A 230,686-nucleotide genomic window follows, 5' to 3' on the forward strand; every position below is an offset into this window, starting at 1 on the left:
GGAAAGATCCGGCGTTATGCCATAGAGGGTCTGCGCGCCCCCGGAATGCCAGCGAAAACCGGTAATCATCTCATCCAGAATCAGCAGCGCACCTTGTTCCTGCACCAACACTTGCAACTGGCGCAAATATGCATCCGTTGGTTCTGGCCCGCGTGCCGGTTCCAAAATAATGGCGGCGATCTGCCCTGGATGTTGAGTGAACAGGTCGCGGACGCTTTCCAGATCATTGAAGCGGAAACCCAGCGTCAACGCCTGCACCGCCTGTGGAATGCCCGCATTCATATCGGTCGTGCCAATGAACCAGTCATCGGTGGAGAAAAAAGGATGATCGGCGCAGCGCGCGATCAGATCACGCCCGGTTGCTGCGCGGGCCAGACGAACCGCGGCCGATGTGGCATCCGACCCATCCTTGCAAAACTTCACCATATCCGCGCCCGGAACCAGTTCCAGAAACCGTGTTGCGCATTCCACCTCTATGCGCGCCGGTCGGGTAAAGTTGCAGCCGAGTTCCAGTTGCTGGCGCACGGCATTGAGCACCGGGGGATACGCATGTCCCAGTCCCACCGCGCGGTTGCCCATGCCATATTCAATGTAGGTGTTGCCGTCCACATCGGTGACGTGACAGCCGGAGCCGCTAGCGATAAAACCGGGAGACAACACAGGATATTGATCGTCCCCCTTGGCATAGGTGTGCGCTCCGCCGGGGATCATATCATGTGCGCGTCGGCGTAACCGGTCGGAACCCTCAAAGGTCTGTATGAACGCAGCCATGTTTTGCCCCTATCATGTCTTGTCTCCATCATGCCGAATGACGTTCTCGCCAGCCGCGCACCCAGTTCTTGACCGGCACCGGCAGGTAGGTGCGCAGGCCCGCCCGCAACCCTCTGGGAATGGACCACTCGCTGACCGGCAGGACCGGAGCGATGGCCGGCGGACTGGCTTTGATTGTGTGGATGAGCTCGGCGTAACGCTGCCCCATCCGTTCAATCGTAAAATCTTTGAGCACGGCAGCACGCGCCGCATTCGACATGCGCGTCCGCACTGTTTGCTCGGTCAGCGCAGCCATGATGAGCGCGGCACGGCGCATATCCCCCACGGGAAACAGAAAGCCCGTCTGGCCATGCGTGACAATCGTATCAGTAACACCGGACAGCATGGTGGCCACGGGCACACAGCCCGCTGCCATGGCTTCCACCAACGTCAACCCGAACCCCTCGAACCGGGAGGGCATGATCAACGCATCATGGTTGAGCAGCACCGTCGATATCCGTTCCGGCGCAACAAAACCCAGATAAGTGACGCGATCTGCAAAGCGCGCAAGTCTGGTTTTGAGGCGTGGCAAATCCGGCCCATCCCCTGCAATGGTCAAGGTAAAATCCCGGGGCAGTTCGTCCAGAAGCGCTGGAAGCAGCATCACGCCCTTCGAAGCATCCTCGACGCGGCCCAGAAACACCATGCGCAAACCCGGTCGATTGCTCGCCATGCGCTCGATGCCCCGCATACCCCGCGCGTCCACCGCATTCTCGATGGTCAGTGTGCGCTTTGGCAGGAAATGATAGAGATTGATCAGATCGGTGCGACAGCGTTTCGAGACCCCGACGGTAGCGTGCACATTGTCCCGTATCGCCTGCGCCGCAACATAGGTGCCGGGCGTGATGTTATGGACAATCATCACCCGCAGCAGATGCCTGGGCAGATAGCGGGCAATGTTCATCTGCATACGGGCGGTCAGCACGTTGATGAAGACGCCATCATATCCGCCAGCGTTCAGGATCTGGATCATCGTTTCGGCCTGCTCCTCCTCCGGGAGCGCCGCATCGATGCTTTCACCAAATTCTGAATCGGGCATATCGGCCAGCGACGTGCCAACGCCAAGCCATCGGACATCGATGCCATGGGGTGCCAGGCCCTGCCGCAGGTGACGGAAGACGGTATACGTGCCGCCGATATGGGGCGTGACGCAATAGGCAAATTTCATCATCGTCCTCCCTGAAGCCGTTCGTTTCTGCGAACGGCGTCACAATTGCGGAAACACTCCGCCGATAATCGATAGTGTTGTCGTCGCATTGCGAACCAGTTGCTTGCGCAGGAGATAGCTGACCGGCGGCAGCACCGCACCCGGCCGCAAGCGGATTGCCTGCGCCAGCAACCGGAAAGCCTGACGGTCTCCGTGAAGGCCGGCGAGCAGCGCGCTGCTGTAGCACCGGTCGCTGAGCGCGCGGCGGGCCTTGCGCAGGTTTGTTCGCGCATGTTTCAGATGACGCCCTTCGCTCAGGAAGAACGATGTGTAGGCAGCATCAAACTCCACGCTCCACTCGTACATGGACGCGACACTGGCCGACCGGCTTTCGCCATGAACGCGGGCCACTGCCTGTACGCGGTCGGTGGTCGCGACATCTCCAAGCGCCGCCAGCTTCAACCACATCTCCAAGTCGTCCGTGTGCGGCAGGGCCGGGTTATAGTGCCCCGCGCGTTTCTGTGCACTGGTGCGCACAATGGCTGTCGGGCCGCTGACGGGGTTGCCGCCAAAGGCTGAGGCGCGCTCTATAAATGCCTGTCCGCTTTCAACCGTCCACTGGCCGGATGCTGGCGTTAGATTTCGCGGCTTGCTGCCCGAATGCCAGTAAAGCGAACGACCGTTTGTCAGGGTGATATTCGGCTGCTCATCCAGAACCGACATCGCTTTTTTCAGTGCGCCCGGAGCCAAAAGATCATCACAGCACAGAATTAAAAAATAATCGGCTTCTGCCCAATCCACACCTTCGTTGAAAGAGGCATTCGCTCCAAGGTTTTCCGGGTGAACCACAACGGTGATACGGCAATCGGCTCGTGCCAGCGATTGCGCAATGTCCACGCTGTTATCGGTAGAGGCGTTGTCTATGATCAGGATCCGGAGATTGTCCACGCCCTGCGACGTGACACTCTCCACACATGCCTGAAGGTAATGTCCGTAGTTGAAGTTTGGAATGACGATATCGATGCTGGACATTGCCCTCTCCTTTCAGCTTTCCTGCGTTTGCTGTCGGCCGGACCAGGATAGCCAGGGCGGCAAGGTCCTACCGGTCAGACGGGAAAATTCGGCCAGCAGGGGGTGACGCGTCAGGATCAACGAGAAACCCCAGCCGATAGCCGATAGCACAGCGCACAGCCCTGCCTGTGTGAAGCTCAGCGCGCCGCTAAACCCATTCATGCCCACCACCACCAGCGGACCAGCGATGGCAAAAGCGGTGACAATACCGCTCTGCGTCAGCACGGCGAAAAAGGCTGGCCAACCGAAAGGGGCATGCCTGCGCACATAGGTCAACGACACGATCATCTGCAACGGCATGGCGATAAACTGGCTCGACGCCAGCACAATCAAACCGTAAAAACTGGCACCACAGATGATGAGTGTGGATAGACCTCGCCCGATCACATTGGAGGCAAAAGCTGCACGATTAGCACCCAGCGCCATCAGAATCGGATAGGTAAGGATGTTGGGGAAATAGAATACGGATGCGCACGCGAGTATCTGCACGATGGGAACCGCCATCAGCCAGTTGTTCCCGAGAACAAGTCTGACGATGGGGTCCGCCAGAATGGCCAGCATCAGGGTTGCAGGCCAGTACAGCGCGGTGATGTAAGAGATCATCCGCAAATACGGTTTGGCGACGTCGTTCTCGGCACGGACTTCGGCCGCAAACGCCGGGAAAGCGACCGAATAGACAGCCGACAGGAGGATTTTGTCCGGCAGGGAACAGGCAAGGTTGGCACGGTTATAGAGCCCAACCGATGACAGGGGCAGTATGCGTCCAAGTACCAATTGGGGAAGCGCATCATAAGCCTTGTCCAGCAGAGAGGACGCTCCTTTGTAGATGCCAAATGAGAAGACCGCACGGCTTCCGGTCAGCCGGGGTATATACATTCGCAGATTTGGAACCGCATGAAACAACAGCGCCATACGTGCAACGCAGGCGGCAAGAGCACCTAGCGCGAAACTCATGGCGCCCATGCCGAAAGCGGCCAGAAGCAGCACAGAACCGGCGTTGACAAGACTGGTCAGCACGCTCACCCGTGTCAGGGTTCCAAAGTCCATATCCCGTCGCAGGATCGCGCTGGTGGGACATGTGAACGCGTCGAATATTCCACTTAGCGCCATCACCCTCAAGAAATGGATCATCAAAGGTTCGCCGTAGAAATTTGCGAGAAGCGGTGCGAATGCAAACAACCCTATGCTGATCAAAACCGCGCAACCGACAACCAACGTGGAGGCCGTCTGAATATCGCGGATATCGATAACACCTGGAGGAATGAGAACGTCGCTGGTCACAAATTCACGTGCGGTAAACACAATGCCAGCCACCGCGAGTCCGATGACGGACAGGCCAATTTCCGCCGGGCTCAACAGTCTGGAAATAACGGAAATCATCGCCAGACTGACGACAATCTGCGAATGTTGCTCCAGGGAAGCCATAAAATAAGCCCGTCGAACGGTCCTCATCATAGCTCCTTGAACTGTCAAAGGGAAAGGGTAGCGGCGCACGCGCGCCTATACCTGCCTGTTTACCAAGATTAACAGGAGGTAGACAATTCAGCCATTGGACGTAGAAAAGGCGACAGGGGTAGATGGCGTGTCGAAGACAGCAGCACTTTGACCCGGCCTGCGCGGTCCAATCCGCGCATAGAGCAGCCCCGGTATGATGAAGGCAAACATGTGCACCCAGGCAATGGCCAGCTCGTTGGTGAAATGCGTCACCACCAGCATGGCCGGCATCGCCGAAAGCATGTAGAGGAGCTGCATCGTGGTATTTCCGTTGATCGCGCAGCAATAAATGGCGGACAGAACCCCGCCGATGATGGCAAATTTCAGAGCCCCAAAATACCAGAAAGAAGCAAACGAATCCATCATGCCGGTCTCGGTGCTGCCGGGTGCTGGTTCGTAGTTAATCGAATAGATCGGAGGCGTTTCGATGTAGAGGGCGTCCTTGAGGCTGTCTCCAAATAGTTGCGCCGGTACATAGGAATGCACGAGCGAGTTCCAGTGAAAGGCTCCGTAATCGAAGGCCTGATTATCGGCGATATGGGACAGGGAAAAGACAAGGTTGCGAAACTCGGGCCCGCCTTCCGAAACCAGTTTTCGCCAGTTTTCCACGGGGTCGATGTTGAGAACCGCGCTCCAGTCCGGTGCACCATTATAATAGGTGGCGGCGCGATATTCGCCTGCGGTCAAAAGTCCAAGCACGGCAAAAACCATGCTGAGTGAGACAACAACGCGGGGAACGGCTCGACCCTTCGTGAACCACAGTGCAAGGGCCACCATCAAAGCGAGTTCAGCGGTTTCTCCCCGGCGGCCAGCGATGACGATACGGTCGAAATAGAAGATGCCGTCAAACAGGATGATACACAGGGCCGCGGCAGAGGGACGTTTCGCAAAGCACAAAAGCGCGATCGCAAGGCCGTAGGTCAGCAGCTTGGCAAAGAAAAGATACGCGACGGCGGTTCCCGTCAAGAACCCGCGCAGTCGTTCTTCGTCATCCAGCTGACCGAATTTGTGGAAGAAATACGCGCCGACGAGCGAAAGACCGGCAGCGTAGATCAGCAGTCGTTTTTCGCTGAACACCATGTCCGGGCCCTGTTTCGTATGCTTGCCCAGTTGCCAGCCCACGACGCACATAACGAGGCATAGCCACGAGAAAAACACAGCCCGGTTCAAGGCACCCTCGGATGGCAGGAACGGATCGTCCACCAGGCCGGGAATCTGGGGCAGCACAAAGGTCAGAAACATGGCCGCAGCCAGGAACGGAAAACCGTAGAAACCGCCGCGTTTCCATAGGCCGTGCCCTAGGACAGCAATTGTTGTGCACAACAAAAGTGCAATGCCGATCCATACCATCGTCGATCTTTCGAAGTTGCCGCTCTACAGCTTGGAACGCAGAGTATGCACCAGATTTGTATTCATGGATGCGCATGAGCATTGGCAGCGTGATGACCGGATCTGAAAGATCTTCACACGCTTTTGGCAGGGCTCAACGAAGAACCCTCCATAACGTCAGTCAAACAGACTGTTGATCTTGAAGATCACTTCAGTTCTGTTGCGTGCGTTCAGTTTTTTCATGATATTGCGGACATGAACCTTCACAGTACTTTCGCGAAGGGCCAGTTCATACGCAATAATTTTGTTCGGCTTGCCGCGACGAAGAATCTTGATAACATCTTCTTCACGTGGCGTGAACATTTCGGCCCGCTTGCGCTCACGCTGATCGGCAAGCGATAGCAAACGCCTCAGTTCCGGCAGGCTCTCGGTCGAGATAAACACGCCACCAGACAGTGCTAGCGAAATGGCGCCGACGCAAACCGTCAGCCCGACATCGGAGGGAATGAACCCTTTAACACCGAGGTCGAGAGCCAGTAAAATCTGGCGAAGCTCATAGTTTTCGGCCAGGATGATCACGGGTTTGTCAGAAAACTCGCCAACCAATTCACGAACCGATTTGACGAGGTTTTCGTCCGTCAGACTTCTGCCGCCAATATTCAGCAGTACCCCGGATGTATTGCGGCTGTGTTGCGCCTTCCAGCTTTCGATCGTGCTGTGCATGACAATATCCATGTCCAGCCCGTGAGAGATGAGAGATTGCGCAAGACATTCACGGTCCAGAGCACGGTCGTCAATCAGATCGAGGATCATCTGTCCTTGGTAGGCAGCCCCCTCCCGCCTGACGCCGTCCGGCACGATGCTCAGTCGTGCGTTCTGAATTGCGGCTGTCTGCCTGTAGTCATTTTGATGTGCATGCTCGCTCATAACGTCTCCCAAAGTTCAGGTGCAGCACTTCACGAATACTTCTATATTTTACTTATATAAAATCTCTCATCAAAAATTATGCATGTGATAAAAGTTTATTTGAAAAACTATACTTGCTGACCATAAGTAACACCAAAATCGGCGACCTACAAGAAATCAATCCCTATTTGTAGTGGTTAATTATATTTTCTCCGAATTGTTCCCTTAATTATTAAGGATCGGCGAAAATCTCGATGACGGGAGGCATTTCACGTCAGAGCGACGGCCCATCGGCTGTATAGTTCTTCAAGGCCCTGCTGAAGGCTGATGCTGGGTGTCCAGCCAAGCGCCTTGAGATGGGAACTGTCGACCAGTTTGCGCGGAGCTCCATCCGGCTTGGAGGCATCGAAGACGAGATTGCCATTGTAGTTCGCAACCCTTGCAATCAGCAGCGCCAGTTCGCGGATCGACAGTTCCTGACCCGATCCGATATTAATCAGGTCAGGCCCCTGGTATCGCTTCATCAGAAACACGCAGGCATCCGCCAGATCGTTGACGTGCAAAAACTCGCGCAGGGGCGAACCCGAACCCCAGACCACCACGCTGTCACGCTCATTGATCTTGGCATCGTGAATTTTGCGGATCAGCGCAGGAATGACATGGGAATTTTCCAGATCGAAATTATCGTTCTGGCCGTACAGGTTGGTCGGCATGATGGAGATATAGCTGCGGTTGTACTGCTGCGCATACGCGGATGCGAGCTTGATGGCCGCAATCTTGGCCACGGCGTAAGCCTCGTTTGTTGGCTCCAGACTGCCGGTCAGCAGGTCGTTTTCAGCAATCGGTTGGCTGGCGTGTTTGGGATACACACAGCTTGACCCCATGCACATCAGTTTTTGAACGCCGAGATCAAAGGAAGCACGCACAATGTTCATGGCGATCATGGTATTAGTATAAAGAAAATCCACCGGGTAGCGGGCATTGGCAGCAATACCACCGACACGCGCCGCAGCAATAAAGACAACATCCGGCTTTGCGCGGCGCATCCAGTTTTCCGTATCGCTTTGGCGGGTCAGGTCCAGTTCACCATGTGTCACGGTCAGAACCTGGCATTGCTCCTGTGCAAGTCGTCGCACCAGAGCGGAGCCAACCAGACCCGTGTGGCCCGCCACCCAGACGCGTTTTCCTTGAAGCTGGAAAGACGACATTACGCTTCTCTCACTGATATTCATTGCGAGCTTTTCCTTCATGACGGTCGGGTATGCGGAGGGGTCATTGTCATCCGACACGCAGGCGGCAAAGCCTCTGGCAATCGCGATTCTGTCGATGGACAAATCAGTGCTTACTATCGAGAGCGCGGTAGATAACAGCAAGGCGACCGAAAGACGGGGGCTCCTACCCCTTGGCTACCCCCAGCATGCGTAAGCGGCCGCTTCCGGTAATAAAGAGGTAAGGACGGCGCAAAAGGCGTAGATCAGGGGTAGTCTGCGCATCATGCGCTAGTGCCTTTGTGGTGCTTGTGACATCGCACCCCCTTTGCACAATGGCAGAACCAGCGCGACCGCGCGCGTCGTTTCTGAAGGCCGCCCCCATGAAGTACGTTTTCGCCAATCGTTATTTTTACCCGGACCAATCGGCGACCAGCCGTATGGTGTCTGCGCTGGCATTCGGGCTGGCGCAACGCGGGTTTCCGATTACCATCGTCACCGGCCAGAGCCTGCATGATAATTCCCGAGACGACCTGCCCGCGCGCGAAACGATAAATGGTGTGACGGTCATACGCCTGCCGACATCGCGCTTCGGGCGGCAACGGCTGGTGGGTCGGGCGATTGATTACCTCACGTTCCACATCTCGGCCTTCTTCTATTTTCTCCGGTATTTTTCATCGGAGGACATTGCCGTCGTCTGCACCGATCCGCCGCTGCTTTCGGTCAGTGCCGGACTGGCGCTGAAACTGCGCCGCGCGCATCTGGTAAACTGGGTGATGGATCTCTTCCCAGAAACCGCACTGGAGCTGGGGGTTTTGAAGCAGCAGAACGCCCTGTCGAAGCTGCTGACACGGCTTCGCGACTGGTCGCTGCAAGCCGCCGACCTGACTGTGTGTCCGACCGCAACGATGATGGACTTTCTGGCGAAAAAGGGTGTGCCCCGCGCACGTCTAACAACACTGCACCACTGGTCGGATTCACGTGAGATTTATCCCGTTTCGCCTGATCAGAACGGGCTGCGAAGCGAATGGGGCCTCACGGATCGGTTCGTCATCGGCTACTCCGGCAACTTTGGCCGCGCGCATGAATTTGAAACACTTCTGGATGCAGCGGCAAACCTGCAGCATCTGCCCCACATTCAGTTTCTGATGATCGGCGGCGGCAAGCAGCATGAGCATGTGGTAGCGGGTGCAAAAGCCCGTGGGCTGACCAATATGCAGTTCAAGCCGCTGCAACCGGCGGCACATATCGCGGAAAGCTTGAGCGCGCCCGACATCCACATCGTATCGCTTTTGCCGCAACTCGAACACTGTATCATACCCAGCAAGCTATACGGCATTCTGGCAGCAGGTCGCCCGACGCTGTTTGTTGGAGACCGTCAAGGCGAAGTCAGTCGTGTTATTCGTGCGGCCGGTTGCGGAGAGGCTGTCGAAATCGGGGATGTCGTGCGATTGACGGACGTCATCGCAGCGCTCAGTGCCGATCCGGCACGGGTGTCTGCCATGGGTGCGAGTGCAAGGCGCTTGCTGGAAACGGACTATGTGTATGACCACGCTGTGGATAGCTGGGCATCCCTCCTCTCGGCCATTCATACAAAAACCGCCAGCCCGGCCCGCGCCAGCAAAGTGGAGCAGCCGACATGACTGCCCTGACAACCCCTGGAATTGGCCCTGGAATTGGCCTTGAAAGGCGCACCGGAACTGTCATTGTAAGCCAACTCGGCGCGCGCATGCATTATGCCGTGCCGCGCATTCTGGCCACCCACAGCCGACTGGCGCATTTTTACACGGATATCTGCGCGACGAAGGGCTGGCCGGCGCTCGTCAACCGTTTGCCAAAACGCCTGTTGCCGACGGCTGTCCGGCGTCTTGTGGGACGCGTCCCGGCAGGGGTGCCCGCCGGGTTGACGACTGTTTTTCCGTTCTTCGGCGTACGTTCCGCAGTGCGACGGCTGGCGGTAGAGGATGTCGCCGCTGAAACCTCGCACGCCATATGGGCAGGCAGGCGGTTTTCGCAACTCGTTGCGCGTGACGGATTTCACGGCGCAGCGGGACTATACGCCTTTGCCGGAGATGCGCTGGAGCAGATGCGCGCAGCTAAACAATTGGGCATGTGGACAGCCGTGGAGCAAATGATTGCGCCGCGCGATACAGTCGAAGCGCTGGTCAATCAAGAAATACACGACCATCCCGACTGGGCGGGTGCCGCGCCCGCAAACCCCTTTGTTGCCGGTTTTGCCGAGCGCGAGCGCGCCGAATGGCAGCTTGCCGATATGATTGTCTGCCCATCGCAGTTTGTCCGCGATCACGTAGCCGCTCAGGGCGGCCCCGTGGAGCGGTGTGTTGTGGTGCCCTATGGGGTAGATACAAGTTTTCGCATCGAGCGCGGCGAACGTGAACCCGGTCCGCTGCGTGTTTTGACTGTTGGTGAAGTCGGGTTGCGCAAGGGCTCGCCCTATGTGGTGGAGGCTGCACGGCAACTGGGTGCGGACGCTGTGGTGCGTATGGTTGGCGGCACGCGCATTCCCGTTTCGGTGCAGGCCAGTATTGGCGCAGCGGTGCAACTGGCTGGCATCGTGCCGCGTGCCGACATGGCGGAACAGCTGCAGTGGGCGGATGTTTTTTTGCTGCCGTCCATCTGTGAGGGCTCTGCGACGGCGGTGTATGAAGCTTTGTCAGCCGGGCTTCCGGTGATTACAACGGCCAATACCGGCAGCGTCGTGCGGCACGGACACGAAGGCTACATTGTACCCATTCGCGATCCCGGCGCTATCGTGCGCTGCATCCGTCATCTCATCGCAAATCCCGATATCCGGGAGGATATGGCGCAAAGCGCAAAAGTGCGTGCTGCCGATTTTACCGTCGCACGCTACGGCGAACGGCTGATGGCGGCATTGTCGACGCTGGATCAACACGAGGGCCGTCCATGAAAATCGTCCATGTCATCTCGTCGATCGATCCGAGTATGGGCGGACCACAAGCCGTGGTGATGAGGCTGGCGGCGGCGCAGGCGGCCCTCGGTCACTCCGTTCATATTGTCAGCTATGGCAGCGTCAGCGTGGAGCGGCAGGTTGCAGAGATCGGAGCGGCGATACCGGGTTTCGAGGACCTGTTGTGGCACATCCTTCCGCCGCCCAGTGTTTTGGAAACTGTGCTGGCAACGCAAGGGTATCGCTTGCTGAAAAAGGTTTTGGCTCTGGCGGACTTTGTGCATCTTCACGGTGTGTGGGAGCCTGTTCTGGCGCGGGCCGCACGCGTTGCTCGCGCCCGCTCGATCCTCTATTGCGTCTGTCCGGCGGGCATGCTCGATCATTGGAGCATGCAGCAAAAGAGCCTGAAAAAACGCGTTGCGCTCGCCGTTGGTCAGCGGGCCATGCTGAATGGTGCGCAGTTCATTCACGCGCTCAATCAGGACGAAGTGAACCTGATGCGGCCACTCAATCTGTCCGCACCTTGCACCATCATTCCCAATGGCGTCTTTGCCGACGAGTTCGAGCATCTGCCTGAACCCGTGGTCGGTGACACGCCCTATATCCTGTTCCTCTCGCGCCTGCATTACAAGAAAGGGCTGGATATTCTGGCCGATGCGTTCCGCATCGTTGCCGAAGCGTGGCCGAATGTGGATCTCGTGGTTGCTGGCCCGGACGGCGGCGCGGAGGACGCGTTTCGCAATTCCATTGCGACTTATGGACTGCAAAACCGAGTGCGCATGACCGGCCCCCTATACGGGGACACCAAGATGCAGGCGCTGTCGAGCGCCTTTTGCTTCTGCCTGCCCAGCCGGCAGGAAGGGTTCAGCATTGCGATTACGGAAGCGCTGGCCTGCGGCAAACCGGTTGTCATTACCGATGCCTGTCACTTCCCCGAGGTGCAGCAGGCCAACGCCGGGGTAGTGGTGCCGCTAGCGGCAGATGCGGTTGCCAGTGGGCTGTTACGCCTGCTGGAACGACCGCAGCTTGCGCACAGCATGGGACGCAATGGCCGCAACCTTGTGCTGTCTACCTATACCTGGCCGAAAATTGCTGCCATGACGCTGGCCGCTTACGAGGGGCAAGATGCCCTGAAGGCATCCGCCTAACAAACTAAAGCCCTTCCGGTGAACACGTGTTCACCGGAAGGGCTTTAGCTCCGTATTTTGTCGCATTGTCCGGACGCCAAAACGCTTCCGTTTTCACTGGAAATGCTTCAGCTCAATCCGGCGCTTGGTGTGCGTGTGCCAACCGGCTGCGCTGGATTGCCGGCATAAGTCGTCCACGGCTGCAACGTGCGAAACGCAACGCCACGTGCGCCGAGGACAGCACCCTCCCCAACCGTGACGCCCGGGCCAACAAAAGTTTCGGCAGCAACCCAAGAATTGGCGTGCAGCACAATGGGCTTGAACGTCAGCGCGAAACTCGGCTCCTGAATGTTATGGGAGGCCGTACACAAATGCGCGCCTTGCGATACGTTGCAGAAATCTCCGATGGTCACCGGGGCCACATTGTAGCAATTGGCACCGGGACCGAAGGATGAATGCTGCCCCATGGTCAGATTTCCCGGCCACCAGACTGTGGTGCGGCTGTTCACCCGCGCCGTATCGGCCAGCGTTGCCCCGAAGCGCCGCAGCAACCATAGCCGCCACGCATTGGCTTGTGGCGGGGTCCACCCCGCTAAGCACCGCCACGTGACCATCCACAGCAAACGCTGAAACCGGAACCGGTTGGTGAAGGTCGGGCCGCCCAGCCGGGGTGTCGCCTGTGCCTGCGCCAGATGCTGTTGAACGCTGTCGCTTGACGGTCCCATGCCCCTCATCCTTTTGGTATTTCTGATGTTGCATTCCGAGGCGTGATCCAGACACCGCGCAATGCCAGCAAGATGCTGTAGCCCACGGCCTTGGGGTACTCCTTGGCCAGTTGAATGCCGCGTGCGGAGGTTGCCAGTTGCCAAAGGGTTTCCTGCTGCTCTGTGGGTGCGGAAAACCACTGGATTTGCGGAGACGCCAGCGTGAAACAGGTAATGGCGCGGCGCGTATGAAACCAGCTCGTGACCAGCACCGCCGTTTGCACCCCGGCTTCCCGCAGCAAGGGCGCTGAAAGCTGCGCATTTTCCCAGGTGTTGCGGGAGGCGCATTCGAGCGTAATGGCGGCAAACGGAACGCCCGCTTCCATCATGGACCGGCGGATGGACGTGCAGTCCCCGTCACCGGTCACCAGAACACGAGGCGCTACGCGTGCGCGGTACAGGCTTGCCGCCTTTGCTGCGCGCGATGGCCCGTCCCCACCGAGCACAACGATGGTATCTACGCGTGCCGGAAGGGCATCGCGAACGGACAGCAGCCTGTTTCCGCCCGTCAATGCAAGAAGATATAGTGCGCCTGCAACCAGCACGGCCCCTACGAAATACAGCATCAGCTTGGCGACGCCGCCGAGACCGGCCCTATCCCTCTCCACCAGACGGATATCCGTCATACGGACAGCCCCTGATCACGCCGCCGCATTTCCTCGGCTTTTATGGTGATCATATATTCGTAGATCGCCAGTAACCGGCAGTATTGATAGCCTTGCCGCCCATCCAGAAAGCCACCGCGCAGCAGATACATGTAGAGAAATCGCGCCTGTGGGCGAAACGGCAGATGCATGGATAGCTCTTTCAGCCCCTTGCGCCGTGTTTCCGGTCGTTTGTCCAGCAGCATACGCCATGGCACGCCGCTCGTCTTCAGGCTCTTAATCGTCTCGCGTGCCTCGGCGGCTGAGTATCTGTTGTGCTTGTCGAACCACGCATTCATGCCATTGTTGAAGCTATAGTGCAGGTAATGCGCGTTGATACGGCCCACCGGACCGTCCCCGGTCCAGTTCAAATGCACCTCACGGGTGGCGTGGACACGCTCCGGGCGAAACAGCCGTGCCGTCCAAGTGGGATAGAGGCTGCTATGCTTGATCCAGCGGCCCATGAACATGTTTTTGAACCGGATACGGAAGAAGGATTCCGGTCGGGTCGGGTCCGTGGCGATGACTTTCATTTCCTGATAGAGATCATCAGGCGTGATTTCATCGGCATCGGGCATATAGACCCATGCGTGTTTGTAGGAGATTTCCTTCAGCCCATGGAGCCGTTGGCTCGCCTCCGACTGATGTTCGCGCTGATACACCCGCGCGCCACCCGCCTTGGCAATTTCCACGGTGCGATCGGTGCTGTAGGAATCCAGAACGACGATGTCGTCACACCATGCCAGCGATTTCAGACAGGCAGGCAGGTTCTTTTCTTCATTCAGCGTCAGGATCAAAACAGATATGCACACTGGCGCAACTCCTTACACTTCGGTCTGCATGCTTGACGATAATGTCGGCTGGAAACGCGGCTTGGCAGCGGCTGTCAGCGCCTGCACCAGCAAGGTATGGCCCAAGGCTGGCAACAGAAGGCCGAGCGCCATCGCGTCTGCCGGCAAATCGAAGATAAGCCCAAGATACCCGATCCCACCCAGAAGTGCTGAGGCCAGCACGATCAGCGCCGTCGTCATCGCAGGCGTAAAACCACTGTCGATCAACAGATGATGCAGGTGCCAGCGGTCGGCAGACATGGGATTGCGCCGGGCGATCAGGCGGCGTGCGATCAGGCTCAGCGTATCGAGGATGGGTACAATCACCATCCACAGCAATATCTGGAACGGCACACCGGCGCGGCCCGAAGACAGCACCACGACGATGAAGGCGATGAAGGCACCGAGTGCCGTGCTTCCGGCATCCCCCAGGAAGACACTTGCCCGCCTGCGCCAAGGGCTGCGAAGATTGAAGAACAGGAAGCCGGTGAGCGCAGCCAGCAGGGTAACGATAGCCCCCGTCAAGCCGCCGATGTCTTCCAGAACTGCCACGCATAACAGCCAGATGAGGGCCACGGTTGCAGTTCCACCGGCCAACCCATCCACACCGTCGACCATATTCCACGCATTGACAAGACCAACGATGAACAGCACGGAGACGACGAGCATACCGATGCTAACGAAGAGCGGCAAAGCAACAGTGTCCGGCAGGCCTAACGACACAGCGTGCCAACCGGCAGCACTCATCATCGCTACAGCCATGACAATCTGCACAACGAAGCGTGTGATGGCTGGAAGCTTCAGCCGATCGTCCACCACGCCGATGGCGACGATGCACAAAATGGCCATCCAGAATGCACCGTTCAGGCCAAACCAGTTATCACTCGCCACGCCGCCGAGCGTAAACGCGATGAACATGGCGATGCCACCGCACATGGGAATGTTACCATCGTGCTTTTTACGATGATCCGGCGCATCCAGCAGGCTAAGCGGAACTGCCGCCCACCGCAAAACCATCACCAGAACCACGGTTGCGAACACCGTCAGAACAGCGCTTAGTGCCAGAGAGTACATGATGTTTCCCGTAAATGATTTGGGCACCGCTTGGCCGTGATCGGCAAAGAGAATCGGGCCTTGCATCCGAATTTATCGGGTCGACGGGGGGTACATATATCTAGGAAACGGGTGCAGCCTATCAGCCGATTGGCGTAGGTGTCTGCGTGCGGTCATACTCTCTTTCGGCAATCCGGGCGTCAAAAACACAAAACCTCGCAGCGGTGAGCTACGAGGCGCAAAAATGCTGCCGAATCAATTGGAATTCATTGTGCGCCGGAGCAAGAACGCTGCGTGTCAAACGGTTAGATGTCGACGCGCTTCGGGCGTATCCAGCGTCTCGGCGGCGCCTTCATGGACAATTTCCCCCCGGTCCATGATGTAGACATGATCGGCCAGTTCCCGGCAGAAATCGAGATACTGCTCCACCAGCAGAATGGCCATGCCGGTCGAGTCGCGTAAGTACTGAATGGCGCGCCCAATATCCTTGATGATGGATGGCTGGATGCCCTCGGTCGGCTCATCCAGCACCAGAATCTTCGGGCGCGTGACCAGCGCCCGCCCAATGGCAAGCTGCTGCTGTTGCCCACCGGACAAATCGCCGCCCCGCCGCGACAACATGGATTGCAGCACCGGAAACAGGCTGAAAATATCGTCCGGGATTGTCCGGTCCCGCCGCTTCAGCGGCGCATAGCCGGTTTCAAGATTTTCTTTCACCGTCAGCAGCGGAAAAATCTCGCGTCCCTGCGGCACGAAGCCCACACCTTCGCGGGCGCGGTTATAAGGCGCCAGCCCGGCGAGCGCATGTCCGTTAAAAGTTATCGAACCACTGCTTAATGGATGCTGGCCTGTGATCGCCCTCAACAGACTGGTTTTGCCGACCCCGTTGCGCCCCAGCACGCAGGTGATTTTGCCCGCCTGCGCCTGCAGTGAAATGCCGCGCAGCGCCTGTGCCGCGCCATAGTGGAGATTTGCGTTTTCAACCGTCAGCATATCAGCGCCCCAGATAGTTTTCGATAACGCGCTGATCGGCGCTGACAAAATCGATAGACCCTTCGGCCAGCACCGAACCTTCTGCCAGACATGTAACCTTGACGCCGAGATCACGAATAAAGCCCATATCGTGCTCCACCACCACAACGGAGCGCGTCTTTGCGATTTCTTTGAGCAGGATCGCGGTTTCCACTGTTTCGCTGTCTGTCATACCGGCAACGGGCTCATCGACCAGCAACAACTTCGGCTCCTGTGCCAGCAACATGCCAATTTCCAGCCACTGCTTTTGCCCGTGCGACAGGTTTGCTGCCAGATCGCTGGCGCGGGAGGTCAGCCGAACAGTTGCCAGAATTTCCTCAATACGAGCCCTATCCTGCGAAGACAGCCTGTAAAACAAGGTCGCAAACACACCGCGCTTGCGGTTCAGCGCCAGTTCCAGATTGTCCCACACCGTATGGCTTTCAAACACGGTCGGTTTCTGGAATTTGCGGCCAATGCCCAGTTGGGCGATTTCTGCCTCGTCCTTTTTGGTCAGGTCAATCTGACCTTCAAAAAACACCTCGCCACTGTCGGGCCGGGTCTTGCCGGTGATGATGTCCATCATCGTGGTTTTGCCCGCACCATTGGGGCCGATGATTGCGCGAAGTTCGCCGGGTTCGACCACAAAAGAAAGCGAATTTAGCGCCTTAAAGCCATCGAAGGATACGGACACGCCATCGAGATAGAGCAGCGTCGCAGGTTTGGATATCGTCATGTCTTACTCCGCTGCCTGTGGGCTTGCCGCTGTCATGCGGGCTGTTTCACGCCGTCTCGCCCGCATCTGCCGCCAGGTGCCCACGATGCCCTTGGGTAGAAACAGGGTGACGGCAACAAACAGGCCGCCGAGCGCAAACAGCCAGAATTCCGGAAATGCGGCGGTAAACACGCTCTTGCCGAAGTTGACCAGCACCGCACCGATGATGGGGCCGATCAGCGTGCCGCGCCCGCCGACGGCGGTCCAGATGACCACCTCGATGGAGTTGGCCGGCGCAAACTCGCCGGGGTTGATAATGCCCACCTGTGGCACGTACAACGCACCGGCAACACCGGCCATCATGGCCGAAACGGTGAAGGTGAACAGCTTGATGTTCTCCACCCGATAACCCAGAAACCGTGTGCGGCTTTCGGCATCACGCACGCCCACCAGCACCTTGCCGAACTTGGAGCGAACAATGCCCGATGCGACCAAAAGGCTGAACGCCAGCGCCACGGCAGTGGCGGCAAACAGCGCGTTGCGCGTGCCACCCGCCTGAATGTTGAAGCCGAGAATATCTTTGAAATCCGTCAGGCCATTGTTGCCGCCAAAGCCCATTTCATTGCGAAAGAAGGCCAGTAGCAGTGCATAGGTCATCGCCTGCGTGATGATGGACAGGTACACGCCAGTCACCCGTGAGCGGAAGGCAAACCAGCCGAAGACGAAAGCCAGCAAACCCGGCACTGCCAGCACCATCAGCGCCGCAAACCAGAAATGATCGAAGCCTGTCCAGTACCACGGCAGCTCTTTCCAGTTTAAAAACACCATAAAATCCGGCAATAGCGCATTGCCATAGGTGCCGCGCGCACCGATCTGCCGGGCGAGATACATGCCCATAGCATAGCCACCCAGCGCAAAGAACGCCGCATGGCCGAGCGAGAGAATGCCACAAAAGCCCCAGACCAAATCCAGCGCCAGCGCCAGCATGGCATAGGTCAGATACTTGCCCATCAGCGAGACGATATAGGTGGGAATGTGAAACGGGCTTGTGGGCGGCACCAAGAGATTCAGCACCGGCACCAGCGCCGCCACAATCAGCAGCGCTGCAATGGCGATGAGAATGTTGCGATCCAGCGCGCGCAGAAGAAAAGCCGTTATCATGCGTCCACCGCCCGACCCTTGAGCGCGAACAGTCCCCTTGGGCGTTTTTGAATGAAAAGAATGATCAGCACCAGCACGAAAATCTTGCCCAGCACCGCGCCCGCGTAGGGCTCCAGAAATTTGTTGAGAATGCCGAGCGAGAACGCCCCGACGAGCGTACCCCAGAGATTGCCGACGCCGCCAAACACGACCACCATGAAACTATCGATTATGTAGCTCTGCCCAAGATTGGGTGACACATTGTCGATCTGCGACAGCGCAACGCCCGCCATGCCTGCAATGCCGGAGCCGAGCGCGAAGGTGGCCGCATCGACATAGGGCGTGCGAATGCCCATGGAGGAGGCCATTCGCCGGTTTTGCGTCACAGCGCGCATTTGCAGGCCGAAGCTGGAGCGTTTCAGAACCGCCAGCAGCGCCAGAAAGACCGATAGAGAAAACACGACGATCCAGAGCCGGTTCCAGGTAATCGTCAGGCCACCCAGTTCAAATGCACCCGACATCCACGTGGGATTGCCGACCTCCCGGTTCGTCGGGCCAAACAGGCTGCGAACCGCCTGTTGCAGAATAAGCGATAGTCCCCATGTCGCCAGCAACGTTTCCAAGGGACGGCCGTAGAGAAACCGGATAACCCCGCGTTCAATCACCAGCCCGATGAATGCCGTGAACAGAAAGGCCAGCGGCAGAGCGATGGCCAGCGACCACTCAAACATATCGGGATAACGGGTGCGGATGACATCCTGCACCACGAAGGTCGTGTAGGCGCCAAGCATGACCATTTCGCCATGAGCCATATTGATAATGCCCATGACGCCAAACGTAACTGCAAGGCCTATGGCTGCCAGCAGCAGAACCGAGCCAAGAGAAATGCCGTACCAGACATTCTGTCCCGCATTCCACAGCGCCTGGCGCTCCTCGATGCCCGCAATCGCCCGCTCCACGTCCGGTCGCAGAGTTTCATCCACGCTGCCAAGCGCGGACGACAGGATGCCCAGCGCATCGCGATCGCCGCGCTGTCGGATGGTTTCGATGGCCTGTTTTTTCTCGTCTGTTGAACGGTCGGATTTCAACAGCGACGCGGCGCGCGCTTCTTCCATGACGCGGCGCACATCGGCGTCTTTTTCGGTCGCCAGCGCGGTCTCCACCAAATCCAGTACCTCACCGCTCGGTGCCATCAGCACCGATTGGGCTGCGGCCAACCGCGTTTGGCGTTCCGGACTGAGCAGCGTCAGACCGCCCAGGGCCGTGCGCACCGCTCGACGAACGGTGTTGTTAACGCGGATTTTCTGCACGGATGCCTTCGGGGCCGTGGCGTCTTCGACACCGGTTATCGGGTCGATCAGGATCACATCATCACCCGCAGCGCGGGTCATAAACACGCGGGCATCGGATTTGCGTGTGTAGAGATCACCCGCCGCCAGCGCTTCCAGCACAGGCACAGCCTTTGGGTCGCCGGTCTTTGCCAGCACAGTAATGGCGGCTTCCACATCGGCAAACTTGCCCTGCCCCAACGCATCCACGCTGGAGCGCAGATCAGTCTGGGCCTGAGCAAATGCTGCTTGCAGCAGCAGACAAAGGGTCAAAATTGCAGTTCTGATGGTCATGGATGTTACCAGCTTGAAGGAGGCGGGGGTGCACTGAAAACCGCGCACCCCCGCTTGCACAGGCGATTTACTCGCCCTTGCCGCCGCACTTGCCGGTTGCAGTATTAAAGTTGCCGCATGACATCGGTGCGCGCCAATCGGCAATCAGATCCTTGGAATCGGGCAGGTAGTCCGACCACTCGTCACCAACGATCAGGCCGGGCGTCTGGCTGACGATATCGAACTGGCCATCATCCTGAATTTCACCGATCAGCACCGGCTTGGTGATGTGGTGGTTCGGCATCATCGTGGAATAGCCGCCAGACAGGTTGGGCACGGACACGCCGACCATAGCGTCGATGACCTTGTCCTGCTCGGTCGTTCCGGCCTTCTCAACGGCTTTCAGCCACATGTTGAAGCCAATGAAGCTGGCTTCCATCGGATCGTTCGTCACGCGCTTGTCGTTTTTGGTGTAGGCGCGCCATGTCTTGATAAATTCGGCGTTGGTGGGCACATCCACCGACTGGAAGTAGTTCCATGCGGCCAGATGGCCAACAAGCGGCTTGGTGTCGATGCCCGCCAGTTCCTCTTCCCCAACGGAGAACGCGACGACCGGAATGTCTTCCGCCTTGATGCCCTGGTTTGCCAGTTCCTTGTAGAACGGCACATTGGCATCGCCGTTGATGGTGGAGACGACGGCGGTCTTCTTGCCGGCGGAGCCGAATTTTTTGATGGACGAGACTTCCGTCTGCCAATCGGAGAAGCCGAACGGCGTGTAGTTGACGATAATATCTTCCGCCGCCACGCCCTTCGACTTGAGATACGCTTCCAGAATTTTGTTGGTGGTGCGGGGATAGACGTAGTCGGTGCCTTCCAGCACCCAGCGCTCCACACCCTCGTTTTCCATCAGATAATCGACAGCTGGAATGGCCTGCTGGTTGGGGGCGGCGCCGGTGTAGAACACGTTGCGCTCGGACTCCTCACCCTCGTACTGAACCGGGTAGAACAGGATGTTATCCAGTTCCTTGAACACCGGCAGAACCGACTTGCGCGACACGGATGTCCAGCAGCCGAACACGGCGGAAACCTTGTCTTTCTCGATCAGTTCACGCGCCTTTTCGGCAAACAGCGGCCAGTCGGATGCAGGGTCAACCACCACGGCTTCCAGCTTTTTGCCAAGCAGTCCGCCCTTCTTGTTCTGCTCTTCAATGAGCATCAGCATGGCGTCTTTTAACGTGGTTTCAGAAATCGCCATGGTGCCGGACAGCGAATGAAGAATGCCGACCTTGATCGTATCTTCCTGCGCAAAGGCACCGGTTAGTGCGGTGGAGGTCATGGCGGCGGCAAGCAGTGCACCGAAAGCGCGGGCTTTCATGTGTGGTGTGAATCGCATTGGTCAGTCCCCTCTGGTCAAACGAGGACTCATAGAACCGGTCCCCTGTTGGCAGGAACTATCGCGCTAGAGGCGGCAAAGCCGTATACGTTGTTTGACGTAGGTGCGGTGGGGAAAGCGGAAGCCTTTGCCCATGCAACCGCATTAAAACATGCTAGATAACCTCATGGCTCCACGGCAACGCATCATTCCCGTCCGCCGCGATTACAATCGGTGGGTGGCAAACCAGACGCTGGAAGATTATGCCTTGCGGTTTACCGCCAAGGCCGCGCGCCGCTTTTCCAGCACCCGCATTTCGCAGACGGCCATCGGGGCCATCTCCTTTTTGGCACTGGAAGCCATTGGCGGGGCGATTACGCTTTCCTACGGCACCACCAACGCCATAGCAGCCATCATCGTTGCCAGTCTTGTCAGCTTGCTTATCGGCCTGCCGATTGCGCGTTATGCCATTCGCCATGGTGTGGATATCGATCTTTTGACGCGCGGCGCGAGCTTCGGCTATATCGGCTCCACGCTAACCTCACTGATCTATGCCAGCTTCACCTTCATCCTGTTTGCCATTGAGGCATCCATCATGTCCGGGGCACTGGAGCTTGCGCTCGGCATCCCCCTTTGGATCGGCTATATCGTCAGCGCTGTTATGGTCATTCCGCTGGTAACGCACGGTGTGCGGCTGATCAGCCGGTTCCAGCTGATCACGCAGCCCTTCTGGATTGTGCTGAACATCCTGCCATTCATCTTCATTGCCATGACGGACTGGAAAACGTTCGATATCTGGCGCGCCTTTACCGGCCTGCAGCAAGCTGTGGGAGAACCCGGCACTACGGCCCCGTTTGTGCTGGCGCAGTTCGGTGCGGCCTCTGCCGTCATCTTCGCGCTGATGGCGCAGATTGGCGAACAGGTGGATTTCCTGAGGTTTCTGCCGCCGCAGGATCAGAAAAAGCTCAAACATCGCTTTGCCATTTTTCTGGCTGGCCCCGGCTGGGTGCTGGTCGGCGCACCAAAGCTGCTGGCCGGCTCGTTCCTCGTGGTGCTGACACTGAATGCCGGGGTACCGGTGGATCGCGCTGCCGATCCGGCGCAAATGTATCTGACAGCGTTTGGCTATATCCTGCCCTGGCCGAACGCGGCGCTGTTGCTGATGGTCGCCTTTGTCGTCGTATCGCAACTGAAGATCAACGTCATGAATGCCTATGCGGGCTCGCTGGCCTGGTCCAACTTCTTCTCGCGCTTGACCCACAGTCATCCGGGCCGCGTGGTATGGCTGGTCTTCAACGTTGCCATTGCGCTGCTGCTGATGGAACTGGGCATTTACACGCTGCTGGAAGCCACGCTTGGCATCTTCTCCATCATCGCCATGGCGTGGCTCTGCACCATTTCCGCCGATCTCTTCATCAACAAGCCGCTGGGACTGGCACCCCCCGGCATCGAGTTCAAGCGCGCCCACCTCTATGATATCAACCCTGTTGGTCTCGGCAGTATGGGCCTTGCCACCATTGCTGCACTCACGGCCCATTTCGGTGCATTCGGCCCCATGGCGGCGGCGCTGGCACCGTTCATCGCCTTGACGGTGTCGCTGGTTGCGTCGCCGCTCATCGCTTGGGCGACAGATGGCAAATATTATCTGGCGCGAAAGCCGCGCCAAAGCTGGAAGCGCCTGTCCAGCCTCACCTGCTCCATCTGCGAGCATGATTTCGAGCCAGAGGACATGGCGTGGTGTCCCGCCTATGCTGCGCCCATTTGTTCGCTCTGTTGTTCGCTGGACAGCCGCTGCCACGATCTGTGCAAACCAAAGGCCAAGTTGAGTGCGCAGGCCGCTGCCGTTGGCAACACCCTGCTTCCCGCCTCCACCATGGCATGGCTAGCCTCACGCTTGGGGCGCTATGCGATTGCCTCCGTGCTGGCCATCGCCTTCATCGGAATCGTGCTGGCGCTGATCGCGCACCAGATCAGCAGTGGATTTCCGGCTCAGGCAGACGTTGTCAACCGCACGGCAGCCGTCGTTTTCTTTGTGTTTGCCGTCGTGGCGGGCGTTGCCTGCTGGTTCTATGTGCTGGCGCATGACAGCCGCGTGGTGGCGGAAGAGGAGTCATCACGCCAAAACACGCTGCTGCTCAAGGAAATTGCAGCTCACAAAAAGACCGATGCCGCCCTGCAACAGGCCAAGGAAACGGCGGAATCTGCCAACCGCGCCAAAAGCCGCTATGTCGTGGGCCTTGCGCATGAGTTGCGCACGCCACTCAATGCCGTCATGGGCTATGCCCAAATTCTGGAGCGTGACGATACCATTCCCGCACCGAGACAATCGGCCATCAAGGTCATCCGGCGCAGCGCCGATCACCTCTCTGGCCTGATCGATGGTCTGCTGGACATTTCCCGCATCGAGGCGGGGCGGCTTCAGGTGTTCTCCAACCCGATCAATCTCGGGGACTTTTTGGATCAGATCGTGGATCTCTTCCGCCCGCAGGCGGAAGCCAAGGGCCTCACCTTCGAGCAGCACCGTGCCGCCAATCTGCCGTCCTATGTCCGCACTGATGAGAAGCGCCTGCGCCAGATACTTGTCAATCTGTTATCCAACGCCATCAAATTCACCGATCATGGCAGCGTTCGATTCGAGGTTGGATACCGCACGCAGGTTGCCACCTTTACCATCAGCGATACCGGGCGCGGCATCGCCGAGGGCGACCTGCCCCGCATCTTCGAGCCGTTCCAGCGCGGTGAGGCCGAAACCATCAGGCCCATGCCCGGTCTTGGCCTTGGACTCACCATCACCCGTCTTTTAACAGAGACACTCGGCGGTGAAATTGCTGTGGAAAGCACGCGCGATGCGGGCTCCATTTTCCGTGTGCGGTTGATGCTCTCGGCCATGCCGAAGCCAGCCACCAAACCGGCCATCCAGAAAATCCACGGCTATACCGGCCCGCGCCGCACCATTGCCGTTGTGGATGACAATGAAGACCACCGCGATCTGATGCGCGAAGTGCTGATGCCGCTGGACTTTGTGGTGCTGACCGCCGCCAGCGGTCCTGATTGTCTGACATTGATCGAGGGCGTGAAGCCAGACCTGTTCTTCATCGACATTTCTATGCCCGGCATGAATGGATGGGAGTTGGTGCGGCGTCTGCGCGAGACCGGACAAACGGCTCCCATTCTGATGCTCTCGGCAAATATCGGCGATACGCCGCAGATGGATGGAGACACCGGACATAACGATACGCTGGCCAAACCTTTCGATATCCGCCAGCTTCACGACCGGCTCGCCGCTCACCTCCATCTGGACTGGCTGACGGATGCGCCGCAGGCGAGCGAGCCCAGCGAAACGAAAATTATCAGCCCCGGCCCCGCCCATATCGAAGAACTGATCCGGCTGGGCGAGATTGGCTATGTCCGCGGTATTGAAGCAAAACTGGCGGATTTGGCGCTCGTTCCCGACAATAGACCTTTTGCGCATGCACTTTTGAAATATGTTCAAGCCTTCGATCTCGCAGGCTATGCCGCGTTTTTAAAACGCATCGGGCAGGAGAAACCGTGACATGACAACAGGCGCAAGCCCGCGCGACATCATCCTCATTGTTGATGACTCCCCGGAAACACTGGGCTTCTTGACCGATGCACTGGAGCAGTCGGGCTTTTCCGTGCTGATTGCGACGAGCGGCGCGGCGGCGCTCTCCATTGTAGACCGTATCACGCCGGATATGATCCTCATGGACGCGATCATGCCCAATATGGACGGGTTTGAGACTTGCCGCAGGCTGAAAAGCAACAGTGCCGTGGCCGCTGTTCCCGTGGTCTTCATGACGGGGTTGACCGAGACCGAGCATGTGGTTCACGCGCTGGAGTCCGGCGGTGTCGATTATCTGACAAAGCCCATCAATATCGATGAGCTGCGCGCTCGCATCCGTGTGCATCTGGCGAATGCCCGCTCCGCCCAGAGCGCCCGCGTGGCGCTGGATGCCGCCGGCCGGCATTTGCTGGCCGTCAGTCAGACCGGCAGCATCCGGTGGTCCACGCCGCAGGCAACGCGGCTGGTGGCAAGTGCGACCGGCAGTGACGCGGGGCTGGACCAGATTGCGGCGGAAATCGGCCTGTGGATGAACAACCGCAACCGTCCCGGCTTTGCCAGCGGCGCGCCGTTTGTGGTCGGGGCCGGTCAAAGCGAGGGTCGGGGCGAGGGTCTACAACTGGCCTATCTCGGTGCTGTTGGCGCGGATGAGTTTCTCTTTCGCCTGATGGCGGTCAGCGGTGCGACCGATACCGAGCGGCTGCGCCAGAGTTTCGGGCTGACGCAGCGCGAATCCGATGTGCTGCTTTGGATTGCCAAGGGCAAATCTAACCGCGACATCGGCGATATTCTTGGCCTGTCATCGCGCACGGTCAACAAGCATCTGGAACAGATTTATGTAAAACTCGGTGTGGAAAACCGCGCCTCCGCTGCGGTCAAGGCAGCCGGTGTTCTGCATGCAGGTTAAGCGCTGCTTTTAAGGTTCGCACACGCTCTTCATCCGTCATCCGGTCGGAAGGCAATGCAAAACCCATGCGCAAGATGTTTGGTTGGGGGGTAGCGGCAACCCCGCAGGACGCATGGACTTCATTCACCGGTACGCGAGCAAGTATATCCGGCAGTGTTTCTATGGTGACACCCGCTCCCGGCATGATGGAAATGCGGCCAGCCGCAACATCGTGGACACGGCGCAGGTCGTCCAGTCCGGCTGAAACGGTCGGCGCACGCCCGGATGTCAAAATGCGCTCGAAACCAAGCTCAATGGCCAATTCCACAGCCTCTGATACATCGGGCACAAGATCGAACGCGCGGTGCAGCGAGCAGCCAACACCGGCAGCAGCCTTGATCAGCACCCTGAGCATATCGCCGTTCAACCGTCCATCGGCGAGGCTTGCGCCCAGCACGACGCCAGCGAGGCCGGCGCTGCGCGCTTCTTGTATATCGGCAATCATCACGGCACAGTCGGCATCGTTGAAAACGAAATCCCCACTGCGGGGCCGGATCATGGCATATACAGGAATATCAACCGTGGCTGCCTCGGCCATCAACCCCGCAGAGGGCGTCAAGCCGCCGACCGCCAGCGCACTGCACAGTTCAATGCGGTCCGCGCCACCGTTGACGGCTGCATGCAACCCGCTTGCACTGTCCACACAGACTTCCAGCAAACGATCAACCAAGGCAAGCCGCTCCCAGCAAGGCCGCGCCGATCAGGCCCGGTTCCACAGTGCAGGCCGCTGGCACCACCAGGGGCCGTGGAAAGCGCCGCAACGTGCGGCTGCGCACCGCCTCATCCAGCACTGTCAGCAACGCTTTCGAATTTGCAAGACCACCGCCGACCGGCACAATCGTTGCCCCGGTGATGTTGATCGTCAACGCCAAAGGCGCGCTCACCAGATCGACAAACACATCCAGCGTGCGTGCAGCCGCGTTATCGCCTGCCTGCCACCGCTGAATGATTGTTTCGCTTGTCGCCCTAATGCCGTGGAGATGCTGGTGCAGCCGTTCCATGCCACGGGCCGCGCCGATGGTGTTGACACAGCCGCTTTGTCCGCACTCGCAGGCAAAATGCGGAATAAGCACCGGAGGCGTCCCGGCAAAGGACGCCGCCGCCGTGCCATGCCCCCACTCCCCGGCAAAGCCGCCATGCTCATTGATGAGCCGCCCATCTACCACCAGCCCGCCGCCAACGCCGGAGCCCAGAATGGCCCCAAACACGATGCGGTGCCCCTGCCCCGCACCAACGCCCGCTTCCGCCAGCGCAAAGCAATCGGCATCATTGGCGATGAAGACAGGCAGACCGAGTGCGGCTTCCAGATCGTGTTTCAGATCACGCTGGTGCATGCAGGGAATGTTGGCGCAAATCAGCGTGCCGCTGTCCTCATCCACCACACCGGTAATAGAGATCGCCAGACATTGCGGCTTATCTGGCAATTGCAATATCGCATCGCGAAACACCGCAACAAAGGCCGCAAAATCTCGACCAGGTGTCGTGACGCGTGGCATGGGCCTGATGTCCGTCGGCGACGCCGCAACCGCACCTTTCATGGCACTGCCGCCTATGTCGAAGCATAGGATCATACGCCCTTGATGGCCTTCTGGCTGGCGTCGAAACGGTGCATCTTGCTCTCCTCGGGCGTCGCGAAGACAATGTCGTCCACATCAAACCGGTGCTCGCCGAACAGTCGCACCGTCAGAAGCCCGGTCTTCTCCGTTTCCAGATACAGGATCGTATCTGCTCCCAGATGCTCCACATGGATGACTTTACCGACCCACTGCCCTTGGTCACGCGACAGCGTGATATGCTCCGGACGGATGCCGATAGTTTTGGCTCCAGCAATACCGAGCTTGTCGGCATCGATGAAATTCATCTGCGGCGAGCCGATGAAGGAGGCAACGAACTCATTGGCTGGAAAATTGTAGAGCTCCATCGGTGATCCGACTTGCTCGATCACACCGTTGTTCAGCACCACGATCTTGTCGGCCAGCGTCATCGCTTCCACCTGATCATGGGTGACGTAGACCATCGTGGCCTTCAACTCGCGGTGCAGACGCGCGATTTCCAGCCGCGTATTGACACGCAACGCCGCATCCAGATTGGACAGCGGCTCGTCGAACAGAAACAGTTTTGGCTCCCGCACGATGGCGCGCCCGATGGCCACGCGCTGACGCTGGCCGCCGGACAACTCCGCCGGGCGGCGCTTCAGATAGCTTTGCAGCGAAAGCATATTGGCAGCTTTTGCCACCCGCGCTTCAATATCGGCCTTCTCCGCACCGGCCTGTTTGAGCCCCAGCCCCATATTGTCGGCGACGGTCAAATGGGGATACAGCGCGTAGGACTGGAACACCATGGCGATGCCGCGCTTGGCGGGCGCAACATTGATCATTTCCGCCCCATCAATCTGAATGGAGCCGGAGGTGGCATCCTCAAGGCCCGCAACGATGCGCAGAAGTGTGGATTTTCCGCAGCCGGAGGGGCCAACAAAAATAACGAATTCGCCATCCTTGACCTCAAGGTCTATGCCTTTCAGCACGTCATGCGTGCCGAACGATTTGCGGATGGAAGTCAGGTGCAAGGAGCCCATATGCTTCTTCTTTTCTACAAGTTGACGGGCAAGCCGCTGCGCACACTTTCGTCCGCGGCCAGACAGATCGCCAGTGATTTGACCGCATCGTCCATATGCGCACCGAGGTCGATATCCTCCCGAATGGCTTTCAGCACGAAAGCCTGTTCCAGATCGCAGAGGTCCTGATGCCCGGGTTCACCCGCCATGGTCAGCATCTCGTCGGGCTTGGTAAATCGCCCGTCCGCGCCAAGGCTTGCCGAATGCAGCTTGATCATGTTGGTTTTGGTGTGGGCGTCCACATCATCCGAGCGCACATTGCTGTCCATCACGATGGAGACGCATCCGTTGGGAGAAATCACGTCTTTCACGAAGAAGGCCGTTTCCGACATCATCGGCCCCCACCCGGCCTCGTACCAGCCCACCGATCCATCATCGAACATGACCTGAAGATGCCCGTAATTGTACATGCCGTCGTCAATCTCCTGGCTCAGCCGCACGCCCATGCCGCGCACCTGCACCGGTTTGGCATCGGTGATCTGGCACATCACATCGAGATAATGCACGCCGCAATCGACAAGCGGTGATGTCGTCTTCATCAGCGCCTTGTGCGTGGCCCAGGTCTCGCCGCTGGATTGCTGGTTCAGGTTCATCCGAAACACATAGGGTCCACCGAGCTTGCGGGCCTCGGCAATCAGCCGCATCCAGCTTGGGTGGTGGCGTAGAATGTAACCAACGACCAGTTTGCGACCATTGGCCCGGGCGCAGGCCACGACACGTTCCGCGTCTGCCACCGTTGTTGCCAAGGGCTTTTCAACAAAAACATGCGCGCCCGCTTCCATTGCCATGATGGCGTAATCGGCATGGGTATCGGAATAGGTGCTGATCGAGCACAGGTCCGGTTTCAGTTCGGCCAGACTGTCCGCAAAGGTCGGGTGAATCCGATAGCCTTCCAGAGCTTGCGGCACAGCAACGTGCGAGCGGTTCACCAGCCCGACAATTTCAAACCCCGGATTGTGGTGATAGGCCAGCGCGTGGCTTCGCCCCATATTGCCCAAACCAGCAGACAGAACACGGATGGGTTTGTTCATTTGACGGCTCCCGAAGTTATGCCACGGATCAACTGCCGCGAGAAGATGACGTAAAGGACCAGCACCGGAAAGATCGCCAGAGACAGGGCTGACAGCACCGCATTCCAGTTTGTCACGAACTGGCCGATGAACATTTGAGAGCCGAGCGTGACCGTTTTTGTGGCCTCACCGGGTGCAAGGATCAATGGAAACCAAAGGTCGTTCCAGATCGGAATCATCGTAAACACCGCAACCGTCGCCATGGCAGGCCGTACCAGCGGCAGCACCAGCCGGAAAAAGATGGCGTATTCGGAAAGCCCGTCGATCCGCCCGGCATTCTTTAGATCATCGGATACGCTGCGCATGAACTCCGAAAGAATGAAGACCGCCAGCGGCAACCCTTGCGCGGTGTAGACCAGGATCAGCGCCGTTAGCGTATTGACGAGCCCCGCGGCGACCATGCCCTGCAAGATCGCCACCGTTCCCAAACGAATGGGGATCATGATGCCGATGGCCAGATAAAGGCCCATGAGCGAATTGCCCTTGAACCGATATTCCGAGAGCGCGAAGGCCGCCATCGCACCAAACAGCAGCACAAAAAAGATCGAGACAACGGTCACGATCACGCTGTTTTGAAAGTACCCGGCAAAGTCCCCCTGCGTCAGCACGGTTTGGTAACCGGTCAGGCTGAACGTTTCAAAGTTCGGCGGTGCCAGCGGCGCACGGAAAATGGCGTTCTTGGTCTTGAACGAGTTGATGATGGTCAACACGACTGGAAACAGCGCGATGACCGTGTAGGCGATCAGCGCCAGATGCACGAAGCCGGTGCGAACGGGAGAGCGGCGGGCGATGGACATGCAGAGGCTCTCCTAGAACTGGTAGCGGCGGATGCGCCGCTGGATGCCGAACAGGTACAGCGACACACCGGCCAGAATGATCAGGAACATGACCGTTGCGATGGTCGCGCCCATGGAGCGATCGCCAAGCTGCAACTGGAAGCCGAAGAACGTTCGGTAGAGCAGCGTGCCCAGCACATCGGTAGATTTATCCGGCCCCGCCAGCGCACCCTGCACAGTATAAATCAGATCGAAGGCATTGAAATTGCCCACAAATGTCAGAATGGAGATAATGCCGATGGCAGGCAGGATCAGCGGTAGTTTGATCTTCCAGAACTGCCCCCAGCCGGTGATGCCATCGCATTCTGCGGCTTCGATAACCTCTTCGGGAATGCTCAGGAGTGCTGCATAGATCAGCATCATGGGAATGCCTACATATTGCCAAACGGAGATGAGTGACACCGCGATCAGCGCCGAACCGGGTTTGCCAAGCCATGGCGAAAAGAACGATTTGAGACCCACCAGATCCATCAGCCAGGGGGACACGCCCCAGATTGGCGACAGGATCAGCTTCCAGATAAAGCCGACAATCACGAAAGACAGCAGCGTCGGCAAGAAGATTGCGGTGCGGTAAAATGCTGCAAACCGAAGCTTCGGAATCGACAGCATCGCCGCCAGCGCCACACCGATCGGGTTCTGCACCAACATGTGGATGACGAAGAAAATGAAGTTGTTGCGCAGCGCATTCCAGAAATCGGCAGCCCAACGCGCATCCCCAAACAGCACACGGAAATTGGCAAGCCCGACGAAAGCAGGCTGACCATCCACCACGTTGAACAGCGACAGGCGCAATGTCTCAATCAGCGGCAGGATCATCACCGCGCTGTACACAATCAGCGCAGGCAACAAAAACACCACAATGTGCCAGCGGCGCGGCCGCTTTGCGGCGACGGGAAGTGTCCGCGCATATGGGGCGGAAACAGCAGCTTCGCTCATAAGCTCCACCTCATCTTAAAAGTCTTGGGATTGCGACCAACGCTGATGATTCCGTCAGCGTTGGTCTATCGATCGTGCCTTACTTGGCTGGCTTGTACCAGCTATCCAGACCGTCCTGCAGCTTCTTGGCAGCCACTTCCGGGGTGTCCGTGCCGTTGATGACGTTGGCCGACTCCGTCCATGTCTCGTTCTCAAGGTTCGGTGTGCCGCGCGACAGAATCTGATAGGTCGAGCGGATCGTCGGCTTGCACTTCTCACGCCAGGACACAAATTCCTGTGCCAGCGGATCGGCCATTTTCACGGGAGTCGAGTTCAGGCTGAAAAAGCCGGGCAAAGCATTGGCGTAGATATCGGCAAATTCCGGTGAGGCAACCCATGTGAGGAAGGTCTTGGCGGCATCCGCATTCGGGCTTTTTGCGTTGATGCCCATGCCGATGTCGTTGTGGTCGGAAATGTAGCAGGTATCACCGGCGTTTTTAACCGGCGGCGCAAATGCACCAAGCTTGATATCCTTGCTCTGATTGAACAGCGAAATCTCCCATGAACCTGCGGGGAAGATCGCTGCACGGCCCAGCGTGAACAGATTCTGGCTGTCAGGATAGGTCTGCGCCTCAAAACCGTCGCCCAGATAATCCTTCCATTTTGCCAGAACGCGGTAGGGTTCAACCCATGGCTCGTCGGTCAGCTTCTGCTCGCCCTTGACGAGCGCAATACGGCCTTCCTCACCCTTCCAATAGGTTGGGCCGATGTTCTGGTAGCCCATGGTCGCAGCTTCCCAGAGGTCCTTGGTGCCCATGGCAAGCGGAATGTAGGTGCCGTCTGCCTTGATCTTGTCGAGCGCGGCAAAGAATTCCGCCTCCGTCGTCGGCACGCTGATGCCAAGCTTTTCAAACGCATCCTTGTTGTAGATGAACCCATGGATAACCGACGCCATGGGAACGCAGAACGAGGCTGAGCCATCATCCGTTGACCATGCGGACTTTGCAACCGGTGAGAAATTCTCCATGCCGGGCAGATCGGTGAGGTTGATGAGATGCTTCTTGTTGTAAAGTTCCAGTGACGCATCGAATGGGCGGCAGGTGATCAGATCACCAGCGGAGCCTGCATCCAGCTTGGCATTGAGTGCTGCGTTATATTCGGTCGGTGCCGTTGGTGAAAACACGACCTTGATACCGGGATGTTTTGCTTCGAAAGCCGGTATCAGCTTTTCCTGCCAGATTGACAGGTCGTCATTGCGCCAGCTTTCAATCGTGAGGGTTTTATCCTGTGCCTGCGCCAGTGCTGCGGAGCCCAGAATGGTGGATGCCAAGAGCAATCCGCTTAATACGCGTGAAGTCATGTCTTTTCTCCCGTTGACGCGCTTTCTGCGCGTTTCATGTTCCCGTCGTCTGTTTCATGCTCAGCGCGTCCAAGGCGGCGCGCAGATTGTTGTCGTAGCCATCAAGACGGAGTTGCGCGTCCGCACTATCCCGCGCGCCTGCAGCCAGAAGCAAGGCAATTTTGACAGCGCCATTGGCGCGGTGCAGAAGCCCTTCGGCGTCCTCAGGCCCGATGCCCGAAATATCGCTGACCATACGGACAGCGCGTCCACGCAGTTTTTCATTGTCCGCTTTCAGGTTGACCATATGGCCATCCATGACGTGACCGAGTTCCACACCCAGCAATGTGGAAAACATATTGAAGGCAATCTTCTGCGCTGTGCCGGCCCCCATGCGGGTGGAACCGGAAATGACCTCCGGCGGCGTCGCCAGAACAATGCGAACTGTTGCCGGTTCGTGCAATTTAGAACCGGCGACATTCGCCATGCTGATGACCGTCGCGCCCAGCGCGTTTGCGGCCTGCGCCGCATGAACCACATAGGGTGTGCCGCCGCTGGCCGATACGCAGATCACGCAGTCATCCGCCCTTATTGCGGTGCGCTGCACATCCGCATCTGCAAGCGCGGTATCATCCTCATACCCGCCCGCCAGGTCTACGAGACTATCGGCCCCGCCTGCCAGAAGGATAACAATTCGGTCACGCTGAATGCCGTAGGTTCCGGGAAGCTCCAGCGCATCGGCCATTGCCATCAGCCCGGAGCTGCCTGCGCCAATATAAATCAGGCGACCGCCACGTTTCAGCGCCCCATGGGCAAGGCGAGCCGCCTCACCAATGTCAGTCAATGCGCCAGCGACCGTTTTGGCCGCCTCGACCTGACCGTCGAGAAGCAAACGAAGCTGCGCTGCCGGGTTCAATTGATCGAACCCCTTTGCGCTGTCATGGCGTGCTTCCGTGCTCATCATTCCGGCATATCTCCTTGCAACAAATTAATGCCAAAAAAATACCACTTGTCCAGATAATATTTTAAATTTCCGATGATTTCCAGAAAATCAGAAATATGACATATATTTCAATAGGGTGACAATTGCCCTAAAATTCGTGAATTGATAAAGGCTTGGCGAATGGTATTTTTTTGGTATTGTGTGCTTGGAGGTGCTGATGGTGGACCTGATACTTGGAATTGATGGAGGCGGCACAAGCTGCCGCGCCGCCGTTGCGGGCGCTGATGGCATTATCGGGCGCGGCAAAAGCGGCGCGTCCAATATTCTGACCGATCCCGATACGGCTCTGATTCATATCGAAGCAGCCGCGCGTGCGGCGCTGGAAGATGCGGGCCTGGATGGTGATGCTATCCACCGCGCCAAGGTTCTGCTCGGCGTGGCCGGCAGCAATGCCGGTGCTGCAACCCGCTACGTGCTGGACCGTCTGCCTTTTGCGCAAAGCGCCATTGAGTCCGATGGACTGATTGCCCTGCAAGGCGCGCTGGGCGACGAGGATGGTGCGGTCGCGATTCTGGGAACCGGCTCAATCTTCATCGTGCGGCGCGGCGGTACTGTGCGCTATTTTGGTGGCTGGGGTTTTGTTATTGGCGATCTCGGCAGTGGTGCGTGGCTGGGCCGCGCTGTGTTGCAGGAGATGCTGCTGGCCTATGATGCCGTCCATACAGCCTCCGCACTGACAGACGCTATCCTCACCCGTTTCGATGGCGATCCGCGCGCAGCGGTGGAATTTGCCCGCACCGCGCGGCCCAATGATTTTGCCCGCTTTGCGCCGCTTGTGTTTGAATATGCTGAACAGGGTGATGCGGTGGGCGTCGCGCTATTGAAAGCGGCTGCTATCACCATAGACGAATCGCTGGATCGCACATTCACCGAGGGCGCCGATCGCCTGTGTTTGCTCGGCGGGCTGTCATCGCTCTACACGCCATGGCTCGCAGAGCAGCATCGCGCGCGTATCATTGAGCCCAAGGCCGATGCGCTGACGGGCGCCGTGGAACTGGCCCGCTTACGGTTTACAGGCGCGGCATGACGGAAACGCTGGCTGACATCCTGTCCCCGGAAACCATTCAGGCAGCTGGCCGCGGCCCGCTTTATCTGCGCCTGCGCCAATCGCTGGAGGGTGCCATCCAGTCCGGCCGCCTGAACCATGGTGATGCTTTGCCGCCCGAGCGTGATCTGGCCGACTTTGCCAATATCAGCCGCGTAACCGTGCGCAAAGCGGTGGATGATCTGGTGAAGGATGGTCTGCTGGTGCGCCGCCATGGCTCCGGCACGTTTGTGGTGAAGCCCGTGTCGAAGGTCGAGCAATCGCTCTCGCGCTTGACCTCGTTTACCGAGGATATGGATCGCCGCGGTCTCAAAGCGCGGTCACAATGGCTAGAGCGCGGCATTCACCGCGCCTCGCCGGATGAAATTATGATGCTGGGCTTGCCATCTGACGCGGACGTTGCCCGCCTAGGCCGCCTGCGCATTGCGGACGATATGCCACTGGCCATTGAGCGCGCCAGCCTTTCGGCAGAACTGCTGCCTGATCCCATGGCTGTCACCGCCTCGCTTTACGCAGCGCTGGATGCGGTTAACAACCGGCCCGTGCGCGCGGTGCAACGCCTGTCTGCCACCAATATTCGCGATGCCGATGCAGCGCTTCTTGGTGTTGCCGTTGGTGCGGCGGGCCTATCCATCGAACGAATTTCCTATCTGCCATCCGGTCGGGTGGTGGAATTCACCCGCTCGCTCTACCGGGGCGATGCCTATGACTTCGTGGTCGAACTGACCCTTCCCAGACCCGAGAACGAGTAAGACCTATGACACACGATGTGCAGACCCATATGCTGCGAGAAATTCAGGAAATTCCCCATGCGGTTGCCCGATTGCTCGATCAGTCCGGCCCGGCGCTGAAGCAGGCGGGCGACGCGCTTCGTGACCGCGACCCGGCTTTTCTGGTGACCGTTGCGCGCGGATCGTCTGATCACGCCGCCCTGTTTCTAAAATACGCTATAGAACTGACGACCGGACGTCCGGTGGCAAGCCTCGGGCCGTCACTGGCCTCTGTTTACGGCGCAAAGCTGCATCTGAACGGGGGCGCGGGCATCGCGATTTCCCAATCCGGCAAAAGCCCGGATATTGTTGCGATGGCGCAGGGTGCAACCGATGGTGGCGCGCTGATGATCGCGCTGACAAATACGCTGCCCTCCCCCCTTGCCAGCGCCTGTACCCATGCGCTGAACATTGAAGCGGGTCCTGAAATTGCCGTTGCGGCCACAAAATCCTTTGTCAGTTCTATCGCCGCCGGGCTTGCGGTGCTGGCGCACTGGACGGGCGACACGGCCCTGCTTGCTGCTGTATCTGAACTGCCCCGTCATCTGGAACAGGCTGTTCAGCTCGACTGGCAACCGCTGTCCGACCGCTTGAAAGACGCCGACTCGCTCTACGTTCTAGGCCGTGGTCCTGCTCTGGCGATTGCCAATGAAGTGGCGCTGAAATTCAAGGAAACATCCGATCTCCACGCCGAGGCGTATTCCGCTGCCGAAGTGCTTCACGGTCCGGTTGCCTTGGTGGGGCCGGATTTTCCGGTGCTGGCGCTTAGCTCCCGTGACGCCGCCGAACAACGTGTTGTGACCGTTGCCGATGATTTAAAAGGCAAAGGTGCGTCAGCATTTGTCACCAGCGACACGGCCAGGTCTGCCACCGTTCTGCCCTTCATAGCCACCGGCCATACGCTGACCGATGCGCTGGCACTGGTTGTTCCATTCTACCGCTTCGTGGAATCGTTTTCGCGCCTGCGGGGTCTCAATCCCGATCAGCCGATCGCACTCAAGAAAGTGACGGAAACACGATGAGTACCGTTCAAGCCCTGATCGGCGCACGCATTTTCGATGGTCACGGTTGGCACGACGACAAGGCGCTGATGATCGACGCGGGCAAGGTCAGCGCTATCGTTCCCCTCGCCGACGTTCCGGCCAGCGCTGCGCGAATTGATGCGGGCGGGCAGATCATCGCGCCTGGCTTTATCGATTGTCAGGTCAATGGCGGTGGTGGCGTGCTGCTCAACGACAAACCCTCGGCTGACCATATCGCGCAAATCTGTGCGGCCCATGCCCGCTTTGGCACAACGGCGCTTCTGCCCACGCTCATCACGGATACGCGGGACGTTACCCGCGCCGCTATTGCCGCCGGACACGCGGCAAAGGCGGCGCAGGTGCCGGGCTTTATCGGCCTCCATTTGGAGGGACCGCATCTGTCGGTTGCGCGAAAGGGTGCGCATGAGCCATCCTATATTCGTCCTATGGAGGATGAAGACCTCGCCATGATCGTTGACTGTGGCGAAACATTTCCGGCGATGATCACGACCATTGCACCCGAAAATGTCAGCGAGGCGCAGGTCTCAGCGCTCTCGAACGCTGGCATTACGGTCAGTCTCGGCCATACGGATTGTACATTCGAAACAGCCAAGACCTATGTCACCGCCGGGGCCAGCATGGTCACGCATCTGTTCAATGCCATGAGCCAGCTTGGCCATCGCCAGCCAGGGCTTGTTGGAGCGGCGCTGTCCTTCGGGGAGCTGTCCGTTGGCTTGATTGCCGATGGCTTTCACGTTGATCCTGCAGCCATGAGCATCGCGCTACGCGCCAAGCAAGGACCGGGCAAAATGTTTCTGGTCACCGACGCCATGTCCACCATTGGGTCGGATCAACAGAGCTTCTTCCTGAATGGCCGCGAAATCTTCCGTGAAGGCGGCTGCTTGCGGCTGGCGGATGGCACCTTTGCAGGCTCCGATATCGACATGCTCTCATCTATCCGTTTCGTGCATGATGTTCTGGGGCTGGATCTGGGAGATGCTGTCCAGCTTGCGACGGTCAACCCCGCCGCAGCCATCGGGCTGCAAACCAAGGGTGCGTTGACTGCGGGCATGGACGCAGACTTTGTCGTGCTCACGCCAGCGCTCGATCTGGTGTCCACCTGGATTGCGGGCGACACCGTTTTTCAAGCGTAGAGGGCGGGGCTGACCCCGCCCTTCCCCTTCAAGCATGTCTTGATCTCAAAATCGCTGCACACTTTTGAGAGACATGCTTTACGCTTTGTCGAAGCGCACATTCAGCAATCGCAGCGCATTGAGCGTCACCAGAACAGTTGCGCCCGTATCGGCCAAAATAGCAGGCCAGAGGCCGGTGACGCCGATGATGGTCGTGACCAGAAACACCGCCTTCAAACCCAGCGCGATGGTGATGTTTTGCGTGATATTGCTCATGACCTGACGCGACAGGCTGATCATATTGGCAATATCGACCACGCGACCATGCAGAACCGCAGCATCCGCAGTTTCCAGCGCCACATCGGTGCCGCCACCCATGGCGATGCCGATATCGGCAGCGGCGAGAGCTGGAGCATCGTTGATACCATCACCGACCTTGGCAACCACCCGGCCCTTGCCCTGAAGTTCGCGAACAATGCGCTGTTTGTCCTCCGGCAACAGCTCGGCCCGCACGTCAATGCCGAGCGTCTTGCCAATGGCCGCAGCGGTGCGGGCATTGTCGCCCGTGAGCATAACGGTCTGAATGCCGGCAGCCTTCAGGCGGCTCAAACCCGCTGCTGCATCCTCACGCGGCTCGTCGCGAATGGCCAGAAACCCCGCCACCTGATCGCCCACCAACAGCACCGAAACGGTCTTTCCTTCATCGTTGAAAGCCTGAATACGAGCGGTTACCTCTGTTGCAAGCGCTGCCTTTTCCGCCGCCGCCTGTGGGGACGCGAGATAGAGCGTTTCCCCGTTCAAGACGCCAATCACACCCTTGCCCGCAACGGCCTTCGCGTCCGTTGCCGCCGCCACAACGACGCCGTCGTCCTTGGCGCGGGCCAGAATGGCCAGTGCGAGCGGATGGCTGGAGCCGTTTTCCAGCGCTGCTGACAGTGCCAGCACGTCGGCTGGCGATTTGGAGAGGCCTACGACGTCCGTGACCTTGGGCTTGCCCTCTGTCAACGTGCCGGTCTTGTCCAAGGCAACGGTGTTGATCTTGCGTAAGCCCTCCAGCACCGCGCCGCCTTTCAGCAGCAGGCCACGGCGGGCGCCCGCCGACAGGCCAGCGGCAATGGCCGCAGGTGTGGAAATTACCAGCGCACAAGGGCAACCGATCAGCAGCACGGCAAGACCCTTGTAGACCCACTCACCCCATGCCTGACCGAAAAACAGCGGCGGCACAATGGCAACCAACGCACCCAGCACAAGCACGGCAGGCGTATAAATTTGGGAGAACCGGTCGATGAACCGCTCCGTCGGAGCCTTGCTTTCCTGCGCTTCTTCAACCAGCTTCACAACACGGGCAATGGTGTTATCGGCCGCTGCCGCAGTTACCTTGACCCGCAAAACACCATCACTGTTGATTGTGCCTGCAAACACCGCATCGCCAACCGTCTTGCGCTTTGGCGTGCTTTCACCGGTCACCGGGGCCTCGTCAATGGAACTGCTGCCGTCGATAATATCACCATCGGCGGGGATGCGGTCACCCGGGCGAACCATCAACACCGCACCGACAGAAACGCTATCGGCTGGCACTTCTTTCGTCTGCCCGTCGATATCCAGAAAAGCGGTTTTCGGAACGAGGTCCGTTAGCCCCTTGATGCTGGCGCGCGCCCGCGAGGCGGCAACACCTTCCAGCAGTTCCCCAACCAGAAAGAGGAAGATGACCATCGCCGCTTCTTCCGTCGCGCCGATAAACACGGCACCGACTGCGGCAATTGTCATCAGCGTTTCAATGGAAAACGGTGTTCCGGTGCGCGCCGCCATAAAGGCACGGCGCGCAATCGGCACCAGACCTACCGCCATAGCCGCCACGAAAACATAGGGGCCGAGGTCACGCATGAAGTGGCCGATGATGTAGGCAACCGCTAGTGCAAGCCCGCAGCCAATCGTCAGTTTGGCTTTCTGGGTTTTCCACCACGGACCATCGCCAAGATCGAAATGATCATGCGCGTGCCCGTCCGACGCGGGCTTCACCTTGACCGGGTTGCCGTGAGAATGCCCGGCGTGATCATGATGATCATGGTCGTGGTCGTGGTCACGATGGTCATGGCCGCTGCAAGCAGGCGAATGCACATGCTTTTCCGGCATGTCCACCGCCGCTTTTGCCACCTTGTAACCAAGCGACTGCACCTGCTTTTCCACGCTACCGGCCGCAAGGCCATCGTCGTGCGACACCGTCAGCGTACCGGCAGTCACAGAAACGTGGACATCCGACACCCCGGCAACACGAGACACGGCATTTTCAATTTTGGTGGCGCAGGACGCGCAGTCCATGCCCCCCACACGATACTTTGTTTTAACGGTCGAGGAATCGCTCATATCAGGCCCTTTCGCTCATATCGTCCGTTCTAGGACCTCTAGCTACTAGAGGGTCAAGCGCTTTTTTCATGACAAATGTCCGATGCGACCACTGCCGAAAAAATGCGCAGTTGCACATTTTCAAATTATTTATCAACTGATAAAACTTTTACTGACCGATAAATTTCTAATAAGCCATTGATTTTACTAGGATCGATTGAGTTGGCACGGAAGCTGCAACGGAAATCCCATAAACTTCACCGTAGTCAGGATTTCACCTCATGGAAATTGGCGTCTTCATACCAATTGGAAACAATGGCTGGCTCATCTCGGAAAATGCGCCGCAGTACAAACCGACATTTGCGCTGAACAAGGAGATAACGCTCAAGGCGGAAAAATACGGTCTGGATTTCGTACTCTCAATGATCAAGCTGCGCGGCTTTGGCGGCAGGACCGAGTTCTGGGACCATAACCTGGAGTCCTTCACACTCATGGCAGGGCTTGCCGCCGTGACCACCAGGATCAAGCTGTTTGCCACGGCGGCAACCTTAGTCATGCCCCCGGCCATCGTTGCCCGCATGGCTTCCACCATCGATTCCATTTCCGATGGCCGTTTCGGGCTCAACCTCGTGACGGGTTGGCAGCGTCCGGAATATTCGCAAATGGGACTGTGGCCAGGTGATGAGTACTTCTCCCGCCGCTATGATTATCTGGGTGAATACGCCACCGTGCTTCGCGATCTCTGGGAAACCGGCAGCAGCGATTTGAAAGGTGAATTCTTCCAGATGGATGATTGCCGCCTCAGCCCTCGCCCGCAGGCGGAGATGAAAATCATTTGCGCCGGGTCCAGCAATGCGGGCATGGATTTTTCGGCCACCTACGCTGATTACAATTTCTGCTTCGGCGTTGGTGTCAACACGCCCACAGCCTTTGCCCCTGCAGCCGAACGGCTGAAAGTAGCCACCGCCAAGACCGGTCGCGATGTTTCCTCCTTTGTGTTGTTTATGATCATAGCCGACGAGACAGACGACGCTGCCCGCGCAAAGTGGGAAAAGTACAAGGAAGGGGCCGATCAGCAAGCCATCTCTTGGCTTGGGTTGCAGAGTGCGGCCGATACCAAATCCGGCTCTGATACCAATGTGCGCCAAATGGCCGACCCGGTTTCCGCCGTCAACATCAACATGGGCACGCTGGTCGGGTCATTCGAGACGGTCGCAAAACTTCTGGATGAGGTGCCAACTGTACCGGGTACCGGCGGCGTGCTGCTCACCTTTGATGACTTCCTTAAAGGCGTCGAAGATTTCGGCACACGCATCCAGCCTTTGATGTCGTGCCGCCAACACATCAAAACCTTTGCGGAGGCCGCAGAATGAACATCGTGACGACCGCAGGCTACACACCCGCACCGCAAACCCGGCAGAGCGTAACCCTTCCCGCCCGGCCGGAACCGATCAGCCTGAAACCCAGCGAGACCGCCGTTGTGGTGGTGGATATGCAGAACGCCTACTCGACGGAGGGCGGCTATGTCGATCTGGCCGGGTTCGATATATCCGGGGCGAAAAGCACCATTGCAAACATCAAGACAACGCTGGACGCGGCCCGCGCCGCCGGTCTGCCCGTGCTCTATTTTCAGAATGGCTGGGATAAAGACTATATTGAAGCGGGTGGTCCCGGTTCGCCCAACTGGCACAAATCCAACGCGCTGAAAACGATGCGCGCCCGCCCGGATTTGAAAGGCACCCTGCTGGCAAAGGGGACATGGGACTACGCCATCGTCGATGAATTGCAGCCGCAACCCGGTGACATTCTCGTGCCAAAGACGCGCTATAGCGGGTTTTTCAATACGAATATGGATAGCCTTCTCCGCGCGCGCGGCATTCGCAACATCGTGTTTGTCGGCATCGCCACCAATGTGTGCGTGGAGTCATCGCTGCGCGATGCCTTTCATCTGGAATATTTCGGCGTGGTGCTGGAAGACGCGACCCACCATCTGGGCCCGGACTTTATCCAGCAGGCGTCCATGTACAATATCGAGAAATTTTTCGGCTGGGTGTCCACGGTCAATGATTTTTGCGGCGCCATCGGACAGGCCGCTCCAACGGATGTGAAGGGTGAATAACATGCCAAAATCGATTGTCGTCCCCGCCGGTACGTCCAAGCCCATCGCACCATTCTCCCCCGGCACGCTTGCCGATGGCGTCGTTTATGTGGCGGGAACGCTGCCCTTCGATAAGGACAACAATGTCGTCCATGTTGGCGATGCCGCGGCCCAGACCCGCCATGTGCTGGAAACCATCAAGTCCGTCATCGAAACCGCTGGAGGCACGATGGAGGATGTAACCTTCAACTCCATCTTCATCACGGATTGGGCTGACTATGCCGCGCTGAATACGGTTTATGCGGAGTATTTTCCAGGCGACAAGCCCGCCCGCTTCTGCATTCAGTGCGGGCTGGTCAAGCCGGATGCACTGGTGGAAATTGCGACTATCGCCCATATCGGCAAGGTATAAGGCAGCCCATGATCTACGATGTTCACGGACAGGATGGCAGCAGTGAAACCGTGCTGCTGTCCTCCGGCCTCGGCGGTTCTGCCGCCTACTGGGCACCGCAAATGGACATGCTGTGCGCGCGCTTTCGCGTCGTGACCTACGATCATCGCGGAACCGGGCGCACGGGTGGAACGGTTCCGCCAGCGGGTGGTATCACCGCAATGGTGCAGGATGTGCTCGACATTGCCGATGCACTGAACCTGACACGCTTCCACATGGTAGGCCATGCGCTGGGCGGGTTGATCGGGCTCCAACTGGCGCTGGATTATGCTGAGAGGATTGACAAGCTCGTTGTCGTCAACGGCTGGAGCAAGGTAGACCCGCATTCCGGTCGCTGCTTCGATGCCCGCATTGCGCTTCTTGAGAACTCGGGGGTGGAGGCGTTTATCAAAGCGCAACCTCTGTTTCTCTATCCCGCCGTGTGGATGTCTGACAATCAGGCGCGAATGAACGCCGACGATGTGCATGGCGTGCAGACCTTTCAAGGCAAACAGAACATTCTCGCCCGCATCGCCGCTCTGCGAACGTTTGATATCGACAAGCAACTGGCCGATATCAAAGCAAAAACTCTGATCATGGCAACCCGGGATGATCTGCTGGTCCCTTATACGCGTTCACACCGGCTGCATGATGGCATCCCGAATTCGCAACTCTGGATGCAGGATTTCGGTGGCCACGCAGTTAATGTTACCAGTCCCAATTCTTTCAATGACGCGCTTGCCGCATTCCTGTAAAAGCCTCTGGCATTCAATAGAGACTCCTAAAATGACGCATAAACTTGACGACCTGACACTGGCGGCCCTGTTTACCGAAGCCCGCTCCCACAATGGCTGGACTGATGCGCCGGTAAGCGATGAGCAGCTACACCAGTTGTACGAGCTTACGAAAATGGGGCCGACCTCGGCCAACTGCTCGCCTGCCCGTTTCGTATTTGTGCGCACGGCGGAGGGGCGCGAAAAGCTGAAACCGGCTCTGTCCTCCGGCAATCTGGACAAGACGCTGAGTGCGCCGGTCACGGTCATCGTCGCCATGGATCGGGAGTTCTATAACAAGCTTCCGGACCTGTTTCCCCATGCGGATGCCCGTTCGTGGTTTACGTCCAGCCCGGCAGTGGCGGAAGAAACCGCGTTCCGCAATGCGACCCTTCAAGCGGGCTATCTGATCATGGCAGCCCGTGCGCTTGGTCTTGATACCGGCCCCATGTCAGGATTCGACAAGGCGAAAGTGGACGACGCCTTCTTCGAGGGCACCCATTGGGCGTCCACCATGTTGATCAATCTTGGTCACGGCAATACGTCGAAGGTGTTTGCTCGCCTGCCCCGTCTGCCGTTTGATGAAGCCTGCGTGCTGGCCTGAACCGTCCAAGGAGACAGATATGAATATGCAGACGCCTCTGCCGGTTCGCGAAATTGATGACGAAGCCCGTAGACTGGAGTTTCGCAATGCCATGGCGCGTCTGGGTGCTGCGGTGAACATTGTGACCACCGATGGAGGGGCTGGTCGGGCAGGCTTTACGGCGTCAGCCGTGTGCAGCGTAACCGATAGTCCACCATCGCTGCTGGTATGCCTCAATCGCAGTGCCTCGGTGTACCCAACCGTCAGCGCCAATCAGGTTCTGTGCGTCAACGTGCTGGAAAGCGGCCATGAAGAGTTGTCACGTCTGTTCGGTGGAAAAACACCGCAGGCGGAACGGTTCGAAGCGGCGGACTGGTCGACGCTCGAAACTGGATCACCCGTACTGACCGACGCCCTCATTTCGTTCGACTGCCGCATCACGACCGTTACCCAGGCAGGAACGCATGATGTCATGATCTGCGAAGTGGATGGCATTCGCGTGCGGGATGAAGGCAAGGCTCTGGTCTATTTCGACCGCAGCTACCATCATATCTGATCGTTCTCAGGCGTTGACGTCGATCACGACCCGCCCCTGAATCCGTCCTGCCAGAATATCCTCTGCCAGTTCCGGCAAGCGGGACATAGGCTCCACGCGCGTCATCAAAGCAAGTTTGGCAGGGGCCAGATCCGCAGCAAGGCGCGACCATGCGGACAGGCGTTTCTCCATGGGGGCCAGAACCGAGTCGATCCCGAGCAAGGCCACCCCGCGCAGAATAAAGGGTATGACGGTTCCGTTCAGGTCAGCGCCACCGGCCAGACCGCAGGCGCTGACAGCCCCGCCCCGGGCCGTCTGCGCAAGCGCATTGACAAGCGTGGTCGAACCGACGGAATCCACCACACCTGCCCAGCGCTCCGTTTGCGCAGGCGCGCCAGCGGCATCCAGTTCGGCGCGATCGACAAAGGCCGTCGCACCGAGCGACCGGAGATACGCATGGGTTTGCGGCCTGCCGGTGGATGCTGTGACCTTCATGCCGAGCGCAGCCAGCAGACTGACGGCCACAGAACCCACGCCCCCGGCGGCTCCCGTTACCAGCACCTCCGATTGAGGTGCCAACGCACCCCATTTCACCAAAGCATCGACACACAGAGCCGCTGTATATCCGGCCGTGCCAATTGCTGCCGCATCCTGCAACGAGAAAACGTCGGGTATGCGCACCAGCCACTCCGCTTTCACGCGTTGCTTTTGCGTGTAACCGCCGTGAAACCGCTCGGACAGACCCCAGCCGTTGACGGTGACCCGATCTCCTGATTTCCACTCTGGGTTGCGAGACTCGATAACCGTTCCTGCCAGATCGATGCCACCGATCAGAGGTGAGCGGCGGGCGATACGATTGCGGCCCGTCAGCGCCATTCCATCCTTATAATTGATGGTCGAGAATGCGACCTCAACAAGGACGTCGAGGTCATCGAGCTGATCCAGTGTCATCGTCCGCAATTCGGCTTGCTGGCCTTTGTCTGTATCTGTGATGACCATGGCGTTGAAAGATTGTGTCATTTTTTCACCGGTTCGTTGACAGGATGAATCATGCCAGCAGCTTACTACGAAATTGACATTTGGCGACAAAAACCCCGCTGAATGGAACCCCGCTATGAACTTGACAATACTGGTCAGGCAAGGCTAACACAGGGTATAAAGATAAAATACTATTCAATTTTTGATTGTATTCAGCCTATTTCAATCGATGCCAATTGCGTCCAGAACCCGTTATGTAGGACTGATCTTATGGGTATTGCCGACCTCCTAACCGCGTTCATACGGGTCCTGGGACTGGCGGCATTGATGGTCTACGGCTATTCCTGGCTTCTTCGGTTGGTTCACGGCACCTGGTTCCGCAATCTTGCTGTGGGCGGGCTGTTCGGCCTCGGCGGAATGCTGACGATGAATGACCCGCTGGAGTTGTCGTCCGGTGTGTTTTACGATGGTCGAAATGTGCTTTTGGCGCTGGCTCCCATGTACAGCGGCATTTGGGGCGCTGTCGTCGCTGCCCTGATCATGGCGGCATTCCGTATTTACATGGGCGGCGTAGGCCTGATGCCCGGCCTCATCGGCATGGTGTCCGTCGTTTCGGTCGGCTATCTGGTATCACGTATTCCAAAGCGTTATCTTCCGGGCGAACTGCAGCGGTCGTTCGCTTTGGCCGCAAGTGTCGGGGCCTGTGTCATGATCGTCATCTTTGCCAACCACATACTCAATACTGCGGCGCTGCGCGGCTATATTTCACCGGTGATTATGGCCAACATGATCGGGGTGCTCGTGCTCGGCGATTTCTTTCGCCGCGAAATGGCGCGGCTGCGCGTCTTTCAGGTCCTGCAACAGGAAGCAACGGTTGATCCATTGACCAATCTTCGCAACCGACGCGGGTTTGAGACCGCGGCCAGCCAATGTCTTCACCATTTGCCCCGCACGAGCGCGTGCTCCGTCATCATGCTGGATATCGATCACTTCAAGCATGTGAACGACACCTTCGGTCATGATGCCGGCGACAAGGTTCTGGTTGCCGTTGCAGGCCTGATTTCCGGCGGTGTGCGGCAAAGCGATATCGTGGCACGATATGGCGGAGAGGAGGTCGCGATCCTGATGCCCGGGACCCGCAGCCACGATGCGGTCAACGTTGCCGAGAAAGTGCGAAGCTTGATTGAACAAGCGTCGTTCGAAACCGAATACGGAACCGTTCGTGTCACGGCCAGCCTTGGTGTCGCTGCAGTGGAGACCGGTGTGCTTGACATCGGCAGTGCCATCAAAGCGGCGGACGAAGCGCTCTATCGGGCCAAATCTCGCGGACGAAACCGCGTCGAACGGTTCGACGCGGTTTCCGTTTCAGAGCGTTTGTTCACACAACAAGCGCCAGCTGCTTAGAATGGTGAATCCGGGAAGTAGTATTCAGACGCGTTGTCCTTTGTCACCAAGGTTGCATCCAGCGTAAAGCTTCCACGAACCGGCAGTTGGTCGTAGAAATTCGCGGCTGTCAGTTCCATCGCGGTTGCAATCATCGACGGTGGATACAGCACGTCAACCGGGATCATCGCATCGCCATCGGCAACCTTCTTGATCATGTCCTTCATGCCAGCACCGCCGACCACGAATTTAATATCGGTGCGCTTGGCCTGCTGAATGGCTTCCAGAACACCAACGGCCATATCGTCATCCTGACACCAGACGGCATCGATCTTCTGGTGCTTGGACAAGTAGTCCTGCATGACCTTGAACGCATCATCACGAGACCAGTTGCCGAACTGACGATCCAGAACTTTGATCTCGCTGCCTTTGATACCCTCGTCAAAACCCTTTTGACGCTCTTCATCAATCACGATCGGAAGACCACGGATGACGACGACATCACCGGATTTCAATGTGTCCTTAATGTACTGCCCTGCTACGCGACCCAGCTCGAAATTGTTTCCGGCCACGTAGAGGTCCTGAATTTTCGGATCGGACAGCGCACGGTCCACCACCGTGACAAAGACGCCCTTGTCCTTTACCTGCCGGATCGGGTCGGTCAGTTCGTCGGAATTGTGCGGCAATGTTACCAGCGCGTTGATGCCCTGCGTTGTCAGGTCTTCCAGCGCATTCGCCTGAGAAGCACCGTCCGGCGATGTTTTCAGAATAATTTTCAGGCCCGGATACCGCGCCTCCAATTTGGTCTTTGCCTGTTCGGCGTGGTACACCACACCGCCAGTCCAGCCATGGTCAGCGGCAGGAATAGAAACGGCCATCGTTACCGATTTATCCTGCGCATGCGCCATACCAAAAGCAGAGGCCATTGCCGCCGCTGCCAGTCCTATTACAAGTTTCCGCATCTTCTCTCTCCCGTTTGGGGCCATTGGTTCAGTGCGACTGGCCCCATGGCCGCACCGATCCGCCGTCTTACCTGCGCGCAAGCGAGCGCTGGATAAGCATGGCAATGATGATGATGGCACCCTGTACCGCGCCGATCAGATATTCGCTGACAAGATCGGACAGCACCATGATGTTGCCGACCAGTTCCAGGATCAGCGCACCACAGACGGTGCCCCAGATGCGCCCGACACCACCGCGCAGCGCGGTGCCACCAATGACGACAGCCGTGATAGCCTGCAACTCCCAAAGCAGGCCGGTGGTGGGTGTAGCTGCACCCAACCGTGGCACGTAAACCAGCACGGCGATGGCGACACAGATGCCCTGAATGACATAGGTCATGGTCCGCACACGATTGACCGAAACGCCGGAATAGCGTGCGACATCCTCGTTCGAACCCACGGCCATAACGTGCCGGCCAAACCGCGTACGGTAGAGAATAAACGCACCAATGGCCGCGACCACCAGGATAACGATAACAGGAATTGGAACCCCTGCCACGCTGCCGAAATACACCGGTCGATAGGCCGCGCGTAGCGCCTGCGACTTCATCGGGATCGATCCGCCCTCGGCCAAATAAATCGTCAGCGCCCGAAAGATGCCCATGGTGCCAAGCGTTACGATAAAAGGCTCGATCCGCCCAAGCGTGGTCATCAGTCCGTTTGCCAGCCCGCACAGGCCACCGATACCAAGTGCTATCAGCATCGCGACACCCAGCAGCGCATAATCTCCCGTCACAGTGCCCGTGTTCATAAACAGGATCATTGTCCCCGCCACAAACGCCGCCATGGAGCCCACCGACAGGTCCAGCCCACCGGCGGAAATGACGAAGGTCGCGCCAATTGCGATGATGGCGATGAAGGCACTGCGCGTCAGCACGTTCAAAAGATTATCGATACCGAGGAAGTTGGTGTTGACCAGCGCTCCCAAAAGAAACAGCACGGCCAAGGCAAAAAACGGCGCAACGGCACGCAGGTCTATATTGGCGAAAGCCCGGCGCGGTGCCGCGGTCGTATTGGTACTCATGTTTTGCCCGCAATCATTGCGGCCTCCCAAATGTGATAGGCAGTGGCGTGCACCCACACCGTCCCTCGACCAAAACGGTTCAGAACACCTTGTTTGTCGCATTGTCCAGACGTGAAAACCTTTCAGTTTTCACTGGAAATGCTCTACGCGCTCAATTGTGTCAGCTGGTTTGCTCCCGTTGCCAGCATAACGATGTCGTCTTCATTCATTCGCTCGCCCGCAACCTCCCCGGCAATCTCACCGTTGCGCATGACGATGATGCGGTCGCATATGCCAATCAGTTCCGGCATCTCCGATGATATGACAATGACCGATTTTCCCGAGTGCGCAAGTTCTGCAATAAAACGATAAATCTGCTCCTTGGTGCCGATATCAATGCCACGCGTTGGCTCGTCGATGACGACAATATCGGGCTGTAAAAGCATCATCTTTGCCAGCAGCAATTTCTGCTGGTTTCCGCCGGATAACTGTCCGGCATTCATCTCACGATTGCCCGTGCGAATATCGAAATCGGTAAAAGCCTGGTCCAGCGCCTGCTTTTCGTGGGACTTATCGATGAGAAACCCACGCACAAAACGGTTAAGACCGGCAAGTGTCAGGTTGATGGTAAGGTTCTGGCCGAGAAGCAGGCCTTTGCCCTTCCGGTCCTCACTCAGATACACAATGCCCGCAGCCATGCTGTCCTTCACGCTGCGGAAATGAACGGGCCGGCCATGCAACGTTACGGACGCGCTCGCGCTACGCAGGCCCAGCACACCTTCCATCAGCTCCGTGCGCCCTGCGCCCACCAGTCCGCCAAACCCGAGGATCTCCGCGCGCCGTAAGGCAAAAGAAGCGTCGCGCACATAGCCGGGGACCGAGGCATTCTTGACGTCCAGAACGATATCCTGCTCTGCGGTCTGCGCACGGTCGGGATAAAGCTTGTTGACATCACGCCCCACCATCAGGCGGGCCATGTCCCCCGCATCCAGTTCGCTGGCGTCATAGGTGCCAACCCGTCGGCCGTCCCGCAACACCGTCACCCGGTCGGCAATGGTTTTGACCTCCGGAAGGCGGTGGGAAATGTAGAGAACAGCCGCACCCTTGTCGCGAATGCCTGCAATAACTTTGAGCAACGCATCCGTTTCCGTGGTCGTCAGCGATGCCGTCGGCTCGTCGAAGATCACCACGCTGTGTGGCACGGCCAGAGCCCGTGCTATCTGCACAAGCTGGCGCTGGGCAATCGACAGGCGGTTGACGACAGTGTTGGGATCAATATCCGCGCCAAGCCCAAGCACGGCCTCATGCGCCTTCGCCGACATGAACCGATCATCCAGCGTCAGGCCGTTCCGGACTTCACGGCCCAAAAAAATATTTTGCGCCACCGTCAAATCCGGTGCCAGCAGAATTTCCTGATGGACCAGCACGATGCCCCGGCTCTCCGCATCGACTGGGCCGCGGAAGGTAACCTCCGCGCCGCCCATGGCCAAAGAGCCGCTCGTCGGCGACAGGTGCCCGGACAGAATTTTCATGAAGGTGGATTTGCCCGCACCATTCTCGCCGATAATGGCGTGGACTTCACCTGATCGTAGCGACAGATCAATGCCCTTCAACACCTCCACCGGCCCGAAACTACGGCTGATCTGGCGTGCCTCCAGCAGGGGAACGAGCATGTCGCTCATGGCAGCTTTGTCCAGACATTGCCATTTTGCGAGGATGCAACAGCGGCCTCAATGAATTGCATGCCTTTCAAACCATCATAGACGGATGGGAAGGTAACATCCGCCGCTGCCTTGCCGCCCGTGCGTGCAGCGCGGATAGCAGCCGCAATCTCGCTGTAGATATTGGCAAATCCTTCCAGATACCCTTCAGGATGACCGCCGGGAATGCGGCTCATGCGGCTCGCCTCGTCCCACGCCCCCGCGCCGCCACGGGTCAAAAGCTGCTTGGGCTCGCCAAAGCGCGTGAACCACAGGTAATTCGGGTCCGCCTGCACCCATTCCAGCCCGGCCTTGGTGCCAAAAACGCGAAGCTTCAACTGGTTTTCATTGCCCACGGCCACCTGACTCGCCCAGAGATGGCCTTTGGCTCCGCCCTTGAACCGCAACAGGATCTGTACGTCGTCATCCAGCAGCCGCCCTTCAACAAACGTCGTGAGGTCCGCCAGAAGCTGGTCCAGTTCCAGCCCCGTGACAAAACTCGCCAGATTATAGGCATGGGTGCCGATATCTCCGATGCACCCGCCCGCGCCAGAGCGTTTGGGGTCTGTGCGCCACTCCGCCTGCTTGCTACCGGAGGCTTCCGCCCTGGTTGCCAGCCAGTCCTGCGGGTACTCCACCTGTACCACACGAATGTCGCCCAACTCGCCCTGATCGACCATGGCCTTGGCCTGCCGGATCATGGGATAGCCGGTATAGTTGTGTGTGAGGGCGAAAATCTTTCCGGATTGCTCTGCGAGAGACACCAGTTCGCGGGCTTCCTCCACCGTCGTCGTGATCGGCTTATCGCAGATGACATGAATGCCCGCGTTCAAAAACGCTTTTGCAGCAGGTGCGTGCATGTGGTTGGGCGTTACAATCGACACCGCCTCAATACCATCCGGTCGCGCGGCTTCGGCCTTTGCCATCTCCTCAAACGAGGCGTAGCTGCGATCCGCCGCGATACCAAGATCAGCGGCAGATGCCATGGCGCGTTCAGGGTCTGACGATAAAGCGCCCGCGACCAGATCGTACTGATCATCCAGACGCGCTGCTATACGGTGGACGGCGCCGATAAAGGCCCCTTGTCCGCCGCCAACCATGCCAAGGCGTATTTTGCCGGATGCTGTCGTCTGCTTGCTGCCTTCAATCGTCATGCTATCTTCCTGATCACAATAGAGTCATGGAGCTGGGGTTATGCAGCCGCAGATGCTCAGGATAGACCAAGCATCTTTCGGTTGGCCGCGTCATCGGTGCCAGCACCGGCGAAATCGTCAAACGCGTGTTCCGTCACACGAATGATATGCGCGTCGATGAAGGCCGCACCTTCTCGCGCACCGTCTTCCGGATGCTTCAATGCGCATTCCCATTCCAGCACAGCCCAACTATCGTAATCATAGGCCGTCAACTTCGAGAAGATTGCGCTGAAATCCACCTGCCCATCACCCAGCGAACGGAAGCGCCCCGCACGATCCACCCAGTTCTGGAACCCACCGTAAACGCCCTGCCGGCCCGTGGGATTGAACTCCGCATCCTTGACGTGAAACGCTTTAATCCGCTCATGGTAAATATCGATGTAATCAAGATAATCGAGCTGTTGCAGCACGAAATGGGACGGATCATACAGCAGGTTGGCCCGCTTGTGATTGCCGACACGCTGCAGAAACATCTCGTAGGAAATGCCGTCATGCAGATCTTCACCCGGGTGAATTTCATAGCAGATATCGACGCCGTTCTCTTCCGCTTCATTCAACAGCGGGTGCCAGCGCTTGGCAAGCTCATCGAAGGCGGCCTCGACGAGGCCGGCTGGGCGCTGCGGCCACGGGTAGACGTAGGGCCATGCCAGAGCGCCGGAAAATGTCGCATGGGCATGAAGCCCAAGATGGCGTGAGGCGCGCAGCGCGCGCTTGACCTGATCGACTGCCCATTCCTGTCGCGCAGCCGGGTTGCCTCTCACCTCCGGTGCCGCAAATCCATCAAATGCCGCGTCATAGGCCGGATGAACGGCAACGAGCTGCCCTTGCAAATGCGTGGAAAGCTCGGTGATCTCCAGCCCGTGGGCCTTTGCTGTTCCGGCAATTTCATCGCAATAATCGCGGCTTTCGGATGCTTTCGTCAGATCAAACAGGCGTAAATCCCATGTCGGAATCTGAACGCCTTTATAGCCGAGAGACGCTGCCCAGGCGCAGATGGAATCGAACGAATTGAATGGTTCGGCATCGCCCGCGAACTGTGCGAGAAAGATACCTGGTCCCTTGATGGTCTTCATGCTGTCCTCCGGTCCCATCCTGCCAGCGGACGCTGGCCGTCAATACCCTGTAACCAGCGCGGCAAGCATGCTGGCTTAGTCCTCCAGCGATCAAGCTAGCGGCGAACGCTGAGGTACGCAACTCATTTTGTAAACAAAACCGGTACTTAAAATTTTCATCGTAAAACATCGGTATCAAGGCGATGCCAGACGCGCGTGATTCAAGAGTCATATCTGCACTGTCACGGTATTAGACCGGGATAATTTTGCGGTGCGGCGAAAAACCTCATTCCACATTTGATAATTATCTATTAGTTGCAGGTGTCTCGCAACAAATCGAGTGCTCAAAGTGCGTATGCCATCAAAATTGACTGCCCTGATTCTGCTCCCCCTCCTGTCCGTTCTCGCGGGCTGTAACTGGGTTGTGATGCAGCCTTCCGGCGATATCGCTGTGCAGCAACGGGACCTGATCGTCGTGTCCACGCTGCTGATGCTCGTTATCGTGCTGCCAGTGTTTCTTCTCATCCTGTTTTTCGCCTGGCGGTATCGCGCTACCAATGAAAAAGCAAAGTATGATGCCGACTGGCACCATTCGACGCGTCTAGAAGTCGTGATCTGGTCTGCGCCGCTGGCGATTATTATTGTGCTTGGCAGCATCACCTGGATTGCAACGCACAAGCTTGATCCATACCGGCCGCTGGACCGTATCGATGCCGAGCGCCCGGTGAGCGATGACGTGAAACCATTGAATGTCGAGGTTGTTGCGCTCGATTGGAAGTGGATGTTCGTGTATCCCGATTATGGCATTGCGACGATCAACGAGATGGCTGCACCGGTTGATGTGCCAATCAACTTCAAAATAACGTCATCTTCCATCATGAACTCGTTCTACGTTCCAGCTCTCGCTGGCCAGATTTATGCGATGCCGGGAATGCAGACCAAGCTGCATGCCGTGATCAACAAAGAAGGCGTGTTCGACGGTTTCTCCGCAAACTACAGCGGCGATGGCTTCTCCCACATGCGCTTCAAGTTCCACGGCGTGAGCAACGAAGGTTTCGAGCAGTGGGTGGCAAAGGTCAAGGCGAGCGACGTGACGCTCGGACGTGATGAATATCGTGTTCTGGAAAGGCCCAGCGAGAAAGAGCCTGTGCGCTATTTCAGCAGCGTAGAGCCAAATCTGTTTGATGCCGTCGTCAACCTCTGTGTCGATCCTTCCAAGATGTGCATGAAGGACATGATGCACATCGACATGATGGGCGGCGGCGGCACGGAGAGCGCCGAAAACATCAAGAAGCTGGAATATGATAACCGCCATGCGCAGGGAGGCGAAGACGCGCCGGGCGCAACATACCCGGCGACCGAGCGCCCCGCCCGTGGCGAAGCCGATCAGGGCCAGGAGCCGAAGGCTTTGACGCCCGGTGCTGGCGAACCGCAAGACAAGATCGATGGCACATCGGAGCATCAGGGACATTCCATGGACAACATGGATATGAACGGCTCCGGCGGCCACGAGGGTCATGGCACCCAGGATAGCAAGACTGATCCCCAAACGGGGGATGGCGAAGTAACGCCTCAGGTGGACCAGAATGGTCCTGCTCCGGCGCAGCTCAATAACAATAAGAACTAGGCCTTCCAGCCAACACTGTAATAACCAGGACAGAGGCAGTTATGTTTTCAGATCCGGACCTTTTGAAGTTCATCTTCGGACGGCTCACCCTTGGGGCCATCCCGCTCCACGAACCCATTGTTGTCGTAACCGGTATCGTGGTTGCGCTCGGCGGCCTGACGCTTGTCGGTGCCCTCACCTATTTCAAGCTCTGGGGCTACCTGTGGCGTGAGTGGTTCACCAGTGTCGATCACAAGAAGGTCGGCATTATGTACATCATCCTCGCTTTGGTGATGTTGATGCGCGGCTTTGCCGATGCGATCATGATGCGCCTTCAACAGGCGATTTCGTCCGGGGGGAGCGAAGGGTTTCTGAACGCCCATCACTACGATCAGATTTTCACGGCGCACGGCGTGATCATGATCTTTTTCGTCGCCATGCCGCTTGTGACGGGTATGATGAACTTCGTCGTGCCGCTCCAGATCGGTGCGCGTGACGTATCTTTCCCGTTCCTGAACAATTTCAGCTTCTGGATGACCGCAGCTGGCGTGATCCTCATGAACATGTCGTTGTTCATCGGTGAATTTGCACGCACCGGCTGGCTGGCGTACCCACCATTGTCGGGCGGCGATTACAGCCCGGGCGTGGGTGTCGATTATTACATATGGTCACTGCAAGTGGCGGGCGTCGGAACGTTGCTATCGGGTATCAACCTGATTGTGACCATCGTCAAAATGCGCGCTCCCGGCATGACGATGATGAAGATGCCGATTTTCTGCTGGACCTCGCTCTGCACCAACATTCTGATCGTTGCGGCCTTCCCAATCCTGACGGCAACGCTGACGCTGCTGTCGCTCGACCGGTACGTTGGCACGCACTTCTTCACCAATGATCTTGGTGGCAACCCGATGATGTATATCAACCTCATATGGATCTGGGGTCACCCGGAGGTGTACATTCTGATCCTCCCGGCTTTCGGTATCTTCTCGGAAATCGTAGCAACATTCTGCCGCAAGCGCTTGTTTGGCTATAACTCCATGGTTTACGCCACGGTCGTTATCACCATCCTGTCCTATCTCGTGTGGTTGCACCACTTCTTCACCATGGGCTCTGGCGCCAGCGTCAACTCGTTCTTCGGTATCACCACGATGATTATTTCGATCCCGACAGGGGCCAAGATATTCAACTGGCTGTTTACGATGTACAAGGGCCGCATCAAGTTCGATGTGCCGATGTTGTGGACCATGGGCTTTATGGTCACCTTCATCTTTGGCGGCATGACCGGCGTTCTGCTGGCCGTTCCTCCGGCAGACTTCGTGCTGCACAACAGTCTGTTCCTCATCGCGCACTTCCACCATGTTATCATTGGCGGCGTCGTGTTCGGTATGTTTGCAGGCATGACCTACTGGTTCCCGAAGGCGTTCGGCTTCAAGCTTGATCCCTTCTGGGGCAAGATGTCCTTCTGGTTCTGGATCGTCGGTTTCCACTTCGCCTTTATCCCGCTTTACTTCTTGGGGTTGATGGGTGTTACCCGCCGTCTGAGCCAGTTTGAAGACACGTCGATGCAGATCTACTTCATCACGGCTGCCTTCGGTGCGTTCCTGATCTTCCTCGGCATCCTGTCGTTCATCATTCAGGTGGCCGTGTCGATCCTGCGTCGCGATCAGTTGCGCGATACAACGGGCGATCCTTGGGACGGGCGTACATTGGAGTGGTCGACGTCGTCGCCACCGCCTGCCTACAACTTCGCGTTCTCTCCCAACATCCATGAGCTGGATAGCTGGAACGACATGAAGAAGCGCGCCTATGAACGGCCGGTGAAGGGCTTCCGTCCCATCCACATGCCAAAGAATACCGGCACCGGCGTCATTCTTTCCGCCCTGAGTGTGGTGATGTGCTTCGGCCTGATCTGGTACATGTGGTGGATGGCCGCGCTTGGTGCCGCTGCAATTCTGATCGTATCGATTGCGCACACCTTCAACTACGACCAGGACTTTTACATTCCTGAGGAAGAGGTTGTGCGTACGGAAGACAAGCGCACCGCCCTTCTGGCAAAGCAGGTAGCATAAAATGTCAAACTCGACTGCACCAAGCGCCAATACGAGTGAAGCTGTCCGCTTCTACATAGAAGAGGACGAGCACGCTCACGCCAGTGATGGCCATGATGATGGCCATGATGGCGGTACGGCACTCGGCTTCTGGATTTACCTGATGAGCGATTGCCTCATCTTTGCGATCCTGTTTGCCACCTATGCTGTTATCGGGCGCAATTATGCGGCTGGCCCCTCGCCAGCCGACCTTTTCGATCTTCGGCTGATCCTCGTTTCGACCTTCATGCTGTTGTTCTCGTCCATCACCTATGGCTTTTCCATGCTGGCGATGGAAAAGAACAATCTCAAGGGAACCATGGTCTGGCTTGCGGCCACATTCCTGTTTGGCGCTGCATTCCTTTGTTTGGAATTCTACGAGTTCTATCACCTGTTCCACGAAGGTGCGACGCCGCAGCGCAGCGGCTTCCTGTCAGCCTTCTTCGCACTGGTGGGCACTCACGGATTGCACGTTGCATTCGGCCTGATCTGGATGGCCGTGTTGATGGCTCAGCTCAAGATGCGGGGCCTGATCGGTGCGAACAAGCGCCGCCTGATGTGTCTGAGCATGTTCTGGCACTTCCTCGACGTTATCTGGATCGGTGTATTTTCGGTCGTCTACCTTATGGGAGTTATCGGATGAGTTCCGAAGCACACAGCAACGTCCATGAAGGACCGTACGACCAGAAACATCAGCGGCATGACGATGGCCATGGTCATGCCGGTCACGGCACCATGAAAAGCTACGTGATCGGGTTTGTACTGTCGGTTATCCTCACAGTCATCCCGTTCTGGCTGGTGCTGGGAGACGTGCTCACCAGCAAGCAGGCAACTGTGTTTGCGATCATGATTCTGGGTGTGGTGCAGATCGTCGTGCACATGATCTACTTCCTGCACATGAACACAAAATCGGAAGGTGGATGGACCATGATGGCGCTGATCTTTACGGTCGTCATCATTGCCATTTCGCTGATTGGTTCGCTGTGGGTCATGTATCACCTGAATACGAACATGATGCCGATGTCTCCTGAGATGATGCGTAACGTTCCATGATGGCAAAGCCGTTGCACGGCAACGTGCATTGGTGTTCAAACCGACGCAAAGACATTGTTTTATGAACGAGCCAACGGGTTCTGATTTGGATGGTGACAAGCCAACGACGCGACGCGGGCTTGTCACCTTCACGTTTTGCATTGGGTTCGTGGTTGCAGTGGTAACCTGCCTTGGTATCTGGCAGGTCCAGCGCCTGTCCTGGAAGCTCGATTTGATCGAAAGGGTGGACGCGCGAGTCGCTGCCCCTGCTGTGGCCGCACCACCGCCCAACGAGTGGAACGCGATCAATGCCGCCGATTCCGAATATCGGCACGTACGCTTAACCGGCACATTCCTGCACGACAAGGAAGCACAGGTCTACGCATTGACTGAACGAGGCGCAGGTTTCTGGGTGATGACGCCGTTGCAACGTGATGATGGAACGGTTGTTTTTATAAATCGCGGTTTCGTGCCCACCGATAGTCGCGACCCGGCCATACGGCCGGAAGGCAACGTGACGGGTGAGCAAACCATCACCGGCCTTTTGCGCTTGCCGGAAACAGGCGGCCTGTTTCTGCGCAAGAACAATCCCGGTGACGACCGTTGGTATATGCGAAACCCCGTTGAGCTTGCCGAGGCACGCGGCATCGGTAACGTAGCACCGTATTTTGTCGACGCCGATGACGCGCCAAACCCCGGTGGCCTTCCGATTGGCGGCATGACGCGAATCGTCTTTACCAACAATCATCTGGTCTACGCTATAACGTGGTTTGCCTTGGCGATTATGGGCACCGCGTTTATCATCTATGTCTGGCGTTCCGAACGCAAACGGCGCGGACCATCATCATAACGCCGGCGGGCTATTGAACTAATCCCCCGCTCATGACTTAATAGTCATATAGCGGGCTTCTTCCCCACAATCGTGCCCGGAAGAGGCCGCGAGACTGGTTACAGGGGGAAGAGCATGGCCACAGTTCATACACAAACCGACTTTGCAAAAGGCGTTATGCCTGATGCCGGCAGTTCATACGATATGGGCGACGCGTCGCCCGGCAAGATTGCTGTTGCCATTGTCATTGCACGCACGGTCGAGTTCTTTGACTTTTTCGTGTATGCCATCGCCTCTGTCCTCGTTTTCCCCACGCTGTTTTTCAACGCACCAGACCCGGTCACTGGGATGCTCTACTCCTTCGCCGTTTTTTCCGTTGCGTTTCTGGCACGTCCGCTGGGCTCGCTGCTTTTCAACGAAATCGGACGCAGTTTCGGGCGCGGTGTCAAACTGACTGCCGCGCTGCTGATGCTGGGCGGGTCTACCATTGCTGTCAGTTTCCTGCCGACCTATGCCCAGATCGGTGTCCTGTCGACCGCATTGCTCGCCGTTTTCCGGTTTGGACAAGGCCTCGGTCTTGGCGGCGCGTGGGATGGTCTCGTATCTCTCCTTGCTTTGAACGCACCGGATAACCGCAGGGGCTGGTTTGCAGTGTTTCCACAGATCGGCTTTACCATAGGCTTCTGTCTTGCCAGCGGACTTTTCCTGTTTCTGCTGACGTCGCTCTCGCGTGAGGACTTTCTGGAATGGGGATGGCGCTTCCCCTTCTTTGTCGCCTTGGCCCTGAATGTCGTAGCGCTGTTCGCCCGCCTTCGGCTGACCATAACCCCGGACTTTACGCGACTGCTGGAGCGCCATGAACTGCAGCCACAGCCCTTATCACGGTTGTTCCGCGTCAATGCGCGTGAGGTGATCATCGGTGCATTCATTCCGCTTGCGAGTTTCGCACTGTTTCACATCGTTACTGTGTTCGCTCTGGGTTGGACGGCTCTCTATACCGGTTACGACACGACGCGGTTTCTGGCTCTGCAGTTGATTGGTGCGGCCATCGCTGGTGGAGCAATGTTCCTGTCGGGTTTGATTGCCGACAAAATTGGCCGTCGCACCTTGTTGGCAATTACGGCTGTGCTGATCGGTATTTTCAGCCTGTTCATCACTAGCCTGCTTGGCGGAAATGAAACCGGCCTCTTCCTGTTCGTGTTTATCGGCTTCGGGCTGCTGGGCTTGTCGTTTGGACAGGCTGGGGGCGCTATCGCGGCAAGGTTCAGCCGAGAGCTTCGCTACACAGGCGCCTCTTTCACCACGGACATAGCATGGCTGGTCGGCGCTGCGTTCGCTCCGCTCGTCGCCTTGGGATTGGCAAGTCGTTATGGTCTTGCGTTCTCGGGTTATTATTTGCTGTCGGGATCAGTCTGCACGTTAATTGCGTTGGCAGTGACCCGTAAGCTTGAAACGACCAACGAATAATCCTTTTGTAGTATGCCATGCTACTTTAGGGGAATAATTTGGAATTTCGTTGAAAATTGCCCAATTGGAAACCCCCCCCCATTGCGTGTTGATGCAAAACACGCTTTTGTGGCCGCAATGGCGGGGAAAAATACCCCGCGATCATAATACGGGAGTGGCAGAATGCACTTGATGAAGTCCTTGGCAGCAGCAACCGCGCTTATCGCCGTTATGGCCGGCGGTGCTCACGCCAAAACGCTGGTTTACTGCTCTGACGCGTCGCCGGCTCATTTCGATCCGGGTCCGACCACAGGCGGTAATGATTTCGATGCGTCTTCGCGCACCATTTACGACCGTCTGGTCGAGTTCGAGCACGGCAGCACCAAGGTCGTGCCGGGTCTGGCCGAGCGCTGGGATATTTCGGCCGATGCAAAAGAACTAACATTCTACCTCCGCAAGGGTGTCAAGTTCCAGACGACCGACTACTTCACGCCCACACGCGAACTCAATGCTGATGACGTGATTTTCTCCTTCGAACGTCAGTGGAAACAGGACAATCCCTATTTCAGCTACCTGCCGAACCTGACCTGGGACTACTTCCAGGGCATGGATATGCCGAAGTACCTGAAAGAAATCGTGAAGGTTGACGACCTCACGGTTAAGTTCGTGCTGAATGAGCCGAACGCGCCGATGCTCGCCAACCTGGCGATGGATTTTGCAACCATCATGTCCAAGGAATATGCCGATAAGCTGGCAGCCGATGGCAAGAAGGAAGAGCTGTCCACCAAGCCTATCGGGACCGGCCCCTTCCAGTTCGTTGATTACCAGCTGGATTCCACAATCCGCTATCAGGCCTTCCCTGACTATTGGAAGGGCAAGCGCAACATCGATGATCTGATTTTCGCGATTACGACGGATGCCAGCGTTCGCGCGCAGAAGCTGAAAGCCGGCGAGTGCGATATCATGTCCTACCCGGCCCCCGCCGATCTGGAATCCTTGAAGGCAGACTCAAATCTGGTTGTTGCGGAGCAGGAAGGCCTGAACATCGGTTACATGTCCTACAACGTAACCGAAAAGCCTTTTGACAATGTTGAGGTTCGCAGAGCCCTCAACATGGCCATCAACAAGGACGCGATCGTGAAGGCCGTGTACGAAGGTGCTGGCCAGACGGCAACGAACCTAATCCCGCCAACGATGTGGTCCTATAACAAGGATGTAAAGGCGGACGTATACGATCCGGAAGCTGCAAAGAAGCTGCTGACAGATGCTGGCGTTACGGAACTGAACACGGAACTTTGGGCAATGCCCGTCTCCCGTCCGTATAATCCCAATGCCCAGCGCATTGCGGAAATGATTCAGGCGGACTGGAAAGCCGTTGGTGTGAACGCGAAGATCGTATCCTACGAGTGGACCGAGTATCGTGAACGCGGCAAGCAGAAGGATCGTAAGGGTCCGTTCCAGATTGGCTGGACCGGTGACAATGGTGATCCAGACAACTTCTTTGCCACCTTGTTCTCCTGCTCGGCCATTGGCGTTTCCAACTATTCCAGCTGGTGCAACAAGGACTTCGAAGATCTGATCCAGAAGGCCAAGGTTACGCCGGATCAGGCTGAACGGACGAAACTCTATGAGCAGGCACAGGTCATTTTCCATGATGAAGCCCCTGCCCTGAACCTTGCGCATTCAAAGGTCTTTATGCCAATGAACAAGCGTGTTCAGAACTTCAAGGTCGACCCCGTCGGCATTCATCGTTTTGATGACGTGGATGTTACCGAGTAAGCAGACAAGGTTATAAAAGGCCGGGCGCAGCTCTTCGTTACGCCCGGCCTTTTCATTATGTCGCATGAGTTTGCAGGATCAGCCTAAGATCGGGATCGATTTTTCGTAAGCCTGTGCGAAGATTGAGAGATTAGAGCGACCTCAGCGCGTCCGAACGGACACACAGCGCTCTTATGACACAATCGACAGGCGTGTGTTGCTTGTGTATGAGTTATATAAAGCAGTCATGCTGTGCCAAGGCGCAGAAACTGCGCTCGATCGTACCCGATTACACCATCGGAACGCTTCATTGTTGTATTTCCGCAGTTTCCACGCGCGAACCAGGTGCTATTTCGCCAGATTCTGCCCTAACGGATGACCCAATGCTTCGTTACATTCTAAACAGACTGGCGCTGATTATTCCGACAGTCATTGGCATCAGCATTGCCGCTTTTGCTTTCGTGCGACTGCTGCCAGGTGACCCAATCCTCGCCATGGCGGGTGAGCATGGTGTGACCCCTGAACGCTACGAGATGCTGAAAGAACAATTTGGTTATAATGTGCCCATCTGGCAGCAGTACATCAATTATGTTCTGGATATCCTGCAGGGCGATTTTGGCACGTCGTTATCAACCAAGCGCCCAGTGCTTACTGACTTTCTGACGCTGTTTCCGGCAACCGTCGAACTGGCTTTGATTGCGATGTTGCTTGCCATCATCATCGGCATACCCGCTGGCATCTTTGCAGCCGTCAAACGTGGCTCCTGGTTTGACCAGTTGACCATGGGCGTTGCGCTCACCGGGTACTCCATGCCGATATTCTGGTGGGGCCTTCTCCTCATCATTTTCTTCTCCGGCACGTTGGGCTGGCTCCCTGTGTCGGGTCGTATTGCCCTCAACTTTTTCTTCCGCCCAATCACCGGCTTCATGACCATTGACAGCCTGTTATACGGCAACTGGAAGGCTTTTGTTTCTGCCATTCGTCACCTGATCCTACCAGCAATCGTTCTGGGCACGATCCCCCTAGCGGTCATCGCCCGCCAGACGCGCTCTGCCATGCTGGAAGTCTTGGGTGAGGACTATGTGCGCACCGCGCGCGCCAAGGGCCTGTCGCCGTCGCGCGTCGTCAACGTTCACGCGCTGCGCAATGCCTTGATCCCGGTCGTTACCACCATCGGCCTGCAGGTTGGTATGTTGATGGCCGGTGCAATTTTGACCGAGACCATTTTCTCATGGCCCGGAATTGGCAAATGGATGATCGATTCCATTGCCAAGCGCGACTACGTGGTTGTGCAATCTGGCCTCCTGCTCATCGCGCTTATCGTCATGGCGGTCAATCTGCTGGTCGATTTGCTTTACGCGGTGATCAATCCGCGCATCAGGGTGCAGTAATATGTCAGATCCTGTCATGACCTCCTCCGAGACCCCACCCATCCCCCAGAAGGTAACGGGTTTACGCCGCGCTGCACTGGCCGAGTTCTGGCATTACTTTGCCATGAACAAGGGTGCCGTCATCGGTCTCTTCGTCTTCGCAGCGCTGGTGTTGACGGCGATTTTCGCGCCGCTCATCGCGCCTCACCCGTTTGATATGCAGTATCGCGATGCATTGCTTGTACCGCCGGTTTGGCAGGACGGTGGCCGTGCCGCGTTCCTGTTGGGCACCGATGCAGTTGGCCGCGATATCCTGTCACGCCTCATTCACGGCGCGCGCTACTCGCTGTTTATCGGCTTTTTCGTTGTGATCATCGCGCTGGTCAGCGGTGTTATTCTTGGCGTACTCGCAGGTTACTTCCGCGGCTGGGTCGATGCGCTGATCATGCGTATCATGGATATCATTCTGGCATTCCCGTCGCTGCTGTTGGCGCTGGTGCTGGTTGCGATCCTCGGACCGGGCTTGTTCAACGCCATGCTGGCGATTGCCCTTGTCCTGCAGCCTCACTTTGCGCGGCTGGTTCGCGCCGCTGTCATGGCGGAAAAATCGCGTGAATATGTCACCTCTGCGAAGCTGGCAGGCGCAAGCCATATCCGGCTGATGCTGGTAACAATCCTGCCGAACTGCCTTGGACCACTGATTGTGCAGGCGACGCTGTCTTTCTCCAATGCCATTCTGGAGGCCGCAGCACTCGGCTTTCTTGGCATGGGTGCGCAGCCGCCGACACCTGAATGGGGCACGATGCTGGCAACGGCACGCGAGTTTATTACCCGCGCACCGTGGGTGGTGACGTTCCCTGGTCTTGCTATCCTCATCACCGTGCTTGCGATCAATCTGATTGGCGATGGAATGCGCGATGCGCTCGATCCAAAGCTGAAGCGGAGCTAAACCATGGCGCTTCTGACCATAAAAAACCTAACGGTTTCGTTCGACACGTCCACAGGTCCATTCATGGCTGTGAAGGGCATAGATCTGGCCATTGAAAAACGTGAGGTTCTGGCCATTGTTGGTGAGAGTGGCTCGGGCAAATCCGTCGCCATGCTGGCCGTAATGGGCCTTCTGCCCAACACTGCGACCGTAACTGCCGATGTGATGGAATTTGAGGGTATCAATCTGCTGACGCAGACACCCTCCCAACGGCGAGAAATCATCGGGCGTGATATTGCGATGATCTTTCAGGAACCGATTGCCAGCCTCAATCCCTGCTTTTCGGTGGGTTTCCAGTTGATGGAGACTCTGCGCCAGCACACCAGCCTTTCTGCGAGTGAGCGGGAAACCCGCGCGGTGGAATTGCTCACGCTGGTTGGCATTCCTGATCCCAAAGCGCGCCTGAATGCCTATCCGCATCAGATGTCCGGCGGACAGTGCCAGCGCGTCATGATTGCCATCGCCATCTCCTGCAATCCGAAACTGTTGATCGCCGATGAGCCGACGACGGCGCTGGACGTGACGATACAAAAGCAGATCCTCGATTTGCTGATGCGATTGCAAGCCGAGCACGGCATGGGCCTGATCATGATTACGCACGATATGGGCGTCGTGGCGGAAACCGCGGACCGCGTTATCGTGCAGTATAAGGGGCAGAAGATGGAGGAAGCCGACGTGCTGACTCTGTTTGAAAACCCCGCAAGCAACTACACCCGTGCTCTTCTGTCCGCTCTGCCGGAAAATGCGGTGGGCGATCGTCTGCCGACAGTGGCGGACTTTATGGCAAAACAGAATGCGGAGGCAATGCAATGAGCGAGATCGTGCTGGAAACCCGCAATGTCACCCGGGATTATCATGCAGGTGGCGGTTTGTTTTCCAAGGCCAAGACCATCCGCGCCCTCAAGGGCATCGACCTGACGCTGGAGAAGGGCAAAACACTCGCCATTGTTGGTGAAAGCGGTTGTGGTAAATCAACGCTCGCCCGCATTCTGACGCTGATCGACGCGCCAACGTCCGGAGAGCTTTTGATCGACGGACAAAAGGTGGATATTGCCAAGGACGGCTTGACCCGTGACATGCGCCAAAAGGTGCAGATCATCTTTCAGAACCCGTATGGGTCGCTGAACCCGCGCCAGAAAATTGGCGACGTGCTGGGTGAGCCTCTGCTACTGAACACCAAACTCTCGGCTAACGAGCGGCGCGACCGTGCGATGCAGATGCTGGTCAAGGTGGGCCTTGGACCAGAGCACTACAACCGCTATCCGCATATGCTCTCCGGTGGACAACGTCAGCGTATCGCTATCGCCCGTGCACTGATGCTCAATCCCTCGCTGCTGGTTCTCGATGAACCCGTGTCCGCGCTCGACTTGTCTGTGCAGGCGCAAATTCTCAACCTTTTGAAGGATTTGCAGGACGAGTTCAACCTGACTTATGTCTTCATCAGCCACGATCTTTCGGTCGTAAAATACTTTGCTGATGACGTGATGGTCATGTATTTCGGCGAGGTGGTGGAGTATGGCAGCCGTGAAACGGTGTTTGCCAATCCACAGCACAGCTATACCAAAACGTTGTTTGCCGCCACGCCCAACGCCAGTGTTGACGCGATCAAGGCCCGGTTGGCTAGGAAGCGTGCTGCTGCATAAGCATCGGTATCGTCAGGGACGAAGGCGCTTTCGCCAGCTTTCTTCCCTGACGAAGTCCGGTAATTCGGACCCCGACATGGGATGTGCAACCCCATATCCCTGCAGTGCGGTACAGCCAAGGTTTGCCAGAATATTGGCATGGGCCGGCGTTTCGACACCTTCCGCAATAACCTCAATCGAAAGGGCTTTCGCAATATCGATGATTGAGCGCACGATTTGTCGGCGCTCCTCCGAGTGATCAATGGGACAGATCAACTGACGATCGATCTTCAACCGCTTGGGTCGCAATCGAACAAGGCCGACAATGGAGGCGTGGCCGGAACCGAAATCATCGATTTCAATCTCGATGCCAAGGGCTTTCAAGCGCTCCAGATTTGAGCCCATAATGTCCTCGAACTCGTCCAGAAAGATCGTTTCGAGCAGTTCGAATGACACACGCCCCGGCGGAATGGACATTTCCTCCAACTGACGGAACAACGAAACATTGCGCAGGCGCGACGCTGAAACATTGACCGAAAGATGTGGGACATCCAGATCCTTCGACAACCATAGCCGCAAGTCATTGAGGGCGGTTTTGAGGATCAATTGGTCCAGCACAGCCACCAGTTCCAACTGGTGGGCTACGCGCATAAATTTGTCGGGGCCAAGCAGGCCAAGGCGTGGATGGTTCCACCGCGCCAAGGCCTCCACACCCGCAATATCCAGCGTCACCGCGTCAACCTGCAACTGGTAATGGGGAAAGAATTCACCGTTTTGCAGCCCGTCGCGAAACTCACTTTCGAACTGGTGGGCTTGATCGAGTTTCCGTTGAACGGACCGGGAAAAGAAGATTGCGCGATTTCGGCCCAGTTTCTTGGCGCGGTACAGCGCTGCATCAGCTTCGGCGAGCAGTTTTTGTCGGTCTTCGTTCGGGCCCCTGGCGAACGCGACGCCAATACTGGCCTCTATCCGGCAGGGACGACCCTCATAGTAAAAACGTTCCTGCAGGCGCGCATTGATCTTTCCAGCAAGACGTTTCAAATCACTTGTTAGCCCAAAATCCGTGATCAGCAAAACGAACTCATCACCTCCCATGCGTGCGATGAAAGCCTTGCCATCGACCGCGTCCTGAAGGATCAGCGCAACGCGCTGAAGAACCACGTCACCGGCACCGTGGCCAGCCGTATCGTTTATGTCTTTGAAATTATCGAGATCGAGCTGGAGGACCGCAACGCTGCGGATCGACATATCGCGACTGACCGCGTTGAACCGCTCCACAAAAAAACGACGATTGGGCAGGTCGGTCAAGTAATCGTGGTGGGCGGTGTACTCCACCTGTGCTCGGCTTTTTTCCAGCGCAACAGCACGTGCTTCCGCTTCACGTTTGCGCAGGTTCAGCTGTTGGTTCAGCAACACGTCGCTGGTCACGTCCCACTCTACTCCGATGAAGCCGCGGGCTCCGTTCGGGTCCTCGTAGTAGTGGCCTTTGGAGCGGATATAGCGAATGGAACCATCTGGCAAAAAAATCCGAAATTCCGATGCGTATCGGCTCTTGTTGGCGATGGCCGATTCAAATTCCCTGTGTGCGGCCTCGCGGTCTTCCGAATGAACAGTTTGACTCCAGATAACATCGTCACTGGGGACACCTTTGGCCTGACCGGTTTGGTAAATGCGATGCATTTGCTCATCCCAGATCACCCGGCCAGTGGTTAAATCGTGCTCCCATACCCCGATTTGAGAAGCATCAAGAGCGATTTCCAGCCTGCGCATGAGGCTGAGATACTCGGCCTCGGTCCGAGGCGCTGTGTGGACGTCCTGTTTCAATCCTGTCCCTGCATGACACTTATCGTTCGTGTCCAATTTTTTGTGATCCACTTGCACATTAACTGCGTCACCGGATAGCGAGTTCCCGTAATTTCCGCCCAAATCAACGTTGTTGCAGAATAGTGCGCAATTCCCATCAAAAATTAGTGTGTAGTGGAATTGAATTGCCCGTACCCTTCCCTTAGGGTTCACTATCATCGCCCGCCACCGCGCTGCCCCGAGTCTGACGCGGCATGTTGAAAGTGCTAGGAAATCAACAGAATGCAAGTTGTTTTTGATGGTCATAACGATGTTCTGCTACGGTTATGGTCCTCCAGGCGCAACGGGCGGGACCCGGTCACCGAATTTGCAACCGGAATCACAACGGGGCATATCGATGCACCTCGAGCACGGGCGGGTGGCCTCGGCGGCGGGCTGAGCGCAATCTACATTCCATCGGGCGATTTGACCCTGAAAGCGCCAGACGAAAAAGGTCACTACGCAACGCCGCTGGCGGACCCGCTGGAGCGTGCAGGCGCTCTTGATATCGCCTTGGAAATGGCCTCCATCGCAGTGCAACTGGATCGTGCAAACGCCTGGACATTGTGCACCTCAACGGCTCAGATCCGCGTCACCATGGAAAAGGGCATATTTGCATCAGTTCTTCATATGGAAGGATGCGAGGCCATTGATGCAGACCTTTCGACACTGGATGTCTTCTACGCAGCCGGTTTACGGTCGCTTGGGCCGGTCTGGAGCCGCCATACCATATTTGGACATGGTGTTCCCTTCGCATTTCCCCAGTCGCCCGATACCGGGCCGGGTTTGACCGAAGCCGGTTTCCGGCTGGTCAAAGCCTGTAACGCGAGGGGTATCCTCATCGACCTATCGCATATCACTGAACAGGGTTTTTGGGATGTCGCAAAAATCAGCGACCAGCCTCTGGTCGCCAGCCATTCCAATGCACATGCGCTGACCCCCGTAGCGCGAAACCTGACCGACAGGCAGATGGACGCCATACGCGACAGCCGCGGCTTGGCAGGCCTGAACTTCGCCACCACCATGTTGCGCGCCGATAGCCGTGAGACCGCCGATACGCCTTTGTCCGATATGGTCCGTCACGTAGATTACATGGTTGAGCGAATGGGGATCGATTGCGTCGCAATCGGATCGGACTATGACGGCGCGACAATACCCGTAGATATTAAGGATGCTGCTGGAACGCAGAACCTTGTTGCTGCACTGCGGGATGCTGGCTATGGTGACGAGGAACTGGCGAAAATCTGCCGTGACAACTGGTTGCGGGTGCTGGGCCAAGCCTGGCACGAGTGAGCAAAAACAGCATCCATATCAGCCGTTTCAACGGTTGGTGCGGATGTTCAAAAAATCAAGAACGAGGGAACAGCTATGACACTTCTTCAATTTGGCACATCACTGCGTGCGGCGACAGCGGGCGCAACGCTTGCCCTTATGGCGTTCAGCGCCGCGCCCGTTTTTGCGGCCACACCCAACGACGTGCTGGTACAGGCACTGGCTATCGATGACATCATCACGATGGACCCCGGCGAAGCTTTTGAGCTGAGCGCCGCTGAAATTACCGGCAATACCTATAATTTCCTCGTACGGCTGGATCTGGCGGACACCTCGAAGGTGAAGGGTGATCTGGCGGAAAGCTGGACGGTATCCGACGACCGCCTGACCTATACCTTCAAGCTGAAGCCCGGCATGACATTCGCTTCCGGTAACCCGATCACGGCCAAGGACGTTGCCTATACCTTCGAGCGCGCCATCAAGCTGGATAAAAGCCCGGCCTTCATCCTCGCGCAATTTGGACTCACCGGCGATACCGTCGCTGAGAAGGCGAAGTCAGTAGATGACACAACCTTTGTGCTGACTGTCGACAAAGCCTATGCCCCCAGCTTCGTGCTGAACTGTTTGACGGCGACCGTGGCAGCCGTGGTGGACCAGAAGCTGGTAACTGAGAACGCCAAGCCGATGACCGCAACTGATGACTACAAATACGATACGGATTTTGGCAATGAGTGGCTGAAAACGCATTCTGCCGGGTCCGGCGCTTTCACGCTGCGGGAATGGCGCGCAAACGAGCTTGTGGTGCTGGAGCGCAACCCCAATTTTCCTGGTGAGGTGGCAAAGCTTGGCCGCGTGATCTACCGGCATATGAAGGAAAGCGCGGGCCAGCGACTGGCGCTTGAAGCAGGCGACATTGACGTCGCACGCAATCTAGAGCCCGGCGATCTGGATGCGGTCTCGAAGAATGGCGATCTGGGCGTAACCAATGCGACCAAGGGCACACTCTATTATTTTAGTATGAACCAGAAAAATGAAAATCTGTCGAAGCCCGGCGTCAGTGAAGCGCTGAAGTATTTGGTTGATTATGACGCCATCGGCTCGACGCTTATCAAAGGTATTGGCGAGGTTCACCAGAGCTTCCTACCAAAGGGTGTTTTGGGTCAATTGGATGAAATGCCCTACAAGCTCGATCCCGCGAAGGCCAAGGAGCTGTTGGCAAAGGCTGGTCTTCCAGACGGGTTTTCAGTGACCATGGATGTGCGCAACACGCAGCCGGTCACCGGCATTGCAGAATCGCTACAGCAAACCTTTGCGCAGGCTAATGTGAAGCTGGAAATCATTCCCGGCGACGGTAAGCAGACACTGACGAAGTATCGTGCTCGTACACATGATATGTACATTGGAGAGTGGGGGATGGATTACTTTGACCCGAACTCGAATGCCGAAACATTTACCAGCAACACCGACAATGCCGATACCGGTACCAACAAAACACTTGCTTGGCGCAATGCTTGGAATGTTCCAGAGCTGACCGCGAAAACTCAGGCCGCGCTGCTCGAAAACGATGCAGACAAGCGCGCTGAAATGTACCGTGAATTGCAGAAAAGCGTTCTGGCAGAGGGGCCGTTCGGCGTCATTTTCCAGCAAATCGCTGTCGCTGGCGTCCGCAAGAATGTGAAAGACTACAAGCTTGGACCGAGCTTTGACACGAACTATGTGTTTGAAGTCGCCAAGGATTAAACGCACTGCATCCTGGGCCTGAGCGCGGGACACCCCCGCGCTTAGGCTGTTCGATACGCTTTGCTGCTGATCAAAGGTTTTGCTGTTGACCCCGACTTCACCCCTTATTGCCAAACGCCGTGGGCGCTCCGCGGTGTTTGGCTTGTCCCTTCTTCGTTTTCTGGCGATTGTGGCCACGACCTATTTCGGTCTGCTGGCCGTTACGTTTTTCATTGGCCGCGTGATCCCCATCGATCCCGTTCTGGCGGTGGTTGGCGACCGCGCTCCCGCACATGTGGTGGAACGCGCCCGTGAAACGCTGGGCTTCAATCTTCCGCTCTACCAGCAGTTCTTCCTGTACATGAAGGCAGCGTTGACCGGAGATTTCGGCATATCGGTGCTGACGAGCAATCCGGTTCTGACTGATATACGCAGGGTCTTTCCGGCCACGATGGAGCTGGCAACGGTCGGGACATTAATCGGCACCTTGCTTGGCGTCCCACTCGGCGTGCTGGCAGCGGTCAAACGCGGCAGTCTTGTGGATCAGGTGGTACGGGTCGTAGGATTGGTCGGCTATTCCGTGCCGATATTCTGGCTGGGCTTGCTGGCGCTTTTGTTGTTCTACGCGCGGCTGCAATGGGTTGCCTATCCCGGGCGCATCGATGTCGTCTATGAATACAGCTTCACACCGGTCACAGGATTTTACCTGCTGGATTCAGCTTGGCAGGGACAGTGGGACGTGTTCCGCGATGTGTTTCGCCACATCATTCTACCGGCAGGCTTGCTTGGCTATTTTTCTCTTGCTTATATCAGCCGCATGACGCGCAGCTTCATGCTGAATGAGTTGAGCCAGGAATATATCGTTGCGGCCCGCGCAAAGGGTCTCTCCGAAAGCCGCATTATCTGGCGGCATGCGCTGCGCAACGCCGCCGTGCCGCTCATCACGGTAATTGCCCTGTCTTATGCCGGGATGCTGGAAGGCTCGGTGCTGACGGAAACCGTCTTCTCGTGGCCGGGGCTTGGCCTCTACATCACCAATTCCCTGCAAAACGCCGATATGAACGCAGTGCTTGGCGGCACCATCGTTATCGGCTCGGTCTTCATTGGCATCAACATGGTGTCTGATCTGCTTTACCGGACCCTAGACCCCAGGACGCGCGCACGATGACACCAGCCTTTAGCCGACGTGAGTGGCTCCTTTCCGACCGTCCGCAATCGCGCATGCAGGCCCGTCTTGGCCGCGCCTATATGACGTGGCAGCGCTTTGCAGCCAACCGGCTGGCCGTGGTCGGCCTCGTCCTCATCCTGGCAATGATCCTCATCGCCTTGTTTGCCGATGTGCTGGCACCGCATTCGCCTGTGGTCGGTAATCTTGGTGGTGCGCGTCTGCTGCCTCCGGGTTCGCCCGAGTACCTGCTGGGCACGGACGATCAGGGCCGTGATATCCTGTCCCGCCTGATCTACGGGTCCCGTCTGACGCTGGCCGTGGTTGCGCTGGTGGCCATCATCGCTGCGCCCATCGGGCTGGCTGTGGGCGCAATCGCGGGTTATGCGGGCGGTTGGGTCGATGCTATCCTGATGCGCATTACCGATATTTTTCTCGCGTTTCCGAAGCTGGTGCTTGCTCTGGCATTCGTTGCGGCACTCGGTCCGGGAATAGAAAACGCTGTTCTTGCCATCGCGATTACCTCGTGGCCACCCTATGCGCGGATTGCCCGTGCGGAAACTATGGCGGTTCGCAACTCTGATTATATTGCAGCTGTCCGGTTGATGGGTGCATCGCCGTGGCGCATCGTGTTGCGACACATTATGCCGCTCTGTCTGTCATCCCTGATTGTGCGTGTTACGCTGGACATGGCGGGTATTATTCTCACAGCCGCCGGCCTTGGCTTCCTCGGTCTGGGGGCGCAGCCGCCCCTGCCCGAATGGGGCGCGATGATTGCCTCCGGCCGCCGGTTCATTCTGGACCAGTGGTGGGTGGCGACGATGCCGGGCATTGCAATTTTGATCGTTAGCCTTGGCTTCAACCTGTTGGGCGATGGCTTGCGGGATGCTCTGGATCCGAAGGAGAGCGGCCAATGACCAATCTGCTGACGGTTGAAGATTTGCGCGTTTCGTTTCCAACCCGCTCAGGCACCATAGAGGCTGTGCGCGGGGTATCCTTCACGTTGGGCAAGGAGCGGCTGGGCATTGTTGGCGAGTCGGGCTCCGGAAAATCCCAGACGGGACGCGCTATCATGGGGCTGACCCCGCCCCACGCCAAAATAACGGCTAAAACGCTGAATTTTGCAGGCGTAGACCTGCTGACAGCTTCTGCCCACAGCCGCCGCCAGATGCGTGGCAACCGGCTGGCCATGATCCTGCAAGACCCGAAATATTCGTTGAACCCGGTGATGACCATTGGCCGCCAGATCGTTGAAACGCTTCGCACGCACCAGCGGATAAGCAAAGCGGATGCGCGGGCGCGTGCTCTGGCCATGCTGGAAGCCGTGCAGATCCGCGAACCGGAACGCGTCTTTGCTCTCTATCCGTATGAGGTATCCGGCGGCATGGGTCAGCGCGCCATGATTGCGATGATGCTGATTGCCGACCCGGAACTGATGATTGCCGATGAACCGACCTCAGCGCTGGATGTCACCGTGCAACTGGACGTACTGCGCATCCTTGACCGGCTGGTGGCCGAGCGCGGCATGGGGCTCATTTTCATTTCCCACGATTTGCGACTGGTCTCGTCTTTCTGCGACCGCGTCATCGTCATGTATGCCGGAAAGATCGTGGAAGAACTGGCCGCAATAGATCTCCCCAACGCGAAGCACCCCTACACGCAGGGCCTGCTGAACTGCATGCCGACCCTTGGTACGGACCGGCACCCGTTGCCCGTCCTGCAACGCCAACCGGAGTGGGCACTATGACCATCGCCCTCAACATCCAAAATCTGAGTGTTGTTTATGACGCATTCGTTGCGCTGAATGACGTCAGCCTTTCGGTCGAGCGGGGCGAGTCCTTCGGTCTCGTCGGGGAATCCGGTTCCGGCAAGTCAACGCTTCTGCGCGCTGTTGCCGGGCTTGCACCCGTGCATTCCGGCACCATAATGGTCGAAGACATAAAATTTTCGGGCAGTCAGCGCGACAAGGCATTCTACCGTCAGGTGCAAATGGTGTTTCAGGATCCCTATGGCTCGCTGCACCCGCGCCAGACCGTAGACCGTCAATTGCTGGAGCCGCTCGCTATTCACGGCATCAGCGACAGTGAGCCACGCATCCTTCGTGCACTGGATGAAGTGGGCCTCGGCTCAAGCTTCCGGTTTCGCTATCCTCATCAACTGTCCGGCGGACAACGGCAACGCATTGCAATTGCCCGCGCCTTGATATTGGAACCGACGCTGCTGTTGCTGGACGAACCGACCTCCGCGCTTGACGCGTCCGTTCAGGCCGAAGTATTGAACCTTTTAGAGCAGGTGCGCCGGGAGCGCAACCTCACCTTCGTTATGGTGAGCCACGATCTCGGCGTGGTGACCCATATGTGCGAGCGCCTGGCCGTCATGCAGAATGGCCGCATCGTAGAGCGCATATCGTCGGCGGGTCTGGTGGCCGGTCAGGTTGCCGATGATTATACCCGCAATTTGATGGTGGCTTCCAAAGGCTTCGTGCGTGTCGGGTAAACGCCACTACAGCCGGGGCGCCTGCTCGCGCACCCGTTCCATGCTGTCGGCCGCTTGCCAACCGGTTTCCTGAAGCGCTTGCGAACTTGCGACCATTGCCCCGGTCAGCGTTGCCCAGCGCGACGCTTGTCCGACAGCCCCCATGACGTGCTGAACCATCCGCTCGGGAACGGAAAAAAGAGCAGGCGCGCGCCCCAAACCCTGCCGAACCGCCGTTACGATATCGCCAATCGTCAAAGGCGCTTTGTCCGCTACGATGAACGTCTGGTTATCCGTGCTTGTCTCGGTGAGGCAGTGGTGAACCGCGTGGCACAGGGCATCCAGATACAACAGAGAGCGTCTCCCCGAAAGAGACCGCAGTGGCAACGGAACCGGCAACCGGGCAACCTTGATCAGGGTTTTCCAATTGCCTTTGACCGCATCTCCATACACCACAACCGGGCGCAAAATCGTGTAGGGCCTGTTTTTCATGACGCTGGCAATTGCGCGTTCCGCATCCAGCTTGCTGCGCCCATAGGCATCCGTCGGGCGCGGCTCATCGGTTTCCCGCGCGACACTGTCATGCACCGGCCCACACTGCGCGCGGATCGACGACATAAAAATGAACTTACCTGTGATCATTCGATCTGCCGCTGCCGCAAGCTTCTCGGTCAGCACACAATTGACCTGATGATAGAGATCGTCCGAAATGGGCAAACGGCTGTGCGCAATCGCTGCAGCATGGACGACATGATCCACACCTGACAGCAATGATTCAAATTCCGCTGTGGGCGCATCCGGCTGCGGTATCGCAAGTGCCGTGAACCCAAGATGTTTGATCATCTCAGGATTGCGCGATGCAACGATCACCCTGTAGCCTGCGGACTTCAGAAACGGAACGACCGCCTGCCCCACAAAGCCGGACGCACCGGTTACCAGCACTGTTTCTGCGTTCATGTTCTGCCTGCTTCAATTCTTGCAGGCTCATATAGAACAGTGCGCTGTCTCACGCCACCTCGGGCATGTTGCCAATTTGAATGGCTGGCGTTTTTCGCCACCGCCTTTTGGAGGCGTAAACCAGCAACCTTTGCAGCACAATGAACACAAAAAGCAGGCCGCCGATGACAATTTTCGTCCACCAGCTTGAGAGTGTGCCATCAAACACGATGTAGGTTTGGATCAACCCCTGAATCATAACGCCCACGAATGTCCCGATGATAAATCCGGAGCCGCCTGAAAGCAGCGTTCCGCCGATTACCACCGCTGCGATGGTATCCAGTTCAACCCCCACTGCGGCCAGCGGATACCCCGCAGACGTATAGAGCGAAAAGACGATGCCGGATAATCCCGCCAGAAAACTGGACAGAGCGTAGATCAATATCGTCGTGCGGGCAGCCGGTACACCCAACAGATTGGCTGAGGTCGCATTGCCCCCGAGCGCAAAAACATAGGACCCAAACCGTGTGCGGTGCGCCAGTATGGTGCCCACAACAAAAACCGCTACCATGATCAGACCAATCACGCTTAACCGGCCTCCCCCGGGCAAGCGGTAGGATAGACTGGTTACCGTGCTGTAGAACTCGTGGTTGATGGGTATCGAGTCCCGTGTCAGCACCGAGGCTGCCCCGCGTGCCAGAAACATGCCTGCCAATGTGACGATAAATGACGGCACATTCATATAATGAATCATGGCTCCCATCAGCGCGCCAAAAGCAGCGGCCAGCGCCAGGGCCAGCGTGAAGGCGATCAACGGATGCACATTGTATCGGGTAATTAGAATTGCCAGCAAAACGCCTGTGAAAGCGATGACGGAGCCGACTGACAGATCAATGCCGCCCGACAGGATGACAAACGTCATACCAACGGCCACAATGCCTAGAAATGCGTTGTCTGTCAGAAAGTTTCCCAGCACCCGCGTGGACCACATATTGGGAAACTGCCAGACGCAAACAGCGTAAGCGATAAGGAAGATGGACAGGGTCGCAGCCAGAGGCCACAAGCGCGGGCTCATGATGTTTTCTCCCCGGGTGCCGGAACTGCCGTAGGCGCGGGCGTCGGTCGCATGAAGGTGAGGATATTGCCAACTATCGGTGATTGAACCATCAGGATAACAATCACCACGAAAGCTTTAACAATCAGGTTGAACTCCGACGGGAAACCGGACAGCAGAATGCCCGTATTCATTCCCTGAATGATCAGAGCCCCCAGAACCGAAAGCGGAATGGAAAATCGCCCGCCGAGCAGCGACGTGCCGCCGATCACCACTGCCAAAATGGCATCGAGTTCCAGCCAAAGCCCCGCATTATTGGCATCTGCGCCACGAATATCAGCCGCTGCGATTAGTCCTGCAATCGATGCACACAGCCCGCAAAACGCATAGACGCCGATTAACAAGGTTTTCGACCGCAGCCCGGCATAGGTGGACGCGGACCGGTTCACGCCGATGGATTCAATGAATAGACCAAGCGCCGTCCGTCTCATGATCAGCGTTGCGACCACCATCAGCACACCGGCAATGACGACCGGCATGGGAATGGTCAGCAGCGCTCCAGAGCCAATATAAATCAGTCCGGGGTCGTTGAAAGTAACGATCCTGCCCTCTGTCATCAACTGCGCGATGCCTCGTCCCGCGACCATTAAAATCAGCGTGGCGATGATGGGCTGGAGATCAAGGACCGCCACAAGAAACCCGTTCCAGAGCCCGCACAGCAAGCCAATACCCAACGCCGCCAGAATAACGATGCCGAGCGGCTGCCCGCTCTGGATCAAGCTGGCGGCCACCGCGCCCGCAACCGCCATAACCGCGCCGACCGAAAGATCAACGCCTTTGGTCGCAATCACCGCCGTCATGCCCACCGCCAGAATGGCCACCGGTGCGCCGCGATTGAACACGTCAATGAGGCTGCCAAAAAGCCGGCCATCCTGAATCGAGATCGTGAAGAAGCCGCGAAACAGCGCAAAGTTCAGCAGAAGCACGATGAGAAACGCAATATATTGAGGTTTGATCCACTTCATGCGGCAACCTCACCGGGTTCGGCGGCAATCGCCTTCATGATTGATGCGGTCGACACGTCCTCTTGGGTCAGCTCGCGCACCACCTGCCTGTCCCGCAACACCAGCACACGGGAACTATACGCAACGATTTCTTCCAGTTCCGACGAGATGACAAACAGCGACAGCCCCTCATCGCAGAGGCGATTGATCATACGAATGATTTCAGCATGGGCACCCACGTCGATACCACGGGTCGGCTCATCCAGAATGAGAAAGCGCGGTTCTGTCGCCAGCCAGCGCGCCAGAATCACCTTCTGCTGGTTGCCGCCGGATAGCAGTTTTATGGGCTGCTCCACGCTCGCGGTGCGGATATCCAGCGCTTTGACGAACTTGTCAGCCAAGTCAGCCTGTTCTTTGAACGACAGGGGCTTTGCCCATCCTCGACGTGCCTGCAGTGCCAGCATAATGTTTTCGCGCACCGTCAAATCCCCGAGGATTCCATCGGTTTTACGGTCCTCAGGACAGAAGCCAAAACCGAGCGCTATCGCATCGCGTGCCTGGCGCAGATGCACGGAACGACCATCGACTGTCGCGGAGCCGCTGTCCGGGCTGTCGATGCCAAACAGCAAACGCGCCATTTCCGTGCGTCCCGAACCCAGTAGTCCGGCGACACCGACCACTTCGCCACTGTGAACATTGAGATCGAACGGCGCAATCTTACCGGCCAGTCCATAACCTTGAAACGTTGCCAGCCGCTCACCGCGCGGGCGATCCTTGACGATGCGCATGGCACTTTCATGCTCCAGCGCGTGGCCCAGCATCATGGTCACCAACTCCATGCGCGTCAGATCACCAATCGGTTTGCTGCCCACCAGTTTTCCGTTGCGCAGCACCGTCACCCGGTCTGCCAGCGCAAAAACCTGATCCATAAAATGGGTGATGAAGACGATGGCAAGCCCCTTGGCCCGCAATCGCCGAACAACGGTGAACAGCACGTCCACCTCTCGCGCATCAAGGCTGGCCGTTGGCTCATCCAAAATCAGCACTTTTCCAGAGAGATCAACAGCCCGGGCAATGGCAACGATCTGCTGTACCGCCACCGAGTAGCTCCCGAGATCGGCAGATACATCCAGCTTTTCCAATCCATACGGTTCAAGAATGCGCCGCGCATCGCGCTCCATCCGGCGCCGATCGACCAGGCCAAACCGGGTTGGCTGGCGTCCGATAAACAGGTTTTCGGCCACCGTCAGGTTCGGCAAGAGATTGACCTCCTGATACACCGTGCCGATACCCAGTTCCTGCGCATGAGCCGTGTCGCGCGGGGTCACGTCCACGCCGTCGATGCGGATGGTGCCGCTGTCATGGGTATACGCTCCGGTCAGGATCTTTATGAGCGTGGATTTGCCCGCACCATTTTCGCCCAGCAGCGCATGCACTTCGCCCGGCATCAAGGTTAAACCGACCCGATCCAGAACGCGTGTCGTCAGAAATGATTTCGTTATCGAGTCAGCGGTTAAAACCGGCGAGGCTGTGGGCATAATCTGCTCTTGCATGAAGCATGCCTTCCAATGGTCCAGCATGCGAAACCAAAGACAAAAAGCGAAACGGCCTGCCGATACAGGCAGGCCGCCGTCAACACGTCTGTATTAGTAGCCCAGTCCCTTGCGGGCTTCGTATTGGCCCTTTGGATCATCCGACGCGGTAAACAGCTTGGATTCCGTCACGATGGACTTCTGCGCAACTGTCTTGTCCTTTTTGTAAGCTTCCAGCGCATCGAAGGCAGGCCCGGCCATGTTGGGTGTCAACTCGACGGTCGCGTTGGCTTCCCCATTGGCAATGGCCTGGAAAATATCCGGCACACCATCAATCGATACCACCAGAATATCGGTTCCGGGTTTCAGCCCAGCATCCTTGATGGCCTGAATAGCGCCGACCGCCATGTCATCATTATGGGCGTAAAGCGCACAGATATCCTTGCCGCCATTGTGCGCTTTGATGAAGCTTTCCATGACTTCCTTGCCCTTGGAGCGGGTAAAGTCGCCTGTCTGGCTGGCAATAACCTTGATATTGGATGTTGCGCCGACCGTATCGTCAAAGCCCTTTTTGCGGTTAATGGCTGGGCTGGACCCAACCGTTCCCTCAAGCTCCACGACATTGCAGGCCTTGCTTCCGACATTGTCCACCAGCCACTTGCCAGCAACCGCGCCTTCTTTCACCTGATCAGAGGCAACTGCTGCGAGATACAAATCCTCAGGCGCATCAATGCCGCGATCCAGCAGAACGACCGGAATTTCCGCGTCCTTGGCTTCTGCCAGCACGTCGTTCCAGCCGGTGGCCACCACAGGCGCCAGCAGAATGGCGTCTACGCCCTGCGCAATGAACCCACGGATGGCCTTGATCTGGTTTTCCTGCTTCTGCTGCGCATCCGCAAACTTGAGATCAACGCCACGCTTTTCCGCCTCTTGGCGTGTTACGGCGGTTTCAGCTGCGCGCCAGCCGGATTCCGAGCCGACCTGAGAGAAGCCGACTGTCATTTTATCCTGTGCCAGCGTTGCGCTGGCAAAGCCGCAGATGACTACGCTACCCAGCAATATATGCTTCAATACATTCATGATGTTTCCTCCCTTGAACGATGCCCTTGGGCAGAACCAAGGCCATTTCACGGTTACAAGCTCCTCAGCCACCGTGGGAAGATGTGATCATATAGTATGACAAAATACAAGAGCCTCTCAAAATTTATGGGGTGATAAAACGGTTGCTCTCGCGCTTCAACTGTATCGTTGTCAGGTACCACAAAAGGTCTGCAACACACGTTCATCCGTTCGAGGTGGTGCTTGATAGTCGGCGTATTCCGTCTGGGCTTCATAAGGGTGCGCCAGCACGTCGACCAGTTTGTGAAACAGCGACAGATCACCGCCCAGCGCTGCCTGTATCGCCTGCTCGATGCGATGGTTGCGCGGGATATAGACTGGATTGACGCTCTCCATTTTTTCCCGTCGGACCAAATCAATCTCAGGTTCCAACGCAAGGCGTGCCTGATACAGTGCGGCCCATTCCGTCAAAGCAGGTCGCTCCGATGTAAAGGCTGCAAATGCCGATGATCCTGCCGACAGAGCACGGAAACTCAAAGTGAAATCAGCTTGATCATCAAACATCGCCTGCAAGCCCTGTTCAATCAGGCTGCGGTCATCATCTCTTTCAGTCATCAGGCCGAGTTTTTGACGAAAGCCGTCCAGCCAATACGCTTGATAGGCTGGAGCAAACCCGACGACCACAGGATTTGCCAGCGCCACTGCTTCATCGATATCGTCAGCCAAGATGGGCAACAGGGCCTCTGCCAATCGTGCCAAATTCCACTGCGCAATACCCGGCTGATTTTGGTAGGCATAGCGTCCGCCACTGTCAATTGCGCTGTAAACCGTCGTCGGATCATACTGATCCATAAATGCGCAGGGTCCAAAATCTATCGTTTCGCCAGCCACCGACATATTGTCCGTATTCATGACACCATGAATGAACCCGACCTGCATCCAACGCGCGACGAGATAGGCCTGACGGTCGATAATCGCCTTGAGCAAATTGAGATAGGGTTGGGGCGTATCCGCCACCTCCGGATAATGCCGCTGAATAACGTAGTCCGATAGCTGCCTCAGCGCATCCGCATCCTGTCGGGCAGCGAAGAACTGAAACGTACCAACGCGGATATGGCTGCTGGCAACACGTGTGACCACAGCACCGGGCAAAGTCTGCTCACGGTAAACCGGTTCGCCGGTTAACACAGCCGCAAGCGCGCGAGTTGAAGGGATTCCCAACGCGTACATTGCCTCGCTAACGCAATATTCGCGAAGAACTGGGCCAAGTGCCGCACGCCCATCCCCACCCCGGGAATAAAACGTCTCCCCTGCCCCCTTTAACTGAATATCCCGGCGTTGATCTGACCGATCAATAACTTCACCCAGAAGCACCGCCCGACCGTCGCCAAGCTGTGGCACGAAATTTCCAAATTGATGGCCCGCATAGGCCATAGCAAGCGGGTCTGCACCCTCGGGCTTTACGCTGCCTGAAAATAAGGCAGCAAGATCCTGATCCGTCGAGTTCCCAACGTTCAACCCGAGTTCTAATGCCAGAGTTTCATTGAATTTAATAAGGGTTGGACTGTTAGGACCAGAGACGTCCATCCGGCTGAAAAAGGTGTCCGGGAGTCTTGCGTAACTGTTGTCGAACGAAAACATCCGTCATCCCCTCGTTTCATTTGAGCCCTTATATGGAGTCGAAAACGAGGAACTCAAATTGTTTGTTGGAAGCTTCAAAAGTGGCGTTAATGACAAACAGGATTTTAGGGCGATGCAATAGCAAACTTTGGATTTAAGCACCACACGCCGAAAAGAACATTGTCTACATAACACGCAAAAACCCCGCTAATTTTAGCGGGGTCTCTCCAAGCCGACTTAAACTAATGATATACGGAAATCAGAACTTCCAGCTGACGCCTGCACCCACTGTGTGCTTGTCTGCGTCAATTTCCGCGCCATCGATCATCTTATCACTGAAATCAGTGTAACGATATTCCACGCGACCGATAACATTGTCTGTAAAGGCTTGCTCAAAACCTGCACCAACCGTCCAACCGTTCAAGGTTTCTTTATGGCGCTCGGTAGAAAAAGCAGTGGTCGTGGAGTCCTCAAACTTTGTCATCGCCCAACCGGCTGTACCGTAAACGAGCGAGCGATCAAATGCGTATCCTGCACGGGCGCGCACAGATGCCGACCATTTTAGTTCTGATTTGCTGGTTTCGCCTAAAGCTGAATAGGTTTCATCAGCCCAGTCCTTTACAAAATCACCTTCTACACCCGCAACCCAAGGGCCGCTCTGCAAAAAGTTGTAACCGGCGTAGCCGCCCGCGAAAGCTCCGTTGAGCTTTTCCTTATCAGAAATTTCAGGTGTACGCGTCTCAAATTTGTTCCAGGCGTAACCGGCAGTTGCGCCGACATAAGCGCCTGTCCAATCGTAAAACTCGGCAACTTCTTCGACCGGTGCAACAGGGGCCTCATAAACAACGTCCGCCGCGAATGCAAATGTAGACGACAGCAGAAGTGTTGAAGCAGCCAGTGTCAAAATTTTCATAACGAATCTCCTTTTGTGTTAGAGACTTCGCATGTTTGCTTTGCAAGGGCTAGCTAAAACAACGCCATCAAAGTGCGCTAGATTTCTAATGTTGCATTTACGCAACTTTGGACCAAACGCAAAAAGGCGACCCAAAGGCCGCCTTCCTGTAAATCTGCATGGCAGAATTAGAACTTGTATGTCAGACCAACGCCAACAGTGTGCTTGTCAACATCAACGTTAACGCCGTCAACGCCGAAGTTCTTGTCACCGTAGTCGGAGTAGCGGTATTCAACGCGAGCCAGAACGTTTTCTGTGAAGGCGTGCTCAACACCGGCACCAACTGTGTAGCCGTGGAATGTTTCTTTGTTCTTTACTTCGTCGCCAGTTACGTTGTTAAAGCCACGTGCTTCGATACGTGTTGTGGCATAACCACCGGTGGCGTAAACCATCGTGCGGTCCATCGTGTAACCCAAACGGGCGCGAACGGATGCGCTCCACTGTGCATCAAGAGCGATGCCCTGGCCCAGACCGTTCGAACGTGTATCATCACCCCAATCCTTCTGCATGTCGCCTTCGACACCCAGAACGAAGTTTGGAGCCAGCATTGCGTTGTAGCCAACGTGACCGCCGAGGAAGCCGCCGTCCAAATCGGTGTTACCGAACTCTGTGTTGGTGTCAGCGTTTACCCAACCGTAACCGCCCTGGGCACCAACGTAGAAGCCTGTCCAGTCGTAGAATGCAACAGTTTCAACAACTGGTGCTGCTGGAACGTCCATAACAACGTCGGCAGCCTGAGCAACAGCCGTTGTCGAGATCAGTGCTGCAGTAATAAGGCCAAGTATTTTCATGTTTACGTCTCCTGAATTTGTAAGACCTGATCTATCAGGGATTCGCAAACCGCGCTATGGTAAATGAGCAACACATACACGCAATGGATGTAAGTTATACCTAATTTAGATATATCTTTGTGCTTTATTAACTGTGGGAAACGAGGAAAATCAGGCGGTTCGGCTGCGATATTCTTCATGATATTAACGATTTGACATCGATAAAATTATAGGAAAATTCGCTTGTATTCCTGTTGCGTCCTCGCAGGAATGCCTGTTTTCCAAGCTTTTAGTAACAAAGTTTGTAAAATCAATGCCTATTTGAATTTTTTTCAGACTTGCAACGAACGCGTTCAGCATGATGACAAGGTTGTCGATAGGAGGATAAAAGCTCCTTTTATGACATTCGTTTACGCACATTGTTCGTTCAAGCCCCATTCAGCCTAAATAAACCAAAGGTTGCAGTATTGTGACCAGATAGTGGCATTTATTTGAAGCGTCCGCCACGATTCAATACTTCAATTTTGTAGCCGTCAGGATCGGTAACAAAAAAGAAGCGAGCAAATTTTTCTCTGCCGCACTGAAGCGTGCGCACGGGTCCGGGCTGAAGTCCGCTTTCAGTTAATTCCCGATGTGCTTGATCGAGATCATCAACGGATACCGCCAGGTGCCCATAGCCATCTCCCATCACGTAAGGATCGGTACGGTCTTTGTTGACCGTCAACTCGACTTCAAACTCGCTTTCAGCATTTGCCATGTAGATCAATGTGAAGGCGTCGAACTCCATACGTTCGACAACGCTCAGACCGAAAGCTTGTTGATAGAATGCAATTGACCGGCTCTCATCCAGAACGCGGATCATAGTGTGAATTGATTTTGCCATGGTGGCCTCCGTAGGATCAAGAGGCACCTTTGCCCGATCCAAGCCACAACACGCAAGAGCGGCGCACTACCAAAAATAATGGGATGGTTCAGGCAGATCGTGCACCGACATCCCATGGGCTTCACGCGCCATGCGACAGTCGTCGCCACCGGGCATACAGGCCCGGCAAACGTCGGGCCTTACATCATAGATACCACAGGCAGTCGTCTTGCCAATTTCGCCGACAAGGGCCATGCAACGCACACCATCGCAACGCATGCCACCTTCATCTGCCGAAACCAGCGGAGCGGGAATTCGGTCCAGTTGCGCGTCGCTTTCCAGCGTAAATCGCGGCCAGTCCGACGAATACGAACAACACGCACCGCAGGACTGGCAATCAAACGCGAGGCTTGTGCCCGACGTGTCCATAAGCAAACGAAATTACTTCGTCTTGCGTTTGCGCGTGGCAGATGCGGGTGCCGCTGGCTCAAACAGATCGGCATCCGTTGCATCGACCGTGTTCTCCGTCTCGGTAACAATCTCTTTAACAACTGTCTTTTTTTCCGTTTTTGCTGGAGCGGCAGCGGGTGTCGGATTTGTTCTGAATTTAATGGCCATATGACGATCCTTTTGGATAGAGCCTGATTCTTTTCAACAGGCCGCAGTCAACACTCTAACATGGAACAAGCAAAAACCGGAGATTAGCCGTGGGTGCTATTTTTCGTCATTTGCTTCTTTTTCCAGACGAAGCTGGCGCAGCCTTAGTGTCTTTGCGTCACGCGCTGCCTGTTCGGCATCTTTCTCGCTGATGACAGCTGGTGTGCGGGCTAGAAATTGGGACTGGGTTTTCAGAAACGTTTGTTCTGCTTGTTCTCTGGCTTTGCTTGGTTTTGGACCGGTGGCGTCAAATGCCATCACGAACCCTTTCTCATCAATAGATCTTTGAGGCCCCGTAGGGCGAGTGAGGTGCTCGAAGTTTGAAGAGAAAGTCGCATGCGCTGGCTGCGCTAAAACAAAGTTCAGTCAATCAACTGTCGATAGTTGAACCTAGCGGCATTCCAGTAGCGGGTCAACTTTCAGTTTCAATGCGGGACGCGAAGCCATCACTTTTAAAGCACCAGGAAGCGTTTCGGTTCAATCTGCCCATAAATTATGCTTTTTTGAAAGACTATTTCCAGACGCTCCCAATTGAAAAAAATCAGTGCTTTGAGAACAGCAGGCGCTTTACAGATGATGACACCACGCTCCAGCCGGTCTACGTCGCAGCGTAAGCATTGATAACAAAGGAAACATCATGATCGATCTGAAAACTGTCCAATCGTCTGCTCCGTTGACTCGACGTTTGATGCTGGCGGTGCTGGCCTCGGCGTTTGCCGTTGTTGGCTTCACGGCGTCCCAGCCTGTAAGCGCGCAGGACAAGACCATCAAGGTCGGTATCATGAGCGGCGAAGACGAGGATGTCTGGAAGGTCGTGACCGCACAGGCGGCGAAAGAAGGCCTGAAAATCGAACCCGTCGTCTTCAACGATTACACCCTGCCGAATGAAGCATTGGAGCGCGGCGAAGTCGACGCCAACGCATTCCAACATAAGCCCTATCTCGATAACCAGATCGAGGCACGCGGCTACAAGATCGTTGTGGCCGGCTATACAGCTCTTTGGCCTATCGGCGTCTATTCTGCCAAGCACAAGTCCATCGCCGACCTGCCGGAAGGCGCAGTCATTGGCGTCCCGAATGATCCGTCCAACGAAGGTCGTGCGCTGCTTGTTCTGGAACAACAGGGTTTGATCAAACTGAAGGATTCCACAAATATCCTCAGCACGATCGCCGATATTGCGGAGAATCCGAAAAAAGTTGAGATCAAGGAGCTGGACGCCGGTATCGTAGGCCGCGCCATCACCGATCTTGATGCCGCCGTGGTCAACACGAACTGGGCACTGCAAAGCGGCCTGACGCTGGAACAGCGCATTGCTGTCGAGCCGACCGAGAACAACCCGTACCGCAACTTTATCGCTGTTCGGGAAGGCGACAAGGACGCAGAATGGGTTAAGAAGCTTGTCGCGGCTTACCAGAACGACACCGTCAAGGCAGAGTTCGACCGCGTGTATAAGGGTTCCGGCACGCAGGCCTATTGATCAGCCATCGCATCAACATTGAGGGCAGGACGGAATCTTCCGCCCTGCCCTTGTTTTTGATGGCGTAAATAATCATAAAGCCCTCATTTAGTGGCTGCGACAAGGACCGAAATTTGTGAACACGCTGGGTGAAACAGCCGATGAGACGGCTGATGTCGTCCGTCTGGTCGATCTGAAACGCCATTTTGGCCCAACGCCCGCGCTGGATGGTATTTCGCTCAATGTCCGCAAGGGAGAAGTGCTGGGTATCATCGGGCGGTCGGGCGCGGGAAAATCCACGCTGATCCGCTGCTTGAATGGTCTGGAACGCCCGGATTCGGGAAAAATCATGATAGAAGGTCGTGATATTACAGGCCTGTCTGAACGGCAGTTGCAGCCGCTGCGCCGCCGAATTGGGATGATCTTCCAGCACTTTAATCTCCTCTCGGCCAAGACCGTGGAGGACAATGTCGCATTGCCGCTGAAGATCGAGGGGCTGGGCAAAGCAGAGCGGCGCAAGCGCGCGCATGATTTGCTGGATCTGGTCGGTTTGGCGGATAAAGCGAAGGCTTACCCCGCCTCCCTCTCAGGGGGACAAAAGCAACGTGTGGGTATTGCACGCGCATTGGCCGCGCGTCCCGCTCTGCTGCTATCGGACGAAGCCACGTCGGCGCTCGATCCTGAAACCACGCGGTCTATTCTGACCCTGCTCAAAGATATCAATCGCCAGTTGGGCCTGACCATCCTGATGATAACCCACGAGATGGAAGTCATTCGCACCATTGGTGACCGGGTCGCGGTGCTGGATGCCGGAAAGATCGTTGAGGAAGGCCCGGTTTGGTCGGTATTCGCCAATCCGCAAACAGCCATCGCGCAGAGCTTGCTGGCGAGCACCAGACCGCAACTCCCCGATCATATCACCGCCAAACTACGCCCCGAACCGAAGGGTGAAATGGTCCTGCGGATCGATATGGCCGGACCGCCAGCGCAGCAGCCCTTGTTTGCCGATCTGGCAGCCGCTGTCCCGCACTCTTTCCGTTTGATTCATGGCGGCATCGACCATGTTCAGGACCAGCCGGTCGCTAGCTTCTTCATTGGGCTGAATGGTGATGACGCGTCGCGGGTTGCCGTACTTGAATTCTTGAGAACCCGCTCTGCGCGGGTGGAGGTGCTTGGCCATGTCGCAAATGATGTTTGATCTGCTGCTGCGTTCGCTGTGGGAAACGCTGTTGATGACGTTTGCATCCGGGCTCATCTCGCTGGTGGTCGGCCTGCCGCTGGGACTGACGCTGGTGGCGACCGATAGAGGCGGCATTGCGGAAAATCTGGCCGTCAACCGCGTTCTCGGCGGCATCGTCAATGCCTTCCGCTCCGTTCCGTTTATCATTCTCCTGGTGGCGCTGATCCCGGTGACACGCTTCATCGTCGGCACCTCTATCGGCACATGGGCCGCCATCGTCCCGCTGTCCATCGCCGCCACACCGTATTACGCGCGCATTGCCGAGGTCTCGTTGCGCGAAGTGAACCGTGGCCTGGTGGAGGCCGCGCGCGCCATGGGCGGCAACAAATGGACGATCATTCGGGAAGTGCTGGTGCCGGAAGCCTTGCCGGGTTTGATTGCAGGTTTCACGGTAACGCTCGTGACCATGGTTGGCGCATCGGCCATGGCGGGCATGGTCGGCGGCGGCGGGCTGGGCGACCTTGCAATCCGCTACGGTTACCAGCGCTACGACACCGGCATCATGATGATTGTCGTTGCGGTTCTGATCGCACTGGTCTGCGGTATCCAGTGGATCGGGGATCGTCTGATGGCGCGGCTTGACCGGCGCGTGGGATAAGCTCTCTCACGTCAGGATGCGATAATCCGCTTTCACACTTTCCGCCGCCACCAGCCGTCCGTTGGGCAGATCATTGTCCTCGATCTTGCGCAGCATATCGGCCTCTGCCAGTCCGAAACCCTGCCACCGTTCTGTGAGACGACGACGTAAAGTCTGCTCTTCCACTTCAATCGATACGGTCACGTCGAAGAACGGCCGCATGCGGGACCACGGGTCGCGAGACAGCAACAGATAGTTGCCTTCGGCAATTAGAATACTGGTATCGCGGCCAATCAGTCGCGCTCCGGCACGGGCAATTTCCAGCTTGCGATCGAATACCGGTACGGCAATGGTATCGTCCGCATTCGCTTTCAGCCGCTGCAGCATGTGCAGAAAACCGTGGGCATCAAAGGTATCGACCGAACCCTTGCGGGGTAGCAAGCCCAGATCCTTCAGCACCGCATCGTCGAAATGATAGCCATCCATCGGCAACACCGCCGCCCGTCCCGGATGCTGCGCGTTCAGCGCTGCGGCAAGGTGGTCGGCAATGGTGGACTTCCCGGAGCCGGGCGCTCCCGCAATTGCGATAATGTGGCGGCCGGTCATGGGCAGCGTCACAAGCTGGCGCAGCAGCGTATCCATCTGGTCCTTCATCACGCCACTCCGATCCCGGCCGTCAAACCGCCATCGATAATAAAATCCGCACCTGTGACAAAGCCGGCCTTATCGGACGCCAGATAGGCAATCATATCCGCCACCTCCTCTGGCTCGCCAATGCGCCCAATGGGATGGGCTGCACCGAACCGTTTGAACACCGCATCGACATCGGCACCATCGCCATCAAACGTGCGCGCCGCCAGTTCCAGAATGGGTGTACGAACCGAGCCGGGACTGACCGAATTGACCCGGATTCTGTCCCCTGCGTGATCGAGCGCCATGGCGCGCGTCAGCGCGTGGATGGCCCCTTTGGTAGCAACGTACAGGGCCACACCCTTCTGGCAGGCATGACCTTGGACGGAGGAAATATTAACGATAGCTCCGCCGCCTCGCTTGATCATTTCGGGTATGCCGAAATGTCCTGTCAGATGAATCGAGCCGACATTGACGGCAAACGCGCGCTGAAAGGTCTCCGCATCACTGTCCACGACGGTGCCGTAAGGGTGAACGGCGGCTGAATTAACAATGATATCCAGCCCGCCAAACCGCTGGCAAACCTCCCGCACCGTCGCTGCAACCGCATCGCTTTGCGACAGATCCGCCTGATGGGTCACCAGCGACAGTCCGCGCTCTGCGGCAAGCGCGTCAAGCTCACCATTAGCAGCGATGTCGATTCCAGCGCACAAAACCTTTGCGCCGCCCGCAGCCAGCCGCAGCGCAGCCGCGCGGCCAATGCCCGTTGTGCCTGTGACCAGCGCAACCTTACCTTCAAATTCCATGTTTCATGCTCCTGCCCGTTTCATTCTGTTTACATCCAGTTGAGCGCATACGAAAGTGGCATGTTCTGCTTGTTACACAGTGCGGCACCAATGTATAAGACGGCCCATTGCAACGTGAGGAGACGTCGATGGAAGAGTGCTTTCGCTGGTATGGGCCGGGTGACCCGGTTACTCTGGATCATGTCCGCCAGACCGGCGCTACGGGCGTGGTTTCAGCCCTGCATCACGTCTACGATGGCTCCGCTTGGAAAAGTGCAGACATCGCATCTTATAAAGCCAATATTGAGCAGTCAGGGCTGACATGGTCGGTTGTGGAAAGCATTCCGGTTCACAACTCCATCAAGCTCGGCTCAGGTGAAGCGGGGCGATACATCGGTTTCTACAAGGATACCATTCGGGCTCTGGCGGAAAACGGCATTACCACCATTTGCTATAATTTCATGCCTGTGGTGGATTGGTCCCGCACGGACCTCATGCATAAAGTGCCTTCCACAGGCTACGCGCTGCGTTTCGATGCCATCGATTTTGCGGTCTATGATCTGTTCGCGCTGAAGCGCAACAATGCTGAAGATGATTACACGCCGGAGCGGATCGAGGAAGCAAGGGTTCGCTACGGGGCGCTGAGCGAAGACGAGATCAACCAGATCGAGCGTAATCTTATTGCGGGTCTTCCAGCGACAGAACGCACCTATGACAGGGAAAGCTTTCGCGCGGCCCTTGCCGACTATAACGGCATTGACGCCGCTGCCCTGAAAGCCAATCTGTCCGCCTTCCTGCGCGAAATCGTGCCAGTCGCTCAGGAGGTCGGCGCACGTCTGTGCATTCACCCTGATGATCCGCCATTTTCGCTCTATGGTCTGCCGCGTGTTGTGTCTACGGCGCAGGATTGCCGCGATATCCTCACGACAGTTGATAGCCCGGCCAACGGGCTCACCTTCTGCGCCGGTTCTTACGGTACTCGAGGGGATAATGACCTACCTGCCATGATCCGTGAATTCGGCCCGCGTATTCACTTCGCGCACTTGCGCAATGTGCAGCGGGAAGATGACGGCTCCTTCTACGAATCCGATCACCTCGACGGCTCAACCGATATGGTGGAGGTTGTCCGCGCCTTGTTGGCAGAGCAAAACCGCCGCCGGGCGGAGGGCCGGGACGATTGGCGCATTCCGATGCGGCCCGATCACGGCCATCTGCTCGCAGATGATATAGGCAAAAGCAGAATCAATCCCGGCTACTCGCTCATAGGCCGCATGAAGGGTCTGGCCGAATTGCGCGGGGTCATACGCGCTCTGTCCGCTTGAAGCAAAAGGCTGGCACGTTTGGGGAGACAGTCATGACAGATACGTTCAACCTGAACCGTTTCGTAGATGCCCAATCCGGCGTGTACCAGACTGTGACTGCGGAGCTTCGCGCTGGCGCGAAGCGTTCCCACTGGATGTGGTTCATCTTTCCTCAAATCGATGGCTTAGGCTTTTCGCCGATGGCGGTTCGTTATGCCATTCGCTCCCTTAAGGAAGCCGTGGCCTATCGTCAACACCCGATACTTGGGCATCGCCTGACCGAGTGCACACAGGCCATGCTGGCGCATACCGAACGCAGTGCCCATGCCATTCTGGGAAGCCCTGATGATATGAAGTTCCGGTCTTCCATGACATTGTTTGCAGCAACGCAGTCGGCTCCATCGATCTTTCAGGAGGCGATCAACCAGTTTTATGCGGGCAAGCCGGATGAAAAGTCGCTTGCCTTGCTGAAGGTGTAAAACCTGCATGTTCACTCTGCCGGCGGTCAGTACGTTTTCGGAAACCATCCGTAAGAGCAGATTTCTCGCGGTTGCCGGTCCGATCAGCGACGAGGCAGAAGCCAAAGCCTTCATTGCCCATCACTCCCATGTTGATGCCAGTCACAATTGTTGGGCCTGGCGCGTCGGTCAAGTCTACCGTTTCAACGACGATGGCGAACCGGGCGGCACGGCTGGCAAACCTATCCTGCAGGCCATCGATGGACAAGGCCTCGACCGTGTGGCTGTCGTCGTTACCCGTTGGTTCGGCGGAATATTGCTGGGAAGCGGTGGGTTGATCCGCGCCTATGGAGGCACTGCTGCTCAGTGTCTGCGCACAGCTGAAAAGGCGCCGGTGATCGCCATGCGCACGCTCGAAATCGAGTGCGACTTTTCCAGCCTCGCTGCGCTGAAAGCCCGCGTCCATGCTGTGCCGCATGCGGTGATTGAGAACGAAACATTTACGGAAACCGGTGCGGACATCACCGCCCGCGTGCCGAGTGAGTCAATCGTGACCCTGCAGGACACGCTGATATCGCTTATGCGCGGACGCGGACGTGTTCGTGTCGGTTAGAACGTAATTCGATCTGATTGAATCCGATCGACGCTCTCATTCTCGATTTCAAAGCATAATCGTCTCGATCCTCCCTCGCTCCAGTCCCGTATGCTCTAAAAAATAGCAATAGGATCGAACCGGCCCCACTGCTCCGCCGGAAATGGATTTTGCAGCAATTCAAGATTTCGTGTCAGGCTCTCCGGGTTTGCTGTTCCGATCAGAATAGATGTGACATTGGGCTGACGGAGTGGAAATTGCAGCGCTGCCGTTGCCAGTGTCGAGCCCGCCTCCTGTGCAATTCTCTCCATGTTGCGCACCCGCCGCAGAATATCCTCGCTTGCTGGGGCGTAATTAAATCGGGCACCATCATTGGCCCCGGTTGCCAGAATACCGGAGTTGAACACGCCGCCAATCAACAGCGCCGTACCACGTTGCTCACACAGTCCCAAAAGACGGGTACCGGACGTGCGATCCAGCAGTGTGTAGCGCCCGGCCAGCAACAGGCAGTCCACGGGTGCACGCGACAGGACATCAAGGCATACCCCGACGTCATTCACACCCAGGCCGTAGGCAGAAATGGCACCGGATGCTTTCAGTTCCTCCAGTGCTTTCAGGCCACCCTCCATAAACAGCCGGTAGTGGTGACGGTAGCTTTCCAGTCCCAGCGTCGAAACTTCGAGATCGTCTACGAAAAGAATATCGACAGCGTTCAGCCCAAGACGTGCCAGACTGAACTCGAAGGAGCGCATGATGCCGGAATAGCTGTAATCGTAATCAATGGCGAACGGCAGGGGGTCAACAAAACCATGATCAATGACTTCCGTGTGCGGCACAGGACGGAGCAACTTGCCCACCTTGGTGGACAAAACGTAGTCCTTGCGCGTTTTTTTGCGGAGAAAATCACCGATCCGCCGCTCCGACAAGCCTAACCCATAGAAGGGAGCCGTATCAAAGTAGCGAATACCCGCCTCCCACGCGGTCTCCATGGTTTGAAACGCAGTTCTGCGCGACACAGCCCTGTAAAGTCCACCGATTGCACCGCCGCCAAAACCGAGCACGGACATTGTCAGGTCGGTTTTACCCAATTGGCGAAATTTCATCGGGACCTCGCGGGACATTGCAGACCGCAGGAGGATAGCGTTAGCGGCTGGTATTGGCCAGAGCGTGATGGGCTGGAATCAGTGCCGGTCCATCAGAGTGCAGGATCACGGACGGCTCACTGGCAACGCAACCAGCCAAACATCATCATTCGCTTCTTCGTTGCGTTTATGAGACAAGACTGACAGTCCGGCGGTCAAGCCGCCGACTGCGCAACGAAGGGTGCGTTGCTTTGCGCGCCCATGAGTTTGCGAATGGCTGCGCGGGCTTCGTCTACCGAGTGGAAGCGGTGTGCGTCGAGGTCCCAGACCTGATACTTCACAGCCATAAATCTCAGTCTATCGTTGTCGGGGATGACAATGCCGACGGCTTCGCCGTCATATTCAATGACCTGCTTCATAATCGTCTCCCGCCATGCGGTACGCATAGCTGCTGTCTTGACGTGTAGGGGAGTGGTAAAACCGGTTATCGCCACATTCGGCAAAGTGCCGAGGACGTCTCGCGTTTTATCACCACACGACAACGGAGAATGAAACCACGGGAGAGGGTGATACGGGCATGCTGTGTCATGTCACTTCTCCTTGAATGATTTCAATTACAAAGACTTAGTCAAGCGCGGTGCAAGTAATTTGTCACAATGCGACCGCCACAAATCCTGAATAGAATAATCTCCTATTTCTGTCAACACGATTTATCGACGACGCAAAATATTTCCGTCAAGCGTTTAGGCTTTCACGGTAAACGTGTAGGCAGAGCGTTCACACACGGACTTTGTGCGAAGAAGGCCACCTTCGCAGGTGGCCTTCTTGGGTTCGTCAGGCCCGGACCGCCGGTGCAGGCGCTGCAGCGCGCTTGCTATCGCGTTCCCGCCACCAGCGGCTGAGGAACAGCAGGATCGGACCGCCGATATAGAGAGACGAAGTCGTCGCAATGATGATGCCGAAGATCATTGGCCAGGCGAAGTTTTCAACGGCTTCCCCACCCCACAACGCCATTGGCAACAGTGACAGAACCGTTGCAAGCGATGTGAAGATACACCGCGCCAGCACCTGATTGATGCTGAGATCGATCAGGTCCGAGAATGACATCGACTTGTAGCGCCGCAGGTTTTCGCGCATCCGGTCATACACCACCACCTTATCGTTGACCGAGTAACCGATCATCGTCAGCAGGGCGGCAATTGCCGTCAGGTTGAAGTCGACACCGGTGAGGGCAAAGAAGCCGATGGTTTTGGTAATATCCAGCAACAGAACAGCGATAGCGCCAACGGCGAAGTGCCACTCGAACCGCCACCAGATGTAGGCCAGAATGGCCAGCATGGCGAGGCCCACGGCCAGGAATCCGTTGCGCTTCAACTCTGACGATACTGTTGGACCCACCACTTCGGTGCGTTCAAAGGATGCGTCCGGCACCACGGTTTGTACTGTTTCCTTGATGCGGTTCAAGGCTGCTGTCTGCACCTCTTCCCCGCCCGGCTGGCGCTGGGCTCGGATCAGCACCGAATCCTCGCCAAACTCTTGAAGAGCCACTTCGCCAAGCTGCAAGTCTGCTAGCTCCGTGCGCAGGCGCGGCAGATCAAGATCAGACTTCGACGTTGCTTCCACCTGAATACCACCAGTGAAATCGATGCCGTAGTTCAAGCCGGGCGTGAAAAACAGCACGATAGAACTGATCGAAATGAAGGCGGACATGCCGATAGCAATGAAGCGCCCCTTCATAAACGAGAAATTCGGAGTCCGCGGAATGCGACCGATCAACGGCTTGATTTCAAGCTTCTTCAGTTTCTTGCGCAGCACGATTTCCGTCATGATGACGCGAACCACGGTTACGGCTGTAAACATCGAAATGACGATGCCGAGCATCATGGTAATGGCAAAGCCACGAACCGGTCCGGTACCAAACGCAAACAGCAGCATGGTGGCCGCCAGAGTCGTCACGTTGGCATCGACAATCGTGGAGTAGGCCTTGTTGAAACCGACATCCAGCGCCTTGATGGCACTGGCACCAGCTTCTGTTTCTTCGCGAATACGCGCATTAATCAGAATGTTGCCATCCACGGCCAGACCGATGCCCAGAATGATACCGGCAATACCCGGCAGTGTGAGTGTCGACCCGATGATGCTCAGGAAACCGATCGTCAAAATTGTATGCAGAGCCAGCGCAAAGTTCGCAATCATGCCCCAGCCGCTGTACAGGATTACCATCAGCGTGATCACGAGCAGGAAGCCGGCGATGCCAGTGTAAATACCCATGCGAATGGAATCGCTGCCGAGGTTGGGACCGACGCTGCGTTCTTCGATGATGGTCAGTGGGGCTGGAAGCGCGCCGGAACGCAACAGCGCCGACAGCGTCGTTGTTTCCTGCGGCGTAAAGCTGCCGCTGATCTGGCCGGAGCCACCGGTGATGGGCTCGTTGATCACAGGCGCGGTCAGCACCTTATCGTCCAGCACAATGGCAAAACGCTTGCCAACGTTATCACGCGTGATTTCCGCAAACTGACGGGCGCCGGCATTGTCAAATGTAAAAGATACGATTGGCGCGTTGCTGCGCTGATCGAACCCCGCCTTGGCATCGGCCAGACGCTCGCCCGACAGGGCAACGCGCTGCTCGACTGCCAGCGGCTGACCGGTTTTGGAATCGGGCAAAATCAGCACGCCGCGCGGTGCAGGCTGTGTCGGATCAACCGTCTCGTCCACCATGTGGAAGCTCATCTGGGCGGTGGAGCCCAGAAGCTGGCGCAGACGCGTCGGGTCTTGAAGACCGGGCAACTGCACCAGAATACGGTCGCCACCTACGCGCTGGATCAATGGTTCGGCAACGCCGACCTGGTCCACACGCTGGCGAATAATTTCAAGGCTCTGCTCTACAGCCGCATTCATGCGGTCCTGTAAGCCTGCCTGTGTTTGTGTGACCGTGATCGTATCACCGCTGGTTGCCACCTCGATATCGGACTGGCTGCTGCCCATGCTAAGCAGGCCGACAGGCGCTGCCAGTTGTTGCAGCTTCGGCAGCACTTTGGCCCGAACGGCTTCATCCGGGACGCGGACAACGACCGAGTCGCCCGTGATACGTGCCAAGGATGCCTGCGCACCCTCTTCGCGCAGGGCCTTGCGGATATCTTCCAGCAGTGTTTCCAGCCGCGCCTTGCGCAAACCGGCAGCATCGACCTCCATGACGAGGTGCGAACCGCCTTTGAGGTCAAGCCCGAGCGTGACCTGACCAGTCGGCAGGAAATGGCCGAACTTCTGCAGGGTGGACTGGGGCAGAATGTTGGGTAGAGCGGCAAGAATGCCGAAGAGTATGATGGCCGCGTAAGTCGCTAAAAGCCATTTTGAAGATCGCATTGTGGTATCCAGTTTGCCGAGACGATACGGGGAACGATGCCAACCGTATTCTCATCATCATAAAATGAAGGGGTGCCGCGTTGCGGCCTGTTAAACCAGACGCGGCGGCGCGCGCGCTTGCGTCTGCGCGGCAGAGCCGGTGCGTGAGGCTGGTGCGGATACGCCGCCCTGCGCCGACCGGAACAGGGGGCCGAATTGATAGGAGCGGTCCGGTCCCAAAAGCGGTGGGGAACCCGGTGCGGGCAGCCGGTCACGGTCATCGCCGAGCGCCCGGACTTCCGTGCCACCACGCCCCAACTGTTTGTTGGCCTGTTGCTCGAACGATAGCGATGCAACACCGACAGCCCCGACGCGATCTCTGACACTCGACAGCGTCGGTGAAAAACGCACGGTCAAACCGGAAAATTGCAAAGCAGCAAAAGCCAGCAGAAGCCAGCCGAACGCGACACGTTGCAGCGCGGACACTGTTCGGCTGTGGTGCTTGCGGCCTGACGCCATCTGCTGCTTTAAAACCTCGTTAAGCGTGTTGCGTTCACAAATCATTCTCTCGGCGAAATGTCAAATTGCTGTGTGTGAAATCTTGCCCGCCCTGCTTGACAGGGCACACGCCCATCATAGTTTCATCCGCCCACCACATGCTGCTCCCGAAAGCCCTCATGCGCATCAAGCTTGATCCAGTCGCCCTTTCCGGCATTCTTTTGACAGGGCTGTCCTATGCGCTGTTTTCCGTTCACGATGCGGCCATCAAGTGGATTGTGGTGTCTTACCCTGTGTTGCAGATCCTGTTTATCCGCAGCGTCATTATCGTTCTTGGCTGTCTGGCACTGGGCGGTCGAGATATCGTCGCCAACGCCGTGCGCTCCCCCGCCCGCGTACCGTTGCTGTCCAGAAGCTTTCTGTTGCTCGCTGCCTGGCTTTCTTTCTACACGGCCGCGCGGTCCCTGCCATTGGCAGAACTGACGACGCTCTATTACGCCGCGCCCATCGGCGTTACATTGCTGTCCGTTCCCGTTCTGAAAGAAGTCGTCACCCCACCGCGCTGGATTGCGCTTGGTCTGGGTTTCATCGGCGTGCTAATTGCGTGCAACCCCACCGGTATTGGCCTGTCATGGCCTGTGTATCTGGCATTGCAGGCAGCGGCCTTGTGGGCCGTTTGCATTGTGCTGTTGCGCAAAACGGCTTTGCAGGAGACCACGCAGGTTTCCATGTTGATCACCAATACGGTCTTTATCATTTTAACCGGCGGCTTTGCCTACCAGTATTGGGTGGCGCCCACGGGTACGGAGTGGCTGTTCCTGATCAGCACTGGTGTCCTGGCAGGGCTTGCCCAATTCACATTGTTTGAAGGCATGCGCCGTGCCGATGTCTCGCTGCTTGCGCCGTTTGAGTATTCGTCGCTGATCTGGTCGTTTATGCTTGGCTACCTGATCTGGGGCGATATTCCACGCGCGGGCGTCTTTGTCGGGGCGGCGCTGATCTTCAGCGCCGGTTTCGTGGTTTTGTTTGGAGAGGCATCAGGCAACGGAAAACGCCGCCTGACGCCGTGATCTTACCCTTCTGAAATCGGGGCGATCTGAATTTCCACGCGGCGGTTCTGTGAACGTCCGCTTTCGCTGGCGTTGGAGGCAACCGGACGCGTCGGGCCGTAACCCATAATGGCAACGCGCCGCTGGTCGATGCCCTGAGATCCCAGATAATTGGCGACCGAGGCCGCGCGACGCTCCGAAAGTCCCTGATTGTAGGCGGCACTGCCCGTCGAATCCGTATGACCATCCACATCCACCAGCGTGCGATCAAACTTCCGCAGCACAATCGCCACCGAGTTCAGCGTATCGTAGAACTGGCCCTTCACGCGGTCCTGATCCGTATCAAACGTAATGGCGGACGGCATATTGAGAATGATGCGGTCGCCGTTACGGGTCACAGAAACGCCGGTGCCCTGCAATTGGGCCCTGAGCTCCGCTTCCTGCCGGTCCATATAATTACCAACAGCACCGCCGCCAAGCGCACCGAGGCCGGCACCAATCAGCACCGCATTGCGTCTCCCGGCACTGGAATCGCCACCCACCAGAAGACCGCCGAGCGCGCCAAGCCCAGCACCGATTGCCGCACCGCCCGCCGTGTTGGAAACCTTCTGCTGACCCGTATAAGGATCTGTCGTGGTGCATCCCGCAAGAAACACGGCTGCGAGGCCGGAAAGTGCAATCTTCTTCATCATGGAGAAACATCCCGTTAGATACGTATTGCTGATATAAGAACGATTACGGCAATACGATGAAGGCCTTTGCCGCGTCAAATCAGCAATACTCCCATACGGACCGGTTTTCCATGGGTATCCCGGGAAGACACGCTGCCGGATCAGAGGGCAGAAGGAACAATTTCTGTTCAGTACCCATTCATGGTGCCGGGTGCAGTTTAAGACCACTGCATTCTTAGGGAGATAATGAATGAACAAGTTTGTTTCCGCAATTGGTGCCGGTGTCATTGCCCTTGTGGTGGGTTTGACCGGCAGCGTCACAGCCGCCTCCGCCGCGCCCGTCATGCCTGCCAAACCGCAGGTAGAAAGCCCGGTGGAGCAGGTGCGCCACCGTCGCGACCATCGCCCACATTACCGTGCGTACCGCCACCACCGCTATGATCGGTACTATCGTTATGAGCGTCGCGGACCACGCTACAGCCATCGCCGGTATCATCATCGGGATCGCTACTATGCACCCTATCGCCACCATCGCTATGACCGCTGGTAGGCTTTAAACTGAGCATAAAATGCCCCTTTGGCCTCTGGTCGAAAGGGGCATTTTTGCGTCATATTGCAAAACCTTAAAGCGATAGGCCGACAACCTTCCTGGAATGAAATTTATCTGCATGGACGACATTTAATCCAGCGCCCTGCCCGCTACGTACATGACCAGACACACAAGAGGTTCGGTGATGAAAATGCGGCGCAAGGGCGATTTGCCCACCAAGCTCTGCGCCGCCTGCGGGCGGCCTTTTGCCTGGCGCAAGAAATGGGCCAAAGACTGGGACGCAGTCAAATATTGTTCTGATCGCTGCCGCTCGAACGGTAGCGGAAAGCAGGTAGCGCCATGAACCTGCGGTTTGTACTCGGCGACCAGTTGACCCTTAATCTTGCCAGTCTGAGGGATATGGACCCTGCGCACGATGTGGTGCTGATGGTCGAGGTCGCCACTGAAACCACCTATGTGCCGCACCACAAGCAGAAGATCGTGCTGATCCTGTCCGCCATGCGCCACTTTGCTGAAAAGCTGCGCCATGAGGGATACACGGTCGATTACGTCCATCTGACAGACCCGGACAACACCGGCAGTTTCATGGGAGAACTTGCCCGCGCCTGCGCCCGCCATACCCCGTCCCGTGTCATCATGACCCAACCCGGCGAATGGCGTGTGTTGGCTAACCTTGAGGCGTGGGAGCGCACCACCAACATTGCCCTGGAAATCCGTGAGGATGATCGTTTCTTTGCAACCCGACAGCGCTTTCGCGAATGGGCTGAAGGACGCGCCAGCTACCGCATGGAGTTTTTCTATCGGGAAATGCGCCGTGAAACCGGCATTCTGATGGATGGAAAAGACCCCGTCGGAGGCCAGTGGAATTTTGACCATGACAACCGCAAGCCGCTGCCAAAGGAGGCAGTGGTGCCGGAGCGTCTGCGGTTTGAACCCGATACCATAACGCGGTATGTGATTACGCTTGTCGCGGACCGCTTTCCCGATAATTTTGGCCGGATCGAGCCGTTTGGCTGGGCTGTGACACGCGAGGATGCACTGGACGCACTCGACCATTTCATCGAAGACTGTCTTCCCGGCTTTGGCGACTATCAGGATGCCATGAAAACCGGTGAGGCCTTTTTGTACCACGCCGTTCTGTCTCCCTATCTCAACAGCGGCCTGCTGACAGCGCGTGAGGTGTGCGACGCCGCGGAAAACGCGTGGAAAAACGGCCATGCGCCGCTGAATGCCGTGGAAGGATTTATTCGCCAGATTTTAGGTTGGCGCGAATATGTGCGCGGCATCTACTGGGAGCGCATGCCCGCCTATGCGAGCACCAATGCACTGGACGCGACACGCCCCTTGCCATGGTTCTACTGGAGCGGCGAGACCGACATGAACTGTCTCAAGCAATCCATCGGCGATATCGCCCGCACCGCCTATGGCCATCACATTCAGCGCCTGATGGTAACGGGAAACTTCGCGCTGCTGGCAGGCATACGCCCGGCTGAGGTGGAAGAATGGTATCTGGCCGTCTACGCTGATGCCTATGAGTGGGTGGAACTGCCCAACGTCCATGGCATGGTTTTGTTTGCTGATGGCGGTTTGCTGGCGTCCAAACCCTATGCGGCTTCAGGTGCTTATATCGACCGTATGTCCGACTATTGCGGTGGCTGTCGCTACAGCCCGAAACCCAAAAAGGGTGAGGAGTCCTGCCCGTTCAACGCGCTCTACTGGAATTTTCTGATTCGAAACGAAAAGAAGCTATCCGCCAACCCGCGGCTCGCCATGCCCTACCGCAATCTGGCTCGATTCAGCGAGGAGAAACGGGCCGAAATCGTAGCCGGTGCAACACAGTTTTTAGATAGCTTAAGCATTTCCAGTGGAAGTGAGTAGCGGTTTCACCGGAAAATGCTCTAGCAACGACCCGACGGCTGTGCGGTGCTGCCACGCACCACCAACGGCACGGCTAAAGGTTCGGTGAATACCCCACCACCTCCGGTAACCGACGCTACGGCCACACGGGCTATGTCATCAAAGGGTTGGGCAAGCGTCGTCAGTCCCGGCGTGCAGATGGCTGCCTCGGGCACGCCGTCAAAACCGACAATGGATAGATCGTCGGGAACGGACAGCCCCCGCTCCTCTAGCGCCTCCATGGCCCACAGGGCCACACGGTCAGACATCGCCAGAAGCGCCGTTGGCGGCTGCGGTAAGGCGAGTAAAGCATCGAGCGCGGCCTCCACATCGCGTTTGCTGCCGGGAATGGTGCGGATCGGCACCGCTTCGCGATCAATACCCGCCTCAGCGAGTGCCTGCCAGTATCCATATGCCCGGTCTCTGATCGCAACCTTCATACTGGCCTCGACCTCTTCCGGAGTGGGAGACAGCAGGGATACATCCCGCATACCAATACCGAGAATGGCAAACTGCCGATGGCCAAGCTCCGTCAAGTGCTTCGCCGCCGCATAGGCCGCGCCCTGATTGTCGATGTGTATCTGCGGCACAGTCGGGTCCTGGGTGCGCATGGAAATGGCTATGAAAGGCAGCTTGCGCTCCCGTGTCAGTCGCACCAACTCTTCTTCTGCGCCAACGCACAGCAAAATATATCCATCCACAACGGCGCTGTTGATATTCCAGGCCAGTTTTTCCCGGTTCAACCCGGATACCAGAGATAGGCCCATTCCGGTCGTGTCGCACACGTTTCCGATGGCCGCCATCAGGCTTCTTGCCCACGGATCTTCGAAGAAATAGCCAATTGGCTCCATTGTGGCGACGCCGACCGCGTTGACTCTGCCTGCCCGCAACAGCCGACCTTTGACATCCGGGCCGCGATAACCCATTTCCTTGGCAATGGCCAGGACGCGCTCACGCACTTCCTTGCGGACCACGTCCGGGCGGCTGAAAACGTTGGAAGCTGTGCCTTGGGAAACACCGGCGGCTTTTGCGATATCTGCAAGTTTCATCCGTACAGAATAGCAGACTTTTGTATCGGTTCAAATTCCGGTTGACATCACAAGCAAATCTCGACATTTTTGAATCGGTTCAAAAATCCTTTCTCTCTAAATTGAATCGATACAAAATGTTACCGATTGCTGCACTTCTCATCGATATATACATTGAACGCTGGGGTAATCCCAACAATCCGAACGCAGTTTTGGATGACGAACAGCCACAGCGCAAATCCGGCTGGCTTCGTCGTACAATTGCGCGCGTTTTCCCGCACAGAAAACGCGGCACTGCCTGGTCTTTCACGCTTCCGCCGGATAGCGATCGGGATAACAAGTGCGCACGGAAAGATTGAACCGGCTCGCCTTACCAGTCTCGGCCTTGGTCTAAACCGGTGGACGCTCGCTGTCGCAACACGATGTCTGCAATCAAGTGCTAAAATTTTTATCTGAACCATTTCCCGACTGGCAGCTTATGCGCTAGAGGTGGTGTGGGGTCGGTGAAATGACCGGTTCCGGGGGCTTAAGAACCCTCTCAAACAGCGGTCGGTGTCCGACCGTAATGGCACCGCCTCGTCCCTATAGGGCCGGGGAGGTCTCGGCGTATGTCCAGAGCTTTGGCTTAAAGGCCGGGGCGGTCGTCTGTTTGCGGCTTCTTAACTCCCCGGTCACCAGAGGGAAACCTCCGGTGACCGCCCCCTGTGATTAGAGGAGTTGCGTGCTATGGACGAGTATAATTTCTGGAAAGACCTGCTGGATACATTTCAGTCTTCATCAGACTGGGTGCAGGCTGTTTGGCTGATCGTTCCACCGATGTTTGTCTTAATCCTGATCCGTATGATCATGCGTTTTCGACTGGCACGACACAGCGTTGCCGAGCCTACGCCGGAGCCGGTTGTCTATCAAATCCACCATCCTGTGAATGAGGATTGGATGACTGCCGAATTAGACCGGCTGGAGCAGGATATGGCCCCGTCCCCGCGTCGGTTGACACATGGGTATTATGGCACAGATTGAGTGGTTCCTATGCCGCAGGCAAACCGGCATCACAAACCTGCTGAAGCATAATCCGACCGCAGCGCAGCGAGGATCGAAAAGATTATGCTTAGAAACAAAAGGATCGGAGCGCCGATCTGATTCAATCAGATCGAATAGCGCTCTGATGAAGATTGAAATTAACGGCCTTTGAGCCAGTTACCCATCACCTGCTTCAATAAGGACTTGTGATGAACCGCCCTGTTTCACCGCCGACCGACTATCACACCACGTTAAAGCCTTACCCGCGTAGCGGGCCCATGCCGCAGAGACAGGACAATGGCGGTGCCATGCCTCTGGACAGCTATATTACGCTGGGAGATGGCCGCACGGCGGCCATTGTTTCGGCGGATGGCTCGGTGGACTGGTGGTGCGTGCCGCATATGGACAGCCAGCCTTTGTTCGACAGGCTGCTTTCGGCTGACAACGGCGGCTATTTCGCCCTTACGCCAACCGAGCCCTTCACCACCGAGCGCGGCTACCGCGATGGCAGCAACGTGCATGAAACGGTGTTTACCACTGCCAGCGGCAAGGCGAAGCTAACGGAGGCTATCACCAGTGGACCGGCGGGCCGCCTGCCCTGGTGCGAACTGGCCCGACGTCTGGAGGGCCTTGAGGGCGAGGTCACCTTCACGCTGAAACTGACCTTCGGTACCCGCGCCGATACCATCTGCCCCTATATCACGCCCAACCAGCACGGCACGGTATTCCATGCCGACAGGGTTCTGGGCATGTTGCGCACCACCGATGGGGTGGTGATCGATACCGAAACCGATGGCGAAATCAGCGGCAGCATACCCCTCAAGGCCGGACAGCGGGAAACCGTGGCCATTGTTGCGGGAGAGGATGAACCGCTCACCGTCTCGCCCATCGAGCAAATCGACAACCGCCTCGATCTCACTGATTTTGAATGGCGGCAATGGGTGGAGCGGGTACAGTACGAGGGCAAGCATCACGATCTGGTCATGCGCAGCGCGCTGGCCCTCAAGCTGCTGCTGTTTTCGCCCTCCGGCGCTATCGCCGCAGCGGCTACTACATCCCTGCCCGAGCGAATTGGCGGGGAGAAGAACTACGATTACCGCTACGCCTGGGTGCGCGATGCGTCATACACGATCAAGGCTTTTTTGCGCGTTGGGGCGCAGGCCGAAGCGAAAGCCGCCTTCACGTGGTTGATCCGCCGTCTGGATGAACACGGCGCAAAGGTCTGCTATACGCTTATGGGTGAACTGGTTCCAGAAACCAGCGAAATCGATGTGCCCGGCTATGCCGGCTCACAGCCGGTACAGGTGGGCAATGCGGCTGGCGACCAGCACCAGCACGGTATTTACGGCGATATTTTCGAGACCGCAGCCCGGTTCGTAGCTGCTGGGAATATTCTGGATGCGCGCAGTGCTGAGGTTCTCTCCCGCCTTGCCGACCAGTGCGCCGACCGTTGGATGCAGAAGGACCACGGCATATGGGAGCTTCCGAAAGCTGAACACTACACCATGTCCAAGGTCAGCACGTGGCAGGCGCTGGCACGGGCGGTGGAACTGGCCGATGGCAACCACCTGCCCACCACGTGCCGGGACCGCTGGGCGCGCACGCGAGACCGTATTGCCGAATGGATTGAAACCCATTGCTGGTCGGAAAAGCTGCAGGCCTTCAGCTTCTATGCCGGCAGCGATACGTTGGATGCCTCTATGGCTCTGGCGGTGCGTTTTGGCTTCGATGGCAAGGAACGGCTGGAATCCACCATTCGCGCCATTGATCGCGAGTTGAAATCCGGCCCCTACCATTACCGCTACAGCGGCGTGGACAAGGAGGAAGGCTGCTTTCTCGCCTGCACGTTCTGGGTGGCGGAAGCCAAGGCTCTCCTCGGACATACCCAGGAATCGGAGGATGATTTTCAGGCCATTGTGGACGCGCTGGACCGGGGCTCCGGCACCTATTCCGAGATGGCCGATCCAAAAACCGGGGCCTTTCTCGGCAACATGCCGCAGGGGCTTACCCATCTCGCGCTGGTTCAGACGGCGGCGACGCTTTCGGGCAAGGGTATCTAACACGGGATAAAGCCGCTTGCGGGTTGACGTGGGCGCCTGTCCTTGGGAAAATCGGTCTTTGCCCGGGATTTAGGTTTTGAAACAAGCAACCAGCCAGTTCGATCTGTTTGATGCCGACCCCGGCTACCGCGTGTCGGCGCGTGTTGCGCCCGTGCGGCGCAGTCGCGGTGTCAAAACGACAGCCTATGATGACCCCGAGACGATGGCGCAGAAGCTGGAAGACAGCGGCCAGTACCGCGTGTTGCGCAAGTTGAGCCCGCGTCCGCTCGCGGAGCATACCGCGGACACGCATCCCCGGCTGGCGGTTTTGGTGGACACGGAAACCACCGGCTTGCAGCACAGCCGTGATGAAGTCATCGAGATCGGCGCAGTGGCTTTTTGCTATGATGACGCCGGGCAGATCGGCAATGTTGTCGGCGTCTACAGCGCGCTGTCGCAGCCTTCCATTCCCATCCCGCCGGAAATCACCCGGCTGACTGGTATCACCGATGAGATGGTCGCGGGTCAGCGTTTCGATCTGGCGCATCTGGAGGCCATGATCGGCCCTGCGGACCTGATCATCGCCCACAACGCCGGGTTTGATCGCCCGTTTTGTGAAAAGCTGTCACCAGCTTTTGCCAACAAGGCGTGGGCCTGCTCGGTATCGGAAATCCGCTGGGCCGACCATGGTTTCGAAGGCAACAAGCTCGGCTATCTCGTTGGCCAGTCCGGCCTATTCCACGATGGTCACCGCGCCACTGACGATTGCCATGCCCTGCTGGAAGTGCTGGCACGTCCTCTGGATGAAGGCGAACGCACGCCCTTTCGGGAACTGCTGGAAGCCTCGTCCCGCACCCGCATCCGTCTGTTTGCTGAAAACAGCCCGTTCGGGATGAAGGACCATTTAAAGGCGCGCGGTTATCGCTGGTCGGACGGCAGTGACGGAAGCCCTAAGTCCTGGTGGATCGAACTTTCCGAAGACGATCTGGACGCAGAACTGACCTATTTGCGCAAGGACGTGTACCAGTGGGACGACGCCGAACCGCCCCTGCGACGACTGACGGCATTTGATCGCTTTCGCGCGCGCTGAGGACTAAAGCCTTTACGCATTTCCGGATGTAAACCGCTACGCACGTTTACTAAAGATGCTCCAGCACTATCGAAAAAGGCCGGTAAAAACCGGCCTTGTCTTTAGATTGCGCGGCTTAATTGTGGTGCCACACCGGGGCCATCCAGACCCGTTGCCACCACCGATACGCGGAATTTTCCAGCCAGTTCCTGATCAAAGATTGCACCGACAACAATATTGGCGTCTTCATACACTTCATCGCGAATACGGCTGGCAGCTTCGTCCACTTCAAACAAGGTCATGTCCATACCGCCGGAAATGGAGACCAGCACGCCCTTGGCACCGCGCATGGATGCTTCATCCAGCAGCGGATTGGCGATTGCGGCTTCCGCTGCCTTCATGGCGCGACCTTCGCCGGATGCTTCACCGGTGCCCATCATGGCGCGTCCCATGTCCTTCATCACCGATTTCACATCGGCAAAGTCCAGATTGATCAAGCCTTCCTTGACGATGAGGTCGGTGATGCAGCCAACGCCTGCAAACAACACGTGGTCGGCGATCACGAATGCATCGGCGAATGTGGTCTTCGCGTCGGCGATGCGAAACAGATTCTGGTTGGGAATGACGATAACGGTATCGGTGGCTTCGCGAAGACGCTCGATACCGGCATCCGCCGTCTGCATTCGCCGCTTGCCTTCAAAGGTAAAAGGCTTGGTGACAACGCCTACAGTCAGAATACCGGCCTTGCGCGCAGCCGCCGCAATCACCGGGGCTGCACCCGTACCCGTACCGCCGCCCATGCCCGCGGTGACGAAGCACATATGCGTATCGGCCAGATGATCCATGATTTCATCAATGGACTCTTCCGCCGCTGCGCGACCGATATCGGGCAGAGAACCTGCGCCAAGGCCCTGCGTTACCGCTGTCCCAAGCTGAATGAGCCGGGGGGCCTTGGACATGGCCAGCGCCTGCGCATCCGTATTGGCAGCGATGAACTCCGCGCCCCGCAAATTTTCCGCAATCATATTGTTGACGGCATTGCCGCCACCACCGCCAACGCCAATGACCGTGATCTTCGGGCGCATTTCCGAGATTTCGGGTTTTCTCAAATCTATCATGCCTCTTCTCCTCGGGCAGTTGGCCGCGGCTATCGTCAATATCGCAGCCAGCGAATCAGGCCGTGGCTGCCAGTGCGCTCAAAAGCCAGAGAGCGGGGCCAAGCGCAAGCGCTGCGATTGAGGAAATTCACGTGCTTCATGAAGTGGGCGCGAGCAAGGCAGGCGCAAATAAATGCCAGAACGGCCTTTTCCTTGTTGCACCGCACCCTAGCTCCCATGGAATGCATAATGTCATAGACGAAATCGAAGCCCGCGCCACCTGGATGCCTGACTGGGTTCTGAGCCTTTTGATCATCGGCACGATGCTGGCCATCGGCTTTGCCGCCCACCGGCTGATTTTCAACGGGCTTACCCGCATTGTTGCGAGCCGTGATCTGTTCTGGCGCTCCCTCGTCGCCCGGACGGAAAAGCCTTTGCGGCTTTTGTTTCTCGTTACAGCCAGCGCCTTCGCCGTAACGATTTCGCCGCTGACAGTCACACAGACGATGGTGGTTCGTCACCTGCTTCTGATTGCCTTCATCATCGTTCTCGCTTGGATGGCCAAGACTGCGCTTCATATCTGGACCACGGTTTATCTCCGCCGCTACAAGCTGGATGCGGAAGACAATCTGCTGGCGCGCAAACACGTCACCCAGTCGCGCATCATGGAGCGCACGGCCGGGTTTCTCATCATCGGCATGGCGGTCGCAACCTCGCTCATGAGCTTCGATGCGGTCCGCCAGTACGGCGTGAGCCTTCTGGCCTCGGCCGGTGTGGCCGGTATCGTGCTGGGTCTGGCCTTGCAGCCGGTGCTGAAAAACGTATTTGCAGGCATTCAACTGGCCATCACCCAGCCCATCCGCATTGACGATGCGCTGCTGGTAGAAGGCGAATGGGGTAATGTCGAAGAAATTACCTCAACCTACGTGGTCGTCAAAATATGGGACTGGCGACGGCTGATTCTTCCGTTGAGTTACTTTATCGAACATCCGTTTCAGAACTGGACCCGCGAAAGCGCCTCGCTGATCGGTACGGTGATGATCTATCTGGATTACACCGTACCGGTGGACGCCGTGCGCAAAAAAGTCGAGGAAATCGTCGCCCAGTCCCGCATTTGGGACCGGCAGGTTATCAACGTTGCCGTCACGGATTTCCGCGAGCAGACGATGGAAATTCGCATTTTGGCGTCCGCGCCCAATGCCGGCAAGGCATTTGACCTACGCTGCGAGATTCGCGAAAAACTGATTGGCTTTATCCAGAGCGACTATCCCTCCAGCCTGCCGCGTTTCCGCACGGATTTGGAGCAAAATGGCTCTAAAACCGGCAAAAACGACGTACAACCCGGCATATATCACGCATTGTAGATATACGCTGCGGTCTTGTTTGCGGTCGTTTCATGGGATTGTCATGGAAGGTGGTTATGAGCGCTGTAACGGCGCTTTATTGCGCTGTATCCTGAAGTCCTACAGCGGAGATATACCGTGCGCTCACTCGTTCTAGCAGCCATGATGGCGTGCGCTTCCAGCGTCGCGTTTGCAGACACTATCTACCCTCTCGACCGCGCAACGATTCTGGCGGGATCCCCTTTCGATTTCAAAATCGAGTTCGATGGCACCGTGAAAGCCGAAGACGTCAAGATTCTTGTGAATGGAGAGGACTACAAGTCCGTCTTAGGAAAGGACTTCACCTTTGCCGAAAAGGATGGCGACGTAGAGGCCTCCGCCATAACCATTCGCGATGCCGTCCTTTCCAAATCTGGTGCCTATAAGATTGAAGCCAGCGCTGGCGACCAGACGAAAACAGTGACGTGGGACGTTTATAAAACGGACGGCGCACCCAAGGCGAAGAATGTCATCTTCCTTATCGGCGACGGCCTGTCGGTTGCACACCGTACCGCCGCCCGTTTGATGGCAAAGGGCATGACGGAAGGCAAGGCAAACGGCCATTTGAACATGGACAGCCTAGACCGCATGGCGTTCATCGGCACATCGTCAACGGGCTCCATCGCCACCGATAGCGCCAACACGGCGTCTGCCTATATGACTGGCCATAAAAGCGCAATCAACGCCATCGGTGTCTACGGCGACCGTACAAAAGACAGCCTTGACGATCCGCGCGTGGAGAACATCACGGAGGCGCTACGCCGCACTGGCAACCGCGCTGTCGGTATCGTGACCACGTCCGAACTTCAGGATGCTACCCCTGCATCCGTTGTCGCTCACACCCGTAAACGGGCCGACAAGGCCATCATTGCCGAGCAGATGATGGCTTTGAAACCAGAGGTCGTGCTGGGTGGAGGCTCCGCTTACTATCTGCCGCAGGCAACTCCCGGTTCCAAGCGTAAGGACGATAAGGACCTGATCGCGCAGGCGAAAACCGACGGCTATACCCTGGCGACAACGGTGACGGAACTGGAAAAAGCAGCAGCCGAAGCGGCTGCGGCCGATGGCAAGCTTCTCGGCCTGTTCCACACCGGCAACCTTGATACCGCCCTTGATCGCACGCAGCTGAAAAAGGGCAGTGTCTCAAAATTCCCCGAGCAGCCCGGGCTGGAGGTCATGACCAAGTCGGCGCTCGACGTTTTGTCCAAAAAACCGGAAGGCTTTTTCCTGATGGTCGAGGCTGCCAACATCGACAAGCAGTCGCATCCACTGGACTGGGAACGCGCAGTCTTCGACACGATCGAATTCGACCGTGTTGTTGGCATGGCCTTGGAGTTCCAGAAGAACAACCCGGATACCCTGATCGTGGTGACAGGCGACCATACCCATGGTGTGTCGCTCGTCGGAACGTTCAACCGCGAAGACCCCACGCTCGTCGGCCGCGAAAAGCTGGCAGTGTACGCAGACGCAGGCTTTCCGAACTACAAGGATGAAAACGGCGATGGCTATCCCGATAGCGTTGACGTCAGCCGTCCACTCGCGCTCTTCTCATCCAACTTCCCGGACTATTACGAGACCTTTGGGCCGAAACTGGACAATCCCTTCATTCCAGCTGTGCAGAACGAGAAGAAGGAATACGTCGCCAACGAAGCTTACAAGGATGTTCCCGGCGCGGTGCTGCGCACCGGCAATCTGCCGCTTGACAACGACACAGGTGTTCATGCGGTCGATGACGTGGTGTTGCAGGCCACCGGCCCCGGCTCCGAGCAGTTCAAGGGTTACATGGAGCAGAGCGATGTTTACCGCGTCGTAGCGGACGTCTTCGCGCTCGGTGCGAACCGCTAAGACAGAACCAGGATCGCAAGCAGGCGGTGGCTTCGGTGCACCGCCTGCTTCGCCTTGCCAAGGAGTGAGCAGCATGTTGCGTCGTACCTTTCTTCGCGGAGTTGTGCAGGCAGCGTTTGTCTCACCCGCCGTGTTCGCGGGTCATCGCGCCTTTGCCAAGGCAGACCTTTCCTTTCCCGAACTCTACTCAAAGATCGGTGTTCTCGGCCTCGAAATTTCCCCCAAAGTCAAACAGTTGGTCGGGCAAACCGTGTCCATGCAGGGGTTCATGGCACCGCCCTTGAAGGCGGAGGCAAATTTCTTCGTTCTTACGGAAATCCCTATGGCGATTTGTCCGTTTTGCTCCTCTGATGCCGACTGGCCAAGCAATATCGTTGTGGTCTACATGGAAGACAAGACAACATTTGCTCCGCCGAGCATTCCCATTCTGACAACCGGAACACTCGAATTTGGCTCGTGGACCGACCCCGAAACCGGTTTCGTCAGCCTGCTGCGCATTCGTGACGCCACCTTCCAGAAAGCCTGACACCCATGTCCGACCTGACCTTGTCCAGCGTCAAACTGTGCTATGCCGGACTGGCAGACCCGGTTCTGGATATCAGCAAGCTGCGTCTGGATGCCGGAAGCCATATTGCGATCACCGGCGCATCGGGCTCCGGCAAAAGCAGCCTTGTTAACATCATCAGCGGGCTGGAACGCGCCAGTGATGGTAAGGTACTGTGGGATGATGTGGACCTTTGCACGTTGTCAGAAACTGCACGCGAGCGCTGGCGCGCCGCCAATATCGGCTTGGTGTTGCAGGACTTTTATTTGTTTTCCGGCCTGTCAGCGCTGGAAAACGTGTTGTTACCGGTGCGCCTTGGCCGCGTCCGCTTCCGGGTTGAGCATCGCAAGCGCGCTGAACACCTGTTGAAACGTGTCGGTCTCGCCCGCGCTGATCAGCCCGTTCAAACCATGTCACGCGGCGAAATGCAGCGCGTGGCGGTGGCACGGGCACTGGTGACAAAACCCAAAATTCTGATTGCAGACGAGCCAACCGCAAGCCTTGACGAAGCCAGCGGGCTTGCCGTTGGCGATCTGCTCATCGAACTGGCACGGGAGGAAGCCGCGACCCTGCTCGTCGTCAGCCATGATGCACAACTTGTCAGCCGTATGGAGCGCCGCATCCGCCTCTCGCGAGGAAAGATTACCGAGACCGCTACACCGGAATATGCCGCATGATCCGCTTTATCGTCGCTGACCTCAAACGTCTCTGGGCCGGGTCGCTGGTCATCGTGCTGCTGGTTGCCTGTGCTGCGGCACTTGGCATCGCTGTCACCTTGCAGGAGCGCGCATTGCGCCTTGGCAGCGCACGGGCGGCGGACGCGTTCGATCTCGTGGTCGCCGCTCCCGGCAGTGAAACGCAGATTGTGCTGGCGTCCGTGTTTTTGCAACCATCAGCACTGCCACTCGTCAGCGGCAGTGTTCTCCACACGCTGTCTCAGGACCCCCGTGTCGCTTGGGCCGCGCCCGTTGGATTCGGCGACTTTTACGGGCAGATCCCCATTGTCGGCACCACGTCGGATCTGGTGCTTCAAGGCGGTAAAAAAACACTGACGGACGGCCGTATGTTTTCAAAGCGCACGGAAGCCGTCATCGGCGCAAAGGTTGAGATGGCGCTCGGCGATATCGTAACTCCCATGCACGGACTGGCCCATGAAGGCGGGCATGTGCACGCAGACGCGACCTATACCGTCGTGGGCCGTGCGGCGGAAACCGGCAGCCCTTGGGATAAGGCTATATTGGTTCCGATCGAAGGAGTCTGGCATGTTCACGGTATGGAGGGAGCGCATGGGTTGAACCTTGACCCCCACCACGGCGAGCAAAACGAAACTGTTTCCATTGGTGAACCATGGACGGCAGATACGCCGGGCGTTCCTGCCATCATCGTCAAACCAAAATCAATCGGTGATGCATACCGCCTGCGGCAGGAATATCGCACCGCCAGCACAACCGCCATTTTCCCGGCTGAGGTTTTGACCCGCCTTTACGCCACGTTGGGGGACGCCCGTGCATTGCTCAGCGCCGTCGCCATTGGCTCACAAATTCTTGTCGGTGCAGCAATTGCGCTTGTAGCCGTGATTCATGTCGGACAAAAGCGCAGCCAGATTGCGGCGCTCCGAGCCTTCGGCGCGCCCCGCACCAGCCTGTTTATCATCGTGTGGAGCCAATTGCTGATCCTCACAACGCTGGGGGCAGCTTTGGGCATGGGCCTGGGTTATGCGATTGCGCGGCTGATATCCCATCTGCTGAAAGCCGAAAGCGGTGTCACGATGCCTGTCGCGTTCATCGGATCGGATATGCGGATGGTCATCGGGCTGATTGTCGCGGCTTCCCTGCTGGCCCTCGGACCAGCGGCTCTGGCCTGCCGGCAATCAGTGGCGGGAGCGTTACGCCGTTGAGCACCATCTTCAGTTCGCTCTGGGCGTGTTACCGAACAAGGCGCGGGCAATGACCGCCAACTCACTGGGTTTCTCGCACAGAACAAAGCCGGCGTACTTCTTTGGCAATTGGGAACTCTCGTAGCCGGTGGCAAAAACGAAGGGAATTCCCATCTCATCCAGCCGGTCGGCTATGGGGAAGACCATTTCGCCGTCGATGTTCACGTCCAGGATCGCAGCATCAAGGCCACCCTCCTCCAGCAGCTCCATTCCCCGGCGAACCGTTGGTGCTGGACCGACAACCTCTGCTCCGCATTGCTCCAGTAAACGGCGGGCTTCATCGGCTATGAAATACTCATCTTCCACGACCAGAATACGTCGACCCTTTAGCAATAGCAGGGCATCGTCCATCATCGATCTTCCGGTTCAGATCAGTAGCGGCCAGATGGGGTATCTTGCAAATACCGGCGGCTGGTGAGTTTTAAGCTGCGATCCGGCTGAAGCACGTAGCTCTCCTCGACCTGAAATCCCTGCTGCGTGGTGAACTGATGCTGTACAATGCTTCCCACCGGCGATTTCGTCAGCTTCGTGCGCGGTTGCCCGCCGTAAGTGATGGAGCCGGGAATGGGTTCCACCTCAGCGCTGCCCGTGGTATTGCATGAGGTGAGCGCCAGCATCAAGCCAAGCGCGATCAGGGAATTTTTCATGGCTGTATCCTTTTCAGCGTGACAAACCGTCTGCCCTTCGAATGGTTCCCATAAATTTAAGTAATATTACACCTGCGTTCCGGCGGAGCTATTCGCGCTAATCTCTCGCACACTCTCGCTAAAAAGGACACTTTATGTTCACTAACTATTAGATGAGCAAAAAAGATTCAAATCATAGGAACCTAATCGCGTCGTGGCACTTAGCTATGAAATGGAGTGTTTCATGCTCAGTCCCGTTTCAAGCGTCGCATCTGATACACAATCTACCGAAAAGCAGATCGTAGAGCTTATCCCGACACTGCGAGCATTCGCAGTGCGTTTCGAGCGCCGAGGACCACAGGCTGACGATCTCGTGCAGGAAACACTTCTGCGAGCCTTGGGCAGCATCCATCAGTTCCAACCGGGCACGCAGTTGAAATCGTGGTTGTTCCGCATCATGCGGAATGTGTTCTTCACGACCTACAGCAAAAGCCAGCGCGAGCCCGTCGGAAGCGCGGACTGCGTATCGCTGGTAGAGACCGCCGTGGAGCCGACGCAGGAGATAGCAGTGCGTGGCCGGGAAGTGTTGGCAGCCCTGAATCTCATCGCTGAGGAACGCCGGGATGCAATCCTGCTGATTGCCGATGGCACGTCCTACGAAGAAGCAGCGCTTGCAATTAACTGCGCATTGGGTACGTTGAAAAGTCGCGTGAACCGCGGACGTCTGGATTTGGTGCACGCATTACGAGACAGCAGCGTATAATTCGACCCGGTGAAACTCCGGCTACCATGGTATTGGAGCACGGTCTTGAACCACAACCTATCGCTATCGCCGATCGAGTTTGACCTCGACGACATGCCTTTCGAGGACAGCCCCCCTCCGCTGCGCATTGTTGAGCTGGCTGCGGAGCTGGAAAAGGCACTTGCGGAAAAACGCGCCGCGCGCAAAACAGCCAGAAAAACCAGACAGGTGAACTAGAAATCGAGGTGTAAGCAGTGTCTCGCGATACTGCTTGGGAGAGCGCCATGAAGAATCCGAGCCTGAACAGAAAAAGCCCTATACTCATTGTAGAAGACGAGTACCTCGTCGCCATTGATCTGGCGGAAAATGCGGTGCGCAATGGAGAGCGGGTGCTTGGTCCCGTCCCCTCTGTTGATGCCGCCCTTTATGCCTTGTCATCGTCCGATGCTCTTGCCGGTGCTATTCTGGATGTGCGGCTGGGGAGTACGCACTCGTTCAAAGTAGCGCTGGAACTGACACGTCGGAATATTCCTTTTGTCTTCTATACCGGACAGATGGAGATCGAAATCCCAGAGATTTTTCAAACGGTGCCGCACCTGTTGAAACCCGCCAACTGGTCGGACCTCAAGGCGGCTTTGTCTCAAGCCATCAAGACAGTCAATGAAACGCCAATTTTCGTTGATCGCCCTCAGACTGCCGTGGCGAAAGAAATTGACATGAAATCCCTCATCATGTGTCTACGGCAACGCGCCTATACGCTCACGCATGATACTGCAGGATCGGATCGGCTGGTCGAGCAAGCCTTGTGCAAGGCCTTGAACGAACTCGATTGTTTCGAGGAAACTGTATCACTGGAACAATCGCTGCTGGATATGCTGGAAACGGTGCACCAGCTTAGCGTTTCCGGGGTATACCATTGAAGTCGCTGTGCGCAAGGAGTCCTCGTGGACCTTACTTTAAAACCCTTTCCTATCATTGGAGTTGGGGCATCCGCAGGCGGCATCCACGCCCTTGAAGGCTTGTTTCGCGGTATAGGCCCCTCCCCGGATGTCGCCTTTGTTGTCGTAACGCATTTGAACCCGACTCGTGAAAGCGCACTTCACGAAGTTCTTGAGCGCTACACCAGCCTTCCCATCGTTGTCGCCAAGCATAATATGGCCGTGGAGGTAAACCAAGTCTATGTCATGCCCCCAAATGCGGTGTTGACGATAGAACGCCGCATTCTCAAAATCGCACCGGTTGATCTTCGGGTGCGCAGCCGCAAACCAATCGATGTTTTCTTAAGTTCGCTTGCTCAGGATTGTGGCGAGTATGCTATCTCAATTGTCCTGTCGGGCGGAGATGGTGATGGAACACTCGGCACCAAAAGCATCAAGGAGCGCGGAGGAATTACCTTTGCCCAAACCTATGACGAGCATGGGCCGGACCAGCCCAGCATGCCGCAAACAGCCATTGCCACGGGCGTCATTGATTTCGCAATTCCCGTTACAGACATGGGCAACAAGATTGCAGCTTTGTTACGCGATATTGGCACACTCGATCAACTTGCCAGCAGCTTGGATCATGAAGAACAACGCGCAGCGCTGAACAGCGCGCGCACCGAGATCTGCAACATTATTCTTGAACAACTCGGCCACGACTTTTCCGGGTACAAAGCCAAAACTTTTTTGCGCCGTATAGCGCGCCGGATGCAGGTCACCCAACATGCCTCTATCGAGGTCTATATCGCGCATCTGCATCAAAACCCGAAGGAAGTGGTGTCGCTGTTTCGCGATCTGCTGATCAACGTAACAAACTTTTTCCGGGACGCGGATGCGTTTGAAAAGCTGGCAAAACTTGTCGTTCCCAAGCTGTTTGAGAACAAGACGACCGAGGATACCATCCGCATATGGGTGCCCGGCTGCGCAACGGGAGAAGAAGTGTATTCGCTCGCGATGCTGATGCAGGAGCACATGAAAACAGTTGACGCGAAGCCACGCGTGCAGATCTTCGCAACCGATATTGATGACAACGCGCTGTCGGTTGCCCGCGCCGCACGATATCCGGAGGCGCTGCTGGACAATGTATCGCCAGAACGGCGCAGCCAGTTCTTCACGTCTGACAATGGCAGTTTTGTCATTAAGAAAGAGGTACGCGATCTCTGCATTTTTTCGCCGCACAGCATCATCAAGGATCCGCCGTTTTCCCGCATTGATCTCGTCTCCTGCCGCAATTTACTGATCTATTTTGGCAACGAGATTCAAAGCCGAGTCATTCCCCTGTTTCATTACGCCCTGAAGCCGGACAGTTTCCTTTTTCTGGGCACGGCAGAAAATGTGACGCATTTCGGAGAGCTGTTTGTACCGCTGGAACGCAAATCCCGCATATTCAGACGGCGGGAGGATGTTCCCAAAACCCGTTTGCCTGCAATGCTGTCGGATACCCGTTCGACACTAGAGACGGCATTGTCCGTGCAGAAAAAACAGGGGGGCAGCATTGCCTTCCGCAATGCGGTTGAAAACCGTATTCTGGAACGGTTCTCGCCCGCCCACGTCATCGTGGATCGTCAGGGAAACATCGTGTTCTACTCTGCCCGCACGGGAAAGTATCTTGAGCCTTCGGCTGGCGTGCCGAACCGCCAGTTGGTTACTATGGCTCGCCGGGGCCTTCGGCTGGAACTTGGGGCTGCCTTCCGCCTGACGGTGGAAACCGGCGAGCGTACGGTACGCCCTCATGTGGCAGTTGATGGTGACGACGCGCGCGTGCAAATGGTCACCATTACAGCAGAGATATTCCGGGATGGGCACAGCGAGGAGCCGCTCTACCTCGTCTTGTTTACCGATGAAGGGCCGACGATCAGTCGTCAGGAATCCCTGACACCCCATTACGACTCGGCGAACAGCGCCACGCTTCATCTTGAAAACGAACTGCGCGACACGCGCGAACGCCTGCAATCGCTTGTGGAGGAATACGAAACTGCACTGGAGGAACTGAAGACCTCCAACGAGGAACTGGTGTCGCTGAACGAGGAATTGCAATCCACCAACGAGGAACTGGAAGCCTCAAAAGAGGAGTTGCAGTCCCTGAACGAAGAATTGCAGACCATCAATCAGGAACTGTCCGGTAAGGTTGAAGCGCTTGACCACGCCAATGGCGACCTGCGCAATCTGTTCCACAGCACCAAGGTGGCGACAATCTTTCTGGATCGGGAACTGGTTATCCGCACCTTCACCCCGGCCGTCAGCACGATCTTCAATCTGCTGGACAGTGACCGGGGTCGGCCGATTACGGACCTGTCCAGCAAGTTGCATCTGCCGTCGCTTCGCGACGATATCGATGTGGTGTTCAACACAGGCAAGACTCTGGAACGGCAGATTGTCAGCGCTGAGGATCACAGCCATTTTCTGATGAAGCTGGCGCCTTACAAAAGCATGCTGGAGGAGACCGATGGTGTCGTCATTTCCTTCATCGATGTTACGAGCCTGACCAATGCGGAAGCGAACCAGCGCGTGCTGATTGCCGAGCTTCAGCATCGCACCCGCAATCTTCTGGCGGTTGTGCGGTCCATTGCCGGACAGACGGTCAAAACCAGCGGTTCGCTGGACGAATTCCGCGAGAATTTCAATGATCGCCTGAGTGCACTGTCTCGGGTCCAAAACCTTTTATCGTCCTTTGATGGCGAGCCGATTACCATCGGCGGGTTGATCAAAATGGAACTGAGCGCCCTGAATGCGGCGCATGACGGCAAACGCATCGTCGTAAATGGCCCGGAAATACCGCTTAAACCCTCCATGGTGCGGACATTGGCGCTGGCAATTCATGAGCTTGCGACCAATGCCCTGAAATATGGTGCGCTGGCCAGTGACGAAGGGCAGCTATCCGTCGGTTGGGAGGATATTTCCGATGACAGCGGGCGGAGCATGAAGCTGGTATGGGCCGAAACTGGCATGAATCTCACCCCCGGCACGCCGCCGCCGGCCAACAGCGGCTTTGGTCGGGAACTAATCGAGCAGGCACTTCCCTACCAACTCGGCGCCAAGACACAATATGAAATAGCTGCAGATGGCGTGCGGTGCACCATCGTCATCGCACTGCCGCAACAGTATCCGGAGACATCCACATGACCTTATCGGGTCTGGTCATTATGGTCGTCGAGGACGAGTATCTCATAGCCTTGGATACGGTGGATGCGCTGGTCAATGCAGGAGCAACTGTGGTTGGGCCGTTTGCGACAGTGAGCGCAGCGCAGTCATCGCTGATGTCAGGCGACAAGGTAGATGCGGCAGTTCTCGATGTGCACCTGAATGGCGATCTTGTTTTTCCGCTTGCCGATGCTCTTCTGGCGAAAAACATTCCGTATATCTTTGCATCGGGTTATGATTCCGACGTCTTTCCAAGCCAGCATCAAGCAAACCATCGTCTGCTAAAACCCTACGACCCTCGCCTTCTGGTCAAATTGCTCGAGAATGAAGCCGGTCGCGCAAAGACGTCGGTGTTTTAATCCATCAACCCTGACGGCGGCGTCTAACCTGCCTTCTCCGGCGGTGGACCACGAAACACGTCGCGTCCCTCAATTCTGTCCAGCTTGACCGGCTGACCTGTCTCGGCGGATTTGTAAATCGCATCCATGATCTTGTGGTCCTGAACGCCTTCCTCGCCGGGCGTACGTGGCTTCAGATTTTTCAGCACACAGTCTGCCATATGGTCGATTTCGCTGGCGAACTGGTTGGGTGCGGTCAGCACCAGTTTCGTTTCGCCCGTATCGTCCCCCTGCCGCTGCGTGATCGTCATGGACTGGCCTTGATAGAGATAGGCATTGGGCATGTCCACCGACGCTTTTTCAAAATTCAGGCGTTGATGCTTGTCATCGCGTGCGCCGTAGCTGGTGAAACAATTGGCAATGAAATTAGAAGGAAAGCGCAGCATGAAGGACACGGTTTCTTCCACTTCCGCATAACGGGGATCGTTTGGCGGGCTGTAGATTGTTGCGTAGACTTCGCTCGGCTCTTCACCCGTGAGGAAACGTGCGGTGTTCAGGCAGTACAACCCAATATCAGGCAGCGAACCGCCACCTGCCAGCGCCTTCTTATGACGCCATTGCTCGGCCCCGTTTTCAGCAACCGTCTGCACGTTGGTCGCGCTCATGCCCACTGCTCGGCCAAATGTGCCGGAGCGCGTCAGTTCCATCAGCCGCTGGTTATAGGCCTCGTATTGAATGCGGTACGCGATCATCAGCTTGACATTGGCGCTGGCGCAAGCGTCCACCATGGCCTGCGCTTCCGGCGCGTTGACCGCCATCGGCTTTTCACACAGCACATGCTTACCGGCCTTTGCCGCCCGCTCCACATACTCGCGGTGCAGGCCGTTGGGCAGAACGATATAAACCACCTTGATATCGGGATTATCAACAGTCGTGTCGAACCCCTCGTAATCGTAACAGGCGTTTTCGGCGATACCATATTGTTTGGCAACCGTTTTCAACTTGTCCGGCGTGCCGGACACCAGCGCCACGACCTTCGCCTTTTTGGTCTCGCCAAAGGCCGGCAGAATTTCCTCAAGGCTCAGGCGCCCAAGCCCAACCACAGCAAACCCGACCCGCTCTTCCGGCGCCAGCGGTGCCGGTGGCGGTGCGGACGGCGCATCGGCAGGCGAGCGCCACGGATCGAAAACAACCTTGTTGTTTTCCACACGTCCGATATCGACCGAGCTTGGCGGGGGCAGTCCTTGCGCAGACGCGCGACCGGTAAGTGCAAACCCGGCGGCGCCGAGCGTTCCCAGTTTCAAGACGTTGCGACGGCTGACGGTATCGTGATCATCGGACATGGCGGGCATCCTTTTTGAAAAAAACCCCGGCTGCGAGGGCTGCCGGGGTGTTGGACTTCAGACCAGTTACGGGTTGCCGGAGCCACCAGCCGAGCCGTAGACCTGACCGGTCGTGTAGCTGGCTTCGCTGGACGCAAGCGTCACGTAGATATTGGCAATTTCCGCTGGCTGGCCGGGGCGACCAAGCGGCGTTTTCTTGCCAAATTCTGTCAACGCTTCCTGCGTCTGGCCGCCACTTGGCTGCAACGGTGTCCAGTATGGGCCAGGTGCAACGGCGTTGACACGAATGCCCTTGGGGCCAAGCTGCTTTGCCAGGGACTTGGCAAACGCCACGTTTGCTGCTTTGGTCTGCGCGTAGTCAAACAGGTTTTCCGACGGATCATAGGCCTGAACGGAGGCGGTAATGATAATGGCTGATCCCGGCTTCAAATGCTTGAGCGCCGCCTTCGTGATGCGATAAGGCGCATAAACATTGACCTTGAAGGTTTTATCGAACTGCTCTTCGGTCAGTTCTTCCAGCGAAGCCGTCGCGGTCTGGCGACCGGCATTGTTCACGAGAATATCGAGTCCGCCGAGTTCCTGTACGGCCTTTTCCACCAGTTCGGCGCAAAATGCCGCGTCTTTCAGGTCGCCGGGGATGGCGATAGCCTTGCGGCCTTCAGCCTTGATCAGTTCGATCACCTGCTTGGCATCTTCTTCTTCAAACGGCAGATAGTTGATGGCAACATCAGCACCTTCACGGGCATAGGCGATGGCTGCTGCGCGGCCGATACCGCTGTCGCCACCGGTAATCAGCGCCTTGCGGCCAGCAAGCTTGCCGGAACCCTTATAGCTTTTTTCGCCGTGGTCGGGCAGCGGGTCCATCTTGGACGCAAGACCAGGGGCCTCCTGTGGCTGCTTGTTGAACGGAGGCTGCGGATAAAGCTTGGTCGGGTCTTTAAGTTCGACCGGTGCCGTCTCTGCCGAAGCCGCTCCGCCGGAACTCTGCGCGAAGGCCGGGGCGGCAACAGCGGCTGCGAGACCGGTGCCCAGTCCACCAATAACCTGCCGGCGGGATGGCGAAAATGTCTGATCATTATCCATGTATTTTTCCTGTCTGCGGTCCGGAAGACGTTTCCCAGAACCTCATAAAAAAGCCGAGGCTTTTAAACAGCCTCGGCGTCAAAACGGGTCAGGTCGCTTTTGGGTCCGTCAAAAGTGAAAATACTTTAAACGTCTTCCACCGGGATATCCTCGACCGGCGGGCGGGTTGGAATGTCGTTGTCAACGGGGTCGCCCACTGTATCGCGCACCGGGTCATCCACCGGCGCAACATCACCGTCCGGGTCATCGAATGGAGGTGTGATTCCATCCTCGATTCGCGGGTCTGGATCGATGCCTGTATCGGAGGGGCCGATCGGGGGAATGATATCGGGTTTGGGGTTCGGGTCAGTCATCATGCTTTCCCTCGTTTTCGTCGTAGTTGACGCTCCACTCTTCCACGCGCTTTTTGCCCGGCTGGGTCTTGTGGAATGTTGCATCCTCGCCTCCGGTCACAACGGTCGGCTTGGCACTGTTGACACCATCATTGGTGCGGCCCTCCTGGGACTGCGCCAGTTGGCCCTGCGCGTCCTTGTGGATTTCTTCCACAGTCGATGTCTTTTTGATTTCCTCGGTCATAGCTGTTCTCCTTTAGAACAGAAAATGGGTGAGACAGCCCATTTGTTCCCTTTGATTGTCCCAAGTGACGAACCAAACGCTTTCAGACGCGTTGGATGACCATGAGCAGAGCTTTCACAAAGGAAATTGACGATGCGCCCGAGCCGCCTCCACTGGAGCGGCCCATCAGCGCCGCCCCCAATCTCGTCACTCCTTCCGGTGCAGAACAGATCACCCGGACATTGGCGAGCCTTGAGGCTCAACTGGCGGTCAACCCCGATCCGTCCCTGAAACGCGATCAGCGCTACTGGGCGGCCCGCCATGCCACCATGCAAGTGCTGACGCCCGATGCGCACCCTACCTCCGTCGGGTTCGGCACATTCGTTACCATCAAGCGCGCTGGTAAGCGGATGGAGCTTCAAATCGTGGGCGAAGATGAGGCCGATCCCTCGCAAAACCGTATTGCGTGGACCGCACCCCTGGCCAAGGCACTAGACGGCGCAGAACCCGGCGAAACCGTTGAACTTGACGCAGGCGGGCGTGTACAGCCAATTGAAATTATTGGGCTTCGTGGCGGCTGATTTCCGTAATAATTGTCCCTAAATTCCACAGCAAGTCATTGACAACCCCCACCGGAGTTTAAAAAGTACGCGGGCCGTAATTGGCCTGCCGGGGGGATATGATGACATTGCGTGCTTTTGCTGGATTTCTCGTTGCGACCATAATGGCGGTTGCCTCTGCCCTTACCCCTTCCTTGGCGCAGGACGCAACCCGCACCATCGTTACCACTCCGGACCGCGACTATTTCGGCTTTGATTTGCGCACCGAGCGCGATGTCACGCTCGACGAATGCTCCCAAGCCTGCATAGACGATACACAGTGCAAGGCTTTCACATACAATCCGAAGGTTAGCTGGTGCTTCCTGAAGTCCGACTTTAACCAGTTGAACCCGTTTGTGGGCGCGGTCGCAGGCAAGATCGTTGAACAGTCCGCTGAGCCTGATATTGGAGCCGCTCCGCGTCTCACCTTCCTGTCCGATTCGGTTTACAACAACGCAAAATCGCTGAAAAGCGATCTGCGCCGTCCACCCGAACTTGAGGGTCAGGGTCAGGCCTCCATCCTTGCTGCCGCCGCGCAAGCCGCCCAGAATGGGGAGGTAGGCAGCACCGCCAGCCTCTACCGCTCAGCGCTATCGCTCACCCCCGATAATTCTGCCTTGTGGTTGCAGATGGTCACGGCCCTTGAGCCATTTGAATCCGCCAGTGCACAGGAGATGGTGTCTGCATCGCTCAACGCCTATCAGTTGAGCCGCACCACCCGTGCCCGTGCGGATGCGCTGACGTCGCTCGCTGTTTCGCTGGAGAAAGCACAGTCCTACCGCGACGCCATCAACGCCTACAAGGCCAGTCTCGCGCTCATCAATTCCAAACCCGTTCGCCTCGCCTTTCTTGATCTCAAAGCACGGCAAGGCTTCCGCGTCATTGGCAATACGGTTGATGCCGACAGTGCCGATCCGCGTGCCTGCGTACAGTTTTCCGAGCCGCTGGTGAAAACCGGCGTGGACTACGCGCCCTTCGTGACCCTGAACGGTGCACCGCCCAAGGCCATGGAGGCCAAGGACCGTGAAATCTGCGTGGAAGGCCTGACGCATGGCGAGCGCTACACCATCGCGCTGCGGTCCGGCCTGCCGTCTTCGGTGGAAGAGGTTCTGGAAGCCCCCGTTGGCGTCGATGTCTACATCAAGGATCGCTCCGCCTCCGTGCGCTTCACCGGCGATGCGTTTGTCCTGCCATCCACGGCGCGGCGCGGCATTCCGCTGGTATCGGTCAACACCGCTAGCGCCAATCTCAAGCTCTACCGCATCGGCGACCGCGCCATGGTACCGCTGATCACCAGCTCGCAATTCCTGACACAGCTTAGTGGGTATGGTGCTGACCAGATCAATGAAAACAACGGCGAACTCGTCTGGCAGGGCTCTATCGATATCGCTTCTGACCTGAACAAGGACGTGACGACCAGCTTCCCGGTGGATGAGGCCCTGCCGGAGCGCAAGCCCGGCGTCTACGTGCTGACGGCTTCGGCCAAGGATGCCCGCACCGAGCAGTGGGACAGTCAGGCAACCCAGTGGTTCGTGGTCTCCGATACCGGCCTGAGCACGTACACGGCCACGGACGGGCTGACTGTGTTTGCCCGCTCGCTCGCCAGTGCCGAGCCGATTGCCGATGTGGAACTGCAACTGCTTGCCCGCAACAATGAGATTCTAGGCACAGCCACCACCGACAGCGACGGTCGCGCCACATTTACCGCCGGGCTGACACGCGGAACCGCATCACTGGTCCCCGCCATGCTGACCGCCCGCAACGGCGACAGTGATTATGTCTTTTTGGACCTGACCCGCGCTGGCTTCGACCTGTCCGACCGGGGCGTAACCGGGCGTGCTGCACCGGGCGAAATCGACGTTCTGGCATGGACCGAGCGCGGCATCTACCGCCCCGGCGAGACCGTGCATGTGTCTGCGCTGGCCCGCGATATCAACGCCATGGCGATCGAAAACCTGCCGCTGACCTTCGTCTTCAACCGGCCGGATGGCGTGGAAGACCGCCGCATGGTTCAAAATGGTGAAGCGCTCGGTGGCTATACGCTGGATCTGCCACTTCAGAACAGCGCCATGCGCGGCACATGGACCGTGCAGATCTATACCGATCCCAAGCGCGCACCCATCGGCAGCAGCCAGTTCATGGTCGATGATTTCGTGCCAGACCGGATCGAGTTCGATATTGCCAGCACGGCCAAGTCTATCGTCGTCGGCGAACCCGCCGCTGTCACCATTGATGGCCGCTATCTCTATGGCGCACCCGCTGCCGGGTTGTCCATTGAGGGTGATGTGACACTGAAGCCAACGCGCACGCGTGAGGATATGCCCGGCTACCTCTTCGGCTTGGCAGACGAGGAGCAAAGCGAAGACACCCGCATAGCGCTGGATGATTTGCCCACACTGGACGAGCAGGGCAAGGCAACCTTTGATGTGTCCTTGAGTGAAGTACCCTCCACAACGCAAGGTTTGACGGCCAATGTCGTGGTGCGTATGCGCGAGGCCGGTGGCCGCGCTGTGGAGCGCGCGCTGTCCCTGCCCGTCAAACCGGCTGGCGATATGATTGGTATTCTGCCGGAGTTTTCCGGCGATCTGTCGGAAAATTCGGTTGGCACGTTCCGCGTGGCCGTGGTGGATGCCGAGGGGCAGAAACAGGCAAAAGCCGGTCTCCTCTGGAAGCTGCTGAAGGTCAACCGCGATTACCAGTGGTATCGCGATGGCGGCTCGTGGCGCTATGAGCCTGTGCTGTCCACCTCTCAGGTTGCCAATGGCACGGTGGATGCGACGGTGGATGGAGGGACAATTTCCACCCCGGTCCAGTGGGGCCGCTACCGGCTGGAGGTGGAAACAACCGATGGCGACGGCCCCGTCTCGAGCGTGGAATTTGACGCCGGATACTACGTGCAGTCCACATCGACAGAAACGCCCGATGGGCTGGAAATTGCTCTGGACAAGCCTGCCTATGCGGTCGGCGAAACCGCGACACTGAAAGTATCCCCGCGCTTTGCGGGCAAGCTTCTGGTAACCGTCGGTGCTGAAAAGCTGGTGACCACCGTAGAAGCCGATATCGGCGAAGACGGCGGTGAAGTCTCCCTGCCGGTAACCGAAGACTGGGGTGCAGGTGCCTACGTCACCGCCACCCTGTACCGCCCCGGCGAGGCGCAGGAAAGCCGTATGCCGATGCGCGCCATCGGCGTCAAATGGCTGACCGTAGACCCCGGCACCCGTAAGCTTGCTGTCAAACTGACCCCGCCGGCACAGACCTTGCCCCGCCAGCCTCTGTCCATTCCGGTGGAAATCTCCGGCGCGGGTGTGGACGACGAAGCCTATGTCACCATCGCTGCGGTGGATGTCGGCATTCTCAACCTCACGCGCTACACAGCGCCCGATCCCGATGGCTGGTATTTCGGCCAGCGCCGCCTTGGTCTCGAGATCCGCGATATCTACGGTCGCCTGATCGACGGGTCTCTTGGCGCCACCGGACGCCTGCGCACCGGTGGCGATGGCGGACAAATGCCGCTGCAAGGCAATCCGCCGAAAGAAAAGCTGGTCGCGTTTTTTGCCGGTCCGGTCAAGCTGGACAGCGATGGCAAGGCCGTCATTTCCTTCGATATTCCGCAGTTCAACGGCACGGCACGGATTATGGCGGTTGCCTGGTCCAAGGCCGGTGTCGGCCACGCTTCGACGGACGTCGTCATCCGCGACCCGCTTGTCGTCACCGCCAGCGCACCGAAGTTTCTGGCCCCCGGCGATCAGGCTTCCCTGCGGCTGGATACTGCCAACACGGATGCCCCGGCAGGCGATTACACCCTGACGGTGACAAGCAACACAACCGTCACCGTCGACAATGGTCAGGTCACGCGCACACTGACACTGCCGGCCAGCGGCAAGACAGATATAACCCTGCCGCTGATTGCCGAAAGCCCCGGCGAAGGCACCATATCCATGACCGTGTCCAACGCATCCGGCTTGTCCTTGCAGCAGACGCTGACGGTGCCGGTGCGCGCCATCCCCCTGCCGCTCACTGTGCGCAGGCCCATCGAGATTGGCAGCGGCAAGAGCCTGACCGTCAACGCCGATCTTCTGGCCGATAGTCTGGTTCAGGGCGCGTTTGTCAGCGTTAACGTCACACGGGCTGCCGCGTTCGATATCCCGGCGCTGATCCTGTCTCTTGACCGCTACCCGTATGGCTGCGCGGAGCAGACAACCAGCCGGGCCTTGCCCCTGCTCTACTACGGTGATTTGGCAAAGCAGGCCGGTTTGCCTGAGGATACGGACCTTCCCAAACGCATACAGGATGCCGTCTACCGTGTGCTGTCCTATCAGTCCTCGGCAGGCAGTTTCGGTCTTTGGGCTCCCGGATCTGGCGATTTATGGCTGGACGCCTATGTCACCGATTTCCTGACCCGCGCACGCGAACAGAAGTTTGATGTGCCGGAACAGGCCATGGTGCAGGCGCTGGATAACCTGCAAAACGCATCCGGATACGATGATAACGTTCAGGATCGCGGCAACGAGATCGCTTACGCTCTCTACGTACTGGCTCGCAACCGCAAGGCCGCCATCAGCGACCTCAGGTACTACGCCGATACGAAGCTTGGTGAATTCCCGACACCGCTGGCCAAGGCCCATCTGGCAGCAGCACTTTCGCTGTACGGCGATGCCCAGCGGGCCGCCAGCGTATTTGAGGAAGCGGCAAGCATGGCGCAACAGGGCAACACTGCCTCCCTCGCCCGCTCCGATTACGGCTCGGCGCTCCGCGATGGCGCAGCCGTGCTGGCACTCGCCGCAGAAAGCCGCCCCGTCCCGCCCGTCGTGGCCTCGTTGATCAAAACCGTGGCAAAGGAATGGAATGCGAAAAAGTACACCAGCACGCAGGAGCAGGCATGGATGCTGCTGGCGGCCCGTGCCCTGCAACAGGGCGATGCCACGATTGCGCTCACCATCGACGGAAACGCGCACAGCGGCGGCTTCTCGAAAACCCTGTCAGGAGATGCGCTGTTGCAAAGCCCGACAACCATCACCAATACGGGGGATGATACTATCTGGGGTGTCGTGACCAGCGTCGCAGCACCGGTGACACCGCTGCCTGCTGGCGGCGATGGCTTCACCATTGAGCGCAGCACCTACAATCTGGATGGAACGCCGGTTAATATCAGCGAGGCCAAACAGAACGAGCGGTATGTGGTGGTGCTGAAGGCAACACAGACCAACAATCTGGACGCCCGCGTTCTAATACAGGACCTGCTGCCAGCCGGTTTGGAGATTGACAATCCAAGCCTTGTCAACAGTGCACAACTGAGCAACTTTGAATGGCTGGGAGAGGTTGAACCCGCCCATATGGAGTTCCGCAACGATCGTTTTGTCGCCGCCTTTGACCGTTCGAGCGGAGACACCAGCGATATGACGCTGGCTTATGTGGTGCGTGCCGTCACCCCCGGCACCTACGACTACCCCGCCGCCAATATTGAAGACATGTACCGTCCGCAGTTTTCTGCCCGCACAGCAACATCGCGCATGGAGGTTACGCAAGCACAGGAATGATCGCGCCTTTCACGCATCGGCTGGCCATTTTCTGCGCTGTTGTCGCCAATGGCGTTTTGGCGGCGGCACTGACATTCGGTCTACGCGCAGCGGACGAGGCCTTTCCGCCGCCGCTGGAACAGGCAAATCAGGTATCCGTAGAGGTGGTTGATGCCGATGGCAAACTGCTGCGGGCCTTCGCGACCCCGGAAGGCCGCTGGCGGCTGAAAACGACTGCTGAGAATGTCGATCCGCAATTCCTGCGCATGCTGGTGGCCTATGAAGACCAGCGTTTCTGGCAGCATGGCGGCATTGACCCGTTGGCGTTGCTGAGAGCAAGCGGTCAGTTGCTGCGCCATGGCCGCATTATTTCCGGCGCATCGACGCTGTCCATGCAGGTTGCCCGGCTGATCGAACCGCGCGAAAGCCGCTCTCTGCTGGCAAAACTACGTCAGGTTTCGCGCGCCGTGCAACTGGAGCGCCGCTTCACAAAATCGGAACTGCTGGATCTCTACCTGACGCACGCCCCCTATGGCGGAAATCTGGAGGGCATTCGCGCCGCCAGCCTCGCCTATTTCGGCAAGGAGCCCAAACGGCTGACTGTTGCGCAATCGGCCTTGCTGGTTGCCCTGCCGCAATTGCCGGAAAAGCGCCGCCCGGACCGGCATTTGCAAGCCGCTACCGCTGCGCGCAACCGGGTCTTGACCCGCATGGCCGTTGCCGATCTCATTGGTGATGGCGAGGCAGAGCGGGCCGAACAATCCCCCGTACCGGATCGCCGCCTGCAATTGCCCGCCTTCGCCGCACATGTAGCCCAGGCAGCCCGCGCCAGAAACAGAGGCGTGGACCGCCACACCACCTCACTGCGCCGCAGCATACAGGAGGGCCTTGAGGCTGTGGCAAAATCCGCTGCCGCAGGCCTTGGTCCCAAGGTTTCGATTGCCATGGTCATGGCCGATGCAAAGACCGGCGAAATCGTTGGTGAGGTCGGCTCCGCCGACTACTTTAATGCTGAGCGGTCCGGCTGGATTGATATGACGCGCGTCAAGCGCTCGCCCGGCTCAACCCTGAAACCGTTTATCTACGGGCTGGCGTTCGAGGAAGGGCTGGTGGCGCAGGAAACCATCATCGAGGACCGTCCCGCTGACTTCTTTGGCTATCGCCCGCGCAATTTTGATATGCAGTACCAGGGCGATGTCAGCATCCGCCAAGCCCTGCAATTGTCGCTAAATGTGCCTGCCGTCAAACTGCTGGACGCGGTTGCCCCTTCCCGCCTGATGGTGCGGTTTCGCCGCGCCGATGTGCGCCCGGTGCTGCCACCCAATGAAACGCCCGGACTGGCTATCGGCCTTGGCGGCGTCGGCATCACGCTTGAGGATCTGGTGCAGCTCTATGCGGCCCTTGCCAATCGTGGCGTGCCGGTGCGCCTCGGCGATGGCGTCACGCGACAGGCAGGCCTGATCGATGGTGAGCCGCTGCTGGATATGGCGGCGGCATGGCAGGTTTCGGATATTCTGGCGGGCATCAATCCCCCGACAGGAATCAACCGGCGCGGCATCGCCTACAAAACCGGCACCAGCTACGGCTACCGCGATGCGTGGTCGGTGGGGTATGATGGGCGGCACGTGCTGGGCGTGTGGGTCGGCAGGCCGGACAATGGCGCGGTGCCCGGCATTTCCGGCTTCGCCACCGCCGCCCCCATCCTATTTGAAGCGTTTGCCCGCTCCGGCGTGGCACTGACGCCCCTGCCCGGCGCACCCGCTGGCAGCCTGCGGCTGGCCGCCACGCAGTTGCCCGTGAGCCAACGGCGCTTTACCAAGCAGGCGAACGGCCTTCTGGCCTCTGCGGGGGAAGCCGCCCCCCAGATCGTTTACCCGCCGGAGGGCGCGCGGGTGGAACTGGGCGCAAAGACCGGGGACACAATCGCGCCGCTGGTGCTGAAACTTCAAGGCGGGCGCGCGCCGTTCCGGTGGCTCGCCAATGGCAAACCGCTCAGCGAAACCTCGCGCCGACGGGTGAACCAGTGGGTGCCCGATGGCGGCGGCTTTTCCACATTGACTGTAATCGATGCTGTAGGGCGAGCTGCGAGTGTTCGCGTGTTTATCGATTAAGTCGAAGATAGCGTCGCAAATAGACATATAAGCCGTGTGTCCCATGTTACCCTGTGATGGCCGGTGTGAGGAGCGCAGCCGGTCATCATTCGTTTCAGGGAGGAACAGCATGAGCAGCAACAGAGGCGTCGTGTACCTTGGACCCGGCAAGGTCGAAGTTCAAAATATTGCTGACCCAAAATTTGCGAGCCCGGATGGGCGGCGCATTGAACATGCGGTCATTCTCAAGGTCGTATCGACCAATATCTGCGGTTCGGACCAGCACATGGTGCGCGGACGCACAACGGCCGCGCCGGGGCTTGTCCTCGGCCATGAAATCACTGGCGAGGTCATTGAAAAGGGCAGCGACGTTGAAATGCTCGACGTGGGCGACATCGTTTCCGTGCCGTTCAACGTGGCCTGCGGACGGTGCCGCTGCTGCAAAGCGCAGGACACCGGTGTGTGCCTGACGGTAAACCCCGCGCGGGCAGGCGGTGCCTATGGTTATGTCGACATGGGCGGCTGGATTGGCGGACAGGCAGGCTATGTCATGGTGCCTTACGCTGACTTCAATCTGTTGCGCTTCCCGGACCGGGACCGCGCTATGGAAAAAATCCGCGATCTCACCATGCTGTCTGATATTCTGCCCACCGGTTTTCACGGTGCCGTGCGCGCCGGAGTCGGTGTCGGCTCGGTGGTGTATGTTGCGGGTGCAGGTCCGGTGGGTCTTGCGGCTGCCGCGTCGGCCCGCATTCTGGGCGCAGCCGTGGTTATGGTCGGTGATTTCAACAAGGACCGGCTCGCCCATGCGGCCAAAGTGGGCTTTGAGCCTATCGACCTGTCGCGAAGCGGCAATCTTGGTGACATGATCGCGCAGGTAACCGGCAGCAACGAAGTAGACAGCGCAATCGACGCCGTGGGCTTTGAAGCTGTCGGCCACAGCGGCGGCGAACAGCCTGCCGTGGTGCTGAACCAGATGATGGAAATCACCCGCGCTGCGGGTTCCATCGGCATCCCCGGCCTGTACGTGACCGAAGACCCCGGCGCCGTCGATAACGCTGCCAAAAATGGCAATCTGTCGCTGCGCTTCGGCCTTGGCTGGGCCAAGGCCCAGTCCTTCCACACGGGCCAGACGCCGGTGGTTAAATATCACCGCCAACTGATGCAGGCCATTCTGCACGACCGGCTGAACATTGCCGAAATTGTCAATGCCACCGTTATTTCTCTGGAAGATGCAGCACAGGGCTATGAGAGTTTTGACAAGGGCGTTGCGAAGAAGTTCGTGCTCGACCCACATGGCCTGCTGGCTGCGTAAGCGAACCATAAAAAAAGGCGGATAGACCAAATCTATCCGCCTTTTTGTTTTAATCAAAGCCGATCAAGGCAGAGTGTAGGCGATGACATAATCGCCACGGTCCGGCGACTGGCGGGCACCGCCTGCGGAAATCACCACATACTGCTTGCCGGTCTTGGGCGACTTGTAGCTCATCGGCCCGCCCTGACTTCCCACCGGCAGGCGCTGTTTCCACACTTCCTCACCGGTCGCAGTGCTGAACGCGCGCAGATAGTAGTCCTGCGTTCCGGCAATGAACACCAGACCGCCCTGCGTGGTCAACGTACCACCCAGCGTCGGCATACCAATCGGAATTGGCAGGCCCATCTTGAAGCCCATCGGACCCTGATCCTCAACCGTTCCCACGGGAACCTGCCACAGGATCTTCTGGGTCTTCATGTCGATGGCCGTCATGGTGCCGAACGGCGGCTCCTGGCAGGGAATGCCCAGTTGCGACAGGAAGCGGTTCTTGTTGACGGCGTAAGGCGTACCCTTCATCGGCACGATGCCCATGACGGTGTTGGGTGCTTCACTGCCACTGGCTACAGCTTTCGTAGGAGCCGCCTCCTGCATCTGGATCCAGAGACCGATGCGCATGTCATTCAGAAAGATCGTGTTGGAGTTTGGATCAGTCGAGATACCACCCCAATTCAATCCGCCGAGCGAACCCGGGAAGTTCAGCGCCAGATCCGTGCCGGGAACCGTATAGACGCCATCATACCGCATGCCCTTGAAGGCGATTCTACACAACAGCTGATCGAACGGAGTGGCACCCCACATATCCGCTTCCGTCAAAGTCTGTGCGCCGATCTGCGGCATGCCGACCGAGAGCTTCTGCGTTGGCGCGTAAGGCTCGTTCGGAATTTTACCGGGCTTGACGGCGACGTCTTCCACCTTGGTCAACGGCTGGCCGGTTGCACGGTCCAGAACGAAAATCTGACCGGCCTTGGTGCCGAAGACAAGACCCGGTACGGTTGTGCCATCGGCCTTCGGGAAGTTGATGAACGTCGGCTGCATCGGAACGTCGAAGTCCCAGAGGTCATTGCGAACCGTCTGATACACCCACTTTTCGCGGCCCGTCGTTGCGTCCAGCGCCAGCATGGATGCACCGTACTTATGGTCAAGTTCGGTACGCGTTGCGCCATAGAGGTCGACGGACGAACTGCCGACCGGCATGAACACGGTGTTCAGCGCCGGATCGTAGGACATGGATGCCCAGACATTCGGCGTGGAGCGGGTGTAGGTTACGCCCGGGCCCGGGAGCAGAGTGATATTGGGGTTGCCGGGGTCAAACGCCCAGCGCAGCTGGCCGGTGATGACATCAAAGCCGCGCATAACGCCGCCGGGCATATCAACCTGCACGTTATCAGCCACACGTCCGCCGATGACCACAGTGGTTCCGGCGAGTGTCGGTGCCGAGGTCAGCACATAGCTCGGGTCAGGCGCGTCGCCCAGACCTTCTTTTAGGTCCACCTGACCATTGTTACCAAAACCGGCGCAGAACTCACCGGTATCGGCATCAAGCGCCACGAGAACAGCTGTGATGGTGTTCATCAGAATGCGGCGCTGGCACTGGCTGCCCTCGGGCAGCGTCACCGGAGTAACAGGCGTGGAACCCGGCGCAGTCGGCTGTTCCAGAGGCGCATTCACGTCGAAATAGGCCAGACCACGGCAACGCATCCAGACCTTGGATTGTGCATTGATCTCGCGCTTCCATTTCTCGGCGCCGGTATCGGCGTCAAGTGCGATCACATTGTTGTGCGGTGTGCAGAGGAACACGGTATCACCGACCTGCAACGGGGTCTGCTGATCTTCCGCGCCGCCACCGGTTGGGCTCAGCGGCGTATCGCCGGTGCGATAGGTCCATGCAACCTTGAGGTCTTTGACGTTATCGCGGGTGATCTGATCGAGCGCAACAAACCGGTCACCACCTGATGTATTACCGTAATGCTGCCAGTTTTTCTGTTCGGTCTCGGCTGTCACCGGAGTCAACGGCGTCACGTCGCCGGAGAAGGCAACAGTCGGATGGGGCACGAACATGCCCGCAAAGCCCGCAATCGTCGCAACCGCAAGCACAGCGGCCAGTGCAAATGACGCAGCGTAGACCGGAGTGCGTCCGGTTGCACGCCGCAGCAGCGGGAACGACAGCGCAACAAACACGGCGCCGACAGACATGGCCAGCAGACGCGAGATCAGAGGCCAAAAGTCAAGCCCGGCTTCCCAAACCGCCCAGATGGCAGTGGCTACGAAAACCAGCCCAAACAGCAGCGCACCTGATGGTTTCCGCCGGATAATCTGCACGCCGGACGCGATGAGGGCGACCCCGGCTATGGCGAAATACCAGCTTCCGCCGCGGCGAATGAGTTCTGCGCCACCGATCAGAAAGAACAGACCGGCTGCGACGATGACGAAACCAAGAATGGCCAGCCAAACCTTGGCTAGCCCCGATGGAGATTGTATTGTGTCAGGCACCAGAGGTCCCCTCCGTATTCACTAATTGACAAATGTCTTTGCGTCTTAGCTGATTCCACGGAAGAATACAGTCCCTTTGCATGTAAAGTTGACTCGAATTATCAGAATTAAACGCTGATTGAGTTTGGCTATTTTACATACTGCCGCCAGTTATGCGCCTCCCGGAAGCCAAGAACCTCACGCGCCTTGCGGTTGGAAATCGGTGCCTCAAACTCGTCCATATCGCGTTTCAGTGGAATATCCGGCGCGTATGTACGCAGAAATTCTCTGGTCGGCTCCCGCGCTGTTATTGTGTCGTTAACCGCGTTGAACACCTGAAAACCGAGGCCATCCGTCTCGATGCAGAGACGCGCGATTTCGCCCAGATCACGCGCATCGATATAGCTCCACGCATTGCGTTTGCGTGACATCGGGTCATCCAGAAACGCCGGAAACTTGTCATATTCATCCGGCTCGATCACATTGCCGATGCGCAACGCGTAGATGTCAGCGCCGGTCCGCATGGCAAAGGCACGAGCGGTTTTTTCGCCCACCACTTTAGACAGACCGTAGCTGTCCATCGGATCGACATCGTAATCTTCCTCCAGTGGAAAATGATGGTAATCCTTGTCCCCTTCGGCAAAACACACACCATAGGTGGTCTCGCTTGAAGCGATGATGACCTTGCGGATACCCAGTTTAACGGCCGCTTCGATCACGTTATAGGTCGAGGTCACATTGTCATGAAACGTGACATTGTCTGGCTGGATCAGAACACGGGGTATGGCGGCAAAGTGGACCACGGCGTCCACCGGCTCCGGCCCCGTGCCCGTCTCAAAACCTTCGAAGCCAAAATGTTGGGACAAGGCGTTGAAGGTCTGCCCGCTGTCGGTCAGATCGGTGATCAGCGTGTTCACACCGGGATAATCGAGCGGTTTCAGGTCGAGGTTGAGAACCTCATAGCCCGCCTCCACCAGATGAGGTACAGCATGACGCCCCGCCTTGCCACTGCCGCCTGTAAAAATAATGCGCTTTTTCATTGTGCTCTCCCGTTCCTGTTGATGACTCGGGAAAGCCTTGAGACGGAAAGACGTTCCTACAGCATCGGCCCGAAAATCGGAATCAATTTTCGGGCCGATGCGTAGAGTCAAAGAGTTAGAGCGACCTTCGCGTCCTAATGGACGCGCGGCGCTTTAGGCAACCCGCCGTTTGGGATCCGGTATTGGTACGGCGGCCATCAAAGCGCGGGTGTAGTCATCGCGGGGGTTTTCGAAAACGTCGCGGCGCGTTCCCATTTCCACGATCTTTCCGCCGCGCATCACAGCCACATGATGCGACATACGCTCCACCACTGCCATGTCGTGGGAAATAAACAGGTAAGCGAGACCCATGGTTTCCTGCAATTCCAGCATTAGGTCCAGCACGCGGGCGCGCACGGACACATCCAGCGCCGCAACGCTTTCATCGGCCACGATCAGCTTGGGTTTCAACGCCAGAGCGCGGGCAATGCAGATGCGCTGGCGCTGTCCGCCGGAAAATTCGTGCGGATAGCGGCTAGCCGCATCCGGCTGCAGACCAACGCGAGCCAGAAGCTCCGCTACGCGGTCCGCCCGCTCGGTCTTGTCACCTATACCGTGAATGATCAGCGGCTCGGCAATGGCCGCACCCACCGCCATGCGCGGATCGAGCGAGGCATAAGGGTCCTGAAAAATCATCTGCGCCGAGCGGCGAACCGGCTGCATCTGCCGCTGGCTGAGGCCCGCAATGTTGCGTCCATCAATCACCACGTCGCCTGCAAAGGGAATAAGGCCCAGCACCGCCTTGCCGGTCGTCGATTTGCCTGATCCGCTTTCCCCCACCAGACCCAGCGTCTGGCCGGGGCGGATATCAAACGATACGCCTTGAACAGCTGCCGCAGCCTGCTTGCGCTTGAACAGGAAACCACCCGCGCCACCATAGGTCACGGTGAGGTTGCTGACGGCCAGCACAGGCGAAGGATCAAGGGATACGGGGCTGGCCGGCACCGGCGTGACGCGCGGCGGGCCGTCGCTACCCGCATGGCTGCCAAGGCGCGGTACGGCGGCCAGCAGTTCCCGCGTGTAGGTCTGCGCGGGTGACTGGAAGATCGGCAACACATTGCCCTGCTCGATCACACGACCGCTCTGCATGATGATGACGCGATCGGCCATTTCCGCCACCACCCCCATATCGTGCGTGATCAGAATGATGCACGCGCCGAACTCCGTTTTCAGCTCCCGCATCAAGGTCAGGATCTGCGCCTGCACCGTCACATCCAGCGCCGTTGTCGGCTCATCGGCGATCAGCACCTTCGGGCGGCAGGACAGCGCCATGGCGATCATGACGCGCTGTCGCATGCCGCCGGAAAGCTCGTGCGGGTACTGCGTCAGGCGTCGTGCGGGGTCGGTGATGTGAACGGCGTCCAGCATGTGTCGGGCGATAACGTCTGCCGCTCCCCCCTCCTCGCCCTGATGCTCGTGGATCGCCTCGCGCATCTGCGCGCCGATGCTCATCACCGGGTTCAGGGATGTCATCGGTTCCTGAAACACCATGGCGACCTCACCGCCGCGCACCGCCCGCATGGCACTGCCGGACAGTTTGGTGAGGTCCTTACCCCCAAGCATGATGCTGCCCGACGACACTTGAAGCGACGCCTTGGGCAAAAGCCCCATGATAGACAGCGAGGTCACGGATTTTCCCGATCCGGACTCGCCTGCAATGCATAAGGTTTCGCCAGAGATCAGGTCGAAACTGATATCGTCCAGCACCCGCCGTAAGCCTTCCGGCGTACGGGCATCGACACAGAGATTGGAAACAGACAGGACCGGGGGCGACATGATCACGAAAAGACAATCCTTGGGAAATAGAAGGACACGACCCAGTTGGGCGCATCGACGATTTCGCTGATGCGCAAATCACCGCAGACCGAGCACAAGAGATAGGCATCGACGGCGCTCATGCCGTGTTCTGCGCCCAGCAGATCGATCATCCGCATCAGCGCTTCGCGTGCACCCGTCATCAGGTCCGGGCCAATGCCGGTGGTCACTTCGTAGCCAGCCCCATCCAGATGCCGGGTGACCGGTTCCGTGGTTGTGAAGCGTGGCGAAATCAACTTGGCATCCTTGACCAGCTCGATGGTGGCTTCCACCTCCATCTGGCTTTCAATGGCCGTGCCGCAAACTTCCCCATCGCCCTGTGCGGCGTGGGTGTCGCCAATGGAAAACAGCGCGCCCTCCACTTCCACCGGCAAATACAGCGTGACCCCGGAGGTAAGGTCGCGAATGTCCAGATTGCCACCTACGCGGCGCGGTGGCACCACGGAGTGCAGGCCCTGCTCTGCAGGTGCCACGCCAATGGTTCCCGCAAACGGCTTCAAAGGCACCTTGCCGCCGGGGCCATACAGTGCGGGTGCCATGCTGCTCGCATCATAGGTCCACATATGTAGTGCGGGGTCCTTGAACTGGTCTGCCAGCAGCCCGAAGCCGGGAATATTGGCCGTCCAGCCCGATCCTGATGGCACGAAGCGGCGAATGGTGACTTTCAGCGCATCGCCGGGTTGCGCACCTTCCACATACACCGGCCCGGTTACCGGGTTGATCTTGCCGAAATCGAGCCCTGCCAGCGTGTCCAGCGTGGCGCCCGCGCCCAATTGGCCACCGGAGGAGTCAAGGCATTCGAAATGAATGGTTTCACCGAACTTGGCGATAACAGCCGGTTCAAAATCGCGGTTCCAGCCAAAATGGTGCTGGGCGCGGTGAATGGTGTGGGCGCAGACGCTGCACATGGGATGTCTCCAGAGTGGGAAAACTCCCCGGCGTAAGATGCCGGGGAGAAGGATAGGCCGCTTACGGTTTGACGAAAATTGCGTCGTAATTGATCACGCGGGTTGGATCGACATAGATGTTGCCCTCGCCGCCCATACGCAGCGACTTGGCCACCACACGGCGCTCATTGATGACAGGAATCCACGGTGCATCCTTCATGATATCGGTAAAGATGCTGCCCCAGGCGGCTGTGCGCTCGGCGGCAATCTTAGGATCAGACATGGCATCGGCTGCAATGGCGCGTGCATCCAGTTCCTTGTTGCAATACCAGGACCAGTTCCAGCCACCGGGCACCGCACCGGCACAGCCCAGAATTGGCCCATAGAAGTTGGAGGCATCCGGAAAGTCGGCAATCCAGGCCATGCCACCGGACCAGATCATCGGTGCTTCACCTTCCGTGCCACCGGCGGCAATCACGTTGGACTGTGCCAGTGCCCGCACCTCCGCCTTCACACCCACAGCTGCCAGATCCTGCTGGATGGCCTGCGCGATGCGGGGCTGCGGATCGGTGTTGGTGGAGTACAGAACGGTCTCGAAACCATCGGCATAACCGGCCTCGGCCAACAGCGCCTTAGCCTTTGCCACATCGTAGGCGTAGCCGGTAAAGCCCTTGTCATAGCCCGGCATCAACGGCGGCAGAGGCTGGTTGGCAGCCGTGGCGCGACCATTGAGAATGCGCGTGATGCGCTCCTTGTTGATAGCCATGTTGAGTGCCTGACGCACCTTCACATCGTCAAACGGCGCAACCTTGGTGTTCAGCGTCACATAGCCGGTATGAAGTTGCTCCCCATCGACAATGATATTGGCGCCATCGGGCGAGTTCTTGATTTCCAGAAACTTGGCAGGCGGCACACCGTCACCGGCAATGTCAACCTCACCCTTTTGCAAGCGCAGCAGGGCCACCAGCGGCTCCTGTCCCACTTCCACGGTGAAGCTGTCGACATGCGGCATGTCCTTGACGAAATAGTTCTTGTTACGCTCAAACACGAGGCGCTGGCCAATGGTCCATTCTTTCAGTACGAACGTGCCGGAGCCGACCGGCTTTTTGCCGAAGTCACCGCCTGCGGCTTCCACGGCCTCACGCGGCACAACGGATGCGAAGTTGATTGCCAGCACGTGCAGGAAGGTCGCATCCGGGCGCGACAGCTTGAAGATGACCGTACCGTCATCGGGTGTTTCAATGCCGGAAAGCGTGGTGGCCTTGCCACCCGATACATCCTCAAAACCGGCGATTGCGCCAAAGAAACCCGCACCGGGGCCCTGCGTCTTGGGGTCCACGGCGCGCTCGATGGAGTATTTGACATCGGAGGCAACAACGTCGCGACCATTGGAGAACTTCACGCCCTTGCGCAGCTTGAACGTGTAGGTCAAGCCATCGCTGGACACATCAAAGCTTTCTGCCAGCGACGGCACCAGGTCCGGCGTGCCGGGTGTGTAATCCATCAGGCGTGAGTACAGGCTCTTGATCATCGACCAGTTCACCCAGTCGTAGCCGATAGCCGGGTCCAGAGTGGCAATGTCATCCTTATAGGTGATCACGATATCGCCGCCTTGCGCAGGCGCGCTCTGCGCGAAGGAAGGCAGCGGCGTCAGCGCCAGCGCGGTGGCAACCGTTGTGTATTTTAACCAGCGTTTCAACATGAAGTTCGTTCCCTTTGTTGTTATTCGAGATCAGTATCAACGTCCGCGTATGCGCGGATCGATCAGCGGTGCGATGACATCGGCCAGCAGATTGCCAAGCACGATCGCCAGCGCCGACACCAGCGTAACGCCCATGATGATGGGGATATCCACTTGCTGAATGGCCTGCCATGCCAGTTGCCCAATGCCCGGCCAGCCATAGACCGCCTCCACCACAACAACACCGCCCATGAACTGGCCAATGTCGATCCCGATCATGGCAATGATTGGCAGCAGCGCATTGGGCAGCGCATGGCGAAACACGATCCGGGCTGAGGACAGGCCCTTGGCGCGGGCCGTGCGCACATAATCCTGATTGAGCACATCAATCATGGCGGAGCGCACCATGCGCGCATACCAGCCAGCGCCGAGAATACCGAGCGTGGCCGCTGGCAGCACCACATGCGCCGCTGAGCCGAAGCCGCTCATGGGAAACCAGCCAAGCGTAACCGCGAAGACGTAAAGCAGCAGCAGCGCCACCACGAATTGCGGTGCCGATACGCCAACGAAAGAGGCCATCATCACCACGCGGTCCACCATGCCGCCGCGTTTCAGGGCCGCAATCACGCCGAAGATAACGCCGAGCACCACTTCCACGCAAATACCGGCTGCCATCAGCACCAGCGTTGCGGGCAGACGCGCTGCAATCAGCGCACCAACATCTGTTTTCTGCGCGTAGGAACGGCCTAGATTGCCCTGAACAATGCCCTGCAAATAGGTCCAGAATTGCGTCAGCAACGGCTGGTCCAGCCCCAACTGGGTGCGGATGTTGGCCACCGTTTGCGCCGTTGCGCTGCGTCCCGCAATCATGCGGGCGGGGTCGGCCGGCAGTGCGTACAGCAGCAGGAAGGTTATCGCGGCGACCCCCAGCAGGATCAGCGCTGTCTGGCCCAGGCGGCGAAGAATAAGAAACACCATGGTTCAGCCCCGTCCGCGCTGGGTAGGGTCAAGAATATCGCGCAGCGCATCCCCCACCAGATTGAAGGACAGAGCCGTCAGCAGAATGACAGCGCCGGGGAAGAACACCAGCCACGGCGCCGCCTGAAAATAGCTTTGGCTCTCGAAAATGATGTTGCCCCAGCTTGGTTGCGGTGGCTGCACGCCAATGCCGAGGAAGGACAGCGTCGCTTCCAGAAGCACCGTCGTGGCAATGCCCAGCGTGCCCCACACAATGGCCGTGGGCATGAGATGCGGTAGAATATGCTTGAACAGAATGCGCAAATGCCCCGCGCCGAGCGAACGCTCCGCCACGATAAAGTCGCGCTCCACCAGCCCGCGCGTTTCCGTATAGACAATGCGCGCCACCTGCACCCAGTTGACGAGCGCAATCACCATGGCAACGATCCACAGGCTTGGTCGCAGCAGCGCCGCCAGCACAATGGCAAGCAACAGCGCCGGAAACGCCATCATCAGATCGGTAAATCGCATCAGCAGATTGCCGACCAACCCGCGCAGATAGCCGGAGAGAATGCCCACCAGCAGGCCAATGGTAACCGCCACGCCATTGGCCACCAGCCCGATGACGAGCGAGGTACGCGCGCCGTACAGCAGGCGCGAAAACAGGTCACGGCCCAGCGTATCGGTGCCCAGCAGAAACTGGCTGTTGGGAGCCAGCGGCGCGCCTTCCAGCGTCAGCCCGTCAAACATCTGTTCGTCGGGGCTATAGGGTGCCACCAGCGGTGCGGCGATCGCGAGGCCAACGACAATCACCACAATCAACAGGCCAAATAGCGCCGAAGGCTGGCGCAACATGGAGGACAAAACGCGCATTACTTCACCTCCGGCAGGGACGGACCGCCCAGAAACGAAGCCGCTATCTGTTCCATGGGAACCCTCTTCTGCATGGCGCTGTTGCGCAGGAGACGGTACGCGGCATCCTCATCCATCTGATGGCTGCCCATGATTTTCTGTATGGCGGCATGAACCAGCGGGCGCAGCCGAATACGCTCTTCCAGCCGCGCATGTCGCTCGGCCATATCCCGGCGTTCCTCAAACACGCTGACAGCCATGACCAGCGCCGGATAGACCGCAGACGCACTCATCGGTTTGGCGATGATAGCCCCCGCCCCCTGCTCCAGCGCCCATGCGATGCGGCCCGGCGCTTCCGAGCCGAGCAGCGCCACCAGCGGACGCGGCGCGGCCACGCCCTGCCAGGGCAGAAGATCGTTCCAGCCCTGATCAGCATCCACAAGAATGATGTCGGGCAGTTCCGTCGGCTCCAGCGGCTGCCAGCGCGTTTCCACATGCAGGCCTAGCAGGCGCAGTTGGCGCGTCAGCCGCTCCGTTGTGGCATCTTCGCGGTGCAGAACGGTGGCCCGCCATCCGTTGAAATTCGGTGTTTGCCTCATGAGACCACCCGCAGTTTTGGCGGTTGGCGGGTGCGCTGGCCGGTCAGATACGGGTCTGCCGCCACGGCGGGTTGGGACTGGATGATATCGAACCCATGCCCATGCCGTATACGACCTAAATGGAAAGGCAGTGCTGCGTGATTGGTTTCGCGGTCGATGACGATTGGCCCCAGAACGGTGTTGTGGGCGCGTTGCGCCAGCATCTGTCGCACGCGGAAGGGCTCGTCGCTGCCCGCTTCGCCAATCGCCTCAACACACAGCTTGACTGCTGCATAGGCGCTCGCAAACAGGCTGGACACCAGACGCGGCGCACCATAATGCCGTGCCACCCGCGCCTTGAAACTGAGGTTTTCACCGGAACCAAGACTGTCGAAATAGGCCGCTGCCGTCAGTTGTCCTTCTCCGGCGCAGGGTGCCAGTTCGTCCAGCTCGCACTCGGTCAGATCGCAGCTCACCACCGGACAGTTTTCGGGCAGAAAAGCCGGATCCCGCTTTCCAAGCGCATCAATCGCGCGCAGAAAGGCGTAGCTGGATGGGCCAATGAGGTTGTTGAGAATAAAGCTCGGTCGCCGCATTTCGATATCAAGAACGAGCCGCTCCACCGCCGTCTCTTCCAGCGGCAGGTACCGTTCTCCCAGCACCTCGCCGCCCGCCTGGAGGATCAGCTCGCGGGCCAGCCGGTTCATTTCCCAGCCCCACACATAGTTGGCACCCACCAGATAGGGCCGGTTGCCAAACCGCGGCAGCAGATAATCAAACAGCGGCAGCAGGTGCTGCCTGGGCGTGGCCCCGATATAGATGACATTCTCGTTGGCTTCGAACCCTTCGAACGGGCACATATACCACAGCAAGCCGTCGTGCTTTTCAACGAGGGGAATAACCTCTTTGCGGGCGAGCGAGGTGATGGTGCCGACGATATGGCGGCATCCCGCCTCGCGCAGCAGGTAGCGCGCGCCCTCCAGATACCGGTTGATATCGGCCTCAGGATCGACGAACACCGGTTCGACCGCTACGCCCTGGGCGCTGCGCAGTTCCTCGATTGCAAATTCAGCACCATCCCGCCCTTCCCGCCCCATTGGCCCATAGGGGCCGGTGGTGGAGTAAAGCACGCCGATTTTGATTGCCTTGTCCATGCGAACCGCCAAAAACAAAAAACCTCATGACGCTTGCTCCCGCTACTGGCGGGGCGTCATGAGGCGAAACTGCCTGTCGACATCAAAGTCATGTGAAGAGTCTTTAGATTGGTTTGCCCAATCAACAGGCACGATTAAATTACAGGCATACCCATCTGTCAAGCGCCATAGCGTGTGCGGTGCAAAATAGTTTAAGAATCCGCAAATGGCTTGGGGATCGGCGGTGCATAAGAGCCACGTTTGGCCGTAGTCAACCGTTGAGTCAAAAGCGCTTCTGCCTGCTTCACCGCCGCCGAAACGCCATCGACCACCGGTATGCCGTAATCGGACTGCAGTTGAAGCGCGAGGTCTGCCATACCCGCGCAGCCAAGCACGATGGCTTCCGCACCATCCTGCATCAGCGCCTGCTCAATCTGGCGATGCAGCTTGTCCAACGCGCCGGAATGGTCGTCCTCCAGATCCAGCACAGGAATATCGGCAGCGCGAACCTTGACGCGGTGCGCCATGCCGTAATGGTGCACCAGATCTTCAATCAGCACTCGCGAGCGCCCCAACGTGGTAACAACGGTAAAGCGAGGTGCCAGAAACCCCGCCGTGACCAGCGCGCACTCACACAGGCCCAGCACCGGAATGTTCGCCATGGTGCGGGCCGCATCCAGTCCGGTGTCGTCAAAACAGGCGATGATGGCCGCTTGTGCGCCTGCCGCCTCCCCAATTCGGATTTCTTCCAGCAGACCCGGCACCGCCATGGCGCCGTCATAATAACCCTCAATGGAGGCGGGACCGGTTTTGGAAGTTGCGGCGATAATGTCCGTGCCATGCGCCGCCACAAGCCGCGCCGCGTCTACGGCCTTCTGCGTCATGGTGGCGGTGCTGTTGGGGTTGACGACCAGAAGACGCATTACACCCCCTTGGCTTGTTTGCGCCGCAGGCTGATGATCAGCCCCAGCGCCGCCAGAATGATGGTAAAGGAAAACACCGTGGTGACGGTCCCAAGCGCATAGAGAACCGGCGTGGTTACATTCGTGGTCATTCCGTAGATCTCCAGTGGCAGTGTGTTGTAGGTGCCTGATGTCATCAGCGTGCGGGCAAATTCATCATAGGACAGCGAAAATCCGAACAGGCCGACACCGATCAGGCTCGGGGCAATCATCGGCAGCACGACATGGCGGAACGTTTGCCATGCGGACGCACCGAGATCGCGCGCCGCTTCCTCATAAGCCGGGGAAAACCGGTTGAACACGGCAAACATGATCAGCACGCCAAATGGCAGGGTCCAGGTTAGATGCGCACCGAATGCGGAGGAATACCAAGCGGGTTTCAGCCCGCTTTGTTGAAACACCACGCCGATGCCGAGACTGATGATAATCGACGGCACCACGAGGCTTGCCACTGCCAGATAGAACAGCGCCGTGCCACCGCGAAACCGCTGGCGAAAGGCCAGGCCTGCCAGCAGCGACACCAGCACTGTGACCGCCATGACCATCAGTCCCAGAACAAAGGAGCGCTTGAACGAGGCACCGAAGTCACCCACGGCCTGTTGCTGAAACAGGTTGTGGAACCAGTGCAGCGACACGCCATTCAGCGGAAAGGTCAATCCGCCCTCCGGCCCCTGAAACGACAAAATGAGAATGGCCGACAGGGGTCCGTAGAGAAACAGCACGAACAGAAGGAAGAAGCCTGCCAGCACGTAAAATTCAAAGGTGCGCTTTTCGTGGTTCATCCTACAGTTCCTTGCGAATATCGACGACACGCAGGATGGCGGCCACCATCATGAGAACGATGATCAGCAGCACCACGGCATTGGCAGCGGCAGCGGGATATTGCAGCAGCGACATCTGGTTCTTCATCATCAGCGCCACCGACGCGCTCTGCCCGCCGGACATGACCTGCACGGTGGAAAAGTCCGCCATGACCAGCGTGACAACGAAAATGGTGCCGATGGCGATGCCGGGCTTGGCGAGTGGGATGATGACGTTCCAAAGGATCTGCCAGCCGGTCGCACCGGCATCGCGCGCTGCCTCCACCAGCGAGCGATCAATGCGCATCAGCGTATTGAAAATGGGTGTGACCATAAACAGCGTGTAGAGATGCACCATGGCCAGCACCACGGCAAAGTCCGAATAGAGCAGCCATTCCACGGGGTCACGCACCAAGCCCATATTCATGAGTGTGGTGTTGATCAGGCCATTGCGACCCAGCACTGGTATCCACGAAATCATGCGAATAATATTGGAGGTCAGAAACGGCACCGTGCAGACCAGAAACAGCAGCATCTGCATGGTGGCGGTACGCACATGAAACGCCAGAAAATACGCAACCCAGAAGCCGATCAGCAGCGTGAGCGCCCAGACAATAGCGGTGAATTTGAACGTGTTGAGATAGATTTTCCACGTCACCCATGACCCCAGCGTCTCAGTGTAGTTCATGGTCAGAAAATCAGGATAGATACCGGCGAAATCATAATCCCAGAAGCTGACGACGACGATGGCGAGAATGGGCAGCAGAAAGAAGAAGCCAAGGATCAAGGCAAGCGGCGCGGCCTGAAGATAGGCGGCGAGTTTCTGCAGCCCTCTCTTTGGCAAACGTCTGGTAATGCCGAGCGGTTTGTCCGTCATCGGTACATCTGCAATCTGTCCTGCGCTCATTCCGCGTCCTCATGATAAAGGGCAATGCCTCCTCGCTCGATTGCGAGGAGGCTTGATACGTCAGGCAGCGATGAATTCATTCCAGCGGCGGACCATGTAGCGGTCTTCGTCCATCACCGAGTTCCAGCAGGCGACCGAGCCGATCCGCTCTTCAAACGAGCCGCCATCACGCACGGCACCGGCTTTTTCCATGATCTTGCCTTCCGGCGACATGATATCGCCTTGCGCAGGCTTGCCTTCCACCCAGTAGCCCCATTCGTCTGCGGTCATGAAGTTTTTGGCAGTGTCCATCGCGGCAGAATAATAGCCCTGACGGTTCAGATAGGCACCGACCCAGCCGGACAAATACCAGTTGATATATTCGTAGGCTGCATCAAGCTGCGCACCGGACAGGTGCTTGGCCATGCCCAGACCACCGCCCCAGGCGCGGTAGCCTTCCTTCAGCGGCTGGTATTTGCAGGCAATGCCGCGCGAGCGCACAGCCGCGACCGCTGGCGACCACATGGACTGAATGACGACCTCACCCGATGCCATCAGGTTCACGCTTTCATCGAAGCTTTTCCAGAAGGCGCGGAACTGACCGTCACCCTTTGCCTTGATCAGGAAGTCGATGGTCTGGTCGATTTCATCACGGGTCATATTGCCCTTGTCGGCATATTTCACCTTGCCCATGGCTTCACAGATCATGGCCGCATCCATGATACCGATGGAGGGAATGTTGATGATCGACGTTTTGCCTTTGAATGCCGGGTCCATGATATCGGCCCAGGACGAGATATCACGGCCAACCAGATCCGGGCGGATGCCGAGCGTATCGGCGTTGTAAATGGTGGGGATCAGCGTCATCCAGTTGGTGGGTTCCTTGGCAAAGGTTTTGGAATCCTGCGCTTCCACAAAGCCCACGGTATGGGGTGCCGTGCCCTGGGCAATCTTGCTATCGGCCTTCAGCTTGCCATTGATGAACAGCGGTACGATCTTGTCGTAATACTTGATCTTCGAGACATCCATGGGCTGCATGACGCCAGCGGGGAAGACCTTTTTGGCAATCCAGTATTCGATATCGGCAATATCGTAGCTGTCGGGCTGGGTTACGGCGCGCTGCGCGGCGGCATCGGAATCGGTCGCCGTCATTTCCAGGGTTATGCCGAGGTCTTCCTTACACTTTTGCGCAATGGCATTGATGTTGGACACGCCCGTGCCGAACTGGCGCAGCGTGATCGGGTTTTGTGCCCAGATGGTCGGGAAGCCGGTGATCGCACCGGAGCCGATAATGGCACCGGCTGCCGCAGCCCCGGTTTTCAGCAGTGAGCGTCGTGAAAGCCCCGTATTCTTCAGCGTTTCGGTCATGCGCATTTCCCCTTGTTTTTGAAATTAATTCACGCGACCAAGGAGGATCACATCCTCATCGGCCCAACTCAAAGGCACGGCATCGCCCACGGAAACGGGCGTTTTGAAGTAATCGGTATCGCTGATCAGCACGGTAAAATCGTCGCTGCCAGCACCCAGCACAGTCAGTTTGACGGAGGAGCCACGGTATTCGACGTTGGAGACGATCCCGTTGAAGCCGAGCGTCTTTTCGCTGGCATCACCGATCCGTACCCGATCCATGCGGATGCCGATATCGGCGGAAGCGCCCACCGGGCGGCCCTCCCCGCGTGCGGAAAATCTCAAGCCTTCCGGCGCTTCGATGGTCATCATGTCACCATTCTGTTCCACAACGCGGCCCGACAGAACGTTGTGATCGCCCATGAAGCGGGCGACAAAGGCAGTGGCCGGGCGCTCAAACACCGTGCGCGGCGTGGCTGCCTGCTCTATGCGCCCGTCATTCATCACCACGATCAGGTCCGCCAGTGCCATGGCTTCCTCTTGGCTGTGGGTAACGTGCACGAAGGTGATGCCGAGCGTCTTCTGCAATTTTTTCAGTTCCGCCCGCATCCGGATTTTCAGGAATGGGTCGAGGGCGGACAGCGGCTCGTCCAGAAGCAGCGCTTCGGGGTCTGTGATGAAGGCGCGCGCCAGCGCCACGCGCTGCTGCTGCCCACCGGACAACTGTGCCGGGCGTCGGGTGGCGTAGGCATCCATCTGCATAAGCTTCAGCATGTCCAGCGCTTTTGCACGGCGCGTATCCTTATCCACGCCCTTCATTTTCAGGCTGAAGGCAACGTTGTCGATCAGATCCAGATGGGGAAACAGCGCATAGGACTGAAACATCATGGATGTGCCGCGTTTGGCAGGCGGAAAATCTGTCACCACCACATTGCCAAGCCGAATGTCGCCGGAACTGATGCTTTCATGCCCGGCAATCATGCGCAGTGTGGAGGTTTTTCCACAGCCCGATGGCCCGAGGAAGCAGCAATAGCTGCCAGCCGGTATTTTCAGGCTGATGGATTGCACCGCTGTCGTGGTGCCGTAGACCTTGGATACGGATACGATATCGATTTCTGCCGCTTTGGACATTCAGCCATCTCCGTTGACTGAACCAACGATGCATCAACTGTGCCAGATTGCAGATGACCGGGATAAACATGAGACTCGCTATACCGTAAGACCGCTTTGCTCAAATATTCAGCCGGTGCCAAACCAGATTGTATACGATTTGAGCAGGATTTTGTTACAAAACAAGTTTCAAATTTTCGCGCCCCACGCTAGAGTAGCGTATGCCCATGACCCAAACCAGCGAAGCGATCCGTGACGCCATTCGCGACGCGATTATCGACCGACGACTGACCCCGGGGACGAAACTGTCCGAAGCTGACGTCGGCAAGCTTTTCCACGTCAGCCGCACGCTGGCCCGGGCCGCTCTTCAGGCCTTGTCCTATGAGGGACTGGTAACGGTGGAAAAAAACCGGGGCGCGTTTGTCGCGCAGCCATCCCCCGAAGAAGCGCGGCAGCTCTTTGCGGCACGGCGGCTGCTGGAGCCGGTCATTCTTTCAGAAGCGGCCAGTAAGCTTGAAGAGGCCCACAGCCACCATCTGAAAGCGTTGTTGCAAGAAGAGGGTCGCCTGAGGAACGAACACGGCCAGATTGCGCGGCGCGCCGAGATCAAGGCATCGGGCGACCTGCATCTGGCACTGGCCCAAATTGCCGGAAACGCCGTGCTGACCCGATTTATGGAAGAGCTCGTGGCTCGCTCGTCTCTGGTCATCGCTGTTTATGGGCAGTCGGCCATTTCCAGTTGCGGCCATTCCGAGCATCACGATATTGTCGAAGCTCTGGAAAAGCGGGATCTGGCGCAGGCTACCGCGCTAATGCTGCACCATATTGACCATATTGAAGCCGATCTGGATCTCACACCCAAAAGCGGTTCCAACCTCCGCGATGTATTTGGTGGTTGACGTCCAAGGGGTCCTCAGCCTATCAAACGGGTGACGGTTCCCCTAACGATGACTCTCAAGGGGATTAATAGGGAACACGGTGCGGGCCACCCCGAATGGGGACCAAAACCGTGGCTGCCCCCGCAACTGTAAGCGGATTGTCAATCATCCCCATGGGTCTTCTGGAACCCATGAGGCGGTGCGCAAATGCACCATGCCACTGCATAGTCGAGGCAAAGCCTTGAAAGCGCGGGAAGGCAGATGAGAGGCGCATATCCGCAAGCCAGGAGACCTGCCGTCATAACCGAAATCCATTCCCGGGCGGGGTTGCCCGGAGCAGGAGTTATGATGACCAAATTCGACGTCAGTTCACGGCGTATCTCTACGCTACCCTCTCGAAAAGCTTCGAATAAATCGAGTTGACAGCTGTCAACTTTCTTCATTCCGAGCACGACTCACATCCAGCTTGACGTAACGTAATGTTATTACGTATACACGCGCTGCCACGTCCTTCGAGAGAGATTATTCATGTTTATAAAGAGCATTTCCCGTGCAGTTATAGCCACCAGCCTGTTTCTGGTGTTTATGGGCGCCGCCCAAGCTGGCCCGACCCGGTATCCTTTGACAGTGCAAAATTGCGGCGCGCCGGTAACATTTACAAAAGCCCCGGAAAAGATTGTATCCATCGGCCAGGGCATGACCGAGATACTGTTTTCGCTTGGGCTTGCCGATAAGATGGTGGGCACCGGTGTCTGGGTTGGACCGGTGCTGAAACCGTTTGAAGAGGCCAACAAGCGGATCAAACGGTTGGCGGACAACGATCCAAGCTTCGAATCCGTCGTGGGTCAGGAGCCTGATCTGGTCGCTGCGGAGTTTGAGTGGCATGTGGGCACATCCGGTTCCGTCGGCAAACGCGATCAGTTTGGCGAACTCGGCATCAACACGTATGTTTCACCTGCCGACTGCGTTGCCAAGAACAACACGACCGGCGGCGATGGCGTGCGCAAAGAGCTGTTTACCATGGACCTGATCTATCGCCAGATCAGCGAACTTGCGCAGATTTTCGATATTGAAGAGCGCGGTGCCGCACTGATTGCGGAGTTGAAGGCACGCGAGGCGAAGGCCGTGGCGTCGATTGGCACTGCGGGCAACAGCGGCTTGCCGATTGTTTTCTGGTTTTCCAGCGAGGAACTGGCGGGCGATGCCTTCATCGCGGGTAAAAACAGCGCGCCTGCCTATATCTTGAAAACACTTGGCGCTAAAAATGTTGTCGATACGGAAGAGGAATGGCCTCTGGTCGGATGGGAGACCATCATCAATGCCGATCCCGCCATCATCGTGATCGCCGAGATGGACCGCCGCCGTTACGCCGCCGACAGCGCTGCCGCCAAGATCGACTTTCTGGAGAACGACAGCGTTACATCGCAGATGGATGCGGTGAAGAACAAGCGCTTCGTGCTGATGGATGCACAATCCATGAACCCGACCATCCGCACCATCGATGGCATCGAGCAACTGGCGCGTGGCATCATCGCATCGGGTCTGGCAAAATGAACCACGCCATATCAGGGCGTGGTGGCTGGCGGCTGTGGTTGCCGCTGGCCATTCTCTCGCTCGTCATTCTGTTGCTGGCGCTGGGGCTGGCTGTATCGATTGGCGAGATCGCCATTCCGTTGTCCACCAGCCTAAAAGCGCTGAGCAATGGCGTGCTCGGAACCCAGTTTGCGCTGAACACCATGCATGAAGGCATTATCTGGAACTACCGGTTGAGCCGAGCACTGGTGGCGGCCTTCTGCGGGGCAGCATTGGCACTATCAGGTGCTATCCTCCAGGCGTTGCTGCGCAATCCACTGGCCGAGCCCTATGTGCTGGGCATCTCTGCCGGTGCTTCGACCGGTGCCGTCGCGGTGATGATCCTCAATGTCGGCTATGGTGTCATAACGCTGTCCACCGGGGCATTTGTTGGCGCGGTGGTGGCGTTCGCGTTGGTGTCAGCGCTGGCGGCGGGTGCAGGCGGCGGGGCAGACCGGGTCATTCTGGCCGGTGTCGCAGGGTCTCAGCTCTTCAATGCGCTGACCTCCTACATCGTCACCACCTCTGCCAATGCGGAACAAGCGCGGGGCGTGATGTTCTGGCTGCTTGGCAGTCTGGGCGGCATTCGCTGGCCGGATGTCTATATGGCCGCGCCGGTGGCACTCATCGGCTTCTTTATCTGCATGGCCTATGCGCGGGCGCTGGATGCATTCACCTTTGGGGCGGATTCAGCCGCAGCACTCGGTATTCCCGTGCGGCGGGTCCGGCTGGTTCTGCTGGGGCTGACGGCGGCGATGACGGCCACCATGGTCAGCATTGTCGGCTCCATTGGCTTTGTCGGGCTGGTGATACCCCATGCGGCGCGGTTTTTGACCGGGCCGGGGCACCGGAGATTGCTGCCAGCGGCGGCGATGATCGGTGCGATCTTCATGGTGCTGGCCGATATTGTCTCACGCATCATCATTCCGCAGCAAATCCTGCCGATTGGTGTGGTGACAGCGCTGTTTGGCGCACCGGCCTTTGCGCTGATCCTTTATAAGGCCCGGAGGCCCGTATGAGCATTTCAACCAAGGATGTGCGCTGGGCCACCGCTGGCACCATGATTGTGGATGGTGTGACGATTGACGTTGCGCCCGGGCGCACGCTGGGCCTGATCGGGCCGAACGGGTCGGGCAAGTCCAGCCTGTTGCGGCTGATCTGTCGGCTCCGAAAGGTGGAAAGCGGCGTGATTTCGCTGGATGGCGTGGATATCGCCACCCTTCCCCGCACCGATATCGCCCGCCGGATTGCTTTTGTAGAACAACAGGCAACCACGGAAGCGCAGGTTACCGTGCTGGACGTGGTGCGTCTGGGGCGCACCCCGCACCGGGGTGCGCTGTCGCCATGGACAGCGCTGGATGATCAGGCCGTTGACAACGCGCTCTCCCATGTTGGCATGGCGCACAAGGCGCATCAATTCTGGCACACGCTTTCCGGCGGTGAGCGTCAGCGGGTGCATATTGCGCGCGCGCTGGCGCAGACACCGGGGGAACTGCTGCTGGATGAGCCGACCAATCACCTCGATATCCAGCACCAGCTGGAAATCCTGTCGCTGGTTGCCGGTCTGCCGGTCACCAGCATCATTGCGCTGCATGACCTCAATCTGGCGGCCATGTTCTGCGATAGTCTGGCCGTGCTGCACAAGGGCAAGGTGGTGGCCGCCGGATTGCCGGAGGAGGTGCTGACCGAGGCATTGATCGCCGACGTGTTTGGCGTACGGGCATATATAGAAAAATCCCGGTTTCACGGTCGCCATCATATTCATTTCCACTGTGGTTAACGGAACATTTCAAGTACTTTTGCTGTTGAACGACTGAGCATAAGCAGGAGGACAGCATGGCTGTACAAATCGAACTGTCGCACGATGATGAAGCGCCCAGCACACAAGCGGCCCATGGGTCACGACAGTTGATACCGGATATCGCCTATCTCAAACTGTCGATCGTCAGTGTCGTGTTTTACGGCAAGCCCGATGGCGGGGACCGGAGTTGGGTGATGATCGACACCGGGCTTCCGACATCGCACGACGCCATCATGGAATGCGCGAGGCACCGGTTCGGCAATGGCGCCCGGCCTGCTGCGATCATCATGACCCACGGCCATTTTGACCATGCGGGGTCGGTAGAGAAACTCGCCAAGGATTGGGACGCGCCAGTGTACGCACACACGCTGGAACTGCCGTACCTTAACGGCGGCGCATCCTATCCGCCCGCCGATCCCTGGGTTGGCGGTGGAGCCATGGCGCTGCTGTCGCCGTTGTTTCCACGCTCTCCGTTTGACGTGTCCGAGCGTTTGCATGCCCTTCCTGAAGACGGCAGCGTGCCGTTTATGGAGGGCTGGCGCTGGATTCACACGCCCGGCCACACACCGGGCCACATTTCTCTGTGGCGTGAGAGCGATGGCTCGCTGATTGTCGGCGACGCTTTTATCACCACCGGTCAGGAATCGGCCTATGAGGTCATGACGCAAAAGCCGGAGATGCACGGTCCGCCGCGCTACTTCACACCGAACTGGCAGGAGGCCGAAAGCTCGGTAAAGGCGCTGGCCGCACTGGACCCCAAGCTTGTTATTACCGGCCACGGAACACCATTGGCCGGGGATAACATGCGGATTGCGCTGGATAGGCTGGCTGAAGACTTCGAATCCATTGCAGTGCCGAAATCTGGCCGCTATACAAAGAACCCGGCGACTGTGGAGGACAACTCCGTTTACCACACGCCGTGACGGCCTCAAACGCTGAAACGAGATATGGTGTGACGGAAACGGATGATCGCGGTCGCGGTGCGACATCGCCTGAGGGTATCCCGCTTAAAGGGTGGTGGGATATTCTGTGGCGGGTCTATGGCAAGGTCAATGACGACCGCGTCATGCTTATTTCGGCCGGCGTCACCTTCTATCTGTTGCTGGCTGTTTTCCCGGCTCTCACCGCATTCGTCTCGGTCTACGGGTTCTTTGGAAATCCGCAAACGATCTACGATCACAGTGCGTTTCTGGTCGGTGTCCTGCCCCATGATGCACTGACGCTGATTCAGGGGCAGTTGGAAGGTCTGGTGCGCCAGACTAATGACCTCCTGAGTTTCAGCTTCGTGTTTGGTTTCAGCGTCGCGCTGTGGAGTGCCAATAACGGGGTGAAAGCCCTGTTCGACGGCATGAATGTCGCCTATCAGGAATATGAAAAGCGCAGCTTCTTCCGGCTCAACCTGATTTCGCTGACGTTCACGCTTGGTGCCATTTTCCTTGGGACCTTCTTCCTGATTGCGCTTGGTGTGGTTCCCGCCGTTCTGGCCTATGCCAATTTGTCGAGCTGGACGGAGATGCTGGTAAGACTGGCGCGTTGGCCTATCCTGTTTCTGGTGGTCGTCACCGGGATCACGCTGATGTATCGCTTCGGCCCCAGCCGTGAAAAGGCCAAGTGGCAGTGGCTGACCTGGGGCGCAGTGATTGCAACCGTCGTCTGGATCATCGCATCGCTCGGCTTCTCCTATTACATTGAGAATTTCGCTGATTATAATGCCACGTATGGTACGCTTGGTGCTGTTATCGGCCTGATGACGTGGACCTGGATCTCGGTGATGATTATCATCGTCGGTGCGGAGATCAACGCTGAAGCTGAGCACCAGACCGAGGAAGATTCCACCACCGGGCATCCCAAGCCTATGGGTGAGCGCGGTGCCGTGGTCGCCGATACAATCGGAAAATCTGCTTAAATCCGGCGTCTTGACCACTAATCCCCATGATTCAGAGGGTTGTTTGCCGCTTGCCAGCGTTTTCGCTATCCAATGGTTTGTGACTGTTTTATGACAGCCCCGTCATCAGTCTCAAGGAAATACACCATGTTAGGTTGGTTCAAGGCGCTCATGCCGCGCGAAGACAGGTTTTTCGATCTGTTTGCCCAGCATTCGCGCACGGTTGTTGGTGCTGCCGATGCCCTGAAAGCCCTGCTTTCCGGCGACGGCAATATGGAGGCACATTGCAACCGCGTGGTGGCGCTGGAGCATGAAGCCGACGATATTACCCGCGATGTGCTGCTGGCCACCCGCCGCAGCTTTATCACACCGTTTGACCGGGGCGATATCAAGGACCTCATTCAGTCGATGGACGACGCCATCGACATGATGCACAAAACGGTCAAAACCATCCGGCTGTTTGAGCAGAAGACCTTTGACCCGCGTATGCAGGAAATGGGTGCTGTGATTGTGGAGGCAGCGGCACTGATTGCCGAGGCCATACCGCTTCTCAACCGCGTCGGCACGCATTCGATGCGGCTGAACAGCATTGCCGAAGAGGTAATGCGCGTGGAAGGCCGCGCCGATGAGCTGCACGATCAGGGCCTAAAGGACCTGTTCCAGCGGCACGGCTCTACCAATCCCATGGCCTATATGATCGGCGCGGAAATCTACGGCCAGCTTGAAAAAGTTGTTGACCGGTTCGAGGACGTGGCCAACGAGATCAGCGGCATTGTGATCGAGAACGTTTGATGGATGCCACGCTCGCGTTTCCGCTGCTGCTGGCGCTGATTGGCATCGCGCTGCTCTTCGACTTTCTGAACGGCCTGCATGATGCGGCCAACTCTATCGCCACGATTGTCTCAACCCGCGTATTGCGCCCGCAGTTTGCGGTGATGTGGGCGGCGTTCTTCAACTTTATCGCGTTCCTGTTTTTCGGCCTGCATGTGGCCGAGACCTTGGGAACGGGCATTATCAACCCGGATATCATCAGCCCTGCCGTGATTTTTTCGGCTCTGATGGGCGCGATCATCTGGAACGTGGTGACGTGGATTTTTGGCATTCCCTCCAGTTCATCCCACGCGCTTGTGGGCGGGCTTGTAGGGGCGGGACTGGCCAAAACCGGCTTGGATGCCGTGGTACTATCAGGCCTTTTGAAAACGGCCAGTGCCATTTTCCTGTCGCCGATGATCGGCTTCTTACTCGCGCTGCTGCTGGTTCTCCTCGTCTCCTGGGCATTCGTGCGCCAGACGCCGTTCGCAGTGGACCGCACGTTTCGCGTGATGCAGTTCATTTCTGCGTCGCTCTACTCGCTCGGTCACGGCGGAAACGATGCGCAGAAGACCATGGGCATCATTGCCGTTCTGCTCTACTCGCAAGGGTATCTCGGCGGTGAATTCTACGTGCCGTTCTGGGTGGTGATTTCCTGCCAGGCCGCCATGGCGATGGGAACGCTGTTCGGTGGCTGGCGCATTGTCCACACCATGGGGTCCAAGATCACCCGGCTGAACCCGATGCAAGGTTTCTGCGCGGAAACAGGCGGCGCGATTACCCTGTTTGCCGCCACATGGCTTGGCATTCCCGTATCCACCACCCACACCATTACCGGAGCAATTGTTGGTGTCGGTGCAGCCCGGCGAGTTTCTGCCGTGCGCTGGGGGCTTGCAGGCAATATCGTGATCGCGTGGATCGTGACCCTACCGGCGGCAGCGCTGATTTCAGCCTTGACATTCTGGCTGTGCAGCTTGTTTGCCTGACGAAAAGCCCGGATGCGACATCCGGGCTTTGTCATTTCAGGAGTGTGCGTCTGGCTGGGCCTTCGTCTTCGGCTCCGACGTCTGATCGATCCACTTGGCAAAGCGATCGACGAAACGGTTAAGAAAGTCCTTGGTGGATTGATCGACGATGTTGTTATCGGCGTCGAACAATTCAGGTTTGTACACGAAGTAGACCTCAGGCTGGGCCATATGCACGGTATCGACCACTGTCAGCAGACCGCGCAGCGCGTTTTGGCCGGATGCTGCACCGGTGGCACCGGGGCTGGTGCCGATAACGGCGGATGGCTTGGTGGCCCAGGAGTTTTTGCCATAGGGACGTGTGCCCCAGTCAATGGCGTTTTTAATGGCTGGCGAAAATGAGCGGTTATATTCCGGTGTGACGAACAGAACGGCGTCTGCGGCTTCGACCTCTTGCTTGAGACGAGTGACGGACTCCGGCGTGTTTTCCCACAGATCTTCATTGTAGAGCGGCAAGTCGCCAATATCGACAAACTGGAATGTGAGCCGCTCACCGGCCAGCTTGCCAATGCTTTCAGCGAATTTGCGATTGATAGAATCGCGGCGAAGTGAGCCGACGAGAACTGCAACAGTTGTCATGACCAAACCTTTTTGAATCGTCCAATCAGGATAGGGCCGAGAGCCGCGACTGCAAGAGATTTTGTCGCGAACTGCCGCTTATTTGAGAAAATCCATCGTCTGCCCATTAATGGTTACAGACTTGTTTTCGTCCATCGTCACATGCCACATCTGGCGTCCATCGGGCGCTTGCTTGGCGAACCCTTTGGCCATCATCAGGCCAAACGATGCCTGCCCGAATTCCGGCACGTCCTTGGTGTTGCGCTGAAGATAAGCCAATGTTTCATCAATGTTGCGCGCGTAGACGGTGAAATCCATCGTCTGTCGATCCGGATTTTTAATATTGATGATCGACGAGCCGGTGGCGCTGAAATCATAGACGGCGGAACGAATGGACATGTCGTCATAGGTGACCTTCACGGTGTCTTCCGGAATGAAAATCCGGCTCATGGCTTCAAACTGCTGCGGTGTCCACGTCTCCGTGCCGTTCAGCCCGCCATGATCCAGAAAATAATGGATGCCATCTGTGGCGTTGATGCCGGACACACTGAATTTGAAGGCGGCAGCCTCTGGAATAGCATCGCGATAGGCCGCTGGCACCAGTTCGGTCGGGGCGAAGGGTTTGTCCACGATAAAGCCAAGCGCGAAACCGGCATCGCGGCTAAGCCCCGTCATATCCAGCGCATACTGAATACCGGCGGCCCCAAAATCGCCGATGGGAGACTGCACCTTGATATCGTTGATTGCAACATTCTCCGACAGCCGATCAATGATCGGCAGCGAGGACTTGATCAGCGTGACGAGTTCCTTCTTGGCACTGTCGCCAAGCGTTTGCTCGTCCTTGTAATTCAAAACGAAGGCAATGAGTTCGCGAATGGAACGGTGCGCAACGCCATCCATCCCGACATCCACATCCAGCTTGGCAAAGGACACATCACCGCGATTGCCGCTGGCATCCTGCCCACGTTGCTCCCAGCCTAGCCCGCTCGCCTTGGAAACAATATCAACCTTGTTCCCATCACGCTTGACCGCCGACAGGGTGGACGACATGGCCGCAAGGTTGACGGACATATCGTCCTTGTCGGTCCTGATCGAAACGTTCACGTCCTTGGCAATCGTGTCGGCGGATTTGAACAGAAACAGTTCGGGATCGTAAATCCCGTCCAGATTTAGATTGCCTGCCTTGTAGGTAAACTGGCTGACGTCCTCGCCGCTTTTGGCTGTGCCGGACATGGAGAAGCTCTGGTTCTGCGTCACGCGCCACAGCCCGTCGCGCAATGGCTCAGCCAGCGAAATCAGAGGCTTCAGTCCCTCGATTGTAAAGGTCTTGGCGTCGACCCCCTTTAGCAGACTGGCGAGGTCAAGCTGAATTTCATAGGCGCTGCCTTCGGGCCGAACCTTGACGAGCGCAGCCTTGTCAATCGAATCAGGCAGAAAATCGGTCAGGCTTTTTTGCAGCGCCTGCGCGCCCTGAACGGTGATTTCAGCCTGTTGTGCGGCCGCAGTTGAGGCCAAAGCCAGAGCCAGACCAGCGGACAAGGACAGAGTGCGCATTGAATTCTCCCATAATATTGAGGGAGTTGAACAAAGATACGCTGCCAATGTCAATGCCGCCGTCTCATTCACATGGTCTTGCGAATGGTTGCCAGCAGGTCGCGGGTCAGCTTCAGGCGTTCCGGCGCGCTCTTGGTTTCCTTTGCATAAATCAGCCGGTCATCCTTGTTGCGCAGGCCTTCGTGGCGCAACAGATCGGTCCATTGCTTTTGTTTCAGCGGACGGCGGAAGTCGATGGCAATGGCGACAGGTCCTGCATCGATGCGCGAGACATGCGTGCGCGCAGCGGCGAGTTTTACCCGCATCACATCCAGAAGCATGACGACATCCTCCGGCATCTCGCCGAAGCGATCTTCGATTTCTTCGGCAAAGGCGTCGATTTCGCTGTTGGTGGTCAGGCGTTGCAGCCGCGCATAGAGGTTCAGCCGAACGGTCGCTTCCGGCACATAGTCCACTGGAAACGCACCGTTCAAACCGAGATTGATTTGCGGAACGGCAGCATTGTCGTCCGTTTCGCCCCGCGCCACCGATACTGCCCGCGCCAGCAGGCGCTGATAGAGGCTGACGCCAATAACCTTCATGTGCCCCGCCTGCTCTTCGCCGACCAGATCGCCCGCGCCGCGCAAATCGAGATCGCGCCCGCTGATGGCAAGGCCGGAGCCCAGACGGTCAAACGCAACCAGCGTTGACAGCCGGGAGCGTGTATCTTCAGCCAGCGTTTCGCCAGCTTCGGTCAGCAGATAGGTAACGCCCTGTGCACGACCACGGCCAACGCGCCCCCGCAACTGGTGCAACTGCGCCAGCCCGAACCGATCCGCCCGCCACACAAACATGGTGTTGGCACGGGGTACATCCAGCCCGCTTTCGATGATATTGGTGGACAGCAAAATATCCCCATTACCATCGGCAAAGTCGACCATGGTTTCATCCATGGCCTTCGCATCCTGCTCGCCGTGGGCGATGCGCACGGACAGCTCCGGCACAAGCTTTTTCAACTTGTCCTCGAGGCCCGCAATGTCTGCGATTTGCGGCACGACGATAAAGCTTTGCCCACCACGACGCCGCTCCCGCATCAGCGCGATACGCATCGCTGCACCATCAAACTCGGTGAGGAATGTGCGCACCGGACGGCGACGGGCCGGAGGGCTGGCCAGAATGCTGACATCCTGAACACCCACCATGGCCGATTGCAGGGTGCGCGGAATCGGTGTCGCGCTCATGGTCAATGTATGCAAGCCAGGCGCCAGATTGGCCATTTGGCTTTTCAGTTTCGTGCCGAAGCGGTGCTCCTCGTCCACGATCAACAAGGCAACATCGGAAAACTCCACATCCTTGGCCATAACGGCCTGTGTGGCGACAACGATGTGAACCTCACCGGATTTCAGGCCCTCTTTGACAGCCTTTGCCTCAGCGGTCGAGACAACGCGCGACAGCATTTTGACCGTGATGCCGCTGTCGATGAAGCGGCGCTCGAAGCTTTCAAAATGCTGGCGCACCAGCACCGTGGTTGGTGCCAGCATGATCACCTGCCTGCCAGACAGGGCAACAGCGGCGGCGGCGCGCAGGGCGATTTCGGTTTTGCCGAAGCCGACGTCCCCGCAAATCAGCCGGTTCATGGCGCGCCCGGATGCCAGATCATCCAGCACGGCCTGAATGGCGTGGGCCTGATCCGGCGTCTCCGGGTAGGGAAAACGGGCAGCAAGGCGGGCATAACGTGCGCGGGACGGCACAATGGGCGGCACCTGCATATCTTCACGCGCCTGCGCCATGGAAATGAGATGCGCGGCAGCACTGTCGATATCGCGGCTGACCGCTGCGCGGCGCTTGTCCCAGGCATCGGTGTTGAGCCGATCAAGCGAAATTGCCTCTTCCTGCGCGCCATAGCGCCAAATGCAGCCAAATTCTTCTACCGGCACCAGAATGGACGCGCCGCCATGGTACTCCAGCCGCACCGTATCGCGCTGCACGCCATCGACCTCGACCTGCTCAAGAGCGCGCAGGATTCCAACGCCGTAATCTTCGTGGATAACAACATCTCCAGTGCGCAATTCTGGCTCTGCCAGCAGCAGGGCCACATTTGCTGTGGTTGTCTCCGCGTTTTGTGCACCGAACACATCTGCAGCGGCAATTACCGTCAAGTCGCGGCTTTCATCGATAAAGCCGCTTTCGATATTCCAGTCGGCCTGTGCGAACGTGCCGAGGGTCGCCACCAGTGCCTCATCCAGCGTGCTAATAGTCGCAACGCCTTGTTCGGTAACCCGCTCCAGTCGCTTGACCATGCGGCGACGGCCCTTGGTATCCCCGGCGATGATCACACGACGTTGCGCTTCCTGTTGTTTCACCGCAAAATCGGAAAACGCCTTGAGTGGGTTTCCAGACAGAATGAAGGCAGGCAGGGCGTCTACGCCGCTGGCCTCAAGGGTTGAGACCTTGTGCTCCGCTAAGGTCTCAAGAAATTCCGCGTGGGTCAGGTAAAGGGAGCTGTTGCTTAGAGCACTGGCTTTGCCAAAATCCCGCTGTGCCTGCCGCGCCTCGATGATAACCGACTCGAGCACAGCCAACCTTTCTTCCATGCCTTCGGTTACAATGACGGATGCATCCGGCAGATAGGAAAACAATGTCGGCAAAGACCCGTATCGCGCCAGAAGAAGCGCCTCCATGCTCTGGCCATCGGCTTGCGCATCCGCCTCCTCAAAGGGAATCAATTCGGTGGCGGGCCCGATGACAATCTCGTCCAGATCATCCTCGGTGCGTTGCGTCAGCGCGTTGTAGAGGCGTAATTCAGAAATGACACTATTGTCATCCAGCACAAGGCGAACGGGCTTGGCCGCATCGGCAGGAAATATATCGATGACATCGCCCAGACAGGCAACCTCTCCGGCTTCATCGACGCGATCGTCCATCACGTAACCGGCGCGCAGTACGAAGGTTTCAAACGCGTCCCGGTCCAGCGTTTCGCCGGTGCACAGGCGCAGAGTTACGGCGGCCTCAGCGGGGGGCAGGCGCTGAATGGCGGCTTCCAGCGAGGCAACAACAAGCCGGGTGCCGGTTCTCTTCTGTGTGAGCCGGTGCAAAAACGCCATGCGCCGCCCCATGCTTTCGCGCGACGGCGCGACGCGGTCGTAAGGTAGACAGTCCCAAGGCGGCAGCACGAGAACCTCCACCTCGGGAGCAAACACGCGGACCGCCTGCGCAATTTCCTCGGCTGCAATTTCCGAATCGACCAACGCCAGTGCGCAGTCTCGGCTGTCTTCGGTCAGCGACAGAACAAGCCGTTGCGCCAAGGCGGAGGTCGGGAGATCGGACATGGAGTGGATATGGGATTCATCGGTTGCCGATGGGGATGCTGAAGGCGGTGCGGAAGGCTGGTCGGTCTGTTCTGCGGCGCGCAAGCGGAATGCTCCTGTGACGACTGTTTATGCAAGATTCGAAAGTAAAAGCCGCTTTGCTCTTACGGAAAATGCTTTAGAATTGGCTCAATAACCGTATATCCTCTCAAAAGTTCCCGGTGTTTGCAGCGGGAGTTTCAGGAACAAATTGAGCGCTCCAGCGTTGTATAGGCTTAATTCAACAGGAGAATTTCCATGGCTGAAGATACGAAATCGCTGACTGCAGGCTTTACCGGCGCCATTAACGAGGAAAAGGCACGCCTGACCGAAAAGGCGAAGGATGCTGTCAACGTTGTGAAGGGTGAAGCCTCCAATGTTGTTGATGCCGCCCGCGAAAATCCTACAGCGACATCCGGCCTGCTGGTTGCAGCAGGTGCCATCGGCTTCATTCTCGGCTATGCTCTGTCGCGTTCGACAGCCCCACGTCATCGCTCATTCTGGAGCTAATCCGTGAAACCCGCTTCGGCGGGTTTTCTTTTACCTTAGTTATGCTCACATTGAGCCTATATACAAAACCGCGAAGCTGGTTATAAATACTGCCAGTTGATGTTGTTTTGAAAGAACGCTCATGACCGTAACGATTGATGCCACACTGGACCGCGCTGGCACTGGCCCGTTTCAAAAACGCCTTCTGGGAATCTTCGGTCTGGTCTGGGCAGCCGATGCCATGCAGGTGCTGGCTGTTGGCTTTACTGCCGCGTCCATCGCCGCCACGTTTGGTTTGACAGTGCCGCAGGCCTTGCAGACCGGAACCCTGTTTTTCCTTGGCATGCTGATCGGAGCCTATGCATTCGGCAAATTGGCGGACAGGTACGGTCGGCGCCGCGTTCTTCTGGTTACGGTGGCATGCGATGCAATTTTTGGTCTTCTTTCAGTCTTTTCGCCGAATTTCGTAATTCTTCTTGCTCTGCGGTTTCTGACCGGCGTTGCCGTTGGCGGCACCCTGCCCGTTGACTACGCGATGATGGCGGAGTTTCTGCCCGCAAAAAACCGAGGCCGGTGGCTGGTCTTGCTGGAAGGTTTTTGGGCGGTGGGCACGGTTATTGTGGCCGTGACGGCATGGGTTGTGAGTTCGCTCGGACTGGTGGACGGGTGGCGCTGGATTTTTGCAGTCACTGCACTTCCAGCGCTGATTGGGATCTGGCTGCGCCTCTGGGTGCCGGAATCCCCAATGTATCTGGTGAAGACTGGAAAGGCGGCGGAGGCCAAAACGGTGCTGAACCAGATACTGGAGACCAACGGAAAGGCGCCGCTCGGTGCGGCGGAAACCGTATTTCTGCCTGCTGCTGAAGGCTCGCAGAGCCTTTTGTCCCCATCCCTACGGCGCAGAACGCTGTTGATCCTGTCGGTGTGGTTCCTTGTTTCCGTATCCTACTACGGGGTGTTCACGTGGATGCCCGCCCGCCTGGCGGGTGAAGGCTTCGGCTTCGTACGGGGCTATGGCTTCCTCGTGCTTGTCGCGCTTGCGCAGATACCTGGATACGCGCTTGCGGCCTATGGCGTGGAAAAATGGGGAAGACGCCCGACCTTGATCGGCTTTCTCCTCTTGAGTGCTGCGGGCTGCGTTTTGTTTACGCTGGCTTCCGGCTCGGCAGCCCTCATTGCCGCCTCCATTCTCCTCATGAGCTTTGCGCTGCTCGGCACCTGGGGCGCGCTGTATGCCTTTACGCCGGAACTGTTTCCGACAGCCCTGCGCGGCACCGGCATGGGCTCGGCTGGGGCCATGGCGCGCCTTGGCGGATTGCTGGCGCCGAGCGCGGTGGCGCTGCTGGTTGCGCAAAGCTTTACCGCCGCGATTGGCCTGTTTGCTGCCCTGCTGATTGTGGGTGCTGTCGCCGCTGTGTTCATCGATTCCGAGACACGGCAGACCGCGCTGACATAAAAAATCGCCTACATTCAAAATATTTAATATATGACTATTGACATCAGGTGACTTTTCAAAACGCTGCTCTGCTCTATCTCCCTTTTACAATCAGGAGGGAGATAAATGCCAGATACGTACGTGCCTCGGCAGAAACCAAAACAACAGCGCGGCGCGCCCTGCACCGTGGAACACTTTGCAGCAAAATACAATCTTGATGCGGACGAAGCGGCTCGACTCTATGCCCGCTTCGGGCCGTCGGAAATGGAACTTGATATATTGATGGCGGCGAAGGGCAAGACACCACAGCCGCAAAATCACGCGCGGTGAAGCGGCCTAGCCGCGATACAGAGAGCGCCGATCTGATACCGTCAGATCGGAAATGCTCTAACGTCGCTTCAAAGGTAGTAGGAAACCAGTCGCTGTCCCGCTGTTTCATGTATTTGAAACGCGGTTTCATAAATGTCTTCCAGCGTGTGGGCCTGAATGATGTCATCAGGTGATCCCTGAAGAAAGACTTTACCGTTCTTCATCGCGACAATATGGTCGGAATAGGCTGCGGCAAAATTAATGTCATGCAGGACGACCACGACGGTCTTGCCGAGCTCGCTCGAGGCCCGCTTCAATAGTTTCATCATGGTGACAGCGTGCTTCATGTCGAGATTGTTCAACGGCTCGTCGAATAAGACATAATCCGTATCCTGACACAGCACCATGGCCACAAAGGCGCGCTGACGCTGCCCGCCGGACAACTCATCCAGAAATCGGTCGGACAGCGGAGTCAGATTCAGATAGTCGAGCGCCTGATTGATATGCCGGGCATCGTCACTGTTCATCCGTCCTTTTGAATAGGGATACCGCCCGAAGGCAACCAGATCGCGTACCGTCAGGCGTGTGGTCAGATGATTGTCCTGCTTTAGAATGGAAAGCCGCCGTGCCAGCACGTCACCCTTTGTCGTTGCAACGTCCAGTCCGTCGACCAGAATCTGCCCCCTATCCAGTGGCATCAGTCGGCTGATCATTGAGAGCAACGTCGACTTGCCTGCACCATTCGGCCCGATGATGGATGTCAGCCCGCGCGCGGGCAGATGGATCGAAACTCCATTCACCACGCAGGTTTCACCATAGTTTTTGCTGACTGCGCGGACATCGATCACCGGGCGGCTCCCCTCATGAGCAAAACGATAAAGAACAGACCACCTGCAAACTCAATGACAACGCTCAGCGCTGTATCGAGTGCGAACACCCGTTCTAGCACCAATTGCCCGCCGACAAGGCAGATGACGGACAGAAGAAATGCCGCCGGCAGTACGACCCGGTGCCTGCCCGTGGGCAACAGCTGGTATGCCAGATTTGACACCAGAAGCCCAAAAAACGTTACCGGCCCGACCAGCGCAGCCGAAACGGACACCAGTACAGAAATAACGACCAGAATGAGAGTTGTGGTTTTCCTGTAATCCACGCCGAGATTAATGGCCATATCGCGCCCCAACGCCAGCACATCAAAGGTGTGGAATGCGCGTGCTGCGGCCAAACTCGACGCAATAATGGCAAGAATGGATATGCCCAGAAGTGTGCTATCGATTGTATTGAAACTCGCGAAGAAACGGTCCTGCAGCACGACGAAATCATTGGGATCGATGATCCGTTGCAACACCCCGGAAAGACTTCGGAACAGCAGTCCGAAGATGATACCGACCAACATCAACACATGCAGGCTTCGCACTGCGCCAGAGAAAAGCCAGCGATACAGCAGGCACGAAAACAGTACCATAACACCCACTTCCAGAAGGAATGTCAGCCGTCCGTCCGCCTGCGACACGCCCGCCGCCCCGATTGAGAACACCAGAACCGTCTGGATCAGAATGTACAGTGCATCAAACCCCATAATGGAGGGGGTCAAGATACGATTGCCGCTAATGGTTTGAAACAGCACGGTGGAGACGGAAATGGCGTAGGCGACAAGCACCAAAGACACGAGCTTTGTTCCACGGAAAGTCAGGACGAATTCCCAACTGCCCTTAGCGCCAATGACCATAAAGCCGATGGAGGCACACAGAGCCAAAACGGTGAGCGTGGTCAGGATAAACCGTGATGAACGCTGCTTACGCATGCGCGTTTTTCCGCAAGAGAATATAGAGGAAGAACACGCTGCCAAAAACGCCCAGAATCGCACTCACCGGAATTTCGTAGGGGAAGATCAGCAAGCGGCCAAGGATATCGCAGACCAGCACGAGGCCCGCACCACTGAGAGCGATCCAGGGAAGCGAGCGGCGCATATTATCGCCCAGGGTCATGCTGACAACATTGGGCACGATTAGGCCGAGAAAGGGCACGACGCCCACTGTTACCACGATACAGGCGGTGACCATGGAGACGATCACCAACCCGACCAGCACCACGCGCTTGTAATTCAGACCGAGATTGGTGGTAAAGGTCTCCCCCATACCGGCAACCGTGAACCGATCGGCAGCGATGTAGGCCGCGATCGTCAGCGCCAGCGATAGCCACAACAATTCGTATCGGCCACGCAGAACGGCTGAAAAATCACCAACGGTCCATGCACCGAGCGATTGCAACAGATCGTACCGGTACGCGAAGAACGTTGTCACCGCGCTGATGACACCGCCGAGCATGATGCCGACCAGCGGGACAATTAGAGCCGAACGCAGCGGGATGCGCTGGAGAATGGCCAGGAATAATGCCGTTCCCATAAGCGCAAAAAGGGTTGCGAAGGCCATCTTGCCCAAAACTGATAGGCCGGGGGCGAAAACCAGAACCATCAGAATTCCAAGCGTTGCAGACTCAACCGTACCGGCTGTTGAGGGCTCGACGAACTTGTTGCGCGCCAGCATCTGCATAATGGTTCCGGACACCGCCATCCCCGCCCCGGCCAACAGCAAGGCAAGGGTGCGCGGAACGCGGCTTGCGAGCAGGATCAGATGTTCGTTTGCAGCGGCGTTGCCGATAAGGACACCCATCGACATATCGCCCACACCGATCAACAGACTGAGGAACGCCAGTGCGATGACGACGACAAGAGACAGCAGAAATTTCAATACAAAGCCCGGTCTTTAGGAGACGAGGCCATGTTCATGCATGGCCTCCAGCTCGCTCGATTCAGCTCTTGCTCAGAGCCTGGTTCAACTGGTCGATGCTCTTCTGCATCGAGGTGATGCCACCGGCTACGAGATACCATGCCACCGGATCGAGGTACACGACCTGATTGCTCTTCCAGGCGGTTGTCTTGGCAACGATTTCATTATCAAGGAAAGCCTTGGCTGCCGTTCCGTCCTGACCGATGGCCGCATCCCGATCTATCACGTATAGCCAGTCAGGATTCTCCTTCAAAACATACTCGAACGTGACGGCCTGGCCATGACTGCCCACCTTGATCGTCTCGTCCGCAGGCACGACGCCAAGGTCGCTGAACAAAACATTAAACCGCGAGCCGGGGCCATAGGTGCTCATCTTACCGCCGGTGGTCAGAACCAACAGCCCCGTTCCAGCCTTGGACGCCTTATCCTTCACGGTAGCGGCGGACCTTTTCAGTTTCTCCAGCAAGGGCTCGGCTACACTTTCCTTGCCGAAAATCTTCGCCAGAGTGCGGATGTTCTGTTCAGCCGTTTCGAGATACGGCATTGAACCGATTGTCAAATCAATGGTCGGTGCAATTTTGGAGAGGTCCGCGTATTTGGGAGCAGATCGGCCGCCAATAATAATAAGGTCAGGTTCCGCTGCGTTGACGACCTCATAGTCCGGCTCAAAGAACGTGCCGACCTTGATATATTTCTGATCCTCATAAGATTTGAGGTAATCCGGCTTGTTACCGGTTGGCACACCCGCAACCTCAACACCCAAAGCGTTCAGCGTATCCAACACTCCAAGATCGAATGTCAGCACTTTAACAGGGCGCTTATCAAGCTTGGTTTCGCCCTGCGCGTGCTTGATCACCATGCTCTCAGCATTTGCACTTAATGCCGATCCACCAAACACGGCACCAGCAACCAGGAGCGCCTGGGCGAGACGCCCCACAAATTGTGACATCATCAGTCAATCCCCGTTTCATCGACATCTATGTCGCGAACTATAAACACGATACTTTCGTTCATATATTAGATACTTTGAAATATACCTGTCAACCTGAAGCTGAAAACCCCTGATGATTGCGGACTGCGACAGCCGGTCGCAACTCAACCGTGGACGATCCCCTATATTTAGCGTGAGTCATATAGAATATTCATTCGGTACGGTGTAACATCGGCACTTATTTAAAATAATAGATTTTCACATTCGGATTTATATGCTGCACCAGGATTCCGACGTTCGCCGTCAGGCAATTGACTGGCTTTTTATTTTGAGCGGACCTTCGACGAAAGCCGCCGATCTGGAAGAGTTCGAACGATGGTGTTCACACCATCCATCCCATGCGGCTGCCTATAAGGAGGTCAAAAGCCTTTTGGGAGACAGCCTCCTGGTGAGCCAGCCACGCCTGACACCCAGCATGCTCGCAAAGGAAGAGCGGTGCAACCGGATTGCAATGACGGCGCTGATCGTTGCTCTTCTGGGCTGTCTCGCCATCGTGCTGGAGATTCCGGTGGCCATCAACACGCCCTGAAGCTCATACCGTTACGAATTCCATCGCTGGTTCAGGTTGAGCGTTCCCCTCTTGTTTCCCCGGACAAAGTATGTTTCAAGAGCGAATGCATCTTGCTACACCTGTCTGGCAGCTGGACGCTGCGTTCCATCGCGGTTTTGATGTGGACAAGTTACAGGGCAACCATTCACCGCTGTCTATCCGTGTGAGACTATATGATCAATTCGACGTCGTCCCCAAGCCAAGAACAGTCAACCGGCATGCCCTGGTTTCTGTCCGGGAGCAGCGAAATCGGACAGCTTATCGCTGACTTTGACTGGTCCCAAACCGAACTTGGCCCTATCGCCGGTTGGTCGCAGACGCTGATGTCAACGCTCGCGCTGATTCTGCATTCACCTGTTGCCATCGTTACCTTGTGGGGTGAGGACGGCATCATGATCTACAATGAGGCCTATTCGCGCTTTGCCGATGCACGCCACCCGAGCCTGCTTGGCTCCAAGGTGCTGGAAGGATGGCCCGAGGCTGCAGAACTCAACGACCACGTCATGAAAACGGTTATGAAGGGCGCAACGCTCGCCTATCGTGATCAGGAACTGATGCTGCGTCGCTCGGGCCACGAAGAGCAGCTTTGGCTGAATCTGGATTACTCACCCATCCTCAGCGAAACCGGAAAGCCGGTTGGCGTCATCGCGGTGGTTGTGGAGGTCGCCCAAAAGGTAAAGGCCGAGGAGTGGCTTCGCGGCGAGCATGAGCGGCTTCGCACCATGTTCGAGCAGGCCCCCGGTTTTGTCGCCATGCTGCGCGGCCCTGACCATATCTTTGATCTTGCCAACCCGGCCTATCTGGATCTGGTGGGCAACCGGGATGTGCTGGGCAAGGGTGTCCGCGAAGCCTTGCCGGAAATTGCCGGACAGGGCTTCTTTGAACTGCTCGATGATGTTTACCGCACCGGTACATCTTATACCGGCACCGCAGTACCGGTCGATCTCCGGCGTACTGCCGACGGTTCCACAGATCGCCGTTATATCGATCTTGTCTATCAACTGATCACCGGGGCGGATGGCTCCAAGCTCGGCGTGTTTGCGCAGGGCACCGATGTGACTGACCGGGTTACCGCGCAGGCCGATCTGGTTGCCAGTGAAATGCGCAACCGGCAGATCATCGATAGCGCGGTCGATTACGCTATTATCGCCTTCGACCTGGATGGCAAGGTCATGCGCTGGAACAAGGGGGCGGAAAACATCTTCGGCTGGACGGAGATGGATATGCTGGGCAACGATGCCGAACGCATATTCACGCTGGAAGACCGCGCCAGCGGGCGAATGCACCGCGAGATGAATGCTGCGCTGGAAACAGGCGTGGGCAACGACGAGCGTTGGCACCTGCGCAAATCCGGCGAACGCTTCTGGGCCAGTGGCGAAATGACGCCAATCCTCGACGCCGATAATCAAGCCATCGGCTTTGTGAAGGTGCTCAGAGATTTTACGCTTGCACACCGGGCGGCTGAAGCGCTGAAACAATCGGAGTCGCGGCTGCGCCGTGCACAGGAAGCGGGCGGCGTTGGGCTGTTTTCTGTGACCTTGCTCGACAACCTGCTGCAGGGCACCCCGGAGTTTCACCGAATCTTCGGACTGGACTTTACGCCAACCATATCCACAACTGTATTGGAAAGTCTGGTTCTACCCGAAGACCGGCATCTGGCATCATCCGCTGAAACGCGTCTCCAAAAGTCAGCGCCTCTGGATGTCGAGTATCGAATAAGGCGGGCCGATACCGGCGAAGAGCGGGTTATCTCGCGGCGCGCAGAGTTCGAGTTCGATCCGCTTGGACAACCCGTGCGCCTTGTCGGTGCGGTTCGGGATGTAACGGACCGCCGCTCTGCTCAGCAGGCCATTCAGGACAGTGAGGCGAAGTTTCGTGCTCTTGCGCAGACGCTGCCCAACCTGATCTGGACAGCATCGCCAACCGGCGAGCCGGACTGGTTCAATGAACGCGTTTACGAGTATAGCGGCCTTCAGCACGGACAACTCGATGGCTTGGGCTGGACGAACCTAATCCACCCGGACGATAGGTCGGCATCCTTTCAGCGCTGGCAAACGGCGATGGCGGAGCAGTCCGTCTTTGAAACGGAGTACCGTTTGCGTCGCGCCGATGGCACCTATCGCTGGCACTTGACCAGAGCCCTGCCAATTTTCACGGACGATGGTGAGATCAAGCAGTGGCTCGGTACAAACACCGATATCGATGAATTGCGAAGCGCCCGCGAAGCTTTGAGCGCGCTGAACCAGACACTGGAACAAAAGGTTACCGAGCGCACCGCCGATCGGGACCGCATGTGGCGTCTGTCCACCGACGTCATGCTGGTTGCAGATTTCCATGCGCGGATCATGGCCGTCAACCCGGCCTGGACGACGATATTTGGCTGGAATGAAGACGAGCTGATCGGACATCTTTTCATTGACTTGCTCCACCCCGATGACCGCCAGACCACGCTGGACGAGGTCGCGCGTCTTGAGGATGGCTATACGACATTCCGATTTGAGAACCGATTCCGCTGCAAGGATGGCGGCTATCGGATGATGTCCTGGACAGCGGTGCCGGATGAACATTTTCTACACGCTGTCGGGCGCGACGTGACGGCGGAAAGAGATGCCGCAGAGGCGCTGCGCGTGACCGAAATGGCGCTGCAACAGGCACAGAAAATGGAATCCATTGGGAATCTGACCGGCGGAATCGCTCACGATTTCAACAATCTGCTGCAAGTGGTATCGGGCAATCTGCAACTGTTGGTCAAGGATATCAGCGGCAACGAGCGAGCCATGCGGCGTGTGGAAAACGCGTTGTCCGGCGTCCAGCGCGGCGCCAAACTGGCAAGCCAGCTTCTGGCTTTCGGTCGCCGGCAACCGCTGGAGCCGAAAACGGTCAATATCGGGCGCTTCATCTACGGAATGGAAGACATGCTGCGCCATACGATTGGTGAGGGCATTGAAGTGCGCACCTTGGTTGATGATGGTTTGTGGAACACGCTGATCGATCCCGCGCAGATTGAAAACGCAATCTTGAACCTCGCGATCAATGCGCGAGATGCCATGGAGGGCTTTGGAACGCTGACCATCGAAGCCTCCAATGCCACACTCGACCCAAGCTATGCGTTGACGGAAATCGATGTAAAGCCCGGGGAGTATGTGCAGGTCTCCGTGACAGATACCGGTTCCGGCATGACGCCCGAGGTGGTGGAAAAAGTGTTTGAACCCTTCTTTTCCACCAAGCCGGTTGGTAAGGGTACGGGATTGGGCCTACCCATGGTGTACGGCTTCGTCAAGCAGTCTGGCGGTCACGTCAAGATTTACAGTGAAGCGGGGCATGGCACCACAGTGCGGCTCTATCTGCCACGAGCTCTGGCGGCTGAGGACACGTTGCAAGCGGTGGATGAAAGCCCAGTCGTCGGCGGAACCGAAACCATACTGGTGGCCGAAGATGATGACGGCGTGCGCGCCACCGTGGTGGAGACTCTGCGCGAACTGGGCTATCAGGTTTTGACCGCGCGGGACGCGCAAAGCGCACTTTCACTGGTCGAAAGCGGAGCTGACATTGATCTGCTGTTCACCGATGTGGTGATGCCGGGAACGCTGAAAAGCGCCGATATGGCGCGTGAAGTGCAGGCCCTGTTGCCGGGGATAGCCGTCTTGTTCACGTCAGGCTTTACGGAGAACTCGATTGTCCATGACGGGCGGCTCGATGAAGGCATCGAGCTGCTGTCCAAGCCCTACACGCGCGAGGCTCTGGCACGCAAAATACGGATGGTTCTGGGAAACCCGGAGGCCACCGCACTACCAGTTGACCGGCCGGCCGACGCGCCGTCTGCCGAAGCGGCGCCAGAGCCTTTGATGGCGAGCGCGGTAGCGAGCGTTCGCTCTGGCCAGCCGCTGACGGTGCTGGTGGTGGAGGATGATGGGATCATTCGCATGGATGCCGCAGAATTTCTGACCGATTACGGCCACACTGTGCTGGAGGCCGAGAGCGCGGAGGAAGCCATGGCACTCTTGCAGGAAAACTCTGTCGACGTGCTGTTTACCGATCTCGGTCTTCCCGGAATCTCCGGTTCTGAATTTGCCCGTCAGGTGCGGGATATCCAGCCGGAGATTGGCATCGTGTTTGCGACCGGCAAGCTCGATGCGCCGGATATTGAAGGGGACGGGCTCCAGATTGTGCTGCGCAAGCCCTATGGCGGGCGCGAAATCGAGATGGCGCTGAACGCCGTTCATCGCGTTCACAGATAGGGCGAGCCCAGCCAGAGGATCTTGTCGGCAAGGCGGGCGGCAAAAGGTCGGCCCCGTAGCGCGGCCAAGGTAACAGGTGCGGCCCCCTCCATGGCATGGCGAATGCGCGCGGCGATCTGTTGTGCAAATTCAACATCCATCACTTCCATATCAATCTCGAAATTGAGGCGGAGTGATCGGGGATCCAGATTGGACGAGCCGACATAGGACCACCGATCATCGATAACCATAAGTTTGGAATGGTTGAAGTGCCCGGCGGCACGCCAGATCCGGCAGTCATTTTTCAGAACCTGATCGAACTGCGCCATCATGGCGTGATCGACGATCCGGAGATTGCTGACCGCAGGCACGACGATATCGATACTGACACCCCGGCTGGCAGCGGTGCTGAGCGCGCTGATCAGTTCGCGATCCGGCAGAAAATACGGTGACATGATGAGAATGGAGTCGCGTGCGACCGAAAACGCGCCCATCAGGGTCTTGTGGTTTGTTTCCAGCCATTTGTCCGGGCCGGAGGAGACAGCGCGCACGAACATGGCACCTTCTACCGGCTCAGGCGTTGCGATAGCCCAGGCCGGGGCATTAAGCTGTTCACCAGTGGTAAAGCGCCAGTCTTCCGCTGCGATATGAAAGAGATCGGCAACCACCGGGCCGGTGACGCGGAAATGCGTATCCTGTGCACTGCCCTCAGTGGCAAACTCGCTGGTGAAACCTTCGCGGATATTCATACCGCCGGTAAAGGCCACGTCTCCATCAACAACGATGATTTTACGGTGGGTGCGCAGGTTCGCATAGGGCAAACGCAGCGCCATGATGACATTGCCGTTGAACGCACCGACTTTCACGCCACCGCTGCGCAGGTAACCCACAATACTGGGGACCGAGTAACGCGCGCCGACCGCATCGATCAGCACCCGCACAGCCACACCGCGCTGGACGGCGGCGATCAGCGCATCTGCCACGCGCAGACCGATCCGGTCTCGGTCAAAAATATAGGTTTCGACCAGAATGCTGCTTTGAGCGGAGTTGATTGCCTCGACCATCGCGCCATAGGCGGCATCGCCTGTTTCCAGCATCGCGATGCGGTTGCCCATGGTGAGAAAATGCCGCGTGACACGATCACCGAGCGTTTTCATAGCGGCAAACCGCTCGCCAAAGCGCTGGCTAATCATTTCGTCGGTCGCCGTCATCCGCAGCATACGCGCCAGCGAGCCTCCATCGAAAAGCGCGCGTTGCGAACTGACCGTCTGACGCCGTATGCGGTTGATGCCGACAATTGCGTAGATCAAGGCACCTACAATGGGTGAGAGGATGATGACGCTGACCCAGCCGATGGCGGAGCGCACCTCCTCTTTCGTCATGGTGGCGTGAATGGCCGCCGCCAGCCCGGAGACGACGGACACTATAAAGAGAATATGCGGCCAATACTGGTGAAAGATAATAAGCATGGGCAACGACTATCACTGCCCTCAAACAGGGCGCAAGCCGCCTCTATCAATCCAACGCAGCATGAATCCGCTGAACGCCGAGATCGATGACATTGCGCATGGCGATTTCCGCCTTCTGGGCATCGCGTGCCGCAATGGCATGCACGATCTTCAGGTGATTGGCGGCGCATTCTCTGATTTTTGCCGAGGATGACGCGGGCGAGGATAACTGGAAGGATACCGCCAATGCCGCCTCGATCAGGCTGCTGATGGACCGCATGAATGGATTTCGTGACATGCGCGAAATGGCCAGATGAAATTCGAGATCAACCTTGGCAATCGATTCGCGCGTATGGTTTATATCGTCTAGCCGTGCGGCAATGGCATAAAGCTCAACAATTTCCTCCGCAGAGGCCCGTGCGGCGACCAGCGCCGCCGCAGCCGGCTCCAGCGCCAGACGCATTTCCGCCAGATGATCGACAAAGGCGTTATCGACCCCTGCTTCCAGACGCCAGCCGAGCACGTCAGGATCAAAGAAGTTCCAGCTCGCCCGTTCCAGCACGCGTGTTCCGACTTTGGCCTTGGCCTCAATGAGGCGCTTGGCCGCAAGCGTCTTCATCGATTCGCGCAGCACGGTACGCGACACGCCGAAGCGAGACGACAGGTCATTATCACCGGGGAGGATCGAGCCTTCCGCAATCTCGCCGCAGACAATGCCCCGGCCAAGCTCGCTCACCACATGGGCGTGGCTGTTGCGCAGCCGACGGCCTGAAATGGTGGTTTCCAAAAGTCCCAATCCGGTCTCCTCTCATGGGGTCAGTATCAGCCGTGAATACCCACCGACGCGCCCAAGCACAAGGCTACACCCCGCCTTATCTTAGCACCCCGTAAATATGAACCATATAGTATGCTTAATGGGCAAGAAATATTTTTGAGAAAACCACGTTTCAGAACTGAAAATTCTCTAAATTTTTCTATTATTTCTGTATAATCAACGGCTTGATGTTTCTTTTCAGTGCATTTCCTTATGCATGCATTTTGCAGCGCACACCATTGACAGAGGGCATTCGGCGGAATTAGTACTACTTAAAACGACGGCTCCGTGGAGTGGCCGCTATATTCGGGAGAAAATATGCGCTTAACGCAAGTGACCAGTGGTCAAGGCTATGACGTCGTCGCCGATCTCGGCGACGGGGCCCGCATCGTGACCGGCGCGGCCAGCATTTATGCGCTGGCGATGAACGCAATTGCGAGCGGGCACAGCCTGACGGACGAAGTGAAAAATCGCGGCCTTGGTGAAGCGGTTGACCTTGCTGCGCTGTCGGCTTCTGGCAAACTGGCGCTTCCTGTTTCCCATGAAGACCCTACCCATTGTATCGTTGCAGGCACAGGTTTGACGCATCTGGGTTCCGCATCCGGTCGCGACAAGATGCACAAGGCGAGCCAATCAACTGTCGATGGGGCTGGCGACCTGACGGATTCCATGCGCATGTTCAATATGGGTGTCGATGGCGGCAAGCCTGCGGATGGTGAAACGGGCGTGCAGCCGGAATGGTTCTACAAGGGTGATGGCTCTATCCTCGTGGCAACAGGCCATGACCTGACCTCCCCTGCCTTCGCGCTGGATGGCGGTGAAGAGCCGGAACTGGCAGGCATCTATATTATTGGACCGGATGGCACGCCGCACCGTTTGGGTTTCTGTCTTGGCAACGAGTTTTCCGATCACATTACCGAAAAGGGTAACTACCTGTGGCTGGCGCACTCCAAGCTGCGACAGGCGTCACTGGGTGCGGAACTGCTGGTGGGCGATCTTCCCGACCATATCGAAGGCGTATCGCGCATTCGCCGGGGATCGGAGATTGTGTTTGAAAAGCCGTTTCTGACCGGCGAAGGCAACATGTCCCACAGCATTGCCAATCTGGAACATCATCACTTCAAGTATGAGCTGTTCTGTCGCCCCGGCGATATTCATGTGCATTTCTTTGGAACGGCGACGCTGTCCTTCTCGGAAGGCTTCAAGACGGAGCCGGGCGATGTGTTTGAGATCGAAGCCGCTCCCTTTACCGTGCCGCTGACCAACCGGCTGGCCGTGGCCGCGCCGCGCCCAACTATCGTCAAAGCGTTGTAGGGGACGATCATGGCGCCGATCAAACTCGCTCTCGTTGGTCTCGGCAAAATTGCCCGTGACCAGCACCTGCCCGCCATTGCCGGAACGCAAGGTCTGGAACTCTCCGGCATCGCCAGCCGCCATGCAAGCGTGCCGAATCTGGCGCACTGGACAACCATCGATGACATGCTGGCGTCCAATGCCGATATCGATGCGGTCTCGCTCTGTACCCCGCCACAGGGCCGCTTTGCGCAAGCCAAGGCAGCACTGGAAGCTGGCAAGCACCTGATGCTCGAAAAGCCGCCGGGTGCGACATTGTCCGAAGTGCAGGCGCTGGAAGCCTTGGCAAAAGCCAAGGGGCTGACGCTATTTGCTACCTGGCATTCCCGCTTTGCGAGCGCTGTTGAAGAAGCCCGTGCACTGTTGTCGAACGCAACGATCCGCTCCGTCACCATCGAGTGGAAAGAGGATGTGCGCCACTGGCACCCCGGGCAGGAGTGGATATGGCAGCCGGGCGGGCTTGGCGTGTTTGATCCCGGCATCAATGCGCTGTCCATCGTCACGCGAATTCTGCGGGAAAAGTTTTACCTGACGCAATCCGACCTGTTTTTCCCCGAAAACCGTGCGGCCCCGATTGCCGCCAATCTTGATTTCGAACTGACCGGCGGCGCGACATTGCGCGCCGAGTTCGACTGGCGCCAGACCGGGCCGCAGACATGGGACATTCGCGTTGAAACGGACGCGGGCCAGATCGTGCTGTCACAGGGCGGCAATGTGCTGACCGTGAACGGTACGGAGCAGGCTCACCCCTCCGGCCAAAAACGCGAAGACCGGGAATATCGCTCACTGTACGGACGCTTCATGCAGTTAATGGCGGCGGGCCGGAGTGACGTGGATCTATCACCGCTGACCCATGTTGCAGACGCTTTCATGCTTGGCAACCGCCACGCGGTCGAGACTTTTGAGGATACACCATGACCAATTCCGAAAACATGCCGACCCGCAAGGAAGCCGCCGTCAAGGGCGAAGGCACCAAGCCGCGCGTCAACCCAGAAAACCTGCGCTCGCGCGCCTGGTTCGACAACCCGTCCAACGCCGACATGACGGCGCTCTATCTCGAGCGCTACATGAACTTTGGCCTCAGCCAGGAAGAGTTGCAGTCGGGCCGCCCCATCATCGGTATCGCGCAAACCGGCTCGGACCTCAGCCCCTGCAACCGCCACCACATGGAACTGGCAACCCGCGTGCGCGAAGGTATTCGGGAAGCTGGCGGTATCGCGATTGAATTCCCGGTCCATCCGATTCAGGAAACCGGCAAACGCCCGACGGCAGGTCTTGACCGCAACCTGGCTTATCTTGGCCTTGTGGAAGTGCTTTACGGCTACCCGCTGGATGGCGTCGTGCTGACCATCGGTTGCGACAAGACCACACCGGCCTGTCTGATGGCGGCGGCAACCGTAAATATTCCGGCGATTGCACTGTCTGTCGGCCCCATGCTGAACGGCTGGTTCCGGGGCGAACGCACGGGTTCCGGCACTATTGTGTGGAAGGCGCGCGAACTGTTGGCCAAGGGCGAAATCGACTACGCCGGTTTTGTCAAACTGGTGGCCTCGTCTGCACCCTCCACCGGTTACTGCAACACCATGGGCACGGCCACCACCATGAACTCGCTGGCCGAAGCGCTGGGCATGCAGCTTCCGGGCAGTGCGGCTATTCCAGCGCCATATCGTGACCGGCAGGAAATTTCCTACCTCACAGGCTTGCGCATTGTGGACATGGTGCGCGAAGACCTGAAGCCTTCGGATATCCTCACCAAGGAAGCCTTCGTCAACGCAATCCGCGTGAATTCCGCCATCGGCGGATCAACCAATGCGCCGATCCACCTGAACGCACTGGCCCGCCACATCGGCGTAGAGCTAAGTGTTGATGACTGGCAGACCTATGGCGAAGACATTCCGCTGCTGGTCAACCTGCAACCGGCCGGTGAGTATCTCGGCGAAGACTATTACCATGCGGGCGGTGTACCGGCTGTCGTCAACCAGTTGATGCAACAGGGCCTGATCCACGAAGATGCGATGACCGTGAACGGTCGCACCATGGGCGATAACTGTCGCGGGGCGATTATCGAGGATGAAAAGGTCATCCGTCCATTCGACCAGCCAATGAAGACCCGCGCCGGTTTCCGCGTCCTCAAGGGCAACCTGTTCTCCACCGCCATCATGAAAACCAGCGTGATTTCGCCGGAGTTTCGCGAGCGCTATCTCTCCAACCCCGATGACCCCGAAGCATTTGAGGGACGTGCCGTGGTGTTTGACGGGCCGGAGGATTACCACAAGCGCATCGACGATCCGTCGCTGGAAATTGATGCCCATACGGTTCTGTTCATGCGCGGCGCGGGGCCGATCGGCTATCCCGGTGCGGCAGAAGTGGTGAACATGCGCGCACCCGATTACCTTTTGAAGGAAGGCGTAACGGCACTGGCCTGTATCGGCGATGGCCGTCAGTCCGGCACATCCGGTTCGCCCTCCATTCTCAACGCGTCGCCGGAAGCCGCCGCAGGCGGTGGTCTTGCCCTGATCCGCACCGGCGACCGGGTTCGCATCGATCTTGGACGTGGCTCCGCCAATATCCTTATTTCGGATGAGGAACTGGCCGAGCGGCGGCAAGCCCTGAGCGCCGATGGCGGCTACCGCTATCCGGCGCACCAGACGCCTTGGCAGGAAATTCAGCGCGGTCTCGTCGGCCAGATGGAGACGGGTGCCGTTCTGGAAAATGCCGTTCAATACCAGCGGATTGCCCAGACCAAGGGCATTCCACGGGATAACCACTAGCTTTTGCTGGTCAGTTAACGCGGCCAAAGTCCGCATTTTGGGAGGAAATACCAATGAATTTTAAATCACTGATGGCAGCGGTTGCGCTGTCGGCAGTCGCTCTCGCTGGCCCCGTTGCGGCACAGGACAAGGGCACCGTGGGCATTGCCATGCCCACCAAGTCCTCCGCACGCTGGATCGCCGATGGCGACAACATCGTGAAGGTTCTGAAAGATCGCGGCTACGAGACCGATCTTCAATATGCCGATGACGATATTCCAAACCAGCTTTCGCAGATCGAGAACATGGTCACCAAGGGTGTCAAGGTTCTGGTCGTTGCTTCCATCGACGGCACAACACTGTCGGACGTGCTGAAGCAGGCTGCCGATGCCGGCGTGAAGGTGATTGCCTATGACCGCCTGATCCGTGACACACCGAATGTTGATTACTACGCAACTTTCGACAACTTCCAGGTTGGCGTGTTGCAGGCGACCTCGATCATGAACGGCCTGAAGGGCCGCGAAGGCAAGCCGCTCAACATCGAGTTGTTCGGTGGTTCCCCGGACGATAACAACGCCTACTTCTTCTACGATGGCGCTATGTCCGTGCTTCAGCCGGAAATCGACAAGGGCAACCTCGTCGTCGCCAGCGGCCAGACCGGTATGGACAAGGTTTCCACGCTGCGTTGGGACCCGGCTGTTGCGCAGGCCCGTATGGATGCCCTGCTCAGCGCCTACTACGGTGACAAGCATGTTGACGCGGTTCTGTCGCCTTACGACGGTCTCTCCATCGGCATTCTGTCGTCCGTCAAGGGCGTGGGCTATGGCAGCGGCGACATGAAGATGCCGGTTGTCAGCGGTCAGGATGCGGAAGTGCCATCCGTCAAGTCGATTCTGGCTGGTGAACAGACCGCCACGATCTTCAAGGACACCCGCGAACTGGCAAAGGTTACCGCCGACATGGTGGATGCCCTGCTGTCCGGCAAGGAGCCTGAAGTCAACGACACCAAGACCTACAACAACGGTGTGAAGGTCGTTCCGGCCTACCTGTTGAAGCCGGTTATCGTCGACAAGTCGAACTGGGAAGAAGTGCTGGTTGGTAGCGGTTATTACACCAAGGACCAGATTCAATAAGCAGTTTCTGCTGATTTGACCACTGCACAGCGCCAGTCCGGCTGGCGCTGTTTCCTCTTTTCAGGACTGATTGTGCAATGGAAACAATGCGAAATTTGAAAGACAGTCCACAGGCGGCCTCCAATGCCCCCATTCTGGAAATGCGCGGCATCTCCAAAAGCTTCGGCGCTGTCAAAGCACTTTCTGATGTGAGCTTCTCGGTTGCCCCCGGTGAGATCCACGCGCTTGTGGGTGAAAACGGCGCGGGCAAATCCACGCTGATGAAGGTGCTATCCGGCGTTTATCCCCATGGCAGCTATGGCGGCTCCATCGTGTATGATGGCGAGGAGCGGCGGTTTCGCGATATCAACGATTCCGAGGCGTTGGGCATCATTATCATCCATCAGGAATTGGCGCTGATCCCGCTGATGTCGATTGCTGAAAACATATTTCTCGGCAATGCCCCGGCCCGTTTCGGCGTTATCGACCGCTCCGCCGTCCACACCCGCGCCAAGGCGCTACTGGCGAAGGTTGGTCTGTCCGAGGCGCCCGATACGCTTGTCACCAATATCGGCGTTGGCAAGCAGCAACTGGTGGAAATTGCCAAGGCGCTGTCCAAGGAAGTGCGGCTGCTGATTCTGGATGAGCCCACCGCCAGCCTGAACGAGCAGGACAGTGCGGCCCTTCTGGCGCTGCTCAAAGAGTTTCGCACCCAGGGCATTACGTCCATTCTCATTTCGCACAAGCTGAATGAAATCAAGGACGTCGCCGACAAGATCACCGTGTTGCGCGATGGACGCACCGTTGCTACGCTCGACTGTCATGCGGGCGAGGTTGAGGAAGACGACATTATCCGCAAGATGGTGGATCGTGATCTGGAAAGCCGCTACCCCAAGCGCACGCCCGATATTGGTGACGTGATCCTGAAGGTAACCGACTGGTCGGCCTACCACCCGCAGCATTCTGATCGCCAGATGGTCAAAAACGTCGCGTTTGAACTGCGCAAGGGCGAAATCGTCGGCATCGCCGGTTTGATGGGCGCTGGCCGTACCGAATTTGCCATGAGCCTGTTCGGCAAATCCTATGGCCGCAATATTTCCGGTTCTGTTGAAATCAACGGCAAACCGGTGGATGTGTCGACAGTGGACCGCGCCATTGCCGCCGGGCTTGCCTATGTAACGGAAGATCGCAAGCATCTGGGCCTGTTGCTGGCCGAGGATGTGCGCAAGAACGTGTCACTGGCCAACCTTCCCGGCGTGGCCGAGCGCGGTCTGATCGATGACATGCGCGAACTTTCGGTTGCCAATGACTACCGTGCGCGTATGCGCATCCGCAGCCACAATGTCTATCAGGAAACCGGCAAGCTTTCCGGCGGCAACCAGCAGAAGGTTGTGCTGTCCAAGTGGCTGTTTACCGATCCGCATGTGCTCATCCTGGACGAACCCACGCGCGGCATCGATGTCGGCGCGAAATACGAAATCTACAGCATCATCAACGAACTGGCCGCCAGCGGCAAAGGCGTGGTGTTCATCTCCTCCGAAATGCCGGAACTCATTGGCATGTGCGACCGCATCGTGGTGATGCATGAAGGCGCATTTGTGGGTGAAGTGGCGGGAGAACAGGCCACGCAGGAAAACATCATGCGCGCTATCATGCGCCATAAAAGGAGACCCGAATGAGCGAGCAAACGACCGCAGCCCCCGCGCCGGGCCGGGCCGCAGGCTTCATCAAGGACAACTTACGTGAATACGGCATGTTGTTATCCCTGCTGGCCATCGTCATTTTCTTTCAGGTTGTCACCGGCGGCACGCTGCTGAGACCCTTGAACCTCACCAACCTTGTACTGCAAAACAGCTACATCGTCATCATGGCGCTTGGCATGTTGCTGGTCATCATCACCGGGCATATCGATCTTTCGGTCGGTTCGGTGGCGGGCTTTGTCGGCGCGCTGGCGGCTGTCATGATTGTGCGCTGGCAATTGCCGTTCGTTCCGGCTGCCATTGCCTGTCTCATCATCGGCGGCCTGATCGGGGCCGCCCAAGGGTACTGGGTGGCGTATTTCAAAATACCGTCGTTCATCGTCACCCTTGCGGGCATGCTGGTGTTCAAAGGCTTGATGATTGCCGTTCTCGGCGGTGCATCGGTTGGCCCCTTCCCGCCAACGTTCCAGAAATTGTCGTCCGGCTTTATTCCTGAGGCGCTTACCCAGACGGGCGGGCTGTACCTGACGTCGCTCATTCTGGGTTTGGTTGTTGCGGCCATCATTGTTTATTCCAACTTCACGTCGCGCGCGCGCCATTTGAAGCATGGCGTCGAGACGGAACCGCAGAGCCTGTTTATTGCCAAGAATGTGCTGGCCTTCGCCATTATCGGCTATCTCGCTTACCTGATCGCCTCGCATCGCGGCATGCCGAATGTCCTGATCATCATGGCTGCGCTGATTGCGTTCTACGCTTTTGTCACCAACCGCACCATTGTCGGCCGTCAGGTCTATGCGGTCGGTGGCAATGAAAAGGCCGCGAAACTGTCGGGTATCAAGACCGAACGGCTGACCTTCTTTACCTTCGTCAACATGGGTGTGCTGGCGGCACTTGCGGGCCTGATCTTTGCGGCACGTCTCAATACAGCAACGCCAAAGGCCGGTCTCGGCTTTGAGCTGGATGTGATTGCGGCCTGTTTCATCGGTGGTGCATCGGCCTATGGTGGCGTCGGCCGTGTGGGCGGGGCCGTGATCGGCGCGTTCATCATGGGTGTGATGAACAACGGCATGTCGATTGTGGGTATCGGCATCGACTACCAGCAGGTCATCAAGGGCCTCGTGCTTCTAGGTGCCGTTTGCATCGATGTTTACAACCAAAGACGTTAAGCGGTTGCAACATTACGATAATTTCATAAAAAACCTCTAGTTGGACCCTAGAACAGTCTTGTTTGCCGCCTACCTCTTGTTTCGCAACACCGAGGAAAGGATTGCAAATGAAACATATGATGACTGTTCTGGGGCTCGCCTCCGCAACGATGCTCTCACCACTGGCAGCCCATGCGGCACCAGGCACCTCCTCCTCCCAACCGACTGCACAGCCAGCTGGCATGGTTGAAATGGCGCAGGCCGACGAAGGTCGCCTGGACAAGCCGAAGCCGCCGCATGACAGAAAAGACGGTCCCGGCAAACACGGCAAGCATGACCGGGACGACCGCGATGGCAAACGCAAGCATGGCCCGCGCCATGAAGGCATGCGTGGCGATCCGGTCATGCGACTGGCCGGCCGCCTGTCCGCCATGGAAACCCTGATCGGTATCCGCGGCGACCAGCTTGAAGCATGGCGTAACTATACATCGGCCTTTATCGATTTCGCCGATCGCGGAATGCCGAAACCGCCGATGCCAGCGCCCGCAGCCGATGGCCAGGCGACACAAACACCGCCGCCCAAACCCCCATTGATGGCCGAACGCTTGGCTGACCGCGCCATTGCGCAGGCTGAAAAAGCCAAAAAGTTGAAAGAGGTGACGGAAGCGCTGAAAGGCGTGCTGACACCCGAGCAGCTTGAGCGCTGGGAAAAGGCAGAGCGCCCGCATGGACCGCGCGGCCCCGGCCACCATGGCCCGGAAGCTGGCAACCCACCGCCACCACCACCAGCCGATGGTCCTGATGGCCCGGATGAAGATGGTCCGGACGGTTCCGACGCTGGCCCCGACGCACAGTAATTGAGAAAGGCCCGGTTCGTTGCGATCCGGGCCTTTTATCTAGGGCATTTCCGTTGAACACGTGTTCACCGCAATGCTCTAATCTTTTGTTTCGACGCATAATCCAGACGTAAAGCGTTTCCGCTTTTGCTGGAAATGCTCTAGAGACCGGCTTTGGCAATGTCAGCGTCAATGCGGTCTTTTGCCTTCTTCGGGAGTTTCGCATCCTTCACGGCCTGCAGATTTGCCGGGGCATCGCCCACGACAACCAGACCGGCCATGCCCATGGAAAAGTGTGGCATACATTTCACCACATACGCACCGGGAACGGTAAATGTCACCTTCACCGTCTCATTGATCTTGCCTTTGAACGGCGTCGCGCCTTCGGGGATCAGGTCCTTGATGCTTTCGACATTGTGCGACTTGTCCGTGGGAATGAAGGTGATGGTGTCACCGGGCGCAACCTTTATCAGCGCGGGCTCAAAAACCATGGCACCATCCGCGCCTTTGTTCAGCATATGCACCTCAAAGTCTGCCGCGAACGTTTGGGCTGCCATCAGCGCCAGACCCAGTGCAACGCCTGCACCCATTTTCACCGTACCGAATACCATGCGCATCGTCATTCTCCTTGAGCACACATGCCCTGCCCTGCGCGTTCAACGCTTCCAAAGCAGGTGTCAATCACGAGCCCGGCCCGTGTTCGTCCCTGCTATGGCGCGTTTGCGCAAGCGGAACTTTGACGCAAATCAATTAGCCTGCCGATTGATCTGCCTCAAGGCAAGTTGACGCAAAAAGGATAGTTTGCGGTTGGCTGCGACATTTTGCGTGAGCCTCACGCTCGCGTCCAGCCAATGTTCAACCAACGAAAGGACATCCCATGTCAATTGATCGTAAAATAGCGCTGGTGACAGGTGCCGCTCAGGGCATTGGTCGCGGTATCGCTCTTCGTCTTGCCAAGGATGGTGCTGACATTGCGCTGGTTGATTTGAAACAGGATCAACTGGATGCGGTTGCGAAGGAAATCACAGCGCTGGGGCGCAAGGCGACAACCTTTGTGGCTGATGTCAGCGAACGCGCGCAGGTGTTTGCCGCTGTCGATCACGCAGAAAAAGAACTCGGCGGTTTTGACATCATCGTCAACAATGCTGGCATTGCGCAGGTGAAGCCGCTGGATGATGTGACGGCCGATGACGTGGAGCGCATTTACCGCATCAACGTGAATGGCGTTCTTTGGGGCATTCAGGCTGCTGCCAAGAAGTTTCGCGCGCGCGGGCACAAGGGCAAGATCATCAATGCCTCCTCCATTGCCGGTCATGATGGCTTCGCCATGCTCGGCGTCTACTCCTCAACCAAATTTGCCGTGCGTGCGCTGACGCAGGCTGCTGCACGCGAATATGCGAGCGCGGGCATCACCGTCAACGCCTATTGCCCCGGCGTGGTCGGCACCGACATGTGGGTGGAAATCGACGAGCGTTTTGCGGAACTGACCGGCGCTGCCAAGGGTGAAACCTACAAAAAGTTTGTTGACGGCATTGCGCTCGGACGTGCCGAGACCGCCGATGACGTGGCCGGATTTGTATCCTACCTCGCCGGGCAGGACTCTGACTATATGACGGGGCAGTCGCCGCTGATCGACGGTGGCATGGTGTACCGCTAATCATAATCGACCGTCATACCAGGCATCTGCCGGGTATGACGGTTGTCCCAAGGGGAACAAAAGCGTGAACGGTCCCGTTACACCGGCAACCAACCGTTGAAAACAGGAGCTTTCCATGTCGCAAACCAACAGGCCCGTGCCGCCGCTCGATACCAGGCCGATTACCCCGCCAGGCAATACCAGCGAAATGCCACAACAGCCCGACCACGGCGAAGAAAGCTACAAGGGCAATGGCAAGCTCAAGGGTAAGGTAGCTCTTATCACCGGCGGCGATTCCGGCATTGGGCGTGCCGTGGCTATCGCCTATGCTCGTGAAGGTGCCAATGTTGTCATTTCCTACCTGAATGAGGATGAAGACGCGCAGGATACGGTTAAATGGATCGAAAAGGCCGGGCGACGAGGTCTGGCGATTGCGGGCGATATCGGCAGCGAAGACCATTGCAAATCCCTCATTGATAAGACGGTGAAGGAATTCGGCCAGTTAGACATTCTCGTCAACAATGCCGCCTTCCAGCGCACCTATGAAAGCATCGAGGAAATCGAGACGGCGGAGTGGGAAAAGACCTTCCGCACCAATATCTTTGCGCCTTTTTACCTCAGCAAGGCAGCTGTGCCGCATCTGAAAGCCGGCAGTTCCATCATTAACACCACGTCCATTCAGGGCGACAAGCCTTCGCCGGAGCTGTTGGCCTACGCCTCCACCAAGGGCGCGATGACTAACTTTACCGCCGGTCTGGCACAGTTGCTGGCAGAAAAGGGCATTCGCGTGAACGGCGTGGCCCCCGGTCCGATCTGGACACCGCTGATTCCGTCGACCATGGACCATGAAAAGGCGAAGGAATTCGGCAAGAAGACTCCGCTCGGCCGCCCCGGCCAACCGGCAGAATTGGCCGGGGCCTATGTGCTGCTGGCATCCGACGAAGCCAGCTATATGGTCGGCGCGGTTATCCCCGTCACCGGCGGGCAGCCAATGCTGTAAGAACGCGCTGTTTTTCGAAACGGAGACGATGCACCATAAGGAAGACGCGATTCTTCCTTATGGTGTTTCTATGAAGGCAAAACCGAACGTCCGCCTGCCACCGCCCTATCTGAAATCGCTTTCGGTCAAACCGGACTGGACGGAGTTTGACACCTATCCCTACTGCCTGCCGCTGATGGCGAACGGTGACTTTTCCATGCAGTTCACCAGGCCGGTGACGATCATTGTGGGTGAAAACGGCATCGGCAAATCCACCTTGCTGGAAGGCATTGCGGCTCTGGTCGGGTTTGACGATGCGGGCGGTGCGAATGGCTATCGGCCTGTGGACCACGCAAACGCGGTTGAGGTGTCCGGGGGCATCCTGTCAAAAGCTTTGCGTGCTGCATGGTTGCCAAAGACCGGGCTGGGCTGGTTTTTCAAAGCGGAAACCTTCTTCTCCGTGGCGCGGTATCTGGATGCGGCCGCGCGCGAAGGCGGTTCCCCAGCCCCTGACTTTCTCTCCCATTCGCATGGCGAAGGTTTCTTGAGATTTTTTCAGGAGCGATGCAGACGACGCGGCGTTTTCATCATGGATGAGCCGGAGTCGGCGCTGTCACCCCGCCGCCAGATCGAGTTTTTAAAAATCGTGCACGAAGCCGAAACGTTTGGTGGCGCGCAGATCATTATGGCCACACACTCAACCATCATCATGGCTTACCCATCGGCCACGTTGCTTCGGCTGGACCAGCAGGGTTTAAGCGAAACGACGCTGGAAGACACCGGGCATTTTGATGTCATGCGGGCCTTTTGCGCCGATCCGCATGGCTTCATTGAGAACGCGCTAACGCCAGTTGATCAATAGACATCGCGCAGGTAGCGCTTCTCGCGCTTCAACTGGTTGACGTAATCGACCGCGCCTTCCGGCGTCAAGCCGCCATGGGTCGCGGCTACCTCATGCAGCGCTTGATCCACATCCTTCGCCATGCGGCTGGCGTCCCCGCAGACATAGAAGTGGCCGCCCTCCTGAAGCCATTCGTAGAGTGCTTTGCCGTTTTCACGCATACGGGTCTGCACATAGATTTTGTCAGCCTGATCGCGGGAGAAGGCAAGATCGAGCCGGGTGAGCAGCCCGCTGTGGCTCATGGTGGCAAGTTCATCCTCGTAGATAAAGTCACTGGTCCGGTGCTGGTCGCCGAAGAACAACCAGTTGGGGCCGCCTGCGCCCGTAGCCTGCCGCTCCTGCAGAAATGCGCGGAAGGGCGCGATGCCCGTGCCGGGTCCAACCATAATCATCGGTGCAAGCGGATCGGCGGGAACGCGGAAATTCTTGTTCGGTGACACGAAAATACCCGCCGTAGCGCCCGCAGCCACCCGGTCGGCGAGATAGGTGGAGCAAACACCACCATGGGCGCGTCCATGGGCGGTGTAGCGCACGCTGGCAATCGTCAGATGCACACTGTCCGGGTTGGCAAGCGCGCTGGAGGATATGGAGTAGGCACGGTGTTGCAGCGGCTTGAGCAAGCCGATGAACTCGCCGATGGCGAGTTCCATGCCGGGGTTCAGGCGCAACAGATCAAGGCTGTCGCGTCCCCAGAGCCAGGCTTCCAATGCTTCCCTGTCGCCATGGCGCACAACGTGCGAAAGTTCCTCATGGCCCGCGCGCCGCTCCACCTCTGCCACCAGTTCGCGTGACGGGGTGGAGATTTCGTAAGCATAGGTCAGGAGGTCGCCGAGCGAACGGTCCGCCCCCATCACCGCCAGATCGGCATTTGCGCCGAAGTGATCGAGAAACGCCTGCACGAGCGCAGGATCGTTGACCGGCATGACACCGAGCGCGTCCCCAGCCTCATACACCATGCCGCTATCACCCAGCGCAAACTCGTAGTGGCGAATTTCCTTGGCCGATGTCGCCCCGGACAAGCTGCGATTCACCGAGACAGTCGCGGCATACGGGTTCTTGCGTGTCCACTGGGTTTTCTCCACCGTGTCCGTTACAGGTGCCGGTGCTGACTGTGTCGTGCCCGGTGCCTCATTGCCTTCCACCGTTGCCAGCACGGGCAGCGCTTGCGCAATCCAGTCGGCGGCAGGGGTCTCATAGTCGATATCGCAATCGACACGCGCGACCATACGCTTTGCACCCAGTTGTTCCAGCCGCATATCAAACAGCTTTCCGGCCTGACAAAACCCGTCATAACCGGTATCGCCGAGGCCGAGCACGGCAAAGCTCATCTTTTCCAGTCGCGGCGCCGTATCGGCTGAGATCGCATCCCAGAAAAGCTGGGCATTATCCGGCATTTCGCCCTCGCCATAGGTTGAGGTGACAAGCATGACGCAGCCCATGGCCGCAAAGCGCGCCATATCCACATCATCCAAAGCTTCGACGGTTGGCTCGAACCCTTGAGCCTTGGCCGCGGTGGCAGCATCCATCGCCACCCGCTCGGCATTGCCGGTTTGAGTGCCAAACAGGATGTGGACGGGAATGGCGCGACGCGCGGCCTGCGCGGGTTCACCGCCCTTTTCGCCGGCACCTTGCTCACCCAGCGACAGGCGCGAGTGCAGCCCGGCCAGAAAGCCGGACAGCCACGCCCGTTGATCGCCGTTGAAGGGGGCATCCTGTGGAATAAACGGTATCTTCATGGCGTATCTCTTACATGCGTACAGTGGCAAGTTCAGCGAGCGAGGACCGGGCAAACAGTTCCTCGAAACTCGGCAAATGGCCGATTTTCTCTATATTTTTGCGGGTTTGGTGGATGATCCAGCCATAGGTGCCGGGGCTATCCATGGACAGAATGTTGCGCAGCGTCAGCGCCTCCTTGTAATCGCGCAGCCGCTTGTCGGCGATCATGACAGCCAGTGCCTCATCCGTATGGCCTTGAAGCGCCTCACGAGCATAGCGCAACAGCTTGCTCATCAGAGCGAAATCCTCCGTCAGCAGCAGGTTGCGCACCGCTTCCTGAACGTCTGCGTCCGATGGTCCGAGCGCATTCGGCACTCGGGCCATTGCCAGTTGCTGCGCCATGTTCAGCACTGTGTAATTGTTCAGCAGCGTGTACATCTCGTCCGTATCGGTCTCGCCGTGAGCGGGAACCCGGCCGTTTAGAATGGCGGTGCCATCACGATAGGCCAGCTTGAACTTGCGCACCTGATGGGTGGCCAGCGCCGTTGCCAGCTCTTCCAGCAGATCCTTGCGGGATTTGGCACGCAGGATTGCGTCGCTATCCTGATAGAGCAGCAGCGCCAGCGGCATGCCGTAGACGAAATTGTGCTGCTCGCTTGCCCAGTTGTCCAACAGCCAGCGCGCCTTGTGCGAACCGGTCTCCTGATAGTGCCAGGTCAACAGCAGGTAAACCGACTGGTTGTGGACGGCAGCAATCTCACTGCCATCGGTGATGGAGCCAAGCAGAATGGAATCGCTGCTGACCTTCTTCGGCAGATCACCATAGGGATCATACTGATAAACAAAGCCACCGCTCATACCGTTGCCAAAGCCCTTGCCGAATGCGCCGATGTTGAGCACGGCACCGTTCGTCATGTACTCGCAGCAGAAGTCGCCGACACCTTCCACAACTGCCGTGGCCCCCGAATTGCGCACCGCGAAACGGTCCCCCGCCTGCCCCTCGATAAAGGTGCGCCCGCCGGTTGCCCCGAACAACGCAAAATTGCCGATCAGCACATTGCCACCCGCTTCGTCCGAGCCGCCGCCGGGAGACCGCACGACAATGGTGCCGCCGCAGGCGCTTTTGCCGACGCCATCATTGCAGGTGCCCATGTGGCGCATCACCATGCCATCGTTGCAGAACGCCCCGAAGCTTTGGCCCGCCGAGCCGCTGGTCGCGATGGTGACCGCGCCCGGCAACAGAAAGCGCCGCCCGCGATGATCCTGCGAGACGGCAGGCAGGTGGCCCACATCTTCGGCAGTCATCTCATGGTTCAACAAACGCTCGATATCCACGGCCAGTTGCCCGCCCACGCTCTTGTTACAATTGTTCAGCCGCTGTCCAGCGCCGAGCGCAACAGCCTCTTGCGCATCCTCGATGATCGCCTTGCGAACGAGATCGAGGAAGCTGTCATCCAGCGCGAAGTCCTTTTCCATATAGACCGGGTTGTCGATATGAACCTCGTCCACGACCGTGAGCATGGCGCGCAGATCCAACTGGCCGACGCTGGATGGGTGGTCGAGCAGATGGAGCAGGTCGGCGCGTCCCCGCGCTTCGCGCAACGAGGTCAGGCCAAGTTCGGCCAGAATTTCACGCGTTTCATGCGCGATGTTCATCAGGTACTGCGCCAGCGCACGCGGGTCGCCGTTGAACAGTTCGGAATTGGTCGTAAGCCCTGCCGGGCACTTGATGTTGCAGTTCTTGGCCATCACGCATTTCAGCATCATCAGCGCTGTCGTGCCAAACTCGAAGCTGTCACCGCCAAGCAGCGCGGACTTGACCACATCACTCGCCGTCTGATGCGCGCCCGAGCAGCGCAGCTGCACCTTGTCGCGAAGGCCATTGGCGCTCAGCGCCTGATGCACTTCGGCAATGCCGATTTCAGCGGCGCGACCGGTGTATTTCAGGCTGGTGACGGCAGCAGCACCCGTGCCGCCGGTATTGCCCGCGACATTGATGAGGTCCGCGCCTGCCTTGGCAACGCCAACGGCAATCGTGCCGATGCCTTCCGAAGACACCAGCTTGACGATGACACGCACCCGCGCGGCCTTGCAGTCATGGATCAGTTGCGCGAGATCCTCGATCGAATAGGTATCATGGTGCGGCGGTGGCGAGACCAGCTCCACGCCGGGCGTGCCGCCACGCGCTGCGGCGATTTCCACCGTAACCTTGGGCGCGGGCAACTGCCCGCCCTCACCGGGCTTTGCGCCCTGCCCGATCTTGATTTCCAGCTCCTGCAACATGGGATCGGCGAGATAACCCGCCCACACGCCGAAGCGGCCGGAAGCAAACTGCTTGATGCGGGATGCACGAATGGTGCCATAGCGCGACAAATGCTCGCCGCCCTCGCCGGAGTTCGACATGCCGCCAACAATGTTGGTGCCGTGGGCAACCGCCTCATGGGCCGTGGAGTTCAGCGCGCCGTGGCTCATGGCGCCTGACGCCAGCAGCGGCGTGATCGTGCTAGCAGGCTGTACGGCATCGAGCGCAATGGACGCAGGTGCCGTGCGAAGCCGCGCCAGATATTCCCGCGCCTGACCCTGCGCCTGAAGGATGAGCTTGCCAGCCTCCACCCAATGGCCGGTAATCTCACCGCCAAAGCGCAGCAGCAGCGATTGCCCCAGCGCATCCAGCCGCGCCAGCTCTGCCGAACCCGTCAGTTCAAGAGCAAACTCCCCCTCGCTGCGGGTTTCCACTGCCAGCCCGCGCACCAGAAAGGCGTTGTTGCCCTTGCGGGAAAAGCGGCCCATCTCGCGCCGGAACTCCTCCGCCGTGGTCAGGAAATTCACATCGGCGGGCAGCGACAGCACATCGCGCAGCGCGGCAGGGCGGCGGGCGCGCTCATCCGCCATCATCCGCATGAAGGTGCGATAACCCGGCGTGATCTGAAACGCATCAATATCGGCAGCCGATAGTTTTTCAAAGCTGGTGCGCTTGTAGGCGGTGTCATCCAGACCGAAGGCATCTTCCAGACGCGACAGCGGCAACAAGCGCAGGTGCTCACCATTCACACCATCTTCGCCTTCAAATGCGATTTTCTCCTCCGTCATATCCACGAAGCCGCGCACCGCCGTCGTGCCGTAGGAGTGGCCCGCACCCTCCGCCCGCTCCTTGAACAGGCCGAGAAGCGGAATATCGTTTTCCCCCTTCACCGTCAGCGCCTTGGCATGCCAATCCGCGACCGCCTGCGCTATGACGGCGAAATTGACGCCGCCAACCGGCGTCTTCACGTTGGGGAAATAACGGCGCAGCACCGGGTCGTTGGTATCAAGAAAGTTTGGCTCGAAAAATTCTCCACCAATATAGCTTTCCACCGTACACAGGCCGACCTTGCCCATGGTCTTCATCAGCGACTTTTCCGAGGCCTTGGCAAAGCGGGAGAACGCCTTGTCGGCATCTGCGCCGAACTTTTCCTCCGCGCGAAACTGTACACAGAGCGGATAGACCGCCGATGCACCGAACCCGAGCGCGGTAGCAATATGGTGGGACGACGCGATCTGACCGCTTTCGGCAATCAGCGAAACGCGAAGGCGCAGGCCCTCCTCGATCAGCCGCTGGTTGACCGCCGATATCACGATGATCAGTGGCAAAGCCGCGCGGGTGCGCGCCACATGCCGGTCGCTGAGCACGGCAATGCCACCCTCGTCGCGGGCAAATTGCTCGACAGCGCCGCAGAGCGCGTCGATGGCGGCCTCCAGCGCGTCGGCATTGGCTGCCGCATCGCCATGCACGGGCGTGTACAGGGTCTCGAACTTGCGGACCGGGGTTTCCGTCTGCTCACGGATTTTTAACATGTCGAGATGGCTGAGAATGGGGGATTTCACGACAATCTGACGGGCAGCCTTTGCGCCAATATTGGGCTTGGCGCCAAGAGCGACCCGCATGGTCATGCCGTCCACCTCGCGGATGGAATCCAGCGGCGGATTGGTAACCTGCGCAAAGCGCTGGGAGAAATATTTGGCGACGCCGCCTTCCTGATCCGACAGCGCGTTGATGGCATTGCCATAGCCCATAGCGGAAATCTTTTCCGCCCCGCTTGCCAGCATCGGGTCCATCAGAAACTTGAAGCTTTCCTGATTGTGGGAGTAGCTGACATAGCGCTGGTGGCGCTCCAGATCGCCATTATAACGCAGCGGCGAGCCTTGGCTGTCTGCGGGAATGTCTGCCAACTCCGACAGCTTGACGCGGGCATCGACCAGAAGTATGGGATAATCGCGCTTGGCAGCCAGCATTTCCAACGCTTCGACGGTTGAAAACGAGCGACCGACCGAATGGTCAAAATAGAGCATTCCACCCGCCTCGATCCGACCCCGGCGCATGACGCTTTCCGGTGGAAAACCGATCTGTCCCGCCTCCGACATCACACAGAGATACTCTGCCGTTTCCACCGTGCGCAGCGGACGAAGGCCGAGCCGGTCCAGCCGTGCCCCGATGATGGTGCCATTGCCGAAGATCAGAGCGGCGGGACCATCGTTTTTTTCTTCGTAAAGCGAGAAATATTCGAGCATCGCCGTGACATCGGCAGACAGCGTGTCGTCGTTTTCCCAGGCAGGCGGCATCATGGAGACCACAGCGGTGACGAGGTCCAGACCATCCTCCATCAGACGGCTTTGCAACGTCTGGTCCAGACGGCAGCTATCGGACTGGCCCTTGGGGCTAAGGATCAGGCTGTTCTTTGCGCGGGCAAGGGCTGCCTCCGAAAGGCGGTTTTTCTTGTCCGTGTTCAACTCGCCATTGTGCGCCATCAGACGAAACGGCTGCGCCATGGAGGGGTGCGGGTCCGTGTTGGTGGAAAACCGCGTGTGGAAAAACATGGTGTGGATGGCGTGGTCCGGGTCATCCAGATCGCGGAAATAGGGCAGAACCTCGTTGGAGTTGAGACGGCCTTTCAGCACCTGCGTGCGGGCCGATAGCGACACGGGGTAGAGCCCCGCGAGCCCATCATCGGTATAGGCTACGGCCTCGATTTCCAGAAGCTCGCGGTGAATGGCGCGGTCGAAATCACCAAGGGACGCACACTGCTGTGGCGCGGCGAAAACGAACTGGCGAATGCCGAGCTGATATTTGATCGCTGCCGGGCGGATGACACTGTTGTTAACCGGCACATCCCGCGCAACAATCAGCGCCATGCCCTGTGCTGTGAGTGCAGAAAGAATGATGCTTTCTGCGCGGGCGTGCTGGTCCTCATCCTTCGGCATGAAGAAGTTGCCAACGCCGAAGCGGCCCGGTGCCAGATCCGCAACGCCGGTAACTTTGCGGAAAAACGCCAGCGACAGGTCAACCGAAATGCCCGCCCCATCGCCGACACCTTCTGCGGACATGCCACCGCGATGGGGCACCGCGCAGAGCGCCTCGTGACCGCGCTTCAGCACATCATGGGTCTGAATGCCGTCTTTTCGCGTAATGAAACCCACACCGCAGCTCGACTTGTCGGAGGCTGGATCATAAAGGCCGGTGGCGAATTCCTGCTCGGTCAAAGGCTTATCTCCCATTTCAGTCTGTCGGCTATGCGCGCGCGTGTTTCACCCGTCACCCGCCAGAGAGGCGGCGGACACCGGTGGCTCTCCTTGGGCTTGTTGCTAGTTGTTCGGTTTATTCGTAATTCGGGCGCGACCAATCGCATCCGGCGGCGTACCGGCCAGATTATTCACTGCGATTGTAAGGGTCCTATGACGCACGAACACTCTTCCAAATCATAACGTGGCCGGATAGTCCGGTGGCACGGTTTGCTTTATGAAACGGATGTCGCGGCGATCCACGTGATATTGTGCAAAAGTACAGCCACAACATCGATTTCGAAACATGATTGCATATGTGGAGGGGTTTAATCAAGATTGTTGCGTGAAAAAAATTAGTCCGTTCTTAAGGAGTGCCTGTCAGTTCTGGTGGACACTCTAAAACGCAACAAAATCAATCACGTGCCGCGCGCCAAGCGCCTGTTCCCTGTTCACGAAAGCCTTGGATATATCCTGATGGGCCCTAACCCTCGCCTTACCACGTGTCTTAAGCTTCTTGCATGGGGCTTTCTCGCAGTTATCGTTTTTGCCACGATTGTGCCCATCGGACTGCGTCCGACCACACAATTTTCGCCGAATATCGAGCGATTCGCGGCGTTCGCAGTAACGGGCCTTGTGTTTGTGCTTGCCTATCCCCGGCGCTGGGTTCTGGTGCTGGCCCTGCTGGTACTAACGGCGGGTGCGCTGGAAGCCATGCAACTTATGGAAGCTTCCCGCCATGGCCGATTGCGCGATGTGCTGTTTAAAATAGCCGGGGGTGGATTTGGCGTGGCGATGGGATGTTTCCTGACACGGCTGCGCTATCTGCTCCTGAAATAACCGGGAACACGCCGCATGGACACCATCACCATCATTCTCATTCTTCTACTGGCGGTGGTGGTCTCGTCCTTCGTATCGCGCGTCGTTCCGTTTTCCGTGCCTCTGCCTCTGGTGCAGATTGCCATCGGTGCGTGCATCGGGCTTGTTGCCGATCTCAGGGTCACGCTCAACCCGGACATTTTCTTTTTGCTGTTTCTGCCACCGCTCCTGTTTCTGGATGGTTGGCGGATACCACGCGAAGAACTGTTCAAGGACCGTTCGGTGATTCTGGAACTTTCGCTGGGGCTGGTGATTTTCACTGTCGTGGGTGCCGGTCTGTTCATCAACTTGCTGATTCCGGCCATGCCGTTGGCGGTGGCCTTTGCGCTGGCTGCCGTTCTATCGCCAACGGACCCTATTGCTGTTTCAGCCATTGCCAAACGTGCGCCGATCCCCAAGCGGATGATGCATATTCTGGAAGGCGAATCCCTTTTGAACGACGCTTCCGGCCTTGTCTGTCTGCGGTTTGCGATTGCGGCGGCACTAACGGGTACGTTTTCGCTCTACGATGCGACCCTAAGCTTTCTGTGGGTCGCCGTTGCGGGTATCGCAGTGGGCGTTCTTCTCACCTTTTGCATAACACGGATCAAGGACTGGATCTCATCCATTTACGGCGAGGACAGCGGATCGCAAATTCTGATCAGCCTGCTTATTCCTTTCGCCTCCTATCTGGCGGCAGAACATATCGGCGGGTCCGGTATTCTGGCTGCCGTTGCGGCAGGGCTGACCATGAGTTTCAGCGAGGCGCATGGGCAGGCCCACGGGGTGACCCGCATTCGCCGCAACTCCGTTTGGGATACAATCCAGCTTTCCGCCAATGGCATTATCTTCGTGCTTTTGGGTGAACAGTTGCCGACCATTCTGGCAGGGGCGAAAGAAACCGTTCAACTGACGGGCCACCATGAACCATGGTGGATTGCAATTTACGTGATTGCCATCAATGTTGGCTTGGCGGTGTTGCGGTTTGCCTGGGTGTGGATATCACTGCAACTCACCCTGTTTCGTCGCAAAGGCCCCACCACGTCGCCGAACTGGCGCATTGTTGCGGCCATGTCGTTTGCCGGTGTGCGGGGCGCCATCACCCTTGCCGGTATTTTGACCCTGCCGTTTACGATGACCGACGGCACGCCCTTTCCGGCGCGCGATCTCGCAATTCTACTGGCCATGGGGGCCATTATCGTGTCGCTTGTGGCGGCAAGCTTCGCGTTGCCCCTGTTGCTGAAAGGGCTGGAACTGCCGCCGGAAAAAGATTTCCGCGCCGAGGAAGACGCCGCTCGCATCGCGGCGGCGCACGCCGCTATCGACGCGCTGATCCGCACACACCGCCTTCGCTCAGATGGCGAGGACGCCCAACTTTACAGCGAAGCAGCCTCTCGCATCATGGAGGTATACCGCCACCGCATTGACAATCGCAGTCAGGAGGGTGAAGCCGCGCAGATTGCCGACCACTATGCCGAGATTGAACGGGAGTTGCGGCGCGTGGCCGTGGAGGCCGAACGCACGGAAATATTTCGCGCTGCCCGCAGCCGCGACCTTGGCAGCGAGACCGCGAACAAACTCATTCGCGAACTCGATCTTCTGGAAGCCCGCTACAGCGGCAAGTAAATTTGCTTAAACTTTCAGTCTGAGTTCGTGGAAGTCCTCCGAGCCGAACAGGCTCAAATAGCGCTTGACCTCATCGGCATCGCCAGTGGCCTTCAACGGATTGTCCGATAGCTTGACGGCGGCGCGGCCATTGGCCTCCAGGACCTTGCAGACAATGGAAATCGGCTTCAAACCCTGCACGTGCATGGGCGCGCAATCGGCAAAGTCATTGGTAAGGTTGGTGCCCCAACCAAAGCTCATCCGCACCTTACCTTCAAAATGGCGATAGGCTTCGATGATCGTATCCACATCCAGCCCATCGGAAAAAATCAGCAGCTTGTCGCGAGGATCACGCCCCTTGGACTTCCACCAGTCGATGATCTTTTCACCACCTTCTATCGGTGGCGCACTATCGGGACGGAACCCGGTCCAGTCGGCTACCCAATCCGGCGCGTTTTTCAAAAACGCAGCGGTGCCGAAGGCGTCCGGCAGGACGATCAGCAGATTGCCTTCATACAGCCGGTTCCAGTCCTGCAAAACCTTGTAGGGGGCCTGCTTGACCTCGGCGTCATTGTTGGCGAGTGCGGCCACCACCATCGGCAGTTCGTGCGCATTGGTGCCAAGCGCTTCAAGGTCAGTATCCATGGCCAAGAGCACGTTGCTGGTGCCGGAGAAGGCCGGGCCGATGCCTTCTTTTAAAGCTTCCACGCACCAGCGCTGCCACAAAAACGAGTGACGACGGCGGGTGCCGAAGTCGGAAATTCGCAGCTCCGGATAGTCTTTCAGCCGCTCTACCTTGGACCACATCTTGGCCTTGGCGCGGGCATAAAGCACATCCAGCGTAAAGCGTCCCATGCCCTTCATGGCAGAACGGGAGCGCAACTCGTTGATAATGGCAAGCGCTGGAATTTCCCACATGGTGGTGTCGGTCCAGCGACCGGGAAAGGTCAACTCAAACTGACCATCGCGCTTGGTCAATTCGTACTCCGGCAATTGAAAGTTTTCGAGCCAATGGAGAAAATCAGAGGAAAAGATTTTTTGGCGACCGTAGAAGGTGTTACCCGCCAGCCAGATCATTTCCTTCTTGGCAAAGCGAAGCTCACGGCAATGGTCGAGCTGTTCACGCAGTTCGTGCTCATCGATTTCATCAGCCAGCCGAACTGTTTTCGTGCGGTTTATCAGGGAGAAGGTCGCATCCACCGTCGGGTAGAGCTTCCAGATCATCTGCAACATCAATAGCTTGTAGAAGTCGGTATCGAGAAGGCTGCGGACGATGGGGTCCAGTTTCCAGGTGTGATTGTAGACGCGGCGGGCTATGTCAGTTCTGGCGGCCATTAAAGGATTCCTGTACGAGGGTCACGCCCGCGTCTTGCATCTGCGCAGTCATGGTTGCGACCGAGCCGCCGAGGTCTATTCCCCGACAGGCGGACACAAGCACGCGCGCCTCAAAACCAAGTTTGGCGGCATCCAGCGCGGAATAGGCCACGCAGTAATCAAGCGCCAGACCACAAAAAGCAAGTTTGCTGATGCCGCGCTCTTTCAAATACCCACCAAGCCCTGTGGGCGTGGTGCGATCATTTTCAAAAAATGCGGAATAACTGTCGATTTCGGGACGAAACCCTTTGCGCACAATGAGTTCGGCGCGGATCCAGTCGAGACTGTCGTGGAAATCCGCCCCTGACGTTCCCTGAATACAATGATCCGGCCAAAGCGTCTGCTGGCCGTAAGGCATTGTGGTGCTGTCGAAGGGCTTGGTACCCGGATGGGCGCTGGCAAAACTGGAATGGCCTGCCGGGTGCCAGTCCTGCGTGAGAATGACGTGTGGAAACTCGGCGATCAACCGGTTCACCTGCGGTAGGATGGAGTCGCCATCGGTCACCGCAAGAGCACCGCCGGGGCAGAAATCGTTTTGAACATCAATGACGATCAGAGCTTCGTTCATTATCGCCCCCTCTTCCCTTGTATATTCGCATATACCTTCTCTCTTTGTATATGCGGATATACGTGCTTACATGCCTTGCCGTTGCTCAATCATCGTATATTGAACGAGCCGTCAAGTGCTGAATGCACAAAGGCCGGCGCAGATGCGTCGGCCTTTGTTCAATTTTGTGGCGATCCGCTTACTTGCGTTCAAACAAACCGATGATTTCGCCCTTGGCGAGAATATGGCCTTTCATCGCATTCAGCACATCGGCACGTTTGGCGCCGGGCTCAAGCTTGAGCGATGGCACATCAAGCGCAAAAAGCTGGAAACCGTAATGATGTGCCGGATCGCCAACAGGCGGTTTCGGTCCAGTATAGCCAATGGAGCCTTGGCTGTTGACCCCCTGAAGCGGACCCTTTGGCACCAGAACGACCGGTGATCCAGCGGCGACGCCCTCCGGCAGCGTCGTTACCGATGCTGGAATGTCGTAGACCAGCCAATGCGTAAATGGCTTGGGCTTTGCCGCATCGGGATCATCGACAATCAGCACGTAGGATTGTGTGCCCTCCGGTCCCTTACCCCACTGCAAGGCGGGAGAGGCATTATCCCCATCAGCGGCATGTGCCACCGGGATGCCCTCATTAGCTTTGAAATCTGCCGTTACGGACAGGGCATCGCTATCTTTCGCGTCAACGGCGTCAATGGCCTTATCCATGGGCTTGGGGTCCGGCACGGTGTTTGGCTCCGCTGCCGGTTGCGCTTCTGCCCGCTGATCCGCGCCATCGTAGGAAACACGATAGATCACGCCATTGGAATCGTCAGCGACGAACAGCGACCCGTCCTTGCCTTCTGCAACGCCGGTCGGGCGGCCCAGAAAGTCGAAGCTATCGCCGTCTTTCAGCAAAAAGCCGTTCAAAAATGGTTCAACCTTCGTCGGCTTGCCCTTTTCGAAATCCACGCGCGCCAGCTCGTAGCCGCTCGGCGGTCTGCGGTTCCATGAGCCACGCATTGCAACGAAGGCATCGCCGCGATAGGCTTCCGGGAACTGGCCGCCGCGGTAGAAAGTCATCTGCATCGGAGCGGCATGAGGCGTGTAACCAGCCAGCGGCTGTTCCGACTGACTTTTCCACTGCTCCAGAGTGATACCATCAGGCGGATTCATATGTGGGTTGAGTTCACCCATGCCATAGACATAGGGCCAGCCGTATTTCTTACCCTGCTCGATCTTGTTGACTTCTTCGATCTGCTCCTCGTCACCCAACCAGTCGATGCCATGGTCCATCCCGTACAGCGAACCGGAACCGGATTCCCAATCAAACCCTATGGTGTTGCGCAGTCCGGATGCAAAGATTTCCCGCGATTTTCCATCCTTGGAGGCGCGCAGGATAGTTGCATTTTCGGGGTTGGTTTCCTGGCACTCATTACAGGTGCTGCCAACCGTAATATACAGCATGTTGTCGGGGCCGATCCGTAACGTGCGGTTGGCGTGCTGGCCACCATCCGGCAGATCGTTGATGATGCGTGTGAGCGGGCCGAATGTGCCATCATCATTCACGTCAGCAGTGTAGACATCGTTGACCGTGATCAGAAATACTTTGTTGCCATCAAACGCAATGCCATGCATCTGATCGCGACTGGCAACCGTCTTGACCGACTCTGCGCGGCCATCACCGTCTGCATCGGTGATCATGATGACATCGCCGACACTCCTGCGTGTTGCGTAGACGATCCCCTTATCGGAGACTGCAACCATGCGTGGATTGATGAGATCACGAGCGTAGACCTGAACCTTGAAACCTTCAGGCGCCTTGATCCGCTTTTCAAGCGTCGCATCATCGGGCAACTTGGCTTTCGCTGGCTCCAGAATGGAACCGCGAACTGTCACATCGGAATATTCTCCGACCTTGCCCTTCACCTGCGCCTGAACGGTGCCGCAAAGTGCAGTTGTCGCGGCCAAGGCCGCAACAACGAAATTTCGAGTGGCTTGCAGTGTCATGCACGGGCTCCTCAACCAGCTTATTTGGAGCCTATGAAACCGCATAAACGGCAATTCGTTCCTTAGAGCATGATCCCACCGGAGTGAAACGAGGATCGACACAATTATGCTGAAACATAGAGAGTGAGAGCGCCGATCTGATTCAATCAGATCGACCAGCGCTCTCGGACTTGCCCTCGCTACTACCAGCCACGCTGGATACGGTTACCGATACGGGATCACTGGCAGGGAAGGACTCCATCAATCCCTCATCGAGTTGCTCCTCCATTGTACCGGTATCGCCTGCAGCGCGGGCCGTGCGGCGCCATTCCACTGCCGTCTCGCCCTCAGCCTCAGTGTCGGCGGGACAGCTTTCGCCTTCCGCACGGGCGGCCAGATCAACCATCAGGGCCTTGGCGCGGTCTACCGCATTCACGCGGTTCAGGTCTCCTTCGGGCGTCTGGGGAACCGTTATCGACGCCACACCTCCATCTTCGGCAATGAATTCCACCGTAAAGCCGCGTTTGCCGCCGTGGTCGGCATGGACGAGTGTCTGGACACCTTGCATGGTATGCTCCTCAAATGATATCAAGCCCCTCATAACGTCTTGGACCCCACTTGCGTTCCACCGGATCACCGCCACCACGCCCGCACCGCAGCCGTGTCCACCAGATCCACCTGTACAGAAAAACGCTCGGCCAGAAGCTCCAGTGATGCATCATGCGTATTGTCTGTCGAACTGCACAAAGCATCTTTGACCAGAACGATGGAATAACCGAGGTCAACTGCGCCCAGAACAGTTGCCATCACACAAACATCGGTTTCGCCGCCGCTGATGACCAGCGTATCGACGCCATTGTCGCGCAAGTACCGGTTCAGCCGTCCGTCGATCCACGGTGAGTAGACGAGTTTGTCAAACACCACCGCTGGCGGGCAGACAGCTTTTAGCGACGGCACCAGATCCACCAACCCCGGCTGAATGTTCTCAAGCGTAAATTGTGGCCATTTCCGGTAGTAGTCCCGCCATGTGCCGATGGCATCCTCGACACTGCGGACCGGCATGAAGCGCGTAAAAATGGTCCGTGCCGGATAGGCAAATGCCAGTTCTTCCACTTGCCGCAGAACCTTCTCCGCCCACGGCATTTGCCACTCGCTTGTTTCGACAAACATGACCTGCATATCGACGCACAAATGGCGCGCGTTGTCCGGTGATGATTTCATATGGTGCTCCCTTTGTCTGTCCAAACCGGCAAACAACAAGACTGTTCCGGAAACGGCCGGAAAACTGACACGACCAGTTGACATGTTCTCTATATGTTCAGATAATTGGACGAGAGTCTCTAACGGGCCTGAAATGTGAGCGAAGACGACACCAGCCAGATACCGACCGTTCGAAAGATCATTCATATTGATATGGATGCATTCTATGCCTCGGTTGAACAACGCGACAACCCGGACCTGCGCGGCAAGCCTGTGGTGGTGGGTGGCTCGCGTGAACGTGGCGTGGTGGCGGCCGCCAGCTATGAGGCGCGCACCTTCGGCGTGCATTCGGCCATGCCGTCGGTCACCGCCAGGCGCAAATGCCCCGATCTGATTTTCGTCAAGCCTCGTTTTGAGGTGTATAAGGAAGTCTCCCAGCAGATCCGTGAAATATTTGCCGAGCATACGGAATTTATCGAGCCACTATCGCTGGACGAGGCCTATCTGGATGTGACGGAAAACCATCATAATATTCCCATCGCCACGGATATCGCCAAGGCCATTCGCGCCCGCATTCATGCGGTGACTGGCCTGACCGCCTCCGCCGGAATTTCCTATAACAAGTTTTTGGCAAAAATGGCGTCCGACCAGCGCAAGCCAAACGGCCAGTTCGTCATACCGCCAAAATCCGGCCCGGACTTTGTGGAAACGTTGCCGGTCAAAAAATTCCATGGCATAGGCCCGGCCACCACGGAAAAGATGAACCGGCTGGGCATCGCCACCGGGGCGGACCTGAAGGCGCAGACCCTGCCCTTTCTGCAGCAGCATTTCGGCAAATCCGGCCCCTACTACTATTGGATTGCGCGGGGCATTGATGAACGGCCCGTGCGCGCCAACCGGATCCGCAAATCGGTTGGCGCTGAAAATACCTTTTCCGAAGACCTGTTTACCTATGACGCCGCGTTCGATGCCCTCCAACCGATCATGGACAAGGTCTGGCGCACTTGCGATTCGTCGGGCATTCGCGGGCGCACAGTCACGTTGAAGGTAAAATACTCAGACTTCCAGCAGATTACCCGCAGCCGCAGCGTGGGTGCGCCGGTGACAACGCGGGCCGACCTTGCCGCCAATGTGGAAATTCTGCTTCAGCCGGTATTTCCAACCGCAAAAACCATCCGTTTGCTGGGCGTTACACTCTCATCCCTGCATGACACCGAGGAGCAGGAAAGCGAGCAATTGGCGTTGCTTTAGGCTGTGGACCACGCGATACAGAACGTAAAAAGCGAATTGTTGGGCTGCTCTACGCTTTAGGGTTGACGTTGCCGCAAAGCCCGTCTATACAGTGCCCATCGATAGTTGTTTGACTGATATTTGTTTCTGCCAGCGCTGCAAGGCGCCTTTGACGAACTTCCCCCTTCAAAAATCGAGATTACATGCGTTCTGTTCTGCAGGGCGTCGATTCAATATGCTACAGAGAGGGTTCGTTATGACCACTGGCACAGTTAAATGGTTCAATTCCACAAAAGGCTTCGGCTTCATTCAGCCTGACAACGGCGGCGCGGACGTTTTCGTTCACATCTCCGCAGTTGAGCGCGCTGGTATGCGCGAAATCGTTGAAGGCCAGAAGCTTTCGTTCGAACTGGAACGCGACAACAAGTCGGGCAAAATGTCCGCTGGTCAGCTCCAGGCTGCATAATTTTTGACTTTGTTGTTGACCACGGATGTACTGGCAGCAACAAAGCAAGAAATTCGAAAGGTCAGACAGTTTGTCTGGCCTTTTTTGTTGCCCGCAAATCGGGTATAGAGCGAACGGGGATCTTGTGATCTGCCGCTTAGTTCCTGAAACCTTGGATGACCGGTTTTACGAGTTAAGCCGCAGGGAATAACGACGATACCCGACGCGCTTTTATCAACTTCTATAAGGACGAGTTAAGCTTTGAGACACCCAAACGAAAACGGATTTGCCGATCGCCGCAAGGCTTCTGACGAAGCGAAGAAGAAGCTTCTAAGCAAGTTTGCTGCGGCTCCCAAGGCGGACGATCCGGCGCTGGCCGCAAAGCTTGCAGAACGCCAGGCAATTGCCGATGCCCGCGAGGCACGCCGCGCCGAGCGCGAGCGCCAGAAGGCAGAAGAACATGCCCGTCAGTTGGCGGAAGCCGCAGCGCTGACCGCTGCAGCGGAAGCTGAAGCCAAGGCCGCTGCCGAAGCACACGAAAATGAAGCCAAGGACCGAATTGCCCGCGTAATTGCCGACGAGGCCGAACGCAAGGCTGAACGTGACCGCCGCTACGCCGCCCGCAAGGCCCGCCAGCGTTAAAAGCGGCGTCGAGCAATTTCGATGTTCAAAAGCCTGCGCTTGTTAACGCAGGCTTTTTTGTATCGGCTAGAGCATTTCCAGTGAAAACGGAGTCGTTTTCACGTCCGGACAATGCGACAAAATAAGGTCGTCATTCTTCGAAACGACCTCAGTCTTCGCGATCATGCTCGTATCGGTTCTTGAGCGGGAACGGCGGTAGCCACGATTCGCGGCGCATAACCCAGCTTTCATAGGTGGGATGGAACTGATCGGGCTCATCCAAAGATCCGAGATACACCTCCACCTCATCGCCACTGCGGGCAAAGACGGATGAACCACAGCGGGGACAAAAGTGGCGTTCGGCGAAATGTTTGGTTTCGCCCTCGATGACGACGGAGTCTCGCGGAAAAATGGCTGACGCATGGAACACCGCTCCATGGTGCTTGCGGCAATCCATGCAGTGACAAAGACCAACGCGGTAGGGCTGACCCATTGCGGTGATTCGCACATCACCACAAACGCAGCCACCAGCAACCCGCTCCAAACCGGCCTCCCTCATCATCTCCATACTTTCAAGCGTTTGCCCCGCTCACTTTCTGCGGCTGTTGAAGGCAACGCGACACACAATCCTTCCACTCTGCAATCGCCCGCTCGCACTCATGTCCTTCGGCCTGCGGCTCAAAGCGGCGATCCTTCTGCCAGGCGTCTTGAAAACCAGCCTGATCCGGCCAGAGCCCTGCGCGAGAACCGGCCAGCCACGCAGCGCCCAGCACTGTGGTTTCCAGCACCACGGGCCGGTCCACCGGGGCCGCCAGAATATCGGCAAGCCTTTGCATCGTCCAGTCGGAGGCGACCATACCGCCATCCACGCGCAACACGGTTTGCTCCTGCCGGTCGCCCCAGTCTTTTTTCATGGCTTCCAGAAGATCATAGGTCTGGAACGCAACGCTTTCCAACGCTGCCCGGGCAAACTCGGCAGGGCCGGTGGCGCGCGTCAGGCCGAAGACTGCACCGCGCGCCTGCGCATCCCAATGCGGCGCGCCAAGCCCTGTAAAAGCAGGCACCAGATAAACGCGCTGATGCGGGTCGGCGGTTTTCGCCAGCTCCTCTGCCTCCGAAGACTTTGAGATAAAGCCCATTTCATCGCGAAGCCACTGCACCGCAGCACCGGCGATGAAGATAGACCCTTCCAGCGCATAGGTCGTTTTGCCATCCAGCCGGTAGGCGATGGTGGTCAACAGGCGGTTGGAAGACACCACGCGGTCCTCACCCGTGTTTAAAAGTGCAAAACAACCGGTGCCATAGGTTGATTTCAACATGCCCGGCTGGAAGCAGGCATTGCCGATGACCGCCGCCTGTTGGTCGCCAGCCACGCCCAGAATCGGTATTGTCGCGCCCAACACATTGGCATCCGTTACGCCAAAATCGGCGGCGCAATCCTTCACCTCCGGCAGCATAGCGCGGGGAATGGACAGGATACCCAGCAGTTCATCATCGAACCGGTTTTCGGAAATATCGTAAAGCAGAGTGCGCGATGCGTTGGTGGCATCCGTCACATGCATCTGCCCGCCGGTGAGCTTGTAGATCAGCCAGCTATCAATGGTGCCAAAGCACGCCTGCCCTTCTTCGGCGCGCGCACGCAAACCGTCAACATTATCCAGCATCCATTTGAGCTTCGTGCCGGAAAAATAGGGGTCAATGAGCAGGCCGGTTTTCTCGGTAAACAGCGGCTCCAGCCCGCGCTCGCGCAAAGCCTCGCACAGATCAGCCGTGCGTCTGTCCTGCCAGACAATGGCGTTGTGAACGGGTTTGCCGGTTTCCCGGTCCCACACAACGATGGTCTCACGCTGATTGGTTATGCCGATGGCCGTCACATCCGCTATGCCGATTCCCGCATCGCTGACCGCTTTATGGATGGTTGTCAGAACCGTGTCCCAAATCTCATCGGCATCATGTTCCACCCAGCCGGAGTCCGGGAAAAACTGCTTGAATTCCTGTCCGGCACTTCCAACCACCCGCATGTCGGCATCGAAAATCATCGACCGCGTGGATGTCGTTCCCTGGTCGATTGCCAGAATATATCCGCTCATGCTTGTCCTCTCACACCGTGTCCATCCAAACACAATTGACCGTCACGCTTCAGTTTGTTCTTTTGTACGCAGTCGATGGCAGGCTTAAAACTCGGCCATTAGAAGTTGGTCATCGGCTTCGTACTGAATGCCTTCAGCGCTCACTGTCATCTTGAACCCCCAGTCATGCAATCGCGCCCGGTCGCTGAACACGCCATCAAGCGCCTGTTCGAGCTTTGGATCACGCGCTCCACTACAGGGATAAAATCCGCAGGAGCCCACTGTCGTACAAACGAACTCAGTCGCTGAAATTTTTTCAAACAGGCACATGGCACCCCAGCCGTGAGATCCCGTTACAGGCAACAGCATCACGCCGCCCTCTGCCAGTTGGTTCACCCAGGATTCTGCCGGATGCGTGACACCTGCGAATGCGACAATTACGTCAAACAATCCATCTGTAGGTTTGAGGTCCGTCGCCGCGTTGCCGTTTCTGAAGCCGAGATTTGGAAAGTATGGTATGGCATCCCTGCCGATCCCTGCAATCTTGTCATTGATTTCGAACCCGAGGACCGCGCCCGATGGCCCAACGATATGCGCAAGGATCGCCGAGTAATAACCGGAACCGGCCCCAACCTGAAGGACTCTGCTACCGGAAGGAATATTCAGGCGCGTGAACATTCCGGCCCAAAGGGCGGGGTCGCCGATATTGATACCGGCTTCCCGATCCAGCGACACCAGAACGCAGTGGTAAAGATGTCTGGCGTGATCATCCGGCGTTTTCTGAAAACCGCCGAGGTGCAAGGGCGACATGATCGACCACGGCCCAACGCCTGCGAACAATTCCCTTGGAACGGACTGAAATGCTTCGATGACTTTCGCTGCGTCTGCATTACCATTCAAACCTGCCAGTGCCCGGACCTGCTCTCCAAAGTAAAGTTTCAAGTCCTGCGGAACGACGTCACGATAAACAGCACTTCCATCGACCATCAACAAGCTCCGTTAAATTTCAATTTTGAAACCGCCGGGGTGCATGTCTCACCCCGGCAGCGCTTCTATGCTACTTCTGCCAGCTCTTGACCAGTTCGTCATAATTGACGGTCATCGGCTTTTCTTTTTCATTCTCGATTTTCAGCTGTGGCGCAAGGTTGCCTTTGGATACGGCGTCCTTGTTCCAGTATTCCAGATCATGCTCTTCGGCGAGTTGCGGGCCGAACTCGCCCTGAATGCCAGCCCGTTCAAGACGTTGCAGCACCTTTTCCTGCTCAGCGCAGAGTGAGTCCATGGCTTCCTGCGGGGTCTTGTTGCCAGCCGCCGCATCACCCACCGCCTGCCACCAAAGCTGTGCAAGTTTCGGATAATCGGGAACATTGGTGCCGGTTGGCGACCACTGCACACGGGCCGGTGAACGGTAGAACTCGATCAACCCGCCCAGTTCCGGCGCGCGCTTGGTAAAGCTTTCATGCTGGATTGACGATTCGCGAATAAGCGTCAGGCCCACATGACTCTTCTTCACATCCACCGTCTTGGACGTTACGAACTGCGCGTAAAGCCAGGCAGCCTTGGCGCGATCGTCGGGCGTGGATTTCATCAGCGTCCACGAACCCACGTCTTGATAGCCAAGCTTCATTCCTTCTTTCCAGTAGACACCGTGTGGGCTTGGGGCCATGCGCCATTTCGGCGTGCCGTCTTCATTCACGACCGGCAGACCCTTCTTCACCGCATCAGCGGTAAAGGCCGTGTACCAGAAGATCTGCTGTGCCACTTCACCCTGCGCGGGAACGGGGCCGGATTCGGAGAAGTTCATGCCCTGTGCAGCCGGTGGCGCATAGGCTTTCATCCAGTCCAGATATTTCTGGATGGAATAGACGGCAGCCGGACCATTCGTATCCCCACCGCGCGCAACGCAGGAGCCGACCGGCTGGGACTTCTCGTTGACCTTAATGCCCCATTCATCGACCGGCAAACCATTGGGAATACCCTTGTCGCCATTGCCTGCCATGGACAGCCACGCATCGGTGAAGCGCCAGCCGAGCGATGGGTCCTTTTTGCCGTAGTCCATGTGGCCATAGACTTTTTTGCCGTTGATTTCACGACCGGTGAAGAACTCGGCAATGTCCTCATAGGCTGACCAGTTGACGGGAACGCCGAGGTCGTAGCCATATTTGGCTTTGAAATCGGCCTTGTTCTTCTCATCGTTGAACCAGTCATACCGGAACCAGTAGAGGTTGGCGAATTGCTGGTCCGGAAGCTGGTACAGTTTCTTGTCCGGTGCGGTGGTAAAGGACGTTCCGATAAAATCAGGCAGATCGAGCGTCGGCGAGGTAACGTCCTTGCCTTCGTTCGCCATCCAGTCGGTCAGGTTGCGCACCTGCTGGTAGCGCCAATGGGTGCCGATCAGATCGGAATCGTTGACATAGGCGTCATAAATGTTTTCGCCCGATTGCATCTGCGTTTGCAGCTTTTCCACCACATCGCCCTCGCCAATCAGGTCGTGGGTGAGCTTGATGCCGGTAATGGCGGTAAACGCCGGAGCCAGAACCTTGGATTCATACTCGTGGGTGGTCAGCGTTTCGGAAACGACCTTGATATCCATGCCTGCAAAAGGCTTTGCCGCATCGATATACCACTGCATTTCCTTTTCCTGAGCAGCGCGGTCAAGCGATGACATATCGCCGATTTCCTTGTCCAGAAAGGTTTTGGCCTCATCCATACCCGCGAGCGCTGTGCCGGTACAAGCCAGCAGCATCACGGCTGTCGTTGTTAAAAGGTGCCGTCGCATAATATCCTCCTCCAGGTTTTGCGATTGCTATCATTTGTTTTAAGCATAACCTTATCGAACCTCGTTTCACTCCGGCCGGATTATGCTCTAAACGAACTTGAATACCCCGATGGCGTAGACCAGCGAGAGTGCTGTTGCCCACCACACATTGGGGCCGATAAGGCCCAGCCATGCGAGATGGATAAATGCGGAGCCGAGCAGGGAGACAAACAACCGGTCTCCCCGTGTCGTTTCAAACCGCAGGATGCCAATGCGCGGATTGCCGCCGGGGCTTACATATTCCCACACGCCCATGCCAACCAGCAGCAGCAAAATTGCCAGAAAGAACAGTGCTGTCGGCAGTGTCCAAGCCATCCATGAGAAATTCATGACACCCCCCTCACACGCGGCCCAGGGCAAAGCCCTTGGCGATGTAGTTCCTGACAAAGTAAATGACGATGGCACCGGGAATGATGGTCAGCACACCTGCTGCCGCCAGCACGCCCCAGTCCATGCCGGAGGCGGAAACCGTGCGCGTCATGATCGCCGCGATGGGCTTGGCCGCCGTTGTGGTCAAGGTGCGGGCAATGAGCAATTCCACCCATGAGAACATGAAGCAGAAGAACGCTGCAACCCCGATGCCCGACGCAATCAGCGGCACGAAAATCCGCACGAAGAACCGGGGGAACGAGTAGCCGTCAATATAGGCGGTCTCGTCAATTTCCTTCGGCACGCCGGACATGAACCCTTCCAGAATCCAGACTGCCAGCGGCACGTTGAACAGGCAGTGCGCCAGTGCGACAGCAATATGCGTATCAATCAGCCCGAAGGCCGAATAAAGCTGGAAAAACGGCAGCGCAAACACGGCAGGCGGGGCCATCCGGTTGGTCAGCAGCCAGAAAAACAGGTGCTTGTCGCCCAGAAACCGGTAGCGCGAAAAGGCGTAGGCCGCAGGCAAGGCCGCCAGCACCGAGATGACCGTGTTCATCACCACATAGAGTATGGAGTTGATATAGCCGTTGTACCACGAAGGATCGGTGAAGATGACAGCGTAGTTACGAAGCGTTGGTGCGTGCGGGTAAAGTGAAAACGCACCCGTAATTTCGCTGTTTTCCTTGAAGCTCATATTGACGAGCCAGTAGATCGGCAGCAGCAGGAAGATGATGTAGAGCGTCGGCACCAGCCAGGACCAACTGCGGCCTGACACCTGCGCAGCGTTTGCGACGGCCAGGGGCTCGGTTCTGGTTTGAATGTCGGAAGCGGTTGTCAGCGTCATCTGTCCCTCCTCAATTCTGCGCGTCGCTGGTCGTCATTACGGTGTAGAAAATCCATGACAGCAACAGGATGATGAGGAAGTAGATCAGCGACAGCGCCGCCGCCGGCCCGAGGTCGAACTGGCCGATCGCTGTTTTGACGAGATCGATGGATAGGAACGTCGTGGAGTTACCCGGACCGCCGCCAGTAATGACGAAAGGCTCGGTGTAGATCATGAAACTGTCCATGAACCGCAGCAAAAAGGCAATCAGCAGCACCCGCTTCATTTTCGGCAGTTGAATGTAGCGGAACACGGCCCAGCGCGAGGCCCCATCGATTTTCGCCGCCTGATAGTAGGCATCGGGTATGGAGACCAGACCGGCATAGGCCAGCAGCACCACAAGGCTTGTCCAGTGCCAGACATCCATGACGATCAGCGTGGCCCATGCGTCAAAGACGTTGTTGACGTAGTTATACTGAATGCCGAGCCCCGCCAGCACATAGCCCAATAGCCCGATATCCACACGACCGAACACCTGCCAGATCGTACCCACCACATTCCACGGGATCAGCAGCGGTAGCGACATCAGCACAAGGCAGACCGGCACGCCCAGCCCCTTTTTGGGCATGTTGAGCGCGATGAGAACGCCAAGCGGAATTTCGATGGTGAGAATAATGGCAGAGAAAATAAGATTGCGGGTCAGCGCATCCCAGAACCGGTCGGAGCGCAGCACCTGAACGAACCAATCGGTGCCCGCCCAGAAAAAGGCATTGTTGCCGAACGTATCCTGCACCGAGTAGTTCACCACCGTCATCAGCGGAATAACGGCGGAAAAGGCAACCAGCACCAGCACCGGCAGCACCATGAACCACGCTTTGTTGTTGAGTGTTTTTTCCATCGTCATGCTCCTCCGCCGATGCGCCAGGAATCCCGGTAGATGTTGATGGCCGAGGGCTGGAATGTTGCGCGCGGTTCGGCGGGAATGTCGCCATCCTCCGGCACCACAATCGAAATCGGTTGCCCCGCAAGGTCGGCGCGCACAATGCGGTGCCGCCCGATGTCTTCCACCTTGGAAATAGACACCGGCATGCCCTCGCGCCCAAGCTTCACAAATTCCGGACGAATGCCAAGTTCAATGTGCTCCCCACCGGCAACCTGCGGCGCAAAACCGAGCGGCACCGTTTGCCCGCCAATATTGGCGGTCGTGCCGGAGATTTTTGCGGGCAGCACATTCATGCCCGGTGAGCCGATGAAGTAGCCGACAAAGGTGTGTTTGGGCGTCTCAAACAGTTCGGCGGGTGTGCCAACCTGCACCACTTCGCCCTCATACATCACCACGACTTTTTCGGCAAAGGTCAGCGCCTCCGTTTGGTCATGGGTGACATAGACCATGGTGAAGCCGAACTGCTTTTGCAGTTGCTTCAACTGCGAGCGCAGCACCCATTTCATATGCGGATCGATCACCGTCAGCGGCTCATCGAACAGGATGGCGCTGACGTCGGATCGCACAAGGCCACGTCCCAGCGAAATTTTCTGTTTCTGGTCTGCCGTCAGCCCCCGCGCACGGCGCTTGGCGCGGTCGGACAGGCCGATCATATCCAGAATTTCGCGCACACGGCGGTCCACATCGGCCTCCGCCACACCGCGATTGCGCAGCGGAAACGCCAGATTGTCATAGACCGTCATCGTGTCGTAGATAACGGGAAACTGAAACACCTGTGCAATGTTGCGGGCCTGCGTGGACAAATTGGTCACGTCCTTGCCATCAAACAACAAACGCCCTTCGGACGGAGCCAGCAGGCCGGAAATGATATTGAGCAGCGTGGTCTTGCCACAGCCGGATGGCCCGAGCAGCGCATAGGCGCTGCCATCCGCCCAGTCCTGATCCACCTCTTTCAGCGAATAATCAGCGGCGGTTTTCGGGTTGGGGCCGTAGGCGTGGCGGATATGATCGAGCGTAATGCGTGCCATGGTCGTCTCCCTCACGCCGCCAAGGCGGCAACGCCGCCGAGCGACCGGCCATCGGCGCCAAAGGCCATCAGGTGCCGCGTGTCGATAAACACATCCACCGATTGCCCCGGCTCCATATCGTGAATGCCGTGCTCCAGCATGACCCAGCGCGTACCCGCCGCCTCGACATGGATAAAGCTTTCCGACCCGGCAATTTCCGAGATAATCACCCGTGCCTTTAGAGGCGCCAAGCCCGTACCACGCGACGCCAGCGAGAGATGATGCGGCTGAAATGCAATCGTCACCGGCCCATCGGCGATATCAGCCAGATGCGGAGGCACAACCATCAAGCGCGCGCCATCCTTTTCAAAACTGCCATTGGCTTTAACCACCATCAGCGTGTTCAGCGGCGGATCGGCAAAGGTGCGGGCGGAGACCAGATCGGCAGGCTTGCGGTAAACATCGATGGTCGGGCCGAATTGGGTGATGCGCCCCTCGCTCATGGTGGCCGTATTGCCGCCCAGCATCAGTGCCTCGGCAGGCTCCGTGGTGGCGTAAACGAAGATGGAGCCGCTTTTGACAAACAGTTTCGGCAGTTCTTCGCGCAGTTCCTCGCGCAATTTATAATCGAGGTTGGCGAGCGGTTCATCGAGCAAGATCAAGCTTGCATTCTTGACGATGGCGCGCGCCAGTGCGGTGCGCTGCTGCTGCCCACCGGAAAGATTGAGCGGGGTACGATCCAAATAAGGCGTGAGCCGCATGAGTTCGGCGGCCTTTTTCACCTCGCGGTCAATCGTCTGCGCATCTTTCCCCGCAATACGCATAGGCGAGGCGATATTTTCATACACCGTCATGGCGGGATAGTTGATGAACTGCTGGTAGACCATTGCCACGCTGCGGTCCTGCACGCGCACGCCGGTTACGTCTTTTCCATCGAAATGCAGGGAGCCGGTGGTTGGCTTGTCCAGCCCGGCCATCAGGCGCATCAGCGATGTTTTGCCCGACAATGTCGGCCCCAGCAGCACATTCAATGTGCCCCGCTGGAGCACCAGGTTGGTGGCATGGATATGCGTATCCGCGCCCACCATCTTGGTTATGTTTTTCAATTCCAGCACGCGGTCTCCTCCCAGAGCCTTTGCTATTCTTCCCGTTGCCTCCTCAAGCGGCGTGCAACAGGGCCTCCCGCATGTAATGTTCCAGATCAGCGGCCTCCTCAGCCGATAATCGCAATCCCAGTTTGGTGCGCCGCCACAGCACGTCCTCAGCCGTGGCTGCCCATTCGGTCTCCATCAAAAACCGGACTTCGGCCTCATATAAGTCCCAGCCAAAATGCCGCCCGAGACCCTCAAGCGATGTCGCCTGCCCCAGCATATCCTGCGCCCGCGTGCCATATGATCGCACGAGTCGCCGCGCATGGCGATCCGTCACAAAGGGGTATTGCACCCGCAACCTCTTGGCCTCGTCCGCCTGCCCCGTCATGGCAAAATTGCCACCCGGCAGCGAACTCGTCGCCGTCCATGGCGCACCCTTGACGCCGATGGCCTCGCCGATCTTTTCCAGCGCATGTTCGCCAAGGCGGCGATAGGTGGTCAGTTTGCCGCCAAACACGTTCAACAGTGGCGTTTTGCCCTCAACGTCTTCCAGCTTCAGCACGTAATCGCGCGTGGCCTCCTGCGCCTTCGTCGCGCCATCGTCAAACAAGGGACGCACGCCGGAATAGGTCCAGACAATATCTTCAGGGCGCACAGGCTCGGCAAAATATTCGCTGGCGGCATTGCAGAGATACTCGGTCTCCTCAGCCGTGATGCCGATGGTGCGCGGATCTCCGTTATAGTCGCGGTCGGTCGTGCCGATCAGCGTAAAATCATCTTCGTAGGGAATGGCGAAGATGATGCGGCCATCCGGGTTCTGGAAGAAGTAAGCCCGCGGATCATCAAATTTGCGCCGCACGACGATATGGCTGCCCTGCACCAGCCGCACATTGTGCACCTGATTGCGCCCGAAGGTGTTGGACAGCACCTGATCCACCCATGGCCCTGCGGCATTCACCAGCATCCGCGCCTTGTAGGTGCGGACGGGTCCGCCTGCCATGTCCTGCACATCGACAGACCACAGCCCGTCTTCGCGCCGCGCAGAGGCCACGCGGCTGCGATTGCGAATGAGCGCACCCCGGTCAGCCGCGTCACGGGCGTTCAGCACCACCATGCGGGCGTCATCCACCCAGCCATCGGAATATTCAAAGGCTTTGTCGAACATGGGTTTCAGCGGCTTGCCTGCCGGGTCACGCCGCAAATCCAGCGTGCGTGTGGCAGGCAGGCGCTTGCGCCCGCCAATATGATCATACAGAAACAGGCCAAGGCGAATGAGCCATGCCGGACGCACACCACCCTTCTGGTACGGCAGCACAAACCGCATGGGCCAGATGATGTGCGGGGCCATAGCCCACAGCACCTCGCGCTCCATCAACGATTCCCGTACCAGCCGAAATTCGTGATGCTCAAGGTAACGAAGCCCGCCGTGAATGAGTTTGGTCGCGGCCGACGATGTCCCGGACGCAAAATCCTTCATCTCCGCCAGCGCGACGGAGTAGCCGCGACCGACAGCATCCCGTGCGATACCGCAGCCGTTGATACCGCCGCCGATCACAAACACGTCGAACACGCTTTCACCCGACACTGCCGCCCTCACCTTCGTATCGCTCTACCGTCGCATGTGAAACGAAATCAAAACGAATGTCAAACGAAAGTTTGATGATGTCTATTCGGGCGTTGAGCGACCGGTCTCGATCAACTCCACCGCTTGCTCCGTACAGATTGACCGGACCTTAGCCGACGGACATGTATCGGTGATGAAGGTATCGACCTGCGAGATGTGGCCGATGCGCACCGGCGCTGCGCGGTCAAACTTGGATGAGTCCGAAACCAGAATGACGTGCCGCGCATTGGCGATAATGGCCTGCGCGACCTTCACCTCGCGAAAATCATAGTCAAGCAACGCGCCATCCTCATCAATGGCAGAGACGCCAATGATGGCAAAATCAACCTTGAACTGCCGAATGAAATCGACCGCCGCCTCACCCACGATTCCCCCGTCCGAACCGCGAACGACACCCCCAGCAATCACCACCTCAATCGTCGGGTAGACCCGCAAGCGATTGGCAACGTTGATATTGTTTGTGATAACCATCAACGTCTTGTGGTCCACCAGAGCGTCCCCCACCGCTTCCGTTGTAGTGCCGATATTGATGAAGAGTGACACATTGTTGGGGATCAACCCGGCGGCAGCCCGCCCGATGGCCTGCTTTTCAGCGGCCGCAATCAATCGCCGCGCGTCATACTGAACATTCTCGTTGCTGCTGGGAAAGACGGCCCCGCCGTGGATGCGATTGAGCGTATGGGCATCGCAGAGATCGTTAAGGTCTTTGCGAATGGTCTGCGGCGAGACCGAAAAACGCGCCGCCAGATCATCCACCAGTACGCGGCCCTGCTGGCGGGCGAGGTCCACAATTTCCGTTTGGCGAGATGAAAGAAGCACAGTGCCCTCCGCTTTCGTTTCCACGATATCTACGGCCAAAACGAAAGCTTTGCAAACCCGTCGTCTCCGCCTGAGGCGTCTAGAAATTGTTCACAGGGCACACAAAACAGGCACTTTACAAAATAAATAAGTTGTGTGAAGTTATGAACAAGACAAACGAAGTGAGCGTAGTTCCGTGACCAATTTAAAATTCGCCACCCGCCTCAACTCTTTCGCGTCCCGGCCACAGGCCGAGTGGCCAGACCTGTCTGGCAAGCCCAGCGTGGCGCAGATGGTGGCGCGTGCCGCCAAGGTTGAGGGCCTCACGGATCTGGACCTCAACTATCCCGACCATGTATCGGAAGACCCACGGGAACTGGCGCGCAAAATCGGTGACCTGGGGCTGGCAATCAACGGCTTTGCCATGCGCTACTACACAAATCCGGCCTTCAAGATCGGCGCATTCACCAACCCCGATCCGGCGGTCCGTCGCGAAGCGATTGACCTGACGAAAAAAGGCATTGATGCCGCGCGTGCAGCCGGCAGCAATCTTATGACCATCTGGCTTGGGCAGGACGGTTTCGATTACGCCTTTCAGGCCGACTATGCCACGCTGTGGCAACACGAAATTGACGGAATTCGTGAAGTTTGCGAACACGATGCCGATTGCCTGATCAGCATTGAATACAAGCCGAACGAGCCCCGCTCCTACAGCCTGATGCCCGATTGCGCGACAACGCTTCTGGCGATCAAGGATGTCAATATGCCGAACCTCGGCGTAACACTTGATTTTGCCCATGTTCTCTATGCCGATGAACAGCCTGCATTCGCCGCAGCCCTGATCGCCCGCTACAGCCGCGTACTGGGCGTGCACCTCAACGATGGCTACGCCAAGCGCGATGATGGCCTGATGGTGGGTGCAGTGCACACACAGCAGACGATTGAGTTGCTACGTCAGATCCGCAAGGACGGCTACGACGGGGCCATCTATTTCGACACATTCCCCGACATGACGGGTCTTGATCCGGTTCATGAATGTGAAGTCAACATCCAGACCGTAAAGCGGATGCTGAACGTTGTGGACCGCATCGAGAAAGACAATCGCCTGTCCGGTGCGATTGATCGTCAGGACGCCGTTTCCGCACAGGCGGTTATTCAGGAACTGATGCTGGGCGCGTGAGGCCAAATACTTTTCCAAGGGCGTGCCCGGAGGCACGTCCATCTACTCTCTGGGAGGACTGCATGAAAACGTTTTTGAAGACCACGGTTGCCGCCGGACTGGCCGCAACATTCCTGTTCAGCGCAGCCATCGCGCAGGATCTGGCACCGCTGAATTCCGATACGGAACAGGACCGCATGAATTGGTCCGATCTGGAAAGCAAGCTGGGCGCACTGCCAAAGCTGCCGGAAGGCACCAAGGCCGGTGCCGTTTCCAAGACGCTGACCAATGAGTACTGGCGTTCGCTGGGTGAAGGCTACAAGAAATTTGGCGATACCGTGAATGTTGATGTTGCCTATCAGGCCGCGCAGAGCGAAGGCGACCAGCTTGGCCAGTTGACGATTGCGGAAGGCATGATCACGCAGGGCTACAACGTACTGCTGGTGTCTCCGCAGACGGATGCCAACCTCCAGCCCGTGATCGAGCAGGCCAAGGCTGCCAACGTTCCCGTCGTTAACGTCAACGATGCGGTTATTCCGCAGGCGGAGCATTATGTCGGCAACGTGCAGCGCGACAACGGTGTACGCGTCGCCAAATGGTTCATTGAGAACCGCCCGCAAGGCGGCAAGGTTGCCATCGTGGAAGGTCAGGCCGGCGTTTATGCGGCGGTGCAGCGCACCGATGGTTTCAAATCAACCATCAGCGACAATGGCAAGTTTGAAATCGTTGCCAGCGTTCCCGGCAACTGGGACCGCCAGACATCGTATGACGCCGCAACGAACATCCTGCAGCAGCACCCTGATCTGATCGGCTTTTATGCCAACAATGACGGCATGGCGCTGGGCATTGTCGAAGCCGTCAAGGCTGCAGGTCTTCAGGACAAGGTTGCCGTTTTCGGCACTGATGGTATCTCGGACGCCTATGCATCCATCAAGGCGGGCGAACTGACAGGTACAGTTGACAGCTTCGCTGTGCTGACCGGCGAAATCGCGATGGAAACGGCACTGCGCCTTGTCGCGGGTCAGAAGGTGCCCCGCGTTGTTGCAACCCCGCAGGCGTTGATCACAAAGGACAATGTTGCGCGGTATCAGGGTGAGACTGTGGACCTGCGCGCCGTGCTTCTGGAAGATGCTGCCAAGGCTCAGTAAGCCTGCACGCCCAAAAATCAGGTCCCGGCCCTTGGTAAAAAAGGCCGGGACCTTTTGGACACGAGGAGGTGGCAACGCCATGACACAGACCCCGCGACTGCAATTCGATACCATTTCCAAGTCGTTCACCAGTGTGCGTGCGCTTTCGGATGTTTCATTCACTGTTGCGCCCGGCGAAATTCACGGGCTGCTGGGTGAAAACGGCGCTGGCAAATCCACATTGCTGCGAATTTTGTCGGGTGTATTTCGCCCCACCAGCGGTTCGGTTTCGGTTGATGGAACGCCGGTCTCCTTCCGCAAGCCGCTGGACGCGCGCGCGGCAGGCATTGCGATGATCCATCAGGAATTGCATCAGGTGCCACATCTAACCGTGGCGCAAAACATGTTTCTCGGCCATCCGCTGACCAAAGTGGGCGGGCTGTTTGTATCGCGCCGGGAGCAGGAGCGCCGCGCGGCGGAGGCCCTGTCGCTGATCGATCCCACCATTGATCCCTCGGCTCCGATTTCGACGCTGAAAGTGGCACAACGTCAGATCGTGGAAATCGGCCGTGCGCTTCTCGATCGCGCCAAGATCATTGCCATGGACGAGCCGACATCGAGCCTGACGCCGAGCGAGTTCGAACGGCTGGCCGAGGTGATTGCGCAACTGGCAGCCAGCGGCGTATCCATCATCTACGTGTCCCACAAGATGGATGAGGTGTTCCGCATCTGCCAGCGTTCCAGCGTCATGCGCGATGGCAGGCTGGTGGGCGTTGTCGATATGAAGACAACCTCCCCGCAGGACGTTATCACCATGATGGTGGGCCGCGAACTGATGCAGGAAACCCACGTGTCCCACGCCACATCCGTGGTGAAACTGGAAGCACGCAACCTCGCATCCACTGCCAAGATACGTGATACGTCCTTCCGCCTGCACAAGGGCGAGGTGTTGGGCATTGCCGGTCTTGTTGGCTCCGGCCGCACCGAATTGCTGCGCCTTCTGGCCGGTGTGGATCGCTCCTCGGCTGGCAGCATTGAGATCGACGGCAAGACGGTAACGCTATCGAGCCCGCGCGACGCCATTTCCGCTGGCATCGGCCTTGTGCCGGAAGAGCGCAAGCGCGATGGCATCATTCCGGCGCGCTCGGTCACCAACAACATGGCCTTGGCTTCGCTGGAAAGCTTTTCAAAAGCCGGGATGATCCAGAAGGGCAAGCTGCGCCGCACCGCTCAGGACCTTCTGAAACGGGTCAATCTTCGCCCTTTCCAACTGGATCGCCCCATACGCCTGTTCAGTGGTGGCAATCAGCAAAAGGCAATCATTGCCCGCTGGTTGGCCAGTCGCTCGCAAATACTGCTGTTCGATGAGCCGACACGTGGCATTGATGTCGGTGCCAAGGCTGAAATTTACCATCTGATTGAGGCATTGGCCGCCGATGGCCATTCCATCGTGGTCGTGTCCTCCGAATTGCCGGAGGTCATCCGTCTGTCAGACCGCGTTCTGGTGATGCGGGATGGGCGGATCGCCGCTGAACTGGGGCGCGAAGACCTTTCTGAAAGCGCCATCGTCGCCCATGCGATACCCGGTGCCAGCGCAGAAGCAGCACCCGGCGCAACACACATCCAAAGCGTCAGCTAAAAAGGACACCACCATGAGCAACTCCACTGCGGCTGGCGCACCCGAAGCTGCATCGAAATCCAGCCGGTTCAACTTTTCACTGCGCGATGCGGGAACCCTGATCGGTCTCGTCGTCATCATGGCCGTGTTCGCAAGCCTCGTTCCGGGCTTCCTGTCCGAGCGCAACCTCATCAACATTCTGCAACAATCCAGCATCAATGCCTGCCTTGCTCTCGGCATGACGCTGGTGATTATCTCAGGCGGCATTGACCTGTCGGTCGGCCCGACGGCGGCAATTTCCGCCGTTATAACCGCGACCCTCCTTCTGTCGGGCACGCCAGTTCCGCTCGCCATTCTTGCCGGCTTGGGCATCGGTATTCTCTGCGGTTTCATCAATGGTGTTCTGGTCGCCTATGTGGGGCTGCAACCGTTTATCGTGACCCTCGGCACGCTTAGCACCTACCGTGCATTGGCGCTGATCTATACCGGTGGTAATCCGGTTCTGGGCATTCCGCCGGCCTTCCGGTCGCTGTTCAATGGCAATGTGCTGGGCATCCCCACACCCGTCATCATTGTTGCCATTGTCGCTATTGCCGCCTGGGTTCTGTTGAAGAAGACACCGATTGGCGAATATCTGCTGGCTGTTGGCGGCAATGAGGAAGCTGCATACGTCGCTGGCGTTCCCATCGCCCGCACCAAGATTACGGCATACGTCATCTCCGGCGGGCTGGCGGCACTGGCCTCCCTCATTCTCATTGGTCGTTTGGGTGCAGCGGAGCCGATCCTTGGCAATCTCTGGGAACTGGATGCTATTGCGGCGGCAGCCATTGGCGGCGCGTCGCTGATGGGCGGCAAGGGCAGCATTCTCGGCACCATTCTGGGCGCTATCATTCTGGGTGCCATGCGCAACGGGCTGACGCTGATGAACGTGCAGGCCTTCTATCAACTTCTGGCGACTGGCCTTATAATCCTCGTTGCGATGATGATCGATCGCGCAACACGGGGACGGGAATGAATTCTGATAGCTTCGACATGACGGCAGTTGGTCCACGCATCCGCATGATGATGCCGCTGCTGACGCCGCTGGAGGCAAAGGTGGTGGACACGGTTTTTGCCTTGCGGGACTTCGGCGACGACACATCGCTGAAGTCCATTGCCGAAGATGCCGGCGTGTCGGAAGCCATGGTGGTGAAGATCACCAAGAAGCTCGGTTTTTCCGGCTATCGCGATTTTCGCACCGCCGTCAGCCGGTACAACCGGCAACCGACCGCTGAAATGCATCAGGAACTGTCGGTTGACGACACCTCCTCGGAGATCGTGCAGAAGGTTTTTCGCACCTCCATCAACGCGCTGGAAGAAACGCTGTCCATTCTCGACATGCAGGCGTTTGACCGTGCCGCCGATATGCTTCACCGCGCATCGCATCGGGATTTCTACGGCGTAGGGGGATCGGCGCAGATTGCGCGGGATGTGGCCCACAAGTTTCTGCGCATCGGCGTGCGCGCCAGCGTCTTCGATGATTCGCATATGATGCTGATGTCGGCCTCGCTGCTGAATGAAAACGACGTTGCCATCGGTTTTTCCCATTCGGGCAACACGATTGCCGTCATTGAGGCGCTGCAGCTTGCGCGGCGCAACGGCGCGCGCACCATTGCCATCACCAACTATAATTCCTCCGCTCTCGCGCAATCGGCCGATGTCGTGCTCTGTTCCACAGCACAGGGATCACCGCTGATGGGGGAAAACGCCGCTGCGCGTATCGCCCAACTCAACATTCTGGACGCCGTTTTCGTCGCCGTAGCGCAGCGCGACTATCAAGCCGCAGAGCGCAATCTGGACCGCACGATGTCCGCTGTCACCTCCAAACGAAAAGATCGCCTTCTATGACATCTTCGCCCGTCGTTACCGTTTTCGGCAGCCTGCACTACGATATCATCGTGATGGGACCGGGCCGTCCGCGCAAGGGCGAGACAGTAACCGGCACTGCATGGCACCCCAAATGTGGCGGCAAAGGCGGCAATCAGGCCGTGTCGGCAGCGCGAACTGGCGTTGAAACTGCCATGATCGGGGCAGTTGCTGCGGATGATTTCGGCCAGGCGCTTCTTGCCAATCTTGCCGAGCGAGGGGTCGACCACCGTTACGTGCGCCGGGATTCGAAGCTTTCAACCGGAATGAGCGTTGCGATTTTCGATTCAGAGGGTGACTACGGCGCTGTCATCGTGTCAGGCAGCAATCTGACACTGGGCGATGCGGACGTGGCCGCAGCGTCCGAACTGCTCACTCGCACATCGATCCTCGTGTTGCAAAGCGAGGTTCCTGACGAAGCCAATGTGTCCGTTGCAAAAGCTGTTCACAATGCCGGGGGCCGCGTTCTGCTGAATGCCGCCCCTGCCCGGCCCCTGTCGGATACGCTGACCCAGACCGTCGATATTATCGTGGTGAACGCTGTCGAGGCCGAAATGCTGGCACAAACACCCGTTGTGGAAACTTTGGAGGGAGCCCTTCACGCCGCCCGTCTGCTGGCCCGCATCTACCCGGAAGCCGTGGTAACTGCCGGTGGCGCAGGCGTGGCCTATGCCAGCCAGTCTGGCCGCGAACTGGTTGTCGAACCGATCAGGATCACGGTGGAAAGCACGCACGGCGCGGGCGATGAGTTCATCGGTGTCCTGGCCGCTGAACTCGCACGGGGGTCCGACATGGAGCCTGCCCTTCGCGCAGCCAACGCAGCCGCTGCAAAGCTGGTTGCAACGCCAGAGGCCGACCGCGTCTAGCGCCGTTTCACGTCACAGTTCCTGTGAAGCCAGTGCATGCTCAACGCCTGCCGTGATATGAACATTCAGAATTTTCACGGCGGTTTTGGCGTCCCGCTTCAACGCGGCATCCAGAAGAGCCTGATGCTCTTTGGCGGCAATGCTGCCGCGATAGGACAAGGTCATGACCTGATAGCGCAGGTACTTGTCGAAGATGGTCGCATGCATATCCATGAGCAGACGGGAGCCGCAGGCTGAAATCAGTGCCTGATGGAATTCCCAGTCATACTGCTTCCACGTTTCAGACCCGCTGGTGTCGCCGGTTTCCATGCGGCGTTCCATGGTGGCCAGCTTATGGTGTGCAGACACCAGCCGCCCCTCCCATTCGATATCCCCGTCGGAAAATGATTGCTCCAGCGCATGGGTTTCCAGCAACAGGCGCATCGCGGCAATCTCCCTGAGATCGGCTTCCGACATCGGCGAGACTTCAAAGCCCCGCTGTCCTTCCGCAATCACCAGACCCTCGGACGCCAGCCGATTAAGAATTTCCCGTAGTGTGCTGACACTGGTGGCATAGCCTTCTTTCAGCCGATCCAGCTTCAGCTTCTGCCCCGGCTTCAGACGACCGAAAATAATATCGGCCCGAATGCGCCGGTAGACACTGTCCCCGATCGTTTCGTTTTTCAATTCCTCCATAGGTCCCCCGTTCGCCAGCCTCCAGACTGATAGCATACTATGCCATCGCTACAAAATGTCATAGGTTTTCAAAAATATCATATATTATTGCATTCATATATTGATCTTTGATAGGATTGGTGGCAACACTGTCCACACCGGTTGGTTGCAGAAATGATCAAGGGAGGAGAACCTGGTCATGAATTACGTCTTTGATTTCGGCGTCGTCTTCGAGAAGATGCCCGAGCTGTTGCTCGGCGCAGCCAGCACCCTCGGCTTGGCAATAGCCGGTATTTCTCTGGCGCTGATCATAGGTGTGCTGGGGGTTGCAGCACGGAGCTCAAAGTACAGGCTGATGCGCGGCGCAGTCATCGCCTTTGTCGAGGTGGTGCGGAACACACCGTTTCTTGTGCAGATTTTCTTTATCTTTTTCGCCCTGCCGATGATGGGCATTCGCCTTAACCCGACCGTCACAGCCATCATTGCGCTGGCAGTCAACGGCGGCGCTTACGCCATCGAGATTATCCGCGGCGGGGTTGAAAGCATTTCCAAAGGTCAGGTGGAGGCAGGGCTGGCATTGGGCTTGCACAAGTTTCAGGTGTTTCGGCTCATCGTGCTGAAGCCAGCCATTCGCACCATTTATCCCTCTCTTGTCAGCCAGTTCATCATGCTTACGCTGACCACGGCGGTCTGCACATCGATTGCGGCCTATGAGCTGACCTCGGTCGCGCAGATGATTGAGTCCGATACGTTCCGCAGCTTCGAGGTCTACTTTACGATTACGATCATGTACCTGTTCATCTCGTCCATCATGATGGGTTTGTTTGCGCTGATCTCCCGGCACTTTTTCAGTTACCCCACACGCTAAGGAGGCACGTATGATTCCCATCGGCGCGAATGAAATGCTGTTTCTAATGCAGGGCCTGAAATGGACTGTTGCTCTGGCAGCCATCGGCTTTGTCGGCGGCGGCGTGTTCGGAATTCTCATTGCATTGGCCCGCACAGCAAAACGCAAATGGAGCCGGACGCTGACGGCGGGTTACATCTGGGTGTTTCAAGGCACGCCCCTGTTGATGCAGCTTTTCGTTGTCTATTACGGCGTTGCGCTGTTTGGCCTTAGCATTCCGGCCTGGGTGGCGGTGGCCATTGCCTTCACGCTTCACGCCAGCGCATTTCTGGGGGAAATCTGGCGCGGCTCCATTGAGGCTGTTCCGAAGGGTCAGACCGAGGCCGCCAATGCGCTTGGTCTGCACTACGTGTCGCGCATGAAAGACATTATTCTGCCGCAAGCGCTGAAGATTTCCCTGCCCGCGACCATCGGCTTTCTGGTGCAGCTGATCAAAGGCACTTCGCTTGCCGCTATCGTCGGCTTTATCGAACTGGCGCGCGCAGGCCAGATCATTTCCAACCAGACCTATCGCCCGCTGCTGGTGTTCACCATCGTCGGTCTCATCTACTTTGCTCTCTGTTGGCCCTTGTCGCGTCTGGGAGCGCGCCTTGAAAGCAGAATGGCGAAAGCCGCACGTTAAAATCCATAATTTGAGGAGGAAACCATGTTTAACTTGAAACGCCGTAGCCTGATGACAGCCGCCGCCCTGCTGCTTGCCGGTGCATTTGCCCCCATGGCGAACGCCGCCACACTGCAGGAAATCAAGGATCGCGGCAAAATTATCGTCGGCATTCAGGGCGACAATGCGCCTTGGGGCTTTGTCAACTCCAGTGGTGTGCAGGACGGGTTTGATGCCGATGTGGCGCACCTGTTCGGCAAGGAACTGGGTGTGGAGGTTGAGTTTCAGCCGCTGGCTGTCGCCAATCGCATTCCGGCGCTGACAACCGGCAAGGTCGATATTCTGTTTGCCACCATGGCCATGACGCCGGAGCGGGCAAAATCAATTCAGTATAGCAAGCCCTATGCTGCCAACACTTTGTCGCTCTACGGCGCGAAAGCTGACACGGCAAAAGTAGCTGCGGATGTCTCCGGCTGGGAAATTGGCGTGCCGAAATCCAGCGCACAGGACAAGGCCGTCACCGAGGCCGTCGGGTCTCTGGCCACCGTTCGCCGCTTTGATGACGATGCCGCCACCATTCAGGCGTTGCTGTCGGGACAGGTAAGGGCTGTGGGCGGCAACCGCTTCTACATGAAGCGTCTGGATGCGGCGAGCCCCGGCACCTACGAGGTCAAGATCGATTTTCTCAACGCCTATAACGGCGCTGGCACACGGCTGGGTGAAAAGGACCTCAACGAAGCCGCCAATGCTTTCATCGACAAGATCAAGCAGAACGGTGAACTGGCAGCGGTCACGCGCAAATGGATGGCAATTGACCTGCCGACATTCCCGGATTCGCTGCCGGGCGTTCCCTTTACCGTTAACTGATCGATCGGGAGAGTGGTTGCCGTGCTGACTTCGATACAGACTGATACGCCGCTGATCTCACTGACCAAGGTCGAGAAATGGTACGGCGCGTTCCACGCTCTCAAAGCCATCAACCTGTCGGTTCGCAAAGGCGAGAAAATCGTTCTTTGCGGGCCGTCGGGTTCGGGCAAATCCACGCTGATCCGCTGTATCAATGCGCTGGAGTCCATCCAGTCGGGCACGATCACCGTGGATGGCACGACGCTGGATAACAACAGCACCTCCATCGATGCCGTGCGCCGCGAGGTGGGCATGGTGTTTCAAAGCTTCAACCTGTTTCCACACATGACCGTGCTGGAAAACTGTACGCTCGCACCCATGCGGGTGCGCGGCGCATCAAAACCAGATGCCGAACGCATCGCCCGCAAATATCTGGAACGTGTGCGCATTCTGGATCAGGCGGAGAAATACCCGGCACAACTGTCCGGCGGCCAGCAGCAACGTGTGGCCATTGCCCGCGCGCTGTGCATGGAGCCGAATGTGATGCTGTTTGACGAGCCAACCAGCGCGCTTGACCCGGAAATGGTGAAAGAGGTGCTGGATACCATGATCGCTCTGGCTGTGGACGGTATGACCATGATCTGCGTCACGCACGAGATGGGCTTTGCCCGGCAGGTGGCAGACCGCGTCATCTTCATGGCGTCTGGCGAAATCATTGAGGAGGCAACGCCGGAGGTATTTTTTACCGCGCCGCAGCATCCGCGCACACAGGCGTTTCTGGGTGAAATTCTGGCGCATCACTGATGCGACATCAAGGTGAAAGCACGATTGTGACACGCATGGTTCAAGTCGGCCTGATTGGTGCCGATATCCAATTGTCGAAAACACCGGCTTTGCATGAGCGTGAAGGCGCATGCCAGGGGTTGAATTACCGATATGTTCTGCTGGATATGGCGGAGCGCAATTTAACCGTTTCCGACCTGCCTGCGCTGCTGGCTGAAGAAGAAGCGGCTGGGTTTGCGGGCAGCAATATCACCCACCCGTGCAAGCAGGCCGTCATCGCGCATCTCGACGACCTCTCCGACGATGCGCGGATGCTGGGCGCCGTCAACACTGTCGTCTTTGATGGCGGGCGACGCATTGGTCACAATACCGACTGGTATGGTTTTTATGAAAGCTTCCGGCGTGGGCTGGCTGATGTGCCGCGCCGTCATGCGGTGTTGCTGGGTGCCGGGGGTGCAGGGGTTGCTGTGGCCCATGCGGCCATGAAGCTCGACATCGAACATCTTTCTATTTTCGACCGCGACGCGAACCGCGCCCAACTTTTGGCGCAGCAATTGAATGCGCGTTTTGGCGAAGATCGAGCGTCCGCCGTGGAAGACGTGGGCAGGGCACTGAAAGATGGCGATGGACTGATCCACGCCTCCCCCACCGGCATGTTGAGCCATCCGGGCCTTCCCATCGCGCAGGAATGGCTGGAGCAACGCAACTGGGTTGCCGATATCGTTTATATGCCGCTGGTGACGGAGTTGCTCGCGCTGGCCCAAAAGCGGGGCTGCCGGGTTCTTCCCGGTGGTGGCATGACGGTGTTTCAGGCGGCTGGCGCGTTCAAGCTGTTTACCGGCATTGAGCCGGATGCAGAGCGTATGACGGCCCATTTTGCCGAACTGACCCAGCCAAAACAAGGGTGATGTGAGCCGGATGATCTACGTTCTGAACGGCCCCAACCTCAACCATCTCGGCAAGCGCCACCCACAACTTTACGGCCATGAAACGCTGGCGGACATCGAAGCGGAATGCCGGGAACTGGCCACCGAACTCGGTCATGACATTCGTTTCCACCGTATCGCCACTCTCTTACAATCAGGCTAGAACGCACATGGCTTCCAAACTCAGGCTTGCTATTGTTGGTGCCGGGCTGATCGGCAAGCGGCACATTCAGCATGTCCTGGCCGAGCCAGAAACGGCGCTCGCCGCTATCGTCGACCCCAGCGACGCTGCCAGAGCGCTTGCCGACGAACTGGGTGTGCGGTGGTTTGCTCAACTGACGGACATGACCGCCAATGACGCGCCGGACGGCGTCATTATCGCGACGCCCAACCAGTTGCATATGGCCCACGGACTGGAAGCGATTTCCGCCGGACTGCCAGCCTTGATTGAAAAGCCTGTTGCGGATGATATCGAAAGCGCCGAGCGGCTGGTTCAGGCGGGTGAGGCCGCACATGTTCCCATTCTGATCGGCCACCATCGCCGCCACAATCCGTTGTTACGCAGGGCCAAGGAGATAATCGACAGCGGCCAGCTTGGCCGCGTCTCTGTTATCCATGCGATGTTCTGGTTGTTCAAACCGGATGATTATTTCAATGTCGCGTGGCGCACGCAGCCCGGCGCAGGTCCCGTTTTTTTGAACCTCATTCACGACATCGACAACTTGCGCTTCCTGTTTGGCGATATCATTGCTGTGCAAGCGCGGGAATCCCATAAAATTCGGGGATATGAGGTTGAGGATACCTCGGTTATCCTTCTGGAGTTTGCAAGCGGCACTCTGGCCACCGTTTCGGTGTGCGACACCGTGGTTGCGCCATGGAGCTGGGAAATGACATCGGGCGAAAACCCGGCCTACCCTCACGAAAAACAGCCCTCCATTTTTGTGGGCGGAACACATGCGTCGCTGACCCTGCCGGGGCTCGAACTCTGGCGCAACGCTGATTTGCGCAGTTGGGAGAAACCGTTTGAGAAATCGCGCATCCCGATTGCTCCTGCAGACCCGCTTGCCATTCAAATCAGCCATTTCTGTCAGGTCATTCGCGGTACAGAACAACCGCTGTGCAGCGCGCGCGAGGGGCTGGAAACGCTGCGCGTGATAGAGGCCGTCAAACGGGCCGCCGCCAGCGGGCAACAGATTCGACTCAATCCTAATTCCACCGTCCAGAGAGATCGGCCATGAAGACATCCATCGCCACCGTGTCCATCAGCGGTGATTTTCGCACCAAGCTGGGAGCCATCGCCAAAGCAGGTTTCGACGGCATCGAAATTTTCGAAAATGATTTTCTGATTTTCGATGAAAGCCCTCGCGCTGTCGGCCAGATGGTGCGCGACCATGGTCTGGACATTCCACTGTTCCAGCCCTTCCGGGATTTTGAAGGCATGCCGGAGCCGTTGCGCACCCGCACCTTTGACCGTGCGGAGCGCAAATTCGACGTGATGCAGGAGATGGGCACTGATCTGGTGCTGGTCTGCTCCAACGTCTCACCCGTTGCCTTGGGCGGGCTGGACCGCGCAGCCGACGACTTTCGGGAACTCGGCGAGCGTGCAGCAAAACGCGGCCTGCGCATCGGGTATGAGGCGCTGGCCTGGGGTCGGCATATCCATGATCACCGCGATGCGTGGGAGATCGTTCGCCGTGCGGACCACCCCAATGTTGGGCTGATCCTCGACAGCTTTCACACGCTGTCGCGCAAGATTGATGTGAACTCGATCCGGTCGATACCGAAGGAAAAAATCTTCTTCATTCAATTGGCCGATGCGCCGCTGGTGGATATGGACCTCTTGTACTGGAGCCGCCATTTCCGCAACATGCCCGGCGAAGGCGATTTGCCGGTGACGGAATTCATGAAAGCGGTGGCCGCGACCGGCTATGACGGCTACCTGTCGCTGGAAATTTTCAACGATCAATTCCGGGGCGGCTCACCCTCGGCCATTGCTGTGGATGGGCTGCGTTCGCTGGTCTATCTCGGCGATCAAGTGCGGCGCGAGGAACCGCAGACGCAGCTTGCCATTCCGGAAATGCCGCCGCGCAGCAAGGTAGACGGCATTGCGTTTGTAGAATTTGCCATTGGCAAGGCGGAAGCGCCGGAACTGGAAGCACTTCTGGACGTCCTCGGCTTCCACAAACATTCCCGGCATCGCACCAAGGATGTGGTGGTGTACCGGCAGGGTGATATCAATCTGGTTATCAATACCGACGAGGGCGGCTTTGCCAATTCGTCCTATCTGGTCCACGGCGCATCGGCCTATGCGGCTGGTCTGATGGTGGATGATGCGAAAGCGGCACTGGAACGGGCGGTTGCGCTTGGTGCCGAGCCCTTCGAACAAGCGCGGGGGCCGGGCGAAATCGCCGTACCGGCGGTACGTGGCGTCGGTGGGGGCGTGCTGTATTTTCTGGATCGCGGTCCGGACCTCGGTCCCATCTGGGACATGGAATTCGAGCGGCTGGAGGGCGGAGACACCAGCGATGCCGGTCTTGTCGCCATCGACCATATGGCCCAGACAGTGAAATACGAGGAACTGCTCACCTGGCTGCTGTTCTACACCTCGATATTTGAGGCCAACAAGACGCCGATGGTGGATATTGTCGATCCATCCGGCGTGGTGCGCAGTCAGGTCGTGGAAAATGCCGAAGGCAGTCTGCGCATCACCATGAATGGCGCGGAAAACCGCAACACACTGGCCGGGCATTTCATTGCGGAAACCTTTGGTTCCGGTATCCAGCATCTGGCGTTCCGCACCGACGATATCTTTGCGACCGCAGAAGCACTTTCGGCGCGCGGCTTCACACCGCTATCGATTTCACCCAATTACTACGATGATCTGGAAGCGCGATTCGGACTGGAAGCCGACCTTGCCGACCGACTCCGCCGCACCAATATTCTTTATGACCGCGACGAGCACGGCGAATTCTTCCAGCTCTACAGCCCGACCTATGGAGAGGGTTTCTTCTTCGAGATTGTCGAGCGCAGAGGGTATCGCGGCTACGGCGCGGCGAATGCCATTTTCCGCATTGCAGCGCTGCGCAAGTATCTGCGCCCGAGTGGGATGCCGAAGAATTAACCATGTTCAGATGCCAGAATGAAAACCGGCACCTGCCAACAGATCGTTTGCCAGCGTCAGCGATGCTCCCGCCGCCTCCGCCATCTGGGGTAGCACGATCCATTCCAAAGTCCATGCGGCACCAGAGCGCTCGTTTTCGGACACCATGGACTGGCTGAGCGTTCCCATCAGCCCTGCATTCAGCCGTCCGAGTGTGACCATGACTTCTGCTGCCACAGGATTTTGCTTGTGCGGCATGGCCGAGGAACTGCCGCCACCGCTTAAACGTATAGTGGCCACCTCGGTTTGCGCCATCAAGGCGATGTCCTGCCCGATCTTCCCAAGCGTTCCCGCAAGAAGCGTGAAAGCCTGTGCTATATCCAGAATGGGTGTGCGGTCGCCATGCCACGGTGCAGCATCGCTCAAGCCCAAGAGCTTTGCCAACACCACCCGCAAGTGCAGATAGCTTTCGCCAAAACTATCGCCAGTGCCGATGGGGCCGCCGAGTTGAATAGGAAGTGTTGAACGCAAGTGTTCCAGACGCTCGCGATGGTGCATCAGTGGCTGGCTCCAGGTGGTCAGCTTGTCTGCCACCGTGAAGGGGAGTGCGGCTTGCATTCTTGTATGTGCCATCAGCGGTGCTGTGCCGTACTGCTGCGAGAGTTCGTAAAGGCGCTGAAGCAACGCCCCCAATCGCTCGTCAAGAATGTCCAGTACGGATTTCAGGCGCAGCATCAGGCCGGTATCGACGGCATCCTGACTGGTTGCCCCCATATGCACATAGCGGGCATGAGGTTCACCCACCGCCTCGCGCAGCATCCGCACCAGCGAGGGCACGGGCACCCCATCTTCCGCGAAGGCAAAACGGATGAACTCTACGGGCGGCTCCCAGTTTACCAGCGTTTGCTCGATCCGGTCATGCGCAGCGTCGGGCATGAGATCCAGCTGGCGCTGTGCTGTCGCCAGCGCCTGCTCGAACTGAAGGATCGAGGTAATTTCCTGCCCGCACGTAAACAGCGCCCGAATATCGGGGTCGCGGGAAAATGTCTCGATCAGCGGCACATCAAACCCTTTCCAACGCAAGCGCGATACCTTGCCCCACCCCAATGCACATGGCCGACAATGATCGGCGTTTACCCGTCAGCGCAAGCTCCAAAGCCGCCGTGCCGGTAATGCGTGCGCCGGACATGCCGAGCGGATGGCCGAGCGCGATGGCGCCGCCATTTGGGTTGACGCGCTCATCGTCATCCGCCAGCCCGAGATCACGCGTCGTTGCCAAGCTTTGCGACGCGAATGCTTCATTGATTTCGAACAGGTCAAAGTCTGCAACTGTCAAACCCAGCCGTTCCATCAGCCGCTTGCCCGCCGGTGCGGGGCCAAACCCCATGATGCGCGGGGGCACGCCGGCCGTTGCACCGCCCAGGATACGGGCAATGGGTGTCAACCCGTGCCGGCGGCAAGCCGCCTCGGACGCAATGATCAGAGCTGCCGCCCCATCGTTGACGCCGGACGCATTGCCCGCCGTTACCGATCCGCCCTTGCGAAACGGT

At 57.6% G+C, this 230,686-nt stretch carries 205 protein-coding genes, 2 pseudogenes and 1 riboswitch (2 of these 208 cut by a window edge); of the genes and pseudogenes, 103 read left to right on the forward strand and 104 right to left on the reverse strand.

The features are described from left to right. The 7 genes from IFT84_RS05990 to IFT84_RS06020 all read right to left on the reverse strand — a co-directional run. Positions 1-771, reverse strand: the 5' portion of a protein-coding gene (locus tag IFT84_RS05990) for a glutamate-1-semialdehyde 2,1-aminomutase (protein ID WP_192117761.1). It extends 603 nt beyond the left edge of the window; 771 of the gene's 1,374 nt are visible here — the first part of the coding sequence; its start codon is at positions 769-771; its stop codon lies beyond the left edge, outside the window. A gap of 28 nt (positions 772-799) precedes the next feature. Next, on the reverse strand, positions 800-1,978 hold the full coding sequence (locus tag IFT84_RS05995; protein ID WP_192117762.1) for a glycosyltransferase family 4 protein: 1,179 nt from the start codon (positions 1,976-1,978) through the stop codon (positions 800-802). Between the two features lie 39 nt (positions 1,979-2,017). Then, entirely contained in the window at positions 2,018-2,989 is a 972-nt protein-coding gene (locus tag IFT84_RS06000) for a glycosyltransferase family 2 protein (RefSeq protein WP_192117763.1), read from the reverse strand. Between the two features lie 12 nt (positions 2,990-3,001). Then, the gene (locus tag IFT84_RS06005) at positions 3,002-4,480 is read right to left on the reverse strand and encodes an oligosaccharide flippase family protein (RefSeq protein WP_206757394.1); all 1,479 of its coding nucleotides are present in this window, start codon (positions 4,478-4,480) and stop codon (positions 3,002-3,004) included. Positions 4,481-4,570: 90 nt separating this feature from the next. Continuing rightward, positions 4,571-5,872, reverse strand: coding sequence for a hypothetical protein (locus IFT84_RS06010; protein WP_206757395.1), 1,302 nt, complete (start codon positions 5,870-5,872; stop codon positions 4,571-4,573). 156 nt (positions 5,873-6,028) lie between these two features. Beyond that, positions 6,029-6,778 (reverse strand): response regulator transcription factor, encoded by a 750-nt coding sequence (locus IFT84_RS06015; protein WP_244651115.1) that lies wholly within the window; start codon positions 6,776-6,778, stop codon positions 6,029-6,031. Positions 6,779-7,026: 248 nt separating this feature from the next. Next, positions 7,027-7,989 (reverse strand): GDP-L-fucose synthase family protein, encoded by a 963-nt coding sequence (locus IFT84_RS06020; protein WP_192118303.1) that lies wholly within the window; start codon positions 7,987-7,989, stop codon positions 7,027-7,029. Between the two features lie 359 nt (positions 7,990-8,348). On the opposite strand from IFT84_RS06020, the gene IFT84_RS06025 reads away from it, so the two are divergent. The 3 genes from IFT84_RS06025 to IFT84_RS06035 are packed head-to-tail and all read left to right on the forward strand — an operon-like array spanning position 8,349 to position 12,042. Beyond that, complete coding sequence (locus IFT84_RS06025) at positions 8,349-9,608, forward strand: glycosyltransferase family 4 protein (protein WP_192117766.1); 1,260 nt, start codon at positions 8,349-8,351, stop codon at positions 9,606-9,608. Next, positions 9,605-10,894: a glycosyltransferase family 4 protein gene (locus IFT84_RS06030; RefSeq protein WP_192117767.1), complete on the forward strand. Its 1,290-nt coding sequence runs from the start codon at positions 9,605-9,607 to the stop codon at positions 10,892-10,894. Before IFT84_RS06025 ends, IFT84_RS06030 begins: the two co-directional genes overlap by 4 nt. Beyond that, complete coding sequence (locus IFT84_RS06035; RefSeq protein WP_192117768.1) at positions 10,891-12,042, forward strand: glycosyltransferase; 1,152 nt, start codon at positions 10,891-10,893, stop codon at positions 12,040-12,042. The genes IFT84_RS06030 and IFT84_RS06035 overlap by 4 nt, the downstream gene beginning before the upstream one ends. Positions 12,043-12,149: 107 nt before the next feature. Here IFT84_RS06035 and IFT84_RS06040 read toward each other — a convergent pair whose 3' ends face one another. The 9 genes from IFT84_RS06040 to urtA form a co-directional block, all read right to left on the reverse strand. Further along, positions 12,150-12,746: a putative colanic acid biosynthesis acetyltransferase gene (locus IFT84_RS06040; protein ID WP_192117769.1), complete on the reverse strand. Its 597-nt coding sequence runs from the start codon at positions 12,744-12,746 to the stop codon at positions 12,150-12,152. Between the two features lie 5 nt (positions 12,747-12,751). Beyond that, the gene (locus tag IFT84_RS06045; RefSeq protein ID WP_192117770.1) at positions 12,752-13,411 is read right to left on the reverse strand and encodes a YdcF family protein; all 660 of its coding nucleotides are present in this window, start codon (positions 13,409-13,411) and stop codon (positions 12,752-12,754) included. Beyond that, positions 13,408-14,241, reverse strand: coding sequence for a glycosyltransferase (locus IFT84_RS06050; protein WP_192117771.1), 834 nt, complete (start codon positions 14,239-14,241; stop codon positions 13,408-13,410). Before IFT84_RS06050 ends, IFT84_RS06045 begins: the two co-directional genes overlap by 4 nt. A gap of 12 nt (positions 14,242-14,253) precedes the next feature. Further along, the gene (locus tag IFT84_RS06055) at positions 14,254-15,333 is read right to left on the reverse strand and encodes an MraY family glycosyltransferase (protein ID WP_192117772.1); all 1,080 of its coding nucleotides are present in this window, start codon (positions 15,331-15,333) and stop codon (positions 14,254-14,256) included. Positions 15,334-15,609: 276 nt separating this feature from the next. After that, on the reverse strand, positions 15,610-16,305 hold the full coding sequence (gene urtE / locus IFT84_RS06060) for an urea ABC transporter ATP-binding subunit UrtE (protein WP_192117773.1): 696 nt from the start codon (positions 16,303-16,305) through the stop codon (positions 15,610-15,612). A gap of 1 nt (position 16,306) precedes the next feature. Beyond that, positions 16,307-17,059, reverse strand: coding sequence for an urea ABC transporter ATP-binding protein UrtD (gene urtD / locus IFT84_RS06065; RefSeq protein WP_192117774.1), 753 nt, complete (start codon positions 17,057-17,059; stop codon positions 16,307-16,309). Between the two features lie 3 nt (positions 17,060-17,062). Then, positions 17,063-18,199 carry an urea ABC transporter permease subunit UrtC gene (urtC, locus tag IFT84_RS06070; RefSeq protein ID WP_192117775.1) on the reverse strand — a complete coding sequence of 379 codons (1,137 nt, stop codon included), beginning with the start codon at positions 18,197-18,199 and terminating at the stop codon, positions 17,063-17,065. Then, positions 18,196-19,800, reverse strand: a complete 1,605-nt coding sequence (gene urtB, locus IFT84_RS06075) for an urea ABC transporter permease subunit UrtB (protein WP_192117776.1) — start codon at positions 19,798-19,800, stop codon at positions 18,196-18,198. The genes urtC and urtB overlap by 4 nt, the downstream gene beginning before the upstream one ends. 67 nt (positions 19,801-19,867) lie before the next feature. After that, on the reverse strand, positions 19,868-21,172 hold the full coding sequence (urtA, locus tag IFT84_RS06080; protein ID WP_244651116.1) for an urea ABC transporter substrate-binding protein: 1,305 nt from the start codon (positions 21,170-21,172) through the stop codon (positions 19,868-19,870). A gap of 166 nt (positions 21,173-21,338) precedes the next feature. Here urtA and IFT84_RS06085 point away from each other — a divergent pair, with 166 nt between their 5' ends. Both IFT84_RS06085 and IFT84_RS06090 read left to right on the forward strand, forming a co-directional pair. Beyond that, entirely contained in the window at positions 21,339-24,704 is a 3,366-nt protein-coding gene (locus tag IFT84_RS06085) for a hybrid sensor histidine kinase/response regulator (RefSeq protein ID WP_192117777.1), read from the forward strand. A 1-nt stretch (position 24,705) separates the two neighbouring features. Next, on the forward strand, positions 24,706-25,641 hold the full coding sequence (locus IFT84_RS06090; protein WP_192117778.1) for a response regulator transcription factor: 936 nt from the start codon (positions 24,706-24,708) through the stop codon (positions 25,639-25,641). Here IFT84_RS06090 and IFT84_RS06095 read toward each other — a convergent pair. The 8 genes from IFT84_RS06095 to IFT84_RS06130 all read right to left on the reverse strand — a co-directional run bounded on the left by IFT84_RS06095 (position 25,610) and on the right by IFT84_RS06130 (position 33,418). Continuing rightward, positions 25,610-26,350 carry a copper homeostasis protein CutC gene (locus IFT84_RS06095; protein ID WP_192117779.1) on the reverse strand — a complete coding sequence of 247 codons (741 nt, stop codon included), beginning with the start codon at positions 26,348-26,350 and terminating at the stop codon, positions 25,610-25,612. The genes IFT84_RS06090 and IFT84_RS06095 overlap by 32 nt on opposite strands. Further along, positions 26,343-27,251, reverse strand: coding sequence for an ROK family protein (locus tag IFT84_RS06100; RefSeq protein WP_192117780.1), 909 nt, complete (start codon positions 27,249-27,251; stop codon positions 26,343-26,345). Before IFT84_RS06100 ends, IFT84_RS06095 begins: the two co-directional genes overlap by 8 nt. Continuing rightward, the gene (locus IFT84_RS06105) at positions 27,248-28,255 is read right to left on the reverse strand and encodes an ABC transporter ATP-binding protein (RefSeq protein ID WP_192117781.1); all 1,008 of its coding nucleotides are present in this window, start codon (positions 28,253-28,255) and stop codon (positions 27,248-27,250) included. Before IFT84_RS06105 ends, IFT84_RS06100 begins: the two co-directional genes overlap by 4 nt. A gap of 14 nt (positions 28,256-28,269) precedes the next feature. Continuing rightward, positions 28,270-29,325: a Gfo/Idh/MocA family protein gene (locus tag IFT84_RS06110; RefSeq protein WP_192117782.1), complete on the reverse strand. Its 1,056-nt coding sequence runs from the start codon at positions 29,323-29,325 to the stop codon at positions 28,270-28,272. Beyond that, positions 29,322-30,161 (reverse strand): carbohydrate ABC transporter permease, encoded by an 840-nt coding sequence (locus tag IFT84_RS06115; RefSeq protein WP_192117783.1) that lies wholly within the window; start codon positions 30,159-30,161, stop codon positions 29,322-29,324. Before IFT84_RS06115 ends, IFT84_RS06110 begins: the two co-directional genes overlap by 4 nt. Before the next feature lie 12 nt (positions 30,162-30,173). Continuing rightward, a complete protein-coding gene (locus IFT84_RS06120; protein ID WP_192117784.1) occupies positions 30,174-31,136 on the reverse strand; it encodes a carbohydrate ABC transporter permease in 963 nt (320 codons plus the stop codon). A gap of 79 nt (positions 31,137-31,215) precedes the next feature. Next, positions 31,216-32,475 (reverse strand): ABC transporter substrate-binding protein, encoded by a 1,260-nt coding sequence (locus tag IFT84_RS06125; RefSeq protein WP_192117785.1) that lies wholly within the window; start codon positions 32,473-32,475, stop codon positions 31,216-31,218. A 34-nt stretch (positions 32,476-32,509) separates the two neighbouring features. Next, entirely contained in the window at positions 32,510-33,418 is a 909-nt protein-coding gene (locus tag IFT84_RS06130; RefSeq protein WP_192117786.1) for an N-acetylmuramic acid 6-phosphate etherase, read from the reverse strand. 196 nt (positions 33,419-33,614) lie between these two features. Here IFT84_RS06130 and IFT84_RS06135 point away from each other — a divergent pair, with 196 nt between their 5' ends. The 4 genes from IFT84_RS06135 to nagA are packed head-to-tail and all read left to right on the forward strand — an operon-like array spanning position 33,615 to position 37,448. Then, complete coding sequence (locus IFT84_RS06135; RefSeq protein WP_192117787.1) at positions 33,615-34,484, forward strand: BadF/BadG/BcrA/BcrD ATPase family protein; 870 nt, start codon at positions 33,615-33,617, stop codon at positions 34,482-34,484. Beyond that, on the forward strand, positions 34,481-35,254 hold the full coding sequence (locus IFT84_RS06140) for a GntR family transcriptional regulator (RefSeq protein WP_192117788.1): 774 nt from the start codon (positions 34,481-34,483) through the stop codon (positions 35,252-35,254). The genes IFT84_RS06135 and IFT84_RS06140 overlap by 4 nt, the downstream gene beginning before the upstream one ends. A 5-nt stretch (positions 35,255-35,259) precedes the next feature. After that, positions 35,260-36,294 carry an SIS domain-containing protein gene (locus IFT84_RS06145; protein WP_192117789.1) on the forward strand — a complete coding sequence of 345 codons (1,035 nt, stop codon included), beginning with the start codon at positions 35,260-35,262 and terminating at the stop codon, positions 36,292-36,294. Beyond that, positions 36,291-37,448 carry an N-acetylglucosamine-6-phosphate deacetylase gene (gene nagA / locus IFT84_RS06150; protein ID WP_192117790.1) on the forward strand — a complete coding sequence of 386 codons (1,158 nt, stop codon included), beginning with the start codon at positions 36,291-36,293 and terminating at the stop codon, positions 37,446-37,448. Before IFT84_RS06145 ends, nagA begins: the two co-directional genes overlap by 4 nt. Before the next feature lie 78 nt (positions 37,449-37,526). On the opposite strand, the gene IFT84_RS06155 is transcribed toward nagA, so the two are convergent. After that, positions 37,527-39,791 (reverse strand): heavy metal translocating P-type ATPase, encoded by a 2,265-nt coding sequence (locus IFT84_RS06155; protein ID WP_192117791.1) that lies wholly within the window; start codon positions 39,789-39,791, stop codon positions 37,527-37,529. A gap of 260 nt (positions 39,792-40,051) precedes the next feature. Between IFT84_RS06155 and rutA the strand changes: the two genes are divergently transcribed. Genes rutA through IFT84_RS06185 form a run of 6 tightly spaced genes read left to right on the forward strand, consistent with a single transcriptional unit; the run spans position 40,052 to position 44,210 of the window. Beyond that, a complete protein-coding gene (gene rutA / locus IFT84_RS06160) occupies positions 40,052-41,143 on the forward strand; it encodes a pyrimidine utilization protein A (RefSeq protein WP_192117792.1) in 1,092 nt (363 codons plus the stop codon). Beyond that, complete coding sequence (rutB, locus tag IFT84_RS06165) at positions 41,140-41,889, forward strand: pyrimidine utilization protein B (RefSeq protein ID WP_192117793.1); 750 nt, start codon at positions 41,140-41,142, stop codon at positions 41,887-41,889. Before rutA ends, rutB begins: the two co-directional genes overlap by 4 nt. Position 41,890: 1 nt before the next feature. Beyond that, positions 41,891-42,280, forward strand: coding sequence for a pyrimidine utilization protein C (rutC, locus tag IFT84_RS06170; protein ID WP_192117794.1), 390 nt, complete (start codon positions 41,891-41,893; stop codon positions 42,278-42,280). 8 nt (positions 42,281-42,288) lie between these two features. Continuing rightward, entirely contained in the window at positions 42,289-43,053 is a 765-nt protein-coding gene (gene rutD / locus IFT84_RS06175; RefSeq protein ID WP_192117795.1) for a pyrimidine utilization protein D, read from the forward strand. Between the two features lie 31 nt (positions 43,054-43,084). Continuing rightward, positions 43,085-43,675, forward strand: a complete 591-nt coding sequence (locus IFT84_RS06180; protein ID WP_192117796.1) for a malonic semialdehyde reductase — start codon at positions 43,085-43,087, stop codon at positions 43,673-43,675. A gap of 19 nt (positions 43,676-43,694) precedes the next feature. Then, on the forward strand, positions 43,695-44,210 hold the full coding sequence (locus IFT84_RS06185; protein WP_192117797.1) for a flavin reductase: 516 nt from the start codon (positions 43,695-43,697) through the stop codon (positions 44,208-44,210). 6 nt (positions 44,211-44,216) lie between these two features. On the opposite strand, the gene IFT84_RS06190 is transcribed toward IFT84_RS06185, so the two are convergent. Continuing rightward, positions 44,217-45,209: an MDR family oxidoreductase gene (locus tag IFT84_RS06190; protein WP_192117798.1), complete on the reverse strand. Its 993-nt coding sequence runs from the start codon at positions 45,207-45,209 to the stop codon at positions 44,217-44,219. A 228-nt stretch (positions 45,210-45,437) separates the two neighbouring features. On the opposite strand from IFT84_RS06190, the gene IFT84_RS06195 reads away from it, so the two are divergent. Continuing rightward, positions 45,438-46,571, forward strand: coding sequence for a GGDEF domain-containing protein (locus IFT84_RS06195; RefSeq protein WP_192117799.1), 1,134 nt, complete (start codon positions 45,438-45,440; stop codon positions 46,569-46,571). On the opposite strand, the gene IFT84_RS06200 is transcribed toward IFT84_RS06195, so the two are convergent. The 5 genes from IFT84_RS06200 to IFT84_RS06220 all read right to left on the reverse strand — a co-directional run bounded on the left by IFT84_RS06200 (position 46,568) and on the right by IFT84_RS06220 (position 52,520). Continuing rightward, positions 46,568-47,512, reverse strand: coding sequence for a substrate-binding domain-containing protein (locus tag IFT84_RS06200; protein WP_192117800.1), 945 nt, complete (start codon positions 47,510-47,512; stop codon positions 46,568-46,570). The two genes, IFT84_RS06195 and IFT84_RS06200, sit on opposite strands and share 4 nt — an antisense overlap. Before the next feature lie 67 nt (positions 47,513-47,579). Next, complete coding sequence (locus tag IFT84_RS06205) at positions 47,580-48,575, reverse strand: ABC transporter permease (RefSeq protein ID WP_192117801.1); 996 nt, start codon at positions 48,573-48,575, stop codon at positions 47,580-47,582. A gap of 143 nt (positions 48,576-48,718) precedes the next feature. After that, positions 48,719-50,236 (reverse strand): sugar ABC transporter ATP-binding protein, encoded by a 1,518-nt coding sequence (locus tag IFT84_RS06210; RefSeq protein ID WP_192117802.1) that lies wholly within the window; start codon positions 50,234-50,236, stop codon positions 48,719-48,721. Next, positions 50,233-51,408 (reverse strand): Gfo/Idh/MocA family protein, encoded by a 1,176-nt coding sequence (locus IFT84_RS06215; protein WP_192117803.1) that lies wholly within the window; start codon positions 51,406-51,408, stop codon positions 50,233-50,235. The genes IFT84_RS06210 and IFT84_RS06215 overlap by 4 nt, the downstream gene beginning before the upstream one ends. A gap of 56 nt (positions 51,409-51,464) precedes the next feature. Beyond that, entirely contained in the window at positions 51,465-52,520 is a 1,056-nt protein-coding gene (locus IFT84_RS06220; RefSeq protein ID WP_192117804.1) for a sugar phosphate isomerase/epimerase family protein, read from the reverse strand. Positions 52,521-52,854: 334 nt separating this feature from the next. Between IFT84_RS06220 and cyoA the strand changes: the two genes are divergently transcribed. The 11 genes from cyoA (at position 52,855) to IFT84_RS06275 (ending at position 65,258) form a co-directional block, all read left to right on the forward strand. After that, positions 52,855-54,126, forward strand: coding sequence for a ubiquinol oxidase subunit II (cyoA, locus tag IFT84_RS06225; protein WP_192117805.1), 1,272 nt, complete (start codon positions 52,855-52,857; stop codon positions 54,124-54,126). 41 nt (positions 54,127-54,167) lie between these two features. Continuing rightward, complete coding sequence (gene cyoB / locus IFT84_RS06230) at positions 54,168-56,174, forward strand: cytochrome o ubiquinol oxidase subunit I (protein WP_192117806.1); 2,007 nt, start codon at positions 54,168-54,170, stop codon at positions 56,172-56,174. Between the two features lies 1 nt (position 56,175). After that, a complete protein-coding gene (cyoC, locus tag IFT84_RS06235) occupies positions 56,176-56,835 on the forward strand; it encodes a cytochrome o ubiquinol oxidase subunit III (protein ID WP_192117807.1) in 660 nt (219 codons plus the stop codon). After that, positions 56,832-57,245: a cytochrome o ubiquinol oxidase subunit IV gene (gene cyoD, locus IFT84_RS06240; protein WP_192117808.1), complete on the forward strand. Its 414-nt coding sequence runs from the start codon at positions 56,832-56,834 to the stop codon at positions 57,243-57,245. The genes cyoC and cyoD overlap by 4 nt, the downstream gene beginning before the upstream one ends. A gap of 61 nt (positions 57,246-57,306) precedes the next feature. Further along, positions 57,307-58,074, forward strand: coding sequence for an SURF1 family protein (locus tag IFT84_RS06245; RefSeq protein ID WP_192117809.1), 768 nt, complete (start codon positions 57,307-57,309; stop codon positions 58,072-58,074). A gap of 114 nt (positions 58,075-58,188) precedes the next feature. Continuing rightward, the gene (locus IFT84_RS06250; RefSeq protein ID WP_192117810.1) at positions 58,189-59,520 is read left to right on the forward strand and encodes an MFS transporter; all 1,332 of its coding nucleotides are present in this window, start codon (positions 58,189-58,191) and stop codon (positions 59,518-59,520) included. Between the two features lie 162 nt (positions 59,521-59,682). Then, a complete protein-coding gene (locus IFT84_RS06255; RefSeq protein ID WP_192117811.1) occupies positions 59,683-61,278 on the forward strand; it encodes an ABC transporter substrate-binding protein in 1,596 nt (531 codons plus the stop codon). A 362-nt stretch (positions 61,279-61,640) separates the two neighbouring features. Beyond that, complete coding sequence (locus tag IFT84_RS06260; RefSeq protein ID WP_192117812.1) at positions 61,641-62,648, forward strand: ABC transporter permease subunit; 1,008 nt, start codon at positions 61,641-61,643, stop codon at positions 62,646-62,648. Positions 62,649-62,664: 16 nt separating this feature from the next. Further along, complete coding sequence (locus IFT84_RS06265; protein WP_192118307.1) at positions 62,665-63,576, forward strand: ABC transporter permease subunit; 912 nt, start codon at positions 62,665-62,667, stop codon at positions 63,574-63,576. A 3-nt stretch (positions 63,577-63,579) separates the two neighbouring features. Continuing rightward, the gene (locus IFT84_RS06270) at positions 63,580-64,428 is read left to right on the forward strand and encodes an ABC transporter ATP-binding protein (RefSeq protein ID WP_192117813.1); all 849 of its coding nucleotides are present in this window, start codon (positions 63,580-63,582) and stop codon (positions 64,426-64,428) included. Next, complete coding sequence (locus tag IFT84_RS06275) at positions 64,425-65,258, forward strand: dipeptide ABC transporter ATP-binding protein (RefSeq protein WP_192117814.1); 834 nt, start codon at positions 64,425-64,427, stop codon at positions 65,256-65,258. The genes IFT84_RS06270 and IFT84_RS06275 overlap by 4 nt, the downstream gene beginning before the upstream one ends. A gap of 12 nt (positions 65,259-65,270) precedes the next feature. Here IFT84_RS06275 and IFT84_RS06280 read toward each other — a convergent pair whose 3' ends face one another. After that, positions 65,271-67,061, reverse strand: a complete 1,791-nt coding sequence (locus IFT84_RS06280; RefSeq protein WP_244651117.1) for a putative bifunctional diguanylate cyclase/phosphodiesterase — start codon at positions 67,059-67,061, stop codon at positions 65,271-65,273. A 261-nt stretch (positions 67,062-67,322) separates the two neighbouring features. Here IFT84_RS06280 and IFT84_RS06285 point away from each other — a divergent pair, with 261 nt between their 5' ends. The 6 genes from IFT84_RS06285 (at position 67,323) to IFT84_RS06310 (ending at position 73,731) form a co-directional block, all read left to right on the forward strand. Then, positions 67,323-68,372 (forward strand): dipeptidase, encoded by a 1,050-nt coding sequence (locus IFT84_RS06285; protein WP_192117815.1) that lies wholly within the window; start codon positions 67,323-67,325, stop codon positions 68,370-68,372. Between the two features lie 75 nt (positions 68,373-68,447). Then, positions 68,448-70,091: an ABC transporter substrate-binding protein gene (locus tag IFT84_RS06290; protein WP_192117816.1), complete on the forward strand. Its 1,644-nt coding sequence runs from the start codon at positions 68,448-68,450 to the stop codon at positions 70,089-70,091. 106 nt (positions 70,092-70,197) lie between these two features. Then, positions 70,198-71,238: an ABC transporter permease gene (locus IFT84_RS06295; protein ID WP_342212847.1), complete on the forward strand. Its 1,041-nt coding sequence runs from the start codon at positions 70,198-70,200 to the stop codon at positions 71,236-71,238. Beyond that, complete coding sequence (nikC, locus tag IFT84_RS06300) at positions 71,235-72,152, forward strand: nickel transporter permease (RefSeq protein ID WP_192117818.1); 918 nt, start codon at positions 71,235-71,237, stop codon at positions 72,150-72,152. The genes IFT84_RS06295 and nikC overlap by 4 nt, the downstream gene beginning before the upstream one ends. Continuing rightward, positions 72,149-72,982, forward strand: coding sequence for an ABC transporter ATP-binding protein (locus IFT84_RS06305; protein ID WP_192117819.1), 834 nt, complete (start codon positions 72,149-72,151; stop codon positions 72,980-72,982). Before nikC ends, IFT84_RS06305 begins: the two co-directional genes overlap by 4 nt. Next, the gene (locus IFT84_RS06310) at positions 72,979-73,731 is read left to right on the forward strand and encodes an ABC transporter ATP-binding protein (RefSeq protein WP_192117820.1); all 753 of its coding nucleotides are present in this window, start codon (positions 72,979-72,981) and stop codon (positions 73,729-73,731) included. The genes IFT84_RS06305 and IFT84_RS06310 overlap by 4 nt, the downstream gene beginning before the upstream one ends. Positions 73,732-73,737: 6 nt before the next feature. On the opposite strand, the gene IFT84_RS06315 is transcribed toward IFT84_RS06310, so the two are convergent. The 12 genes from IFT84_RS06315 to IFT84_RS06370 all read right to left on the reverse strand — a co-directional run bounded on the left by IFT84_RS06315 (position 73,738) and on the right by IFT84_RS06370 (position 84,414). After that, complete coding sequence (locus IFT84_RS06315) at positions 73,738-74,667, reverse strand: NAD-dependent epimerase/dehydratase family protein (protein WP_192117821.1); 930 nt, start codon at positions 74,665-74,667, stop codon at positions 73,738-73,740. Positions 74,668-74,716: 49 nt separating this feature from the next. Further along, positions 74,717-75,721: a galactofuranose ABC transporter, permease protein YjfF gene (gene yjfF / locus IFT84_RS06320; RefSeq protein ID WP_192117822.1), complete on the reverse strand. Its 1,005-nt coding sequence runs from the start codon at positions 75,719-75,721 to the stop codon at positions 74,717-74,719. After that, positions 75,718-76,725 (reverse strand): ABC transporter permease, encoded by a 1,008-nt coding sequence (locus tag IFT84_RS06325; protein ID WP_192117823.1) that lies wholly within the window; start codon positions 76,723-76,725, stop codon positions 75,718-75,720. The genes yjfF and IFT84_RS06325 overlap by 4 nt, the downstream gene beginning before the upstream one ends. Beyond that, positions 76,722-78,257: a sugar ABC transporter ATP-binding protein gene (locus tag IFT84_RS06330; RefSeq protein ID WP_244651119.1), complete on the reverse strand. Its 1,536-nt coding sequence runs from the start codon at positions 78,255-78,257 to the stop codon at positions 76,722-76,724. Before IFT84_RS06330 ends, IFT84_RS06325 begins: the two co-directional genes overlap by 4 nt. Positions 78,258-78,350: 93 nt before the next feature. Beyond that, on the reverse strand, positions 78,351-79,316 hold the full coding sequence (gene ytfQ / locus IFT84_RS06335; RefSeq protein ID WP_192117824.1) for a galactofuranose ABC transporter, galactofuranose-binding protein YtfQ: 966 nt from the start codon (positions 79,314-79,316) through the stop codon (positions 78,351-78,353). A gap of 171 nt (positions 79,317-79,487) precedes the next feature. Beyond that, on the reverse strand, positions 79,488-80,936 hold the full coding sequence (locus tag IFT84_RS06340) for a protein adenylyltransferase SelO (protein WP_192117825.1): 1,449 nt from the start codon (positions 80,934-80,936) through the stop codon (positions 79,488-79,490). A 238-nt stretch (positions 80,937-81,174) separates the two neighbouring features. Next, positions 81,175-81,828, reverse strand: a complete 654-nt coding sequence (locus tag IFT84_RS06345) for an outer membrane protein (RefSeq protein WP_192117826.1) — start codon at positions 81,826-81,828, stop codon at positions 81,175-81,177. 167 nt (positions 81,829-81,995) lie between these two features. Further along, positions 81,996-82,658: an outer membrane protein gene (locus IFT84_RS06350; RefSeq protein WP_192117827.1), complete on the reverse strand. Its 663-nt coding sequence runs from the start codon at positions 82,656-82,658 to the stop codon at positions 81,996-81,998. Positions 82,659-83,124: 466 nt separating this feature from the next. Beyond that, positions 83,125-83,520 carry a VOC family protein gene (locus IFT84_RS06355; RefSeq protein WP_192117828.1) on the reverse strand — a complete coding sequence of 132 codons (396 nt, stop codon included), beginning with the start codon at positions 83,518-83,520 and terminating at the stop codon, positions 83,125-83,127. A gap of 66 nt (positions 83,521-83,586) precedes the next feature. Further along, entirely contained in the window at positions 83,587-83,928 is a 342-nt protein-coding gene (locus IFT84_RS06360; RefSeq protein ID WP_192118313.1) for a YkgJ family cysteine cluster protein, read from the reverse strand. 12 nt (positions 83,929-83,940) lie between these two features. Beyond that, positions 83,941-84,117: a hypothetical protein gene (locus IFT84_RS06365; RefSeq protein ID WP_192117829.1), complete on the reverse strand. Its 177-nt coding sequence runs from the start codon at positions 84,115-84,117 to the stop codon at positions 83,941-83,943. Positions 84,118-84,213: 96 nt separating this feature from the next. Then, a complete protein-coding gene (locus IFT84_RS06370) occupies positions 84,214-84,414 on the reverse strand; it encodes a hypothetical protein (protein ID WP_192117830.1) in 201 nt (66 codons plus the stop codon). Between the two features lie 62 nt (positions 84,415-84,476). On the opposite strand from IFT84_RS06370, the gene IFT84_RS06375 reads away from it, so the two are divergent. The 4 genes from IFT84_RS06375 to IFT84_RS06390 all read left to right on the forward strand — a co-directional run bounded on the left by IFT84_RS06375 (position 84,477) and on the right by IFT84_RS06390 (position 87,450). Then, complete coding sequence (locus IFT84_RS06375; RefSeq protein ID WP_192117831.1) at positions 84,477-84,770, forward strand: hypothetical protein; 294 nt, start codon at positions 84,477-84,479, stop codon at positions 84,768-84,770. A gap of 23 nt (positions 84,771-84,793) precedes the next feature. Further along, positions 84,794-85,633 (forward strand): MetQ/NlpA family ABC transporter substrate-binding protein, encoded by an 840-nt coding sequence (locus IFT84_RS06380; protein WP_192117832.1) that lies wholly within the window; start codon positions 84,794-84,796, stop codon positions 85,631-85,633. A 115-nt stretch (positions 85,634-85,748) separates the two neighbouring features. Further along, on the forward strand, positions 85,749-86,810 hold the full coding sequence (locus tag IFT84_RS06385) for a methionine ABC transporter ATP-binding protein (protein WP_342212839.1): 1,062 nt from the start codon (positions 85,749-85,751) through the stop codon (positions 86,808-86,810). Further along, positions 86,791-87,450: a methionine ABC transporter permease gene (locus IFT84_RS06390; protein WP_192117833.1), complete on the forward strand. Its 660-nt coding sequence runs from the start codon at positions 86,791-86,793 to the stop codon at positions 87,448-87,450. Before IFT84_RS06385 ends, IFT84_RS06390 begins: the two co-directional genes overlap by 20 nt. A 6-nt stretch (positions 87,451-87,456) precedes the next feature. On the opposite strand, the gene IFT84_RS06395 is transcribed toward IFT84_RS06390, so the two are convergent. Beyond that, positions 87,457-88,083 carry a nucleoside/nucleotide kinase family protein gene (locus tag IFT84_RS06395; RefSeq protein ID WP_244651120.1) on the reverse strand — a complete coding sequence of 209 codons (627 nt, stop codon included), beginning with the start codon at positions 88,081-88,083 and terminating at the stop codon, positions 87,457-87,459. Next, a complete protein-coding gene (locus IFT84_RS06400) occupies positions 88,083-88,865 on the reverse strand; it encodes an SDR family NAD(P)-dependent oxidoreductase (RefSeq protein WP_192117834.1) in 783 nt (260 codons plus the stop codon). The genes IFT84_RS06395 and IFT84_RS06400 overlap by 1 nt, the downstream gene beginning before the upstream one ends. A gap of 128 nt (positions 88,866-88,993) precedes the next feature. On the opposite strand from IFT84_RS06400, the gene uxuA reads away from it, so the two are divergent. Genes uxuA through IFT84_RS06415 form a run of 3 tightly spaced genes read left to right on the forward strand, consistent with a single transcriptional unit; the run spans position 88,994 to position 91,216 of the window. Then, entirely contained in the window at positions 88,994-90,166 is a 1,173-nt protein-coding gene (uxuA, locus tag IFT84_RS06405; protein WP_192117835.1) for a mannonate dehydratase, read from the forward strand. A gap of 32 nt (positions 90,167-90,198) precedes the next feature. Further along, positions 90,199-90,624 (forward strand): DUF1810 domain-containing protein, encoded by a 426-nt coding sequence (locus IFT84_RS06410; RefSeq protein WP_192117836.1) that lies wholly within the window; start codon positions 90,199-90,201, stop codon positions 90,622-90,624. A 7-nt stretch (positions 90,625-90,631) separates the two neighbouring features. Continuing rightward, a complete protein-coding gene (locus tag IFT84_RS06415) occupies positions 90,632-91,216 on the forward strand; it encodes an IMPACT family protein (RefSeq protein ID WP_192117837.1) in 585 nt (194 codons plus the stop codon). Between the two features lie 95 nt (positions 91,217-91,311). Here the strand turns inward: IFT84_RS06415 and IFT84_RS06420 are convergent, their stop codons facing one another. From IFT84_RS06420 to IFT84_RS06435, 4 genes are all read right to left on the reverse strand, one after another. Continuing rightward, positions 91,312-92,298 (reverse strand): aldo/keto reductase, encoded by a 987-nt coding sequence (locus tag IFT84_RS06420; RefSeq protein ID WP_192117838.1) that lies wholly within the window; start codon positions 92,296-92,298, stop codon positions 91,312-91,314. A 194-nt stretch (positions 92,299-92,492) separates the two neighbouring features. Next, a complete protein-coding gene (locus tag IFT84_RS06425; protein WP_192118319.1) occupies positions 92,493-92,699 on the reverse strand; it encodes a hypothetical protein in 207 nt (68 codons plus the stop codon). A 412-nt stretch (positions 92,700-93,111) separates the two neighbouring features. Beyond that, complete coding sequence (secD, locus tag IFT84_RS06430) at positions 93,112-95,640, reverse strand: protein translocase subunit SecD (protein ID WP_192117839.1); 2,529 nt, start codon at positions 95,638-95,640, stop codon at positions 93,112-93,114. Between the two features lie 90 nt (positions 95,641-95,730). Continuing rightward, positions 95,731-96,138 (reverse strand): hypothetical protein, encoded by a 408-nt coding sequence (locus tag IFT84_RS06435; protein WP_192117840.1) that lies wholly within the window; start codon positions 96,136-96,138, stop codon positions 95,731-95,733. A gap of 158 nt (positions 96,139-96,296) precedes the next feature. Here IFT84_RS06435 and IFT84_RS06440 point away from each other — a divergent pair, with 158 nt between their 5' ends. After that, positions 96,297-97,187: a DMT family transporter gene (locus tag IFT84_RS06440; RefSeq protein WP_192117841.1), complete on the forward strand. Its 891-nt coding sequence runs from the start codon at positions 96,297-96,299 to the stop codon at positions 97,185-97,187. 2 nt (positions 97,188-97,189) lie between these two features. On the opposite strand, the gene IFT84_RS06445 is transcribed toward IFT84_RS06440, so the two are convergent. Beyond that, the gene (locus IFT84_RS06445; RefSeq protein ID WP_192117842.1) at positions 97,190-97,858 is read right to left on the reverse strand and encodes an OmpA family protein; all 669 of its coding nucleotides are present in this window, start codon (positions 97,856-97,858) and stop codon (positions 97,190-97,192) included. A 229-nt stretch (positions 97,859-98,087) separates the two neighbouring features. On the opposite strand from IFT84_RS06445, the gene IFT84_RS06450 reads away from it, so the two are divergent. The 3 genes from IFT84_RS06450 (at position 98,088) to IFT84_RS06460 (ending at position 100,265) form a co-directional block, all read left to right on the forward strand. After that, positions 98,088-98,387 carry a hypothetical protein gene (locus IFT84_RS06450; protein WP_192117843.1) on the forward strand — a complete coding sequence of 100 codons (300 nt, stop codon included), beginning with the start codon at positions 98,088-98,090 and terminating at the stop codon, positions 98,385-98,387. A 181-nt stretch (positions 98,388-98,568) separates the two neighbouring features. After that, entirely contained in the window at positions 98,569-98,730 is a 162-nt protein-coding gene (locus IFT84_RS06455) for a DUF2256 domain-containing protein (protein ID WP_192117844.1), read from the forward strand. Then, a complete protein-coding gene (locus IFT84_RS06460; RefSeq protein WP_192117845.1) occupies positions 98,727-100,265 on the forward strand; it encodes a cryptochrome/photolyase family protein in 1,539 nt (512 codons plus the stop codon). The genes IFT84_RS06455 and IFT84_RS06460 overlap by 4 nt, the downstream gene beginning before the upstream one ends. Before the next feature lie 20 nt (positions 100,266-100,285). On the opposite strand, the gene IFT84_RS06465 is transcribed toward IFT84_RS06460, so the two are convergent. Beyond that, entirely contained in the window at positions 100,286-101,332 is a 1,047-nt protein-coding gene (locus IFT84_RS06465; RefSeq protein ID WP_192117846.1) for a LacI family DNA-binding transcriptional regulator, read from the reverse strand. Positions 101,333-102,037: 705 nt separating this feature from the next. Here IFT84_RS06465 and IFT84_RS06470 point away from each other — a divergent pair. The 3 genes from IFT84_RS06470 to IFT84_RS06480 all read left to right on the forward strand — a co-directional run bounded on the left by IFT84_RS06470 (position 102,038) and on the right by IFT84_RS06480 (position 105,460). Continuing rightward, positions 102,038-102,331: a hypothetical protein gene (locus IFT84_RS06470; protein WP_192117847.1), complete on the forward strand. Its 294-nt coding sequence runs from the start codon at positions 102,038-102,040 to the stop codon at positions 102,329-102,331. A gap of 209 nt (positions 102,332-102,540) precedes the next feature. Further along, positions 102,541-104,391, forward strand: coding sequence for a glycoside hydrolase family 15 protein (locus tag IFT84_RS06475; RefSeq protein ID WP_197975466.1), 1,851 nt, complete (start codon positions 102,541-102,543; stop codon positions 104,389-104,391). A gap of 76 nt (positions 104,392-104,467) precedes the next feature. Then, positions 104,468-105,460, forward strand: coding sequence for a 3'-5' exonuclease (locus IFT84_RS06480; protein ID WP_192117848.1), 993 nt, complete (start codon positions 104,468-104,470; stop codon positions 105,458-105,460). 101 nt (positions 105,461-105,561) lie between these two features. Here the strand turns inward: IFT84_RS06480 and ftsZ are convergent, their stop codons facing one another. Then, the gene (gene ftsZ, locus IFT84_RS06485) at positions 105,562-106,557 is read right to left on the reverse strand and encodes a cell division protein FtsZ (RefSeq protein WP_192117849.1); all 996 of its coding nucleotides are present in this window, start codon (positions 106,555-106,557) and stop codon (positions 105,562-105,564) included. 221 nt (positions 106,558-106,778) lie between these two features. Here ftsZ and IFT84_RS06490 point away from each other — a divergent pair, with 221 nt between their 5' ends. The 5 genes from IFT84_RS06490 to IFT84_RS06510 all read left to right on the forward strand — a co-directional run bounded on the left by IFT84_RS06490 (position 106,779) and on the right by IFT84_RS06510 (position 112,204). Continuing rightward, positions 106,779-107,900, forward strand: coding sequence for a mechanosensitive ion channel family protein (locus IFT84_RS06490; RefSeq protein ID WP_192117850.1), 1,122 nt, complete (start codon positions 106,779-106,781; stop codon positions 107,898-107,900). Between the two features lie 141 nt (positions 107,901-108,041). Then, positions 108,042-109,763, forward strand: a complete 1,722-nt coding sequence (locus IFT84_RS06495; RefSeq protein WP_192118322.1) for an alkaline phosphatase — start codon at positions 108,042-108,044, stop codon at positions 109,761-109,763. A 73-nt stretch (positions 109,764-109,836) separates the two neighbouring features. Further along, positions 109,837-110,289 carry a hypothetical protein gene (locus IFT84_RS06500; protein WP_192117851.1) on the forward strand — a complete coding sequence of 151 codons (453 nt, stop codon included), beginning with the start codon at positions 109,837-109,839 and terminating at the stop codon, positions 110,287-110,289. Between the two features lie 5 nt (positions 110,290-110,294). Next, entirely contained in the window at positions 110,295-110,984 is a 690-nt protein-coding gene (locus IFT84_RS06505; protein WP_192117852.1) for an ABC transporter ATP-binding protein, read from the forward strand. Further along, positions 110,981-112,204: an FtsX-like permease family protein gene (locus tag IFT84_RS06510; RefSeq protein WP_192117853.1), complete on the forward strand. Its 1,224-nt coding sequence runs from the start codon at positions 110,981-110,983 to the stop codon at positions 112,202-112,204. Before IFT84_RS06505 ends, IFT84_RS06510 begins: the two co-directional genes overlap by 4 nt. 9 nt (positions 112,205-112,213) lie before the next feature. Here IFT84_RS06510 and IFT84_RS06515 read toward each other — a convergent pair whose 3' ends face one another. Together IFT84_RS06515 and IFT84_RS06520 are read right to left on the reverse strand one after the other, a co-directional pair. Continuing rightward, entirely contained in the window at positions 112,214-112,597 is a 384-nt protein-coding gene (locus IFT84_RS06515; protein WP_192117854.1) for a response regulator, read from the reverse strand. Positions 112,598-112,614: 17 nt separating this feature from the next. Continuing rightward, positions 112,615-112,890, reverse strand: a complete 276-nt coding sequence (locus tag IFT84_RS06520) for a hypothetical protein (RefSeq protein WP_192117855.1) — start codon at positions 112,888-112,890, stop codon at positions 112,615-112,617. 223 nt (positions 112,891-113,113) lie between these two features. Between IFT84_RS06520 and IFT84_RS06525 the strand changes: the two genes are divergently transcribed. From IFT84_RS06525 to IFT84_RS06545, 5 genes are read left to right on the forward strand one after another with little or no spacing between them, the layout of a single operon-like run. Then, a complete protein-coding gene (locus IFT84_RS06525) occupies positions 113,114-113,632 on the forward strand; it encodes a sigma-70 family RNA polymerase sigma factor (protein WP_192117856.1) in 519 nt (172 codons plus the stop codon). 45 nt (positions 113,633-113,677) lie between these two features. Further along, the gene (locus IFT84_RS06530) at positions 113,678-113,848 is read left to right on the forward strand and encodes a hypothetical protein (RefSeq protein ID WP_192117857.1); all 171 of its coding nucleotides are present in this window, start codon (positions 113,678-113,680) and stop codon (positions 113,846-113,848) included. 47 nt (positions 113,849-113,895) lie between these two features. Further along, positions 113,896-114,531: a hypothetical protein gene (locus IFT84_RS06535; protein WP_192117858.1), complete on the forward strand. Its 636-nt coding sequence runs from the start codon at positions 113,896-113,898 to the stop codon at positions 114,529-114,531. A gap of 24 nt (positions 114,532-114,555) precedes the next feature. Further along, positions 114,556-117,714 (forward strand): CheR family methyltransferase, encoded by a 3,159-nt coding sequence (locus IFT84_RS21685; RefSeq protein ID WP_192117859.1) that lies wholly within the window; start codon positions 114,556-114,558, stop codon positions 117,712-117,714. Then, a complete protein-coding gene (locus IFT84_RS06545; protein ID WP_192117860.1) occupies positions 117,711-118,091 on the forward strand; it encodes a response regulator in 381 nt (126 codons plus the stop codon). Before IFT84_RS21685 ends, IFT84_RS06545 begins: the two co-directional genes overlap by 4 nt. 23 nt (positions 118,092-118,114) lie before the next feature. On the opposite strand, the gene IFT84_RS06550 is transcribed toward IFT84_RS06545, so the two are convergent. The 4 genes from IFT84_RS06550 to IFT84_RS06565 all read right to left on the reverse strand — a co-directional run bounded on the left by IFT84_RS06550 (position 118,115) and on the right by IFT84_RS06565 (position 121,072). Beyond that, on the reverse strand, positions 118,115-119,413 hold the full coding sequence (locus IFT84_RS06550) for a Gfo/Idh/MocA family protein (protein ID WP_192117861.1): 1,299 nt from the start codon (positions 119,411-119,413) through the stop codon (positions 118,115-118,117). A 66-nt stretch (positions 119,414-119,479) separates the two neighbouring features. After that, the gene (locus IFT84_RS06555) at positions 119,480-120,496 is read right to left on the reverse strand and encodes an SDR family oxidoreductase (RefSeq protein ID WP_192117862.1); all 1,017 of its coding nucleotides are present in this window, start codon (positions 120,494-120,496) and stop codon (positions 119,480-119,482) included. Between the two features lie 125 nt (positions 120,497-120,621). Beyond that, on the reverse strand, positions 120,622-120,849 hold the full coding sequence (locus IFT84_RS06560) for a hypothetical protein (RefSeq protein ID WP_192117863.1): 228 nt from the start codon (positions 120,847-120,849) through the stop codon (positions 120,622-120,624). Continuing rightward, positions 120,842-121,072, reverse strand: coding sequence for a hypothetical protein (locus IFT84_RS06565; protein WP_192117864.1), 231 nt, complete (start codon positions 121,070-121,072; stop codon positions 120,842-120,844). Before IFT84_RS06565 ends, IFT84_RS06560 begins: the two co-directional genes overlap by 8 nt. 101 nt (positions 121,073-121,173) lie before the next feature. Here IFT84_RS06565 and IFT84_RS06570 point away from each other — a divergent pair, with 101 nt between their 5' ends. The 4 genes from IFT84_RS06570 (at position 121,174) to fdhA (ending at position 130,571) form a co-directional block, all read left to right on the forward strand. Then, positions 121,174-121,632 carry a GreA/GreB family elongation factor gene (locus IFT84_RS06570; RefSeq protein ID WP_192117865.1) on the forward strand — a complete coding sequence of 153 codons (459 nt, stop codon included), beginning with the start codon at positions 121,174-121,176 and terminating at the stop codon, positions 121,630-121,632. 101 nt (positions 121,633-121,733) lie between these two features. Beyond that, entirely contained in the window at positions 121,734-127,187 is a 5,454-nt protein-coding gene (locus IFT84_RS06575) for an alpha-2-macroglobulin family protein (protein WP_192117866.1), read from the forward strand. Continuing rightward, complete coding sequence (gene pbpC, locus IFT84_RS06580; protein WP_192117867.1) at positions 127,184-129,277, forward strand: penicillin-binding protein 1C; 2,094 nt, start codon at positions 127,184-127,186, stop codon at positions 129,275-129,277. Before IFT84_RS06575 ends, pbpC begins: the two co-directional genes overlap by 4 nt. Positions 129,278-129,386: 109 nt before the next feature. Beyond that, on the forward strand, positions 129,387-130,571 hold the full coding sequence (fdhA, locus tag IFT84_RS06585; protein WP_192117868.1) for a formaldehyde dehydrogenase, glutathione-independent: 1,185 nt from the start codon (positions 129,387-129,389) through the stop codon (positions 130,569-130,571). Between the two features lie 63 nt (positions 130,572-130,634). Here the strand turns inward: fdhA and IFT84_RS06590 are convergent, their stop codons facing one another. From IFT84_RS06590 to IFT84_RS06655, 14 genes and pseudogenes are all read right to left on the reverse strand, one after another. Beyond that, positions 130,635-133,061, reverse strand: coding sequence for a membrane-bound PQQ-dependent dehydrogenase, glucose/quinate/shikimate family (locus tag IFT84_RS06590; protein ID WP_192117869.1), 2,427 nt, complete (start codon positions 133,059-133,061; stop codon positions 130,635-130,637). A gap of 128 nt (positions 133,062-133,189) precedes the next feature. After that, a complete protein-coding gene (locus IFT84_RS06595) occupies positions 133,190-134,080 on the reverse strand; it encodes an NAD-dependent epimerase/dehydratase family protein (protein ID WP_192117870.1) in 891 nt (296 codons plus the stop codon). Positions 134,081-134,233: 153 nt separating this feature from the next. Beyond that, positions 134,234-135,895 (reverse strand): ABC transporter ATP-binding protein, encoded by a 1,662-nt coding sequence (locus IFT84_RS06600; protein ID WP_192118324.1) that lies wholly within the window; start codon positions 135,893-135,895, stop codon positions 134,234-134,236. A 2-nt stretch (positions 135,896-135,897) separates the two neighbouring features. Continuing rightward, positions 135,898-136,842, reverse strand: a complete 945-nt coding sequence (locus IFT84_RS06605; RefSeq protein ID WP_192117871.1) for an acetamidase/formamidase family protein — start codon at positions 136,840-136,842, stop codon at positions 135,898-135,900. 61 nt (positions 136,843-136,903) lie between these two features. Beyond that, positions 136,904-138,523: an ABC transporter substrate-binding protein gene (locus tag IFT84_RS06610; protein WP_192117872.1), complete on the reverse strand. Its 1,620-nt coding sequence runs from the start codon at positions 138,521-138,523 to the stop codon at positions 136,904-136,906. Positions 138,524-138,559: 36 nt separating this feature from the next. Further along, positions 138,560-139,480 carry an ABC transporter permease gene (locus IFT84_RS06615; RefSeq protein ID WP_192117873.1) on the reverse strand — a complete coding sequence of 307 codons (921 nt, stop codon included), beginning with the start codon at positions 139,478-139,480 and terminating at the stop codon, positions 138,560-138,562. 3 nt (positions 139,481-139,483) lie between these two features. Beyond that, the gene (locus tag IFT84_RS06620; RefSeq protein ID WP_192117874.1) at positions 139,484-140,332 is read right to left on the reverse strand and encodes an ABC transporter permease; all 849 of its coding nucleotides are present in this window, start codon (positions 140,330-140,332) and stop codon (positions 139,484-139,486) included. Then, positions 140,332-140,910, reverse strand: a complete 579-nt coding sequence (locus IFT84_RS06625) for an ANTAR domain-containing response regulator (protein WP_192117875.1) — start codon at positions 140,908-140,910, stop codon at positions 140,332-140,334. Before IFT84_RS06625 ends, IFT84_RS06620 begins: the two co-directional genes overlap by 1 nt. Continuing rightward, positions 140,907-142,043 (reverse strand): transporter substrate-binding protein, encoded by a 1,137-nt coding sequence (locus IFT84_RS06630; RefSeq protein WP_192117876.1) that lies wholly within the window; start codon positions 142,041-142,043, stop codon positions 140,907-140,909. The genes IFT84_RS06625 and IFT84_RS06630 overlap by 4 nt, the downstream gene beginning before the upstream one ends. A gap of 191 nt (positions 142,044-142,234) precedes the next feature. Beyond that, positions 142,235-142,945, reverse strand: a complete 711-nt coding sequence (locus IFT84_RS06635) for an aspartate/glutamate racemase family protein (RefSeq protein WP_192117877.1) — start codon at positions 142,943-142,945, stop codon at positions 142,235-142,237. Next, complete coding sequence (locus tag IFT84_RS06640; protein ID WP_192117878.1) at positions 142,945-143,766, reverse strand: ABC transporter permease; 822 nt, start codon at positions 143,764-143,766, stop codon at positions 142,945-142,947. Before IFT84_RS06640 ends, IFT84_RS06635 begins: the two co-directional genes overlap by 1 nt. A gap of 1 nt (position 143,767) precedes the next feature. Continuing rightward, positions 143,768-144,598 (reverse strand): annotated as a pseudogene (locus IFT84_RS06645) (ABC transporter permease); the annotation flags it as partial. Between the two features lie 153 nt (positions 144,599-144,751). Next, on the reverse strand, positions 144,752-146,038 hold the full coding sequence (locus IFT84_RS06650) for an ABC transporter substrate-binding protein (protein ID WP_192117879.1): 1,287 nt from the start codon (positions 146,036-146,038) through the stop codon (positions 144,752-144,754). 24 nt (positions 146,039-146,062) lie between these two features. Then, on the reverse strand, positions 146,063-147,148 hold the full coding sequence (locus IFT84_RS06655) for an ABC transporter ATP-binding protein (protein ID WP_192117880.1): 1,086 nt from the start codon (positions 147,146-147,148) through the stop codon (positions 146,063-146,065). A 200-nt stretch (positions 147,149-147,348) separates the two neighbouring features. On the opposite strand from IFT84_RS06655, the gene IFT84_RS06660 reads away from it, so the two are divergent. From IFT84_RS06660 to IFT84_RS06695, 8 genes are all read left to right on the forward strand, one after another. Next, a complete protein-coding gene (locus IFT84_RS06660; RefSeq protein ID WP_446737575.1) occupies positions 147,349-148,026 on the forward strand; it encodes a GntR family transcriptional regulator in 678 nt (225 codons plus the stop codon). A 19-nt stretch (positions 148,027-148,045) separates the two neighbouring features. Beyond that, a riboswitch (cobalamin riboswitch) is annotated at positions 148,046-148,319 on the forward strand. A 271-nt stretch (positions 148,320-148,590) separates the two neighbouring features. Beyond that, entirely contained in the window at positions 148,591-149,559 is a 969-nt protein-coding gene (locus IFT84_RS06665; RefSeq protein WP_244651143.1) for an ABC transporter substrate-binding protein, read from the forward strand. Beyond that, a complete protein-coding gene (locus IFT84_RS06670) occupies positions 149,556-150,596 on the forward strand; it encodes a FecCD family ABC transporter permease (protein WP_192117883.1) in 1,041 nt (346 codons plus the stop codon). The genes IFT84_RS06665 and IFT84_RS06670 overlap by 4 nt, the downstream gene beginning before the upstream one ends. Next, positions 150,593-151,357, forward strand: coding sequence for an ABC transporter ATP-binding protein (locus IFT84_RS06675; RefSeq protein WP_192117884.1), 765 nt, complete (start codon positions 150,593-150,595; stop codon positions 151,355-151,357). Before IFT84_RS06670 ends, IFT84_RS06675 begins: the two co-directional genes overlap by 4 nt. A 56-nt stretch (positions 151,358-151,413) precedes the next feature. Further along, positions 151,414-152,301, forward strand: a complete 888-nt coding sequence (locus tag IFT84_RS06680) for an MBL fold metallo-hydrolase (RefSeq protein ID WP_192117885.1) — start codon at positions 151,414-151,416, stop codon at positions 152,299-152,301. Positions 152,302-152,330: 29 nt separating this feature from the next. Further along, positions 152,331-153,284, forward strand: a complete 954-nt coding sequence (locus IFT84_RS06685) for a YihY/virulence factor BrkB family protein (RefSeq protein ID WP_342212840.1) — start codon at positions 152,331-152,333, stop codon at positions 153,282-153,284. A 126-nt stretch (positions 153,285-153,410) separates the two neighbouring features. Beyond that, positions 153,411-154,055 carry a DUF47 domain-containing protein gene (locus tag IFT84_RS06690; RefSeq protein ID WP_192117886.1) on the forward strand — a complete coding sequence of 215 codons (645 nt, stop codon included), beginning with the start codon at positions 153,411-153,413 and terminating at the stop codon, positions 154,053-154,055. Continuing rightward, entirely contained in the window at positions 154,055-155,059 is a 1,005-nt protein-coding gene (locus IFT84_RS06695) for an inorganic phosphate transporter (protein ID WP_192117887.1), read from the forward strand. Before IFT84_RS06690 ends, IFT84_RS06695 begins: the two co-directional genes overlap by 1 nt. A gap of 36 nt (positions 155,060-155,095) precedes the next feature. Here IFT84_RS06695 and IFT84_RS06700 read toward each other — a convergent pair whose 3' ends face one another. From IFT84_RS06700 to IFT84_RS06710, 3 genes are all read right to left on the reverse strand, one after another. After that, positions 155,096-155,677 (reverse strand): NADPH-dependent FMN reductase, encoded by a 582-nt coding sequence (locus IFT84_RS06700; protein ID WP_192117888.1) that lies wholly within the window; start codon positions 155,675-155,677, stop codon positions 155,096-155,098. 78 nt (positions 155,678-155,755) lie between these two features. Then, positions 155,756-157,210, reverse strand: coding sequence for a hypothetical protein (locus IFT84_RS06705; protein ID WP_192117889.1), 1,455 nt, complete (start codon positions 157,208-157,210; stop codon positions 155,756-155,758). A gap of 68 nt (positions 157,211-157,278) precedes the next feature. Further along, a complete protein-coding gene (locus tag IFT84_RS06710; RefSeq protein WP_192117890.1) occupies positions 157,279-160,602 on the reverse strand; it encodes a DEAD/DEAH box helicase in 3,324 nt (1,107 codons plus the stop codon). A 192-nt stretch (positions 160,603-160,794) separates the two neighbouring features. On the opposite strand from IFT84_RS06710, the gene IFT84_RS06715 reads away from it, so the two are divergent. The 3 genes from IFT84_RS06715 (at position 160,795) to IFT84_RS06725 (ending at position 162,790) form a co-directional block, all read left to right on the forward strand. Continuing rightward, positions 160,795-161,046 (forward strand): hypothetical protein, encoded by a 252-nt coding sequence (locus IFT84_RS06715; protein WP_192117891.1) that lies wholly within the window; start codon positions 160,795-160,797, stop codon positions 161,044-161,046. Between the two features lie 121 nt (positions 161,047-161,167). Further along, positions 161,168-162,481, forward strand: coding sequence for an MFS transporter (locus IFT84_RS06720; protein ID WP_192117892.1), 1,314 nt, complete (start codon positions 161,168-161,170; stop codon positions 162,479-162,481). A gap of 105 nt (positions 162,482-162,586) precedes the next feature. Further along, positions 162,587-162,790, forward strand: coding sequence for a hypothetical protein (locus IFT84_RS06725; RefSeq protein WP_192117893.1), 204 nt, complete (start codon positions 162,587-162,589; stop codon positions 162,788-162,790). Between the two features lie 68 nt (positions 162,791-162,858). Here the strand turns inward: IFT84_RS06725 and IFT84_RS06730 are convergent, their stop codons facing one another. The 4 genes from IFT84_RS06730 to IFT84_RS06745 all read right to left on the reverse strand — a co-directional run bounded on the left by IFT84_RS06730 (position 162,859) and on the right by IFT84_RS06745 (position 166,510). Next, positions 162,859-163,617, reverse strand: coding sequence for an ATP-binding cassette domain-containing protein (locus IFT84_RS06730; RefSeq protein ID WP_192117894.1), 759 nt, complete (start codon positions 163,615-163,617; stop codon positions 162,859-162,861). Further along, positions 163,614-164,573 (reverse strand): iron chelate uptake ABC transporter family permease subunit, encoded by a 960-nt coding sequence (locus tag IFT84_RS06735; protein ID WP_192117895.1) that lies wholly within the window; start codon positions 164,571-164,573, stop codon positions 163,614-163,616. Before IFT84_RS06735 ends, IFT84_RS06730 begins: the two co-directional genes overlap by 4 nt. Further along, entirely contained in the window at positions 164,566-165,519 is a 954-nt protein-coding gene (locus tag IFT84_RS06740; protein ID WP_192117896.1) for an ABC transporter permease, read from the reverse strand. The genes IFT84_RS06735 and IFT84_RS06740 overlap by 8 nt, the downstream gene beginning before the upstream one ends. A 61-nt stretch (positions 165,520-165,580) precedes the next feature. After that, entirely contained in the window at positions 165,581-166,510 is a 930-nt protein-coding gene (locus tag IFT84_RS06745) for a siderophore ABC transporter substrate-binding protein (RefSeq protein WP_192117897.1), read from the reverse strand. Between the two features lie 253 nt (positions 166,511-166,763). Between IFT84_RS06745 and IFT84_RS06750 the strand changes: the two genes are divergently transcribed. Both IFT84_RS06750 and IFT84_RS06755 read left to right on the forward strand, forming a co-directional pair. Continuing rightward, positions 166,764-167,078, forward strand: coding sequence for a FecR/PupR family sigma factor regulator (locus IFT84_RS06750; protein ID WP_192117898.1), 315 nt, complete (start codon positions 166,764-166,766; stop codon positions 167,076-167,078). Between the two features lie 239 nt (positions 167,079-167,317). Then, the gene (locus IFT84_RS06755) at positions 167,318-171,337 is read left to right on the forward strand and encodes a PAS domain S-box protein (protein WP_192118330.1); all 4,020 of its coding nucleotides are present in this window, start codon (positions 167,318-167,320) and stop codon (positions 171,335-171,337) included. Here the strand turns inward: IFT84_RS06755 and cls are convergent. Then, complete coding sequence (cls, locus tag IFT84_RS06760) at positions 171,328-172,785, reverse strand: cardiolipin synthase (RefSeq protein ID WP_192117899.1); 1,458 nt, start codon at positions 172,783-172,785, stop codon at positions 171,328-171,330. The two genes, IFT84_RS06755 and cls, sit on opposite strands and share 10 nt — an antisense overlap. 46 nt (positions 172,786-172,831) lie before the next feature. Further along, positions 172,832-173,560, reverse strand: a complete 729-nt coding sequence (locus tag IFT84_RS06765) for a FadR/GntR family transcriptional regulator (protein ID WP_192117900.1) — start codon at positions 173,558-173,560, stop codon at positions 172,832-172,834. Positions 173,561-173,896: 336 nt separating this feature from the next. Here IFT84_RS06765 and araD1 point away from each other — a divergent pair, with 336 nt between their 5' ends. From araD1 to IFT84_RS06800, 7 genes are all read left to right on the forward strand, one after another. Beyond that, positions 173,897-174,892 (forward strand): AraD1 family protein, encoded by a 996-nt coding sequence (gene araD1 / locus IFT84_RS06770; protein WP_192117901.1) that lies wholly within the window; start codon positions 173,897-173,899, stop codon positions 174,890-174,892. A 9-nt stretch (positions 174,893-174,901) separates the two neighbouring features. Beyond that, entirely contained in the window at positions 174,902-175,849 is a 948-nt protein-coding gene (locus tag IFT84_RS06775; protein WP_192117902.1) for a Gfo/Idh/MocA family protein, read from the forward strand. Then, positions 175,846-177,702 carry an IlvD/Edd family dehydratase gene (locus IFT84_RS06780; RefSeq protein ID WP_192117903.1) on the forward strand — a complete coding sequence of 619 codons (1,857 nt, stop codon included), beginning with the start codon at positions 175,846-175,848 and terminating at the stop codon, positions 177,700-177,702. The genes IFT84_RS06775 and IFT84_RS06780 overlap by 4 nt, the downstream gene beginning before the upstream one ends. Before the next feature lie 53 nt (positions 177,703-177,755). After that, positions 177,756-178,814 carry a multiple monosaccharide ABC transporter substrate-binding protein gene (chvE, locus tag IFT84_RS06785; RefSeq protein WP_192117904.1) on the forward strand — a complete coding sequence of 353 codons (1,059 nt, stop codon included), beginning with the start codon at positions 177,756-177,758 and terminating at the stop codon, positions 178,812-178,814. Between the two features lie 77 nt (positions 178,815-178,891). Beyond that, positions 178,892-180,472, forward strand: coding sequence for a multiple monosaccharide ABC transporter ATP-binding protein (mmsA, locus tag IFT84_RS06790; RefSeq protein ID WP_192117905.1), 1,581 nt, complete (start codon positions 178,892-178,894; stop codon positions 180,470-180,472). Further along, positions 180,469-181,659 (forward strand): multiple monosaccharide ABC transporter permease, encoded by a 1,191-nt coding sequence (gene mmsB / locus IFT84_RS06795; protein WP_192117906.1) that lies wholly within the window; start codon positions 180,469-180,471, stop codon positions 181,657-181,659. The genes mmsA and mmsB overlap by 4 nt, the downstream gene beginning before the upstream one ends. A gap of 107 nt (positions 181,660-181,766) precedes the next feature. Further along, positions 181,767-182,495: a hypothetical protein gene (locus IFT84_RS06800; RefSeq protein WP_192117907.1), complete on the forward strand. Its 729-nt coding sequence runs from the start codon at positions 181,767-181,769 to the stop codon at positions 182,493-182,495. Between the two features lie 140 nt (positions 182,496-182,635). Here the strand turns inward: IFT84_RS06800 and IFT84_RS06805 are convergent, their stop codons facing one another. Further along, positions 182,636-183,091, reverse strand: coding sequence for a pseudoazurin (locus IFT84_RS06805; protein ID WP_197975467.1), 456 nt, complete (start codon positions 183,089-183,091; stop codon positions 182,636-182,638). Positions 183,092-183,351: 260 nt separating this feature from the next. Between IFT84_RS06805 and IFT84_RS06810 the strand changes: the two genes are divergently transcribed. The 3 genes from IFT84_RS06810 to IFT84_RS06820 all read left to right on the forward strand — a co-directional run bounded on the left by IFT84_RS06810 (position 183,352) and on the right by IFT84_RS06820 (position 185,951). Next, entirely contained in the window at positions 183,352-184,131 is a 780-nt protein-coding gene (locus IFT84_RS06810; RefSeq protein ID WP_192117908.1) for an acetoin reductase, read from the forward strand. A gap of 115 nt (positions 184,132-184,246) precedes the next feature. Next, on the forward strand, positions 184,247-185,110 hold the full coding sequence (locus IFT84_RS06815) for an SDR family oxidoreductase (protein ID WP_244651122.1): 864 nt from the start codon (positions 184,247-184,249) through the stop codon (positions 185,108-185,110). 70 nt (positions 185,111-185,180) lie between these two features. Beyond that, positions 185,181-185,951, forward strand: coding sequence for an AAA family ATPase (locus IFT84_RS06820; RefSeq protein WP_192117909.1), 771 nt, complete (start codon positions 185,181-185,183; stop codon positions 185,949-185,951). Here IFT84_RS06820 and IFT84_RS06825 read toward each other — a convergent pair. Together IFT84_RS06825 and IFT84_RS06830 are read right to left on the reverse strand one after the other, a co-directional pair. Continuing rightward, positions 185,945-187,726 carry a sulfite reductase subunit alpha gene (locus tag IFT84_RS06825; RefSeq protein ID WP_192117910.1) on the reverse strand — a complete coding sequence of 594 codons (1,782 nt, stop codon included), beginning with the start codon at positions 187,724-187,726 and terminating at the stop codon, positions 185,945-185,947. The two genes, IFT84_RS06820 and IFT84_RS06825, sit on opposite strands and share 7 nt — an antisense overlap. 10 nt (positions 187,727-187,736) lie before the next feature. Next, a complete protein-coding gene (locus IFT84_RS06830; protein ID WP_244651123.1) occupies positions 187,737-193,223 on the reverse strand; it encodes a glutamate synthase-related protein in 5,487 nt (1,828 codons plus the stop codon). Positions 193,224-193,718: 495 nt separating this feature from the next. Between IFT84_RS06830 and IFT84_RS06835 the strand changes: the two genes are divergently transcribed. Continuing rightward, the gene (locus IFT84_RS06835) at positions 193,719-194,081 is read left to right on the forward strand and encodes a VanZ family protein (RefSeq protein ID WP_192118336.1); all 363 of its coding nucleotides are present in this window, start codon (positions 193,719-193,721) and stop codon (positions 194,079-194,081) included. 15 nt (positions 194,082-194,096) lie between these two features. Further along, positions 194,097-195,725, forward strand: a complete 1,629-nt coding sequence (locus IFT84_RS06840; protein WP_192117912.1) for a Na+/H+ antiporter — start codon at positions 194,097-194,099, stop codon at positions 195,723-195,725. Positions 195,726-195,731: 6 nt separating this feature from the next. Here the strand turns inward: IFT84_RS06840 and pncB are convergent, their stop codons facing one another. The 5 genes from pncB to IFT84_RS06865 form a co-directional block, all read right to left on the reverse strand. Then, the gene (gene pncB, locus IFT84_RS06845) at positions 195,732-197,039 is read right to left on the reverse strand and encodes a nicotinate phosphoribosyltransferase (RefSeq protein WP_192117913.1); all 1,308 of its coding nucleotides are present in this window, start codon (positions 197,037-197,039) and stop codon (positions 195,732-195,734) included. After that, positions 197,023-197,649, reverse strand: a complete 627-nt coding sequence (pncA, locus tag IFT84_RS06850; RefSeq protein WP_192118338.1) for a bifunctional nicotinamidase/pyrazinamidase — start codon at positions 197,647-197,649, stop codon at positions 197,023-197,025. The genes pncB and pncA overlap by 17 nt, the downstream gene beginning before the upstream one ends. A 175-nt stretch (positions 197,650-197,824) precedes the next feature. Continuing rightward, the gene (locus tag IFT84_RS06855) at positions 197,825-199,624 is read right to left on the reverse strand and encodes a YbhB/YbcL family Raf kinase inhibitor-like protein (protein WP_192117914.1); all 1,800 of its coding nucleotides are present in this window, start codon (positions 199,622-199,624) and stop codon (positions 197,825-197,827) included. A 142-nt stretch (positions 199,625-199,766) separates the two neighbouring features. Continuing rightward, entirely contained in the window at positions 199,767-200,171 is a 405-nt protein-coding gene (locus IFT84_RS06860) for a hypothetical protein (protein WP_192117915.1), read from the reverse strand. A gap of 65 nt (positions 200,172-200,236) precedes the next feature. After that, a complete protein-coding gene (locus IFT84_RS06865) occupies positions 200,237-200,824 on the reverse strand; it encodes a cysteine hydrolase family protein (RefSeq protein ID WP_192117916.1) in 588 nt (195 codons plus the stop codon). A 192-nt stretch (positions 200,825-201,016) separates the two neighbouring features. Here IFT84_RS06865 and dinB point away from each other — a divergent pair, with 192 nt between their 5' ends. The 3 genes from dinB to IFT84_RS06880 all read left to right on the forward strand — a co-directional run bounded on the left by dinB (position 201,017) and on the right by IFT84_RS06880 (position 203,120). After that, a complete protein-coding gene (gene dinB / locus IFT84_RS06870) occupies positions 201,017-202,054 on the forward strand; it encodes a DNA polymerase IV (protein WP_197975493.1) in 1,038 nt (345 codons plus the stop codon). A gap of 235 nt (positions 202,055-202,289) precedes the next feature. After that, the gene (locus IFT84_RS06875; protein ID WP_133255612.1) at positions 202,290-202,499 is read left to right on the forward strand and encodes a cold-shock protein; all 210 of its coding nucleotides are present in this window, start codon (positions 202,290-202,292) and stop codon (positions 202,497-202,499) included. A 240-nt stretch (positions 202,500-202,739) separates the two neighbouring features. Then, on the forward strand, positions 202,740-203,120 hold the full coding sequence (locus IFT84_RS06880) for a DUF6481 family protein (RefSeq protein WP_192117918.1): 381 nt from the start codon (positions 202,740-202,742) through the stop codon (positions 203,118-203,120). A gap of 148 nt (positions 203,121-203,268) precedes the next feature. Here IFT84_RS06880 and IFT84_RS06885 read toward each other — a convergent pair whose 3' ends face one another. The 11 genes from IFT84_RS06885 to IFT84_RS06935 form a co-directional block, all read right to left on the reverse strand. Continuing rightward, a complete protein-coding gene (locus tag IFT84_RS06885) occupies positions 203,269-203,643 on the reverse strand; it encodes a GFA family protein (protein WP_192118340.1) in 375 nt (124 codons plus the stop codon). Positions 203,644-203,671: 28 nt separating this feature from the next. Continuing rightward, entirely contained in the window at positions 203,672-205,189 is a 1,518-nt protein-coding gene (gene glpK / locus IFT84_RS06890; RefSeq protein ID WP_192117919.1) for a glycerol kinase GlpK, read from the reverse strand. Between the two features lie 84 nt (positions 205,190-205,273). Beyond that, positions 205,274-206,155 (reverse strand): protein-L-isoaspartate O-methyltransferase family protein, encoded by an 882-nt coding sequence (locus tag IFT84_RS06895; RefSeq protein ID WP_192117920.1) that lies wholly within the window; start codon positions 206,153-206,155, stop codon positions 205,274-205,276. A gap of 70 nt (positions 206,156-206,225) precedes the next feature. Beyond that, entirely contained in the window at positions 206,226-207,947 is a 1,722-nt protein-coding gene (locus IFT84_RS06900) for an ABC transporter substrate-binding protein (protein WP_192117921.1), read from the reverse strand. Positions 207,948-208,034: 87 nt separating this feature from the next. Then, a complete protein-coding gene (locus IFT84_RS06905) occupies positions 208,035-208,316 on the reverse strand; it encodes a DUF2160 domain-containing protein (RefSeq protein ID WP_192117922.1) in 282 nt (93 codons plus the stop codon). A gap of 10 nt (positions 208,317-208,326) precedes the next feature. Next, positions 208,327-209,202: a carbohydrate ABC transporter permease gene (locus IFT84_RS06910; protein ID WP_244651124.1), complete on the reverse strand. Its 876-nt coding sequence runs from the start codon at positions 209,200-209,202 to the stop codon at positions 208,327-208,329. Between the two features lie 10 nt (positions 209,203-209,212). Continuing rightward, positions 209,213-210,079 carry a carbohydrate ABC transporter permease gene (locus IFT84_RS06915; RefSeq protein WP_192117923.1) on the reverse strand — a complete coding sequence of 289 codons (867 nt, stop codon included), beginning with the start codon at positions 210,077-210,079 and terminating at the stop codon, positions 209,213-209,215. Between the two features lie 2 nt (positions 210,080-210,081). Further along, entirely contained in the window at positions 210,082-211,152 is a 1,071-nt protein-coding gene (locus tag IFT84_RS06920) for an ABC transporter ATP-binding protein (RefSeq protein ID WP_192117924.1), read from the reverse strand. A gap of 11 nt (positions 211,153-211,163) precedes the next feature. Then, on the reverse strand, positions 211,164-212,246 hold the full coding sequence (locus IFT84_RS06925; protein WP_192117925.1) for an ATP-binding cassette domain-containing protein: 1,083 nt from the start codon (positions 212,244-212,246) through the stop codon (positions 211,164-211,166). A gap of 43 nt (positions 212,247-212,289) precedes the next feature. Then, positions 212,290-213,807, reverse strand: a complete 1,518-nt coding sequence (glpD, locus tag IFT84_RS06930; RefSeq protein ID WP_192117926.1) for a glycerol-3-phosphate dehydrogenase — start codon at positions 213,805-213,807, stop codon at positions 212,290-212,292. Between the two features lie 81 nt (positions 213,808-213,888). Continuing rightward, on the reverse strand, positions 213,889-214,665 hold the full coding sequence (locus tag IFT84_RS06935; protein ID WP_192117927.1) for a DeoR family transcriptional regulator: 777 nt from the start codon (positions 214,663-214,665) through the stop codon (positions 213,889-213,891). A 175-nt stretch (positions 214,666-214,840) separates the two neighbouring features. Here IFT84_RS06935 and IFT84_RS06940 point away from each other — a divergent pair, with 175 nt between their 5' ends. The 6 genes from IFT84_RS06940 to IFT84_RS06965 all read left to right on the forward strand — a co-directional run bounded on the left by IFT84_RS06940 (position 214,841) and on the right by IFT84_RS06965 (position 221,319). Next, positions 214,841-215,824, forward strand: a complete 984-nt coding sequence (locus tag IFT84_RS06940) for a TIM barrel protein (RefSeq protein WP_192117928.1) — start codon at positions 214,841-214,843, stop codon at positions 215,822-215,824. A gap of 62 nt (positions 215,825-215,886) precedes the next feature. Then, complete coding sequence (locus IFT84_RS06945) at positions 215,887-216,951, forward strand: sugar ABC transporter substrate-binding protein (RefSeq protein ID WP_192117929.1); 1,065 nt, start codon at positions 215,887-215,889, stop codon at positions 216,949-216,951. 79 nt (positions 216,952-217,030) lie between these two features. Further along, positions 217,031-218,569, forward strand: a complete 1,539-nt coding sequence (locus tag IFT84_RS06950) for a sugar ABC transporter ATP-binding protein (RefSeq protein WP_192117930.1) — start codon at positions 217,031-217,033, stop codon at positions 218,567-218,569. A gap of 13 nt (positions 218,570-218,582) precedes the next feature. After that, a complete protein-coding gene (locus tag IFT84_RS06955; protein ID WP_192117931.1) occupies positions 218,583-219,563 on the forward strand; it encodes an ABC transporter permease in 981 nt (326 codons plus the stop codon). Next, positions 219,560-220,435 (forward strand): MurR/RpiR family transcriptional regulator, encoded by an 876-nt coding sequence (locus IFT84_RS06960; protein ID WP_192117932.1) that lies wholly within the window; start codon positions 219,560-219,562, stop codon positions 220,433-220,435. The genes IFT84_RS06955 and IFT84_RS06960 overlap by 4 nt, the downstream gene beginning before the upstream one ends. After that, complete coding sequence (locus tag IFT84_RS06965; protein ID WP_192117933.1) at positions 220,432-221,319, forward strand: ribokinase; 888 nt, start codon at positions 220,432-220,434, stop codon at positions 221,317-221,319. Before IFT84_RS06960 ends, IFT84_RS06965 begins: the two co-directional genes overlap by 4 nt. 12 nt (positions 221,320-221,331) lie before the next feature. Here the strand turns inward: IFT84_RS06965 and IFT84_RS06970 are convergent, their stop codons facing one another. After that, positions 221,332-221,994, reverse strand: coding sequence for a GntR family transcriptional regulator (locus IFT84_RS06970; protein ID WP_192117934.1), 663 nt, complete (start codon positions 221,992-221,994; stop codon positions 221,332-221,334). Between the two features lie 178 nt (positions 221,995-222,172). Here IFT84_RS06970 and IFT84_RS06975 point away from each other — a divergent pair, with 178 nt between their 5' ends. The 8 genes and pseudogenes from IFT84_RS06975 to IFT84_RS07010 all read left to right on the forward strand — a co-directional run bounded on the left by IFT84_RS06975 (position 222,173) and on the right by IFT84_RS07010 (position 229,157). Next, complete coding sequence (locus IFT84_RS06975) at positions 222,173-222,841, forward strand: amino acid ABC transporter permease (protein WP_192117935.1); 669 nt, start codon at positions 222,173-222,175, stop codon at positions 222,839-222,841. A gap of 10 nt (positions 222,842-222,851) precedes the next feature. Next, entirely contained in the window at positions 222,852-223,502 is a 651-nt protein-coding gene (locus IFT84_RS06980; protein ID WP_192117936.1) for an amino acid ABC transporter permease, read from the forward strand. A gap of 24 nt (positions 223,503-223,526) precedes the next feature. Beyond that, positions 223,527-224,348, forward strand: coding sequence for a transporter substrate-binding domain-containing protein (locus IFT84_RS06985; protein WP_192117937.1), 822 nt, complete (start codon positions 223,527-223,529; stop codon positions 224,346-224,348). A 21-nt stretch (positions 224,349-224,369) separates the two neighbouring features. Beyond that, on the forward strand, positions 224,370-225,131 hold the full coding sequence (locus tag IFT84_RS06990; RefSeq protein WP_342212841.1) for an amino acid ABC transporter ATP-binding protein: 762 nt from the start codon (positions 224,370-224,372) through the stop codon (positions 225,129-225,131). After that, positions 225,131-226,018 carry a shikimate dehydrogenase gene (locus tag IFT84_RS06995; RefSeq protein ID WP_244651125.1) on the forward strand — a complete coding sequence of 296 codons (888 nt, stop codon included), beginning with the start codon at positions 225,131-225,133 and terminating at the stop codon, positions 226,016-226,018. The genes IFT84_RS06990 and IFT84_RS06995 overlap by 1 nt, the downstream gene beginning before the upstream one ends. Positions 226,019-226,028: 10 nt before the next feature. Beyond that, positions 226,029-226,172 (forward strand): annotated as a pseudogene (locus tag IFT84_RS07000) (type II 3-dehydroquinate dehydratase); the annotation flags it as partial. 34 nt (positions 226,173-226,206) lie between these two features. Then, positions 226,207-227,274 (forward strand): Gfo/Idh/MocA family protein, encoded by a 1,068-nt coding sequence (locus IFT84_RS07005; protein ID WP_192117938.1) that lies wholly within the window; start codon positions 226,207-226,209, stop codon positions 227,272-227,274. Next, complete coding sequence (locus IFT84_RS07010; RefSeq protein WP_192117939.1) at positions 227,271-229,157, forward strand: bifunctional sugar phosphate isomerase/epimerase/4-hydroxyphenylpyruvate dioxygenase family protein; 1,887 nt, start codon at positions 227,271-227,273, stop codon at positions 229,155-229,157. Before IFT84_RS07005 ends, IFT84_RS07010 begins: the two co-directional genes overlap by 4 nt. A gap of 6 nt (positions 229,158-229,163) precedes the next feature. On the opposite strand, the gene IFT84_RS07015 is transcribed toward IFT84_RS07010, so the two are convergent. Then, positions 229,164-230,219: a 3-carboxy-cis,cis-muconate cycloisomerase gene (locus IFT84_RS07015; protein WP_197975470.1), complete on the reverse strand. Its 1,056-nt coding sequence runs from the start codon at positions 230,217-230,219 to the stop codon at positions 229,164-229,166. Next, positions 230,200-230,686: the final stretch of a 3-oxoadipyl-CoA thiolase gene (pcaF, locus tag IFT84_RS07020; RefSeq protein WP_192117940.1), read on the reverse strand. It continues 716 nt past the right edge of the window; 487 of the gene's 1,203 nt are visible here — the last part of the coding sequence; its start codon lies beyond the right edge, outside the window — the gene reads right to left on this strand; its stop codon occupies positions 230,200-230,202. The genes IFT84_RS07015 and pcaF overlap by 20 nt, the downstream gene beginning before the upstream one ends.

The sequence above is a fragment of the Rhizobium sp. CFBP 8762 genome, assembly GCF_014841565.1.
Classification (GTDB): Bacteria; Pseudomonadota; Alphaproteobacteria; order Rhizobiales; family Rhizobiaceae; genus CFBP-8762.

Bases quoted from the DNA above. Each gene is read 5' to 3' on its own strand.
- IFT84_RS05995 (WP_192117762.1), bottom strand. From the start codon at position 1,978: ATGAAATTTGCCTATTGCGTCACGCCCCATATCGGCGGCACGTATACC.
- IFT84_RS06000 (WP_192117763.1), bottom strand. From the start codon at position 2,989: ATGTCCAGCATCGATATCGTCATTCCAAACTTCAACTACGGACATTAC.
- IFT84_RS06005 (WP_206757394.1), bottom strand. From the start codon at position 4,480: ATGAGGACCGTTCGACGGGCTTATTTTATGGCTTCCCTGGAGCAACAT.
- IFT84_RS06010 (WP_206757395.1), bottom strand. From the start codon at position 5,872: ATGGTATGGATCGGCATTGCACTTTTGTTGTGCACAACAATTGCTGTC.
- IFT84_RS06015 (WP_244651115.1), bottom strand. From the start codon at position 6,778: ATGAGCGAGCATGCACATCAAAATGACTACAGGCAGACAGCCGCAATT.
- IFT84_RS06020 (WP_192118303.1), bottom strand. From the start codon at position 7,989: ATGAATATCAGTGAGAGAAGCGTAATGTCGTCTTTCCAGCTTCAAGGA.
- IFT84_RS06025 (WP_192117766.1), top strand. From the start codon at position 8,349: ATGAAGTACGTTTTCGCCAATCGTTATTTTTACCCGGACCAATCGGCG.
- IFT84_RS06030 (WP_192117767.1), top strand. From the start codon at position 9,605: ATGACTGCCCTGACAACCCCTGGAATTGGCCCTGGAATTGGCCTTGAA.
- IFT84_RS06035 (WP_192117768.1), top strand. From the start codon at position 10,891: ATGAAAATCGTCCATGTCATCTCGTCGATCGATCCGAGTATGGGCGGA.
- IFT84_RS06040 (WP_192117769.1), bottom strand. From the start codon at position 12,746: ATGGGACCGTCAAGCGACAGCGTTCAACAGCATCTGGCGCAGGCACAG.
- IFT84_RS06045 (WP_192117770.1), bottom strand. From the start codon at position 13,411: ATGACGGATATCCGTCTGGTGGAGAGGGATAGGGCCGGTCTCGGCGGC.
- IFT84_RS06055 (WP_192117772.1), bottom strand. From the start codon at position 15,333: ATGTACTCTCTGGCACTAAGCGCTGTTCTGACGGTGTTCGCAACCGTG.
- urtE (WP_192117773.1), bottom strand. From the start codon at position 16,305: ATGCTGACGGTTGAAAACGCAAATCTCCACTATGGCGCGGCACAGGCG.
- urtD (WP_192117774.1), bottom strand. From the start codon at position 17,059: ATGACGATATCCAAACCTGCGACGCTGCTCTATCTCGATGGCGTGTCC.
- urtC (WP_192117775.1), bottom strand. From the start codon at position 18,199: ATGATAACGGCTTTTCTTCTGCGCGCGCTGGATCGCAACATTCTCATC.
- urtB (WP_192117776.1), bottom strand. From the start codon at position 19,800: ATGACCATCAGAACTGCAATTTTGACCCTTTGTCTGCTGCTGCAAGCA.
- urtA (WP_244651116.1), bottom strand. From the start codon at position 21,172: ATGCGATTCACACCACACATGAAAGCCCGCGCTTTCGGTGCACTGCTT.
- IFT84_RS06085 (WP_192117777.1), top strand. From the start codon at position 21,339: ATGGCTCCACGGCAACGCATCATTCCCGTCCGCCGCGATTACAATCGG.
- IFT84_RS06090 (WP_192117778.1), top strand. From the start codon at position 24,706: ATGACAACAGGCGCAAGCCCGCGCGACATCATCCTCATTGTTGATGAC.
- IFT84_RS06100 (WP_192117780.1), bottom strand. From the start codon at position 27,251: ATGATCCTATGCTTCGACATAGGCGGCAGTGCCATGAAAGGTGCGGTT.
- IFT84_RS06105 (WP_192117781.1), bottom strand. From the start codon at position 28,255: ATGGGCTCCTTGCACCTGACTTCCATCCGCAAATCGTTCGGCACGCAT.
- IFT84_RS06110 (WP_192117782.1), bottom strand. From the start codon at position 29,325: ATGAACAAACCCATCCGTGTTCTGTCTGCTGGTTTGGGCAATATGGGG.
- IFT84_RS06115 (WP_192117783.1), bottom strand. From the start codon at position 30,161: ATGTCCATCGCCCGCCGCTCTCCCGTTCGCACCGGCTTCGTGCATCTG.
- IFT84_RS06120 (WP_192117784.1), bottom strand. From the start codon at position 31,136: ATGAGCGAAGCTGCTGTTTCCGCCCCATATGCGCGGACACTTCCCGTC.
- IFT84_RS06125 (WP_192117785.1), bottom strand. From the start codon at position 32,475: ATGACTTCACGCGTATTAAGCGGATTGCTCTTGGCATCCACCATTCTG.
- IFT84_RS06130 (WP_192117786.1), bottom strand. From the start codon at position 33,418: ATGATGAGCACGGAAGCACGCCATGACAGCGCAAAGGGGTTCGATCAA.
- IFT84_RS06135 (WP_192117787.1), top strand. From the start codon at position 33,615: ATGGTGGACCTGATACTTGGAATTGATGGAGGCGGCACAAGCTGCCGC.
- IFT84_RS06140 (WP_192117788.1), top strand. From the start codon at position 34,481: ATGACGGAAACGCTGGCTGACATCCTGTCCCCGGAAACCATTCAGGCA.
- IFT84_RS06145 (WP_192117789.1), top strand. From the start codon at position 35,260: ATGACACACGATGTGCAGACCCATATGCTGCGAGAAATTCAGGAAATT.
- nagA (WP_192117790.1), top strand. From the start codon at position 36,291: ATGAGTACCGTTCAAGCCCTGATCGGCGCACGCATTTTCGATGGTCAC.
- IFT84_RS06155 (WP_192117791.1), bottom strand. From the start codon at position 39,791: ATGAGCGATTCCTCGACCGTTAAAACAAAGTATCGTGTGGGGGGCATG.
- rutA (WP_192117792.1), top strand. From the start codon at position 40,052: ATGGAAATTGGCGTCTTCATACCAATTGGAAACAATGGCTGGCTCATC.
- rutB (WP_192117793.1), top strand. From the start codon at position 41,140: ATGAACATCGTGACGACCGCAGGCTACACACCCGCACCGCAAACCCGG.
- rutC (WP_192117794.1), top strand. From the start codon at position 41,891: ATGCCAAAATCGATTGTCGTCCCCGCCGGTACGTCCAAGCCCATCGCA.
- rutD (WP_192117795.1), top strand. From the start codon at position 42,289: ATGATCTACGATGTTCACGGACAGGATGGCAGCAGTGAAACCGTGCTG.
- IFT84_RS06180 (WP_192117796.1), top strand. From the start codon at position 43,085: ATGACGCATAAACTTGACGACCTGACACTGGCGGCCCTGTTTACCGAA.
- IFT84_RS06185 (WP_192117797.1), top strand. From the start codon at position 43,695: ATGAATATGCAGACGCCTCTGCCGGTTCGCGAAATTGATGACGAAGCC.
- IFT84_RS06190 (WP_192117798.1), bottom strand. From the start codon at position 45,209: ATGACACAATCTTTCAACGCCATGGTCATCACAGATACAGACAAAGGC.
- IFT84_RS06195 (WP_192117799.1), top strand. From the start codon at position 45,438: ATGGGTATTGCCGACCTCCTAACCGCGTTCATACGGGTCCTGGGACTG.
- IFT84_RS06200 (WP_192117800.1), bottom strand. From the start codon at position 47,512: ATGCGGAAACTTGTAATAGGACTGGCAGCGGCGGCAATGGCCTCTGCT.
- IFT84_RS06205 (WP_192117801.1), bottom strand. From the start codon at position 48,575: ATGAGTACCAATACGACCGCGGCACCGCGCCGGGCTTTCGCCAATATA.
- IFT84_RS06210 (WP_192117802.1), bottom strand. From the start codon at position 50,236: ATGAGCGACATGCTCGTTCCCCTGCTGGAGGCACGCCAGATCAGCCGT.
- IFT84_RS06215 (WP_192117803.1), bottom strand. From the start codon at position 51,408: ATGACGATTGAAGGCAGCAAGCAGACGACAGCATCCGGCAAAATACGC.
- IFT84_RS06220 (WP_192117804.1), bottom strand. From the start codon at position 52,520: ATGAAGACCATCAAGGGACCAGGTATCTTTCTCGCACAGTTCGCGGGC.
- cyoA (WP_192117805.1), top strand. From the start codon at position 52,855: ATGCCATCAAAATTGACTGCCCTGATTCTGCTCCCCCTCCTGTCCGTT.
- cyoB (WP_192117806.1), top strand. From the start codon at position 54,168: ATGTTTTCAGATCCGGACCTTTTGAAGTTCATCTTCGGACGGCTCACC.
- cyoC (WP_192117807.1), top strand. From the start codon at position 56,176: ATGTCAAACTCGACTGCACCAAGCGCCAATACGAGTGAAGCTGTCCGC.
- cyoD (WP_192117808.1), top strand. From the start codon at position 56,832: ATGAGTTCCGAAGCACACAGCAACGTCCATGAAGGACCGTACGACCAG.
- IFT84_RS06245 (WP_192117809.1), top strand. From the start codon at position 57,307: ATGAACGAGCCAACGGGTTCTGATTTGGATGGTGACAAGCCAACGACG.
- IFT84_RS06250 (WP_192117810.1), top strand. From the start codon at position 58,189: ATGGCCACAGTTCATACACAAACCGACTTTGCAAAAGGCGTTATGCCT.
- IFT84_RS06255 (WP_192117811.1), top strand. From the start codon at position 59,683: ATGCACTTGATGAAGTCCTTGGCAGCAGCAACCGCGCTTATCGCCGTT.
- IFT84_RS06260 (WP_192117812.1), top strand. From the start codon at position 61,641: ATGCTTCGTTACATTCTAAACAGACTGGCGCTGATTATTCCGACAGTC.
- IFT84_RS06265 (WP_192118307.1), top strand. From the start codon at position 62,665: ATGACCTCCTCCGAGACCCCACCCATCCCCCAGAAGGTAACGGGTTTA.
- IFT84_RS06270 (WP_192117813.1), top strand. From the start codon at position 63,580: ATGGCGCTTCTGACCATAAAAAACCTAACGGTTTCGTTCGACACGTCC.
- IFT84_RS06275 (WP_192117814.1), top strand. From the start codon at position 64,425: ATGAGCGAGATCGTGCTGGAAACCCGCAATGTCACCCGGGATTATCAT.
- IFT84_RS06285 (WP_192117815.1), top strand. From the start codon at position 67,323: ATGCAAGTTGTTTTTGATGGTCATAACGATGTTCTGCTACGGTTATGG.
- IFT84_RS06290 (WP_192117816.1), top strand. From the start codon at position 68,448: ATGACACTTCTTCAATTTGGCACATCACTGCGTGCGGCGACAGCGGGC.
- nikC (WP_192117818.1), top strand. From the start codon at position 71,235: ATGACACCAGCCTTTAGCCGACGTGAGTGGCTCCTTTCCGACCGTCCG.
- IFT84_RS06305 (WP_192117819.1), top strand. From the start codon at position 72,149: ATGACCAATCTGCTGACGGTTGAAGATTTGCGCGTTTCGTTTCCAACC.
- IFT84_RS06310 (WP_192117820.1), top strand. From the start codon at position 72,979: ATGACCATCGCCCTCAACATCCAAAATCTGAGTGTTGTTTATGACGCA.
- IFT84_RS06315 (WP_192117821.1), bottom strand. From the start codon at position 74,667: ATGAACGCAGAAACAGTGCTGGTAACCGGTGCGTCCGGCTTTGTGGGG.
- yjfF (WP_192117822.1), bottom strand. From the start codon at position 75,721: ATGAGCCCGCGCTTGTGGCCTCTGGCTGCGACCCTGTCCATCTTCCTT.
- IFT84_RS06325 (WP_192117823.1), bottom strand. From the start codon at position 76,725: ATGAAGTGGATCAAACCTCAATATATTGCGTTTCTCATCGTGCTTCTG.
- IFT84_RS06330 (WP_244651119.1), bottom strand. From the start codon at position 78,257: ATGCAAGAGCAGATTATGCCCACAGCCTCGCCGGTTTTAACCGCTGAC.
- ytfQ (WP_192117824.1), bottom strand. From the start codon at position 79,316: ATGAATGTATTGAAGCATATATTGCTGGGTAGCGTAGTCATCTGCGGC.
- IFT84_RS06340 (WP_192117825.1), bottom strand. From the start codon at position 80,936: ATGTTTTCGTTCGACAACAGTTACGCAAGACTCCCGGACACCTTTTTC.
- IFT84_RS06345 (WP_192117826.1), bottom strand. From the start codon at position 81,828: ATGAAAATTTTGACACTGGCTGCTTCAACACTTCTGCTGTCGTCTACA.
- IFT84_RS06350 (WP_192117827.1), bottom strand. From the start codon at position 82,658: ATGAAAATACTTGGCCTTATTACTGCAGCACTGATCTCGACAACGGCT.
- IFT84_RS06355 (WP_192117828.1), bottom strand. From the start codon at position 83,520: ATGGCAAAATCAATTCACACTATGATCCGCGTTCTGGATGAGAGCCGG.
- IFT84_RS06360 (WP_192118313.1), bottom strand. From the start codon at position 83,928: ATGGACACGTCGGGCACAAGCCTCGCGTTTGATTGCCAGTCCTGCGGT.
- IFT84_RS06365 (WP_192117829.1), bottom strand. From the start codon at position 84,117: ATGGCCATTAAATTCAGAACAAATCCGACACCCGCTGCCGCTCCAGCA.
- IFT84_RS06370 (WP_192117830.1), bottom strand. From the start codon at position 84,414: ATGGCATTTGACGCCACCGGTCCAAAACCAAGCAAAGCCAGAGAACAA.
- IFT84_RS06380 (WP_192117832.1), top strand. From the start codon at position 84,794: ATGATCGATCTGAAAACTGTCCAATCGTCTGCTCCGTTGACTCGACGT.
- IFT84_RS06390 (WP_192117833.1), top strand. From the start codon at position 86,791: ATGTCGCAAATGATGTTTGATCTGCTGCTGCGTTCGCTGTGGGAAACG.
- IFT84_RS06395 (WP_244651120.1), bottom strand. From the start codon at position 88,083: ATGAAGGACCAGATGGATACGCTGCTGCGCCAGCTTGTGACGCTGCCC.
- IFT84_RS06400 (WP_192117834.1), bottom strand. From the start codon at position 88,865: ATGGAATTTGAAGGTAAGGTTGCGCTGGTCACAGGCACAACGGGCATT.
- uxuA (WP_192117835.1), top strand. From the start codon at position 88,994: ATGGAAGAGTGCTTTCGCTGGTATGGGCCGGGTGACCCGGTTACTCTG.
- IFT84_RS06410 (WP_192117836.1), top strand. From the start codon at position 90,199: ATGACAGATACGTTCAACCTGAACCGTTTCGTAGATGCCCAATCCGGC.
- IFT84_RS06415 (WP_192117837.1), top strand. From the start codon at position 90,632: ATGTTCACTCTGCCGGCGGTCAGTACGTTTTCGGAAACCATCCGTAAG.
- IFT84_RS06420 (WP_192117838.1), bottom strand. From the start codon at position 92,298: ATGAAATTTCGCCAATTGGGTAAAACCGACCTGACAATGTCCGTGCTC.
- secD (WP_192117839.1), bottom strand. From the start codon at position 95,640: ATGCGATCTTCAAAATGGCTTTTAGCGACTTACGCGGCCATCATACTC.
- IFT84_RS06435 (WP_192117840.1), bottom strand. From the start codon at position 96,138: ATGGCGTCAGGCCGCAAGCACCACAGCCGAACAGTGTCCGCGCTGCAA.
- IFT84_RS06440 (WP_192117841.1), top strand. From the start codon at position 96,297: ATGCGCATCAAGCTTGATCCAGTCGCCCTTTCCGGCATTCTTTTGACA.
- IFT84_RS06445 (WP_192117842.1), bottom strand. From the start codon at position 97,858: ATGATGAAGAAGATTGCACTTTCCGGCCTCGCAGCCGTGTTTCTTGCG.
- IFT84_RS06450 (WP_192117843.1), top strand. From the start codon at position 98,088: ATGAACAAGTTTGTTTCCGCAATTGGTGCCGGTGTCATTGCCCTTGTG.
- IFT84_RS06460 (WP_192117845.1), top strand. From the start codon at position 98,727: ATGAACCTGCGGTTTGTACTCGGCGACCAGTTGACCCTTAATCTTGCC.
- IFT84_RS06465 (WP_192117846.1), bottom strand. From the start codon at position 101,332: ATGAAACTTGCAGATATCGCAAAAGCCGCCGGTGTTTCCCAAGGCACA.
- IFT84_RS06470 (WP_192117847.1), top strand. From the start codon at position 102,038: ATGGACGAGTATAATTTCTGGAAAGACCTGCTGGATACATTTCAGTCT.
- IFT84_RS06475 (WP_197975466.1), top strand. From the start codon at position 102,541: ATGAACCGCCCTGTTTCACCGCCGACCGACTATCACACCACGTTAAAG.
- ftsZ (WP_192117849.1), bottom strand. From the start codon at position 106,557: ATGATAGATTTGAGAAAACCCGAAATCTCGGAAATGCGCCCGAAGATC.
- IFT84_RS06490 (WP_192117850.1), top strand. From the start codon at position 106,779: ATGCATAATGTCATAGACGAAATCGAAGCCCGCGCCACCTGGATGCCT.
- IFT84_RS06495 (WP_192118322.1), top strand. From the start codon at position 108,042: ATGATGGCGTGCGCTTCCAGCGTCGCGTTTGCAGACACTATCTACCCT.
- IFT84_RS06500 (WP_192117851.1), top strand. From the start codon at position 109,837: ATGTTGCGTCGTACCTTTCTTCGCGGAGTTGTGCAGGCAGCGTTTGTC.
- IFT84_RS06505 (WP_192117852.1), top strand. From the start codon at position 110,295: ATGTCCGACCTGACCTTGTCCAGCGTCAAACTGTGCTATGCCGGACTG.
- IFT84_RS06510 (WP_192117853.1), top strand. From the start codon at position 110,981: ATGATCCGCTTTATCGTCGCTGACCTCAAACGTCTCTGGGCCGGGTCG.
- IFT84_RS06515 (WP_192117854.1), bottom strand. From the start codon at position 112,597: ATGATGGACGATGCCCTGCTATTGCTAAAGGGTCGACGTATTCTGGTC.
- IFT84_RS06520 (WP_192117855.1), bottom strand. From the start codon at position 112,890: ATGAAAAATTCCCTGATCGCGCTTGGCTTGATGCTGGCGCTCACCTCA.
- IFT84_RS06525 (WP_192117856.1), top strand. From the start codon at position 113,114: ATGCTCAGTCCCGTTTCAAGCGTCGCATCTGATACACAATCTACCGAA.
- IFT84_RS06535 (WP_192117858.1), top strand. From the start codon at position 113,896: ATGAAGAATCCGAGCCTGAACAGAAAAAGCCCTATACTCATTGTAGAA.
- IFT84_RS06545 (WP_192117860.1), top strand. From the start codon at position 117,711: ATGACCTTATCGGGTCTGGTCATTATGGTCGTCGAGGACGAGTATCTC.
- IFT84_RS06550 (WP_192117861.1), bottom strand. From the start codon at position 119,413: ATGTCCGATGATCACGATACCGTCAGCCGTCGCAACGTCTTGAAACTG.
- IFT84_RS06555 (WP_192117862.1), bottom strand. From the start codon at position 120,496: ATGGATAATGATCAGACATTTTCGCCATCCCGCCGGCAGGTTATTGGT.
- IFT84_RS06560 (WP_192117863.1), bottom strand. From the start codon at position 120,849: ATGACTGACCCGAACCCCAAACCCGATATCATTCCCCCGATCGGCCCC.
- IFT84_RS06565 (WP_192117864.1), bottom strand. From the start codon at position 121,072: ATGACCGAGGAAATCAAAAAGACATCGACTGTGGAAGAAATCCACAAG.
- IFT84_RS06570 (WP_192117865.1), top strand. From the start codon at position 121,174: ATGAGCAGAGCTTTCACAAAGGAAATTGACGATGCGCCCGAGCCGCCT.
- IFT84_RS06575 (WP_192117866.1), top strand. From the start codon at position 121,734: ATGACATTGCGTGCTTTTGCTGGATTTCTCGTTGCGACCATAATGGCG.
- pbpC (WP_192117867.1), top strand. From the start codon at position 127,184: ATGATCGCGCCTTTCACGCATCGGCTGGCCATTTTCTGCGCTGTTGTC.
- fdhA (WP_192117868.1), top strand. From the start codon at position 129,387: ATGAGCAGCAACAGAGGCGTCGTGTACCTTGGACCCGGCAAGGTCGAA.
- IFT84_RS06595 (WP_192117870.1), bottom strand. From the start codon at position 134,080: ATGAAAAAGCGCATTATTTTTACAGGCGGCAGTGGCAAGGCGGGGCGT.
- IFT84_RS06600 (WP_192118324.1), bottom strand. From the start codon at position 135,895: ATGTCGCCCCCGGTCCTGTCTGTTTCCAATCTCTGTGTCGATGCCCGT.
- IFT84_RS06605 (WP_192117871.1), bottom strand. From the start codon at position 136,842: ATGTGCAGCGTCTGCGCCCACACCATTCACCGCGCCCAGCACCATTTT.
- IFT84_RS06610 (WP_192117872.1), bottom strand. From the start codon at position 138,523: ATGTTGAAACGCTGGTTAAAATACACAACGGTTGCCACCGCGCTGGCG.
- IFT84_RS06615 (WP_192117873.1), bottom strand. From the start codon at position 139,480: ATGGTGTTTCTTATTCTTCGCCGCCTGGGCCAGACAGCGCTGATCCTG.
- IFT84_RS06620 (WP_192117874.1), bottom strand. From the start codon at position 140,332: ATGCGCGTTTTGTCCTCCATGTTGCGCCAGCCTTCGGCGCTATTTGGC.
- IFT84_RS06625 (WP_192117875.1), bottom strand. From the start codon at position 140,910: ATGAGGCAAACACCGAATTTCAACGGATGGCGGGCCACCGTTCTGCAC.
- IFT84_RS06630 (WP_192117876.1), bottom strand. From the start codon at position 142,043: ATGGACAAGGCAATCAAAATCGGCGTGCTTTACTCCACCACCGGCCCC.
- IFT84_RS06635 (WP_192117877.1), bottom strand. From the start codon at position 142,945: ATGCGTCTTCTGGTCGTCAACCCCAACAGCACCGCCACCATGACGCAG.
- IFT84_RS06640 (WP_192117878.1), bottom strand. From the start codon at position 143,766: ATGAACCACGAAAAGCGCACCTTTGAATTTTACGTGCTGGCAGGCTTC.
- IFT84_RS06650 (WP_192117879.1), bottom strand. From the start codon at position 146,038: ATGACCGAAACGCTGAAGAATACGGGGCTTTCACGACGCTCACTGCTG.
- IFT84_RS06655 (WP_192117880.1), bottom strand. From the start codon at position 147,148: ATGTCCAAAGCGGCAGAAATCGATATCGTATCCGTATCCAAGGTCTAC.
- IFT84_RS06660 (WP_446737575.1), top strand. From the start codon at position 147,349: ATGCCCATGACCCAAACCAGCGAAGCGATCCGTGACGCCATTCGCGAC.
- IFT84_RS06665 (WP_244651143.1), top strand. From the start codon at position 148,591: ATGGGCGCCGCCCAAGCTGGCCCGACCCGGTATCCTTTGACAGTGCAA.
- IFT84_RS06670 (WP_192117883.1), top strand. From the start codon at position 149,556: ATGAACCACGCCATATCAGGGCGTGGTGGCTGGCGGCTGTGGTTGCCG.
- IFT84_RS06675 (WP_192117884.1), top strand. From the start codon at position 150,593: ATGAGCATTTCAACCAAGGATGTGCGCTGGGCCACCGCTGGCACCATG.
- IFT84_RS06680 (WP_192117885.1), top strand. From the start codon at position 151,414: ATGGCTGTACAAATCGAACTGTCGCACGATGATGAAGCGCCCAGCACA.
- IFT84_RS06690 (WP_192117886.1), top strand. From the start codon at position 153,411: ATGTTAGGTTGGTTCAAGGCGCTCATGCCGCGCGAAGACAGGTTTTTC.
- IFT84_RS06695 (WP_192117887.1), top strand. From the start codon at position 154,055: ATGGATGCCACGCTCGCGTTTCCGCTGCTGCTGGCGCTGATTGGCATC.
- IFT84_RS06700 (WP_192117888.1), bottom strand. From the start codon at position 155,677: ATGACAACTGTTGCAGTTCTCGTCGGCTCACTTCGCCGCGATTCTATC.
- IFT84_RS06705 (WP_192117889.1), bottom strand. From the start codon at position 157,210: ATGCGCACTCTGTCCTTGTCCGCTGGTCTGGCTCTGGCTTTGGCCTCA.
- IFT84_RS06715 (WP_192117891.1), top strand. From the start codon at position 160,795: ATGGCTGAAGATACGAAATCGCTGACTGCAGGCTTTACCGGCGCCATT.
- IFT84_RS06720 (WP_192117892.1), top strand. From the start codon at position 161,168: ATGACCGTAACGATTGATGCCACACTGGACCGCGCTGGCACTGGCCCG.
- IFT84_RS06725 (WP_192117893.1), top strand. From the start codon at position 162,587: ATGCCAGATACGTACGTGCCTCGGCAGAAACCAAAACAACAGCGCGGC.
- IFT84_RS06735 (WP_192117895.1), bottom strand. From the start codon at position 164,573: ATGCGTAAGCAGCGTTCATCACGGTTTATCCTGACCACGCTCACCGTT.
- IFT84_RS06745 (WP_192117897.1), bottom strand. From the start codon at position 166,510: ATGATGTCACAATTTGTGGGGCGTCTCGCCCAGGCGCTCCTGGTTGCT.
- IFT84_RS06750 (WP_192117898.1), top strand. From the start codon at position 166,764: ATGCTGCACCAGGATTCCGACGTTCGCCGTCAGGCAATTGACTGGCTT.
- IFT84_RS06755 (WP_192118330.1), top strand. From the start codon at position 167,318: ATGCCCTGGTTTCTGTCCGGGAGCAGCGAAATCGGACAGCTTATCGCT.
- cls (WP_192117899.1), bottom strand. From the start codon at position 172,785: ATGCTTATTATCTTTCACCAGTATTGGCCGCATATTCTCTTTATAGTG.
- araD1 (WP_192117901.1), top strand. From the start codon at position 173,897: ATGCGCTTAACGCAAGTGACCAGTGGTCAAGGCTATGACGTCGTCGCC.
- IFT84_RS06775 (WP_192117902.1), top strand. From the start codon at position 174,902: ATGGCGCCGATCAAACTCGCTCTCGTTGGTCTCGGCAAAATTGCCCGT.
- IFT84_RS06780 (WP_192117903.1), top strand. From the start codon at position 175,846: ATGACCAATTCCGAAAACATGCCGACCCGCAAGGAAGCCGCCGTCAAG.
- chvE (WP_192117904.1), top strand. From the start codon at position 177,756: ATGAATTTTAAATCACTGATGGCAGCGGTTGCGCTGTCGGCAGTCGCT.
- mmsA (WP_192117905.1), top strand. From the start codon at position 178,892: ATGGAAACAATGCGAAATTTGAAAGACAGTCCACAGGCGGCCTCCAAT.
- mmsB (WP_192117906.1), top strand. From the start codon at position 180,469: ATGAGCGAGCAAACGACCGCAGCCCCCGCGCCGGGCCGGGCCGCAGGC.
- IFT84_RS06800 (WP_192117907.1), top strand. From the start codon at position 181,767: ATGAAACATATGATGACTGTTCTGGGGCTCGCCTCCGCAACGATGCTC.
- IFT84_RS06805 (WP_197975467.1), bottom strand. From the start codon at position 183,091: ATGCGCATGGTATTCGGTACGGTGAAAATGGGTGCAGGCGTTGCACTG.
- IFT84_RS06810 (WP_192117908.1), top strand. From the start codon at position 183,352: ATGTCAATTGATCGTAAAATAGCGCTGGTGACAGGTGCCGCTCAGGGC.
- IFT84_RS06815 (WP_244651122.1), top strand. From the start codon at position 184,247: ATGTCGCAAACCAACAGGCCCGTGCCGCCGCTCGATACCAGGCCGATT.
- IFT84_RS06820 (WP_192117909.1), top strand. From the start codon at position 185,181: ATGAAGGCAAAACCGAACGTCCGCCTGCCACCGCCCTATCTGAAATCG.
- IFT84_RS06825 (WP_192117910.1), bottom strand. From the start codon at position 187,726: ATGAAGATACCGTTTATTCCACAGGATGCCCCCTTCAACGGCGATCAA.
- IFT84_RS06835 (WP_192118336.1), top strand. From the start codon at position 193,719: ATGGGCCCTAACCCTCGCCTTACCACGTGTCTTAAGCTTCTTGCATGG.
- IFT84_RS06840 (WP_192117912.1), top strand. From the start codon at position 194,097: ATGGACACCATCACCATCATTCTCATTCTTCTACTGGCGGTGGTGGTC.
- pncB (WP_192117913.1), bottom strand. From the start codon at position 197,039: ATGGCCGCCAGAACTGACATAGCCCGCCGCGTCTACAATCACACCTGG.
- IFT84_RS06855 (WP_192117914.1), bottom strand. From the start codon at position 199,624: ATGACACTGCAAGCCACTCGAAATTTCGTTGTTGCGGCCTTGGCCGCG.
- IFT84_RS06860 (WP_192117915.1), bottom strand. From the start codon at position 200,171: ATGCAAGGTGTCCAGACACTCGTCCATGCCGACCACGGCGGCAAACGC.
- IFT84_RS06865 (WP_192117916.1), bottom strand. From the start codon at position 200,824: ATGAAATCATCACCGGACAACGCGCGCCATTTGTGCGTCGATATGCAG.
- dinB (WP_197975493.1), top strand. From the start codon at position 201,017: ATGGATGCATTCTATGCCTCGGTTGAACAACGCGACAACCCGGACCTG.
- IFT84_RS06875 (WP_133255612.1), top strand. From the start codon at position 202,290: ATGACCACTGGCACAGTTAAATGGTTCAATTCCACAAAAGGCTTCGGC.
- glpK (WP_192117919.1), bottom strand. From the start codon at position 205,189: ATGAGCGGATATATTCTGGCAATCGACCAGGGAACGACATCCACGCGG.
- IFT84_RS06895 (WP_192117920.1), bottom strand. From the start codon at position 206,155: ATGGTCGATGGAAGTGCTGTTTATCGTGACGTCGTTCCGCAGGACTTG.
- IFT84_RS06900 (WP_192117921.1), bottom strand. From the start codon at position 207,947: ATGCGACGGCACCTTTTAACAACGACAGCCGTGATGCTGCTGGCTTGT.
- IFT84_RS06905 (WP_192117922.1), bottom strand. From the start codon at position 208,316: ATGAATTTCTCATGGATGGCTTGGACACTGCCGACAGCACTGTTCTTT.
- IFT84_RS06910 (WP_244651124.1), bottom strand. From the start codon at position 209,202: ATGACGCTGACAACCGCTTCCGACATTCAAACCAGAACCGAGCCCCTG.
- IFT84_RS06915 (WP_192117923.1), bottom strand. From the start codon at position 210,079: ATGGAAAAAACACTCAACAACAAAGCGTGGTTCATGGTGCTGCCGGTG.
- IFT84_RS06920 (WP_192117924.1), bottom strand. From the start codon at position 211,152: ATGGCACGCATTACGCTCGATCATATCCGCCACGCCTACGGCCCCAAC.
- IFT84_RS06945 (WP_192117929.1), top strand. From the start codon at position 215,887: ATGAAAACGTTTTTGAAGACCACGGTTGCCGCCGGACTGGCCGCAACA.
- IFT84_RS06950 (WP_192117930.1), top strand. From the start codon at position 217,031: ATGACACAGACCCCGCGACTGCAATTCGATACCATTTCCAAGTCGTTC.
- IFT84_RS06955 (WP_192117931.1), top strand. From the start codon at position 218,583: ATGAGCAACTCCACTGCGGCTGGCGCACCCGAAGCTGCATCGAAATCC.
- IFT84_RS06960 (WP_192117932.1), top strand. From the start codon at position 219,560: ATGAATTCTGATAGCTTCGACATGACGGCAGTTGGTCCACGCATCCGC.
- IFT84_RS06965 (WP_192117933.1), top strand. From the start codon at position 220,432: ATGACATCTTCGCCCGTCGTTACCGTTTTCGGCAGCCTGCACTACGAT.
- IFT84_RS06970 (WP_192117934.1), bottom strand. From the start codon at position 221,994: ATGGAGGAATTGAAAAACGAAACGATCGGGGACAGTGTCTACCGGCGC.
- IFT84_RS06975 (WP_192117935.1), top strand. From the start codon at position 222,173: ATGAATTACGTCTTTGATTTCGGCGTCGTCTTCGAGAAGATGCCCGAG.
- IFT84_RS06980 (WP_192117936.1), top strand. From the start codon at position 222,852: ATGATTCCCATCGGCGCGAATGAAATGCTGTTTCTAATGCAGGGCCTG.
- IFT84_RS06985 (WP_192117937.1), top strand. From the start codon at position 223,527: ATGTTTAACTTGAAACGCCGTAGCCTGATGACAGCCGCCGCCCTGCTG.
- IFT84_RS06995 (WP_244651125.1), top strand. From the start codon at position 225,131: ATGCGACATCAAGGTGAAAGCACGATTGTGACACGCATGGTTCAAGTC.
- IFT84_RS07005 (WP_192117938.1), top strand. From the start codon at position 226,207: ATGGCTTCCAAACTCAGGCTTGCTATTGTTGGTGCCGGGCTGATCGGC.
- IFT84_RS07010 (WP_192117939.1), top strand. From the start codon at position 227,271: ATGAAGACATCCATCGCCACCGTGTCCATCAGCGGTGATTTTCGCACC.